The sequence below is a fragment of the Rhodococcus sp. IEGM 1307 genome (assembly GCF_030056915.1).
Lineage (GTDB): Bacteria > Actinomycetota > Actinomycetes > Mycobacteriales > Mycobacteriaceae > Rhodococcus_F > Rhodococcus_F opacus_D.
In genome coordinates, this window is sequence record NZ_JASHKW010000005.1 from 57,672 (window position 1) to 288,357 (window position 230,686).

Genomic DNA, 230,686 nt, shown 5'->3' on the forward strand with positions numbered 1-230,686 from the left:
GTCCTGCTCGGCGTGAGTGGAAATCAGGATCACCGCGGCCGGGTGCGCCTCGTCGTGGAGCCGCTCCGCGAGGTCGAATCCGCTCTCCGGTCCGAGTTCGACGTCGACGAGGATGACGTCGGGCTGCAACTCCGTGGCCGACCGGACCGCGTCGGCAGTGTTCGACGCCGTACCGACCACCGTGATCCCCTGATGCTCGAGCAGTCGCCGGGCAATGTCCAGAAAACGTGGGCTGTCGTCGACGATCACGCACCGTAGACGACCGAGTTGCAACACCATGTGGTCCATGGTCGACCGGGTACCTGCCGGTACGCATTCCCGCTAGCAGGTAAATCCTCCCGGTCACTCGCCGGCGACCGGGATGGTGATGTCCAGCGTGGTCCCGTGACCGGGCGGGCTCGTGATCTGCATGTGGCCGCCGAGTGCCTCGACACGGTCCTGTAGTCCGATGAGCCCGGAGCCCGCACCGGACGAGGCACCGCCGACGCCGTCGTCCCCGATCATCACGTGCAGAGTGCCGTCCTCCGCCCGCAGGGACACATCGACCTCGGAGGCGTGGGCGTGCTTGGCGGCATTGGTGAGCGCCTCGGCGACCACATAATAGGCGGCCACCTCGACCGATTCGGTGAACCGGCCCTCGATCGCGACATCGAGAGCGACGGGGACTGCGGAACGACGAGCCAGCGTCCGCACCGCCGATCCCAGCCCGCCCTTCGACAGGATCGCCGGATGGATTCCGTGCGAGAGTTCCCGCAGATCCTCCGACACGCCTGTGAGCCCCGACGCGATGGCCGACAGCTGCTCCCGCACGTCCACCCACTCGGCCGGCACCGACGCCTCCGCCAACCGCACCTCGAGTCCCAGCGACACCAGCCGCTGCTGGGCCACGTCGTGCAGGTCACGTTCCAGGCGACGCCGCGCGTCGTCGGCGGCCGCGACGATCCTGGCCCGCGAGGCGATCAGTTCGGCACGGTTCGCAGCATTGGCGATCGCGGTCGCGACGAGATCGGCGAAGTCACCGAGTCGGGTCTCGGTGTCCGCGGGCAGCGGCTCGGTGCGCCGCGATCCGACGATCGCGGCGCCCCACACCCGTTTGTCCACGACGATCGGGACTCCCACGATCGATCCGAAGCCTTCCGCACGAATGCGGGTGGCAACTGCCCCACCGACGTGTTCGTGGTTGTCGATCCTGGCGCCGTGGCCGGTGCGCAATACGATCGCCCCGACGTCGTCGCCCTCCGTCGAGATCGTGTCTCCGGTGACGGGCATCCGAGTTTCCCTCGGCTCGTATCGAACAGCGACCAATGTCCCGGTTCCGTCTCCCTCGTAGCGAATCAGCACGGCGTCGACCACATGCAGCCAGAGCGCGAGTTCTTCGGCCACCGCCGTGAACACCTCGGAGGGGCTCTCCCCACGGGCCGCCAATGTCGCCACCCGGCGCAGTGCGGCTTGGTGTTCGGCGAGGATCGCGAGTTCGTCCCGGCTCGCCTCCGCCTCCCGGCGGCGCAGAACCGCTTCCGCGGTGCGCAATCTGGCCTGGCCCGCCATGAGGTTGGCCACCAGCGCGACGGGCAGGAACACCACGACGGCTACCCAGTCGCCGGGTTTGGCCGGAAGCAGCGTGCCCTCCACCTGCAGGTGAAAGTAGACGTAGATGACGGCGCTCACCACTGTCGTCAGCACCGACAGCGCGAATCCCCACCGAGCCGAGACCACCAGAACCCCGAGCAGGAACACCGCACCGAAGGCGTTCTGCGGTGCCACCTTGTTCAGCTGATGCACCACCACGGTCTCCACGGTGATCACGGTGGCGGCGACCACGATCCCCAACCACAACGGAGGGGTGGTCGGTCGCACCAGGAGCGATATCAGACGCGCAGGCAGTTGGCGCGCGTCCGAATCGAAAGCTGCCCGGGGGGACGCCGCGCCGCGCCGGGACAGCGCTCCGATTGACCGCCGTGACCACTTTCGCGTCATCGTGCATGCTCGGATCAGTCGTGGGGTTCGCGGACAGACCTCGATGAGCATCATATCGAGCTGCCTGTCCGGTCTCACCCGATCGAGTTCCCGTCACTCGGCTGACACGCGCCGATGTCGCTACGCTGGGCCTAGGCCGATGCAGTAAACCTTGGGAGGAAGCGGTGGTAGCCGTACAGATACAGGTGGGCGATCTGGTGCAGGCGTCCGGTCACGCCGGTCCCTGGCTGGTGGTCGAGCTCAGCAAGGGCATGGCGTCGCTACAGCATCCCGACGGACATCGGCTCTCGGTTCGGACGACCACCCTGTCCGTGGTGCACAAGGCGACGAGCCCGGCCGGTGAGGTCGAACCGGCCGACCGGGAACAGCCGGGAGAGGCCCCCACCCTCTTCGACTAGTCGACGATGGTGGTGACGATCGAGGTGACAGCCGGGGTCCGCGGCGTCGAGCCGAACCCGAAGCGGACGGGCGGATCCACGGGCCGCAGCGGGCCGAGGTCCCGGCCGCGCCAGGATGCTGACATTCCCACCAGCCGCCGCTGATCGACGGCGCCGTAGTACTCGCGACGCCCGTTGCCTGCTGTGCCACGGGTGCGCACACCACGGAGAGCGGCGCGGGCGATCGGGTCGCTGACCACACAGAACCACGGTGCACTCGCGACGGCCCGCGGGATCAGGTTCAGCAGGCGCCCGAGCGCGGTGCGGGCGCCGACCTCGACGCTCACGCGCAGGTCCCCGGCCTCGACTGTCCGAGTGCCGCCGGACCGCGAGCGCCGCACAGGCGTGATCACGGTTTCGTCGAAGACGTACGTCGCGGTGACGAAGTCGCGGACCGCGTCCGACGGGGCGAGGAGCACGCGGTGACCGTCGGCGAGTTCGACCATGACATCCGTGAACTCACCGAGCGGCGATCGCGACCAGTGTCCGACGACGATGCGCACGCCCGAACCGGTACCCAGGCCCGTGATCTCCCCGTCGAACCGCCATCTGGTCATCCGGCCAGCGTATGCGCGGTCACTCCGTCAGGTGTCGGTACGCGGCGGCGCTCCGGTCCGACAGCACGGTGCGGAGAATGAATCGTGTTTGCGCCGTGATGTATTGATCCACCGTGTAGCGGGCAGCGAAGTGCCAGTGCTTGAGCGCCCACCCGTGCGCGAGCATCATCATGTCGAACGTCGTCAGGTCGACGTCGAGATCGCTCGCGATACCCGCGGCAATCGCGGCGTCGAGGGCGTCGTGGAGCGGCTTGGACGTCGCCACCTCGAGTTCCTTGATTCGCTCACGCCCATCCTGGTCGAGTGTCCGACTCTCCCGGTACGTCAGCACGACGGCATCCAGATTCTCGTCGACGATCTCCACATAGCGCCGGAACCCGGCCACCAGCCGCTCGACGGGGTCGGTGCCCGCTGCGTCCATCGCGGGCTCGAGTTGATCGCGGAAGGCGTCGAGGATGTCGACGATCGTGGCGAGGAGGATGTCCTCCTTGCCACCGAAGTACTTGTAGATCAGTCCGACACTCACCTGGGCCTCGTCGGCCAGTGCCTGCATGGACATCTGGTGGAAGCCGGTCCGCTGCATCACCGTGACGGCGGCGTCGAGCACCTGGCGTCGCCTCGAGCTGACGCGGACGGCGCGGACGGCTTCGTCGAGTGAAACGGCGGACGTGTCCTTCGCCATGACAGATGACCTCTCCTTGCTGGCAGAACCTGCGGTGAACGAGTATTCACAGTATCCCGCGCGGGGCCGGAACCGCAGTCCGGCCCGGGTCAGATACCGAGATCCTTCGCGACGATGGTCTTCATGATCTCGGTGGTACCGCCGTAGATCGTCTGGATCCGGGCGTCCACGAACGCGCGCGCCACCGCGTACTCGCGCATGTACCCGTAGCCGCCGTGCAGCTGCAGGCAGCGGTCGGCGACGCGAACCTGCAGTTCGGTGGTCCACCACTTGAGCCGCGCCGCACGGGCCGGGGTCAGCTCTCCGCGTACGTGCTGCCGGATGCAGTCGTCGAGATAGGTGCGGGCCAGATCGAGTTCCGTGGCCAGTTCCGCGAGAACGAACTGGGTGTTCTGGAAACCGGCGATCGGCTTTCCGAAGGCGCTGCGTTCCTTCACGTATTCCAGGGTCTGCTCGAGCACGCCCTCGGCGGCCGAGACCGCGCCGACGGACAGTGACAGGCGCTCCTGCGGCAGATTGTGGACGAGCTGATAGAAACCCTGCCCCTCCTCACCGAGGAGGTTGGCGACCGGCACGCACATGTCGGTGAACGTCAGCTCGCTCGTGTCCTGGGCGTGCAGCCCGATCTTCTCGAGGTTGCGGCCCCGGGAGAACCCCGGCGTGTCCGATTCGACGACGAGCAGCGAGAGCCCCTTGTGTTTGTCCGCAGACGTGCGCACGGCGACGACGAAGAGCGTGCCGTTCTGACCGTTGGAGATGAACGTCTTGCTGCCGTTCACCACGTAATGGTCGCCGTCGCGCACTGCCGTGGTGCGGATCCCGGTGAGGTCGCTGCCGGTGCCCGGCTCGGTCATCGCGATGCCGAGAATCGTTTCACCGGTGACGGTTCCGGGAAGCCAGCGTGCTTTCTGCTCCTCGGTCGTCATGTCCGTCAGGTATGGCAGCACGACGTCGTTCTGCAGGGAGAACGCGATGCCCGCGGCGGCGGCGCCCGCGCGATTGACCTCGTCGACGACGATCGCGTTGTAGCGGAAGTCCTCGACGCCGGGGCCGCCGTAGGCTTCGGGAACCGGGAAACCGAGCAGCCCCTGCTTACCCGCGTCGGTGAACAGTGCCGGGTCGAGGCAGCTTTCACTTTCCCACTGCTCGTGCCGCGGGACGATCCGCTCGCGCACGAAGCTGCGGACACTGTCCCGGAACTGGTGGTGCTCGGACTCGAATTCGATGGTCATGACGGTGTCCTTTACGAACTGAGGGTGTGGGGTCCGCGGGCACTCGGGACCACGAATGCCCCGCTCTCGAATTCCCGGCGCGCGGTATCGGTGGCCTTGTAATGCAACTTCTTTCCCGTCGCCGACACGGGCAGTGACTCCACGAAGCGGTAGGCGCGGGGGCGCTTGAACTGCGACAGCATCGGGTGCCTGCGGCAGAAGTCGTCCAGATCGTCCGCGGACGGGACCGGTGCGGTGGTGACGACGTACGCGACGACGACCTGCCCCCACTTGTCGTCGGGAACCCCGACCACCAGCGAATCCGTGACCGACGGATGTTCGCCCAGTGCTTCCTCGATCTGCACGGGGTGCACGTTCTCGCCGCCGGACAGGAGCATGTCGTCCTTGCGGCCGACGATCGTCACGAACTCCTTGTCGTTCCACGTGGCCAGATCGCCGATGTGGAGCCAGCCGTTCCGGAATTTCTGCCTCTCCTGTTCCGGGGCGTCGAAGTAGGCGTTGGCGCCCTTCGGTGAGCGGACGATGACCTCACCGATCTCGGTGCCGTCCTTGGCTACCGTCTCGTGAGCGTCGGCGAGGCGGTCGTCGAACAGCCTGACCACGGCGACGTCGTCGTCGATGCAGGCCCGCCCGGCGGTCCCGGCCATCTCCGGCAGATCGGTGGGCCGGAGGAAGGTATTCCAGAATCCTTCGGTGCTGCCGTACCCGTTGAAGATGCGGGGATTCAGCACCTTCTGATAGTGCAGTGCCGCTTCCCGTTCGAGTGGCGCGCCCATCGTCACGATGCCGTTGAGTGTCGACAGGTCCCGGGGCTTCTCCTCCTGTGCGCGAGCGAGCATCGCCAGGTTGGTCGGGGCACCGATCAGGAACGTCAGCCCGCATTCCTCGACGTAGTCGAGGGTGACCTCGGCGTCGAAGCTGCGCTGCGCCACCAGCGAGGCACCGAGATAGAACGTGGGATTCGGCCCGGCGCAGTACAGTCCGCCGCGGTGGAACCACGGAGTCATGTTCAGTGTCTTGTCTTCCGCTGTCAGCGGGAAGTGCATGATCACGTCGTGGGCGCTGAAGATCTCGATCATGCTGTTCAGCGGAACCCCCTTGGGCATGCCGGTGGTTCCGGACGTGAACAGCCGTGTGGTTTCGTCCCACACCGTGCGACTCACGTCCGGCGGTGAGGCCGACTCGGCCACGAGTTCGTCGAAGCGAATCACCTCGAAACCGTTTCCCGGCAGTGGTTCTCCGGGTCCGACGGCAACGACGAGAGCGGGCTTGTGTGTGGAGCGCGACAAGGCATCCCGCACCATCTCGCCGATCTCGGTGTCGTAGACGAACACCGTGGGGCGGTTCGCGTCGAGGATGCACGCCGTCTCCCCGGATGCGAGCCGGAAGTTCATCGGCGCTCCGACCGCACCGCAGGCCTGCCCGGCCAGGTACAGCTGGGCGAATTCGGGACCGTTGAACAACTGGTAGGCCACGACGTCGCCCGGTGCGACGCCGGCGCGGGCGAGCCCGGTGGCGAGCCGGTCGACGCGATCGCCGAGTTCGGCGTACGTCCAGCTCTCGCCGGTCGACGGGGACTGCATCGCGAGTCGATCGGCATACCGGTGGGTGTTGCGCCGGAAGCCGTTCAGATAGGTGAAATCGTGCTCGAAGTACTGACGATAGGCGTGGGCATCGTATGTGTACGTCATGATGAGTCCTCCGTCCCGGTACCCGGTCAGCCGGCCATGGTGAGGCCACCACTGACGCTGATCACCTGGCCCGTGATGAACGATGCGGATTCGGACGCGAAGAACAGGACCGGCGCCGCCACTTCCTCCGGGCGGGCGAGCCGCCGGAACGGAATGGCCTTCACCAGAGCCTCTTTGAGCTTCTCGGCCTGCGCCTGGAACAGCGGGGTGTCGGTCGGGCCGGGGCACACGCAGTTGACGTTGATCCCGTACCGGGCCATCTCACGGGCGAGCGACTTCGACAGCGCGATCACGCCGCCCTTCGCACCGGCGTAGATGCTCTCCCCCGCACTGCCGACACGGCCTGCATCGCTCGCGAGATTGATGACGCGCCCACCGTTACCCGCCTCCACCATGCCGGGAAGGAACGCACTGCACATGTGGACGGGCCCGAGGTAGTTGATGGCGACGACCTTCTCGGCGAATTCGGTAGTGGCGTTGAGGAACTGATCGGTGCGGTCCCATCCCGCCGCGTTGACGAGGACGTTCGCGACGCCGACCTCGGCCATCACCCGGTCGCGCAGGGCGTCGACCTGCGCCCGGTCGGCGACGTCGACGGTCATCGGAAAGAGCCGGTCGGGCCGTTCGGCTGCCGTCTTCTCCGCGGCCTGCAGGTCGAGGTCGGCGACGACCACCGTGTCGCCCTGCTCGGCGAGCGCGAGGGCGATGGCCCGGCCGATGCCGGATCCTGCGCCTGTGACCACTGCGATGTTGTTGCTCATGCTTTTTCCCACTTCCCGTGCTGTCGGACTCAGGCGTTCACGTACTTGGTGAAATCGGGCTTGCGCTTCTCCGCGAACGCCGCCGCACCCTCGAGACCCTCGGGCGAGTGCGTGAACAGGTCCAGCGCAGACATTGCGAGGTTGCTCAGTCCGGCCTGGTGATCGGTGTCGGCGTTGAACGACTGCTTCAGGAAACGCAGGGTGGTGGGGCTCTTCTCGGCGATCTCCGCGGCGACGGCCTTGGCCTCGTCGAGCAGTCGGTCGGCGGGGACCACCCAGTTGACCAGGCCCCAGCGTTCGGCGGTGACGGCGTCGTACTGGCGGCAGAGGTACCAGATCTCCCGGGCGCGTTTCTCGCCGACGACTCGCGCCAGGAAGGCGGACCCGAAGCCTGCGTCGAAGGAGCCGACGCGGGGACCTGCCTGGCCGAACTTCGCGGTCTCGGACGCGATGGTGAGGTCGCAGAGCACGTGGAGGACGTGGCCGCCGCCGACCGCGATGCCGTTCACCGCGGCGATGACGGGCTTGGGGACGTCGCGGATCAGCTTGTGCAGGTTGCCGATCTCGAACATTCCGCTCTCGGTCGGGCCGTAGTCGCCGGTCTCCGCGCGCTGCTTGACGTCGCCGCCGGTGCAGAACGCCTTCTCCCCCGCACCGGTGAGGATGATCGCCTGCACCGCGTCGTCGGCCCACGCCGAGCGGAAGGCCTTGATCAGCTCCTCGACGGTCTTGCCGCGGAAGGCGTTGTAGCGCGCGGGGCGGTTGATCGTCACGACGGCAGCCGGGCCGTCGACCTCGTAGGTGATGTCTTCGTAGTCGGTCACGGTGATTCCTCTCCTGGACTGTGCAATGAGGGTGTGTTCATGAAATATGAGTATCTATTCGATGAAAATGAACGTACATTCACGCCGAAGTGTGTGTCAAGGGTCACTCGACGCTCGGTGGCGCTAGAGGAAAGCGCTGACCCCGGTCTCCGCACGGCCGATCAGCAGTTTCTGGATCTGACTGGTGCCCTCGTAGAGAGTCATCACCCGCGCGTCACGCATGTATTTGGCGACGGGATATTCGTCGACATACCCGTACCCCCCGAAGATCTGAATTGCGTTGTTGGCGGCACGAACCGCGGCCTCGCTGCAGAAGTATTTCGCCTTGGACGCTGCCGTCCCGAACGGTTCACCGCGCTCGATCAGGTCGGCCGCCCGCCAGGTGAGCAGCCTCCCCGCGTCGGCGTCGACGGACATGTCGGCGATCAGATCCTGCACGAGTTGGAACGAGGCGAGCGGACGGTCGAACTGCGTGCGCTCGCGGGAATAGTCGACGGCGGCCTCGAGACAGCCCTGGATGATTCCGACGCAACCCGCACCCACCGAGACGCGACCCTTGTCCAGCGAGTGCATGGCAATGGAGAAACCCTGCCCCTCGGATCCGAGCAGGCAACTGGCAGGCACGCGCACGTCCGTCAACGACAACTCGGCCGTCGCCTGCCCACGCAGTCCCAGCTTTCCGTGGATCTCGCGCGAGTCGAATCCCGGGGTGTCCGTCGGAACCAGAAAAGCCGAAACCCCTTTGGGCCCCGGACCTCCGGTCCGCGCGAACACCAGGCACAGCTTCGCCCACGTGCCGTTGGTGATGAAGATCTTGGAACCGTTGATGACGTAGTCGTCGCCGCTGCGTACCGCCCTGGTCTTCAGGTTGCCGGGGTCGGAACCGTTGTCCGGCTCGGTGAGCCCGAAACAGGCGAGCGCCTCACCGGACGCGATGCGGGGAAGCCATTCGTGCTTCTGATCCTCGGTGCCGTGCGACAGGATCACTTTGCCCACGAGCCCCATCGACACCGACACGATGCCCCGGACCGCGGAGTCCGCCCGGCCGAGTTCCTCCATGCCGAGGCAGTACGTGATGTAGTCGCCACCGAGGCCGCCGTACTCCTCCGGAATGGTCATGCCGAAGAAGCCGATGTCGGCGAGCTTCTCGACGATCGCGGTGTCGACCGATTCGGCGCGGTCCCACGCAGCGCGGTGTGGGACGACCTCTTTGTTCAAGAAGTCGCGGGCCAGCTGCCGGAACTCCTTCTGCTCCGCGGTCAGTGTCAGGTCCATGGATGCTCCTCGATGCCGTGTTGAATACACGATCACTATTTGTGAGTGACTACTCACTGCGAGTGAAGCTATATTCACTCCGGGGTGTCGTCAACCCCCGAGCACTGGCCCGGTGCCGCATCGGCTGAGTAGGCTCGACTCATGCCGGTCACCTGGTCGGATGGGGTCGATGACGTCATCGGCGGCGATCTGACCTGCGGGTTCGCGTACATCACGCCCGCAGGCGGGGCGGTGGTGACGGCGGTGGCACCCCTCGGGCTGAGCGACCGCGAGCGGGGAACGGTCGGCTTCACCACCTCGCTGGGGTTCGGGCGCAAGCTCGAACGCATCAAAGGTGAGCCCCGGGTGGCGCTCGCCTACCACGCCCGCGAGCACGGGATCGGCGACGCCACCAATCAGCGCTACGTGCTCGTGCAGGGTGACGCGACGTTCGACCCCACCCCCGACCCGGAACTGCTCGAAGACATCGGCCGGCGCTCGACCCCATACACGGGCGAGCCACGCCGCGGCGTGTTCTGGGACCGGTGGCTCAGCGCGTACTACGCCGACCGGGTACCGGTGACCGTGACGGTAAGACGAGTAGTCGCCTGGCCCGACCTGCACCTGACCGGCCCGCCCGAGGTGTTCGGCGCACCGCTACCCGCGGTCGACGCGGAACCCCAGACCCCGCCGAAGAAGGGCACCGGCCCCCGCGTGGATGCGACCAAGACCGGGGAGCGCGCGGCGAAGCTGTCGCACCGGCTGCTCGCCTACCGTCAGATGGACGGCTATCCGGCCGTCGTTCCGGTCGACGTGAGCTCTGCCAGCAGCGAGGGCGTGCGTCTGACGGTGCCCGCCGGGGTGCCGCAGGGCGGCCGCCGCGCAGGGCTGCTCGCCCACGCCTATCGCGCCGAGCTCGTCGGCCTCGAGTCGCGTCAGAACACCGGCTGGATCGAGGTCACGGGCACCGAGGCGCTGTATGCACCCCATACCCAGGCCGGGTTCGCGGCGCCGCCCAACAAAACCCTCCTGCTCCTCGCCAACGGCTTTCTGGCCCGGCGCGGGCTGGCGAAGGCCCGCAAGGAGGGTCGGACCCAGGCCACGGGCGCCTGATTCAGATCCCGCCGTTGGCGAAGACGACCTGGCCGCTGCCCCAGCACGCCGGGCCTGCGAGGAACGACACGACCTCGGCGATATCGGTTGACACGCCTACCAGCCACCCCAAATGGTCAAGTTTTCTGTCCCCGTTAGTCAAAAATCACTGTCTTGCGCCAGCTATCGTGACATCCATCACCTCAAGTGGTGTGGGCCGGGCAGGTCGCCGGAGATCGAGCATGAGTGGGCCGCTCCGATCTCCGCTGGAAGACGTCACCGGTGGCATCCAGCCGGCCCGTGCCAACCCTCACCCCTCTCGATCGGAGTTCTTCATGCATTTTCACGATGATGCCCTGTTCCCGGAGAACCAGGACAAGCTCGTTATCACTGTCGCGCCGTACGGCCCGGAGTGGGAGGTCGACGACTTCCCCGAGGACCTGCCGTTGTCGATGGACGAGCATGTCCAGCAGGCTGTGGACTGCTTCGAGGCCGGCGCGACCGTGCTGCACATCCACGTCCGCGAGCTCGACGGGAAAGGCTCCAAGCGGCTGTCGAAGTTCAACGAGCTGCTGGGCCGGCTGCGCGAGGCCGTGCCGGAGATGATCCTGCAGATCGGCGGCTCGATCTCCTTCGCCCCCGAGGGCGAGGGTGCGGAGGCGAAGTGGCTCAGCGATGACACCCGTCACATGCTGGCCGAGCTCGATCCGGCGCCGGACCAGGTGACGATCGCGATCAATACCGGCCAGATGAACATCATGGAGTTGATGACCGAGAACGACACGCGGGGAACGTCGTTGGAGCGTCCGGAACTGGTCGAGACCTACCGGGAGATGACTGTCCCGGCCGGCCCGACCTGGGTGGAGGAGCATCTGCGCCGTCTGCAGGCCGCGGGTATTCAGCCGCACTTCCAGCTTGGGAGCATTCCGCAGCTCGAGACCGTGGAGCGGTTGATTCGGCGGGGCTTCTACACGGGCCCGCTCAACATCACGTGGGTGGCGATCGGCGGCGGGCTGGACGGGCCGAACCCGTACAACATGATGGAGTTCATCCGCCGAGTCCCGGACGGCGCCTCGCTCACGCTCGAGACGTTGATGCGCAGCGTGCTGCCGGTTAACACGATGGCGATCGCGATGGGCCTGCACACCCGGTGCGGCAACGAGGACAATCTGTGGGCGCCGCGGGGCGGCAAGATCACTTCGGCGGAACAGGTGCGCCAGTTGGTGCGGGTTGCCGGTGAGCTCGGCCGGGACGTGGCCACCGCCAAGGAGGCCCGCGAGATCTACCGGATCGGTGAGAGCTACGCGGATGCGGACGAGACGCTGGCGCAGGCCGGTTACGCGCCGAATCGCCGGCCGGGGCAGGTCGGATTCACCCACTACGCCCAGCACCAGAACGCGTAACACCACATCACCAGACGTTGGGGGCATGGTGATTGCCCGTGCCCCCAACGCGCTCCCGGTCCGAAGGACCAGCCGATCGGCCCCGCGCTTTCGACACAATCTCGAACTTCTCGAAACAACCCCAAGGAAGTAGGCCATGGTGCTGCAAGATCAACCTGTCGAGGTCGACACCCCAACTCGCACACCCAGCCGGAAGCGACGGATCTTCCCCTGGGTGGTCTTGGCATTGACCTTCGGCCTACTGCTGTCGGACTACATGTCCCGCCAGGTGCTCAGCGCCGTCTTCCCAATTCTGAAGGCCGAGTGGGACTTGTCCGACTCGCACCTCGCCTCCCTGAACAGCATCGTTGCGCTGATGGTGGGCTTGCTGACCTTGCCTCTGTCGATCTTGGCGGATCGCTGGGGCCGGGTCCGGAGCCTGGTCCTGATGGCCGTGCTGTGGAGCGTCGCGACGCTGCTGTGCGCGATCGCCACCAGCTACGAGCAGATGCTCGGCGCCCGCTTCCTCGTCGGCGTGGGCGAGGCGGCCTATGGCAGTGTCGGTATCGCCGTAGCGCTCACCGTCTTCGCGCCCCGCGTCCACGCGGCCCTCGCCGGAGCTTTCATGTCCGGTGGATCGTTCGGTTCGGTGATCGGCGTCGCGATCGGCGGGTTCATCGCGGTCCAATTCGGCTGGCGCTGGTCCTTCGCCGCCATGGCGATCTTCGGCCTGATCCTGGTGGCGCTGTTCCGCGCCCTGGTGTCCGAGGGCAAGCTGGCCCGATATGCCATCGAGGGCCCGCCGACCGCGATCGGCGACCCACACAGGCCCGACGGTTACCGCGCCCCCCTCTCCAGCCTGTTCACCAACCCCGCAGTCGTGTGGACCTACGTGGGCAGCGGACTGCAGATGTTCCCGGCAGCGGTCCTGCTGGCCTGGATGCCGAGTTTCTTCAACCGGTACTACGGCCTGGCCCCAGACAAGGCCGGAGTGGTCGCGTCCGTCTTCGTGTTGCTCATCGGCAGCGGCATGGTGGTCTGCGGTGTCATCACCGACCGGGTCAGCCGCGAGACCCCGGCCACGAAGTGGACCTCGGCGACCATCTACTGCGTCATCGCGCTGGGCTGTCTGGGGCTTGGGTTCAGCATGAGCAACGGCCCCGTCCAGCTGGTCCTGATCGGCATCGGCGCTTTCTTCTCGGCGGGCTCCTCCGGCCCTGCCGCCGCGATGGTCGCCAACCTCACGCACACCACCCTCCGCGCCTCCGCGATGGGTGTGGCCACTATCGCGAACAGTCTTCTCGGCCTGGCCCTGGGCCCCTTCGTCATCGGGATCCTGGCGGACCACCTGGGCCTGCTCGACGCACTCAGGCTCTCGCCGGTGGCATACATCCTCGCGGCCTTGGCACTGCTACTGGGACGACGCCTCTTCCCCGCCGGCCTACGCAAGCTCCAGCAGCTGCGGCCGGGCGGCGTCTCGAACATCACCAACTAACTCCGGAGACCGCAATGGCCAACCCTGTCCCCACCGACCCCTCATCCCCCACAGTCGTGATCGTGCCCGGACTCCGGGACCACGTCGACGAGCACTGGCAGACCTTGCTGGCGAACAAGCTCGACCGGGTCCGCATAGTGCCTCCTCTCGAGAACAACAAGCTCAGTGTGAGCGCGCGCACAGCGGCCCTCGACGCCGTCATCCAGGACATCGACGGTCCGATCGTGCTCGTCGCCCACAGCGCCGGCGTCATGATCGCAGTGCACTGGGCTCAGCAGACGACCCGGCCGATTCTCGGCGCCCTGCTGGCGACGCCCCCCGACCTGGAACAGCAGCCCCCCGAAGGGTATCCGACACTGGAGGACCTCGACAGCAACGGCTGGCTACCCATCCCCCGCCGTAAGCTGCCCTTCCCGAGCATCGTCGCGGCCAGCACGAACGATCCGCTGGCCAGCCGCCGCAGAGTGGCCGGCATGGCGGAGTCCTGGGGCGGCCGACTGATCGACCTCGGTGAGGTGGGACACCTGAATCCGGCCTCCGGATACGGGAATTGGCCACACGCGGAGGAGCTCATCGAGGAGCTGCTCGAGGTTCGGAAGGTAGCCACCTCATGAGCAAGGTATTCGGCACAGCCTCCGCCGCGGTCGCAGACATCGAAGACGGAGCGTCCCTGGCGGTCGGCGGATTCGGCGCATGCGGCATTCCCGACGCGCTGATCAAGGCCATCGACGCGGCCGGAGCCACCAACTTCGAGGTGTTCACCAACAATTGCGGAGTGGAAGGCGTCGGTCTGGGAATCCTATTGGGGGGAAGAAAGATCCGCCGTGTAACGGCATCCTATGTCGGAGACAACAAGGACTTCGCCCGGCAGTATCTCTCCGGAGAGCTCGAGGTGGAGCTGACCCCACAAGGCACCCTCGCAGAGAAACTGCGCGCCGGCGGCGCCGGGATCCCGGCCTTCTTCACCCCCGCGGGCGTGGGCACCCCGGTCTCGGACGGCGGCCTGCCCTGGCGCTATCACACAGACGGATCCGTTGCGCTCGCATCGCCGCCGAAGGAGGTCCGCGAGTTCGCGGGCCGGCAGTATCTGCTCGAGGAGTCCATCAAGGCGGACTATGCGCTGGTGCACGCGCTCGTCGGCGACACCGCGGGCAACCTCGTCTTCAGCAAGGCCGCGATGAACTTCAACCCTCTCGCGGCGATGGCCGCCAAGGTGTGCATCGCCCAGGTCGAGAGACTTGTCGCGCCCGGTCAGCTCGATCCCCACCACGTGCACCTGCCGGGGATCTTCGTCGACCGGATCGTGCAGACCGGGCCGCAGGAAAAACACATCGAAAAACGCATCGTAACCACCGCCAACGGCAGAAGGACCGCCTGAGATGACCACGATTGTCGACCCGGCGACCCCCGAGGTCGTCGGCTGGACGCGCGATGAGATGGCCGCTCGGGCGGCGCTGGAACTGTCCGAGGGACAGTACGTGAACCTGGGCATCGGGTTGCCTACGCTGATCCCGAACTACCTGCCGGCCGGTGTGACGGTCACCCTGCACAGCGAGAACGGCATCCTCGGAACGGGCGCCTATCCCACGGAGGACCAGGTCGACGCGGACCTGATCAACGCCGGCAAGGAGGCGGTGACCGTCAACCCCGGCGCCTCATTCTTCGATTCCGCGACCAGCTTCGGGATGATCCGCGGCGGCCGTATCGACGTCGCGGTACTCGGCGGCATGCAGGTCTCCACCACCGGCGACCTGGCGAACTGGATGGTCCCGGGAAAGATGGTCAAGGGCATGGGTGGTGCCATGGACCTGGTCCACGGCGCCGCCAGAGTGATCGTACTCATGGAGCACACCGACAAATCCGGCGCGCCGAAGATCGTGCCGGCCTGCACTTTACCGCTGACCGGGGCAGGCGTGGTACACCGCATCATCACCAACCTCGCTGTCATCGACGTCACCGACACAGGTCTCGTTCTGCGCGAATGCGCTCCCGGCGTGACCCAGACCCAAGTCCGTGCCGCCACCGCCGCCGCGATCGCGTGACCCCCGATTCGAGTCTTGAAAGTGGGCCTGATGCTCAATTTGTCTGTTTTGCTGGAAGATTCGGTCCGGCGATACCCGGACCGCGATGCACTCGTACTCCGCGAACAGCGCCAGTCCTATGCAGAGCTGAATCGCCAAGCCAATAAGATCGCGAACCTGCTCGTGGCCCGCGGCGTCAAGCCGGGCGACAAGGTCGCGCTGTCCTGCCCGAACCTCATCGAGTTTCCCACGGTGTATTACGGGATCCTCAAGGCGGGCGCTGTCGTGGTGCCGCTCAACATCTTGCTCAAGGGCCGCGAGGTCGCCTACCACCTCAACGATTCCCAGGCGAGGGCCTACTTCTGCTTCGAGGGCGGCCCCGACCTGCCGATTGGCGAATACGGCCACGACGGCTTCCGCGACGCCCACGGTTGCACGGACATGTTCCTGCTCACCGCGGACCCGCACGCGCCCTCTCCGATCGCCGGCGTCGAGACAGCCGCCCAGGCCATCGCAGGGATGTCCGGTGAATTCGAGACGGTGGTGCGACAGCCCACCGACACCGCGGTGATCCTCTACACAAGTGGCACCACCGGACAGCCGAAGGGCGCGGAGCTCACCCACTCCAACATGGTGCTCAACGCGCTTTCGGCAAACCGTCTATTAGACAGCACGCCAACGCAACTCGATGTCTGTCTGGTCACGCTCCCCCTGTTCCACTCCTTCGGCCAGACCATCAGCATGAACTCCGCGCTCTGTGTGGGCTCGACCCTGGTGCTCATCCCGCGGTTCGAAGCCGCTGCCGCACTCGCCGTCATGGAGCGGGAGAACGTCACGGTTTTCGCCGGCGTGCCCACTATGTACTGGGCACTGCTCGGCGCGCTCGAAGGCCGCAACGCCGACGCGGACGTCGACAAGATCTCGCGGAACATGCGCAAGGCGATCTCCGGCGGCGCCGCGCTGCCGGTGGAGATACTCACTCAGTTCAAGACCAAGTTCGGCGTGCAGATCCTCGAGGGCTACGGGCTGTCCGAGACGTCCCCGCTGGCGCTGTTCAGCGACCCGGAACAAGACCCCCGCCCCGGCTCGATCGGATGCCCGGTCTGGGGCGTCGAGGCGCGGCTGGTGGACCAGAACTGGAACACGATCTCCGGCGAAGGCCAAGTGGGCGAGATCGCGCTGCGCGGGCACAACGTGATGAAGGGCTACTACAACCGGCCCGACGCGACCAACGAGGTGATCGACAACGGCTGGTTCCGCACCGGGGACCTGGCCCGCGTCGACGAGGACGGCTTCTACTACATCGTTGACCGTGCGAAGGACCTGATCGTGCGCGGCGGGTTCAATGTCTACCCCCGCGAGATCGAGGAGGTGCTGATGACCCACGCGTCCGTCTCGCTGGCAGCGGTGGTCGGACTGCCCGACGAGCGGCACGGCGAGGAGGTCAAGGCATTCGTCATCCTCGCGCCCTCGGCGCAGGTGACCGAGGACGAGCTGATCACCTGGTCGAAGGCACAGATGGCCAGCTACAAATACCCGCGCCGAATCGAATTCGTCGCGGCGCTACCGATGACAGCGACCGGAAAGATCCTCAAGCGCGAACTCGTCCGCGTTGAGGCTGCCCACTGATCCCGCACCACCCCACCGTTTCGGAGGAATGATGACCCAGAATGAAAACAGCTATCCCGTGGTGGAGGCGATGAAGGCCGGCGGCGGCTGGAATCCCCTCTGGGATGGGCTCAATGAGATGGACCCGGAGTGGACCGAGCTCTACATGAAGATGGCGATGCAGCCGTACCGGAGTGGAGTTCTCTCGCGGAAGGTCATCCAACTGCTGTGCATCGCCGTCGACGCCGCCGCCACCCACATGTACGCGCCGGGCACCAGACGCCACATCCAGGCCGCCCTGGACATGGGGGTGACACCCCAGGAGATCCTCGAGGTGCTCAAACTGTGCACCGTCGTAGGAATCCACTCCTGCAACCTCGGCGTCCCGATACTCGTCGAGGAGATGGCCGCGCACGAACGCCGTCAGGCGGCCAGCTGAGAAACGATTGAGTGCCGCGGCGCGGCAGGGTCTTCCGGCTTCGAGGATTTACGAGAGCCGGCCATGGACGAGAGGAAATCGAGATGAAGCTGCAAGGCAAGGTGGGGGTGGTGACGGGGGCGGCCCAAGGGCTGGGGAGAACCATCGCGGTGGCGATGGCCGAGGAAGGTGCGGACATCGTCGCGTGCGATATCCAGGAGGACAAGTTGGCCGACGTGGCGGGAGAAATCGAAGCACGCGGCCGGCAGTGCCTGCCCGTGAGCTGCGACGTCTCCGACAGTGCAGCGGTTCGAGAGATGTTCGCCCGAACCGCAGCCCGGTTCGGCTCCGTACACATCCTGGTCAACAACGCGGCTCGGGTACCGAACTCCCGTGCCGAGGAAGAGCGGCGCAACCGGCAATACGCACACCTGACCACGCCTACGCCGCGGCGGTCCCTCGGTATCACCAGCGACCTCACCGACGAGGACTGGCTCAAGTGGTGGGATGTCAACGTCCACGGAACCTTCTACTGCACGCGCGAAGCGTTGAAGTTCATGCAGGCGCAGCAGTACGGCCGGATCATCAACATCGCGTCGATCGCCGGCGTTTCCGCAGCCAGCACCCACAGCCCGGGATACTCCGCGAGCAAGGCGGCGGTCGCCAGCTTCACCAAGACCGTGGCACTCGATGTCGCCGGTGCCAACATCTGTGTCAACGCGATCGCCTGCGGGGCAGTGATGACACCATCGTTCGAGGAGTATCTCGCCCGAGCGACCGATCAGCAGAAAAATAGCCTGTACCAGATCATCCCGCTCGGCCGTCTCGGGCGCCCGGAAGAGTACGCCTCTCTCGCCGTCTACCTCGCCGGGGACTCTCACTACCTGGTGGGCCAAGTCATCAGCCCCAACGGCGGCGTGGTCATCTGACGGACGGTCCGCCTGATCTCGCAGGCGCAGAAGAAGTCCGGGTGATAGAGGTGGTTGAGTGCCGTACTCGTTTTTGCTGCGCTGAGGTTGGCGGTGTTCGTCGACCTCAACGGGTGCTGGGATATCGTCTACCTCGCCGCAGCGCTGGTGACGATCGTCGTCTTCTTCGTCCGAATACCCCTGGGAACCAACGAACACAGGTGCGGCACGGGCCGAACACACCCGGCATGTTCAGTCCGGAGTGAAGAACAGCTCCATCGACATGAAAATCCACGCCACCAACGCCACCACCGGCACGAACGCGCACACCAACGGCAGGGCGAACTGGCGGGCGGCGCGCCAGGGAACCGTCATCAGTCCGCACGCCACCACCACAACGGCTGGTGCTGCGGAACGTCCCCGTAGTGCTGCCACCGCAAAACCGCCGGCAGATAACAGAAAAACCACAGCAGCAGGCCCGCGATGACGCCCAAAGAAATCCGCCTGTCAGTGCTCGCTTCCCGCCTGCTCCGCTACCCAGGCGGCGATCTGAGCGCGGGAGGTGAAGCCGAGTTTGGCCAGGAGGTGCTCCACGTGGCCTTGTGCAGTGCGGGGTGAGATCACGAGTCGGGCCGCGATCGCCTTGTTGGTCAGTCCCTCGGCGATCAGGTCGGCGACCTGCCGCTCCCGCTTGGTCGCTTTCGCCGAGGTCCCGGTCGCCGAGGCAGGAGGGGCCGGAGGGGCCGGGGCGCGCTCGCCGAGGGCGAAGGCGATGGCTGCGTCGAGGCCCAGGCGTTTGCCCTCGCGGCGGGCCGCCTCGAGTCCTCGCTCGCCGAGTGCCCGGCGGCTCGATCGCTCGCACTGTTCGTGGTAGGTGCGCAGGGTGGGGAACACGACCCCGACACTGCCGATAGAGTGCCCCAGCTCCTCGGCGGCCGCCACCAAGACGGTGGCACGGTGTGCGTCGTGCTCGTCGGCGGCGATCCAGCCCAGTGCGTCGAGGCAGGTGGCGACGGTGCGGGGATTGTTCACCTGGCGGGCCAGCCGCAGCGACTGCTCGAGCAGCCGAGCGGCCCGCACTGCGTCGCCCTGTTGCCACACGGCAATGCCCATGGCCGCCAGCGTGTACGCGCGATACATCGATTCACCGCGTGCTGTGGTGATGGTGAGCACCTGCTCGTAGCAATCGATGGCCTGGTCGATTTCGTCGAGGAGGTCGCGGGCCACGCCGAGCATGTATAGCGCCCCGACGTGCAGTGGGTGGCCCGTCCAGGTGGCGAATGTTTCGAGGGCGTGTTCCAGGTGCGAGGGTGCACGCCGAGGGTCCCCGCGCAGGAGTGCGAGTGTGCCATCGGAGTAAGCGACCAGGGCGTGGATCAGTGGGTCGGTCGACTGTTCGGCGAGCGTGCGCCCCTCCTCGACCAGTGCGGTCCCGTTCTCGAAGTCTTTCTGCATTGCGGCGAGCACGCTGTCGGCGTACAGCGCCTTGACCCTCTCGACGGTCGGTCGCCCGGGATCGTGGGCCAGGAGGCGGTCGAGGTGGTGCCGTCCCTCGCCGAACCAGCCCTGGGAGAGCCAGAACGGGAACAGGGCGGCGGCGATGCGCAGCCCGGTCTCGGGATTGTCCGTCGTGCAGAACTCGAGCACCTCCCGCAGATTCGATTCCTCCCGCCCGAGCCGGGCGATCCAGTCCAGCTGCCGCGAACTGATCCACTCGGTCTCCGCCGTGAGCGCCAACTGCTGGTACCAATCCCGGTGCCGCCCAAGCAGTTGCAGATATTCACCGCTCTGCTGCAGCTTCTCGCGCCCGTAGTCGCGCAGTGTCTCGAGCATCCGGAACCGGACCACTGTGCCGTGTTCTTCCCGGATCAGGATCGACTTGTCCACCAGTGAGGTCACCGTGTCGAGGAGCTCCTCCGGAACCAGGTCGCGACCACAAATCTGTTCGGCGGCATCGAGTTCGAAGCTGCCGGCGAACACCGACAGCCTCGACCACATCCGTTGCTCCCCCGGTGTGCACAGGTCGTAGCTCCAGTCGACACACAGCCGCAGAGTTTGTTGCCGGGACGGTGCGACCCGGCTGCCGCGCGTCAGCAGCGCGTACCGGTCGGTGAGCCGGTCCAGGATCTGCTCCGGCGACATGGCCCGCAGCCGGGCCGCCGCCAACTCGATCGGCAGCGGCAGCCCGTCCACGCGGTGGCAGATCCCGGCCACCGCGGTCTGGTTGTCCTCGGTCAGCTCGAACCCCGGGACGGCGGTGGCGGCGCGGTCGGCGAACAACGCCACCGCGTCGTAGCTGGGCAGTCCGGACAACGACGACTGCCGATCCGGGTCGGGCACCGTCAGCGGCGGTACGCGCAGCACCGCCTCCCCACCGATCCCGAGGGGTTCGCGGCTGGTCGTGAGAATCCGCAGGCCCGGGCAGGCTTGTAGCAGTGTTCCGGTCAGTTCGGCCACGGCGTCCACGACCTGCTCGCAGTTGTCGAGGACCAGCAGCAACTCCCGGGCGGCGAGGAACTGCAGGACCTCCTGCAACGGGGTCGCCGACCGGTCACGCAACCCGAGCGCCGCGGCCACCACATCGGTCAGCAACGACCCGTCGGACAGCTCGCCCAACTCCACCAGCCACACACCGTCGCCGAACGCTCGGTGCACGCTGTCTGCCGCCCTCACCGCCAGCCGCGTCTTACCGACACCGCCGATCCCGGTCAGTGTCACCAGATGCGAGACCGACAGCAATGCCTTGGCGTCGGCGAGTTCCCCCCGCCGTCCGACAAAACTGGTCAGCTCGACCGGCAGATTCCCGGCGGCGCCCCGAATGGCAGGCGAGGTCGGCGGGCGCTGCCCCACCGCGACGCGTGCGGATGAGGCTGGGGGAACCGAGGGGTCTTGCTGTGCGCCTGGTTCGGCATGCAGGGCCATCTCGTCGACGGGGAAGCCGTTGCCGAGCTGGATCCGCCGTAATTGGTCACCGAGTTCCGCAGCCGAGGGCCGGTCCAGCGGGTTTGCGGCCATTGCGCGTCCGATCGCCGCCGACACGTCGTTGTCGATGCCGTGTTCGCCCAGGCCCGGTACCGGCTCGGTGGTGATCCGCAGGAGCGGGGCCTGCTCCTGTTCGCCGCTTGGGCGCTCGGCGGCGGCGGGCCCGGTCAGGGCGCTGAACAAGACGGCACCGAGCCCGTAGATGTCCGACGCCGGGCTCGGTGGATCGCCCCGGAGCACCTCCGGGGCGATGTACGCCGGGGATCCGGTGCCGGTCCCGATGCTGCGGGAGATGTGCGCGATACCGAAGTCGCTCAGCGCCGGTCCGTCGTAGTCGGTGAGCAGAATGTTCGTCGGCTTGATATCGCGGTGCACGATCCCGAGTTGGTGCGCGGTCTGCACCACACCTGCTATTTTCACCCCCAGCTGCAGCGTCTCGTCCAGCGGGAGCGGGCCGTGCCGGCGGATCCGCGCCTCCAGCGAGTCCCGCGGGTGGTACTGCATCGCAATGTACGGCCGACTGGCCTCGGTCGCGCCGACCTGCAGGACGGTGACAATGTTCGGGTGCCCGCTCAACCGGCCCACAGCCCGCTGTTCCCGGAAGAACCGAGCCCGGTTCATCTCGTCCAGGTCGCGGGTGAGAACCTTCACCGCCACCAACCGGCCCAACTCGGCCTGAACGCACCGGTAAACGACACCGAAACCACCACGCCCGATCTCCTCGGCATCCTCGAACCCCGCCGCTGTCAGCTCCGCAGCGACCGCTGAGTCCACGCGGTGCTGCGTTGGGAGTCGATCATCATTTCCGGCCATCGGCCACCCAGCAATTCATCCGGTCCGCGACATCTTCACGGTCGAAACCGTGCGTACTCACCTCTCGAGGTGTGTCCTCAGGATATCGCTGCCCACACCCTGTCCCCCTGATCCTCGTATTCCATCAGCAAAACATCGTCGAGGCGCCCGCTGAACGACGCCTGGATGTGCCGGGTAGAAGCACCGCAGCCGCAATAGTCACTCGTCGAGGTGTGTCGACCGCGGCGACCTTGTACGGCCCCGCCGTGGGTAGGTCTACGACGCCAGGGTCTTGGCTTCTCGGCGGTGAACTCGTTTCTCGGTGAGCACGCTTTGAGCCCGGAGCTCTGCGAGCTGCTAGTCCGCCGGAAGTCGGGGGATGAGGGTGCCGACCGCGGGAGACGTCGAATCCTGCGCTGCCTTCCATGCTTTCGGGCTGCACCCGAAGCGGTCTTTGAACCATCGCGAGAACGAACTGAGCGCGGAGAAACCGAGTTCACCGGAGATGTCGGTCAAGGATCGGGTCTGGCGGGCGACATAGCGTTGCGCCAGGTCGATCCGCACCGAATCGACCAGCGACGAGAACGTCTCGTCCGACCGGGCGAGGTGCCGGTGCAGCGTTCGCCGATCCATGCCGAGGCTGCGGGCGACATACGCGGCCGAGCACCTCTCGGTCGGCAGGAGCGACTCGATCATCGTTCGGACGCGATCAACGGTGGTCGTGTCCTCAGGCGGGACGAGGGCCTCCAGGTACTGCCGGGTGTACGGCCGCAGCAAAGGGTCGGACATCGCGTTGTCGGCATCGAGGTCGCGCGCGTAGACGACGATCCCGTTGAGTGTGTGCCCGAACTGGATTCGGGAGCCGAGGATACGGTGGTGTGTGCCGAGGACCGCCGGGGCGTCGTGCACGAAACACACCGTCAGCGGCTCCCAGTCGTCGTGGAGCAACTCCCGCAGGATCCGGCAGACCGAGGCGACGGCGATCTCGATGCCCTGCCGACCGAACGTGACACCCGGGGCAGTGTCGACCTGCACGGTGGCCAGCCCGTTCGCTTCGACCAGCCGGGCGCGCAGCGCCTCGTTGTGCAGATTGACATGCCGCAGAACCATGCCCAAGGCGCTGCGCACGTCCGGTTCCTCTCGCGCGATCAACCCCACCGGACCGAGGTTGGACATCCCTCGGGCCGCCGCCAGCCGAAGCCCGAAATCCTCGCACCGGGTTTCGGCGGCGGACAACTCGAACAGCCGCGACACCGAGTCGACGGACAGCCACCCGTCACCGGAACCGAGCGCGGCCGGATCGATCCCGACCGAGCGCATCACCGGGAGAGGGTCCTGCCCCAATGTCAGCATGAGATCGACATAGCCGTTGAGCACGGCGTTCCGCACCAGATACTGCATCCTCACCCTGTCCCGAACAGTCAAGTCTCCTGACCCGTGAGGTCAATTGTAGTCGTTCTTGCTGGCTGAACTGGACCCGAACACCACCATCATCCGTTTCGACGTGCCCGGGTCGACGTCCCCGGAGCAGGCGGATCCTCGCCCTCGTGCGTGCGTGCCCTACCTGGTCGAGGCCGGCACGTGGTTCACCGCCGACGCGTCCGTCGCGGTATTCTCACCTCAACCGAACCTTCGGTTGGCTACCGTGGATAACGGCTCACCGATGCGGCGGAGTTCTGCACCTGGAAGGATTGCGCGCATGACTACGGCACGCCCCGCACGGAAGACCGGATCGCCCGGACGTCCCGGCTACGACCTCGACTCGCTGCTCGCCGTCGCTGTCAAGGTCTTCAACGACAAGGGTTACGACGGCACCAGCATGGAGGTGCTGGCCCAGCGCCTGGGAATCACGAAGTCGTCGATCTATCACCACGTGTCCGGGAAGTCGGAGCTCCTCGAACTGGCACTGTCGCGGGCGCTCAACGCCCTCTTCGCGGTCACCACCGAGGAGAAGGCGACGAGCGGCCGGTACATCGACCGTCTCGAATACCTCGTCCGCCGCAGCGTCGAGGTCCTCGCCGCCGAGCTTCCCTACGTGACGCTCCTGCTGCGCGTTCGCGGCAACACCGCGGTGGAGCGTCGCGCGCTCGCCCGCCGCCGCGAGTTCGACGCGTTCGTCAGCGACCTCGTCGTCGCGGCGGCGGAAGAGGGAGACCTGCGGCCGGGCATCGATCCCGCGCTCACCAGCCGGCTCGTGTTCGGCACGGTCAACTCACTGATCGAGTGGTACCGCCCGCGCACCGGCGGGACGGTCGCCGACCTCGCGGACGCCGTCGTCGAGCTGACGTTCGACGGGCTGCGCCGCACCTGACCTCAGAGTGTGGCGACATCCAGCAGGTGTTCGATGCCGCGAAGATCGCCCACGTTGCGGGTGAGGAGTCGGGCGCTGTTCGCGTGCGCGGTGGCGGCGATCATCAGGTCAAGGGCTCTCGGCTGAGGTTTGCGGCCGCACGCTTGCACGGCAGCGGCCAGCTGCCCGTAACTTCGAGCGACACCACCGGCTGGAGGTTCACGGAAGTACTCGGCAACCCCGTACTGGGTGGCCAGGAACGTGGCGTGCGCCCGGGAGTACGGTCCGGTGTTAGCGCGTGGTACCGCCGGCCCGCGTCCGTCGTGCCCTCGATGTCCTTGTGCATGTCCCGGGCCATCTGAGCTCTGCGCCGGTCGGATCGTAGAGCGCGCGGATGATGGGCCCCACGGAACGGGCCAGCCGGGCCATCGCGTTGCCGAAGACGGCCGAGTGCTGCACGAGGGCGGCATCGATGACGGGATGCATCACCTGCAGCGTGCCTGACCACGATATGAGCAGCGCGGTTCGCCAGACCGAAGCGATGCCACGTCAGCGAGTCCGACCCGAGTAGCGGCAGAGCCGAATGGCGTTGGTAGGGGAGCTCGGTGGTGGTCATGGCGAGCTCCTGATGCGGTTCGATCGGGAACGTGGTGCATTCAGGATGACTGTTGACCTCACCTGATATCAACAGTTTGACCAGCTATTCAATCACGCCGACGGCGGCACCGGGCGGACAAGCGTCGGATTCGTTTCGTCACCGAGTCCCAGTCGATCGATGCTCGCCCCGAGGTGGCCGAAAAACGCAGCAGGACTGTAGAATGCGGAGAAGACTTGATCGTCGTGGAGCGGCGCAGCCGCTACGTCCGGCACCGGCATCTGCCCGGCGGGCACCGCGCCGAGCCCTTCGCCGCGGCTGAGTGCACTATTTGGATAGATCCCAGACGATTCCGGTTGGACCATGACCTGGGACCCGGGTACGGAGGTGGAACGGCACGATCTGTTCGGTCATCCATTCGTCGGACGACGCCTTTCTTGCTCATCCTCGCCTTGATGCGTGGCACGAACGCGACTCCCCAGCACATGCAGGGAAGTGCCCCACGAACGGATTGCTTCGGCAATTCCAGGTCTGAACCCGGGCCACGCAAAGAACTCCGAATGGCGCACACCGGCAGCGGTTCACGCCGAGGGCGTGACACCATGAATCGGAAGTCGTGCGACAACTATTCGAATTCGCCATTGAAACCGCCTGCCGTAAGGCGGTCAATATTCGGGTGCCGTTGACAACGCGTACAAACTCGACGACGAGAACGCCGACATACGGATTGGCGCGCTGCTGTTCACCGAGCGGCTCGTCTCAGTCCATCACAACGACCGCCCGGCCACTGATCTTGCCGGCTTCGAGGTCGTTGAAGGCTCTCAGTGCCTCGTCGAAGTTGTACCGAACGAGGTTGATATTGATCTGGCCGGTCTGGGCTAGCGCGACGAGGTCATGCAGGTCCTGGTATGTCCCGCCATATGGGCGAGTGATCGACGCTCCCCACGGCAACGAGGTAGATAGCTGGGAGGTTTCGAACTTGAAGACTCCGTCAGGCCGGGAACGCGGATCGCGCCGTACGGTGCAACCACCGCACCGGCAAGCTGCAAAGTTGCGGAGCTACCCACAAGATCGAGGACGAAATCGGCGCCGTAATCACCGGCGGCCTCCATCACCTGCTCGGCCACGTCGGAGGAACCGGATACGAAGGTGTAATCGACCTTATGGCGAACCGCAGCCAGTGCCGCCTCCTTGACGTCGAGCGCGATGATCCGAACGGAGGTGAGGGCCCTGAGCAATTCGACGGCGAACTGGCCGAGACCGCCCATTCCGATGATCACAGCGGTTGAACCCGGGCGCAGTGTGTCCTTGTCTGCGTTGATGGAGTGGTAGGGGACGAGGCCGGCGTCGGGGAGGACCGCCGCGAATGCGGGGTCGAGGCCGGTGGCGGGCACGAGGGCAGAAGCCGGAACCGTGACGAATTCGGCCAATCCCCCGTCGATGGAGATACCCGGGGTGGGCGCGGGGTACATCCGTCCCCCTGTGTTCAGGCAAGCGTTCTCCCGGCCGGCGACACATTGCCGGCATCGGCCGCAGGACCAGACGGGGTGTACGACGACGAGGTCCCCGATCGACAGGTTGTCCACGCCATCGGCGCGCTCCACTACGTGACCGGCGATCTCATGACCGAGAACAATCCCGGTGGGAATCATCTGCTCGCCGGCCGCGCGGACATGGATGTCCGTTTGGCAGATGCCCGCGGCGGCAACGCGCAGTAAGACGTGCCCGGGAGTGATCGGGGGACTTCCGACCTCGGTGTGCTCGACCTGGTTCACACCGAGGTATTGGATAGCTCGCATAGTTTCATCTCCTCTGGACTGTTGGGCTGCCGTGAAGTGATCGAATTAGCGCTGGAGGCCTGTTTACTCGAAAGATCCCGTGTCGCCGGATCTGCTGACGAACACCAGTGCAGGTTATGGACCCATGGAGGGCTACGATGCCGCAACCTGCACTGGTTCGTTTCGGGTTGGTACAGGGTCAGTCTTCACTCAGCATGATGGCTCCCTCGGGACAACTCTGGGCGCCGATGCGTGCCGATTCCTCGTGTTCGGGCAGCACCTCCCGTTCGACGTCTCGGTTGTCTGAAAATCCGTCGTCGTCGGGGGTGTACACGTCCGGGGCGATGGAGTAACACCGGCCGTGTCCTGTGCACAATCCTCCGTCGATCCTCAACTTCATGGTCGTCAGCCTTTCGTTTCTTGATCGACATCGAAGGTGATTTCCAGCGATGTCGTCGTCCTGAGTTGGCCCGTTTCTGTCTTGGCCGTCGTTCCATCGGTGATGTGGAAGTTCGGGATGCGGCGGAGGAACTCTTCGAGTGTGACCTTGAGTTCGAGCCGGGCGAGGTGGGATCCGAGGCAGCGATGCGGACCCATGCCGAAGGCCGAGTGCACCACTGCCTTGCGATGAATGTTCAGGGTAGTGGGATCTTCTGTGGTGGCGGGGTCGCGCGACACCGCCGCATAGTTGAGGGCGATCCAGTCACCCTGTTTGAGCTGGAGGTCGCCGAGAATTGTGTCCTGGGTGACGTACCGTGCGGGTGCCACCACGGGAGCGAACAGTCGAACGAATTCCTCGACGGCCTGTGGGATAAGGCCGGGGTTGTCGCACAGTTCTTTTCGCACGTCGTCATGCTGGGCGAGGTAGTTCACCGCGGCCGTCATCGCGTGGGTGGTGGTCGCTAGTCCTCCGAACACGAGATCCAAGACGATTGCGACCTTGTCCTCCCACGGCGCGGGCTCTCCGTCTTCCGTTGTGACGCCGGCGTTGACGATGTCGACCACATCACCCCGAGGAGCTTCTTTGCTGCGCTGTTCCATGTAGGTAGCGAGGTAGTCCCGCACCTTCACGAAGTACTGAGGCCGTTGCTCTACAGGGCCGAAGGTCCCTTTGTCGATTCCTTCGAAGAGTTCGGGGAGGTCCGCCTCGGGCACGCCCATCACGCACCGGAAGAACACCATGCCCGGCAGGTGGGCGGAGAAGTCGCTGACGAAGTTGCAGGAGCCCTTCGCATCGAAGTTGTCGATCAGCTCATTCGCGATCGTCCGGATCTGGTTCTCGAAGTCGGCGACGGCCGCCGGTGAGAAGAAGGGGTTGAGTACTTTGCGCCACTTGTCGTGGTACGGAGGATCCGATTCTTCGGGCAGGATCGTGGGCGTTCCTTCGGGACGGTTGACCGCGTATCCTTTCGCAGAACTGAAGGTGCGCCAGTCCTGTGCGGCCTTTTTCACATCCTTGTAGGTATTGATCACCTTGTATCCATGCCCGGTGCTGCTGTGCGCAACCGGGCATTTGGCGGCCATTTCGTTAAGCACTTCTTCGAAACGTTCATTGAACTCGGGGTCTTCGAAATCGAAGTCGGTGAACATGTCTCGTTTGAACGGGTTCACTTCTGGGGTGTGTGTCATGGTGATCCTTTCACTCGGGTGAGGGTCGTGCTCGTGCATCTGCCTCATCAGGGCTGTGCGGCGGGGACTGCCCGGACCGGTTGCCGGGCGGCCTCGGTCTATGTCAGGACGCGGTCCCGGGTTTCCGGCATCCGCGCGTACACGATTACGCCCACCAGTGCCGCCGCCGCGACATAGAGCCACACCCAGTCCTGCAGACCGTTGGTGGCCAACCATGTGGTGGCGTAGGGGGCCGTTCCGCCGAACACGGCAACCGCGATGGCGTAGGGGAAACCGATTCCGGTGGTGCGCACTTCGGCGGGGAACTGTTCGGCCATGACCGTCGCGATGAGCCCGGCGTAACCGGCCAACAGCGTGACGCCCACGATCTCGACGGCGAACAGTGTCCAGAAGCCGCCGGTCTCGAGCAGACGGAACGCCGGATATGCGAATACCAGGAAGCCGACTGCGAAGGTCAACATCACCGGTTTGCGCCCGATGCGGTCGGCGATGATGCCGACGAAGGGAAGGAGGCACAGGAAGTAGGCCAGCGCGATTGTGTTCGCCACGAGTGCGGTCTGCAGTGTCATCGTGCCGATCACCGCGCTGACGTAGCCCGGCATGTAGTTGATCCAGATGTAGTAGATCAGCACGCCGGCTGCTGCCATCCCGATCACGCGGAGTGCCGCACGCGGGTGCTTTCGGAACACTTCGGTCAGGGGATTTCGCGGAATGCGGTCCTCTTCTTGCGCGGTGCGGAAGCTGTCGGTCTCATCGAGGCCGATACGCAGCCACAGACCTACCATCCCGAGGAGTCCGCCCGCGATGAAGGCTGCCCGCCAACCCCAGGAGGACATGGTGTCCGGTTCCAGCGCGGACGTCAATGCCAGGGCTAGCACGGCAGCGATCAGGACACCCAGTCCTGCCGAAACCTGTTGCCATGAACCGGCGAAGGCGCGGCGCATTCCGGTCGCGGATTCGACGAGTAGTGCGGAGGACGATCCGAATTCACCTCCGGCAGAGAATCCCTGGACCAGGCGTGCCAGCAGGAGCACGATCGGTGCCGCCACGCCGATCTGCTCGTAGGTCGGGCACAACGCGATCACGAAGGCGCAGCCGGCCATCATCACGATGGTCAGCGTCAGGCCCTTCTTGCGGCCGTAGCGATCGGTGAAGACGCCGATGACAGCACCACCGACCGGGCGCATGACGAAACCGACCGCGAAGACGGCAAGCGTCGCGAGCAGGCCCGCACCAGGTGCGGCGGGCGGGAAGAACTGGGTGGCGAACACCGGCGCGAGCGCACTGTAGAGCGCCCAGTCGATCCATTCGACGGTGTTGCCGACCGATCCGGCGATCAGTGCCTTGCGTTTCTTGCGGGACTCGGTTCGAGCCGCACTCGAGTGAGTACGACTGCCTTGGACGGACAATGTCCAACCTCCTGTGGGGTTCCACGCTCAGGGTGTCTTCCGCATTCCCGACGGGTGACTGTGATCCAGATAACTACAGTTAATATAATTATGTTTACTTGGAAGGGCCGGGTTGTCAACCCTTGCAGCCGGAACCTTCGGGTCAGCTGGGTAGCGGTCTCCGCCTGACACAAACGGGTACGGGCAGAGCACTGCTCCGCCCGTACCCGTTGTCCTCAATTTCTTTCGGCGCGAAGTGATCAGCTTCCGACGAAGTGCGCCGGCCGCTTCTCGGCCAGGGCGCGCCGGGCTTCGCGGGAATCCTCGGTCGACATGACGACGGCATGGTGTGAGGAAATGAGATCGAGAGCCGTTCTCAGGTCGTGCTTCTCGCCCAGCTTCGCGCTGCGCTTGATCATCTGCACCGCCACCGGAGGCTGATGGGCTATCTCGGTGGCCAACGCGAGTATCGCCTCATCCAACTGGTCGTCGGGGTGGACGGAGCTGACCAGTCCGAGGGAGAACGCTTCCTGCGCGCCGACGACCTTCCCGGTCCACATCAGCTGCAGGGCGGTGGCGGTGCCGACGATCCGGGGTAGTAGGTAGCATCCCCCGTCGCCGGGAACGAGACCCACCCGGATGTATGCCTGGGAGAACCGCGCCGATTCGGACGCCAGGCGGATATCGGTGAGCAGCGCCATGTCCATCCCGGCACCGAACGCGTCCCCGGAGATCGCGGCCAGGTAGGGCTTGCTGAGCGCCTCAGCCGCGTGGGCAACCTTGTGCACGTGTTTGGTCAGGAGGTTCTTTGCGCCGAGGGGGGTCGGTTCGATGGTGTCGAGAACCGCGAGGTCGACACCGGAACAGAACGATCCGCCCGCCCCGGTCAGGACGACGACGCGGATATTGGGGTCGTGCTCGGCGTCGGTCAGGGCGTTTGCCCAGGTGTCGATCATCTCCAAGGTGAAGGCGTTCTTCCGCTCTGGGCGGTTGAGCCGGATGGTGGCAACGTGGTCGACCACTTCGTATTCGATTTCTGCCATGCTGTTTCCTTCGTTCTGGGTGGGCGGCCGGCGAACCACAAGGGGCCTGTTCGCACTGTCTTCGGTCAGTCCGCGGCACCGAGGACGAGGACGTTGTAGTACTGGGCGCCGGATCCGGCTCCCGCGACCAACCCGGTTCGCGCGCCGGGTACCTGCCTGTTGCCGCCGTCGCCGCGGATTTGCCGGACGGCCTCGATGATTTTCAGTGTCGGTGCGCCCCAGCCGATGTGACTGAAGGACAGGACGCCGCCGTCGGTGCAGGTGGGCAGTCCCCCGTCGATGCCGATTCCGGTGTCGAGGGCGAACGGTCCGCCGTCGCCCTGTTTGCAGAAGCCGAGGGCTTCGTACTGACGGAGCACCTCGGCGGAGTTGACGTCGTACAACTGGACGAAGTCGAGGTCGTGGGGTTCGATGCCGGCGGTGGTGTAGGCGCGGCGGGAGGCGTCGGCGCCGATCATCCACACGTCGTCGTAGCGGGGTGGGTCTACATATTGTTGGCGCATCCATTCGGCGCCGCCGCCGAGGATCCGCACCGGCGTCGACGGTAGGTCCCGGGCCCGGTCGAGCGTGGTCACGACCAGCGCGGCCGCGCCTTCGTTGGCCAGGCATACCTCCAGCCGGGTGAACGGATCGACGAGTTTCGGGGCGGCGAGGACTTCCTCGGCGGTGTACGGGCCGCGGCCGGCCATCACGGCGTCTGGGTTGGCCGATCCGGTGTTGCGGATGGTGGCGGCGACTTCGGCCATCGGCTCGCGGGCATGCGGATACTCGTGCAGGTAGCGCTGCGCCACAAGCGCGAACTGTGCGGTGGTGAACGAGCCGAAGGGTTCGACGAACTCGTTTGCCGGACGCGTGTAGGAGGCGACACGGCCGGCTTCGGCGGTCATCACCCCCGCCTGTCCGCCGGTGATCAGCACGGTGTGGCATTGGCCCGTCGCAATCGCCGCGGCGGCGTCGAGGACTGCAGGCACGCCCTGCGGGTAGGTGTCACCGATCCAGCGCACCGGGATGCCCAGCAGTCCCGCCCAGTCCGCCGATCCGGGTTGGAAGACGGTGCCGCCGGGTCCGGGCCAGCGGGCACAGATGCCGTCGACCTCGGTGCGGTCGATCCCGGCGTCCGCGAGGGCCGCCTTGGCGGCGTGCACACTGGCGGTCAGCGAGTTCATCTCGAGTCGCCGGGCCTGCTGGGTCATTCCCACGCCGACGACGGCGATGTCGTGGAACGGGTGGCCGGTGCTCATGCAACACCGGCCGGGGATGCCAGCTTCTCTCGCACTTGGGCTTTCGTGATCTTGCCGACCGCGTTGCGCGGCAGATCCTGCCAGACTTCGATCCGTTCGGGGACTTTGATGCTCGGGAGCCCCTGCTGTCGGCACCACTGCATGAGTTCGTCCGCCGATGGTGCCTGTGCCCCGCTCGCGACGACGACCGCGGCGATCGCCTCACCCCATTCGGGATCGTCGAGGCCGACGACCGCTGCTTCACGTACCTGTTCGTGCAGGGTCAGCACGTTCTCGATCTCGGTGGGTGCGATGTTGAATCCACCGCGGATGATGAGGTCCTTCTTCCTGCCCACGATCTTCAGATAGCCGTCGGATGTCCACTGCCCGATGTCACCGGAGTGCATCCATCCGTCGACGAGCACCTCCGAGGTCCGCTCGGGTTCGCGGTAGTAGCCGACCATGGTGTAGGGCGTGCCGAACACGATCTCGCCGCGCTCCCCCGGTGGGACGTCGGCACCGGTCTCGTCGGCCAGGCGCACCATCACCGCCATCGATTCCTTTCCGCAGGTGGTGAACAGTTCCGGGCGACCGGCCGCGGCAGCGGCGTGGTCGGTCTTGCGGAGCATGGTGCCGATCGAGGCGATCTCCGCCATGCCGTACAACTGCACGAAAATCGGGCCGAACCGCTCGACCAGGGCGGCGACGCGGTCCGGGGCAATGGGGGCGGATCCGTACCCGATCGTCTGCAGCGTCGGGATCGCGTCGGGGCCGATTTCGGATTCGAGGAGCCTGATCAGCATGGTCGGCACCAGGAAGGTGTGGGTGACCGCGTTCGCTCGCACGTCGTCGACGAACCGCGCGGGCTTGAAGCCCCGCGAGTCCGCGAATCCGATCGCACCGCCGAGGAGGGCGAGCGGGGCGAGGGTGATCTGCATGCTGGAGTTGTGGGGAATGGCGATCATCCACCGCGTCTGCGCGGACAGCTCGTATTCGGTGACCGCCACGGCGGCATGCTGCAGGGTGGCGCCGACGCTGAAGAGGATGCCCTTCGGTCGACCGGTCGTGCCGCTCGAGTAGACGATGCAGAAGTCGTCGCCGGGGCCCACCTGCCGCTCGATGAGTGGTGCGGCGGGGGACGAGGCGCTCAGCTGCTCGTCGTACTGGCTCGGATCGTCGATATCGAGCACGACGACGTCGGTGCCGTCGGTGAGCCGCCGCGCCATCGGGGCCAACTCCGCGTCGGCGAGAATGACTTTCGGGGTGCAGTTGGTGAAGATGTCGGCGTACTCCGGCTCACCCAGCCGAAAATTCAGTCCAACGTAGACGGCGCCCGCCTTGGCGCAGCCACCGACGAGTTCGACCACCTCCATCCGGTTGGCGACCAGCACCGCGACGCGGTCGCCGCGGGCCACCCCGTACCGGTCGATGAGCAGATTCGCCAGGCGGCATGCCCGATCGTTGACCTGCGCCCACGTGCGGGCTTGGGTGCCTGCGAAACATGCGAGGGCCTGCGGGTCCCGGCGGGCGTTTCTACTGAAGGCGAGTCCGATGTTCATCGCGGGGCGTCCTCTGGGTAGATGGTGTGGAAGGCGGGGAAGGTCCAGTTCTCGTCGATCTCGGTCCAGGTCACCTCGACACGGGTACCGATCGGTGTCGGCTCGTCCCGCGTGGTGACGATGTTGGTGAGCAACTGCCAGCCCTCGTCCATGTCGACAATCGCGAGCTCGTAGGGCGCCGGGATTGCCGGGGACGGCGGGCGGTGAACGATGGTGCTGCTGTAGACGCTTCCGCGGCCGGTGCTGGTCTGGTAGCTCCACTTTTCGCCGAGGCAGTGGGGGCAGATCAACTGGGGTGTGAAGAAGCTGCGGGAGCAGTCGTCGCAGACGGGACGGATCAGGCGATGCTCGCGGGCTGCTGCCCAGAACGGCGCCGTCAATTCGCTCGGGGTGGGCAGTGGCCGCTCGAGGTGCATGTCCATCACCTGCCGCCGATGAGCAGGCGGTGAGCGGCTTCCGCGACGGGCATACCGATGGTGACGCCGCGGTCGCGGGCGGGGCCGTTGCAGGCGCTGATCAGCCCTTCGTGGTAGCCGCGGAAGGCGTCGCCGATCGGCGCCGTGCGCCCGTCGATGCAGGCGCCGGCCAGTCCGGCGTCCTCGGCGGTGCGCAGTCCGACGATGCCGGATTCGTTCTTCGACATGCCGCCGTCGTGGCAGATGAAGGCCCATGGGTCGGCCTCGAGCAAGAACTTGGCACCACTGCGGCCAGTGTGGCCCGCGGTCACCATGACGCTGCGGCCGGCGTCCTCCGGCAGAGCCCACACGATGGAGTCGGTGACGACGATCCGGCGGCCGTCCGCAAGCTCCTCGACGATCTCACGCCTGATCTTGTTCCCGACGGCGGTGTCGGTCAGCTCTTTGTCGCGCAGGAGCTCGGCCGCTTCGCGAACGGGCATCCCGACTGCCACGCCCAGGCTTTCGGCGTGGTAGTTCACATGGGAGATCAGGCCGTTGTCGTAGAGGTCGCGTCCGTTGCCCATTTCCACGGTCATCCCGTCCGCGGTGGCGGCGGGGATGCCCAGCGCCTCCAGGTACCAGAGTCCGGCGATCCCGGCCCCGTCCTTGCCGATGCAGGCGTCGTGCCCGATGACGCCGCGGGGTCGGTGGATGGCGCACATGCGTGCGGGGAGGACGCCGATGTATGACGCCGGCAGGACGACGTCCCGGTCGGTGTTCCGCCCGTCGACCCAGCGGGCGGAGTCCATGATGATGATCCGTCGTCCGTCGCGTTCGGCGACAACTTCCTGGGGATGGTCCTTCTCCCGCTCGAGCAGGGTCTCGCCCACGTCACTTCTCCTCGCCAGTTCGGTACACGTCGTGCACCTGAAACAATATGTGGTGTTATCATAGACATATTTAATCGTGGCTGAGAAGGCCTCTCGGAAACCGATTCCCTTCGCACGCTTGTAGGTCGCGCGGCCGGCCCGAACGGCCCCGGAACCGATGGAGGTCTCGACTACCGGTCTTAATGATGTTTATATTATCTACGTTAAGTCTCTGACTCTGTCGAACAGGGTCGACCGGGCTTCGAGACGAAGGAGAATCTCATGAATCTTGACGGGACATCCGCGCTGGTCACCGGAGGCGCGTCGGGCCTCGGTTTGGCCAGTGCGCGCGCACTGGCGAAACGGGGAGCGCACGTGACCATCCTGGACTTACCCACGTCCGCCGGCGAGGAGGTGGCCGCGAGCTTCGGTGGCGGGGCCAGCTTCGCACCCGCCGACGTCACCGACGAGGAATCGGTGTCGGCCGCGCTCGACACCGCGCAGTCCCACGGCCCCCTGCGTGCGGTGGTGCACTGCGCCGGACGTAGTCATACGATGCGCATCCTGGACAAGGAAGGCCAACCCAACCCGCTCGGGAACTATGCGGGAGTCATCCAGACCAATCTCATCGGCTCGTATAACGTGCTGCGGCTCAGTGCCGCCCGGATGGTGAGCAACGAACCCCTCGACGGCGACCGCGGCGCGATCGTGATGACGGCATCGGTCGCGGCCTGGGAGGGCCAGGTCGGTCAGATTCCCTACGCTTCGTCGAAGGCGGGTGTCGTCGGCATGACGATCGTCGCCGCGCGAGACCTCGCCACGCACCAGATCCGAGTCGCCACGATCGCACCCGGCATCTTCGACACTCCGCTGCTCGCACGGCTTCCCGAGAACGTGCGCGACAAACTCGGACAGTCCGTCCCACACCCCAGCCGCCTCGGCGATCCGGCGGAATTCGGCGAACTCGCCGTCCACATCATGGAGAATTCCATGATCAACGGTGAAACGATTCGACTCGACGGTGCCATCCGGATGGCGCCGCGATGAGCACCACCGAGGCGCCCGCATCGCTGAAGATCGACAACCCGATGGACGGAGTCGCCGTCCTCACGATCAACCGGCCCGCGGCCCGCAACGCCGTCGACCTGGCCACTGCTCAGGCGATCAGTCGCGCCCTCGACGCACTCGACGACGACCCGAACTGCCGTGTCATCGTACTGACCGGCGCGGGCGGCCACTTCTCGGCGGGAATGGACCTGAAAGCCTTCCGGGCGACGGGCGAACGCCCGGTCGACGACAAGCGTGGACCATTCGGCCTGGTGCGCATACCGCCCGATACGCCGATCATCGCCGCTGTCGAGGGTGCCGCCATCGGCGGAGGATTCGAGATCGCCTTGTCATGCGACCTCATCGTGGCCGCCGAGGACGCCGTGTTCGGTCTCCCCGAGGTGCAACGCGGACTCACCGCCGCCGGCGGCGGCCTGTTGCGACTGCCCTCGCGCATCCCGTATCACCTTGCTATGGAGGCAGCCCTGACCGGACGGCGTCTGACCGCCCGGTGGTGCGCCGAACACGGCCTCGTCAACCGAATCGCAGCGCAGGGCCGTGCCCTCGCTACTGCGCTCGATCTCGCCGAGGAGATCAGCGGCAACGGACCGCTGGCCGTGCAGGCGTCGAAGAAGGTAATTATCGAGTCCGGTAACTGGTCCACCGATCAGGCATTCGAGGATCAAGAAGCCATTGTCGACCCGGTTCGTCACTCCGCCGACGCACGTGAAGGCGCGACGGCCTTCGCCGAGAAACGGCGCCCCGTCTGGACCGGCCGCTGACCGGCCGCGCCATGCGCATGAACAGGTATCCAACCGGGAAATTATCGCAGTAGCACGCATAGGTCAGCTGTAGATGGCAGGGAATGACCCTCGGATCCCCCGCAGCTACATCAGCGACACCAAGGCCCAAGGAGCATCGGTGCTGGAAGCGAATGGCAATGGCATCAACGTGAAAGACATGACACCGCAGGCCTATGAGCCGCGGATGCCACCGAAACGCTCGGAGGTGATCGCCCAGCGGATCGTCAAGGACATTCGGACTCGCGGGCTTCGTCCCGGTGATCCTCTGGCCACGGAAACGGAGATGTGCGCCTCCCACAGTGTTGGCCGAAGCACGCTCCGGGAGGGACTGCGAATCCTCGAGCTTCTCGGGGTGATCGAGATCCGTCCCGGGCGCGGTGGTGGGCCGGTCGTGGCTGCACCCAATTCACGCCATCTCGCGAGCACCATGGCGTTGTTGATGCAGTTCTCGGAGACCACGTTTCGCTCTGTCATCGAGTTGCGGGGTTACATCGAGCCCATCGCCGCATCGCTGTGTGCGGCACACCGGGACGAGCAGACGGTCCTCGCGCTGAGGGAGTCGGTGGCCAGCATGCGGGCCGACATCGACGACGAGGCCACGTTCCTGCACGAGAATCACCAGTTCCACACCCTCGTGGCCACCGGCGCCAACAACCCGTTGATCACGTACATTTCCAACTCCCTCGACTGGGTTCTCGACGGCGCGCCGCTGGGCGTGCAGTTCACCAGGACCGCTCGTCGTTCGGTACTCGCGGTGCACGAGGCGATCTACCAGTCGATCGCAGCGGGCCAGCCGACCGAAGCGGGGGAGGCAATGCAACGCCACATGGTCGAGACGGCGAAGTACTTCGAGAAGAAGTTCCCGAACGTCTTGCGTCAGGTGGTGACGTGGGAACTCTACGGCCTCTGACGTTCCTCCGGCCCAAGTAGACCGTATCCGCCCACCCGGGCCGGATACGGTCTTTTCATGCGGGGGCGTTGCTTTCTGCCGGCGGCAGGTGTGCCGGATATCCCGGCCACGGCACACCGAAGAGAGTGGTGGGGATGAGTCCACCGACTCTTCCCCACCATTCTATTTGGTGTGGGGGCGCTATCCCGAGTAGGCCCCGCAGAGCAGAATCTGCTTGAGTTCGGTGAATTCGAGGATTCCCTCGGCACCGCATTCGCGGCCCCATCCGGACTGCTTGACTCCGCCGAAGGGCTCGGTGAGCGAGCAACCCGCAAGATTGAGCGCGACTCCCCCCGACCGGATGCGCTTGGCGATTTCGAGCGCCTTGTCCCGGTCCTGCGCATAGACCGACGCGGCTAGTCCGAACTGGGTGTCGTTCGCGATCCGAACCGCATCGTCGAGGTCATCGTAGGCGATCACGACGGTGATCGGGCCGAAGACCTCTTCCTGTGCGATCTCCATGTCGCTGGTGACGTCACGCAGCAGAGTCGGCGCGAAATAGTAGCCGCGTTCGAGACCGTCCGGCCTCTTGCCGCCGGCCGCAACCACCGCACCCTGTTCGAGTGCCTTGGCCAGCATCCGTTCGGTCCGCTCGACGGATCGCTTGTTGGCCAGCGGACCGAGATCGGTGTCCGGATCGAAGGGGTCGCCGACCTTGATGGTCTCGAACGCCTCGGCGAGCTTGGTAACCACCTCATCGTAACGACTGCGGGAGACAAGAATTCGCGACAGTGCGACGCACACCTGCCCACAGCCGCCGGTGGCGCCGGGCACGAGGGTAGCCAGCACCTCGTCGATGTCGACGTCGTCGGCGATGATCGCCGGTGACTTGCCGCCGAGTTCGAGGGCGGTCCTTGCCAGGCGCTGTGAGGTCTGCTGGACCACTTCCTTGGCCACTGCGGTACCGCCGGTCATGTGGACCATGTCGATCCCGGGGTGCTGAACGAGGTACTTGCTGGTCTCGAGTTCCGCAGCGAGACCGCTGATGACCCCTACGGGGAACCCGGCGGCGTTGGCGGCGTCCATGATCAGCCGGGAGGTCAGCTGCGATTCGGGCGCGAACTTCACGACCACGGGGCATCCGGCGAGCAGCGCCGGGATGACTTTCATGCCCATCAGCGGCACCGGTCCGTTGTAGGTCAGGATCGCCAGGACCGTGCCGATCGGCTGATGCTGGACCAGCACCTCACTGGTGGCGTTCTTGCGGATCTCCTCCCATTGCAGGGTAGGCGCGATGTCGATCGCATGTCCCCAGATCGCGCTGCCCGCACCGGAGTTGATCATCTCGCCGTGCGCGCGGGTGTATCCCGACTCGAACATCCAGGCACGATTCATCGCATCCAACCGGGCTTCGAGCTCGTCGGCGAAGGTGCGGCAGATTCGCGCCCGCTCCTCGACGGTCATGCGCGGCCAGGGACCCTGGTCAAATGCCGCACGCGCCGCCGCGACGGCGGCGTCGGCGTCCGCCGTGGTAGGCGAAGGCACCGTGGCCACGACCTGTTCGGTCGAGGGCATGACCACGTCGATAGTCCCGGCACCGGTGGGCGTTACCCACTCCCCGGCGATGAACACCTTGTCGAGTTCGGGAACGGCGACGTCGAGCTCATTAGTGGTCGCGGCAGTAGTTGACATCTGAACCTCTCGGATTCGCGTGAGATGAGGTACATCCCTGTGACGGAAGTAACACTTTAACATATTTAACATAGATATGTTTTAAAAGTCAACGACGCAGCGGTGCCGGTGCGATACGCAATCCCCGGCTACCCACCCAGCGGCTGTGACCCAGATCTCGACAACCCGATCGACGGTCTGTAAGGTAGATAACATAGCACTATTTAACGACCCACCGCCTAAGCGAGGAAAGTGCCCATGACCACTGCGTATGCAGCACGACAGGCCACCGAGAAGAAGCAGTCGTTGGCGATCATCGACTCCGACGTCCATCCCTATATGGAGAACGGGCTCGCGACTCTGGTGCCGTACATGAGTACGGCGTGGCAGAAGCGCATCGGCGCCGGACTGGGCGGCGGCCACACGGTGGCGTCTCAGTTCCACCTTCCTTTGGATTACCTCTACATCAACTCTTCCGGCGGTATGCGTGGCGACACGTCCCGTCCCGGCATGTCGCCGGCCACCGACCCGGCGTTCACTGCCGCGCAACTACTCGACGGAGCCGGCATCGATCGGGCGATTCTGCTGTCCGGACACCTGCTGGGTATCGGAGCGATGCCCGATCCGCAGGTCGCCGCCACTATCGCGTCGGCATACAACGATTGGATGTGCGAGCGGTGGCTCCAGTTCGACAAGAGGTACCGGGGCGGACTCGTCATCGCACCCCAGGACCCCGAACTCGCCGTCAAGGAGATCGACCGGATGGCCGATCGGCCCGGCATCGTCGAGATCTTCATGCCGCTGCACGACATCCTGATGGGCGAGAAGCACTACTACCCGATCTACGAGGCAGCACAGCGCCACGGGCTCCCCATTTGCGTGCACCCCAGCGGAACCGAAAACGTCTACGCCCGCGCTCCCCGGATGGCCGGCACCCCGACCTACTACATCGAGTGGCACGCACTGCTGGGTCAGATTCATCAGGCCAACACCGCGAGCCTGCTCTGCCACGGCGTCTTCGAGCGTTTCCCCGAGCTGAAGGTCGTCATCGCCGAAGGTGGTATCGCATGGATCGCGGAGCTCAGCTGGAAGCTCGATGCCGACTGGTACGGACTGCGCGACGAGATCCCCTGGGTGAAGCGGCATCCCAGCGAGTACCTGAACGAGAACATGCGTTTCACGACGCAGCCGTTCGTCGAGCCGCCCAAGAAGCAGCACCTGCTTGCCCTGATGGACATGATCAACGCGGAGAAAGTCCTGATGTTCAGCTCCGACTACCCGCACTGGAACTACAACGACCCCACCAATGCCCTCGCCGGTCTGCCGGAGGATCTCCAGCGCCGGATCATGTTCGACAATCCACGGGAGTTCTACGGTGACCGCATCAACTGAGTGGGATACCACAGCCATGAATGTCATGCTGACTGCGAACGACTCCGAAGTCGACCTCGACCTCATTGTCCACGGCCGACGGATGCTGACGCCAGACATCGTGGCGCTGGATCTTCGGGCGAATGACGGTGCACTCCTTCCGTCATGGTCCCCCGGCGCACACGTCGAGATGAATCTCGCCAACGGGTTGTCCCGCCAGTATTCCTTGTGCGGGGACCCGACCGATCGGCAGACCTGGACTGTTGCGGTGCTGCGCGAGCCGAGCAGCCGGGGCGGTTCCGACTACATCCACGACAAGCTGCCCACAGGAACCAGCGTCAAGAGCCGGGGGCCGAGGAACAACTTCCCACTCGAGCCTGCGAGCGCGTACCGATTCGTGGCCGGCGGTATCGGGATCACTCCGATGCTGCCCATGATTCGAGCGGCGGAGACGTCGGGTACACCGTGGACGCTGCTGTACGGTGGTCGCTCACTCGAGACGATGGCCTTCCGGGACGAGCTGGCCCGGTACGGCGACAAGGTCACATTTCACCCGCAGGACACTCACGGGCTACTCGACCTGGCCACTGAACTGGCGAACCCCGCTCCCGGGGCCGCGGTGTACAGCTGCGGGCCCGAACCGCTGCTGGCCGCGATCGAAAGCTTCTGCGAATCGACCTGGCCTGCAGATGCATTACATGTGGAACGGTTTCGCGCCGATCTGCCGGATCTGGCGAACGCCCGACCGATCGAGGTGGAACTTGCTCAGTCCGGCATGACGCTGACCGTGCCGTCCGATCGGAGCATTCTCGAGGTGTTGACCGACGCTGGTGTCATGGTCGACGCCTCCTGCGAAGAGGGCACCTGTGGGACCTGTGAAGTCGTCGTACTCGAGGGCATCCCGGAACACCATGACGTCGTGCTGACCGAGAGCGAGCGTGAGAGCGGCGAGTGCATGATGATTTGCGTCTCACGCGCCAAGGGCAGTTGCCTCAAGTTGGATCTGTGACTGTCGTTGCACAGCAACGCGAGCATCACGATCCACACGTACTCGCCATAGTTGGCGGGCAGACAAGGAAAAACTATGTCTTTCGATCTAGACCAGAAGTATCTCGCGATACGTGACGAGGCGGTCGCGGTCGCGGCGGCCGCCGAACCGTTCGCCATCGAAGCCGACGCGATGAGCACCGTGCACGAGGGCATGCGGAAGATTCTCGCCGACAGCGGCCTGTGGACGTTGACCGTACCGGCCCGCTGGGGTGGGCGTTTCGACTCCGTCGACCCCCTGGCCGTGTGCATCGTGCGTGAAGTCCTCATGGGAACCTCGGCACATCTGGATTCGCTCTTCGCACTACAGGGCATCGGGAGCTTCGGATTGGCGCGCGCGGGAAGTGACGCGCTCCGGGACGAGTGGCTGCCCAAGGTTGCCTCCGGGGATGCGCTCGCCGGCCTCGGTCTCACCGAGCAGGAGGCCGGTTCGGACCTGAAGAACATCGTCACCGAGGTACGTCGAGATGGTGAACGATTGGTGCTGAACGGCAACAAGTCCTTCATTTCCAACGGCGGCGCGGCAGGGTTCTATTGCGTTCTGGCACAGGAGGGGCAGGGGCTGAGCTTGTTCCTGGTCCCGGCAGATGCGTCCGGTCTGACCCTCACCCCGACACCCGACATCATCGCCCCCCACATCCTGGCCGAGCTCGCCTTCGACGATGTCGAGGTCCACGAGGGCAACCGCATCGGTGAAATCGGCAAGGGACTCGAGCATGTGCTCGCCACACTCGCAGTGTTCCGGGTCTCGGTGGCCGGCGCATCGATCGGTCTCGCCCAGGCCGCCTTGGACGAGGCCGCCCGGCACGCCGGGACGCGCGTGCAGTTCGGGCGTCCCCTGGCCAAACTGGGCGCGGTGGCCGACATGCTCGGCGCCTCCTGGGCCGAACTCGAAGCGGCCCGCCTGCTGACCTACAAGGCCGCCGATATGGCCCGGGTCGACCCGGCCGCATCCCTGCACTTCAGCTCCATGGCGAAACTGGTCGCCAGTGAGACCGCCGGTCGTATCACCGACCGTGCAGTGCAGATTTCCGGCCGCTTCGGGCTGGTTCGCGATTCCAAGCTCGAGCGACTCTACCGCCAGGCGCGTCCGATGCGGATCTATGAGGGTTCCTCGGAAATTCTCCGGCTCGGTATCTCCAAGACGCTCGTGAGCACCATCCTCGCCGGCGATACGATGCAGGAAGGACTGCGACGATGAGCCGCGACACAGCGCATCAGGCCGTCATCATCGATGCGGTCCGGTCCCCGGTCGGCCGTGGCCATGCCGACAAGGGAGTCCTGCGGGACGTCCACCCCGCCGATCTGCTGGGGCAGTGCTACGAAGGCGTCCTGCACCGTCTGGGAATCGACCCGGCTGTCGTCGACAACGTCATCACCGGGTGTGCCAACCAGATCGCACAGCAGTCCTCCGGCATTGCCCGAACAGCGTGGTTGCAGAAGGGTCTCCCGGCGACGACGGGTGCGACGACGGTGGACATCCGCTGCGGGTCCGGTCAACAGGCCGCGCACTACGCGGCGTCGTCCATCACGGCCGGGATCGATCGAGCAGTGATCGCCGCGGGGATCGAGCACATGGGCCGCAACGGTTTCCGCGTGCACCAGGGATCCCAGGAACAGTGGGGCCTGGCGTCCACCGAGGAACTGCACTCTCGGTACCCCCTAGTTTCCCAGGGCGTGGCCGCCGAACGTCTGGCCGACCGCTATCGGATCAGTCGTGCCGAAATGGACGAATTCTCCGCCCGGTCTCACCAGCGCGCCGCCGCGGCCGTCCGGGACGGGCATCTCGCCCGGGAAATCCACCCGATCGATGTCAACGGCACCAAGATCGACACTGACCAGGGCATCCGGGCAGGGGCCACCACCGAATCACTCGCAGCACTGAAACCGGTCTTCGCGGACGACGGAAAAGTGACGGCAGGCAACTCGTCCCAGATCTCCGACGGTGCCGCCGCCGTCCTGCTCACCAACACTCAGTTCGCGCAGGAACACGGCCTCCGGCCTCGTGCGCGTGTCGTGGACCAGGTGGTCCTCGGGGTGGACCCGGTCGACATGTTGACCGGCCCCATCCCGGCGACCACACGAATCCTCGACCGGAACAATCTGAGCATCCACGACATCGACGCGATCGAGATCAATGAAGCGTTCGCATCGGTGGTGCTGGCATGGCAGCGCGAATTCCGGCCCGACATGGACCGCGTCAATGCCTGGGGCGGAGCCATCGCGATCGGACATCCCCTGGGTGCCACCGGGGCTCGGCTGCTGACCACGATCGTCAACCGGTTGGAGAACACCGACACCCGCTGGGGACTGGTGACGATGTGCTGTGGCGGTGGACTCGGTACCGCCACGTTGATCGAGAGAATCTGACCACCTACCTCCCACCGTTCCCGTCGACGGGAACGACCTCACCGCACGACTGGAGCACCACAATGACACGCCACGTGATCGGCAAACTGGACGAATTTCCTGACGACACCCGCCGCGTCGTCGACATCGACGGCGTGGACATCGCCGTCTTCAATGTCGGCGGCGCCTTTCACGCGATGCGCAACGCCTGCCCCCACAAAGGTGCGCCACTGTGCACCAACGCCCCCACCGGCATGATGCTCGAAAGCGCACCCGACGTCTACGACTGGGGACGGGAAGGCGAAATCGTGCGGTGCCCCTGGCACGGCTTCGAATTCAACCTGTCCGACGGCAAGTCAGTCGTCGCACCCCAGCTCAAGCTCCGGGCCCGCGTCTACAAGGTCGACGTCGAGGGCGAGGAAGTGGCGCTCTACGTCTGATCGATTCTGTCGTCCGCTGTGGTCGACAGCGAACCTGAACGACGGGCGAACACCGCCGAACAATCTCAGATAACACGCGACCCGGGCCGGTGAACACCGGCCCGGGTCGTTTCGTGACTGCCTCCGGATGACCGGTTGTGTGCGGCTGCCGAACGATTCGGCGGGCAGACAACTCGCGTTGAAATCGCAACGGCCCCGGTCCGTCTCTGCGCGAGATCGGACCAGGGCCGCTGGTGACGAAGGACGGAAGCCTCCGCCTGGTGACTTACATGACCAGGACTCCTCGCTCCGCGATCTTGTGCTCGGCAAGGTCCTGGAGGGCCTGGTTGACGTCGTCAAGACTGTAACGCGTGGCTTCGGCGTTGATTCCGTGTTCTTTCCAGAGGCTGATGACCGCGGCCAGGTCGGCGCGTGACCCGAGCGAACTCGTACTCACCTGCACTTCCTGGTTCGGACTCGTGTAGCCAAACGACAGAGTGCCCCCGCCGATCCCGACGAGGATCAGGGCACCGCAGGGGGCGATGACGCCGGCGGCGAGGGCGAGTGTGCTGTCGATTCCGACGAAGTCGATAACCGCGTCGACACCGAGGCCGTCACCGGACACGTCCAACAGCTGGCGGACAGCCTCGTCGGATGAGGAATCGACCGCCATGGAGGCGCCGATCGTGAGGGCGTGTTCACGCTTGCCTGCGTCGACGTCGACGGCGACAATTCGTGCCGGCGTCAGAGCCGACAGGTACTTGATCGCGAACTGACCCAATCCTCCGGCGCCGATCACGGCCACGCTTCGATCGGATTCGGTCAATCGGCCCAGGACCTTGGAGACCGCCCCATAGGCCGTGAGTCCGGCGTCGGTCAACGGCGCCGCCTGCACGGGATCCAGGTCTCCCAGCGGAACGAGGTGCCGGGCGGCGGGAACGAGCAGGTAGTCTGCCCATCCTCCGGGCTGGGTGACGCCGACATAGCTGACGTTCGGGCAGATGTGCTCATGGCCGGCCCTGCAGATCCGGCAGGTGCCATCACCCCACCCTGGCCATACCGCGACCGCATCCCCCACCTCGAAGCCGGTCACGCCGTCACCGAGCGCGCGCACGTGCCCGGTGTTTTCGTGTCCGAGCGTCCACGGAAAGTACGGCACGGAGGGCATGCCGGGTCCAGCTTTCTGGATGGTGACATCCGAGTGGCACACCCCGGACGCAGCGATCTTCACCACGACCTGGCCCGGCCCCGGGGTGGGGTCCGGGACTTCCTCGATGACGAGATCGGAGCCGGTGGACGGCAGTCGAGCAGCGCGCATGAAATTCCTTCCTCTTCGGAGTGCTGTTGCAGCGACCGACGACTCAGGCGGTGAACCGGTACCCGGCCAGACCCCGCACCCAATAGGACGGCATCCACTGCGGATCCGACTCGAGCGGCTGCAGATCAGGGAAGCGTGTCAGCAGCCCACTGACGGCCTTCGCGCACATCATGCGGCCGAGCGGCGCACCAATGCAGTGGTGGGCGCCGGTGGCGAAGGACAGATGCTTATTGAGGTTGGGCCGGTCGAGGATGAACCGCTCCGGCTCGTCAAACACCGTGTCGTCGTGGTTGGCCGACGCGATATACGCGAACACCATGGAATCGGCCGGGATGGTGACCCCCGCGACCTCGACGTCCCGCACGGCGGTCTGGAAGACCATCTGCACGGGCGAGTTCTGACGCAGAGTTTCCTGCACTGCTGCCAAGGCTCTACTCGGGTCGCGCCGCACCTCGGCCAGGATGTCGGGGTGCGTGAACAGGTTGTACACCGTCGAGCTGATCAGATGGGACGGCGTCTCGGAACCACCGAACTGCATCAACGCAACCAGGCTCAGGATCTCGGTAGCGGTGAGAGTCTGACTTTCTTCCTCGGCGCGAACAAGATCTGAGACCAGGTCGGTCCCGGGATTGGTTCGACGGTATTCGATCTGCTCGGTGAAGTAGGCGCGGAGCTCGGCGACACTCGTGCGGATCTGGTCGAGCTCGTCCTGAGGGAGGACTCCGCGGCTGGGCGACTTCAACAGATCCATCGTCCAGCGCTTGAAGTTCTCCCGCACGTCCGGGTCCTCGACACCGAGCAGGTCGGCTGTGACGTTGACCGGAACGTAGGCGGCGAAATCCGACACCAGATCGAATTCCGAACGCTTGTCCTCCAGGTTGTCGAGCAGACGGTTGACCACGGCGTCGACCTTCGGCTCCATGGACTTGATCGCACCCGGGCGGAAGCCGGCGTTGGCCAGGCGGCGAACGCGTGAATGCTCCGGCGGGTCCGTGGCGATGATGGACTTCACTTCGGGTACGGGATCGAACTCACCGAACGCGTTGGTGGTGAAGTCCTTGGCGGAATAGATTTCCGGATGCTTGAAGGTGCTCTCCACATCGGCATACCGGAAGATTCCCCATGCACCGACCGACTCGATGTACTGCACCGGCGCGTTCTGGCGCAGTTCTTTGTAGAAGGGGTAAGGGTTCTGCTGAACCAGGTATTCGAGCGGATCGAAACCGGTGGCGGTTGTCACCATGACCTCCAAATCAGGACCGGCCGACTCTTCTGAGTCGTGCTCGGACAGTTCGTTCTGTGACGCACAACACGTACTGAAATAACGTAACCATATTCATATTATCTGCGCAAGGGCTGCGGTCCTGTCGAAGAGTTTTGATGTTGGAACCCTCAGCTGAGTCGCCACTTTGGCTCCCGCCGACCGGTCAAAGAAAATCGGTTGTGCATGGCCAACTCTTGCGCACAGCCGACGTGGAGGCGACTCACCCGCCCCGTCAGACGGATACGGTCCGAGCCCCACCTCGTACCGGCGGTAGGGCTCGAACCGAACGATCGAGATCGACCGGGTCAGCTCGAAATATTCAGCAACCGAGCAAGATTCAACCCCAGGATGTTATCGACATCGCTTTCGGGCAGGCCCAGCTGCCGGACTGCCTGAATCTCCCGCCCTTGATCTGCCATCGGCCAGTCCGAGGCGAAGATGATTCGCTCGGGACCGTGTGACTCGATCACCTTCCGTACGTCGGTCGGGTTGAGCTCGGCAAGGCTCGGTGGCCACGAGGTGTCGAGGTAAACCGGCAGCCCGACGACCGCGTCGACCGCCGCCTGAAACTGCCGGTAGCCGCCGAAGTGGCAGGCAATGACGTCGAGCCTGGGGAATTTGCGCACCAGCTCTGCCAGCATCGCAGGACTGCAGACACCCTCTGAGCTGGCAGTGGAGATGGAACCGATATGGATGATGACGGCGAACTCGCCCTGCATCGCGTCGAACAGTCGGTCCATGCGTGGGTCGTCGAGCGCGTACTTCTGAAAGAAGGGATGAATCTTCACTCCCTTCAGTCCATGCCGGCGAAGGCTGTCGATGTTCTCCTCGACCGACAGCTCGGGGTGCACTGACCCGAATCCGATGAAGTACGCGGGATCGAGCGATCCGGAGAACTTGTTTGCCTTGTCGACGGCCTCCCCGTCGTTGGCCACAGCCAGGCAGACCGAGCGGTCGATGCCAGCTGCGGCCATCGATTCCTTGAGACCGTTCGCGGTACCGTCACCGCGGCGCTCGAGATCGGGTACCGAGCCGGCCAGTGCCTTGCGAGCGACCGCGTCCGGCCACATGTGCGTATGTGCATCGATGATCATTGCGAAACCCTCTCAGAGCCGGCTGACTTCGCCGCCGTCGATGACGGCGACCGAACCGGTGACGAAATCGGACAACGGGGACGCCAGGTAGGCCACCAGGGGACCGAACTCCGAGGGGTCCCCCATACGCCCGGCGGGGATCTTCTTCAGTCGCTTCGCGAGTACGTCCGAGGACTCGGTGACGGCGCTCTGCGCGTCCGTGGAGAAGGCGCCGGGGGCGATGGCATTGACCTGCACGCCCTTCTTCGCCCATTCACCGGCGAGCGCCTTGGTGAACTGCAGCACGGCGCCCTTCGACGACGAGTAGGCGACCAACGTCGGTTTCCCCTTGATCCCGGACGTGCTCGCCACGTTGATGATCTTGCCCGACCCCTGGGACAGGAGGTACTGCGCTGCCGCGCGGGTCAGCACGGCCGGCGCACGGACGTTGACGTCGAACACCTCGTCCCACAATTTCTGCGGTTGTTCGTCGAATCGGCCGGCCGGAGCGATGCCGGCGTTGTTCACCACGATGTCAAGACGACCGAAGGCCTCGACGGCGGCATCGGCGAGCGCGGCGACCGCATCCACGTCACGCATGTCGCACGGTTGCACAGCCGTGCGCTCGGGATACCTCTGGTGAACTTCTTCCAAGAGTTCCCGAGATCGCGCGACAAGGAGCACGGAGGCACCCTCCTCGAGCAGGGCTTCCGCGGCGGCCTTGCCCAATCCGCGGCTCGCGCCCGTCACGATCGCAACTTTCCCGCTCAGTCGCAGGTCCATGAAGTCATCCTTTCGCTGTCGGGAGCGTGCGGTGCCCGATCAATGGAAAATCGGCCCGAACGCTCCTCTATGACCCTTGCCATAGCCAGTAAATCTAATTATATTTGTCATATTAAACGCATCGCCGCCCACACGCCAGACCCCGAATCGCTTACGGAGCGACACCCAGCGGGTGCCGGACTCAGGTGGTCGATGACGTTTGATTCGAAACCGGTTGTAGCACAGGAGGAGAATGACATGAGCGTGCAGATGACGATCAAGGAAAACGCGCACTACACCCACACGGTGGAGGACATCTGGGCGCTGTGCGGCTCCCCGGGTGACATCGAGAAGTGGCTCCCGGCTGTGGAGAAGTCCTGGATCGACGGCGACGTCCGGTATGCAGAGCTGGCGGGTGGCGCGGGGCAGGCACGTGAACGCATCAGCGAGCACCTCGACGCACTCTACTACTACGACTACGACTACATCGACGGTCCCCTGGTGTTGAAGGCCTTCAGCTCGCGCTTCGCGGTTGTGCCCGCGGCGGATGGAGGCTCCGACATCCTCTGGACAGCGCAGTTCGAGGCCGACGATGAGGCCGGCGGTGCGGAGCTGGCGCAGGCGGTCAGTGGCATGTACCAGGGCGGTCTGCAGCGGATCGGCGAAGTTCTCGACGCCGGCCGGGCGTGAGCGTTTCGGACCGCCCTGTCCGCTGCCACCTGCACACTGGCTCCCAAGGAGAATGACGTGAATTCGAAACGGCTGTTACCGCGGGCGGTCGACGATCCGGACGACAATGCCGGGTTACGGGACGAGGTCCGAACGTTCCTCCGGAAGAGTAGGGAAGCGGGCGTGTTCATGCCCGGTGTGGACACCTGGCTGACCGAGTGGAATCCGGAGTTTTCCCGGCGACTGGCGGACCGCGGGTGGGTCGGAATGACGATCCCCACCGAGTACGGTGGCCACGGCCGATCGCACGCCGAGCGGTTCGTCGTCACCGAAGAACTCCTCGCCGCGGGGGCACCGGTCGCGGCGCATTGGATCGCGGACCGGCAGATCGCCCCGTCGCTGCTGAGGTTCGGAACGGAGGAGCAGAAGCACAAGTACCTACCCGCCATCGCGAAGGCCGAGTGCTTCTTCGGGATCGGAATGAGCGAACCCGACTCCGGATCCGATCTCGCCAGTGTGCGCACGAAGGCGGTGCAGGTCCACGGTGGCTGGCGGGTCACGGGCACCAAGGTGTGGACCTCTGGCGCCCATCACGCCGACGCCTTCTTCGCGCTGGCGAGGACCTCGCCGAAGGATTCGGCGGCCCGTCATGCGGGTTTGAGTCAGTTCATCGTCGACCTCCGTTCGGAGGGGGTGGAAATACGCCCCATCGTGTCGATGACGGGGAGCCACCATTTCAACGAGGTGGTGATGGATGACGTGTTCGTTCCGGACAGCATGGTTCTCGGTGGCATCGGCGACGGCTGGCGTCAGGTCACGTCCGAACTCGCCTACGAGCGCAGTGGCCCGGAACGATTTCTGTCGACGTTCGCCCTGCTCGCCGAGACCGCGGGGCAGGCCGCTGCCGGCCCTACTTCCGGCGACGGCGGAATCGGTCGCTTGATTGCCCGAATCACGGGCCTGCACCACATGTCCTCCGCCGTCGCCGGGGCTCTCCAACGCGGCGAACGCGCCGACAGCGCCGCCGCTGCGGTCAAGCTACTCGGGACGACAACCGAGGGCGACATCGCCGAGTACGCCGATCTCCTCCTCGATCGCGACGCGGAACCGACGGCCGGTCGTTACCGAGAACTGGTCGATCGCGCCGTTCTACAGAGGCCAGGCTTCACCTTGCGGGGTGGCACTACCGAAATACTCGAGGGCGTCGTGGCCCGCGAACTAGGACTACGCTGATGAATTCGCCAACACTGATCGATCCCGATCTGGTCGCCATGATGGAGTCGGTCTTCTCCGCTCACCAGAAACCCGAAATCGCTGCTACGGACAATGTCGCGTTCGACGGGGCACTGTGGAAGGTACTCGACGAGCTCGGTTTGGTACGGCTCACCGGCTCGGAGTCGCACGGTGGCAGCGGCGCCAACTGGCACGCCGTATCCGCGCTACTGGCCGCGGCGGCCGGGGCCGCTGTGCCTGTCCCTGTCGTCGAGCACGACCTGCTCGCAGGTTGGCTCCTCGAGACTGCGGAACTTCCCATGACCGAGGGCTTCCGGACGGCGTTCCTCATGGGCGAGTCCGGCACCTCCCCCGCTGTGCCGTGGGGGCGCCATGCCGATTTTGTGGTCCCGCTTCGGTACGACGGGTCGCGCTGGCTGGTGGCCGACGTCGCCGCCGACCGCATTCACGTCACGCCGTCCCGGAATCTGGGCGGCGAGCCGCGCGACGCAGTCCAGATCGAGATCGACACCGTGACGTGGTCACCGGTACCCACAGGCACGGCCGAGACCTTCCTCTTGCGGGGTGCGCTCGCCCGGGTCCTCCAGGCATGCGGCGCAATGGAACGCATCGTCGAGCTCTGCATCGAACATGTCTCCACCCGCGGGCAGTTCGGCCGACCGCTGTCGAAGTTTCAGGCCGTGCAGCGCCTCGTTACCGGCGTCGCGGCCGAGACGTCCCTCGCACGTGCAGCTGCCGACGCTGCCGTTTCGAGAGTCGAGCGAGACGGATGGCACTCCCCTGCGACGTATTTCGCCGTGGCAGTAGCGAAATCATGTACCGGTCACGCCGCCTCGACGGTGGTGCGAAACGCGCATCAAGTCCACGGCGCCATCGGCACGACTTGTGAGCACCAGCTTCACCGATACACCCTTCCTGTGCTTGCATGGCGATCGGAATTCGGGTCCGTCGGCCAATGGGACCAATTGCTCACCCGGACCGCGGTCGACGCCGGACGGGATGGGGCGTGGAGTTTGATCACCGAGGGAGGCCCAGTGTCGGGAGTACTCGACCTCATGGCATGAGAGACCATTAACACCCGGTTGTGCCGACTTCCCTGTCCACACAACCGGGTGTTGTCCCGCACGCTATTTCAGAGTTTGACGAGCATACTGTTCCACCGACGCGCCGCCCAGTCAGGATGCGTTCGTCACGGCCGCTGAGCACACAAGCGCCCTGCGATGAGTTCGACATACTTCTCGTGTCTCCACAACCGGCCGTCGAAAGCTCGTCCCACCCTCGACGTCTTCGTCGATCCCGTGGGCACGGAGGTGCCCTCCGATCTGCGGACCCGGCGGATCCTCCACAGGTCCACTCGAACCTCGAGCGGAAGCTCGCGCGCCATGACACTATCGAGGATGCGAGCAAGCCGCCTGAAGTACTTTTCCGGCGAGATTCCGAACTCGACGAAGATGTCGGACCAGCTACCACCGCCCCAGTGTCGCCACCTGGTGGCGAAGGCCAGGATGTCAGCGTCGCGATTCATTCGCCCCCCTCTTCCCCCGGCGGCCAATTATCGACCATATGCAAACCGCGTCCGAGATGGGCGGCACCGTCGATCTGTAACAGTTGACCAGTGATCATTCGTCCCGCCGGTGTGGCGAGAAACGCGACGAGTTCGGCAACATCCGCGGTCGGTGTGGGCCTGCCCGCCGGCACGGATTCGGGGACGACGCGATCACGCAGATCCGATGCAATCGCGCCGGGCAACGAATCCGATATTACAACCCCCGGCGCCACGCAATTGGCGCGTATACCCAGGTGTGCCCACTCGAGGGCAAGGGTTTTCGTCATCGCCAGCACACCCGCGCGGGCCGCCAACGAATGTGTCAGACCCACGCTCCCCCGCTCGACCCCGGACAAGGAGATATTGATGATGCTGCCGCCCCGCCGGGCGAGGAACTGCTTGGCTTCCGAGATGACGGTGAAGACCGCATTGAGATTCAGATCAACCACGGATCTAAATCCCTTGTCGGAGATCTCGTCCGCCGCAGCGTAAAATTGTCCGCCCGCGTTGTTGACGAGAAGATCCATGCCGAGCTCGGCTGACGCTTCGGAGATGACGGATCGGACCTGCGCGCAGTCTCGAACATCGGCCGGAAACCATTGAAAGTTTCCCTGCGTGCGCGCCACCAACTCCGCGGTGCGTTGCAGCGCAGAATCGGTGCGGCCGATCCCGGTCACGGCCGCACCGAGTTCGGCCAGACGAACACAAATGCCCTGCCCGATGCCGCTTCCTGCACCTGTCACCACAGCGTGAGTGCCCGCGAGCAGCCTCTGTTGTAGCACCTTGACGTCGGCAACTTCCCAAGCCAGGCCCGATTGCGGTGGATGCAGCCGATAACTTCCCATGCCGACTCCTTTCGGACACGACAGGGTCTCGCTGTCAGTCCTTCTAATTACCCCGACGAGATCTGATCGGCCCCGGAGTCTCCGCTCACTATGGTCGACTCCGCGGACACACGTTTTTACTCTATAACATATCTACATTTACAGTAGGAGGCTCCTCAGGTCAATCCTCATCGCTCAGCTGAGGCCGGTGGGAAGTCGATCTCGAAAGAGCACTGCCGACTCGATGGCAACCTCACAGTGTCGAGGGCGCGACCGCCCCTGAGCGCTTGACCCGGTCCGAGACCTTCGGAGACGGCAATACTGCCGCGCGTTCGAGGAGGTACACGGGGCGGACCGGTGCCGCGCGCCGTGGGAAGCTTCGACCGGTCCGAATCGGAAACCGGCACTATCGAGGGCGGACTCGGAGCAGAACCGCACGTACCTGTGGGCGAAATGTATGATGAACATATGCCAGGTAAAAAGGCGACCACGTCGACTACGACCGGAGGTCGCACCCGCACCGGTCGCTCCACCGCCTCAGGTGAGACCGTCACCCAGATCCTGCCACTCTTCCGCGACGTCACCCCCTTGACACGCCCGCCCGGAATGCCGCCGAAACGTGCTGAGATGATCACCCAGCGCATCGTGCACATGATTCAAGAACAAGGCCTGAAGTCCGGCGACCCCCTCCCCGTCGAGACGGAAATGTACGAGATGTTCGGGGTCGCAAGAAGCACACTTCGTGAGGCTCTGCGCATCCTGGAACGGCAGGGTGTGATCGTCATCCGCCCTGGCCGAGGTGGCGGACCTACCGTCGGATCCCCGGACTCGCGTCACCTGGCGAGCACGCTTGCGCTTCTGATGCAGTTCTCGGAGACCCCCTTTCGATCCGTGCTGGAAACTCGTGAATACATCGAGCCGATCGCCGCTTCCCTCTGCGCGCAGAACGGTGATGACCGAGTCGTCGACGGACTTCGCCAATCAGTCGACGCCATGCGTGCGAGTATCGCCGACGAAGATGCGTTTCTCTACGAGAACCATAGATTCCACGAATTGATTGCCGATGGGGCGCAGAATCCGCTCATCTCCTATTTTCTCAACTCGCTCGACTGGATCATCGACGGCGCGCGCTTGGGTGTCGTCTACAGTCAGGCCTCTCGCAAGCACGTCGCGACGGTTCACAACGAGATTTGTGAGGCAGTTGAAGACGGGGACAGCGACCGCGCACGGGATGCCATGAGCGAGCACATGAAAGAGACTCGGACATTCTTCGAACGAAAGCACCCCAAGGTGATGAACCAGACGCTGACGTGGGAGATGTACGGCCAGTAATTCGCCGGTCCCCTCGGTGGCCCGAGACATTCTGCTGATACCGGCGGCAGCGCTGCACCGCAAACCGGCGGATCCCGACCGCCCAGGGGGCAAGACTTTTCAGGAATCGGTAAGAGCAAGGGTTATCGCTGCTTCCGCACCCATCCGCGCGCCTTTACGGCGCCGGGATCGAAATTCCTTGTCGCCGAAACTGCTGCGGGCTGAATCCTCACATTCAGTGTGGTAAGTGCGAAGCTGATGGAAAAGAAGAGGCGAGCTTCCCACCGCAGATCCCAACGAATCGGCCGCACCCAACAGCATCGCAGCCCGGTCGAAATCCTCCTGACGACCGGCGATCCACGCCGCGGTCTCCAGGCATACCGCAGCTACGAGCGGCTCGTCGATCAGACGACACAACCGCAGACACTCTCCCAGGTACTGGTCTGCGCGAACGACATCTCCTTGCCGAAATACCGCAATGCCCATCCCCCACAGTGAATACGAGCGGTACACCGATTCTCCCCGTGATTCGGTGATCTCGAGAACCTCGCGGTGACAAGCGACCGATCTCTCGCTGTTGCCACTCAGCTCCCAAGCCACACCCAACATCATCAAGATCCACACCCGCACCCCGACCTCGTCCCGGGCGCTGAAGACTTCGAGAGCCTCTTCCAGTCGCTCAGCCGCCTGCGAAACATCGCCTCTGTAGAGTGCGAGAATTCCATTCGCGTGGGCAATGCGGGCGTCGCTGACAGGGTCCGACATTTCAGCGACAAGCAACTCACCCTGGACGATGAGGTTCGACCCCGCGGAAAAATCACCCTGCATTCCAGCAAGCACGCTATCGGCATAGAGGGCCTTGACTCGATCCTTCGATGCCCGCGCCGGTGATGAGCTTAAGGCGCGATCCAGCCAAAACCGCCCCTCGCTGAGAAGGTTGCGGGAAAGCCAGAATGGAAACAGCGCCGTCGCGAGCTCCAGTGCAGCCCCTTGCTCTCTCTCATCAGACTCGAGTACCGCGAACTCCATGGCCTCGCGGAGATTCGACTGTTCCCGACCGAGTCGTGCGATCCACCCGAGTTGACGGACACTGATCCAGTCGCGCTCGGCGTCGAGTACCAGTCGTCGATACCACTCGTGATGACGACGACGCAGTTTCGCATAGTCCCCGGACTCGCGAGCCTTCATGCGGCCGAATTCACGGATCGTCTCCAACATTCGGAAACCTACCGCACTGCCGTGCTCCTGCCGGACGAGAACCGATTTGTCGACCAACGAAAATACGCCGTCGAGCAGTTCGTCTTGTCCAATTTCCTCACAGATGAATTCCGCCGCATCAAGTTCGAAGTTCCCGACGAAGGTGGAGAGGTTGACCCAGATTCGCCGTTCCAGTGGCGTGCACAAGTCGTAACTCCACTCGACACACAGACGGAGGGTGCGTTGGCGGGCCGGCGCCGCCCGGCTTCCGTGGGTGAGAAGCTTGTATCGGTCGGTTAGCCGCTGAGCGATCTGATCGAGCGACATCGCCCGTAACTGTGCTGCTGCCAATTCGAGGGGCAACGGCAGGCCATCGAGTTGCCGGCAGATTTGCACCACGGTGTCGACGTTGTCGTCGGAGAGTTCGAAACCTGGCACCGCGGTAGCGGCACGTTCCTCGAACAGGGCGATCGCATCGTAGTTGGGCGATGCCATCAATGCGGGTTCGTGATCGGCGTCAGGTGTGCTCAGGGGCGGCACACGTAAGACGGACTCACCGGCGATGTTCAGGGGCTCGCGCGTTGTCGTCAGGATCGAGATGTCCGGGCAAGCTCGCACCACCGCTTCTGCGAATCGCGCGACCGGTGCAATCACGTGCTCGCAGTTGTCCAGCACGATCAACAGTTTCCGATCGATCAGAAAGTCGACGATCTCTTCCATGGGCTCCGAATGACTGATTCTCAGGCCGAGTGCCCGTGCGATCACGTCGACGAGAAGCGACTCGTCCAGAACTTCGCCGAACTCCGCCAGCCATACGCCGTGCGGAAACTCATTTCGCATGTCAGCGGCGATTCGCAAGGCGAGGCGCGTCTTCCCGACTCCTCCGATTCCCGTCAATGTCACGAGCCGTGCAGTGCGGAACATGTTCTTCGCCTCGGACAGCTCGTCTTGGCGGCCGATGAAGCTGGTCAACTCCAAGGGAAGGTTCCCCGGGCGACTCTGACGCGCGGTTCGGTGACCTGAGCTCTCCTCGGTGGATGCTGTCGAGGCGGCGTCGCGTCGGCCGAGCGGCGCCACGGGCCGCTCTATTGGCAGCGCCATTTCATCTACGTCGACGTCGTTGCGCGCTTGGATGGCCCGCAGCTCGTCGCCGAACTCCACAGCGCTTCCGGGACGGTCTCGGGGATCGCGGGCCATGGCGCGTTCGATCGCTGCGGCGATGTCATCGGAAATTCCGTGTTCCCGCAGGTCGGGCACCGGATTTCTCGTGATGCGGACGAACTGCGCCACGACCTGCTCACCCGACCGGCGTTCGAAGGCCGCGTGCCCGGTCAAGGCACAGAAGAGGGTCGCGCCAATGCCGTAGATGTCCGAGGCCGGCGTAGGCGGATCTCCTCTCAAGATCTCGGGAGCCGTGAACGCCGGCGAAGCCGTGATCGTGTCCTTCGCGGTCTCGAACCCGCCGGTGATGTGTGCGATACCGAAGTCGGTGAGGGCCGGTTCTCCGTAGCTCGAGAGCAAGATATTGCCGGGTTTGATATCGCGGTGCAGAATCCCGAGTCGGTGGGCGGTCTCCACGGCACCCGCGATTCTGATCCCCAGTCGCAGCACCTGATCAGGGCTCAAGGGACCGTCGTGCCGAATCAACGTATCGAGCGAGTCCAAGGGGTGATATGGCATCACGATGAAGGGGTGGCCGCTCGCCGTGGAACCGACTTCGAGGACATTGACAATGTTCGGGTGCCCGGTCAGGCGACCCATCGCACGCTGCTCTCGGAAGAACCGGGACCTATTTTCGTCGTCGATAGCCCCGGTGAGAACCTTCACCGCGACGGTGCGATCCAACGAGGGCTGCAGACACCGATATACCACCCCGAACCCGCCACGACCGATCTCGTACGCCTCCGTCAACCCCGCCGCAGTCAACTCACGTTCAATAGCCGCGTCGTCTCGCCGTGTCTTCAATCGACCATCCTCAACGATCACACCACTCACAGCCTGTGAGTTCGACCTGTGACAGCGCCTCGGCGATGCGTTCACCGCACCTAGTGAGATCGTCGTCACAAACGTCAACTCGATTGTGAATCTACCCGGCGTTCGAGATGGAGGCGGAAGGTGAGCCACTACTTCTCGCGCCGCCGTCGCGGGGTCGGTCGAGAGACGCCACCCGTACCCTCGGCGCCGGCGAATACTTGACCGCGATCAGCATCACCTACGTCGGTCGAAACCAATGACGCGAAGCCAATGTGCGTGGGCAGTGAGCGTTCACTGGACGCCTGGCGAGCGGTGCGTCGCACTGCTCGCAGATCGTGAACCGGTGCGATCACTTCAAGACGCCGCGAGACGCCAGGTTGTCGAGCAGTCGCCGCACTGCGACGCCGAAGCGACGCGGGCCGATGTCGGCGGAAAACTCCCCGTCGCGCGGGCACCCCGATCGTTACCGGGATCGATGAGACGATGACGGCATGACCGACAGCGAGAACCCTCGTGGAGCGCCGCGCAAATGGCGTGGCCGGGAGCCGGCCGACCGCCGCGCCGCGAGGCGTGCGGCACTGATCGAAGCCGGCCTACAGATCATGGGAACCGAGGGAACGGCAGCGACGACGATGCGCGCGACCTGCCGCCAGGCGGGCCTCACCGAGCGCTACTTCTACGAGAGTTTCGACAATCGCGAGGCGCTGCTCGTCGCACTCCTCGACCACGTCGTCCTGGGCGCGAGGGACACCCTGGTCGGGGCTCTCGAGACGGGCCCTGCCGATCCGGGTGAACTCGTCCGCCACGTCGTGAAGGCGTTCACCGGCTACATCGCCCAGGACCGGCGGCGGGGACGCGTCATGTTCGTCGAGTCGCAATCCGTGCCGGAATTGGCCCAGCGCGGCGAACAACTCGTCACCGAGTTCACGACTCCCATGACGGCGGCACTGACAATGCTGGGTGTCGACGGCGCACCCCGCGACGCCGTCAACACCCAGCTGAACGCGATTGCCCTGTTCGGGGCGATCGCCTTTCTGTACCAGCGCTGGCTCACCGGCAGCCCGAAGATCTCGCAGAAGCGGATCGTCGAGCACATCGCACTCACCATCGAGGCTCATGCGCCGGTGAACAGCACCCCCTAGACGTGCGCGGCGCGAACCAGCGGTCGCCGCATCGCTTCCAGGCCCGCGACGACCGCCACGGCGATCACCACGTGCATGGCCGAGAGCGCGATGGTGCTGGCGGTGTCGAAGTCGGCCTGAATGGTCAGGGCGATCGTCGCGAGCGGCAGCAGGGCGCCGATCACTTCGGCCGGCCGGATGACGGCCACCCATTTCAGCGAGATCAGCGCGGCCAGTGTCATTCCGATCAGTATCGGAATGACCGTCAGCATGACGACGCCGCCGGGCGCCACGCTGCTGGTCTTGCCGGCATCAGTCATCTCGAACGAACCGCCGGCAGCCAATCCCAGCAGCCAGATCACCAGGTTGGGGACGAGCGCGCCGATCGTCGTCGCGGCGATCGCCCACGGGCGGCTCAGTTCGAGCGTCATCGGGTTGATCCGTGAGGTCGTGGTTGCAGAAATCGTGGTTCCAGTGCTGGACATGTTCGTTTCTCCCTGTCGAGTGGCTCGAAGTGCTACTGACCGATCCTGCAACCTCAACCATTGTTTGGGTCAAGGCTTGAAATCGAGGTCTTTTCGGTGAGACCCGAACAGGTAGACCCGGGCGGTACGCAAAACTCATCGCGGTCGGCCCCGGTCGATCATCTGAGGGAAGATGGCGACTATGAACTCTGCCCCCACCACACCCTCCCGACCGCGGGGGCTCCGCAACCCCCTCCGCATACTCGCGCGCTGGCTCGGCACCCGCGAATGGGTGATGCGGATGGCGCCGATCATCATCTGGCTGGAGTCGCACCTGCGCGGGTGGACCGGCAACCGGGTGAGCCTGATCGGCATAGCCGGACTGCAGTCCGTGCAGGTGACGGTCCCGGGACGCAAGAGCGGCACCCCGCGCACGACGGCCCTTCTGTGCATTCCGTACGGGGACGGGTACATCGTCACCGGCTCGAATTGGGGACGTCCCGAGCATCCGACGTGGTCGGTCAATCTGCGTGCGGCGGACGAGGCCCAGGTGAAGGCCGGGTCGCACGAATCCCGGATGAGCGTCCGGATGGTCACCGGGGACGAACGCGAGAATCTCTGGAAACTGGTGGTCGACTACTGGCCCGGCTACCTCATGGAGCATCGACGGTCCGGCGGACGTGAGTTCCGGCTGTTCGTGCTCGAGCCCACGCGACCGACTACGGAGTTTCGCGAATCCTGAAGACCGGCTCCACGAAGCGTTCGACGGCGTGACGCTCGGCGGCCGCGTCGCCCAATGGCCAGGTCAACAGCGACAGGACGATGCGCACGATCCACCCCGCCGCCTCCTCGTCGGGCGCGATGCGGGTGAGCGAGATCGCCACCCGGCCGAGTTCGGGTGCGCGGGCCAGGTACTCGTCCGTACTTCTCGACCGTGACCCGGTGAACCACCGGGCCAGTGTCGGCTCGGCGCGGATCGCGGTCACCGACGCGAGTATCGCCTCGACGATCCGCTCCGAGTTCTCGAACGGTTCCAGCGACTGCTCGACGTGGTCCGCCACGGCTCCGGCGGCGCGGGACATCACGGCGTCGACGAGCGCCCGCTTGCCGCCGACGTAGCGATAGAACGTCGCGCGCGAGCACCCTGCCCGCGCGGCGACCTCGTCGACACCCACGCCGTCGATGCCCCGCTCGCGGATGAGGTCGGCCGCGGCGGCGTGAATCCGCTCGACGGCGAGCACCCGCCGGTTGCCGCCGGTCAACCAATCCGCGTGTTCCACCCGCTCCACCGTTCGACACGTCATTCTCACTTTGTCTCACCATGAGACGGATCTCCACACAATTCTAGAACATGTTCTTCAATTTGCATCCGTGATCAGCGACGATGTTTCCGGATCCACTCGTGGTGAGACATCGGGAAATTTGCGGCTGAACAGCGGCATCGCAGTCTTCTGGCCACCCTTGACAGCACCCTCCTTCGGCGCGAACTGTGATCATCTGTAACAGGTTCTCGTCAACAAGGAGTCCTCGATGGCCCACTCGCCGACCCACGGAATCGACATCTTCGATCCCGTCCATCTCGACGAACCGAACGAGCTCTACCGGATCCTCCGCGAACACTCCCCCGTCCACCGGGTCGCCGGCACCGACTTCTTTCTGGTGTCGACGTGGGATCTCGTGACCGAGGCGGCGAACCGCACCGACGTCTTCTCGTCGAACCTCACCGGTGTGCTGGTGCAGCAACCGTCGGGACCGCCCGCGACGTTCGACTTGGACGGCGGCGGTCAGGCCCTGCACGTGCTGGCCACCGCCGACGACCCGGCGCACCTGCACCATCGCACACTCGTGCTCACGACGCTCGGCCGCCGCATCCGCGCGCTCACCCCGACCGTGCACTCACTCGTCGACACTCTGTGGGACGAGGGACTGCGAGGCGGGCAGATCGACTGGGCGTCCGCGATGGCCGACCGACTGCCACTCGCGATGGTCGCGCATCTCATCGGCCTGCCCGAGTCGGACGTACCCCAGCTACTGACGTGGGCCTACGACAGCACGGAGATGCTCGGCGGGGTCGTCGCCGCGGATCGCCTCGGTCCCCTCGTCACCTCCGCGGCCGAACTGGCCGGCTATCTACGGGCCGAACTCGTGCGCGCGAGGACCGACCCACGCGAGGATCTCCTGGGCGTCCTCGCGCACGCATGCAATGCCGGTGAACTGTACGAGGACGTGGCGACACTCGTCCTGGTCCAGCTGGTCGGCGCCGGCGGCGAATCGACCGCGGGGCTGATCGGGGGCGCCGCACGCCTCCTCGCCACCCGCCCCGGACTGCAGTCCCGGCTCCGGCAACAACCCGCACTCGTCGACGCGTTCCTCGACGAGGCACTTCGTCTCGAGTCCCCGTTCCGCGGGCATCACCGGCACGTGCTTGCCGACACCACGCTCGGCGGCGTCGAACTGCCCGCCGGTAGCCATCTACTCCTGCTGTGGGGTGCGGCCAACCGGGATCCGGCCGTGTTCGAGCGTCCGGACGAGATAGTGCTCGACCGGCCGCACATCCGTTCGCATCTCGCATTCGGCAAGGGCGTCCACTTCTGTGTCGGATCGGCGCTCGCCCGCATGGAAGCGCTCGCCGCGACCACCGCATTGCTCGCGCGCACCGACAGCTTCTCCCTCGCCGCCGACGCCGAGCCACGGTGGGTCCCCAGCCTGTTCGTGCGGCGCCACAGCGCGCTCCCGCTCCGACTCGAGCAGATGTGACACGCAGTGATTGACATTGACGTCAATATCAACACATACTGTGACCGTGACCACAAGCGAGGCTCAGGAGCGGGCGCGGTCGGCGCGGAAAGACAACGACGGTCCCCGCCGCCGCGAACTCCTCCGGGCCGCGAGCGCCTGCTTCGCCGAACTCGGCTACGACCGGACGACCGTCGAGGTGATCACCACCCGGGCCGATGTGTCGCGGGCAACGTTCTACGCCTACTTCTCGTCGAAGGACGAGGTGTTCCACGCCGTCGCCGCCGACGTGTGCGAGGAATTCCTCGAGTCGCAGCACGTGGAAGGACCGGCGAGCGAGGACCTGCGAGAGGTGCTGCGCACCACCACGAAAGCGTTCGTGGAAGCCGTGTACGCCAACGGACGCGTCCTCGAACTGATCAGGCATCGCGCCCGGCTCGACCCCGAGGTCGGCCGAAGCTGGACCACCGTGCAGACCCGGCTCATCCGCCGCTACACCCGGTTCATCGAGCGCATCATCGCCACGTGCGACGTCACGCCGTGCGCGCCGCCCGCCCGCATCGCGCAGACCCTCGCCGACGCCCAGCTCGCGGGCGCCGCCCGGCTGGTCGACGCGACGGCCCGTGAACAGCGCCGGTACACCGCCGACCTGACCGCCATCTCCGAAAGACTCATCGGCTTCGCCTGACAACGACAATCCGCACAGAATCGGGAGTTCGGTATGCCCACTTCGCCTTCGAGTGACCTCACGGCCCTGGAATCGGCCCTCGCCGAGATACGCGAACTCCAGGACGCCGCGTGGCCACCGCAGGTACCGCGGACAGTCGAGTACCCGATCGAGGGCCGCACCGTGATCGACTACCTGCGGCACTGGGCGACGGCACGACCGCAGACTGTCGCGATCGACTTCTACGGTCGTGCGATCACCTACGCCGAACTCGACGAACTCTCCGACCGCTTCGCCGGCTGGCTTCTGCAGCGGGGCGCGTCCGCCGGTGACCGCGTCGGAGTCCATCTCACCAACTGTCCGCAGTTCCATGTGGCGATGCTCGGGATCCTGAAGATCGGCGCCGTCCACGTCCCGATCAATCCGCTGTTCCGGGAGCACGAACTCGCGTACGAACTCGACGACGCCGGCGTGGAGGTCCTGCTGACGCAGGATTCGTTCGCGGCCATGATCGAATCCGTGCGCGACCAGACGGCGTTGCGGCACGTCGCGATCACCGCCCTGTCGGACCTGCTGCCCGCCGAACCCGGCGTCGCACCGCCGTTCCCCCTCACCTCCGCGCCCACCGACTGGGCGGAGATCGTGAACTCCGCACGCGCCGAGCCTATTCCGATGGACCCCGACGCGTTGGCGGCACTGAACTACACCGGAGGCACCACCGGGATGCCGAAGGGCTGCAAACACACCCAGGCGCACATGGTCTACACCGCAGCCACCGCGACACTGGCCGGCGGCAGGCAGGTGGGCGAGGCTCCCCCGGTGGTCCTCGGGTTCCTGCCCATCTTCTGGATCGCCGGCGAGGACTTCGGCATCCTGTATCCGCTGATCAACGGCGGCACCGTGGTGCTCCTCAACCGCTGGGACCCGGATGCCGCGGCGACCCTCGTCGACAGTCGTGGGGTGACGTCGATGGTCGGGACGGTCGACAACTATGTCGAACTGATGGATTTGCCCGGCTTCACCGAACGTGATTTCTCCACGCTGGACAACGCGATGGCCGTGTCGTTCGTGCTCAAGCTCGACCCCGCGATTCGCGGCCGCTGGCGCGACGCCACTGGGCACGTGCTGCGGGAGGCCAGCTACGGGATGACGGAGACGCACACCGCCGACACCATCACACTCGGTTTCCAGACCGACGACGAAGACCTGCTCAGCGAACCCGTGTTCTGCGGACTCCCGGTTCCGGGCACCGACGTGCTGATCGTCGACGAGGCCGGGGCGCCCGTGCCGGTGGGGCAAGCCGGACAGATCGTCGTGCGCAGTCCGTCGCTGCTCACCGGTTACTACGGCAAACCCGACGCCACCGCTGCCGCGCTCCGCGACGGATGGCTCCAGACCGGCGACGTCGGCAAGCTGAACGATAAGGGCGCACTGCACTATCTGGCGCGCAACAAGGAAATGATCAAGACCAACGGAATGAGCGTGTTCCCCTCCGAGGTCGAGGCACTGCTCATGCTGCACCCCGACATCCAGTCGGCCGCGGTGGTGCCGAAGCCCGATCCGGGCAAAGGCCAGGTGCCGTTCGCGTTCGTTCAGCTCCTGCCCGACCGTGAGGTCTCGGGCGAGGAACTGCGAGAGTGGGCCGCCCGGAACATGGCCACCTACAAGGTGCCCACCGTCGAGGTGCTCGACGCACTACCCATGACAGCGACCGGGAAGGTCCGCAAGGCCGACCTGTTCGCCCTGGCCGAGGAGTACAAGTGACCCTGCTGGTCGCCAACCGTGGCGAGATCGCGCTCCGCATCATCCGCACCGCCGAGGAGATGTCGGTCGACACCGTCGCCGTCTACGCGGAGGACGACGCGGACAGCCCCCACGTGCGCGCGGCAACCGAAGCGGTCGCGCTCCGCGGTTCCGGCCCGTCCGCCTACCTGGATCCTCGGGCCATTCTCGACGCGGCCGCCGAGTTCGGTGCCACGGCAGTGCATCCCGGATACGGATTCCTCAGCGAGAACGCCGCTTTCGCACGCGCCTGCGCCGAGGCCGGACTGGCCTTCGTGGGTCCGAGCCCCGACGTGCTCGACATCTTCGGCGACAAGTCGTCGGCGCGTGAGGCCGCGGTGGCCGCGAAGGTGCCGGTGCTCGCCGCGACCAACGGTCCCACCGACCTGGACGGCGTCCGCGCGTTCTTCGCGGAACACCCGGGCGGCATCATGATCAAGGCGCTCGCGGGCGGCGGCGGTCGCGGCATCCGTGCCGTCCGCAGCTCGGACCGGATCGAGGAGGAGTACCGGCTGTGCGCGTCCGAGGCGCAACTCGGATTCGGCAACCCCGCACTGTTCGCCGAGGCACTCCTTGACGGCGCCCGGCACATCGAGGTGCAGGTGGTGGCGGCCCCTCAGGCGGGCGTGACGCGGGCCAGGGCCGTCGGTGACCGCGACTGCAGCGTGCAGCGCCGCCACCAGAAACTCGTCGAGATCGCCCCCGCGCAGGGGCTCGACCCGGGACTGCGCAGCGAACTGCACGAGGCCGCGGCCCGGCTGTGCGCCAGTGTCGGGTACCGGGGACTCGCCACCGTCGAATTCCTGGTGTCCCGGGACGGCTTCGTGTTCCTGGAGGTCAATCCCCGAATCCAGGTGGAGCACACGGTCACCGAGGAGGTGACGGGGATCGACCTCGTCGCCGCGCAGATCGACATCGCCCGGGGTGCGGACTACGGGGATCTGTCGCTGCCCGAGGGCGTCAGCGCCGTGGGGCTCGACACGTCGGGCACCCCCGCTGCCGCGCGCGGAATCGCCGTCCAGGCCCGCGTCAACATGGAGACGATGCGCCCCGACGGTCAGGCCGTTCCCGCCGCGGGCACCTTGTCCGTCTTCTCGCCGCCGACGGGACCGGGTGTGCGCGTCGACACCTACGGCCGGCCCGGACTGTCGCCGAGCCCGCGGTACGACTCGCTCCTCGCGAAGGTGATCGTGCATTCGCGGGGCCCGTCGTTCTCGGCCGCGGTGCGCAAGGCGGATGCGGCGCTCGCCGAGTTCGTCGTCGAGGGCGTCCCCACCAATATCGGCTTCCTCCGGGCGATTCTGGCGGATCCCGGCTTCGCCGACGGCGTCGTCGGCACCGACCATCTGACTGAGCGGATGAGCGCGCTCGTCGACGCCGCGCACGTGCACCAGCCGGCGGAGGTGGCGTCGGAAGCACTCGAGTTGCGGGCGGGTGAGGACGTGCTGCGCGCCCACATGGCCGGGACCGTCGTGGAGTCGGCCGGCGACGGTGCAACGGTGGAGTCGGGTGCCCAGCTCGTGGTGCTCGAGGCCATGAAGATGCAGCACGTGATCGCCGCACCCGCCGGTGCGGTGGTCGAGCGGAATCTCGTGTCGCCCGGGCAGAACGTCAACGCCGGCGACCCGCTGGTCGTGATCCGCCGCACGGGATCGGAGGCCGGCGACGTCGCCGACAGCGCAACCGATCTGGATCGTGAGCGCGCGGACCTGGCGGAGATCCGGCAGCGGCACGAGGTGACCCTCGACGCCGCCCGGCCCGCCGCGATCGCGAAACGCACGAAACTCGGGAGGCGCAGCGCACGCGCCAACATCGACGATCTGGTCGACCCCGGCAGCTTCGTCGAATACGGACCGCTCGTCCTGGCCGCGCAGCGCAGCCGCCGCTCCGAGCAGGACCTGATCGAGAACACCCCCGCCGACGGTCTCGTCGCCGGGCTCGCCACCGTCAACGGTGACGTGTTCGGTTCGCGCGACGCCCAGGCGGTCGTGCTGTCGTACGACTACACGGTGCTCGCCGGAACCCAGGGCATGCGCAACCACGCGAAGACGGACCGGGTGATCGAACTCGCCGGCCGCAAGCAGGTCCCGGTCGTCCTGTTCGCCGAGGGCGGCGGCGGACGGCCGGGCGACACCGATGCCGGCCCGGCAGCAGGGTTGGACCTGAACACCTTCCGGTCGCTGGCGGCACTGAACGGGAAAGTTCCGCTGGTGTCAGTGGTCTCCGGCCGCTGCTTCGCGGGCAACGCCGCCCTCGCCGGAGTCTGCGACGTCCTCATCGCCACCCCCGACGCGAACATCGGCATGGGCGGCCCGGCAATGGTGGAGGGCGGCGGACTGGGTGTGTACCGGCCGGAGGACATCGGACCCGTCGACGTGCAGCGGCGCAACGGCGTCATCGATCTGCTCGCCCGGGACGAGGCGCACGCCGTCGAACTGGCCAGGAAGTACCTGTCGTACTTCCAGGGCGCACTCCCCGACTGGGAGGCCCCCGACGAGCGGCTCGCACGCCACGTCGTCCCGGAGAACCGGTTGCGCGCCTACGACGTTCGCAGTGCCGTGGAATCCATCGCCGATGTCGGCTCGGTCCTCGAACTACGCCGCGACCACGGCGTCGGCATCGTCACCGCGCTGATCCGGGTGGAAGGGGCGCCGTACGGGCTGGTCGCGAACAGCAGCCACCACCTCGGCGGCGCGATCGACGCGGTCGCGGCAGACAAGATGGCCCGCTTCCTGGAGCTGTGCGAATCGTTCGGTCTGCCCGTCGTCTCGCTGTGCGACACACCGGGATTCATGGTCGGCCCCGACTCGGAGAAGGAGGCCACGGTTCGCCGGTTCGGCAAGCTGTTCGTCGCGGGCGCGCGAATGACCGTGCCGTACGGGACCATCATCCTGCGCAAGGGGTACGGCCTCGGCGCGATGGCCATGGCGGGCGGCTCCTTCCACGCGTCCGAGTTCACGATCGCGTGGCCGACCGGCGAGATCGGGGCCATGGGGCTGGAGGGCGCGGTGCGGCTCGGATTCCGGAAGGAACTCGAGGCCATCGACGACCCCGCCGAGCGCGACACCGCGTTCGCGCAACTCGTCGACGCCGCCTACCAGCACGGGAAGGCCTTGAACGCGGCGACGATCTTCGAACTCGACGACGTGATCGACCCGGCCGACTCCCGTGCCTGGATCGTGCGCCTCCGGCACCCGTGAGTACTTATTAACCGCGGGACGTTAATAAGTACTCACAGGGGCGACGCCCACGACGGCCCGGCCGGAGTAGGTGCCTGCGCGCACCTGGTCGATCACCGAGACGACGTCGGCGATCGGAACCTCGTGGGTGATCGACTCGAGCCGGGACGGCGCGAGGTCGGACGCCAGACGGCCCCACAGCCGGCGCCGCTGCTCGATCGGGTACTGCACCGAATCGATGCCGAGCAGGCTGACACCCCGCAGGATGAACGGCAGGACCGTGGTCTCCAACTTCGGTCCGCCGGTCAGCCCACTCGCCGCGACCGCGCCCCCGTACTCGATGGTGCTGAGCACGTGGGCGAGGGTGGCGCCGCCGACGCAGTCGACGGCGGCGGCCCACTGGGCCTTGCCGAGCGGACGCGGTTTCGTGTCGGGCTCCGGGAGGCGGCCGATCACCTTGCTTGCGCCCAGTTCGGTGAGCAGTTCCGCCTTCTCCGGCTTTCCGCTCGACGCGACGACCTCGAAGCCCGCCGCGGACAGCAGGTCGATCGCGACGGTGCCGACGCCGCCACTCGCACCGGTCACGAGCACCGGACCGTTGCCCGGCTCGACTCCGCGGGACAGCAGCGCCTCCACGCTCATCGCGGCCGTGAAACCGGCGGTCCCGATCGCGGCGGCGGTGCGGGTGGACATGCCGTCGAGTTTCACCACCCAGTCGGCCGGGACGCGGGCGAACTGCGCGTACCCGCCGTGACGGGCGGTGCCGATGTCGTAACCGTGCGCGACGACCGTGTCACCGACGGAGAACTCCGGGGACTGCGACTCGACGACCGTGCCTGCCACGTCGATGCCGGGCACGATGGGGTACTCGCGGACCACTCCACCCTTCGGTGTCAGCGCCAGTGCGTCCTTGAAGTTCACGCTGGAGTACTCGACCTGGATGGTGACCTCGCCCGGCGGCAGGAACGACTCGTCGACCGTCTCCTGGGAGAGGCCGATGGCGCCCTCGTTCTCGCGAGCGATCCAGGCGGTGAATTCCTTCATCAGCTTGCTCTCCTGACCTCGGGGGTGCGTCGAGACCATCATGCGACAGCCGTGTCCCGCAGACGAGGCCGGGGCGACGATCCCCGGATCAGAACCGCAAGAGCACCTTGCTCGACGAGGACGCATCCCTGGCTGACGCGAAGGCGGTGAGCGCATCGGCGACGTCGTACTCCGCCGTGACGATCGGATCCACCGCGAGGGAGCCGTCGGCGAGGGCGGCCACCACCTCGTCGATCTCGTCGTTGAACCGGAACGAGCCGACCAGATCGAGTTCCCTGGTGATCGCGATCGACACGGGTACCGGCTGATCCCCCGAGGGAAGCAGACCGACCATCACGACGCGGCCACCGCGGGCCGTCCCGTGGATCGCCGATGCCAGACCGCGATGGTTGCCGGAGCATTCGATGGTGACGTCCGCTTCCACCGCCGCGACTGCGTCGGCATCGGCGGCGGTGAGCGTCGCGTCCGCACCCACGGCACGCGCGATCCTCAGCGGGTACTCGTGCATGTCCACCGCGGTGATCTTCCCGGCGCCCGCCCGCTTCAGCACTGCCACGACGAGCGCGCCGATGGGTCCGGCACCGATGACGAGGACCGACCGGTCCTTCACCTCCCCTGCCCGCGCGACCGCGTGCCACGCCACGCTCGCCGGCTCGGCCAGTGACGCCAGACGAAGATCGAGACCGTCGGGAAGGACCCGGAGCATGCGGGTCGGGACGGCGACGTGGCTGACGAACAACCCGTCCGCGTGCGGGAAATGTGCCGCGCTGCCCAGGTACGTGCATCCGGGCGAGATGTTGGGGCGATCGGCCGGATATTTCGCGCTGTCGCCGCCGGGGGTCGCGGGATGGATGGTGACGGGGGTGCCTGCGCCGGGACCGGTTCCGTCTTTCGCGCCGATCAGGACGGTTCCCGACGCCTCGTGTCCGAGCCGCATCGGTGCGCGAAGGATCGATTCGCCGGCGGCGCCGTGCTGCCAGTAGTGGAGGTCGGATCCGCAGATCCCGCCATAGGCTATGCGGATCACCGCTTCGTCCGGTTTCGGTGCGGCGATCGGCACCTCCTCCACGCGCAGGTCCTGCGCACCGTGGGCGACGACCGCCTGCGCGTGCGTAGGAACCTCGGTGGCGTGTGAAGCGGCGGTCGGGCTGGTGTTCATCGGTGAAGTCCAGTTCTGTCGGAGGTCGGAGCCTGTCATCTGGTGACGGGTTCCGCGGTGGTGAGGAGCCCGAGTTCGTCCCGGCGCGGCATGCCCTCCCAGTCGCCGGACACGGTGCACGCGAACGCCCCGACCGTCACAGCGGTTCTCAGGCGGTCGGCGGGTGCCTCACCGGCCAGTCGTTCCGCGAGGTAGCCGGCGACGAAACCGTCTCCGGCCCCGACGGAGTCGACCACGCTCACCGGCACCGCGGGCAGGGAGTACGTCTCTCCGTCGACCATCGCGAGGCATCCCTGGTCGCCCAGCTTCAGGATGCTTTCGCGTGGTCCGAGGTCGCGGACTCGGGCGACGAGTTCGGCGGGGGTGCCCTCGCCCACCGCGATCGCAGCCTCGTCCTCACCTGCGAAGACGATGTCCGACAACGCGATCAGCTCACGGAAGACGGGGGCCGCGTCGTCCGGCGACCACAGCGCGCGGCGATAGTTGAGATCGAACGACACCGGAATGCCCAGTGCGCGCGCCCGTTCGACGCAGTGCAGGGTGGTCTTCCTGGCGGTGTCGGACAGGGCAGGGGTGATGCCGGTGACGTGCAGCAGGGACGCCGACTCGAGGTGGTCGTCCGCGATGTCCGACATCGTGAGCCGCGACCCCGCGCTGCCGGTCCGGTAATACCAGACGCGGGTGGCGGTGGCGGTTCGCCGCTCCTTCACCATCAGTCCGGTCGGAGCATCCGGATCGCGGATGACGTCGGCGGTGATTCCCTCGGCCCGGAGTTCCCGTTCGATCAGGTCACCCAAACTGTCCTGGCCGACGCGCCCGATCCAGGTGACGTCGACGCCGAGTCGCCGCAGCGCGATCGCGAAGTTCGATTCGGCGCCGCCGATTCCCAGGTGGAGCGTGGCGGTGTGGGCGAGCGGTCCGGTGTCCACCGCCCTGGTGAGGGCCATCGTCTCGCCGAATGTCAGCACCGTCATCACGAGACCTCCAGTTCGGCGACGACGTCGCCGAGGCGCCGGCATCGTTCGGCCAGCTGCCCGAGGTCGCCGCCGCGGAGTGCGTCCCCGATCAGCGGTCCGCCGAGGCTGACCGCCGCCGCTCCGGCCGCGAACCACGCGGGGACGTCCTCGATGCCCACCCCACCCGAGGGAACCACCTGGATGTCGGGGAAGGGGCCGCGCAGGTGCCCGATGTACTCCGGCCCGACTACCGACGCCGGGAACAGCTTCACGGCAGTCGCACCCGCGTCCCATCCGTTCCACAGTTCGGTCGGGGTGAATCCGCCGGGGTAGATCGGAACTCCGGCACGGACGGCCGTGGCGATGACGTCGAGGTTGGTCGTCGGCGTCACGAGGAAGTCGGCACCCACGTCGAGGGCGGCGCGGGCCTGGTCGACGGTGGTGACCGTCCCGACCCCGATCTCGACGCCGTCGGGTGCGGTGCGCCGGATGCTGCTCAGGGACTCGAGGGTGCCGGGCGTGCTCATCGTCAGCTCGACGGCGCGCACCCCGTTCTCGGCGAGGACGGTCACCACGGGGGCATACCGGTCGGCGTGCGCGGCGCGCAGCACCGCGATGACGGGGGCGATCATGCCGCCGTCACCTCCCGGTCGGTGGAGTTGGCGGCCAGCGTGAGGTCGCGGTCGCGGGTTTCCGGTGCCATCGTCGAGGCGATCAGAACGGTCACGGCCATCACGATCATGTAGACGGCCACGGGGATCCACGAGCCGGAGAAGGCCGTGACGAGGGCCGCGCAGATCAGTGGTGCGACACCGCCCCCGAAGATCGAGGCGAATTCACGGCCGAGAGTGACGCCGGCGTAGCGGTAGCGGGAGCCGAAGATTTCCGGGAAGTAGCTCATGGTGACGCCGACGGCGCCCTGGCAGGCCAGGATGAAGCCGACGATCATCGCCATCGTGATCAGCAGGTGTGAGCCGGTGTTCAGGGCCAGGAAGGTCGGCACCGGCAGGATGATCAGGGCGATCACGATCGAGATGTAGACCGGCTTGCGGCCCACCCGGTCGGACAGACGCCCGAACCCGTATGCCGCGATGCCGCCGCAGATGGCCCCGACCAGCAGCACCTTGGGAATGAACGTGGGGTCGACGTGCACGTCGTTCTTGAGGTACGACGCCATGAACACCTGGTACGTGTACGACTGCGCGCTGATGCCGATCGTCATGAACATGACGATGAACAGCGGCTTCTTGCCGTTCGCGAAGATCTCCTTCACCGGCGTCTTCGGAACCTGGTGCTGCTCCTTGAGTTCCTGGAACACCGGGCTCTCGTTGAGCTTGCGACGAATGACGAACGCGGCGACCGTGACGAACAGACTGCTGATGAAGACGAGACGCCAGCCCCAGGACATGAGCTGCTCTTCCGGCAAAAGCTGCGCGGCGATCCACGCGACTGCGCCGAGCGCCGTGCCCAGTGCGGCTCCCGTCATCACCAGGGCGGCGAGCCTACCTCGCCTGCCTATCTGTGCCGTCTCCGTCAGAAGGGTTGCACCGCCGGACTGTTCGGCTCCCGCTCCGAACCCCTGGAAGAATCGGCATGCGACGAGGAGCGCGGGTGCGAGCAGCCCGACCTGACTGTAAGTGGGCAGCAGGCCGATACCCAGTGTCGCGCCGCCCATCAGCATCAGCGTCGCGACGAGCACCCACTTGCGGCCGAGACGCTCTCCGTACCGCGAGAAGAACAGGCCGCCGAGCGGCCGGGCGAGAAACCCGACGGCGTAGGCGCTGAAGCTCGCGAGGATGCCCGCCGCGGGCGAGATGTTCGGGAAGAACAGGGTGTTGAAGATCAGCGCCGAAGCGGTGCCGTAGATGACGAAGTCGTACTGCTCGAGCGTGGTGCCGATGAGCCCCGCCCACGCCGCCCGGCGGACCGCGGACGGGTCTGTCTGGGGTGTACCGCCACCGCGGCCGGGAGTTTTCGGGTTCACCGTGGGGTCGAGTGTAGTGTCCATGGATTCCTCCATTGGTGGTCCCGGAATAGTCCGGGCAAGGGGTGAGGGAGTCAGATGGTCGCGCTGGACCGCAGCGACGTGATCGTCCCGAGGTCCGGGACCGGGTCGGATGCTTCGCCGGCGGCGACTGCCGGCCCGTGACGGACGATGATGTCGACGAAGTCGGCGATCCGCGAGACGAAGTCGGTGTGCGAAGCGAGAGTGCTGGGAAACAGACCTCCGTCGACGAAGACGGAGCGAACGAATTCGGTAGTGGACGCGGCGTTGTCGGCCATTCCTGCCAGGCGCGGTCGAGCGGGGTCGGTCATGGATCGTGCGTGGGGGCCGGGATCGAACCCGGGCGGCGGGGCGATGCAGCAGAGGTATGCCGCCACCGTCAGAGAAAGGTACTGCGGGACCGTACCGCGGCCGAGGTGTTCGAGCGCGGGGATCGGGATGCGCTGCGTCAGTTTGACCGATCCGTCGGATCCGACCTGCGAGGTGCGATGTCCCAGAGCGGTATTGGACCAACGCGAGAACAGCTGCCGGATGTAGTCGTCCGTGTCCACCGATGCGGGAACGGTGACCGTCGGCAGGTACTCGTCGCAGAGGATCCGCCGCGCTGCGGCCTCGACGAACGGTTGCGCAACGGACTCGGGGATGGTGGCGCGCCCGTCGAGTGCGCCGAGGTAGGCGATGAGCGAATGTGTCCCGTTGAGCAGTCGGACCTTCATCAGCTCGTACGGCTCGACGTCGTCGGTGAACAGCGCGCCACCGTGCTCCCAGGCGGGACGGCCGGCGGGGAACCGCTCCTCCATGACCCACATCGTGAACGGCTCCGCGGGGACGGCGATCGTGTCGCGCACGCCGAGGTGTGCCCGTGCCGTCGCGTTGTAGCGGTCCGAGCCGGACGGCACGATCCGGTCCACCATGGAGTTGGGGAACGTCACGGACGAGTTCATCCAGGACAGCAGGTCGTCGCGGAGAGGTGGGGCGAACGTGCCGACGAACTCGCGGACGAGTCTTTCGGTCTGGCGCCCGTTGGACAGCAGGTTGTCGCAGCTGAGGATCGTGACCGGGGCGGCGTGTGTGCTCGCCCGCAGGGCCAGTCCGCGGGCGATCTGCCCGATCGTGGTGCGGGGCGTCCGCACCTCGCCGAGGTCGCGGCGAACGACGTCGGAATCGAGGTCGAGGGACCCGGTTTCGGGTGACACCGTGTACCCGTGTTCGGTCACCGTGATCGTGACGATCTTCGTCGCCGGGTCCGCGATCGCGCGGACGACCGACTCCGGGTCCTGCTCGGCCACCAGCGTTCCGGTGTGCGAACCCGGGACGCTCACACGAGCACCGTCCGGCGAGATCTCGACGACGCCGTACAAGAGGTCCTGCGCGTTCATCGCGTCGGCGACGGTGCTCGAGCGGCTCGCCACACCGAGAATGCCCCACGGTCCGGGTTCCCGTTCCATCGCGAGCGCGGTGTACACCGCCTGGTGTGCGCGGTGGAAGTTGCCGAGGCCCAGGTGAACGATCCCGGTCCCCTCCGGTACCCGCCGGTGAATCAACGCCGCAGCGGAAACGTTTCGGCGCGAAAGTGTCGGTTCGGACATGCTCGTCACCAATCCGTCATAGAGCCGTCGCGGCGCCGGGCGACCGGGAGATAGGCCTGCTCGTACGGATACTGCTCCGCGAGTTCCTCGTTCATGCTCACTCCGATGCCCGGAACGTCGCCGGGGGTGAGGTGCCCGTCCGAGAACGACCACGCGTGGGGGAAGACCTCGCTGACGAGCGGGTCGTAACCCATGTATTCCTGGATTCCGAAGTTCGGCGTCGCGAGACCGAGGTGCAGACTCGCTCCCAGGGAGATCGGCGAGACGTCCGACGGGCCGTGCGGTCCGCCGCGAATCTGGTACACCTCGGCGAGCGCGAAGATCTTGCGAACGTGGCTGATTCCGCCCGCGTGGACGATGGCCACCCGGATGAAGTCGATCAGCTGTTCGGTGATCAGGTGCTGGCAATCCCAGATCGTGTTGAAGACCTCCCCGATCGCCAGGGGTGTGGTGGTGTGGTTGCGCACCAGGCGCAGTGCGTCCTGGTTCTCGGCCGGCGTGACGTCCTCGAGCCAGAACAGGTCTACGTGTTCGACCGACTTCCCCAGTCGCGCGGCCTGCTGCGGGGTGAGCCGATGGTGGGCGTCGTGGAGCAATTTGAGTTCGGGGCCGACGTGTTCACGGACGGCTTCGAGGATCCGGGGTGCATGGTTGAGGTACGCGTCGGTGTCCCACACTTCCTCGACCGGCAGGGCGCCGCGACTCGCGGGCTCGTATCCGGCGGCGCCCTGGTGCACGCCGTACACCGAATCCAGTCCGGGAACCCCGGACTGCACTCGAATCGCCTGGAAGCCCGTCGCGCGCTTGGCGTCGACCGAGTCGAGCAACGCGGGCGCGTCCCACCCGGTTGCGTGGGTGTAGGAGAGCACCCGGTCGCGGACGGCACCGCCGAGCAACTGGTAGACGGGCTGACCGAGGGTCTTGCCCTTGATGTCCCAGAGGGCGACGTCGACGGCTCCGATCGCGGCCATCGTGACGGGCCCGCGCCGCCAGTACACGCCGCGGTAGAGGTACTGCCAGGTGTCCTCGATCCGCGCCGCGTCACGCCCGATCAGCAAGGGCGCCACATGGTCCCGGAGATACGACGCGACGGACAGTTCACGGCCGTTGAGCGTGGCGTCACCGTAGCCGACGACGCCGTCGGCCGTGGTGATCTTGAGGGTGACGAAGTTGCGGGTGGGGCTGCAGACCAGCACGTCCGCGGAGATGATCTTGTCGGTCATGCCCGTGATCCTTTCGAGCCGACCGCGGGTGCGACGACGTTGCGCAGTTGCTCACCGCGAGCGAGTCGAGTGATGTTGTCGGCGATGTCGTCGACGCGGCCGACGAAAGTCTGCTGTGAGACTCCGGAAGAATGCGGTGTCATCAGGATGTTGGGGAGTTCGGAGAACGGCAGAGCGCTGGGCCTCCCGCGACCGTCGGGTCCGGGATAGTCGTACCAGACGTCGATGGCCGCAGCGGCGATGGTCGACGAGGACAGTGCGTCGAACAGGGCCTGCTCCTGGACGAGAGGTCCGCGGCCCACGTTGACCAGCACCCCGTCGCTGCCGAGTGCGCGCAGTTCGTCGGCGCCGATCATGCCCCGCGTCCGGTCGTCGAGCGGTGCGGACACCACGACGACATCGGATTCGACGAGGAGACGCCCGAGCTGGGAAACGTCGGCCGCCCAGTCCAGTCCCGCACTCGGCGCGTCGACGTTGCCACGACCGGTCACGGCCGCTCCTGTCGCGCCGAATGCTCGGAACAGAGTCCACGTGGCATGGCCGATGTGGCCGAATCCCACGAAGCCCACCCGCGCGCCCTGCAGCGAATTCGACTGCGTGAGAAGGTCGTCGTAGACCGAGGTCGCCCAGACGCCCTGCCGGAGCGCCGTGTCCTGCGCGACGAAGCCGCGCCGGAGCATCACCGCGGCCGCCACGACGTATTCGGCGATCGACTTCTCGTGATGGAAGGTGTTCGCCACCAGCACGTCCGGTGCCAGGGCATCGAACGCGATGTTGTCCGTGCCGGCACCGGCGACGTGGACGAGACGCAGCCGCTCTGCAGCCGACGCCATGGACGGTGTGAACTTTCCCCCGACGTAGACGTCGGCGTCGCGCAGATCGTCGATCAGGGCGGCCTCGTCGAAGCTGTCGTGCCAGGACAACCGTGCATCGGACGGAACTGCGGCCTCGAGCCGGGGTCGGTGCGGGATCAGGTTGCTGTCGGCAACAACGATTTTCATCTAGCGGCTCTCTTTTCCGGGGCGAAACACCCGATCGTGCGCCGGTCCGGCCGAAGCCCGGACGACCAGTTGAGTGGGGAGATGGATTTCTCGGATATCGGAGTCCGGCTCGTTCGCGCGCTGGAACACCAGGTCCAGACTCAGCACGCCGGCTCGCGCCATCGGCACATTGATGCTTGTGAGCGCGGGGCTGGCGAGTTCGGCCAGCGGCGAGTCGTCGATGCCGACGACGCTCAGGTCCGCTGGCACCGAGAAGCCCATTGCGCGGACGCCGTTCATCACTCCGATGGCCATCGGATCGTTGTGCGTGATCACGGCGCTCGCGCCCGTCGCGATCACGCTCGCCGCTGCGGCGTGACCACCCGCGAGGGTTTCCTGCTGCCAGCCGAGCAGACTCAGCTGCACGTCGCGGGCCTTGCAGAATTCCTCGACCGCGGCGACGCGGCGCTGGTTCGACCAGGATTGAGGCGAGCCCTGGACATACGCGAGGTGCTCGTGTCCGAGGGCGACGAGGTAGTCGATGGCCTGGCGAATTCCGTCTTCCGAATCCGCCACGATGCAATCGCATTCGGGTGACGAGCGGTTGACGAGCACCAAGGGTGTGTCGCCGGCGAGCTGCACGATGTCCGATGCAGGCAGCCGCGGAGCGCAGACCACGAGTGCGTCGACGCGCCCCTGCAACTCGCCGAGAACCTCACGCTCACGGTCGGCGCTGCCGTCGGTGTCGGTGAGGAGCACGGTCTGGCGCCGGTGCCACCCCTGCGCCTGCGCCGCCTTCACGAAGCTCGCGAACACGGTGTGCCCGATGTCGGGTACCACGACCGCGACGGTGGTGGCGGTGGGGCGCACGACGTCGGTGCGGGTCGGTGACGCCGCCCGGTAGCCGATCTCGTCGGCGACCGCGATGATCCGCGCGAGCGTGTCCGGTCCGATCCGGTCCGGGGCACTGAACGCCCGTGACGCGGTGGACAGGGATACCCCTGCGCGTTGTGCGACCTCGGTCAAGGTGGGTGCCACGGTGCTACCGCCTCACTGTTCGTTGTGACTGCCGACACACACTATTCACCCGCTTGCGCAAGATTGTCAATAGTTGCGCAAGGCTTGCAGCAAGCCGTGTGCGTCGTGCGAGTTCACACGTCCAGGAGCGACAACTGCCGATCGGATTCGAACAGCGCGGCCCGGTCGAACGTCGACGTCGAGGCCAGTAGTTCGTCCGCACCGGTACGCGCGGCCAGGGCCTCGAGCGCGACCCTCACCTGCTCGGCGGTGCCGTGAATGGAGTTCGCGATCGAGGCGTCGACCTGTTCGCGCAGCCGCGGAGTCCACGCCTGCCCCCGGATGTCCGCGACCGATTCGAGCGGCGGGAACTCGCCGGTCCGGCTCGACTGTGCCAGCGCCCACGCCTCCGGAAGCAGCAGTTCACGGGCCCGGTCTGCGTCCTCGGCGATCATCACCTCCAGCGAGACGACCACGTACGGGGACCGGTTTCCGGCGGACGGGACGAAGCTGTCGCGGTACCGGTCCAGTTCCGGGACGTTGGCGCCCGACCCTCCGAGTACCGGACCACCGACCACCACCGGCAGACCGGCCTTCGCGGCGAAGTCGAGCCCGCGCCGGGTAGCGAGAACGAACATCGGCGGTGGACTCGTCACGTGGGGCCGGGCCGTCACGGCGCCCTTGCCCTCGAGGTAGCTCCGCACCTCGTCGAGGTCGCCGGCGAACGTGTCGGGGGCGTTGCGGTCGCGGCGCAGCGCCTCGCGTACCGGCTTCGTGAATCCCAGCGACCGTCCGACGCCCAGGTCGATCCGGCCCGGGTAAATCGCCTCGAGCATCAGGAACTGCTCGGCCACCACGAGGGGCTGGTGGTTCGGCAGCATCACACCACCCGAGCCCAGCCGGATCCGGGCGGTGCGGGCACCGAGGGCCGCGAGCAGCACGGGCGGCGACCCACTCGCGATGCCCGGCACGGCGTGGTGCTCGGCCACCCAGAACCGATGGAACCCCAGTTGCTCGGCATGCACCGCCCGCTCGATCGTCCCGGTCAGCGCGGCAGAGTCCGGCGCACCCCGGCGCGTGCGGGACCGGTCCAGAATCGAGAGTTTCACCCTCGGGGGAACCGCCGTCCTGCCGGCGGTATTTCCTCACCCCGTCCGCACTCGGTGGACGAGTGTGCGCGCTTCGCTGACATACTGACCGCCGCAGGATCCACGATCGCCGGGAGGTCAATGGTGAGCAGCACGGGGACTATGTCGTACTCGCTGGACGTCACGTCGCGGTCCGCAGCGCAGATGCGGGAGTGCGCAGAGTTCTTCAGCGAGCCCGAGCTGGCCCACCTGCCCACGGCCCGCCTCGCGGACGCACTGGAGGCGCTGGCGGAGACGGGCCGCTACGAGCACACCGTGGAGGAACTGGAAGTCGGCTCGCAGCTGGCGTGGCGCAACCACGCCCGCTGCGTCGGTCGCAAGCACTGGCGCACGCTGAAGCTGATCGATGCCCGGCACGTCACCACCGCGGACGAGATTGCGGAGGCGTGCTGGGAGCACCTGCGGGTCGCGACGAACGGCGGCGCACTGCGCTCGGTCATCACGGTCGGTCCCCTGCCGCTGGCGGACGGACGCGAGTACAAGATCGTCAGCCCGCAACTGATCCGGTACGCGGGCTACCGCCACGCAGATGGGACGGTGACCGGGGACCCCGCGCAGGTCGGAATCACCGAGGCGGTGACGAAGATGGGGTGGCGAGGCGCAGGCACTCCGTTCGACGTGCTGCCGCTGTTGATCAGCACCCCCGACGAGACGCTGCGCTGGTACGAGATTCCATCCGATCTGGTGCTCGAGGTCGAGATCGAGCACCCCGACTACGCATGGTTCGCCGATCTCGGTCTCAAATGGCATGCGGTGCCCGCCGTGTCGAACATGAGCTTCTCGGTCGGCGGGCTGACCTACCCGCTCGCCCCGTTCAGTGGGTGGTACGTGAGCACGGAGGTCGGGGCCCGCAACCTCAGCGACCAGGATCGATACGACATGCTGCCCGCCATCGCCGAACGGTTGTGCCTGGACACGACGTCGGAGCGAACGCTGTGGCGCGACCGCGCACTGGTCGAACTGAACCGCGCCGTGATCCACAGTTACCGGCAGGCCGGTGTGCACATGGTCGACCATCACACCGTTGCCAAGCAGTTCATCAGCCACGTCGAACGCGAAGAGTCACTCGGCCGGAAATGCCCGACGGACTGGTCGTGGATCAACCCGCCGATGTCGGCGGCGCTGACCCCCACGTTCCACCGGCTCTACGACGCACCCGACATGGATATCCGCCCGAACTTTCTCGCTGCCCCCACGGCATCAGGATGTCCGATCGTCGGCGGGAGCCTGTAGGACGTCGGCTATCAACTCCCGCAACCAATCGACGCCCGGCGACGGGAGAGCCCGCCGCACGGTAAAGAGCGAAACCTCGACGTTCGGGATCTCGACAGGTAGCGCGAACGTTCGGACGGGCGAGGACCGGGTGAACAGTTCCGCGACCCGGCTCGGCACCACGGCGAGGTGCCGGGTCTGCGCCACCAGTTCCGGCAGCACCGCGAAGTGCGGTACCCGCACGGCAATGTCACGGCGACGCCCCATCCTCGCGAGGGCTTGATCAGCGTCCACGTGCCCGGCGGCGGCGTCGACGACGATGTGCCGTTCGGCAAGGAAATCGTCCAGGCCGGGTTCGACTCCGATCCGCGGATGCCCGAGTGCGCACAGTCCGAGATAGCCTTCCCGAAACAAGGGGTCACGGCGCAGATCCGGCGCGTCGATACGCGGTGTGCAGATGACGGCGTCAGCACGACCCTGGCGCAGTTCCTCTGCGGCACTGGCAAAATCGAGCGGCGTTACTTGCACGGCGCAGCGGGGCGCGCGGGTTTCCAGCGCCGCGAGCACTCCGGGGAGCAGTGAAATCTCCCCAAGATCGGTGGCGCAGATCCGGAAGGTTCGGTCCGACGTCTCGGCGTCGAATTGACCGACACCGGAGACGGTCTCGTCGATAACCTCCAGCGCCTGATGCAATTGCGGGTACATACTCGCCGCCAGAACCGTGGGCGCCAAGCCGTCCGGCGACCGGATGAAGAGGTCGTCGTTGAACTGCCGCCGCAGTCGGCGGAGCGAATGGCTCACCGACGGCTGCGTGATGAACAGCAACTCCGCCGTACGGGTGACGCTCCGCGTTTCATACAGCAGCACGAAGGTCCTGATGAGGTTGAGGTCCACGTCGGCCATATCGGTAATATAGACCCTGTCTATGTGCTGATCGACAGCATTCATTGGACCTATAGGGCGCGGCTCCCTACCGTGGTTCACGTCACACCGCGAGAACCATGCGAAGAAATGGAGAACACCTGATGGCCGACGTCAGCGAAGCGACCTATGACCTACTGCGGGCGCATGGCCTGACCACGATCTTCGGCAACCCCGGATCGAACGAGCTCCCTTTCCTCGCCGGGATGCCCGACGACTTCCGCTACATCCTGGGCCTGCACGAAGGCGCCGTCCTGGCCATGGCCGACGGGTACGCCCAGGCCCGCGGCGGCGCGGCCTTCGTCAATCTGCACGCCGCCGCGGGCACCGGCAACGCGATGGGCGCGCTCACGAACTCGGTCTACTCCCACAGCCCGCTGATCATCACCGCCGGGCAACAAGTCCGCTCGACCATCGGCCAGGAGGTGATGCTCGCAAACGTGGACGCGCAGTCGCTACCGAAACCCCTGGTCAAGTGGTCCTGCGAGCCGGCGTGCGCGCAGGACGTGCCGCGGTCGATCAGCCAGGCCATCCACATCGCAAACCTGCCCGCGAAGGGTCCGGTCTATGTGTCGGTGCCCTACGACGACTGGGCGCAGGAAGCACCCGCCGAGACGAAGCATCTCCTCACCCGCGCCACAACCACTGCCGGTTCCCTCAGTGCGGATCAACTCGCCACCCTCGTCGGCGCCCTCGACCGCGCCGAGAATCCGGTCCTCGTACTCGGACCGGAAGTCGATGCCGAGTACGCCAATGACGACGCGGTCCGCCTCGCGGACGCACTCGGCGCCCCCGTCTGGATCGCGCCGTCCCCGTCACGATGCCCGTTCCCCACCCGCCACCGCAGCTTCCGCGGGGTCCTGCCCGCCGCCGTCCAGGGCATCACCGACGCACTGGTCGGACACGATCTGATCCTCGTCGCGGGAGCACCCGTGTTCCGGTACCACCAATTCGTCCCCGGCGAGTACCTGCCCGACGGCGCCCGGCTCATCCACCTCACCAGCGATCCCGGCGAGGCCGCCCGCGCCCCGATGGGTGACGCACTGGTTGGTGGTGTGCGGGATGCGTTGTCCCGCCTCGCCGACAGCGTGACGCCGGGCCGCCGCCCGGTCCTGCCGCCGCGGCCCGACATCCCGCAGGCCAGGACGTCGTCCGAGCGCGTGCATCCGGAGGAGCTGTTCGAACTGTTGCGCGGCACTGCGCCGGACGACGCCGTGTACGTCAAGGAGTCGACGTCCACCACCGGCGCGTTCTGGTCGCAGGTCGACATCTCCCGCCAAGGCAGCTACTTCTTCCCCGCATCGGGCGGGCTTGGATTCGGACTGCCCGCCGCCGTCGGCGCCCAGCTGGCGAATCCGGACCGTCAGGTGATCGGCCTGATCGGAGACGGCTCGGCCAACTACGGCATCACCGCCCTGTGGACTGCCGCGCAGTACGACATTCCGGTGATCATCGTCATCCTCAAGAACGGGACCTACGGCGCACTGCGCTGGTTCTCAACGGTGCTGGGATCCGGCGAGACCCCCGGCATGGACGTTCCCGGGATCGACTTCACCGCCATCGCTGCGGGGTACGGCGTGACGGCAACCGCGGTACGGACCGGCGACGACTTCGTCCGCGCCTTCAAGACCGCCCTCGGCAGCGGAAAGCCTGCCGTGATCGAGGTCGAGACCGACCTCACCGAGCCGTAATCGCCCCACTCGTTCCCACGGCAGCAACGCTGCCCCGCATCGGGAGTATGCCCTTGTCCCAGAACCCGCTGTCCCAGAACACAGTTACCTCGATCGTCTCCAACGCCCGACTGCGGCCGTTCCATTATGGTGTCGTAGCCCTGTGCTCACTGCTGATGGTCATCGACGGATACGACATGGTCTCGTACGGCACCGTGATCGTCCATCTGATGAACGAGTGGAACATGGACCCGGTCACCGCCGGTACCCTCGGATCCACGGCGCTCGTCGGCATGCTGATCGGCGGACTGTTCGTCGCCCCGCTCGCCGATCGGTACGGCCGCCGTCCGCTCATGCTCATCTGCGTGACGGTGGCGAGCGTGGCGTCGTCCAGCTGCGCCTTCGCCGGCGCCCCGGCGCAACTCGGCATCCTCCGCCTCGTCGTCGGTGTGTCGCTCGGCGCGCTCGTACCCAACTTCACGGCCCTGATCGCGGAGCTCGCCCCACGCACGTCGAAGGCACTGCTCGTCACGTTTGTGTCGTCGTTTTACTCCGTCGGTGGCATCGCCGCCGCGGTGTTCGCAATCAACGTGGAGCCGCTCTGGACGTGGCGCGGTGTGTTCTATGTCGCCGGTCTGCCGCTCCTGTTGTTACCCGTTCTACTGAAGTACCTGCCGGAGTCGCCGGAGTTCCTCGCCATCAACGGTCGTCAGGACAAGCTAGAGGCTGTGCTGTCCAAGGTCGACCCGGGTCGCGACCTGAGCGACGTCGTGGCCACGCCACGTCCGGAAGTTCGGAAGGCACCTGTCGCGCAGCTCTTTACCAACGGAAACGCCCTGAACAGCTTCCTGATTTGGATCTTCTTCGCGATGTGCATGTTGTTGAGTTACGGGCTCAACACGTGGCTACCGAAACTGATGCAGACCGCCGGCTACGCTTTGAGTTCCGCGCTGTGGACCCTGGTGGTGCTGAATCTCGGTGGCATCGCCGGCGCGATCTTCGGCGGCTGGCTGGCCGACCGCTGGTCCTACCGCAACACCCTGATCACGTATTTCTCCCTGGCATCCCTGTCGCTGGTGGGACTGTCCTTCGACCCGGCCGCCGCACTGCTCAACGTGCTGCTGTTCGTCGCCGGTGCGGCGACAATCGGCGCGCTCGCCATCATCCACGCGTTCGCCGTCGAGTTCTACCCGACCGAGGTACGGTCGACCGGCGTCGGGTGGGCTGCGGGCATGGGACGGATCGGTGCGATCGGTGGCCCCACCCTCGGCGGCGCGCTCCTCGCTCTTCATCTACCGTTCCAGCAGAACTTTCTCGCAGTCGCCGTCCCGGGAGTCGTCGGCGCTGTCGCGGTGGCAATCGTCGCCAAGCGGAAGTTCCGCTCACCCCGCACCGAATCCGCAGCGCCGTCACCCGTACTCGCGTCCTGACCGACCTCACCGAAAGAAGGATCGACCATGAGCCTGCTCGACATCGACTGGGAGAAGAAGGTCTTCACCGGCAGCTGGACCGCCGCCGAAGGCCCGTTCTCGGAGGTCGTGGAGCCCGCGACGGGTAGCACCCTCGGTCACGTCGGCACCGCGACTGCCGCCGACGTGACCGCGGCCTGCGCCAAAGCCGCCGAGGTGCAGCGCCGCTGGGAGAAAATGCCTTTCGAGGATCGGGCCGCGATCCTGCGCCGCGCCGGTCAGCTCTTCGAGGAGCACGCCTCCGAGATCGAGACGTGGATCGTCCGGGAGGCCGGATCGATTCGCGCGAAAGCGAGCCTCGAGACGCATGTCGCAGCGCAGGAATGCTACGAGGCGTCGGCGTTGCCTTCGCATCCCAAAGGTGAGGTGCTCCCGTCCGCCGACGGACGTCTGAGCTTCAGCCGTCGGATCGCGGCGGGTGTCGTCGGCGTGATCGCTCCGTTCAACTTCCCCCTGATCCTCTCGATCCGCGCAGTGGCACCCGCACTGGCGCTGGGCAACTCGGTGGTTCTGAAACCCGACACCCGGACCGCGGTGTGCGGCGGTGTGGTGCTGGCGGCCGTGTTCGCGGCCGCCGGGGTACCGAACGGCGTCTTCCAGATGCTGCCCGGCGGCGCCGATGCCGGTGCCGCCCTCGTCGCCGACCGGCACACCCGCGTCATCGCGTTCACCGGCTCCACGTCGGCGGGACGGAAGGTCGGCCAGGCCGCGGCCGCGCACCTCACGCGGGCACACCTCGAACTCGGCGGCAACAACGCCCTCATCGTCCTTCCCGACGCCGACATCACCAAGGCTGCGTCGGCCGGAGCCTGGGGCGCATACCTCCACCAGGGCCAGATCTGCATGGCCGCAGGCAGGCACCTGGTCCACGAATCGGTTGCCGACGAATACGTGGCGGTGCTCGCCGAGAAGGCGCGAGCGCTCCCCGTCGGCGACCCGTACACCGGCGAGGTGGCACTCGGCCCCATCATCGACGCGGTGCAACGCGACAATATCCACCGACTCGTGACCGAGAGCGTCTCGGCCGGAGTGACCCTCGTCGAGGGCGGCACCCACGACGGGCTGTTCTACCGCCCGACCGTCCTCGACCACGTGCAGCGCGACACACCCGCGTTCTGCCAGGAAGTGTTCGGCCCCGTCGCTCCCGTGCTCCGCTACTCGACGATCGACGAGGCCGTCGAGATCGCGCGCGACACCGAGTACGGATTGTCGCTGAGCGTCCTCGGCACGGATGCGATGGCGGCATGGGGAGTGGCGCAGCAGATTCCGACCGGGCTCGTGCACATCAACGACCAGACCGTCGGCGACCACGCCCACATCCCGTTCGGCGGAATGGGATCCTCCGGCAACGGCGGACGAGTCGGCGGCGCCGCTGCAAACCTCGAGGCGTTCACCGAACTCCAGTGGGCCACCATCCAGGGGCCGATTCAGCAGTACCCGTTCTGATCGGACAGGCTGACCCCCTGCCCTACTCAGCCGCGGTAGGGCGGGGCCACGCCCCAACCCCAGTGCGGCACCGGCGCGTGCTCGACCACCTCGGCGCCGGGGCTCGAGTTCTGCAGCGCGAGTCTGGTCCCCCACTCGACGTAGGCCATGAATGCGGAACGGAATTCGGGATCCGACGGGAGGTCGGCGTCGTCGGCGGCGAGGCTCATCGTTGCCGCGAAGCGGTGCCGCTGCTCCGGGCTGATGGCGAGGCCGATGTGGTGGCGCAACATTCGTTCGTATCCGCCGAGTTGTTCGGTGTAGCCCGGCGGGCCGCCGAACACCTCGCACCACCACAGCGTCACGTTGCGGCGATGCTCCTCGTGCACTCCGCCGGGGAACATCGGCGACAACAGTTCGTCGCCCTCCACCCGGTCGTAGAAGGCGTCGATCAGCCGCCGGAACGACTGCTCACCGCCCGCCCACTCGTACAGGGACGGTGTTTCCTGATCACTCATGGGAGCTCCCGATTTCCATCGTCTGTCCATTACAATACACATCAGTATTGGATTGAAAAGAGGATCGAGCATGAGTGTGGCCGGGCGCAGTCGCGACACCGATATCGACACTCGCGTGCTGAAAGTGGCGGGCAGGCAATTGTCCCGGGCCGGATACGACGCGATGTCGATCGCCGCGATCGCCGCGGAGGCCGGCACCACCCGGCAGGCGCTGTACCGGCGGTGGGCGTCGAAGTCGGCGCTCGCCGCGGCAGTCGTGGCGCAGCTGGCCGACGAACAGTCGGGGCGGTCGTCGGCCGATCCCTTCGGGGATCTGGTCCGCGAGCTGACCGACTTCCAGCACGGGGTGTCGCGGAGCGGCCGGTTGTCCCTGGTCGGCACGATGCTGCAGGACACGACGGACGCCGAGGTCCGCGCGCAGTACCGCGCCCGGGTGGTGGCGCCGCGCCGGCGCCGCATCCGCGACATCCTGGACCGCGCCGCCGAACTGGAGCTGATCGACGCCGACGCCGATCTCGACGTCGCCGTCACCATGACCACCGGCAGTTGGTACGGCCGGGCGCTGGCCGGTGACCGCCCACCCGCCGACTGGCCGGCCCGGACCGCGACACTGATCTGGCGGGCCGTCGGCGGGGTGCCGCCGACCTGACGCTATTGCTACGCCGTCGACGCGCTCGTCGACCGCCGGTCTCCCATGTTCCGTGACATCAGGACGCCGATGAGGAGGAGGACGCCCGCGACGGCGATGAACCAGCCCGTGCGGTGCAGTCCGTCGTCGCCGATGACGTGACCGGCGGTGGTCTGCAGCACGACGGCCGACAGGTTCGCTCCGATGTACTGCACGGTGCGGTACATCCCGATCGCCGTGCCCACTTCCTCGACGGACGTGACCGAGCTGATCAGGTTCTGATTGCCGATATTGTTGAACCCATTGGGAATTCCCAGTACTGCGGCCACGAGGAGAAGCACGACGATCGGGGACGTACTGCTCTCCACCGACGCCAGGAGCAGTCCTCCCACCAGGAGCGCACACGTTCCGACGGTGAGCGTTCGGCGCACCCCGTGTCGCCGATACGTCCGTGACGCGAACAGCGTGGAGCCGATGCCGACGACGGCGACGGGCAGCATCGTCAGACCGGCTTCGGTGGCGCTCATTCCGCGGGAGTACTGCAGCCACTGCGGGATTCCGAAGAAGATGCAGTAGAACGCCGTGTAGGTGAGGAGGGTGCGGGCGAGTGTGGCGCTGAGCGCACGGTTCCGGGCCAGGGCCCGAACGTCGATGAACGGTTCGTCCGCGCGTCGTTCCCAGTGGACGAACAGGGCGAACACCAGCGCCCACACCGGGATCAGCCACCAGACGGGATCGGTGGTGAGCGACAACAGGAACAGCATCGTCGACGAGACGAGCCCGAGGAACAGCAGGACCCCGGCCACGTCGAGCGCGTGCAGCAGTTGCCGACCGCTGACCGAGATGCCGCCGACGAATCCGACCTTCGCGAATTTCGTGACCGCCACCGCGCTGAACGCGACGATCGGCAGGTTGATCCACATGATCGACTGCCAGCCGAACGCCCCGACGAGCAGTCCGCCGAGCGTCGGGCCCAGTGCCACGACAGCCTGGCTGCAGATCGCGAGGGTCGTGATCGCGGTGCGCGGCTGCGCGCCGTGTCGTTCCGCGTATCCGCGAATCATCGTCATCGCATTGGGATACTGTGTGGCGGTTCCGATTCCGACGAGGATGCGGGAGAAGATGAGCCAGCCGACGCTGGGTGCGAGCAGACCGGCGATCGAGCCCAGCGCCACCAGGGCGAGGCCCCCGAGGTAGACCTTCCGGGCGCCGAGCAGCGCGCCGAGCTTGCCTGCCATCGGGGCGGTCACGGCCGTGGCGATGTAGAGCCCCGAGATCACCCACGTGATCCCGGACGAGGAGCCGAACTGGGCGGCGATGCCGACGATCGCCACCGCGATCATCGACGAGTTCAGCGGTTGGAGGATGCTCCCGGTGGCGACGGAGCCGCTGACCCGGAACGGTACGGACGGGGACTTCTGCGCGAGGCCGGTATCGGCGACGGTCGCGCTCACGAGTTCATCAGTGACTCCTGCGGCGCCGGCTCGGGAGTTCCGGCGAGCCGGCGGAGTAGCCGTCCGGCGATGAAGAGGAGGTCACGTTCGGCGTCGGTGCATTCGGCGGCGAGTGCGGCCGTCAGCCACTCGCTACGCCGCGACCGATCGTCGACGAGCGTCTGCAATCCCAGCGCGGTGACCGCGACGATGCTCGCGCGCGCATCGTGGGGGTCCACGGTCCGGGAGACCATTCCGGACTCCTCGAGGATCGAGACGGTCCGCGCGATGGACTGCGGCGCGACCTGCTCGAGATCGGCGAGAGCGCGTGCGCTCATCGGACCTTCCCGGTCGAGGTGCGCGAGGGCTTGGAGTTGCGAGGGGGTGAGCAGGTGCCCGGAGCGCTGGGTTCGGATACGTCGGTTGAACAGAACGACGTCCTCGCGGAGCTGATCGACCTTCTGGTCCATGTGGCTGCCTCCCTCTCACTGGTCAGGTTCATTAGCCAGTCTAGCTGTTTTATTTGCATTCCTCAATGATTCATCTACTGGGGATAATGGTTATTCTGAGGCCGAATTTCGTCAGCACTGCTGCCTAATGGTCGCGGGGGAGGCGTCGCGCGCTCGAATTCCTGCAGGTGGGGCGGGCTGGGCACGCGTCTCACAGGAAACTCCGAGGCTATCGCTGGCAGTATGAGGACGGCGAGCGCTGATCCAGATCCGAAAGAAGGTGGTCGTGACTCTTCGCACACGGACAGCCGGCATTGTTGCGGTGGTGGCCCTGACGTTCCTGGCCACGGCGTGCACCATCGGAGAAACCGGCACGTCGGAACCCCCGGCCACGTCACAGTCCGCGCCCGCCTCGATTGCCGTCCCCGCTGCCGACGGGGCGCCGATCAATCCGACCACCCCGATCGTGGCCACCGCGTCAGGCGGCAAGCTGACCGCCGTGACCGTCACGAATCCCGCGGAGCAGAACACCCCGGTCGCCGGCAATCTCACACCCGACGGCACGAACTGGACGAGCAGCCAACCACTCGGCTACGGCTCCACGTACACAGTCGTCGCGGACGCAGTCAACCCCGACGGCGCCCCGGTCGAGCAGACCTTCACCGTCACGACGTTGACGCCCGGCACCACCGCCTACGCGAACGTCGTCCCGGCACCCGAGGTCGTCGCCGACACCGGCATCGGCGTCGGCCAGCCGATGGTCTTCCAGTTCACCGCACCGGTCGTGAACAAGGCCGAGGTCCAGCAGCGACTGCACGTGACGACGACACCGCCGCAGCCCGGCGCCTGGTATTGGACCGACGACCAGAACGCGCACTATCGCGCGGCGGGATACTGGGCGCCCGGCACCAAGATCCACATCGAGGCCGACGTGTACGGCGTCGATCTGGGCGACGGCGTCTTCGGCGCCGAGAACAACTCCGCCGACTACACCGTGCACGACTCGTGGGTGGCCAAGGCGGACGGGGCGAGCAAAATGCTCACCGTCTTCCACAACGGCGTCCAGGAGAACGCGATGCCGATGAGTCTCGGCACCCCCGACCACCCCTCGCACGAGGGTCCGCACGTGATCTCCGACAAGCAGCAGAGCATCATCATGGACTCCTGCACGTACGGGGTCTGCGCCGGCGATCCCGACTACTACCGCGAGAAGGTCGATCTCAACCTGCGGATCTCCAACGACGGCGAGTTCGTCCACTCGGCGCCGTGGTCGGTGGGTGATCAGGGCAGCAGCAACGTCTCCCACGGCTGCGTCAACCTGGCACCCGCCAACGCCCAGTGGATGTTCGACCATTTCGGTATCGGCGATGTCGTCGAGATCACCAACTCGGGCGGACCGCTCCTGCCCGTGTGGGACACGTACGGTGACTGGGAGGTCCCGTGGGATCAGTGGCAGGCAGGTAACGCAACGGGATAGGAGGCGCTCGTGAATTCACCATCCGCGGAGTGTGTCGCGCAGTTGAAGGCGGTCCTCCCGCACCGGGTTCATCTGCCGGACACCGGCGACTACCGCACCGCGCTGGGCAGAGTGTTCTTTCCCGATGCCGCGAGACGCCGGCCGTCCTGCGTCGTCCAACCGGTGTCCGTGGAGGAGGTCTCCACCGTCATGAGGGTCGCGCATCGGACGGGCGGCACCGTCACCGTCCGCGGCGGCGGGCTGAGTTCCAACTGCGTCGCCGACGATGCCGTCATGCTCGACCTGTCGGCGCACCTGAACACGGCCCGACCCGAGGACGACCGGGTGGTCGTCGCCGGCGGCGCCACCGTGGGAACCATGCTGGACGCCCTCGCACCCACCGGCCGCGTGGTTCCGGTGGGGATCGTGGGCCACGCCGGCTTCGGACTCGTCACCCGCGGCGGCGTCGGATACCTCACGCGCAGTCTGGGATTGACGATCGATCAGCTCGTCGAGGCCGAACTGGTGCTTCCGTCCGGTGAGGTCGTCCACCTGTCCGATGCCAGCACCGGCGACGAAGCGGACCTGTGGTGGGCGGTCCGGGGATGCGCACCGTGCTTCGGCGTCGTCACGTCGGCGGTGCTGCGCACACACCCGGCGGGTCCGGTGTGGGTCGACCGGATGGTGCTCGGGCTCGAAGCGCTCGCCACCTACTTCCGTGTCGCACCGACGCTTCCGCGGGACACGACGATGGGCGCGGTACTCGGTTACAGCGCACTGTCTCCCGACGAGCCCGTCCTCTTCGTGTACACCGCGTGCGCGAGCGGGGACGAGTCCGACATCGACCGCGCCCGATCCGCCGCCACCACGGTCGCCGACGTGTCGGGCACCGTGCTGTACCGATCCGAGACGTCCGGCACGTACCTCACCGGGTTACCCGAATTCGCGCCGCCCGGCCCCGACGGCGAAGAACCGGAACCGATCCGGCTGCCCGAACCGGGCGAGCGCCGAGGGTCGTTCTTCGGGAAGGCCGTCTTCACCGGACCGACCCTCGACTCCGAACTCGCGGAGGCCCTGGCCACTCAGATCCGTGGGGCGCCGACGCGGGAATGTCGTATCGACTTCCAGCACACCGGCGGCGCCCTCGCCGACGTCGGTGACGGCGACACCGCATTCTGGGGCCGAAGCGGCGAGTGGAACATCCCGCTCAACGCCATCTGGTCCGACCCCTACGACGGAGCCGCCTGCCTGTCGTGGGCGGGCGGCACCCTCGACGCGCTCGCACCCCACACGATCGGCGTCTACAGCGTCGAAGTCCGGCCCGGCTTCCCCGAGACCGGAGCCGAGATCGACGCGGCCTACGGTGGAAACCTTCGCCGACTGCGCGAACTGCGGCAGAGGCACGATCCGATGGGGGTGCTGACGCACTATCCGCTCTAGGACATGCCCTAGTCGCCGATCCGCTCCCCCGTCTCCGGGTGGAACAGGTGGACCGCTCCGTCCCGCTTGCGCAGGGACACCGTGTCGGCCAACCGCGCGGGGGTGCGGGTCAGTGACCGGGCGGTGAGTTGCGTACCGTCACCGGCGATGTGGGTGTGGACGTAGGATTCACTGCCGAGTTCCTCGACCAGGTCCACGATTACCTCGATGCCGCCCTCTCCGGTCGACAACTCGAGCTGCTCGGGGCGCACACCGACCGTGACGGTCTCCAATCCGGCGGCGTGCAGCGCCGACAGCTGGTTGCGTTCGAGCGCGAGCGTCGAGTTCCCGAGGCGCACGCCGTCGCTGACGATGGGCATAGTCATCAAATTCATGGCGGGCGAACCGATGAAGCCGGCGACGAACGCGTTCTTCGGGCGATCGTAGAGTTCGGTGGGAGCCGAGAACTGCTGCAGCTTGCCGTTCTTGAGGACGGCCACCCGGTCACCCATGGTCATGGCCTCGACCTGGTCGTGGGTGACGTACACGGTGGTGGTGCCGAGCCGGCGCTGCAGCGCCGCGATCTGCGTGCGGGTCTGGACGCGCAGCTTGGCGTCGAGGTTCGACAGGGGCTCGTCCATGCAGAACACCTGCGGCTCCCGCACGATCGCCCGGCCCATCGCCACTCGCTGGCGCTGACCGCCGGACAGCTTGCCGGGCTTACGATCGAGGTAGTCGGTCAGGTCGAGCAGCTTGGCGGCATCGGCCACCTTCTTCTTCCGTTCCTCCACCCCGACCCCGCGCATCTTCAGAGCGAAGCCCATGTTCTCGCCCACCGTCTTATTGGGATAGAGGGCGTAGTTCTGGAACACCATCGCGATGTCACGGTCCTTCGACGGAACACCCACCATGTCCTTGCCACCGATCTCGATGGTGCCCTCGTCGATGTCCTCGAGGCCGGCGAGCATCCGCAGTGCGGTGCTCTTGCCGGAGCCGGACGGTCCGACGAGGACGATGAACTCGCCGTCTTCGATGTCGAGGTCGAGCGTATCGACCGCCAGCGTGTCGGCGTTCTCGTAGATGCAGGATGCGCCCTTGTACGCGATGTCAGCCATGATTGCTCCTCTTGTGGGTACCGAAGTCGGGGGAAGTGGTTGCCGGGGTGATCATTTGATCGCACCGAAGGACAGGCCGCGGACCAGCTTGTTCTGTGCGACCCAGCCGGCCAGGATGACCGGGAGCGCCGCCAGCGTCGCCGCTGCCGACAGCCGGGCCCAGTACAAGCCCTCACCGGTGATGAAGCCGACGAGGAACACCGGAATGGTCTGTGCCTGAACGGCGGTGAGGTTGACGGCGAAGAAGAATTCGTTCCACGAGAAGATCACGCAGATCAGGGCGGTGGCCGCGATACCGGGGGACACGAGCGGAAGGATCACCTCGCGCACCGACGTCCACAGGCTCGCGCCGTCCATGCTGGCGGCCTCGAGCAGTTCGCCCGGAACCTCGAGGAAGAACGAACGCATCATCCACACCGCGATGGGCAGGTTCATCGCCGTGTACAGGATGATCAGCGCCCAGATGTTGTCGAGTAAGCCGATGTCGTTGACGATCACGTACAGCGGGATGATCGCGGCGACGATCGGGAGCATCTTCGTGCTGATGAAGAAGAACAGGGCGTCCTTCGTCTTGCGGACCGGTCGCAGCGACAGCGCGAACGCCGCAGGCACACCGAGCACGAGCACCAGGATCGTCGACATGGCGGTCGCGAACGCCGAATTCAGCAGTGCGGTGCCGATTCCGCTGTCGAGGACGGCCTTGAACTGGTCCAGGGTGGGCGTGAAGAACAGTTTCGGCGGAGTTGTGTAGGCGTCGCCCTCCTGCTTGAACGCGGTGAGCACCATCCACGCCACGGGGAAGAAGAAGCCGAGCGCCACGATCCACGCCACTACGCTCCACGGACTGAACTTGCGGTGCTTGCGCGCCCGCTTCGTCTCCGGCGCGGTGGGGGTGGACTCCACCGGCGCCGCCGCAGTGTCGGTACTCATTACGCTGCCTCCTCGTTACCGGTAAAGCTCTTGAAGATCAGGCGCAACGCCAGGGTCGCGACGACGATGGTCGCGATCACGACGATGACGCCCATCGCGGCGGCCTGCCCGATGTCGAAACCGAGGAATGCGCGCTGATAGATGTAGAAGGGGAGGTTGGCACTGGCGGTGCCCGGCCCGCCCTGGGTCATCATGTAGATGGCGTCGAACGTGTTGATCAGGTAGATCGCGCCCAGCACCGCGCCGAGTTCGATGAACCGGCGGAGATGCGGGAGTGTCAGTTCGCGGAACATCGCGATCGGCTTGGCGCCGTCCACCCGCGCCGCCTCGAGGATGTCGCGCGGCATGGACTGCAGACCCGCCAGGATCAGCAGCATCATGAACGGGGTCCACTGCCAGATCAGGTTCACCATGACCGCGGCGAGCGGGAACTTGCTGACCCAGTCGACCTGTCCCACCCCGAACGGGGAGAGCACGAAGTTGACGATGCCGAACACCGGGTCGAACATCGTGGTCTTCCACAGCAGCGCACCGGCGACGGGTGTCACCAGGAACGGGGTGATGAGGAGGGTACGCACGATGCCGCGGCCCAGGAAGGCGCGGTCGAGCAGCAGGGCGAGCAGCAACCCGAGCACCACCGAGATCAGCACGGTGCCGACGATCAGGATCACGGTGTTGACCGCGACCTCACGGAACTGGCTGTCCTGGAACACGTCCACGTAGTTCTGCAGCCCGACGAACGCCTGGGAGCCCGGACGCACCAGGTTCCAGGACTGCGTCGAGTAGTACAGCGTGAACAGGAACGGGATCTGGGTCACCACGATCATGAAGATCAGAGCGGGAAGCAACGGCCCCCGGCGACGCCATCCCTCGGCGCGGGAGACGCTGTCATCCTTGGCCTCCCGCAGTTCCCGCACCCGGTCGGCGGTGCCGTCCGCGGTGGGTTTCTCGGCGATGGTTGTCATCGTTCCTCCCGATAGGTCGCGCCGACCACCTCGGCGTACTGCTGTGCCTGGGCGAGCGCCTCGGGCACGGTCTGCTGGCCTGCGATCGCCGCACTGATCTGCTGGCTTACGCGGGTTCCGAGATCCTGGAACTCCGGGATCGCCAGGAACTGCACGCCGGTGTACGGAACCGGTTGCACGGTGGGCGCATCCGGTGTCGCGTCCTCGATCGCCTCGAGCGTCAGCGGTCCGTAGGCCGCCGAGGCTTCCTTGTACTCGGGAATCTCGTAGGTCGACAGCCGGCTGCCCGGAGGCACCCGCTCCCAGCCCAGATCCTCACCGACCGTGCGTATGTATTGCTTGTCGGTCATCCACGAGATGAACTTCCACGCCGCATCGGGATTCTCGCTGCTCTCGGGGATTCCCAGCGACCAGCTGTACAGCCAGCCGGAGTTGTCCTTCACCTCGATCGGCGCGGGGGCGTACCCGATCTTGCCGACGACGGCGCTCGACGCCGGATCCTCCAGGGTGGACACCGCGGACGTCGAGTCGTACCACATCGCCACCTGGCCCTGGGCCAGCTGTGTGGCGCACTCGCCGAAACCGCTCGTCGCGGCGCCGGGCTCGCCGTACTCGCGCACCAGGTCGACGTAGAACTGCACCGCGCGTTCCACCTCCGGGCTGGTCAGCTGAGCGTTCCAGTCCTCGTCGAACCAGCGGCCACCGAACGTGTTGATGACCGTGTCGAGGGGTGCGAGCAATTCACCCCAGCCCGGCTTGCCGCGCAGGCAGATGCCTGCCATGTCCTCGGAGTCGAGTTGCTTCGCCGCCGCTGCGACCTCAGTCCAGGTCGGTTTCTCCGACAGGGTGATTCCGGCCTGCTCGAACAGGTCCTTGCGGTACATCAGGAACGAGGACTCGCCGTAGAACGGCACCGAGTACATGTTCCCCTCGTAGGACAGCGACTCGCGCAGGGTGGGGATGAAGTCGGCCTCGTCGTAACCCTCCGTCGCCTCGGCGTATTCCGAAAGGTTCTTCAGCCAGCCGTACTTGGCCCACTGCGGGGTCTCGTAGTTGCTGATCATCACGACGTCGAACTCACCGCCACCTGTTGCCGTGGACGCCGTGATCTTCGCGCGCGCCTGGTTCTCCGACAGCGTGACGAACTTCAGGTCGATGTCGGGATTCTCTTCCTCGAACTGCGAGGCGAGCTTCTGGGCATCCTGCATCTGTGAATTGGAGACCATCGCGATGGTGATGGTCTGGTCCGACGCGCCCAGCGATCCGGCGCCCGCACATCCGCTCAGCGTGAGGCAGAGCGCTCCCGCTCCGGCTACCAGCATCGTCGCCGGTTTCCTGTGTTTCTTCACCGATCTTCACCTCTCTTGCGTGGTGCTACTGATCGAGCAGCCAACGCGCGCATTCGATGTCGCAGACCAGCATCTTGGCCAGTCCGCCGTGGAGGGCACCCAGTGCCGCTTGGTGTTTGGCGACGCCACCCGTGACGAGGATCGACCCCTCGCACGCGCGGATGTCGTCGAGAGGAACGGACATGGCCCGTTCGTCCAGAGGGCCGGCAACCTCGGTTCCGTCGAGCCGGTAGAAGCGTCCACCGACTTCGCCGACCGCGCCGAGGCCGGTGAGCACGGACAGCATGTCCGTGTCGATGAAGCTGCCCTCGAACAGGGTGGTCGACGTGGACACGGCACCCGTTCCAAACATCATCATCTCCGCGGTCCGCCCGGCCTCGAGCGCCTTGGAGATGACGGAGTCGCCCCGCATGGATACCACGGTCGACGCGTCCGCGTACAGCGGAACGGGAAGCCGAACAGTGTTGGCCTGCAGCTGCTCTGCGCATCTACCCAGGACGTACTCCGTTCCGGTCTGGTAGTTGATGGCACTCACCGAGCCGTCGAGCTGGACGACGGACGCGCACGTGGCCGCCCCGGACGGCAGCCCCTGCGCGACGGCGACCGTCTCCGGCCCCCACGTGAATCCGAGGGTGTCGCCTTCCCGAATCCGGCGAACCAGCAGCGACGCCGCGGCCCGCCCGACGCCGGCGAAGCTGTTGTGGTCGTCGATCGCACCGGCGGCGTCGACGGAATCGGCGACCACCACCGCCTCGACGAGTCCGTACTTCTCCTCGAGCGCGCGCTCCTCGTCCGAGCGCAGCGCATCACGCAGATGCGCGGGTGCCTGCACCTCGATGCGCACCAGGCCCTGGGCGCGGGCTCGTGCCACCAGCCGGCCCGCGGTGGGGCGGGAGACACCGAGTCGTGTGGCGACCTCGGCCTGGGTCATTCCGTCGAGGTAGTACAGCGTTGCAGCGCGCAACGCGAGGCGCAGATCCTCCGTCGTGGACGGCGGTGGTGCCGTGATGAGAGACGGCGTCGGGGCCGTCGAGTTGGGGGACGTCACTGGTTCTCCTCGCCATGATCCCGGGTCCGTCGTGTGTGTCTTCGGAGCCCCGGGGAAACCGTGAGCAAATGATCACTATGCGTTCATCTGCTCAGTACGCTAGCATCGAAGTGTGACCCACACAACACTCCCTTCGGATATCCCCAGGACGATGCGTGCCAGCGTGCTCGTCGAGCCGGCTGTGATCGAGATCCGGGAACGCCCCGTGCCCACTCCCGCCCCCGGCGACGTCCTGGTCCGCGTGGCCTCGGTAGGTGTCTGCGGATCGGACGCCCACTACTACCGCGAGGGCCGCATCGGCGAGTTCGTGGTCGACCAGCCGATCGTGCTGGGCCACGAGGCGTCGGGCACCGTCGTAGGTGTCGGCGACGGGGTCCCGGCAGCGCGTATCGGGCAGCGTGTCTCCATCGAACCGCAACGCCCCGACCCGGACACCGACGAATCCCGGCGCGGTCTCTACAACCTGTGCCCGCACATGCAGTTCTATGCCACCCCGCCGATCGACGGGGCGCTGGCCGAATACGTGACCATCGGCTCGGCGTTCGCCCATCCGATTCCGGACGAGATGTCCGAGGACGCGGCCGCGCTGTGCGAGCCGCTGTCCGTGGCCATCGCCACCACCCGCAAAGCCGGAGTGACGGCGGGATCCCGTGTTCTGATCGCGGGCGCGGGGCCGATCGGAATCGCCATGGTGCAGACCGCCCTCGCGTTCGGTGCCACCGAAGTGGTCGTCTCGGACCTCGATCCCCGGCGACGCGACGTCGCAACCAAATTCGGTGCCACCGCGGTGCTCGACCCCCGCGAGCAGGACGTCGCGGGACTCCACGTGGACGCGTTCGTCGACGCGTCCGGCGCCCCGAGTGCGGTGCTGGCCGGAATCCAGGCCGTCAGGCCCGCGGGATCCGTGGTTCTGGTGGGCATGGGCGCCCCCGAGATGACACTGCCGGTCCAGACCATCCAGAACCGGGAGTTGGTACTGACCGGGGTATTCCGCTACGCCAACACGTGGCCGACGGCGATCGCCCTCGCGCGGTCGGGGCGGGTCGACCTCGATTCGATGGTCACCGGAAGATTTCCGCTCGCCGAAGCGGAGCAAGCACTGAACGCAGACCGGACGCCGGGCAGCCTCAAGGCCGTCGTACGCGTCCAGGAATGAGGAGAGACCGATGCAACTGTGCGCGCAGGCACTGCAACAGTTCGACGACACCGTGCAGGTGCCGAATTACGATCGAAGCGACATCACCGTAGGGATAGTGCATTTCGGTGTCGGCGGATTCCACCGCGCACATCAGGCGATGTACGTCGACCGGTTGCTGCGACGCGGGGAGGCCCGCGAGTGGGGCATCTGCGGGGTCGGGGTCCTGCCCGGTGACCGGCGCATGAAGGACGTCCTCGACGCGCAGGACGGCCTGTACACGCTGGCGCTGCGGCACCCGGACGGCACCTGGGACGTCAGCGTCATCGGGTCCATCGTCGACTACCTCTTCGCCCCCGACGACCCCGAGGCCGTGATCGAGAAGATCGCCGCGGAGTCCACGAAGATCGTCTCACTGACGATCACGGAGGGCGGCTACAACTTCACCCACGACACCGGCGAGTTCGATGCCGAGAACCCGGATGTCGTACACGATCTCACCGACGGCGCCGCGCCGCGGACCACATTCGGACTCGTCGTCGAGGCACTGGCCCGGCGCCGAGCGCGCGGGCTGCCGTCGCCGACCATCATGTCCTGCGACAACATTCAGGGCAACGGCGACGTGGCGCGCAAGATGTTCCTGGCGTACGCCGAGTTGAAGGATCCCGAACTGGCGGCCTGGATGCGCGCGGAGACGTCGTTCCCCAACTCGATGGTCGACCGCATCACGCCCGTCACCACCCCCGAGGTGACGGAGGCGCTGTCGTCGCGGTTCGGCATCGACGACCAGTGGCCCGTCGCCGCCGAACCGTTCACGTCGTGGGTGCTCGAGGACGCCTTCCCGCTCGGTCGCCCGGCATTCGAGGACGTCGGCGTCCAGGTGGTCGACGACGTCGAACCCTACGAACTGATGAAGCTGCGTCTGCTCAACGCGAGCCACCAGGCCCTCTGCTACTTCGGCTACCTGTCGGGATACCGGCTCGTGCACGACGTCGCGCAGGACCCACTCTTCGCCGACTTCCTGCTCGCATACATGGACGAGGAGGCCACGCCCACCCTGGCGCCGGTGCCCGGAGTCGATCTCGACGAATACAAGCGCACGCTCATCGAACGATTCTCCAACCCCGAGATCCGCGACACCGTCGCCCGCCTGTGCGCCGAATCCTCCGACCGCATCCCGAAGTGGCTGCTGCCCGTGATCCGCGAAAACCTGCTGGCCGACCGGCACATCCGGCTGTCGGCCGCGATCGTGGCGAGCTGGGCCCGGTATGCCGAGGGAGTCGACGAGGACGGCGAACCCATCGACGTCGTCGACCAATTGAAGGACTCCCTCGTGCCGATCGCGCGCAGCCAGCACGAGAACCGCACTGCCTTCATCGAGAATCAGTCTGTCTTCGGCGACCTGGCCGACAATCCGCGCTTCGTCACCGCGTACCTCTGGGCGCTGGACTCGCTGTACAGCGTCGGTGCACGGGAGACACTCGAGGCTCTGCGTGAGAAGGTGCAGTCATGAGTCTGGTCATCGGTGAAGCTCTCATCGACATCGTGACGGCGGGCGACGGCGCCACCACCGAGTATGTCGGCGGCAGCCCGCTCAACGTCGCGGTCGGCCTCGGCCGGCTCGGTCGTCCGGTCGAATTCGTCACCCGGATCGGCGACGACACGAGAGGCGGCGCGATCGTCCGGCACCTCGAGCAGTCGGGAGTGAGCCTCGCGCCCGGCAGCATCACCGCGCAGCGAACGGCGACGGCCCACGCCACCCTCGATTCCGCCGGATCCGCCACCTACGAGTTCGACATCGAGTGGGACCTTCCCTGCCCGAGCGGGTCGTCTACACCGGCGCTCGTCCACACCGGTTCCATTGCCGCCGTGATGGAACCCGGCTGCGACGTCGTCGCAGACATGCTCGACCGCCGCCGCTCGTCGGCGACCATCAGCTACGACCCCAACGTACGACCGGTGTTGATCACCGACAAGGCACGCGCCCGGCAGCGGATCGAGCACCTCGTGTCGATCTCGGACATCGTCAAGGTCAGCGACGAGGACCTCCGCTGGTACGACCCCGACCTAAATCCCGAGGACATCGCCCGCGAGTGGCTGTCCCGCGGTCCGGCGATGGTCGCGGTGACGAAGGGCGCCGAGGGCGCATTCGCGGTCTGCGCGGCCGGACTCGTCGAGGTCGGGGCCCGCAACGTCGAGGTGGTCGACACGGTCGGCGCGGGCGACGCGTTCATGGCCGGGCTCCTCGACGGGTTCTGGTCGCACGGCTTCCTCGGCGCGGAGAGCCGCGACGCCCTCCACGCGATCGCCCCGGAGGAGGTGCGGAACGTGCTGGACAACGCGGTGCTGATGTCGGGTCTCACGGTCGCGCGTGCCGGGGCGGACCTGCCCACCCGCGAGACACTGGATCGCGCGGCAGGTGTCCGGCAATGACCCTCGTCGCGGGCATCGATTCGTCCACCCAGTCGTGCAAGGTGATCGTCTGCGACGCCGACACCGGTGAACTCGTCCGCGAGGGCAGGGCGTCGCATCCGGACGGCACAGAGGTCGACCCGCAGGAGTGGGCTGCGGCCCTCGACAGCGCCATCGCCGCCGCCGGCGGACTCGACGACGTCGCCGCGGTGTCGGTCGGGGCGCAACAGCACGGCATGGTGTGCCTCGACGACACCGGGACGGTCGTGCGTCCGGCGTTGTTGTGGAACGACACTCGTTCCGCCGAAGCCGCCGCCCAGCTGGTGGACGACCTCGGTGGTCCGGACGCGTGGGCGGACGCCGTCGGTGTCGTGCCGCTCGCCGCGATCACCGTCAGCAAACTGCGCTGGCTCGCCGATTCCGAACCGGCGAACGCCGACCGGACGTCCGCGGTGTGCCTGCCCCACGACTGGCTCGGCTGGCAGCTCACCGGCAGGTCCGATCTCGACACCCTGGCCACCGACCGCGGCGACGCCAGCGGCACCGGATACTTCTCCGCGGCCACGGATTCCTACCGTCCCGACCTACTGTCGCTGGCGCTGCGCGGACGCACGGCCACCGTGCCGCGCGTGGCCCGCCCGGCCGAGAAGATCGGGGAAACCCGCTGGGGCGCCGCCGTCGGCCCCGGAACCGGCGACAACGCCGCCGCCGCACTGGCTCTCGACGCCCAGGAAGGTGACGTCGTCGTCTCCGTGGGAACGTCAGGCGTCGTGTCCGCGGTGTCCGTGACCCCGGCGAACGATCCGGGCGGTTTCGTCGCAGGCTTCGCCGACGCCACCGGACGTCAACTACCCCTCGTGTGCACGCTGAACGCCGCCCGGGTGCTCGACGCGACCGCCTCGCTGCTGGGCGTCGATCACGACGAGCTGTCGCGGCTGGCGCTGTCGGCGCCGTCCGGCAGTGGCGGCCTGGTGATGGTGCCGTATTTCGAGGGTGAGCGCACCCCCAACCGTCCGAACGCCACCGGCTCCGTTCACGGACTCCGGCTGGCCAATTCGACCCCCGCCCACCTCGCCCGCGCGGCGGTCGAGGGCCTGCTGTGCGGCCTGGCGGAAGGCATCGACCACCTGACCGCCCAGGGCGTCACGGTGCGTCGCATCCTCCTCGTCGGCGGCGGCGCCCGCTCACAGGCACTGTGCGAACTCGCGCCCACCATCTTCGGGGCCCCGGTCCTGGTGCCGCAACCGGCGGAGTACGTCGCGATCGGCGCATGCAGGCAGGCGGCCTGGACGCTGGCCGGGACCCCGGAACCACCCAAGTGGGATCAGACGTCCACCCGGCGCTACGAGGCCGACCCGGCACCCGAAGTGCGCGAAAGGTATTCCTCCGTGAGGCGCTGACGCGCCTGTGCGCCTTTTTGGTTGCTCCAGCTACCAAAAAGGCGCACGGGTGGCTACGCCACCTTCACCAGCATCTTCCCGACATTTCCGCCGTGCATGAGCTGCAGGAACGCGTCGACCGAGTTCTCGATGCCGTCGACGACGGTCTCGTCGTGAACCACGTCGCCGGATGCGAGCCACGGTCCCATCTTGGCGGCGAACTCGGGGAAGACGTGCGTGTAGTTGCCGAGGGTGAAGCCCTCGAGGGTGAGCCCGCGGCTGATGATGTTCACCATGTTGTCGGGGCCCGGTGTGCGCTCGGTGGCGTTGTACGCGGAGATGGCACCGCAGAGGGCGGCGCGGCCGCCGTTCCGCATGACGTCGAGTGCGGCCTCGAGGTGGTCGCCGCCGACGTTGTCGAAGTAGACGTCGATGCCGTCGCCCGCGAGTCCCCGGAGTTGCTCACGCACCGGTGCCTGCTTGTAGTCGAAGGCGGCGTCGTATCCGTAGCGGTCGGTCAGCAGCGCGACCTTCTCCGCGGACCCGGCGGATCCGATGACGCGGGACGCGCCCTCGAGTCGTGCGATCTGCCCGGCGGCCGTCCCCACCGCACCCGCGGCGCCGGAGATGAACACGGAGTCGCCGGCCTTCAGGTGCGCGATGTGGACGAGTCCGACGTACGCCGTGAGTCCGGTCAGTCCGAGAATCCCCAGATAGGCCGAGATCGACACTCCCGGAATCTCGTCGACGACGCGGAACGCCGAGGCGTCACCCTGCGCGACGTCCCGCCACCCGAGATCGTGGACCACCACCGAGCCGACCGGATGCGTCGCGGCGGTGGATTCGACGACGCGACCGACAGCTCCGCCGGTCATCGTCTCGCCCAGCGCGAACGGCGGGATGTACGACTTCACGTCGTTCATCCGGCCGCGCATGTACGGGTCGACGGAGACGAACTCGTTGGCCACCCGCACCTGGTCGGGCCCGAGGTCGGGCAGCTCGACGGTCGCGGTGCGGAAGTCGTCCTGGGTGGGCCAGCCCACCGGCCGGTTGATCAGCTGAATCTGGGTGCTCGTGGTCACGGGTGTTCCTTTCGATACGTCTGAGGTCACAGCGCCAGTCCGAGCGCGAGGAGGAGTAACGCGAGCAGCGGAAGTGTTCCCTGGGTGATCGCCGCGCGAGCCTTGTCGGGCGACGACAGCAGGAGCACGAGGGCCGCGAGCAGCATGGAGCCGGCACCGGCGAAGACGAGGGCAGCACCGACGGCGGTCGCGCCGATGATCACGGCGACGATGCCGACTGCCGTCACGATCGCCAGGAAGAGGTTGTAGAAGCCCTGGTTGAAGGCAAGCTCCTTGGTGGCGTCGGCTTCTTCGGCACTGGTTCCGAACGTCGCGCGGGTGCGCGGCGCGGTCCAGAGGACGGACTCGAGCACGAAGATGTAGACGTGCAGCGCACTGGCGAGTGCGGCAAGAACAAGACCCGCGGCGACCATACGAAATCCCTCCTCGTTCTGAACTGACCATTTCAATATATACTGAAATGGTCGTTTCACAACCAGGAGTGAGGATCGTCATGCCGCGCACGCAGGATTTCGACACGGCCGAAGTGGTCGGCCGCGCCCGCGACCTGTTCTGGGACAAGGGCTTCGAAGCCACGTCGATACCCGACCTCGAGCGCGTCACCGGATTGAATCGGTCGAGCCTGTACAACGCGTTCACCAGCAAACGCGGACTCTTCGACGCCGCCGTGCACGACTACCTGGACCGGGTGGTTCGCCCCCGGCTCCGCATCCTGACCGACGAACCGACGCGCCCCGACGCCGCCGTGCGCTACTACCGCAGCCTTGCAGGCGCCCTCGCGGCCCTCCCCGACGAAACCCCCGGACGCGGCTGCCTGCTACTCAACAGTGCCGCCGGTTTCGCCGCGCACGACGACACGCAACGGTCCGTCGTCGACGCATACCAGCGCGAACTGTCCGGGGCGCTCGCCCACGCACTCCGCGCCCACGACCCGGACGCGCCGACCGCCACCCTGGCCCACCGGACCCGGCTCCTGACGTCACTGTCCGTCAGCGCGCTCCTGCTGTCGCGGGTCAATCGGGACGAGGCCGTGGCGGTCGCGAACACCGCCGTCGAGCAGTTGGAGGAATGGCGCCGCACGTGAGTGGCAAAGAGTGCCCCGACACGCTTTGCCACTCACGTGCGCTACCGCTGCCCGCCGGCCGCCGTCCGGCAGCACTCCGCCTCAGCCGTAGAGGCTCTCAATCACGCCGGTGTACTTGCCCACGATCGAACGGCGCTTGAGTTTCATCGTGGGTGTGAGCTCCGCGCCGTCCGGCAACCACTCTTCGTCGAGAAGTTCGTATCGCTTGATCTGCTCCACCCGCGACAACTGACCGTTGGCCCGCTCGACTGCGGCCGCCACCGCAGCCTGGACACGCGGATCCTGCGCGCCCGCGTGCGCCGGCGAATCGGGCAGACCGTGCTCGGACGCGAATGCGGCTGCGGCGTCGGGGTCGAGCACGAGCAGCGCGACGTTGTAGGGCCGTCCGTCGCCGACACAGCATGCCTGCCCGATGAGCGGAGACGCCCCCTTCAACGCGCTTTCGATGTTGACGGGTGACATGTTCTTGCCCGCTGCGTTGATGATCAGTTCCTTCTTGCGGTCGACGATGCGGACGAAGCCGTCGTCGTCGATCGTGGCGATGTCGCCGGTGTGCAGCCAGCCGTCGTCGTCGATGGCCTCCGCGGTCTTCACCGGATCCTTCCGGTATCCACGCATGACGTGCGCCCCGCGGAGCAGGAGTTCTCCGTCGTCGGCGGTACGCGCCTCGGTGCCGGGCATCGCTTTGCCGACGCTGCCGAGCCGGATTTCGCCGGGCAGGTTGGTCATGCCCAGGGCTCCGGTCTCGGACATGCCGAATCCCTCTGCCAACGGCAGTCCGATCGCGAGGAAGAACTCGTGGACGACAGAGGGAATGGGTGCGGCGCCGGTCATGAGGAGAACGACTTCGTCGAGTCCGAGTTGGGTGCGCAGAGGTGCGAACACCGTCGAGTCGGCTTGGGCGTAGGTGGCAGCGAGGTCTTTGGGTACCGGCTTTCCGGACTGTTCGGCTCGGACCTTTCGCAGCCCGGCGTCGAGTGCGGCGTCGATCGCGGCGCGTTGTTCGGGCGGATTCGACGCGAATCGAGCGAGCAGTGCCGACCGCAGCTTCTCCCAGATGCGCGGTACCCCGAGGAACCAGGTGGGATGGGTCTCCGCTACCGCAGCGAACAATTGTGCCGGGTTCTGCACGGTAGTGAGGGTCCAGCCGGTGACCATGTGGAGGTAGTGCGAGAACACGCGGTCGGCCATGTGCGCGGTCGGCAGGTAGGAGATGCACTGTCCCTGGTCGGGAAACGGGAAGCGCTCGTGACACGTCCGGAGAACGAAGGTCAGATTGGCGTGTGTGAGCTCCACTCCCTTGGGAGGGCCGGTGGTTCCGGACGTGTAGATGAGGGTAGCGATGTCGTCCGGTTGGACGGCGCGCCAGGCGACCTCGAAGTCGAAGCCCTCGGGCGTTCTGGTGCGCAAGTCCTCGAGCGAGAGCACATCCGTGTCCTCCGCCGTGGGGTCGACGACCACGATGTGTTCGAGATGCGGTGTCGCCGCCGCACGGATCCGATCCAGAAACGAACGCTCGCAGATCATCACCCGATTCTCCGCGTGCCCGAGAAGGTATTCGATCTGATCCGGCGCCGATGTGTTGTAGATCGAGAACGGTATCGCACCGAGGTGCAGCGCCGCGGTGTCGACGAGATGGAACTCCGGCCGGTTCGTCATCATCAGGCCGACGGTCTCGCCGCGGCTCACGCCGAGGCCGGCGAGTCCGCCGGCGATGGCCTCCACGGCGACAGCGTACTCACGACGCGTTAGTGCGATGGTGTCGCCGTGGGCACGCAGTGCCGCCGAATCCGGGTCGGTCGACACGGTGTATTGGAAAGCGGCGCAGAGGGTTGCCGCTTCAACGCCGGGTGCGGTCGGCGATGCCGACGGTGTTGCTGAGGTCGTCATGATTCCTGACTATACAGTGTGTTCGTACATTGCAAATGGACAAATTGTCGAGCAAAGGTTCCGATCAGACCGGCGGCAGATGTCCGCGCAGCAGCAGCCACGCGATCGCGGTGACGAGATTCTGAACGGGATCGACAAGATCGATGAGGACCATGAGAGTTCTTCCTTCTACTGCGGTAGGGGTTGATTGATCAGAAGAGCGGGTCGAAGCCGGAGATCAACCAGGCGCCGTCGACATGGCTCAGCGTCACGCGGACGACATTCTGGGTCTGTGACGGTTCGGGGGTCTCGGCCATCGTGGTCGTCTGGTTCACGTACACGAGCACACGCGCGGTGTCCGGGGCCACCGACTCCACCGAGGCGCCGACCGGCACCGCCTGCATCGTGACCCCCTTGTCCTTCGCGGTTGGACCGACGACGTCGCCAGCGAGCTGTCGATACGAGTTCAGGAGGTCACCGGTCAGCAGTCCCGAGGCCCGGTCCAGATCCTCGTCCACCGTCTCGGGGGTGTACGAGAGGAGCGCGGCGGCGCCGTCCGAGGCCAATTGGACCGTTGTCGCGCGGGCGTCCGAGATGCTCACGTCGTCCGCGCGCTGCACCCCGACCTGCACGGCGACTAGCGCACCGACCGCGACGACCGGCGCCGCACACAGCGCCAGACGTTCCGCCCGGCTGATCGTTCTGTCCAACGCGCTCCCGAGGACCGTTCGCCCGGCGGTGGATCCGGCGCGCCGGCGACGGACCACACTGTTCCACCCGACGTATAGAATTGCGCCGCCGATCGCGACCACGGCGGCCGCGATCCCCCAGACCGCGAAGTTCGACACCGCCGCCAGCGCGAGACCGGCGACACCGACAACGACTGCGGGGAGCACGTCGACGGCCACCGCCGCCATCCGCCTGGCCGCTGAGGTGGCATCGTCGTCCGGCGAAAGGTCGCTATCTATGTCGAGGTCTTCCTTTTTGACGTCCACTGCGGTGCTCATTGGACGAACCCGACACTCGAGAGCTTGGGCTGGTCGTCGACCATGGTGACTCCTACTCGGATCTGGTACTGCTGAATCTGCGGTTCCGGGGCGGCGGGGGCGGCGGGGTCGGCCGTGACGGGGGTGGTCTGCGCCGTCGCGGAGACGAGGACTGTCGTGGTTTCGTTCTCTCGTCCTTCGATTCCCGCTGCGAGGGTCCGGCCTGCGGTCCGGTTTCCGGCTTGCCGCATCGTGTCGATCGTTGCCGTCTTCCGTTGTTCGAATTCGGTGCGCCAGTCGCCGGTCGAGTCCGCGAGGACGCGGTCGACGTATGACGCGGCATTGTCGGTGTCGGTCGAGAGCAACCGTGCCACTGCTTCCTCGGTGAAGGCGAGGACTCGTGTGTCGGCGGCGATGCTCCGCTGGGTCGCCTGGTGATCGAGGGTGGTCTGTCCCGCAAGCGCGCCGGCGCCGAGGCAGGTCACGGCCGCCGCGGCGACCGCCACCCGATAGCGGGCCGACCTGCGCCCCGTCGGCTGGGTCTTCGGCAGCTCGATCGCGTCGTCGGCGCCTCGTTCCTTCTCGGCGTCTTCGGCGGCCGCTCGGGCCGCTGCCGTGGCCGAATCCGCCGCCGCCCGGGCGCGCTGCACCTGCTCCCGCAGGTCTTCGACTCGATCGGGACGTGCTGTCTGCCGGCTACGGCGTCCGAACACCATGTCTGCTCGACTCCTTCTCATGATCTACTGCCTTCACAGGGGCTCGAGGTCGGAGATCGACCAGGATTGGCCGGTCCGTTCGGCGCGTACTCGCACGCTGCTCGACAGTTCCTCGGGTTGGGGTGTCGCGCCTCTCGTCACGGTGCCGTGCAGAAAAACCAGCACGGTGGCGGTGTCGGCTTCTGCCGTGACCAGTGACGTACCGGTCACGTCCCACTGCGCGCCGATCGTGTCCTGTTTGGCGCGCGGCACGATGTCACTGGCGCCGAGGTCGCTGAACTCGGTCAGAAAATCCCCGGTGAGATGCGATTTCGACGTCGCCACGTCGGCCTCGACGGTGTCGGGTGAGTAACTGAGGACGGCGGCGGTCAGTTTCCCGATCTCCTCGGCGGCACCGGAACGCACCTGTTCGAGGCTGCGGTCCTGAGCACCGATGGCGAAGTGCATGATCGCGCTGTAGCCGGCGAGTGCCAGTGTGATCGTCGCGAGGACGATCAATGCCCGCGACGAGCGCCATCGCCGCGTCGGCTCGGCAGGTCCGGTGTCGTCGTTCGTGTCGGTGACGCGTTCGAGCGTGTGGTTTACGGTCATGGCACTACCTCGATTTTCGCGAGTTTGTAGAGCTCCCCGTCCTTGCCGACCTGCACGCGCAGCCGCCAGGTCCGGGGTTCGTCCTTGGCTCCCGCGGCGTTGGTCACCTTGGTCACGGCGGCCACTATGACCGAGGTGGTGCCGTCGTCGTTCGCGCGTTCGATGCCGGCGCCGAGGATTTCGCCTGTCGATTCGGTCTTCGACTGTGCGATGGTGTCGATGAACTCCGTTTTCGTGCTTTCGAATTCGGTCTTCCACTCCCCCGTGGCACCGTCGAGAATCCGCTGTGCGCTTCCCGCCGGGTCGGCAGCGCTCGGGGTGATGAGGTTGATCACCGCCTGCCGGGTTCCCTGGAGAAGTTCGAGATCGTGGTCGGCGGCCGCTTGACGGGCGGCGTGGGAGTGGGACAGCCCGACGGACGTCGACGCGAGGGCGACCACGGCAACGGCAACGGCCGAGACTACGGCACCGGCGAGGGCACGGCGTGGACGCTTCCGGGCCCGCCTGACGGATACCTCGGCGTCCTCTGCACCCTCGTCCGCGGCGTGGGACTCGTCCTCGGCCAGTGCCCGGGCGAGGGCTGCCTCGGCCTCGCGCGCTGCCGTTTCCGCATCGGCGGCGGCTCGGGAGGCCTGGGCCGCGGCGTCTGCCGCGGTGGCTGCGGGTCGGGAAGTATTGCGTCGCACCATGATCAGCGTCCTTGGGTAAGCAGATTTTCGAGGGTGGGCACCCCGCCCGGTGCCAGGTTGGACTGGCGGTAGACCTGTCCGTCGGCACCCTGGTATTCACCGGTGGAGGGGTTGTAACCCGCAGTTCCCACCGACGCCGGCGCGGCGGCAGGTTGCGGGACACCGATCGCGTCGAATGCGGCATTGCCCTCGGCGGCGAGCGGGTTGTCGGTGGTCGGGGTGGGATTGCCCACCCAGGGGTTGGTGCCCTTGGGGACGTATTCTTCGTCGCTCTTGCAGATTTCGACGGTGGGTGCCCGTTTGCCCGGCTTGTCCATGCAGGGCATGTTCCGGGCACCGCGAGAAGCGACGTCGGCGTCCTGCGGAACCGCGCAGTAGATCGGATCGGAGGTGCGGACGGGCGAGTCCACGGCCGATCCGTCGCGCCGCTCGGAGGCCGGGAGGAATCCTGTGGTGCATGGCGGAGAGGTGTTGAGGTTGAGGTTGAAGTCCATCAACGCCGCACCCGTCGAGTCCTCGTTCGGGACGGTCATCGTCTTCATCAGTCCGACGCTCGGGGGCACCAGCACCAGCGCCTGCTCGAGCGACCGGTTGTAGGTGACGGCGACCTGGCCGAGGCTGGTGAGATTGGCCAGCAGGATCGGGGTCGTCGGGCGCAGTCGCCGGAAGAGTTCCGTCAGCTCCGTCGACGCCGTCGGCGCGGTCTGGAAGATGCTGCGTACCTGCGCGTCACGTCCGGCCGCTTGCGCGCTGATCTCGCGGAGGTGTCGTACCCATTCCTGCAGGGCCGGGCCGCTGTCCACCTGGGATCGGAGGAACGGTGCGGCGTCTTCGATGAGGCGGGCGGTGGGGTCCGCGGTGTCGGCGGCGGTGGCTGCCACCGCGCTCGACGATTCGAGCAGTCGTTGGATGTCTTCACCGGTTCCGTTGAAGGCGTTGTAGCTTTCGTTGATGAGGGTGGCGAGCTTGTCCTCGGGGATGGCCTCGAGGCCCTTGTTGACGGTGTCGAACATCGGGGCGATGTCCTGCGGAACCGATGTCCGGTCGGCGGGGATGACATCGCCGTCCTGCAGGTACGGGCCGTCGAGGCCGGTGGGGACGAGATCGACGTATTGCTCGCCGATCGCCGATCGGCTGTGCACCTCGGCGCGGGCGTCGGCGGGGATCTTGGTGGTGCTGTCGACTCGAAGGGTCGCCCGCGCTCCCGTGTCCGTGGGCACGACGTCGGTGACCGTGCCGATCGTGGCACCGCGGTAGGTGACGTTGGCGGTTCCGTAGAGGCCGCCGCTCGTGGGCAGGTCGACCGTGAGTTGGTATTGGCCGATTCCGGCGAGTGCGGGGAGGCGCATGTAGTGCAGGCCCATCACTGTCAGCGCGACCACGGTGAGGATGCTGAAGATGGTCAATTGGATGCGGACGAATCGGGTGAGTATCACTGTCCACCTCGGATCACGACCGACTCGAGGGGAGCGGTCAATGGGTTCTTGTCCGCGGTCGGCATCCGGCCGACGGTGCGGCCCAGGGCGGTCTCCGCGTTGTAGAGGGTGCCGGCGAGTGGCGTGCCCTGGAGGAAGTTGGCGTCGATGCGGCCCAGGGTGAGGTCGAGGGTGGCGGAGAGATTGCCCGCGTCGCCCTGAATGTATTTGGGGAGACCGGCAAGGGGCCACGGGAAGGTGGGGAGCATGCCCAGGGAACCGGCGAGGCCCGGTCCGGCGTTCGCCAGCTCGCGCAGGGTCGGCGCGAGGTCCCGCAGGTTCTGTTGAATGTCCTCCGAGCCGGCTGTCACCGTTCGGTTCGCGACGTCGGCGAAATTGCCGACGGAGGTCACCGACCCGGTCAGGTTGTCCTTCTGCCGGTTGAGGGTCTCGATGGCGGGCGGTATCCGTTCGAGTGCGCTTTCGAGGGTCTGTGTCTGCTCGTTCGCGGTGAGCGAGAGCCGATCGAGTCCCTCCAACGCCGTCAGGATGTCGTCCTTCTGGGTGTTGAGTGCGCTGGTGAACGTGTCGAGCTGGGTCAGGAAGGTGCGCACGTCCGATTCGCGGCCGCCGAGGGCTGCGTTGAGCTGGGTGTCGATCTCCTGCAGCTGGCCGAGGCCGCCGCCGTTGAGCACCACCGACACGGCCGCCAGTGTCTGTTCCGTGGTCGGGTATTGGCCCGCATGATCGAGGGGGATGGTGTCGCCGTCCCCGAGTGAGCCGCTCGGTGCCTCGTCGAGTGGTTCGGCGAGCTCGACGTGGAGCGAGCCGAGCAGGCTGGTCTGTCCGATCTTCGCGGTGGCGTTCTTCGGCAGGGCGACACCGCCGTCGAGCCGCACGGTGACCAGCGCGTGCCAGTCCTGTAATTGCACGTCGGTGACGTTCCCGACGGTCACATCGTGTACCCGGACGCGGCTGTTGCGCTGGATCGACGTGACGTTCGGCATCTGGATGGTCACGGTGTACGAGCCGGCTCCCGATCCCTCGGTTCCGGGGAGCGGCAGTGAGTTCGCGCCTTCCCAGCCGCAGCTGGTGAGCAGTGCCGCGGACAGTCCTGTCAATGCGAGGCCGATCGACCGTCGTAGGGGTTTGTGCCGGAACATCATCGGCCTCCACTCGTCGTCGGTGTCGCCAGTCCGAGCAGGCCCGCGATGCCGCCGCGGGCGTCGATCGTGCGCACCGGTGCCGTCGGCACCGTGCCGCGCAGCGAGTCTTGGCTGTAATCGATCTGGTCGGGGCGCACCTGGACGCTGGTGATCGGGTTCGCGCCCGCGGGTGGGTAGTTCATCTGGATCAGATTGAGGACCGGGGCAAGATGCTGGACGCAGAGTTTCGCCGATTCGGCGGCACCCTTCTGGCTCGCGGCCTGGATTGCACCGCAGATGAATTGGATGGGGTTCTGCATCTGGGTCACCGCCAGCGCACCGGTCATCGAGCCCTGCGCCGGCTGGTAGATGTTGTAGAAGTTCTGCAGTGTGTTCGGCAGAACGTGGAGAAGTTGCTCGATGTCCGGGCGTGATTCGTTCAGCATCGTCGTCACCGCGGCGAGATCGTCGACAGATTTGCCGAGACCTTCCCGGTTGTCGCCGATGAACTCACCGATACGGTGCACGAGGGCGTCCACGCTGTCGAGCGAGGTGGCGAGTTCCTGATCGGAGTTGGTGAGAACACCGGAAACCGACGCCAGATTGTGATTGAGCTGGACGATCTGCTCGTCGCTCGCGGCGAGCGCGGAGACGAACACCTGCAGGTTGCGCACCGTGGCGAACACGTCGTCCCGCCCGTCGGACAGTGTCGACATCGCCTCGGACAGCTTGGTCAGGGTGGTGTTGATATCGGTTCCCTTGCCGCTGAACGAATCCGCGGCATCGTTGACGAACTGGCCGAGCGGTCCGTTGGCGCTGTCCGGGGTGGGGCCGAGCGACTCGGAGAGGTGCTGGAGTTGTGCGCGGAAGTCGTCCCACTCGATCGGCACCGCGGTGCGTTCGAGCGGAATCTCGTCGTGATCGGCGAGGGCGGGCCCGCCCGTGTAGGCGGGGGTCAGCTGGATCGCCCGGGAGGTGACGAGGCTCGGGGAGAGGATCGCGGCCTTGGCGTCCTGGGGAACCTGATACTGCGAGTCGTAATGGAAGGTGACCTTCATCCGTTCGCCGTCGGGCTCGATCGCGTCGATCTTGCCGACGTCGACGCCGAGGATCTTCACCTGGTCGCCGACGTAGATTCCGTTGGTGTTCGCGAAGTACGCCGTCACGGTCGTCGTGGACCTCGTGCGGTAGAGACTCCACGCGGTGGCGGCGACGACGGCGAGGGCCACCACGACGAGCGCGGCGATCCAGACGCGGCGTGAGCCTCGGAGTGCGTTCAACATCGTCGACATGTCCTATCCGCCCAGTCCGGGCAGTGGGGGCAGACCGGGCATCGAGATCTGCGGCAGCGCGGGGAGAGCGGGTGCCGCCGGGGCCTGCGTCGAGTTCGCGACCGGAAGCTCGCCGGGCTGCACCGGGCAGTTGCTCGGGTTCGGCAACGGTGTCGCGCTGCCAGGGGGTACGGCGCCCGGTGCGCTGTTGTCGCCGCAGGTCACCGGGAAGGTGTTCTGCCCGTTCAGGGTGCCGGGGTTGATGCCCTGCTCCGCGAACGCGGCGTCGATGAACGGCTGCAGGTACTGCCCGGGCAGCAGGTTCATGATGTAGGCCTTGAAGAACGGGCCGGAGGCCACAGACTCCCCCAGGGACGTCGCGTACTGCGACAACGGCTTCAGCGACGCCGCCAGGTTGTCCTTCTGCTGGTTCAGCAGATCGGTCGTCGTGTTCAGCTGCTCGAGAACCGGCCGCAGCTGCGCCTCGTTGTCGTCGACGAGACCGTTCACCTGCGCCGTCACCGCCGTGACATTGCCGAGCAGGGTGTCGATCGCCCGGCGTCGCTGCGCGAGTGAGGCGAAGAGGGTGTTGCCGTCGACGAGCAGCCTGTCGATCTGATTGCTCCGCTCGGACAGCACCCCCGTCACCGATTCCGCGTTGCGGGACAGGTCCTGGATCAACTGGTCCCGGGAGCTTACGGTGTCCGAGAACCGGGACATTCCGTCCAGTGCCGCACTGAGGTTCGGTTGGGTCTGATCGAGCGTCTCGCCCAGCGTGTCCAGGGCACCGGTCAGTTTGTCGGTGTCGAGTCCGCTGATCGTCGTGGTGAGGTCGCCGAGGGCGTCCGTGAGCAGGTACGGCGTGGTGGTCTGGGCGAGCGGGATGACGTCGTCCGTGGCGAGGAGGTCGTCGTCGCCGCGCGGCGTGACCTGGAGGTACTTGTTGCCGAGCACCGTCCGCGTCTTGATCGACAGTTCCGTTTTGCTGCCGAGGCGTACTCCGTCCGCCGTGAACTCGATGAGGACCTTGTCTCCGTCGAGTTCGACGGAGTGGACCTTGCCGACCTCGACGCCGGCGATCATGACCTTGTCGCCGCTGAGCAGGCCGCCGGTGTCACCGAAGTACGCCGAATAGCGGGAGGACGTGGTCAGGTACTGCAGCTTCTCGAAGTTCATGGCGGTGAGCACGACGATGAGGGTGATCGCGACACCGATCAGGCCGATTCGTGCGGTCTTGGAGCGAATCATTGTGGTGTGCACCTCCCGGCCCGCTGGCCGACGATCGGTATGTACACGGGGTCTCCGTTCGGACCGTTCACCTTCAGCTGCACATCGCAGAGGTAGAACGTGAAGAAGTCGCCGAACAGGCCCAGCCTCGACAGCTTGTTGTAGGCCGCGGGAAGGGAATTGAACGCCCAGTTGATGTAGTCCTGGTCGGCGACCACCTGGTCGGAAAGCCTGCCGGCCTGGGTGATGTCTTCCTTCAGGTCCGGGCGGGTCGACTCGAGGAGCGCGGCCATCGAGTTGGATGCGTCGTCGATGTGGACGAGGGCGTCGCCGAGCGGGTCCGACTGCTCCCCCAGCCGGGTGACGAGTTGCTGGAGCTGGTCGATGCCCTGGTTGAACTCGGCGTTCCGTCGGTCGACGGTGCCGAGCAGGGTGTTGAGGTTGCCGATCACGGCACCGATCAGCTGGTCGCGGTCGGCGAGGACCGAGGTCAGCTGTCCGGCTTGCTGCAGGAAGTGGTCGATGGTGCCGCCCTGCCCTTGGAAGACGTCGACGAGCGAGGTCGACAGCGCATTGACCTGTTCGGGATCGAGCGCCTTGAACAACGGCCGGAAACCGTTGATCAGGGCGTCGAGATCCAGCGCAGGAACCGTGCGTTCGACGGGAATGGTGTCACCCTCGGCAAGCGGTGTGAGCGGACCGGACCCTTCGACGAGTTCGAGGTAGTGATCGCCGATGAGGTTGCTGAACTTCACTGCGGCACGGGTCGACTCGGTGAGTGGAACGTTCTTCGTCAGCGCGAACGTCACCATCGCCGTGGAGTCCTCCCGCACGTCGACCGATGTCACCTTGCCGACCTCGACGCCGGCAACCCGGACGAATTCGTTGTCCCGGAGCCCGGACACATCGTCGAACACGGCGCTGTACTGCCTTTCGCTGCCGAAGCGGAACTGCCCGAAGACGATGACGACCGCTGCGGTGAACAGCACCATCACGATGGAGAAGATCGCGAGTTTCGTTGCGGTTGCTGAAATCTTCATCGCGGAGCCACCCCTCCCACGGCCGTGCCGAAGAGGTACTCCACGAAGCTCGGCGATCCCGCGCGGGGCGCGGTCGCATTCGCGATGTTCGCGCCGCCGTCGACCACCAGGTGCGGGGTCGGGAACATGTCCTTGGTGATCTCCGGATAGCAGCCGGGAGCGCCACCGGGGCCGCCCCGCCCCTGGACGATCGGAAGATTCTCGGGATACGTGTAGTTGTCGTCACCGGGCATGATTCCCGCATCCAGTTCGAGTGAGTAACCGGTATTTCCGGCACCGAAGCGCTGCTCGGCATCCGCGGTCGTTGCGGCCTGCTGGAAGAGGCAGGCGTACTCGGGGCTGTATTCGGCCAGCAGTGCCGTCGTGGGTACGAACAGTCTCATGGTGTCGAGGAAGCTCTTCTCGTTCTCGGATGCGATACCGAATCCCTCGTCGCCCATCGCTCGGAAGGCCTGCAGCGTGGACTCGAGTGGCTTCTCCTCGGCAACCAGGGTGTCCGAGGTGACGCTGGCGTTGCCGAGCAATGCCATGAAGTCGGGCACCGCCTCCGCGTAGGTATTCGCTGTGATGGCGGTGTCGCGCCAGTCGTTCGCGAGGGTCGGCAGGGTCGGATTGACCGCTGCCAGGAAGGTGTTGGCGTCGGTGAACGTGGTGCCGAGTTGATCACCGCGACCGCGCAGACCGGTGGCCACCGCGCCGAGTGTCGCGTTCAGCTTCGCTGCGTCGACGTGCTCGGTGACCGACGTCAAGTTCTCGAACACCGTGTTGATCTCGGTCGTCACGTTGCGCGAACGCACCTCCTGTCCTGCCGCGAGCGGCTCACTCGACGCTCCGTCCGGAACCTCGAGGGCCACGTACTTCGACCCGAACGCGGTGGTGGCCTTGATCTCCGCGACGGTATCGGCGGTGAGGAGTCCGAACCACTGCTCGTCGATGTCGAGCTGCAGGCTCGCTCCGTCGGCGACGTGGTCGATCTCACGGACCTTGCCGATCTGGACTCCGTTCAGCTGCACCTTGGCTCCCTCATCCATCACCAGGCCGGAACGGTCCGACACGACGGTCAGGGGAACCGTGCTGTTGAATGCCCCCTTGAAGGACAGCAGGCAGCCGAACAGAATCGCCGCGAGTCCGACGAGGAGTGCTGCGCCCTTCGTTTTCAGCGGCGGCGGGTGATAGTGCGACTTGGCACTTCTTCTCGAGATCATGATCCTTACCCCTAGCCCGCAAGATTGAAGTTGCCGGACGCTCCGTAGATCGCCAGGGACGCAATGAGGGTGACCGAGACGACCGCGATCAGCGACGTCCGGACCGCACGTCCGACCGCTTCTCCCACGCCGGCCGGTCCACCGGAGGCGTGGTAGCCGTAGTAGCAGTGGATGAGCATCACCACGAGCGCCATGACCACCGCTTGCAGGAACGACCAGAACAGGTCGGTGGGCCGCAGGAAGGTGGTGAAGTAGTGGTCGTACACGCCGGACGACTGCCCGTACACGTATGTGGTGGTGAACTGGGAGGCGACGAACGACATGATCACGGCCATCGAGTAGAGCGGGACGATCGAGATCATGCCGGCGATCAGACGCGTCGACACGAGATAGGACATGGACCGGATGCCCATGACTTCGAGGGCGTCGATCTCCTCGCTGATGCGCATGGCACCCAATTGGGCGGTGGCGCCCGCGCCGATCGTGGCGGCGAGGGCGATGCCCGAGATCACCGGGGCCACGATGCGGACGTTGATGAACGCCGCGAAGAATCCGGTCAGGGCCTCGACACCGATGTTGCCGAGTGAGCTGAATCCCTGGATCGCGAGAAGTGTTCCGCCGGAGAGCGTCATGAATCCGACGATGACGACGGTACCGCCGATGATCGCCATCGCGCCCGAGCCCATACCGATCTCGGCGATCAGTCGCACGGTCTCCTTCTTGTAGCTGCTGATCGCGTGCGGGGCGAGCCGGATGGTCTTGCCGAAGAAGTCTGCTTGATGCCCGATTGCTTGGAGGATGCGGACCGGGACCCCGGCCGTATCAGCCAGTTTCGGGTGCCGGCTTCCGGCAACGGTCTTGTGCACTGCCATGGTGGTCAGGCTCCTGTTCCGAATTTGACGCCGATGGCGGTGACCACGACGTTGACCGCGAACAAGGCCATGAAGGCGTAGACGACGGTCTCGTTCACCGCGTCGCCGACACTCTTCGGGCCGCCCTTCACGGTGAGGCCGCGGTGACATGCCACCAGGCCGGCGATCAGCCCGAACAGGGTGGCCTTGACTTCCGAGATGATCACCTCCGGCAGCCCGGTCACGAACGTCAGCGAAGAGACGTACGCACCGGGGGTGACGTTCTGGATGTAGACGGAGAACAGGAACCCGCCGGTGAGCCCGATCGTGATGACGAGGCCGTTGAGCAGGACCGCCACGAACATCGACGCCAGCACGCGTGGCACGACGAGTCGTTGGATCGGGTCGATTCCGAGCACCCGGATCGCGTCGATCTCCTCCCGGATGGTGCGGGCACCCAGATCGGCGCAGATCGCCGTGGCACCCGCTCCCGCCACGATGAGCACGGTCACAAGTGGTCCGATCTGCGTGACCGCGCCGAGTCCGGCTCCGGCACCGGACAGGTCGGCCGCGCCGAACTCCACGAGCAGGATGTTGAGGGTGAACACCACGAGCACGGTGAACGGCAATGCGACCAGGAGCGTCGGCAGCAGCGCGACTCGCACAATGAACCACGACTGCAGCACCAACTCGCGCCACTGGAAGGGGCGCTTCGCCATGGCCCGGAACGTCTCGCCGCACAACTCGAAGAAGCCTCCGACGGCGCGCAGCCCCGTGTCGACGCCGGACGCAATTTTCGCGGTCGCGGACTCGCGCACAGGCACACTCATGACGGGCCCTTCTCTGGATACGGAGCTGTGCGGGCACCGCGGGATACTCGAGATGACAACGCTCTGGTTCCTTTACGGCGAAGAGGGTGGTCGGACGATTCCACGCCGGCAGCTATCCCATGAGGCGGCGGAGCAGCCGGGTCGCGAAGGCTCCGTAGGGCGGGTAGGCGAACGACGGATCCGGATTGGTCGGCTTGCGCAATACGGACTTTCTATGACTGAAGGTCGCGAACCCGTGCTCGCCGTGGTAGTCGCCGGTCCCGGAGGCACCGACGCCGCCGAACGGGAGGTCGGGGACGAGTAGCTGGTAGAGGAGGTGATTGACACCGACCGAGCCCGAGGAGGTGTTGCCCAGGACGGTCTGCACGGTGTCGTCGTTCTCTGTGAACAGATACAGCGCGAGAGGCTTCGGCCGGCTGTTCACCATCTCGACGGCGTCGTCGACGGACGTCACCGTCACCACCGGCAGAATAGGCCCGAAGATCTCCTCGGTCATGAGCGGCGAGTCGAGATCGGGGTCGGTGACCACCGTGGCGGCGAACCGGAGGGTGCCACGGTCGCGTTGCCCACCGGTCGTGTCGCCGCCGTGTCCGTCCAGGAGTGCGGCGAGGCGATCGAAGTGGTTCTCGTTGACGATGCGGGTGGGTTCCGCTCGCCAGGCGTTGTCGAGCTCCCTCAGGAGCCGTTCGACGAACGCCGGCCGCACCGAGTCCTCGACGAGAACGTAATCGGGTGCAATGCATGCCTGTCCGCTGTTGACGCATTTCGCCCACGCGATGCGCCGCGCGGCGACGTCGAGGTCGGCGTCGGCCGCCACGATCACCGGGCTCTTGCCGCCGAGTTCGAGCGTCACGGGGGTGAGGTGCTCGGCAGCCGCGGTCGCGACCAGTCGCCCGACGCGCGCCGATCCGGTGAAGAACACATGGTCGAACTTCTCCCGGAGGACGGCAGCGCTCACCTCGGCGCCACCGTTGGCGACGACGACCGCGGACGGGTCGAGATACTTCGGTAGCAACTCGGCCAGCACCTGCGCGGTGCGCGGGGCCAACTCCGACGGCTTGACGAGCACGACGTTGCCGGCCGCCAGAGCGCTCACGAGGGGTTGGAGGGTGAGCAGGAGAGGGAAGTTCCAGGCACCGATCACCAGGACCACGCCCTTCGGTTCCGCCACGGTCCATGCCTTTCCCGGCTGCTGCGTCACGGGCAGCGCTGTGCGCTGCGGCCGTGACCACCGCTCCAGGTTTTTCAGCGTGTGCCGGATCTCGGCGTGGACCGGGGCGAGGTCACCCATGAAGGTTCCGATCGCCGAGCGTCCCAGATCCTGTTCGACCGCGGCCGCAAGATGGCTCTCCCGCTCGGACAGGAGTCGGGCGAGACCCTCGAGTTGGGCGCGACGCCAGGTGAGCGAGCGGGTGCGTCCGCTGCGGAAAGTCGCGCGCAGCAGGGCTACCTGCCCGGCGCCGTCCGTTATGGCGGCGATCGGTGCCGGTACTGGGGCGGCCTTGCGAGTTGCGGTGCTCATGCGAAGCTTCCATCCGTCCGGGCTGCCGGTGACAGCGCTGATTCCACGTCGAAGTCGTCCATGTTCGGCTGGTGCGTGCGGCGCCAGTACTCGATGTACTGCCAGGGGCTGTTGGTCACCACACGTCCGCGGCTGTTGCGGTAGTAGGTCGTCATGCCGGGGTGGGTCCAGATGGTGCGCGACAACGCTTCTCCGAGTTCGTCGTCGTACTTGTCGAAGGTGTCCTGCCGGACTTCGACACTCGCGAGACCCTCGTCGATCATCTCGGCGAGGACACGTGTGACGTACTGGACCTGGATCTCGGTGCCCGCGACGACGGTGCCGCCGTGACCGGTGTTGGTGTTCGGACCGTAGAGGCAGAAGAAGTTGGGGAAGCCGGGGACGGTGATGCCGAGGTAGGCGCGGCCGTCGTCGTGGCCCCAGTAGTCGCGCAGCGATTGTCCGCCCCGCCCTCGGATGTCGACCGATCCGAGGACTTGGACAGCGTCGAATCCGGTTGCCAGAACGATGATGTCGGCCTCGTGTTCGACACCGTCCGCGGTGCGCACGCCGCGCGGGGTGACGGTCTCGATGTTCTCGGTCACCAGGTCGACGTCGTCGCGGCGGATCGTGCGGAACCAGCCGTTGTCGATGAGCAGACGCTTGCCGTAGGGAGGGTACGACGGCAGGCTCTTCTCGAGAAGGTCGGGGCGACCGTCGAGTTCGCTCTCGATGTGCGCAGTGAGGATCCTGCGTAGTTTGTCGTTGCTGCGGTTGATCGCGCGGTCGGCGTGCGGGTACTCGGGATCGATCTGCAGGAGACCGTGGAGTTTGTCGCCCATCCGCCAGAACAGTCGGAGGCGGTACCAGCCCTGGTAGTGCGGGATGTGGCGGTTCAGGAATGCGACGCCCTCGGGAATGTCCCGGCGGTAGTTGGGGTGTGGCATGGCCCATTGGGGGGAACGCTGGAAGACGCGCAGGTTGCTCGCCACTCCGGCGGCGGCGGGCACGAACTGCATCGCGCTCGCCCCCGTGCCGATCACCGCGACGCGTTTGCCCTCGATGTCCACGTCGCGGTCCCAGCGCGCGGTGTGCAGGCAGGGGCCCTCGAAGGTGTCGAGTCCGGCGATGGCGGGGGTGCTGGGGCGGTTCAGCAGGCCCACCGCGCTGACGAGGATGCCGGCGTCGAGTTCGTCCTCGAGCCCGTCCGCGCCGCGCGTCACGATCTTCCAGAGCGCCTGATCCTCGTCGTAGTTGGCCGACACCGCCTCGGTCGAGAACAAGATGCTCCGGCGGATGTTCCACCGGTCCGCGAGCGACCGCCAGTACTCGGCGAGTTCGTCGCGGCCCGCAAAGAACCGGGTCCAATCCGGGTTCCGCGCGAACGACAGGGAGTACAGGTTGCTCGGGGTGTCCACACCGCAGCCGGGATAGACGTTCTCGTGCCACGTTCCGCCGACGTCGTCGTTCTTCTCGATGATGACGTACGGGATCTTCGCCTGTTCGAGCCGGATCGCCAGGCACAGCCCCGACAGCCCGGCCCCGATGATGGCGACCCGCAGTGGAACCTCACCCTCGACGGCCGCCGCGGGAACCGACGCTCGGGGGTAGATTCCGAGTTCCTCGCCGAGGAGGTTGCCGTAGTCGGCGGGCAGTTGCTCCCCCAGCGACACACTCAGGAGCCGGACCAGCCTGGCAGGATCGGGCACCGGCCCGGGTTCGAGCTCACCGTCGCGAAAGCGGCGTAGGACCTCGAAGGCCTCCAGGCGGATCCGCTCCTGCATTTCCTCGGTGAACCCACCGGAGTCGTGGTCGCCGAGGTCCGTGGGCGGTGTCGGAACGAACGGCTCTTCGATCCAGCGGTCCTCGCCGGTCAGGTGCGCCAGTGCCGCGAGCAGCGCGGGCAGATTCGCCACGGCCAGTGCGTCGCGGAGGTCTTGGTCAGTAAAGGAATCGGGCGCCGATCCCGGCGTCGTAGTCTGCTGCATATAGTGACCATACATAGTGTTCATACGTGATGTCAATCACTCGGGGCGGAGGGAAAATGGCACGAGAAAAGGGGACGAGCCGGACGAGCCACGGCCGACAACGGCAACCGTGAAACGAACTCCAGCCCATCCCCTTCCGTGGGGATCGGGAAATCAGTCCCGGAAGAGCAGCGCGAACGGATCGTGATCCTCGATGGCTGCGGCGTACCGATGGGCCATGGCGGCAACGGTTTCCGAGGGCTGCATCACGGTGGGAACGCACATCCAGGCGAACCCGTGCAAGGTGTGCCGTCGGTAGTCCGCCCACGCCTCGTCGGGCGCGATCCGCGGTCCGCCATGCGCTTCGAGCGCATCGAGGTAGTGCGCGAGCAGATCGCGTTCGTGCGTGCGACGGTCTTCGATGCTCAGCGCCGAGCCGATGAAATAGGCGACGTCGTGCGACCACGGCGCCAGGCAGGCCGTCTGCCAGTCCAAGAACGCCGGCGCCCGTCCGGGAATCCGGTACAGCTGTGCGAAATGCGCGTCGCCATGGTTGATGGTGTGCACGGCGTTGTCATCGTGCTCCCACAGCGCACGAAAGGCCCGGCGGACACGTTCGTCGTCACGCAGCCCCGCAGACAGTTCGGGAACCTCGTCACGACTGATCAGGGGGTGGAATTGCTCGGGGCTGAGCATGACCTGGAACGCCTGCCGGGCCGCTTCGACACCGACGGGAAGCCAGGCGTACCGGCCCTTCGTACTGCCCCACAGGGGACCGTGCCAGCTTGCCTGGACTTCGAGTGTCTCGGCGACGGTGTCGATGGACCACAGATTTGTGGCCTCGCCGAATTCGGCGCCCCGTGCCGTGAGGTCTTCGAGGATGACGATGCCCTGCTCTGGTTCGGCCTCAGCGTAGAAACACGCGGGAACCTCCGCCCGGAGGTTCGGCGCGAGATCGCGGTAGAAGCAACCTTCCAGCTCGTAGGCGGCTCCGAGACCGAATGCGCGGCTACGTTCGTCGAATCCCCCCTTGATGCAGACTCTTTCGGGAATGCCGTGCGACTCGCCGTCGAACGTGAGCTTGGCGAACGCCTTCGTGGCGGATCCCCAGATGACACGGTCGATGTCCACTCCCGTCACCCGGATTCCGGGCCGTTCCTTGGCAAGTGCGGCGGTCATCCATTCGGGAGTCAACTCTTCAATGGTGCGGACGAGCGGAGCGGCCGAGGCAGCGCCGTCGGTCACGGGAGAGGTGGAGGTGTGAATCATGTCACCGACAATACAAAGTGTTCAGACGCTATGTCAATGCTCTCCCGGGTCCCGCCACCTGCCGATTCGGACGTGTCAAACAAGGCGTCTGTCCAGTACGAACAGACACGATTCCTAGGCTGAACGCCAAAAAGGCACGCCACACGAGGAGGCGTGCCTATCGACCTGTTCGTACTCGTAAACCGGGCTGAACAACGCGAGCGGTCAACCAGTACACATGGGGTCAGATACCGTAGATGGCAGAGACGAGCAGCTCGCCGAGCAATTTCGTGACGGAGCCGATGTCTTCGAGGTATTCTTCCTGCGCCATCGAGCCGGCCACCGTCCGCTCGATGGTCCACATGATCACGGCCGCGAATTCAGCCGCGGGAGGGCCGTCCACGGCGATACCGACAGCACGGTCCGCCTCGATCATGGCCTGTAGCGCGGTAGTCATCCGGCTGACCGTCTCGAGGTAGAGGCGACGCAACTCGGGACGACGCGGCCATTCGTGAACGGCGTTGCGCGCCACCGCGAGAGTGGCCTCGTCGAGGTCGAGCCAGGCAGCGACGAGTTCACTGATCCGGGCCGGGTCGTCCCGGTCTACCTTCACGAGCAATTCGAATCCATTCGCGATCCGTTCTGCGAATTCCTTGAACAGCGCGACGAACGCGTCGTCCTTGCTTCCGAAGTAGAAGTAGAACGTTCCCCGGGAGGCGTCGGCGCGTTCGAGTATCTGGGCGACGCTCAATTCGTCGAGAGACTCCTCCTGCAGCAGGTCATTGACGGCCTTCAGGATGGTGGCGGCAGTATCGGTACTCGCCGTCGCCTCTCCTGCGGCCTGCGCTGCCGCAATCGTGGCCACCGCGTTTGCGCTCTTCGCTGCGGACTTCTTACGCCGGGCGCGTTTGACCGGCCGCTGGTTGCCGTAGATGGCCGCGAACGTGAGCGCCACGATCGAGTCGAGGGCGCTCTCGGCGGATGGCAGTCGCTCGTCCAGGTTCTTGGAGCCAACGTAGAATGTGCGCTCCACACCGCCCACCAGCATGGTGGCGATCATCTCGGGTGGTGCCCCGTCGGGTGCGGTCCCGTTGTCGCGTTCGTGGGTGATCTGCTCGGAGATGGCCCGAACGAACTGTTCGAGCATCACCTTCCAGGCCGCGGCGACGGCGGGGACGGTGTGCATCTGTTCCACGGCAGCACAGATCACCGCGCCGTGCTCGGACCACATATCGATGGTGCCGCGCATGCTGGCGTCCATCGATTTGGCGCGGGTCTTGCCGGGCGGCGCCTGCCAGGGGACGGCATCTGCGTACGCGTCGTCGAACAGCCGCGCGATCATCGCGACGAGGACGTCGTACTTGGAGGCGAAGTAATGGTAGAAATTTGCTCGGGACAGGCCGGCGCGTTTGATGATCTGCGCGACGGTGAGGTCCTGCATCGAGGTCTCCTGCAGTAACTGCTCGGTTGCCTCGAAGATCGCGACCTCGGCGCTGCGTTGCCCGTCGTGTGCGCGTGGTCGTTGTCGCGTTACCGGCCGTGTACTCACGTTATCGAGAATATCCTATGTCTGGACACTGTGTGTGGACGGGGACTCGACGAGTGTCATCGTGGGCCCCGGGCCCTTCCGAAGGGCATGCAGCAGGGCCGCGTCGAAGGCGTCGGCCATCTCGAGCATCGGGTAGTGCCCGCAGTCGAGTTCCACGAGCGTGCTCGAGGTCTTCTCGTGGACCCATCTGGCGCCGCGAACGGACAACGCCGGGTCCGAGGTCCCGATGATCTGGGTGACCGGGACGTCGATGTCGCCGAGAATATGCACCTGGCCGGTGCGCAGGAGTGTGGTCATGCACGCGTTGGCGGCCCAACTCGGTGTCTGCAGGGAGATGCGGTGCAGCCAGTCCAGGATCTGCTGGTCCGGTGGCGTCCCGAACGGGTCTCCGACGGCTCGGCGGCGGTAGGGCAGCCGGTTCGCGTGCTCGGCGGCGTGCATCTCGCCCTCGATCGCGTCGGCGGGTACTCCGAATGGATAATCCGGCTGCCGGGCTCCGGCCACACCGTTCGACGCGACGAGCACCAGGCGATCGACCAGCGCCGGATAGCGGTGGGCCATGCGCAGCGCGGTCATCCCGCCCAACGACCAGCCGACGACGGCGGCGCGGGGGGCACCGAGCGCCTCGAGGACGGCGGCACCGTCGGCGGCGAGGCGATCGATGCCGTAGCCGCCCATAGGGGCATCGGAGCCGCCGTGTCCCCGCAGGTCCATCGCGAGCACACGATGCCCGGCTTCTGCGAGCACGCGGATTTGGCGGTCCCACACCTCGGAGTTCAGGCTCCAGCCGTGGATCAGCAGGACGGGATCGCCCGCGCCGAGTTCGAGGACATTGACCCGCACACCGGGCTCGACCTCCACCAACGTCGCACTCATGTTTCTCCTCTTCGCGCTCCGCGACCGCACGGCCGGGAGAAGTGGAATGCCGGGCGGACGGGGCCGGATCGACTCCCGTCCGCCTGGCCGTCTAGGGGGTACCGACCAACTCGGCGGATCGGGACCGCGCGAGTGTCGTGCCCGATTCTGCGAGTTGCAGAAGCGATTCCGGTGGGGTGAAGCGCTCGCTGTAGGTCTCGGCGAGGTACTGGGCTCGGGCGACGAAGCCCGCCACACCGCCCTCGTACCCGTCGATGAACTGTAGGACTCCACCCGTCCATCCCGGGAACCCGATGCCGAGGATCGAGCCGACGTTGGCGTCGGGGATCGCTTCGAGGACCCCCTCGTCGAGGCACTTGACCGTCTCGATCACCTCGGCGAACAACAGCCGCTCGACCACGTCGCCGAACGGAAGATCGGTATTCTCACCGCCGAAAGCGTCCGGCAGTCCCGTCCAGAGGCGGGTACGTTTGCGGTTCCCGTCGTACTCGTAGAACCCGGCTCCGACCAGCCGGCCGGCGCGACCGTATTCGGAGAGCATCCGGTCCAGGACCACCTCGGCGGGGTGTCCGACCCACGTCTGTCCGCCCTCCTCGGCAGCTCGTTGCGCGGCGTCCCGAACGCGTCGGAGCAGCTCGAGGTTGAGCTCGTCCGTCAGCTGCAGCACGGGAGCCGGATAGCCGGCCTGTGAGCTCGCCTGCTCGATCGTCGCCGCCGGAACGCCCTCACCGAGCAATGCCAGGGCCTCGTTGATGAACGTGCCGATCACTCGGCTGGTGAAGAACCCACGGCTGTCGTTGACGACGATCGGCGTCTTCGAGATCTGCTTCGCCAGGTCCAGCGCCCGCGACAGCGTGTCGGGGGACGATTTATTCCCCTTGATGATCTCCAACAGTGGCATCCGGTCGACGGGACTGAAGAAGTGGAGTCCGATGAAATCCTCGGGGCGGCTGACGTTTTCGGCCAGGCCGGTGATGGGAAGAGTGGACGTGTTCGATCCGATCAGCGCTCCCTCGGCGAGGTACGGTTCGATCTCGGCGAGCACCTGGGCCTTGACAGCGGGATCCTCGAAGACTGCCTCGATCACCAGATCGGCGCCTTCGGCCGCCTCCGGGCGGTCGGTGGGTGTGATGCGCGCGAGGAGTGCGTCGCCCTTGTCGCTCGAGGTCCTACCCGCGGCGATTTGCTTGTCGATCAGTTTGTGGGAGTAGCCCTTTCCTCGTTCGGCGGCCTCCACAGACACGTCCTTGAGGACGACGTCGATTCCGGCGCGGGCGCATTCGTAGGCGATTCCGGCCCCCATCATTCCGGCGCCGAGAACCACGGCCTTGCTGGCGCGCCAGGGCGTGCGGTCGGCGCTACGACCGCGGGCGCCGTTCACGGACTGCATGTCGAAAAAGAAGGCCTGGATCATGTTCTTGGCGACCTGGCCGGTCGCGAGGTCGAGGAAGTAGCGGGCCTCGATCCGCAACGCGTTGTCGAAATCGACCTGTGCGCTCTCCACGGCCGCCGACACGATGTTCTTCGGGGCCGGGTAGTGCGCTCCCTTCGACTGTTTGCGCAATAGCGCGGGGATTGCCGGGAGCTTGGAGTGCAGTGGTTCGCTCCGGTCGCCGGGTGCTCCACCGGGAATGCGGTAGCCTTTCACATCCCACGGCTGAACCGCTTCCGGGTGCGCGAGGATCCACTTCTTGGACACCACAATCAGTTCCGACTTCGACTCGACCAGCTCGTCGATGATGCCGAGTTCGAGTGCCGATCGGACGGTGCGGCGTTGCCCTTGCAGCAGCAGCTCCGAGAGCGCGCGCTCCACGCCGAGCATCCGCACCGAGCGGACGACGCCACCGGCGCCGGGCAGCAGGCCGAGCGTCACTTCGGGCAGTCCGACGTAGTTGCGCGGACCGTCCAGTGCGACGCGATGGTGTGCGGCCAGCGCGAGTTCGAGTCCGCCGCCGAGCGCCGAACCGTTGACCGCCGCGACGACGGGCCTGCCGATCGTTTCGAGGCGGCGCAGGAGCGCGCTGTTCCGGTCGACGAACTCGGCGAACTCGTCGATGCGATCCTTGGTTGCGTCCCGAAGATCGTTGAGATCTCCACCGGCGAAGAAGGTGTCCTTACCGGACGTGACGACGACGCCGGCGACGGTGTCGCGCTCGGTCTCGATGCGGTCGAGTGCCGCCTCGAGCGCATCGACGAACTCCGCGTTCATCGTGTTGACGCGTTGATTGGGATCGTCGATCGTGAGGACGACGATGCCGTCGTCGTCGCGTTCCCAGCGGATGATGGGGTTCTGGCTCATAACCTTTGTGGTCCTTCCGGTTTCAGCTTGCCTGGAGTGCTTCGACCACGGTGGCGATCCCGATACCGCCGCCCACGCAGAGGGTGACGAGGCCGTAACGTCCACCGGTGCGGTGTAATTCGTCGAGGAGCGTGGACACGATCATGCCGCCGGTGGCGCCGAGGGGATGTCCCATCGCGATGGCGCCTCCGTTGACGTTGACTTTGTCGAGGTCGAGGTCGAGGTCGCGGACGAACCGCAGGACGACCGAGGCGAACGCCTCGTTGATCTCGACCAGGTCGAGGTCGGCAGGGGTCAGTCCGGCCTTCGCCAACGCCTTCCACGACGCCGGCGCGGGACCGGTGAGCATGATGGTGGGGTCGGCGCCGGACACCGCGGTGGCCACGATGCGCCCACGTGGAATGAGCCCGAGTTCCCGTCCGAGGTCCTCGCTGCCGATCGCCAACAGGGATGCCCCGTCGACGATGCCGGAGCTGTTGCCCGCGTGGTGAACGTGTTCGATGCGTTCGACCGTGTGAAACTTCTGCAGCGCAACGGCATCGAAGCCGGCCATCTCACCAAGGGCAGCGAAGGACGGCTTCAGACCGCTCAGCGACTCAACCGTCGTGCTCGGCCTGATCATCTCATTGGCGTCGAGCACGACCCGGCCGTTCAGATCGCGGACGGGCACGGTCGAATGGTCGAACCGGCCCTCCTGCTGAGCGCGGCTCGCGCGCTGGTGCGAACGCACGGCGTAGGCGTCGACGTCCTCGCGGGTGAAGCCCTCGATCGTCGCGATCAGGTCGGCGCCCACGCCTTGGGGGACGAAGTGGCTGGCGAGATTGGTGGCAGGATCGTCCATCCACGCACCGCCGTCGGAGCCCATGGGCACCCGGGACATCGACTCGACACCCCCAGCGAATACCAGGTCCTCGAAGCCCGACCGCACTTTCTGAGCTGCGATGTTCACCGCTTCGAGCCCCGACGCGCAGAAACGGTTGATCTGCACACCCGCCACCGTGTCCGGCAGGCCGGCGGTGATACTCGCTGTGCGCGCGAGGTTGCCGCCCTGCTCGCCAACCGGTGAGACGACACCGAGCACGAGGTCGTCGACACGGTTCGGGTCGATTCCGGGGTTGCGATCGAGCAGATCACCGATCAGCCCGACTGCCAGGTCGATCGGCTTGACGGTGTGCAATGCGCCGCCCGGCTTCCCTTTTCCCCGTGGCGTCCGGATCGCGTCGAAGATCAGCGCTTCAGTGGCCGGCATCGAAAGACTCCTTGTTCTCGCTGAATGGCTGCTTCACCGCAGCACAACGCGACCATACAGCGTGTTCATATAGATTGTCTACACCTGTGCGTGGCGCTAGAGAAGTGTGGCTACCAAGACGGGACCAAGGGCGAAACGCCGACATACACAGACCAATACAATTTCGCGACTGGGGGTTCCGCGAACGTGATGGAAAGTGGTATATCTCATAGCCAATCATCGCTGGGCCTTCGCGCAGTGGACGAACTCCATCCATCCGTCGGGTGCGTCGGTCCGTGCACATCTCGCGCCCGGCCCCGGTTCGCACAGCGTCGGACCGGCCCCAAGTCACATGGAGGTTGTCGTGGGTGTCGAGGTATCGGTCGAGGGACTGACGAAGTCGTTCGGCTCTCAGAGGATCTGGCAGGACGTGTCGTTGACCCTTCCGGCCGGTGAGGTCAGCGCGTTGCTGGGTCCGTCGGGTACGGGTAAGTCGGTGTTTCTGAAGTCGCTGATCGGTCTGCTCCGCCCGGAGCAGGGTTCGATCGTGATCGACGGCACCAACATTCTCGAGTGCTCGTCCAAGGAGCTCTACGAGATCCGTAAGCTGTTCGGCGTGCTGTTCCAGGACGGCGCCCTGTTCGGCTCGATGAACCTGTTCGACAACGTGGCGTTCCCGTTGCGGGAACACACGAAGAAGTCCGAGTCCGAGGTCCGCAAGATCGTCATGGAGAAGATGGAGCTGGTCGGCCTGCTCGGGGCCGAGGACAAGCTGCCCGGCGAGATCTCCGGCGGTATGCGCAAGCGCGCCGGCCTGGCCCGCGCCCTGGTGCTGGACCCGCAGATCATTCTCGTCGACGAGCCGGACTCCGGTCTGGACCCGGTGCGCACCACGTACATCTCGCAGACGTTGATCGACATCAACGCCGAGATCGACGCGACGATCCTGATCGTCTCGCACAACATCAACCTCGCCCGGACGGTGCCGGACAACATCGGGATGCTGTTCCGCCGGAAACTGGTGATGTTCGGACCCCGCGAGGTGCTACTCACCTCGGACCAGCCGGTGGTCAAGCAATTCCTCAACGGCACCATGATCGGCCCGATCGGCATGTCCGAGGAGAAGGACGACGCCACCATGGCAGCCGAACAGGCCATGGTCGACGCCGGTCACCACGCCGGTGGCGTCGACGACGTCGAGGGCATCGTCCCGCAGATGAAAGCCACCCCCGGAATGCCGTTCCGCCAAGCCGTCGCCCGCCGCCGGGAACGCGTCCGCGACATCCTGCACACCCTCCCCCGCGAGGCCCGGATCGCCATCCAGGAAAGCCTCGACGAAACCACCGACTACGGGTTCTACGAAGGCGCCACCGCGCCGCTGGAAGGTGCGGCCGATGTCCATTGACCCGTCCACCATCATCATCGGGCTAGCCACGGCCGCAGGCGCGTTCGTCCAAGGCACGGGCGCACCGCCAGCGATTACAGACCCGGTAACCCAAACCCTGGAGTCCATTTCGGCATCAGACGTCGACCAGCAGGTCGACGATGCCGTCACATCGCTACCCGAACCGATGCGCGCACCCGCACAGCAGGCCGTCGACGACACCGCCGCCGCGGCCGCCGACATCCTGTCCCCACATCTTCCGCCCGGGGCACTCTCGCCACCGGTCCCCGCACCCGCGCCCGGCGTCCAGTCGAGCGAGCCACCGCCATCCCAACCGGATCCTCCTGCACCGGTTCTCCTCTCGAGTCCGCCTACCGACGGAGGCGATTCACCGGCCGCGAAGGGCACCGTGCTGCCGCCGGTTCCGGCTGCCTTTCCCCGCGCGTCCGTTGCTCCGGTCGGCGCGATCGCGCTGTTCGCTCCGTGGCTTCGCAAGGCGGGCGCGATCTGCGACGGCATCAAACCCGCCACGTTGGCCGCACTGTACGCGGCGGAGAACGGATTCCGGTACGGCCCCACCGCGCCCGTCTCCCCCACCGGTGCGCGCGGCCCAGGGCAGTTCATGCCCGAGACGTGGTCTGCGTACGGCAAAGACGCCGACGACGACGGCACCACCAACATTCTCGGCATCGCGGACCCGGTGATGGCATCGGGAAACATGCTGTGCGACATGTTCGAACAGATCGGAAACTGGAAGCGCCAGGGCCGGGTGTCCGGAGACACCCTTGACCTCACACTCGCGGCGTACAACGCGGGCGCCGGCGCGGTACTTCGCTCCGGTGGGATGCCCTCCGGCAGCCCGGATTACGAGAACCAGACCAAACCCTATGTCGCCAAGATCCGGTCGAGCGAACCGTCCTTCGCGGAACTGCTCGCCCCATTCATCGGGCTGCCCCTCGCCGGCGGTGCGGGCAGCGATGTCGTCGAACAGGCGATCCGCTACCTCGGCCTGCCGTACGTGTGGGGCGGCGGCGGGGTCGAGGGCCCATCCGGCGGCGGCTTCGACTGCTCGGGACTGACATCGTTCGCCGTGCACGCCGCCACGGGACTCACACTGCCCCGCACCTCGGAGACACAGTGGACCGTCGGCCAGGAAATTCCGATGGATCAGGCAAGGCCGGGCGACCTACTGTTCGGGAACTGGCAGTCGGGTGGACCGGGCCACGTCGCCATCTACATCGGCAATGGTCAGATGGTGCACGCACCGACCACCGGCGATGTCGTCCGTATCGCCGACGTCTTCCCCGAGATGAAAGCCCGCCGGATATTCTGACGGATCATTCCGACCACGACGTCCGGTGCCGCCACCATGCCGGACCGCACAGCAAGCACCGGACGCTCACGCCTCAGCTCTCGACCCAGGTCGCCAGGTCATCGCGCGACTGACGATCCGTCCGGTACGAGTTGATCGGGTGGTCGACATCGGGGTATCCGAACGAGATCCCGAGGAGCACCAGCCGATCCTGGGGAATACCGAAGAATTCCCGGATGAAGGGTGCCTGACTGGCAAGCGCCGCCTGGGGGATGGTCGCGACATCGTGGCTGTGGGCGGCGAGCACGAAGCTGTTCACGAAGACTCCGCAGTCGACGGCGCCGTACGTCCCGAGCTTGGCCTCGGTGGTGACGATGGCGACGTGAGGAGCGTCGAACAACTCGAAGTTGCGCATCATCTGTTTGGCGGATGCGACACGATCCCCCTTGGCGATACCCACACTCTCGTACAGTTGCCATCCGCTGGCACGCCTGCGTTCCTGGTAGACGCCCTCATATACCTCCGGAAAGGCGATGTCCGGGTTCTCCGTAGGTGCCTGCCCGACGTGTGCGGTCAGTGCTGCGCGGAAGCGGTTCGTTGCGTCCGCGGAGGCGATGTGGAGATGCCAGGGCTGGGTGTTGCACCAGGACGGGGCGCGCCGGGCCGTCTCGAGGATCGCCTCGATCACCTCGCGCGGGACCGGGTCGGGCCGGTAGCCCCGGCAGCTCCAGCGGCTGGCCATCAGGGCGTCCAGAGCCTCGTGACCAGCAGCGACGGGGACATCCATCGTCTGTCGTGCCATCGTGTCGTGCCTCATTTCTCGAATATGTCGGACGCCTGCGAACGAGTGACCGTTCGCGTTCACAGTGCGACTGGATACAGTCACCATACAGTGAGTGTAGACAACATGTTCAGTGTCGCCTAGGCTGCCAGTAACGGAAGTCACAAGACGGGCCGACGCGGCTCAGACGTGAGGAGAAGGAAATGACTGCGACCACCGAGACACCACGACGCGAGGGCGCACTCGACGTTCCGGAGGGGCTGCCGCGCGGCATCGATCTCGGTCGGATCAACAATCGGGACAAAGCGATCGCTATGTACGGCCGCGAGTTCACCGAGAAGCTGACCGATCACGCGCTCCTCGCCGACGAAGCCGCGTACCTGGCCATGCGCGACTTCCGCGACAAGTCCACGGGTGCCAACTGGCGCACGTTCGACACTGCACTCGACCACGGCATCGACGCGCTGGATGACCCGTCCCCCGGAATGGTGGAGCTGTTCCGTCAGCTCGAGCACATCCCCGACTGGGTCGACTTCGACCAGCTCTACCGCGGTGCCGTCGCCTTCTGGCGGGCCGGGCCGATCGTCCCGCCCATCCTGGCCTGGGCCACCATCGCCGGCGGATTCTCGATGTACAGCGCCACACGCCCGGTCCTGTTCAGCGGCCGGATGCGCAAGGCCGACCACGTCGGCACCCGGCTGGTGGAGAGCTTCCGCTACGTCGTCGCCGCGTACGCCCCGGGCGGGATGGGCCGCTTCGAGGAGGGGTTCCGTCTCACCGCCAAGGTCCGGATGATCCACGCGGCCGTCCGTCACGGTCTGAGCCGATCGGACGCCTGGGACTGGGCCAACTGGGGCATCCCGATCAACAACCTCGACGGCATGGTCACCCAGGCCGGCCAGTTCGGCGTGAAATTCATCGACGCCGTGCATAGTTCCGGAATCCGTTTCTCGGACCGGGAAATCGAGGACATCTTCGCCCTCAGCCGCTACGTGGGATGGGTGATCGGTGTGCCGGAGGACATCCTGCACACCGACTACGACGACGCCCGCAAGAAGACGAACTTCCACACCCTCATCGAGCAGCCCACCGACGACTTGTGCCGCGACGTCGTCCACTCCGTGATCAAGTTCAGCGTCGAGAATCCCCCCGGCGACGTGGAAGTGCTACCCGCACCCGTCGCCAAGTTCATGACCACCGACCGCCGCCTCAAGCTCGCCTACGGTCTGCTGTCCACCTGGCTACCGGAGAACGTCATCAAGGACCTGCACGTCGAGCCCACGCCGTGGCGTTTCGTGCTGCCCGCAGTGAAACCGCTGCTGACACTGTCCAACCGGGTTGGGCGCATCCTCCCGCACGATGACGAGGCGGCCACCTTCCGAATCCTGAAGCAGTTCAACGCCGCCATCGCGGTCCCCGAGTCGGAGAAGGCGAAAGCCGTCGCGAATCCCGACGAGGTCGGGGCCGACGCCGCGGCCAACAAGGGCGGCATGCCCGTCGTCGCGAAGGCGGTCTGACGTGGCAGACAAGACCGAGGCTCCCCTCGCCGGCGTCCGGATCATCGAACTCGCCGGCATCGGCCCCGGACCATTTGCGGGAATGATGCTGGCCGACCTCGGTGCAGAGGTGATCTGCGTCGACCGTCCCGGCGGAAACCCCTGGGCTGCGAGCGGGCACGGGGTCATGTTCCGCAGTCGCCGGTCGATTGCGGTCGACCTCAAGTCGTCCGGTGGCGCCGAGATCGTGCGCCGGCTCTGCGCGAGCGCGGACGGAGTCATCGAAACGTTCCGGCCCGGGGTGGCCGAGCGCCTCGGAGTCGGCCCGGCAGATTGCACGGCGGTCAATCCCGCTCTGGTGTACGGCCGGATGACCGGCTGGGGCCAGGACGGTCCGCTGGCGTCGATGCCCGGGCACGACATCAACTACATCGCACTCACCGGAGCGCTGCACGCGATCGGTCGCCGCGACGAGGCACCGGTCCCGCCGCTCAACCTCGTGGGCGATTTCGGCGGCGGTGGAATGCTTCTCACCGTGGGAATGCTCGCCGGGATCATGTCCGCGCGGTCCACGGGTGTGGGGCGCGTCGTCGACGCAGCAATGATCGACGGCGCGTCGGCCCTGATGGCGATGTTCCACGGTCTCCGCGGCGAGGGGACGTTCAGCGAGAATCGCGGAACTCACCTCCTCGACACGGGTGCGTTCTTCTATGACGTCTACCGCACCCGGGACGACCAGTGGGTGAGCATCGGCGCCATCGAGGATCAGTTCTGGAAAGACCTCTGCGACGCGCTCGACCTCCCGGACGATCTGCGACACAACCAATTCGACACCTCCCGCTGGAACGAATTCCGCGACATCCTCGGACGGCGGATCGCCACGTTCGACCGGGCCGAACTCGATGACCTGCTACTCGGCCGCAACACCTGCTACGCCCCCGTCCTGACGCTCGCCGAGGCGGCGGCGCACCCGCACCACGTTGCGCGCGGTACGTTCATCGAGGTCGACGGTGTCGTGCAAGCCGCGCCGGCTCCCCGCTTCGACGGGTCGCCCGCCACCAAACCGGGAGCACCGCGCAAGCCCGGTGCCGACACCCGCCAGATCCTCGCCGACGCCGGGTACGACGCCGCCGAGATCGAGCAACTGATCACCAGTGGTACTGCTGCAGAATAGTTTTCACAACTATAAAGGGGCGGGCCGGGAATTCTTCCCGGCCCGCCCCTTCTACGGTGTTCTCACAAACCCAGTGAGCGACCTACGATCTCCCGCATGATCTGGTTGGTGCCGCCGTAGATCTGCTGGACCCGGGAATCCCGCCAGCGCCGGGCCACCTCGTACTCCTCCATGTATCCGTACCCACCGTGCAACTGCAGGCACGTGTCCAGGGCCTCGAATTCGAGCTCCGTGGTCCAGAACTTGGCCCCCGCCGCATCGGCCGCAGTGAGCTCACCGTTCCCGTGGGCGTCGAGACAGCGGTCGAGGAAGACGCGGGCGATCTGAACCTTCGTCGACAACTCGGCCAGTGTGAACCGATTCGCCTGGAAACTCCCGATCGGACTGCCGAACGCGCGCCGTTCCTTCGCGTACGACAGCGCGAGGTCGAGGGCGTACTCGGCGCTCGCCACCGCGACAACGGCCATCGACAGCCGCTCCTGCGCGAGGTTCGCCATCAGATAGCGCAGACCCTTACCCGGCTCGCCGAGCACGTTCTCCGGCTGCACCTCCACATTCTGGAAGAACAATTCGGCCGTGTCCTGGGCCTTACGCCCGATCTTCGACAGCTTGCGTCCACGTTCGAAGCCCGGCTGCCCGTCCTCGACGACGAACAGACCGAAGCCACCACCGTCGTCCTCGGGGATCCGGGCGGCGACAATCACGAGGTCGGCCTGCATGCCGCTGGTCACGAACGTCTTCGATCCCGTGATCCGCCAGCCCGATCCCTCCCGGCGCGCCGTCGTCTTGATCGCGCGCAGATCCGACCCGGTCCCCGGCTCGGACATCGAGACAGCGATCGTGCGCTCACCGCTCACGATGTCGGGCAGCCAGCGCTTCTGCTGCGCCTCGTCGGCGAGGTCGAGGAAGTAGGGCAGCACGATGTCGTTGGTGAGGGAGAACCCATCACCGACCGTGCCGGTCCTGACGACCTCCTCGTTCAGTACCGCGTTGAAACGGAAGTCGCGCAGACCGCCGCCCCCGAACTCCTCCGGAGCGGCGAATCCGACGAGACCCTGCGCCGCAGCGCGGCGCCAGAAGCCGCGGTCGACCATCCCCGCTTCCTCCCATTCCTCGGAGTGGGGCACCGCCTCCTTGATCAGGAACGCGCGAACCGCCTCGCGGAACTGCTCGTGCTCGGGTTCGAAAATGGTGCGCTTCATGATCAGAGGCCCATCGATCGGCCGATGATTTCCCGCATGACCTCACTCGTGCCGCCATAGATCCGTCCGATCCGCGCATCGACGTAGGCCCGCGCGATGGGGTACTCGGTCATGTAGCCGTAACCGCCGAACAGCTGCAGGCAGCGGTCGGTAGCGGTGCCCTGCAACTCCGATGCCGCGAGCTTGGCCATCGCCGCGCGTTCGGGCGTCAAGGTGCCGGCGACGAGTTCGGTGACGCAGCTGTCGACGAAGGCCTGCATCACCTCCACCTCAGTCTTGATACTGGCGAGCACGAACCGGGTGTTCTGGTAGCTCCCCACGCTGCGCCCGAATACGCGTCGTTCCTGCACGTACTCGACCGCCCACTCGAGAGACTGAACCGCGGATGCCACGCTCGCCACGGCGATCGTCATGCGTTCCTGTGCCAGATTCGAGACGAGCGATCGGAAACCACTGCCCGGCTTCCCGAGAAGGTTCGCCGCGGGCACGCGCGCGTTGTCGAAGAACAACTCCGCGGTGTCCTGCGCATGCATGCCGATCTTCTCGAGGTTGCGACCCCGCTCGAATCCGGGAGTATCGCGCTCGACCACGATCAGCGACAGGCCACCGTGACGGTCCGAGTCGCGCTCCGTGCGGGCCGCCACGATCACCAGATCCGCGTTGTGCCCATTAGAGATGAACGTCTTGTTGCCGTTCAGAACGTAATGGTCACCGTCGAGGGTCGCCGTGGTGCCGATGCCCGCCAGGTCCGAACCCGTGCCCGGTTCGGTCATCGCGATCGCCGCGATCAGCTCGCCCGACGCCAGACCAGGCAGCCAACGTCTCCGCTGCTCGTCGTCGGCGTAGGCGAGGAAGTATGGGACGCAGATGTCGTTGTGCAGGTTGATGCCGACCGAGACCGTCCCGGTGCGAGCGATCTCCTCGGCGACGACCGCGTTGAAACGGAAGTCCGACACTCCGCCACCGCCGTACTCCTCGGGAATCTCCATGCCGAGAAAGCCGAGGTCGCCGGCTTCGCGGAACACCTTTCGAGGCACAATGCCGTCGCGCTCCCACTGGGCGTACTGCGGCACCACCCTCGAGTCGAGAAAGGCACGGAAGCTGTCACGGAAGGCTTCGTGGTCGTCGGCGTAGAGGGCGCGGCGAGTGCGCGTGGGCTTGTCATTGGTCATGCCCAGAATCGTACAATCAATCCATACACCATGTATAGCCTTAATGTATTCCGCCGCGGACGGGTGCTACCGCTGCCCGCTGACCCAGTCCGCCATCACGTCCGCCAGCGCCTCGGCGCCGCGGTTGCAGTCGTCCGCCTCGGCGAACTCGTCGGGCGAGTGGGACACGCCGGTGGGGTTGCGGACGAACATCATCGCCGTCGGCACCTTCGCGGACAGGATTCCGGCGTCGTGGCCGGCAGCGGTCGGGAGGACGGGAATGTCACCCAGGTGGGCGAGCGAGCGGCGCAGTCGTTCTCGGGTGGAGTGCGGGAACTCGACGATCGGCGTGACCGATTCGGCGTCGACCTCGAGACCGATACCGTCGGCGGCCGCGTAGGCCTGCGCCTCGGCGGTGATCTGCTGCACCAGCTTCGTCAACGTCTCCTCGTCGGCGGCCCGCGCATCGAGCCACGCCCGCACCTCCGACGGAATAGCGTTGGCACCGTTGGGAAGTACCCGCACCTTGCCGAACGTCGCGACCGCCTCGTGCAGCGTCGCGGCGGTCCGGGCGGTGTGAACGGAGGAGGCGAACGCGAGCATCGGGTCGCGGCGGTCGACGAGTCGAGTGGCGCCGGCGTGGTTGGCCTCTCCGGAGAACACGAACTGCCACCGGCCGTGCGGCCAGATCGATGACGCCACGGCGATGGGGCTGTCGATCAGGTCGAGCGCGCGTCCCTGTTCGACGTGCAACTCGACGTACACGCCGACGCGGTCGACGAGGTCTGGGTCCTCGCCGAGATGGTGCGGGTCGCGGCCGGCGCCGACCAGTGCCTCGCCGAGGCTGATGCCGTCGTTGTCCCGCAGCGCCAGCGCGCGTTCGGGTGCCAGCGCCCCGGTGGACAGTTGCGAGCCGACGCACGCGACACCGAACCGTGCGCCCTCCTCGTCGGAGAAGGCAGTGACCGCCACCGGACGCGTCGGCGTGATCCCCCGCTCGCGAACCAGGTCGATCGCGGCGAACGCGGACACCGCCCCCAGCGGTCCGTCGTAGGCGCCTCCGTCGGGTACCGAATCGAGGTGCGATCCGGTGACGAAACTGTCGCGGGGGTCGCCGTCCCAGCCCTCGGGCATCCACCACGCCCACAGATTGCCGTTGCGGTCCTCCTCGACGCTCATGCCGCGTGCCTGCGCACAGTCCGAGAACCATTCGCGCAGTGTCAGGTCGGCGTCGTTCCACGCGAATCTTCGGTATCCCCTGGTCGACTTGTGCTGTCCCACATCGAGGATGCTCGCCCAGAGCGAATCGAAGGAAGTCATGTTCTCGGTCCTCTACTCATAGTGTCAAAGCCGGCAGGCGCTTCGCGCCCGTGCGCCTTTCTGGTTGTCCCAGCTACCAAAAAGGCGCACGGGTGGCGGAGCCGCCTACAGGGCGCCGGGGATCCAGGTGGTTCCGGCGAGGGGCACGCGGGCCATCGCCGACGCCTCGACGGTGAGGGCGACGAGGTCCTCGGGTTCGAGGTTGCGCAGATGCGACTTGCCGCAGGCACGGGCGAGGGTCTGCGCCTCCATGGTGAGCACCCGCAGGTAGTTCGCGAGCCGCCGTCCGCCCTCGACCGGGTCGAGGTTCTTGGACAGTTCCGGGTCCTGGGTGGTGATGCCGGCAGGGTCCTTGCCGGCCTGGAAGTCGTCGTAGAACCCGGCCGCCGAGCCGAGATCCTCGTACTGCTTCGCGTAGCGGGGGCTGTTGTCGCCCAGTGCGATCAGGGCGGCGGTGCCGATCGCGACAGCGTCCGCCCCGAGCGCCATGGCCTTCGCGACGTCGGCGCCGCTGCGGATGCCGCCCGACACGATGAGCTGTACCTTGCGATGCACCCCGAGTTCCTGCAGCGCCTGGACCGCCTGCGGGATCGCGGCCAGGGTGGGGATGCCGACGTGCTCGATGAACACGTCCTGGGTGGCGGCGGTGCCGCCCTGCATGCCGTCGACCACGACGACGTCGGCACCGGCCTTCACGGCGAGCTTCACGTCGTAGTAGGTGCGGGTGGCGCCGACCTTGATGTAGATCGGCTTCTCCCAGTTGGTGATCTCGCGCAGTTCGATGATCTTGATCGCGAGGTCGTCGGGACCGGTCCAGTCGGGGTGCCTGCACGCCGACCGCTGGTCGACACCCATCGGGAGGGTGCGCATCCCGGCGACACGTTCGGTGATCTTCTGTCCCAGCAGCATTCCGCCGCCGCCGGGCTTGGCACCCTGGCCGAGGACGATCTCGATGGCGTCGGCCTTGCGGAGGTCGTCCGGGTTCATCCCGTACCGCGACGGCAGGTACTGGTAGACGAGGTTCTTCGACTGCCCGCGTTCCTCGGGGGTCATGCCGCCGTCACCGGTGGTGGTGGATGTGCCGACCTCGCTGGCGCCGCGGCCGAGCGCTTCCTTCGCCTGCCCGGACAGTGCCCCGAAGCTCATGCCGGCGATGGTGATCGGGATGTCCAGGTGCAGCGGGAACTTGGCGTTGCGGTCGCCGAGCACGACGTCGGTGTCGCACTTCTCGCGGTAGCCCTCGAGCGGGTACCGCGACATCGACGCACCGAGGAACAGCAGGTCGTCGAAGTGCGGCAGCGTGCGCTTGGCACCCCAACCGCGGATGTCGTAGATGCCGGTCTCGGCGGCCCGCTGGATCTCGGAGATGACGCCGCGGTCGAACGTCGCCGATTCGCGCAGGGCCGGGTTCGGGGTGTTCATGACGGTTCTCCTAGTACGCGCTGGCGTTGTCGACGTGGAAGTTGTAGAGCTTGCGGGCGGAGCCGTAGCGGGTGAACTCGGACGGGTCGGCGTCGAAACCGGCCAGATCCAGCAGTTCCCGCAGTTCCGTCAGGTGCTCCTCGCGCATGTCCTTCTTGATGCAGTCGGCGCCGAGGGAGGCGACGGTGCCGCGCACGTAGATGCGGGCCTCGTACAGCGAGTCGCCGAGGGCCTCGCCGGCGTCGCCGAGGACGACGAGACGTCCGGCCTGACCCATGAACGCGGACATGTGGCCGATGTTGCCGCCGACGACGATGTCGACGCCCTTCATCGAGATGCCACAGCGCGCAGCGGCATTGCCGTCGATCACGAGGAGGCCGCCGTGGGCGGTGGCGCCCGCGGACTGCGACGCATCACCCTTGACGTGCACCGTCCCCGACATCATATTCTCGGCCACGCCGACTCCGGCGTTGCCGGTGACGGTCACCGTCGCGTGCTGGTTCATACCGGCGCAGTAGTAGCCGACGTGCCCGTCGATGGTGACGTCGATGTCGGAGTCGAGGCCGCAGGCCAGCGCGTGCGCGCCCTGCGGGCCGGTGACGGTGACCGTCTTCGGGGCTTCGGGTGAGGTGAGCCGCTCGTTGACGGCACGGGTACTCGACGTCTCGAGGTTCAGGACAGTCGCTTCGGTGGTGGCTACCGGTGCCATACGTACACCTCTTCCGGTTCGGGCTCGAAGATTCGGGCGTTGTCGACGCCGGGCAGGTTCGCCAGGGCGCGGTATTCGGAGGCCATCGCGACCCACTGGTCGGTCTCGGCGATGACGGCGGGCTTGCAGGAGATGGCGTCCCGGACCACGGCGAACGAGTCGGCCGTCGAGACGAGCAGGGTGTAGAAACCGTCGAACGTCTCGTTCAGCATCAGCAGCGCCTTCTCCAGGTCGACGCCCTCGGCGAGCTGCTTGGCGACGAACCGCGCCCCGACCTCGGTGTCGTTGGCGCTGTCGAAGACGACGCCGTCACGTTCGAGCTGATGCTTGATGCTCATGTGGTTCGAGAACGAGCCGTTGTGCACGAGGCACTGGTCGGGGCCGACGGAGAACGGGTGCGACCCCTCGGCAGTCACCGCGGATTCGGTGGCCATGCGGGTGTGCGCGACACCCTGCCAGCCGCTCGCCGACGGCAGCCCGAACCGGTTCGCCAGGTCGATGGGGTTTCCGACGCCCTTGAGGACGGTCAGGTCGTCGCCGAAGCCGATGACCCGCGCCGACGGCACCACGCTGCGCACTGCCGCCGCGAGATCCTCGGCGACGACGACGCCGTGCAGGATCGTCGTCGGGGACAGGTCGATTCCGGTGACGGTGGTGTCGAGTGACGCCGACAGCCTTGCGGCGAGTTCCGTTGCGGGGATGGGGCAGTCGAGCAGTGAGACCGTGGAATCCCCGACCGGTGACCAGGCCTGGTCCCCGTAAATCGCCATGCCTGCGGAATCGGGTCCGCGGTCGCACATCTGACCGAGCATGTCGGTGAGCAGGGCGCCGAGTTGTGGGTAGAGGGACGGCTCACGCAGGTGAAGTCCGACGATTCCACACATGGATGTCTCCTTTCGGGAGGTCTGTCAGAACGCTGTCAGGTAGTGGTCGAGTTCCCAGGGGGAGACGGTGTTGTGCCAGGCGAAGAACTCCTCGCGCTTGAGTGTCGCGAAGTACTCGGCGACCCCGGGTCCCGCGACGTCCAGGGCGCCCGTCACCACCGGATCCGTTTCCAGGGCGTCCATCGCGTGTAGCAGCGTCATCGGCAGCATGTCGCTGGGACTGTCGCCGGAGCCGGGGGTGCCGGGGTCGAGATCGCGTTCGATGCCGTCCAGGCCGGCGGCGATGGCGGTGGCCGCGGCGAGGTAGGGATTGGCCGAGCCGTCGCCGCCGCGCAGTTCCACCCGGTTCCTGTCCGGAACCCGGAGGTAGTGGGTGCGGTCGTTGCCGCCGTACGTGGCGTAGCGAGGCGACCAGGTGGCACCACTGCTCGTCGACGTGGCGCCGGTCCGCTTGTACGAGTTGACGGTCGGCGCGATCACACCCTGCAGTGCGCACGCGTGCTCGAGGATCCCCGCGATGAACGCGTACGCCGTCCTCGACAGTCCCAGCCCCTTCGGGTCGTCCCCGTCCGGGAACACCGAACCGGCGTCGTTCCACAGCGACAGGTGCAGGTGCATCCCGGAACCGGTGCGGTCGGAGAAAGGTTTGGGCATGAACGTGGCCTTCATGCCGCGCTTCTCGGCGATCACCGACAGCAGGTACCTTGCGGTGATCACCCGGTCGGCGGTGGTCATGGCGTCGGCGTAGTCGAAGTTCTGCTCGAACTGCCCGTTGCCGTCCTCGTGGTCGTTGGCGTAGTTGCCCCACCCGAGCGTGTTCATGGCCGCGGACACCTCGGTCAGATGGTCGTACATCCGGGTGACGTCGCGGGCGTCGTAACACGGCTGACGACTGACGTCGGCCGTGTCCGCGGTGGTGAGGGCGCCGTCTCCGACGCGGTGGACGAGGAAGTACTCGATCTCCGCGCCGACGTTGACGGACAGGCCGAGATCGGACGCCTTCTTCAGCGTCTCCTTCAGGATCACCCGCGGCGCATACGGCCAGGGCTTTCCCTCCACGTGCGGGTCGCAGTGCACGATCGCCAGTCCGGGCTTCACGAACGGGATCGGCGTGAACGACGAGACATCCGGTACGGCAACGAGATCGGAATCCTTGGGCTCCTGCCCCATGTGCCCCGCCGCGTAGCCGGCGAAGCCCACGCCGTCGTCCTGAAGCTGTTCGACGGCCTCGATCGGGACCAGTTTGGCGCACGGCTTGCCGGACAGCGTCACGAACAGGGCGAGGATGAAGGTGGTTCCGGTGGCCCGGGCCACCTCGGACAAGGTCTGCGGTGGGGTTGTCACGATGTTCTGCGCGGTGAACGCGTCAGCAGTGTCGACAGCCATGGGTAGCTCCTGAACTGGTGGTCTACGGGTGAGGGGGTCTGTGGGTCAGCGCATCTCGCCGGCGCCCTCGTAGGGGTGCAGGCTGAACAGGAGGTCGCCCTCCTCGAAGCGTGAGTAGCGGAAGTCGGACGGCTCGACGTTCGGGAGGCTGGTCGTGCCGTCGTCGAGCAGCATGTCGGCGACGAGGCGACCGACCGCGGGTGAGATCTTGAAACCGTGACCGGAGAACCCGGTGGCCAGGAACAGTCCGTCGACCGGTGCGGGTCCGATGATCGGGTTGTAGTCGGGAGTGACGTCGTACGCGCCGACGTAGCTCGAGGTGATCCGCGGATCGGGCATGTCGGGCAGACGGTTCCCGAGCTTGCCGATGTTCTTCTCGATGGTGCTGTCGTCCGCGCGGTTGCTGTACTTGTCGGGGTCGATGTATTCGGGCGCGGCGTGGTCGCTGTTGCCGACGAGCAGTTCACCGTTCGGCTCACGGCAGATGTACTGCAGTCCGGCCAGGTCCGACAGCACCGGCACCTCCGGAGTCGGAACACCCTGGTCGATCAGGACGAGCTGTGCCCGTTGGGCTTTCACCGGGATGTCGACGCCGACACCGGCGCCGAGTTCAGGGGCCCACGGACCGGTCGCGAGGATCACCTGCTCGGCATGCACTTCGTCGCCGTTCGTGAGCGTCACCCCGTAGACGCGGCCGTCCGCGTTCTGCAGCAGCGACGCCACCGGCGTGCTCTGGCGGATTTTGACGCCCAGCTTGCGGGCCGAGGCACCGAACGCCATGCCGGCCATGTACGCCTCCCCGCGGCCACCGAGGGGCTCGTACGCGAAGGCGGCGAAGTCGTCGAGATGCAGCCCCGGCCACAGTTCGGCCATCTTGTCGTGTCCGATGTAGTCGACGTCGATACCGAGGCCCTGCATCATCGCGACGTTCGCCTTCAGCGGGTCGATGTTGTTCTCACCGACGCCGACCACGTATCCGCACTGGCGGAATGCCATGTCGTCGCCGAAGATCTCGGTGGCCCTGGTGAAGATGTCGACGCCGTACCACGACATCGCCGCCAGCGACGGCGTCCCGTAGTGGCACCGGACCACGCCACTGGACTTGCCGGTCATGCCCGAGCACAGGGTGTCACGCTCGAGGACCAGGACATCGGTCTCGCCGCGGTCCGCGAGCGACCACGCGATGGCGAGACCTTCGAGTCCCCCACCGACGATCACGAACTTTGCTGTCTGTGTCACGTTGCTTCCTTCATTCGGCCGGATGATCGGGCGCTGTCGGCTTGGGTAGCGGTTCGTTTCACCTCATGAATCGCTGTTGTTCACTATGAAACAGTTCTACTATGTCGATCGTGTTACGGCAACGTTGTCGGTGCATCACCAAATCACGGCGCTCAAAAGCTTTTTCAAAAACTATCTTCGCTCTCATCTGCATGTTTCCGGCCTCTCCGGATTGATTTACGTCATCGAAATATGTCTTGTGGTTTCCTGTTGCTACTCCTCGTTTCATACAGAGGAGTCGCGGACCCAACTCACCACACCTTCAGGGAGAACCCATGACCACGACCGACAAGCCCACCGCCGTCCCGTTCCGCGTCACCGCTGGATTCCACGAGAACCTGCCTCAGATGCCGGTCTCGGAGTACCCGGGCACCAAGGGATACATCGACGACGTCTTCGCCAACCCGGACGGCTCGGAGATGTCGGCCGGCTACTTCGAACTCCAGCGCACCGACGCCCCGCTCGACTACTACTACGCCTACGACGAGATGAAGGTCGTCCTCGAAGGGGAGTTCACCCTCGAGAACCTCGACACCGGCCAGGTCGAGGTGGCGAAGGCGAAGGACGCGATCTTCTTCCCCAAGGGCTCGCGCATCCGCTTCACCACCCCCGACCGCGCGTTAGCCTACTTCGTCGGCCACCGTTCCTTCGCTCCCTGATCCGCGATGGCGGTTTCGATGAGGTCGACCAGCGTCCCCCGGTGGCGATCCGATTACTCGGCCGTCGACGACCTCGCAGCGGGCGCTCTCGTCACCCGCTACGTATTGGTCTCGGACCGCACGGTCGGCGCGCAGGTCCTCCGCGCGCTGTCCGAGCGCGTGGCGCCCGTTCCCACTCGCACGGTGATCGTCGACGACGGGGCCGGATCCGGGTTCGGCGGGCTCGACGAGCTGTTGTCCGAGGCGCGCATCGGGTGGCGGTTCGTCGTGGCGGGACCCGACCACATGGTGGGGGCGGTGCGTGCTCGGCTGATCTCCGCGGGCGCGGTGCCCAGCGAGATCGCCGTGGTGATCACCGACCCCGACGTATGGATGCGCGACGTGTTCTGCGCGCACTGCCACACGACGTCGTCCTCGGTGCCGGTAGCCATCGGCGGCCGGACACCGTGCAGCGGTTGTTCCGCCGAACTCACCGTCTACTACCACTACTCCCGGCGTCACAGCGCCTACCTGGGATATCGAGCCGACTCGGAGGAACTGCCATGACCACGGCCCTCGAAACAGTTGCGGGCGAGAGCATCACCGGAGGGCTCACTCTGACGGTGCGCGAGGCACGGCTGCTGTGTCCGGGCATCCGGCACGTCGTGCTCGCGGACCCGGCGGGCCGCACCCTGCCGTCGTTCACCCCGGGCAGCCACATCGCCGTCACCTGGGCCGAGGGTCGGCAGAATTCCTACTCGCTCACCGGCCCCTCGATCGAGCCGGACCACTACGCGATCTCGGTCCGGCTCGACGAGAACGGCCACGGGGGTTCGCGCTGGGTCCACGACCTCGAGCCGGATCAGCGCATCCGTGTGAGCCTTCCGCGGAGTGCGTTCGCGCCCGTGCTCAATGCTCGGCACCACCTGCTGGTCGCGGGTGGAATCGGCGTCACGCCGATCCTGTCGCACGTCCGGGCCGCGCTCGAGTGGGGTCGTTCGTTCGAAGTGATCTACTCATTCCGCGATCAGTCGGGAGCGCACGCCGACAAGTTGGCGGCGCTGTGCGGTGACCGGATGATCACGGTCTCCACGCCCGGAGAACTCGCGGACCGCCTCGTCCCGAAGCTGGCGGACCAGCCACTCGGTACCCACGTCTACACGTGCGGTCCCGCGCCGATGATCGCGGCGGTGGCCGAGTGGGCCCGCGACTGCGGCTGGCCGCCGGGGCGCGTGCACTCGGAGGCGTTCGGGGCGGGCCCGCTGCCCGAGGGGGCGCCCTTCGCCGCCACGCTCGGGCGCACCGGAATGATCGTTCCCGTGCCCTCGGGCACCAGCCTCCTCGAGGCGTTGCTGGACAAGGGAATCAACGTCCCGAACCTCTGCCGGCAGGGTGTGTGCGGCGAATGCCGGCTGTCGGTCCGCGGCGGCGCGATCGAACACCGCGACCTGTTCCTCACCGACGAGGAGAAGGCCTCCGGAGATTCGATCATGCCGTGCGTATCACGTTCCGCAGGAGACCGATTGGAGCTGGATCTGTGACATCGACCGACTCGCGTGCCGACCACATCGCGCGCTTTCCGTTCCCCTTTCCGCGCGACCAGTACCGCTACAGCACCAACGTCGAGCCGGCCGGGAACCCCACCGCCACCGTGGCTGGCAGCTGGGGTGACACCCGCATCGCCATCGACGCCCACTATCACCGGGAACTCGCCGAACGCGAGCGCATCCTGGCCGTGGATCCGTCGCGGCACCAGTGCCTGCCCCACATGGTCCCCGCCGCGTGGGACGCGATGCTCACGCTGATGCGCATGCTTGCCGACGAATACCCCGACACCATGACCCTCGCGCGGCGCGAAGACGGGTGGTTGTGGAAGAACGACCTCCTCGGGATCGAGCACAACTTCGTGTTCGGGGATCTCGACACGTTGCCGGCGCCGCCGCTGGTGTACATCTGCGGCCAGATCCAGGAGGACGTCGTGCTGCTCGATCAGCGTGAGGGCGAACTGTGGGGTGACGCAGGTCTGGTGACGTTCGCGGCGGACTGGTCCTTCGGATTCGACGTGGGCATGAGCTTCCTCGAGATCCACGGCCCCGTCCCGCGCGTCCACAGCGAGAAGATCATCACCCGCGCACACAACTTCCTGATGCGGCTCGAGCCCGGCCAGAGCTACCGACGCACCAACTGGACGCTGACCGTCGACGGCAAACTCGACACGTCGACCGAGACCTACCCCGAGTGGGGGAAGGACCGGCGCACCCTCGCCGACGGCCCGCTGGACGAGGTCGGGGACCGCCTGTTCCTGAGAACCGAAGTGCAGCACCTCATCCGGCTCGCCCACTCCGGTGCCGTCATGTTCCTGATCCGGACGTATCTGCTTCCGTTCCGGGATATCGCGACCGTTCCGGGATGGGGCGATCGGCTGTACCGGGTGCTCGAGGACCTTCCGGTGGACATGGCCGAATACAAGGGCATCAGTCGCACCCGGGAACCCGGCATGAGATGGCTGCTGAACCACGGGAATGTGGAACTGTGACGCTCACCGATCGGGCAGCACCCCAGAGCGATCAGACTCTCTACCTCGTTCTCGCGACGGTCTCCGTGATCGCCCGCGACGGCCTGCGCGGGCTGACGACGCAGGCCGTCGCCCGGGAGGCCGGCATCTCGGACGAGGCCGTCCTGCGCAGCGCCGGGTCGACGGACGCCCTCCTCGACGCCGCGCTCCGGTACGCGCTCGACAAGAGCGCGAGCGTCTTCGCCGACATCGCCGCCGGCTCGTCGCTCGACCACTTCGTCGAGCACCTCACCGACCTCGTCGCCCGCGACCCCGACCTCCAGGTCTTCCAGTACGAGCTGATGCTCGAATCCCGACGCACGCCACGCCTCGACCCGCACGTGAAACTGCTGTACGCCACGTACATCGAGGCGACGTCCCAGGCACTGACCCGGCTGGGCATCACCGCCGACGAAGACCTGACCCTGCTGGTGTACTCGGCGATCGAGGGATTCATCATGCACCAGCTGATCGCGAAGGATCGTCCCGCGACCGAGCGCGCGATCGGGCGACTACGCCGGATCCTGTCGACCGCGAGGTAGTCCCTGCACGTGAGTGGCAAAGTGTGCCCTGGCACGCTTTGCCACTCACGTGCGGGCGAGGACCTCCGCCACCACGACCGACGCCTGCCCGGACAGCCGCACCGACCCTTGCTCGACGAGGAGACAGTCGCCCGGTTGGACGGGACCGAGGTCCGTCGCCAGCCGCCCATCGAGAACCAGGACGAGGACGGCAAGCCGCCCGTCAGCGGTGACGTCCTGCGCCGCTCCGATGTCGACGACGTCCACGGACGCCGCTGTGGTGGACCTGTGGACCATGACGTTGAACGCCTCGGTCAGCCCTTCCGCCACACAGTCGGGGCTGCGTTCACCGGCGAATGCCGTCGGACTCAGGCGCGGAATCAGGGTGGGGCCGCCGCCGAAGTCGAGTGACACGGGATGGTCGCCGATCACCGTGAAGATGCGGTCCACCTCGGGGAATGGCGAGAACGTCGAACCCGCCTCGAGCGTCGCGACGCTGAAGCGCCACCGGGACGCGACACCGGCGGCGATCTCCGCTGTGGTGCCCGCGCCGTTGGCCCACGGGGTGGTCCGCCGATCCGAGCGCCGGGCGATGCGGGCCTCGCGAACTGTGGTCACTCGTTCTCCTTACCTAGAAAGTCCACTGTCAAGATACTTTGTTTCGCGCATCGGCACGCAGGCGCACGCCGAATTCCGTTACGCAGTTGTCACTCAGCGAACTATTTCCGCAATCTCCGCTTTGGTTCACTGACACTAGACATTGATTCCCAAAGGCGGACGCGACAAGTGTCACGCCATCCTCGATCAAGGTGGACGACTATGAACGAAGCAGTCGCTGCGGCCGACACCGCCTGGATTCTCGCGGCCTTCACGGCAGTGAGCCTCATGGTGCCGGGCCTGGCCATGTTCTACGGCGGAATGGTCAGCGTGCGCAACACGCTCAACATGGCCATGATGACGTTCGGCGCGTTCGCCGTCGTCGGGGTGCTGTGGATCGTGTTCGGCTACTCCGCCGTGCTGGGTAACTCCCTCGGCGGTCTCGGCATTCTGGGCGACCCCCTCGAGTTCTTCGGCTCCAGTTCATTACTGGAGGCCCCCGCCGAACCCGGACTGCCGCCCGCGCTGGTCTCGGGATTCCAGCTGTTGTTCGCCGGCATCACCGTGGCACTCATCTCGGGTGCGCTGGCCGACCGGATGAAGTTCGGCGCCTGGATGCTGTTCGCCGGACTGTGGGCGACGTTCGTCTACTTCCCTGTCGCCCACTGGGTGTTCGCGTTCGACTCCGCGGACGGGTCGGTGATCGGCGGATGGATCGCCAACACCCTCGGCGCCATCGACTTCGCCGGCGGCACCGCCGTGCACATCAACGCCGGCATCGCCGCCCTCGCCGTCGTCCTGGTTCTCGGGGCCCGCAAGACGTTCCCAGTCTCGCCCCGCCCGCACAGCCTTCCCCTGACCATGCTCGGCGCCGGCATCCTTCTCTTCGGCTGGTTCGGATTCAACGGCGGCTCGGCGCTGTCCGCCGGGAACAGCGCGTCCGTCGTCATCCTCAACACCGTCGCCGCGGCGTGCGCGGGTATCTGTGCCTGGCTGGCAGTCGAGAAACTGCGTGAAGGTCACGCCACCTCGCTGGGCGCCGCTTCGGGCCTGATCGCCGCGTTGGTCGCCATCACACCTGCCTGCGGCGCCGTCTCACCGCTCGGCGCTCTGGTCGTCGGAGGCGCCGCCGGCGCGGTCTGCTGCTTCGCGGTCTCCTGGAAGTACCGGCTCGGCTACGACGACGCGCTCGACGTCGTCGGTGTGCACCTCGTGGGCGGCATCCTCGGCACCGTTCTGATCGGTTTCCTCGCGGATCCGGCCGCTCCCAACGGCGCCGCGGGGCTCTTATACGGCGGCGGCGTCGACGTGCTGTGGCGTCAATGTGTCGCCGTGGCAGCCGTTCTCGCCTACTGCTTCGTCGTCACACTGGTGATCGCACTGGCACTGAAGAAGTTCATGGGCATTCGCGCCGACCAGGACAGCGAGTACGACGGCCTCGACGTGTCCGTCCACGGCGAAACGGCCTACGTACTCGATGCCGTCGGCCTCACCGGCGCCTCGAAGCATGGCACCGACGCGGTTCTCGGCGCAGAAGCAATCACGACCAGGGCTGCGGACCCCGCCAAGGCCTGATCCCGGTCCCGAGACAGACAGTGGTCCTGCCCCCAACACTCCGCGGGGCAGGGCCACTGGTGTGCCCAGCTAGGTCAGGCTCTGAGCCAGACCCCGAAGCCTTGCACTGTAATTGTTCGGCTGAGCGGACAGGAACTGACTCAGCACGATCAGTTCGAATTCCTCCATGGCGGCCGAATCTGCAGTAATCGCGGTATGATTCGCCACTTCGTGCTCCAGAAGTTCGACCGCCTCCCGCCACCCTCGGATCGCGGGTCGTCCGAGTTCCATCTGCGGCTCGAATCTCAGCGGTTCACCGAGTGGGCTCCCGAGAATTTCCTGCAAGTGCTCCTCGAGACTTCGGCGCGCCAGTCGGATGATCAGCTGAGATTGCCCTTCGTGCCACTGCATGGTGGCGGAGCGTCCCGGCTGCAGAATCGACGCGATCGACATGGTCGAATCGAACTCCTCGGCGCCAGAAGTAATTCGGGCCGTACCCGACAGCGGGATCTGAACGACGTAGAAGTCGCCGAGATCATCCGAGTTCATCCGCGCATCGGTGCCGTAGTCGAAATAGTAGACACCGATCGTGCCCGCGGTGGCCAGGTGAACCGGCTCGAGGCGGTCGAAGGGCAGCGCGGACTGGCCGTCGGACGCTATCTGAACTGTCGCTATCACCGTAACCACGACCTTTCGAACCAACCGCCACTCTACGCCCGGCGCGGAGGCGGAGGAAGGTCGAAATTCCGATTACGGCCGTCAGTCCTCGTGGTGGTCGGGGTATGCGGTGACGGCGAGAAAGCGGATGGGCAACCGCACGAGATCGTTGGGCCCGTGCAGACCTTCACCGTCGAGGAGCAGCGAATCCCCCGGCCGCAGCGTGTACTCGGCCTCGCCGTGCCCGTAGACCATGACGCCCTCGAGCATGTAGAGCAATTCGGTGCCGGCGTGCTGGAACAGCGGAAACGTCTCACTGGAGTCGGTGAGCGTGACCAGCACCGGCTCGAGTCGCTTGTGCTGGCCGCGCAGTGCGCCGAGAAGTTCGTAGTGGTGTCCCACCCGGGTGCCTCGCCCGACGATGACCGCACCGCGGCCCGCCTCGACGTACACGGCGTCGCGGGCGGTGTCGGCGCCCCGGAACAGAGAGGTCACGGGCACGTCGAGCCCGGCTGCCAGACGCGCCAGCGTCGACAGACTGCACGAGGTCTGCGAGTTCTCGATCTTGGACAGCATGGCCTTCGAGATTCCGACTTTGGCCGCCATGTCCCCCACTGAGAGTCCACTGGCTTTGCGGAGCGACCGGACCTGCCTGGCGATCACCTTCTCGAGATCGGGCCCGGTCGGCGTATCGGACGGCACCTCACGCTCGACGGGCGCGGGGTCTCCCGTGTCGCGGTGGACCTCGGTCTCGGGTCGAGTGGTCACGTCCGCATCGTAGCAGCGCCGTTTACTGTCAGGAAACCGCGACTCACTACGCCGGACGGCGAATCGGTGCGCATACGAGCAATAACTATGCGCATGCGTGCAAGACGACGCCGCGCCTCCGCCCGCATGCTTGTGACAGCCATCACAACACCACCGGGAGAGTTGACGCCATGACCGCAGTACACGAGAACGTCAGTGCCACAGGACTTCCTGATGGAACCGCGACCGAGTTGTTCATCGGCGGGCAGTGGCGCACGGCGTCGGACGGCGGGACGTTCACGGATCTGAACCCGGCCACCGCTCGCCCCCTCGCCCAGATCGCGTCCGGCACCGCCCAGGACATCGACGACGCGGTCCGGGCCGCCCGCACGCAGCTGAACGGTGAATGGGGTTCACTGCCCGGCGCCGCCCGCGGACGGATCCTGAACAAGGTGGCCGATCTCATCGAACGCGACGGCGAGATCCTGGCCCGGCTCGAGGCCCTCGACGTCGGCAAGCCCGTCGGCCAGCCCACCATGCTCGACATCCCGATGGCCGCCGGCACGTTCCGGCACTTCGCCGGCTGGGCCGACAAGATCACCGGCCAGTCCATCCCGACTGCCGGCTACTTCGGCCAGCCCACCCACTCGTACACCGTCCGCGAACCGGTCGGCGTGATCGGCGCGATCGTTCCGTGGAACACCCCGCTGATGATCTCGGCATGGAAGATCGCCCCGGCCCTCGCCGCCGGGAACACGCTGGTGGTCAAGCCGCCGGAGGACGCACCGCTGTCGATCCTTCACCTCGCGACGCTGCTGGAGGAGGCCGGACTGCCCGCAGGCACCGTCAACATCGTGCCCGGGCTCGGCGAGGTCGCGGGCGACGCACTCGCCGGCCACCCCGGCGTCGACAAGATCAGCTTCACCGGCAGCCCCCGCGTCGGCCGGATCATCGCCAAGCGCGCCGCCGACACGTTCAAGCGCACCACCCTCGAACTCGGCGGCAAGTCCCCGCAGATCATTCTCCCCGACGCCGACCTCGAGGCCGCCATCAACGGCACCGCGATGGGACTGTTCTTCAATCAGGGCGAGGTCTGCGCCGCGGGCACCCGCATCCTGGTGCACCGCTCGCTGTACTCGCAGGTGGTCGACGGTCTCGCCGCCGCCGCGTCCGCGCAGGTCCTCGGCGACCCGTTCGATCCGGCGACCACGATGGGCGCCCTGGTGAACGCGAAGCAGCGTGACACCGTCCTCGGCTACATCGAGGCCGGACGCAGCGAGGGCGCCCGGGTCGCCGCCGGCGGTGGCCGCCCGGACGGGGACGGGTTCTTCGTCCAGCCGACCATCTTCGCCGACGCGAACAACGACATGAAGATCGCGCGGGAGGAGATCTTCGGACCCGTCGGCACCGTCATCGCGTTCGACACCACCGATGAGGCGATCGCGATCTCCAACGCCACCGATTACGGGCTCGCCGCCTCGATCTGGACGCGCGACGTGTCCCACGCCCACACCCTCGCCGGCAAGGTCCGCGCCGGAGCGGTCGCGGTCAACGGCTGGGCACCCATCGACCCCGCCCTGCCCTGGGGCGGCATGAAGACCAGCGGCACCGGCCGCGAACTCGGCTGGGCCGGAATCGAAGCCAACACCGAGGAGAAGGTCGTCACGATCATCCTCTGATCGCTCACAGCATCGACGTCGTCGGACAGGAGCAGGACTTATGAAAACCCAGGCCGCAGTGTTGTGGGAGCCCGGTCAGCCGTGGCAGATCGAAGAACTGGAACTCGACCCCCCGAAGCACGGAGAAGTGCTTCTGCAGCTGGCGGCGTCGGGGATGTGCCACTCGGACGAACACGTCCGGGACGGCAGCCTGCCGCTCGAGTACTACCCGTTCATCGGTGGCCACGAGGGCGCCGGCATCGTCCTCGAGGTCGGGCCCGGTGTCACCAGCGTCGAGAAGGGCGATCACGTCGCCCTCGGATTCATCCCCGCGTGCGGCCGATGCAGGCAGTGCGCGACCGGCCAGTCCAGCATCTGCGACCTGGGAGCCCACCTGCTCGAGGGCTGGCAGATCTCGGACGGCACGGCGCGGCATCACGTTCGCGGCAAGGACGCCGCCATCCAGTGCCTGATCGGAACGTTCTCGCCGTACACGGTGGTCAACGAGGCGTCGTGCGTCAAGATCACGAAGGACATTCCCCTCGACAAGGCGGCGCTGGTCGGCTGCGGTGTCACGACGGGCTGGGGGTCGTCGGTGTACGCGGCCGGCGTCCAGGCCGGTGAGACCGTCGTCGTGATCGGCATGGGCGGCGTCGGGTGCGGGGCGGTTCAGGGCGCCGCGCTCGCCGGGGCGCGGCACGTAGTGGTGGTCGACCCGTCGGAATTCAAGCGGGAGCAGGCCAAGATCTTCGGTGCGACCCACACCGCGGCGAGCATCGACGAGGCGCTCCCCCTCCTCCAGGATCTGACGTGGGGCCAGCTCGCCGACAAGGTGCTCATCACCATCGCGAATGCGAGTGGCCGCATCATCGCCCCGGCGATGAGCCTGGTGGCCAAGGGCGGCACCTGCGTCCACGTGTCGGTCGGCGACGTCACGCAGAACGACGTCGATCTGAACCTGTTCGATCTGACGGCGATGCGCAAGACCCTCAAGGGGGCGTGGTTCGGCAACGCGAACATCCGGTTCGACATCCCTCACCTACTGCGCCTGTACATGGAGGGTCAGCTGAAGCTCGACGAGATGATCACGAGGACATACACACTCGATCAGATCAACGACGGCTACGAGGCGATGCGGAAGGCCGAGAACGTCCGCGGCGTCATCATGTATTCGTAGATCGGCACGGTCGGGAGCGGTGGGGCGCTGCACGCCTCTCCGCTCCCGGCCTGGTTCCCTGCCCCCATGCCGTACGTGTTCCTGCTTGCCGCGATCGCCGCCGGTCTCGTCGTCTCGGGAGTGGTCGTTCTCAATCTCGGCGGAGCTCATTGATACCGTGGTCGCATGATCGCTGGTGGGGCAGGTACGCGTCGTGCCTAAGCTCGTGGATCACGACGAGCGTCGGCGCAGCATCACCGCCGCCGCCTGGCGGCTGATCGCCGCCCGCGGTATCGATGCTGCCAACATGCGCGACATCGCCACCGAGGCCGGGTACACCAACGGCGCCCTGAGCCACTACTTCGCCGGCAAGGACGAGATCCTCCGTACCTCGTACGAGCACATCTCCGAGGCCACCGACCGCCGGATCGCCGAGGCGCTCGGTGACGCGACCGGACTCGACGCACTGCGCATCCTCTGCCGCGAAGTGATGCCGATCAACGAAGAGCAACTCCTCGAGGCCCGGATCGCCGCCTCGCTGTGGCCGCGGGCCATGTACGACGAGCAGATGGCCGCGACCAACCGCCGGACGATGGACAATTGGCGTGAGCAGATGGCGATCTTCCTCGATCAGGCGCGCGAGGAGGGCTCCGTTGGCGACATCGACGTCAGCATCGTGGTCGAGCAACTGCTCAACATGATGATGGGCATGCAGATTCTGGGTGTCCTCACGCCGGGCGAAACGTCGTCGGAGCGTCAGCTGGAGATGCTCGAGCAGTTCGTCGCCGCACTCTGAGCCTTCCGTCGCTCAGCCAAAACCGTTGCTGCGGAATCCGATAGAGAACCATTTTTGACCGAACGGTCAGTTTGTTCGGGCGCGAAACTCACTGTTTACACGAGGGCACCTCGGCTGTAACGTACGTCACTAAGCTTTTTATTCAACACCCGTAGAACCAAAGGATCGCGACATGCCCACCCTTTCCCCTGCGCGTATCGACCACCCGCTGTCGCTGCCGACCGTCGAAGAAATCGCCTCCCTCCGCGAGATCCTCGAGGCCGCCGACGCGCTGACCGAGCAGACGAGATTCGTCTACGTCGGCCTCGAGGAACCGGACAAGTCGACGCTGTACACGGCGGAGGCCCCCGAGACCGATCGCCGATTCCGCGTTCTGCTGCACGACATCTCGTCACCCAACGCGGTGGACGCCGTCGTGTCCGTGACCCAGCGGTCGGTGATCAGCTCGGTGACCCTCGACGCCGCCCGTGACGGTCAGATGCCCGTCCTGGACGAGGAGTTCGAACTCGTCGAACAGGTGCTGGCCGCCGACGAACGCTGGCTCGCCGCGCTCGCCGCCCGCGGACTCGACGTCGCCGACGTCCGAGTCGCTCCCCTCTCGGCCGGTGTCTTCGACTACCCCGGCGAGACGGGCACGCGGATCCTCCGGGGGCTCGCGTTCCGCCAGGACCACCCGAAGGACCACGCCTGGGCGCACCCGATCGACGGGCTCGTCGGATTCGTCGACGTCATGAACCGGACCGTCACCGACGTTCTCGACCTCGGCGCCGTCCCGATCCCCGAGGAGTCGGGCAACTTCGACGACCTCACCGTCACCGGCCCCCTGCGCACCACCCAGAAGCCCATCGAGATCACCCAGCCCGAGGGCCCCAGCTTCGTCGTCGACGGCAACCGCGTCGACTGGGAGAAGTGGTCGTTCCGCGTCGGCTTCGACGCCCGCGAGGGTCTCGTCCTCCACCAGCTCGGGTTCGCCGACGGCGACCGGGTGCGCCCCATCATCCACCGCGCGTCCATCGCCGAGATGGTGGTGCCCTACGGCGACCCCTCGCCGGTCCGGTCGTGGCAGAACTACTTCGACACCGGCGAGTACATGGTGGGCCGCTACGCGAACGCCCTCGAACTCGGCTGCGACTGCGTCGGCGACATCACCTACTTCGACGCCGTCATCGCCGACGAGTTCGGCACCCCCAAGACGCTGAAGAACGCCGTGTGCATGCACGAGGAGGACTTCGGCGTGCTGTGGAAGCACACCGACCTGTGGGCCGGCTCCGCCGAGACCCGCCGCCAGCGCCGTCTCGTCATCTCCTTCTTCACCACCATCGGCAACTACGACTACGGCTTCTTCTGGTACCTCTACCTCGACGGCACCATCGAATTCGAGGTCAAGGCCACCGGCATCGTCTTCACGTCGGGTCACCCGGGCGGCGACTACCCGTACGCCTCGGAGATCGCCCCCGGCCTCGGCGCCCCGTACCACCAGCACCTGTTCAGCGCCCGCCTCGACATAATGATCGACGGCGCCCGCAACTCCGTCGAGGAGGTGCAGACCAAGCGGGTGAAGATGGGCCCCGGGAACCTGCACGGAAACGCGTTCACCCTCGAGCGCACGCCGCTGACGAAGGAATCCGAGGCGCAGCGCCTCGCGGACAACAGCGTCGGACGCGTGTGGCACATCAGCAACCCGAACAAGCTGAACCGTCTGGGCAAGCCGGTGGCGTACGCACTCCACCCGGAGGGTCAGCCGATCCTGCTGGCCGACGACGACTCCTCGATCGCGGCGCGGGCGACGTTCGCCACCAAGCACCTGTGGGTCACCCAGTTCGATGAGAAGGAGCGTTACGCGGCAGGGGATTTCGTGAACCAGCACGCGGGTGGCGCCGGACTGCCCAGCTTCGTCGCCGGTGATCGCGATCTGGAGAACGAAGACGTCGTCGTCTGGCACACGTTCGGCCTCACGCACTTCCCGCGACCGGAGGACTGGCCGATCATGCCCGTCGACTACACCGGATTCACGTTGAAGCCCAGCGGCTTCTTCGACCGCAACCCCGCTCTCGACGTTCCCCGCACGACGTCGAAGCACTGCGCGACCGGAGGCGGCAGCTGCCACTCGGACGGGGGAACAGATGTCTGACACCACCACGGGTTCGGGTGCCGGCAAGTTACGCGGATCCATCGGCGTCGTCGGGATCGTCTTCCTCGTCATCGCTGCCGCCGCGCCGCTGACCGCGATCGGCGGCGCTCTGCCCGTCATGATCGCGATCGGCAACGGTGCGGGCGCCCCGACCGCCTATCTCATTGCCGCACTGGTCCTGCTCGTCTTCAGCGTCGGATACGCGGCCATGAGCAGCCACATGGTCGACACCGGCGCCTTCTACGCCTACGTCGCCAAGGGGCTGGGTGAGTCCTGCGGGCTCGGCGCAGCCGGCCTCGCTCTGCTGACCTATACCGCCATTCAGGCCGCCGTGTACGGTCTGGCGGCCGCGACGATTCAGGGCCTCGTGGTCCAGTACGGCGGACCCGACCTGCCGTGGTGGATGTGGGCGCTGGTACTCATCGCACTCGTGGCCGTGCTCGGATACCGCAGCATCGACCTCGGCGCCAAGGTCCTCGGGGTGCTCCTCGTGCTCGAGATCGGCATCATCCTGGCGCTGTCGTTCGGCGTGCTGGTGCGGGGCGGGGCCGCGGGTATCGACTTCGCGTCGTTCACCCCGACGTCGTTCTTCAGCGGATCCCCCGGTGTCGCATTGATGTTCGCTATCGCGTCGTTCATCGGATTCGAGGCGACCGCGATCTACGGCGAGGAGGCCCGCAACCCCCGACGCACGATTCCGATCGCGACGTACGCCGCCGTGATCGTCATCGGGCTGGTGTATGCGCTGGCGAGCTGGGCCGTGGTGCTCGCGTTCGGCAGCGACAACGTCTCCGCCGCGGCCGCCGCCGACCCTGCCGGTCTGACGTTCGCCGCCGCCGCGCACTTCCTGGGCGGACCCGCGGCCGACGTCATGGCCATCATGCTCGTCACCAGCCTGTTCGCCGCACTCCTCGCCTTCCACAACGCCATCTCCCGGTACGTGTTCGCCCTCGCCCGCAAGGGGGCGGCTCCGCGCGCACTGTCCCGCACCCACACCAAGCACGGTTCCCCGCATATCGGCTCGGTCGCCCAGACGATCTCCGCGACGGTGGTCGTGGGGGTGTTCGCCCTCGTCGGCGCGGACCCGGTGCTGGAACTGTTCACCTGGATGGCGGGTCTGGCCACCGTGAGCATCCTGGTGCTGATGGTGCTCACCAGCGTCGCGATCATCGCGTTCTTCGCCCGCACCCGGCTGGATACCCGGCTCTGGCACACCCGCATCGCTCCGGTGCTCGGATGCGTGGGCCTGGTGGCCGTCACCGGGTTGGTGCTCGACAACTTCACCACGCTGATCGGCGGATCGGAACTGCTCGCGGACATCCTGCTGGCCGTGATCGCACTGTTCTTCGCCGCCGGTCTGGTCGTCGCCCGGGTCACCCGGCAGAGCCGGGCGGATGTCGGGCAGCGTCGCGAACTCACCCCCACGATCTGAGTCCGGCGATGTTCGAGATCCCTGCCGTGCACGCGGCGATGCTCGTCGGAGCCGTTGGGGCGATGGTGCCGATGTGGCGGGCACACGGCACGGACTGCCGGGTGCGGATCGCGCACGGCGCGATGGCGGTGTCGATGGTCGCGATGATGATCCCCGGCCTGCCGGCGGGGATTCACCTGCTCGAGGGTGCCGTCCTCATCGCCCTCGCCGTGTTCGTCACCGGTGAGACCATGCACCGCCGGACCGCCGTGCCCTGTGCGGTGGACCTCACCGCCATGGGGGTGCTGCTACTCCTGGCCCCGACGTCCGCCCCCGCCCCGGCCGCGTCGGCGTCGTCGGGCCACCACCACGGTGGCGCTGGAATCTCGACTGGCTGGCTGCCACTCCTCGTGCTCGTGTGCTGGGCACTGTTGACACTGCATCTCTTTCGCTCCACCCCGCGCCGCGAGCGCCGCTCCGGCGTCAGGGCCGCGGCGGCGGGATCCGCACTGATGATCCTGGGCATGGCCCCCATGGCCGTCTGACAGCTCTCCCACGACTGCAACCTGGAGGACACGATGAGTTACGCCGATGCCGTCTACACCCACGGCAAGGTTTTCACCGTCGACGCGAACTTCACGATCGCCACCGCCCTCGCGGTGCGTGACGGACTCGTCCACGCGGTGGGCAGCGATGCGGAGATCGAAACCCTGATCGGACCGGACACCGTGGTCACGGACCTCGGTGGGAAGACGATCCTCCCGGGAATCAACGACTCGCACCTGCATGCCATCGCCTACGGGCTCGACACTCCGCCGCTGTCGCTGGACGTGTCGTTCCCGGCCGTCCGGTCGATCGCGGACGTCCGTGAACTCGTGCGGGAGGCCGCCGCGGCGGCCGAGGACGGCGAGTGGATCATCGGAACCGGCTGGGACGACGGGTATCTCGACGAGTGCCTCGCCGAGGCCGGACGGACGCCGACCTGCTGGGACCTCGACGACGTGTCCCCGAACAATCCCGTGTTCCTGCAGGACTTCTCGCGGCACACGTCGTGGGTGAACAGCGCGGCGCTCGCGCTCGCCGGGGTGGACGAAACCACCCCGCTCCCGCCGGGCAGCCTCATGCCGGTCGGCGAGGACGGCCTGCTGACCGGCATCGTCATGGAGGGTGCGCAGGCCCTCGTGCAGCGTGTTCTTCCCGCCCTCACCCGGGAGCGCCGGGAGGAGGCACTCCGCTCGGCGATCTCGATCCTGCAGAGCGAGGGCATCACCAGCTTCACCGATCCCGCGATCGGCCCCGGCGGCGAGGCCCTCGCCGGCGGCGCGATGGGTGCCGAGGGTCTCGCGGTGTATGCCGATCTCGCCCGCCGCGGCGAACTGGGCGCCCGCGTCAACCTTCTCCTCCTGCCCACCGGAATGTCCGGATCGGCCGAGGATTTCGGACAGAACCTCGCGAACATCGACGTTCCGGAATCGGTGGACCCGAGAATGTTCCGGGTTCTCGGGGTGAAGGTGTTCGCCGACGGCATCCCGCCGAGCAAGACCGCGTGGATGCACGAGGAATACGTCGGCGGCGGCTGCGGCTCCCTGTGCGTCGGCGGCGACACCGACGAACGTCAGGTGTACGAGGTGACCGAGATGGTCCGCATCGGCCACGAGGCCGGCCACCAGATCGGTGTGCACGTCACCGGTGACCGTGCCATCGACACCGTCGCCGACGCGATCATCGCCGCGCAGAATGCGCACCCCCGCGAGGATGCCCGGCACTACCTGATCCACGGCGACTTCATCAGCGAAGCCACCCTGAAGCGACTGGCCGAGAACGGCATCGGCGTCAACATGAATCCGACGATCAAGTGGACGATCGCCGACCTGGAGGTCGGGGTGGTCGGGACCGAACGAGCCGCCTACGAATGGCCGTATCGCAGTGCCGTCGAATCCGGGGTGCACCTGATGAGCAGTTCCGATGCACCGGTCACACCGCCCGATTGGCGTCAGGGCATCTCCACGATGATCCTGCGCGAGAGCAAGGCCAGCGGCGCGGTGAGCGGGCCCGACCAGTGCATCGGCCTCGCCGACGCCGTCCGCACCTACACGATCAACGCGGCCTGGCAGGACTTCGCCGAGGACTGGAAGGGATCACTCGAGGTCGGCAAGGTGGCCGACCTGTGCATCCTCGACGGCGACCTCGAGACCATCGACCCGCACGACATCCCGGCAATGCAGGTCGTCTCCACCGTGCTGGGTGGGGAGGTCGTGTTCCAGCGCGTCGCCGAAAGCGTCGCGTAGCCCGGTACCGATACGTCGGAACTGCCGGTTCGCCGCTCGGTCGGCGAACCGGCAGTTCGGCGTCTATCCGATCCACCGGTTCACTGAGCCCACGCCGCCTCGGCGATCCAGTACTCGCTCCCGTCGGCGCTGATTCCGCGTTGCCAGTCGGTGGTCCGTCGCAGGTTCGGTTCGACGCGCGCGGTGGCCGCGTCGGCGCCGTCCGGTCCGTCCTCCCGGGTCTGCCAGTGGACCCAGTTCACTTCGTTGCCGTCCTCGTCGTGCACGAAGAGGTCGACGTGGTGCCACCCGTAGCGATGGGTGTCGGCGTAACAGGTCAGGAATGTCCGGTAATGATGCGAATAGTCCACGAGGTACCTCCGGGCCGCGGTGGTGTTTCCCACCACGCTAGAACCGGATCGTGCCCAACGGAATCCAAGAAACCTTTACCCGCGTGGGGGTCGGCCGCTCAACGGTTCGGATCGGCGGGCAACGTGAACGTGAAGACGGCCCCGTGCGGATCGTTCTCGCGCGCACTGAGTGTCCCGCCCTGGCGGGAGATGATGCGGTGGCTCAGCGCGAGCCCGATTCCGTGACCCGTGGACTTCGAGGTGAACGCGCCGTCGAAGATTCGGCCGTCCGGGATGTGCGAGAGCCCCTTGCCGTGGTCCTCGACGCTCACGACGCCCTCCGTCTCGGTGATGTCGGTGCGTACCGTCACGATGCGGTCGGCTGCCGGCCATTCCGCCATCTCGTCGATGGCGTTGAAACACAGGTTCAGGATGACCTGCCCGGTGAGCACCCGTTCGCACACGACGGCAACCGTGTCGTGCGCCCGGCGGTACTCGACGTGAACTCCCTTCTGCCGCGCCCGGATGTCGATGAAATATGCGCATTCGTCGACGATGTCGTTGAGATCGACGATCTGCTGCGACTCCTCGAGTTGTGTCACGTATTCACGCAGACTCCGGACGATCTGATTGGCCCGGTCGATCTGCTTGCGCGCCTCCCCCAGGCCCCAGCTCACCTCGTCGTGACCGCTCCGGCCGTCGTCGAGGCGGCTCTGCGTTCCGGCGATGAAATTGGTGGCGGCCGCGAGCGGCTGGGCCAACTCATGGGCAATGGCCATGGCCATGTCGCCCATCGCGTTGTAGCGGGCCAGGTAGTTGAGGTACTGCGAGTCCCGTTCGTGCTCCTGCTCGGTGCGGACGTGTTCGGTGACGTCGTGGAAGAGCAGGAGGTGGCCGCTCAGATCGTTCTCGATACCGATGTGCTGGCAGCTCCCCGCATGCCACCGGCGCTCCTCGGCTGTCAGTTCCACCTCGTAGCGCAGGCTCTGGGAACCCCCGTCGGCGGTCGTCAGTTGCAGGGCGCGGCGCACGCTCTCCCGTGACTGCCCCGCCCGGCAGAACTCCGTGAAGCGTTCGCCGACAAGCGATGCCACCGGGACCTTCAGGAGCTCCGACGCCGCCTCGCTCGCATACGTGATCCGACTGTCGTCGTCCAGGACGAGGATTCCTTCGGCCATGTTCCGCAGGAACGCGGCCAGCCGGGCCTCGGTACGGGTGAGGTCGGCCTCGGTGCGGGTGAGGTCGCGGCGCATCGACGTTTCCTGCTCGATGTCGCGGAACTGCACCATCACCACGGTCCGGGCACTCAACTCGACCCGGATCGCGATCGCCTCCGTCAGGACTTCTCGCCCACTCTTCGCGCGATACGTCCATTCGATGACCGCCGCCCCGTTGTCGACAGCCTCCTGCAGCCACCGCCGTCCCACCGACCGGCGGTACCGTTTCGCCGGGGAACTCATATCGGGCGCCTTGAGCGGTTTGAGTTCTTCGACCGTGAACTCGAGCAGTTCGGACGCCGCCCGGTTCGCCCAGAGGATGTCCTTGGTGGCCGCATCATGGACCAGGACGCAGTAGCGAAGGGACTCGACGAGTCGTTCGTAGTCGGACGGCGCGAGATCGGACAATGCGGCCTCCTTCGGCTCATCTCGAGTCTACTGAGCGGACGGACCGCGGACGCGATAGGGAAATCCTTTACTCCTAGGCGACATCTCTGCATGTCCGCGGGAGGAAGCACCGATTGAGTGATGCCGACCACCGCAATAGCGTGAATGCGACACGAAAAACGCCACACCCCTTCTACTTCGCGTCGATCGGAGTAATTGATGACCAACGCACCGACCCTCGACACGACGGACGCCACCGCGAACGGGACGCTGTCGTTCGAGGACGTCCTCGAGCACGTCGCATTGCGGCGGGAAGAGTTCGCTCGCCAGAAGTTCGTGCCTCGCGACATGATCGACGAGTTCAAGCAGATCGGTATCTACCGCGCGGCGACACCCCGCCGATTCGGCGGCGACGCGCTGCCCCCGAGCGAGTTTCTGCGGATGATCGAACGCATCTCCGCGGTGGACGCGTCGGCGGGCTGGGTCGCCAGCTTCGGCTCCGCCCTCGTCTACCTGGCGGCACTGCCGCTCGCGACACAGGCGGAGTTGTACAAAGAGAGCCCGGACCTCGTCTTCGCCGGCGGACTGTTCCCGGTGCAACCCGCCGAACAGGTGCCCGGAGGGCTGAAGATCCACGGGCAGTGGAAATTCGCCAGCGGATGCAAGGGCGCCGACATTCTCGGCGTCGGGATTCGAGGCGGCGACTCCACGGCGGGTAAGCCTCGCACCGCCCTGCTGTGGCCGAAGGACGTCGAGATCGTCGAGAACTGGGACGTGGTCGGTCTGTCGGGTACCGGAAGCCACGAACTGAAGGTCGACGGCGTCGTCGTACCCGAGGACTGGACGTTCATCCGGGGTGGAACCCCCACCGTCGACGAACCCCTCTACCGCTACCCCTCCATCGCCTACGCCGCCCAGGTCCTGGCCGTCGTCAATCTCGGAGTGGGCCGCGCCGCGCTCGACTACGCGATCAAGGTCGGAGCGGGACGCACCGGAATCACCGGAGCACCCAAGCTCGCCGATCGCGCCTACTACCGCATCGACCTGGCCAAGGCCGAAGCGACGCTGAGGTCCGCCCGCGCCTTCTTCTACGAGGTCACCGACGAGGCGTACGCCACGGTGGTCGCCGGCGACCCCGTCCCGGACAAGCTTGCGGCACTTCTTCGCCTGTCGTCGACGCACGTGGCCAAAGCGGGCGCCTCCGCCGTGCACACCGCATTCCAGTTGTCGGGCACCGGCGCGATCTACGACGGCAACGCGATGCAGCGGTACATGCGCGAGGCCCTGGTCCCGCCGCAGCACGCCTTCCTCGGCGACGGCATCTACGACAGCGCCGGTGCGGTGCTCATGGACATCCCGCCGTTCCCCGGCTTCATCTGACCACCCCGTTCCAATCGAGGAGACCATTCGTGAGTGACACCAAGACCGCACCGCTGCGAGTTCTGTTCTGCATCGGCATCAACCAGAACTTCTTCGACCTCCCGACCGGCCAGGGCGGGCTGGTGTGGAAGGCGTTCTCCGGGATGATGGACGCGGTGGCCGACACACCCGGCGTCCGGGTGATCGGCGACATCGACGACGACAGCCACATGGTCGGACCGTCGGACGGCTGGCCGTGGACCTGCTACATCCTCGCCGACGTCGACACCCAGGAGACCGTCAAGGCCGTCTGCAACCTCTTCCGCACCACCTCGGTCGGCGAGTACACGCTGTGGCGATACGCGAAGATCGAAGCCCGCATCGGCCGTGCGCTCACCGTCCGCGAAGACGTCGGCCTCGGCGCGTGAGCGGAATGCACTCTGCGACCGCGGCCGAGCGCATCGAGAGCCGTGCGGCCGTGCACCGCGTGATGTGCCGTTACATGGAACTGTGCGATGTTCCCTCCGTGGCGTTTTCGGAAGAGGAACTCGCCTCGCTGTTCACGCCCGACGCGGTGTGGGAAGGCATCGGCGCCGAGTACGCGCACAAGTTCGGCACGCGGCGGGGCCGACCGGAGATCGTCGGAATGCTCACCGCGTACCTTCCACCGAACACCCATTTCCGGGGAAATGTGCACCTGCTCGGCAATGCGCAGATCGAGGTGGACGGCCCCGAGGCGCAGGGGCGGTGGATCATGCAGCAGCTGTCGCGATACGAGGACGGATCGGCCGAACTGCTCGTCGCACGCATCACCGCCGAGTGTGAAGTTCGGGGCGGTACCGCCCGAATCAAGCACTTCACGACCGAGAAGCTGTTCGTCACTCGCCTCGACGAGGCCACACGACTGCTCGAATCGAATGGAAAGAGAACGTGATGACCACTTCGCTGGATCCCACCAACTTCGCGGACCTCGCCACGGACGACCGCGTGGACGGATCGCTGTACACCGACCCCGACATGTTCGAGGCGGAACTCGAGAGGATCTTCTACCGCACGTGGGTATGGGTTGCCCACGAGAGCGAGATCCCCGAGGCCGGAAGCTACAAGATGGCGACCATCGGCCGGCAACCGGTGATCGTCAACCGCGACCGCAAAGGGAACTTCAACGTCCTGCTGAACCGGTGCCGCCACCGCGGGGCCAGCGTCTGCGAGGTCCCCAAGGGCAAGGCGAACGGGTTCACCTGCCCGTATCACAGCTGGTCGTATGCCCTCGACGGGCGACTGCGCGGAATCCCGTACCCCGACGGTTACGACGAGGACCTCGACAAGAAGGACCTCCCCCTCCAGAGTCTGCGGGTGGAGTCGTACGCCGGCATGATCTTCGCCAGCTTCAACCCCGACGTCGAACCCCTCGACGATTTCCTCGGCGACGCGAAGGTGTGGATGGACCTGTTCATGAAGCAGGGCGCCGGATACCCCGTCAAGACGCAGGGCGAACATTGCTTCCGCTTCCGCGGAAACTGGAAGATCCAGTTGGAGAACACCACCGACGGATACCACTTCCCGATCGTGCACCGGTCCTGGATGTCCTCCGTCGACGCCGAGACCGCCGACATGCTCTCCTTCATGACCGACGACAACGCCGTCACCCACGCTCTCGGAAACGGCCACAGCGTCGCCATCATGGTCCCGGAGCACGTCGACCTGGACCACGACGACGGCACCGAGAAGATTCAGGCGCGTTTCGACCACATCGTCGAAGAGCTGTCGAAGACGATGCCCGCCGACAAGGTCCGCCGCATCGTCCGCTCCATGCACGGCGCCGGGTTCAACCTCAACATCTTCCCCAACGTCGCGATGTCGATGTCGTTCTTCCGGGTGCTGCGCCCGATCTCCGTCGACGAGACCGAGATCCGGCACATCGCCCTCGGCATGGACGGCGGACCGGAGATCGTCAACCGCGAACGCCTCCGCATCCACGAACATTTCCAGGGCCCGTTCGGGTTCGGCAGCCCCGACGATTCCGAGGCCTGGGACCGGGTACAACGCGGATCCCGCGGCGCACCCGGAATGCCGATCATGGTGAACCGTGGTCTCAATCGTGAAGCGCTAGACAGCGACGGACACCGCACCTCGCACGTCACCGACGAAACCGGAATGCGCGAGGCCTACGCAATGTGGAAGAGGATGATGACCGATGAGCACTGATCTGATGACCGCCCAACTCGCCGACACCCGGGTACTGCAGGCGATCCAACTCATCTGGCACGAAGCGGCACTCCTCGACGCCAAGGACTACCAGGCGTGGGACGCCCTCTGGACCGACGAAGGCCGGTACGTCATTCCCATCGACCCGGACACCGACGACTTCGACGGATCGCTGAACATGGTCAACGACGACACTCGCATGCGGCGCATGCGCATCGAACGCCTGACCTCCGGCTACTCGATGTCCGCGCTCGCCGCCGCCCGGACGGTCCGCACCGTCTCGCGCTTCACGGTCGAGGAACGGACCGAGGACTCGATCACGGTGAGGTCCGCGCAGATCCTGGTGGGTTTCAAGCGCGACGACCAGCAGACCCTCGCCGCCGACGTCACGCACCGCATTCGCTACACCGAGAGCGGGCCGCGGTTGGACCTCAAGGTCATCCGGTTGGTGAACTCCCAGGCAGCGGTCAACGCCTCCGGCTACCTGCTCTGACCAGCACTTTCCGAACCTTATCGATCGAACAGGAGCTCGACGTGGATTCTGTCGCAGTAGTCACCGGCGGCGGACGTGGCCTCGGTGCCGCGATCGCACAGCAATTGCACGACCGCGGATACCGCGTCGCGGTCGCGGACATCGACAACGGCGCAGCGAAAGAGACTGCGGCGGAGCTGGATCCGGAAGGCGAAACGGCCATCGCCGTGGAACTGGACGTCCGGAAGCGGAAGAGTTTCGAAGCCGTCCGTGACCGGGTGATCCAGGAGTGGGGCGGCATCGACGTCCTCGTCAACAACGCCGGCCGGTCGCAGACGGGCTCGCTGATGGACATCGCGCCGGAGGAATTCTCCGACATCGTCGAGATCAACCTCAACGGCGCCTTTCTCGGCTGCCAGGTGTTCGGAAGTTACTTCGCCGCGAAGCGATACGGCAGAATCGTCAACATCGCGTCGCTGGCGGGGCAGAACGGTGGCACGGCGACCGGAGCGCACTACGCCGCGGCCAAGGGCGGCGTCGGCACATTGACCAAGGTCTTCGCACGCGAACTCGCCCCGTCGGGTGTCACGGTGAACGCCGTCTCCCCCGGGCCGCTGGACCTGCCGGTCGTGCGCGAGACGGTGCCCGCGGACAAGCTAGCCGCCATCCTCACCACGATTCCGGTGGGCACCCTGGGCTCGCCCGATTTCATTGCCGAGACCGTTGCCCTGCTCGCATCGCCGACGGCCGCGTCGGTCACGGGTGCCTGCTGGGACGTCAACGGCGGCCTGTACATGCGCTGACCCCCGCCCGCGGGCGACGGGTCGCAGCACCGGAGGAAGAATCACCATGAGCATGTTCACTGTCACTGTCGCGGACATTGTCGAGGAAACGCCGGACATCAAGTCGTTCCGGCTTGTTCGGACGGACGGGCCACCGTTCGACCCGTACCCGGCGGGCGCCCACATCGACATCCTCGGTCCCACCGAGGTCCTCACCCAGTACTCACTGTGCAGCCCGCCGCACGAGTCCGAATCGTACGTTGTCGCCGTCAAACGCGAGACCGGCCCGCGCGGTGGCTCGGCCGCGCTACACGATCGTGTGAGGGTCGGCAGCGAGTTGCAGATCAGCCGGCCCCGCACTTTGCTCACGCTCGCCGAGGGTGCGGATCGGCACATCCTCGTCGCGGCGGGGATCGGGTTGACCCCGATGCTGAGTCTGGCGTTCGCGTTGCATCGGCAGGGGCAGCAGTTCGACCTGCACTACTTCGCGCGGACGAGGGCGCGGGCCGCGTTCGTCGACCTGCTGGAGAGTGCGGATTTCCGCCGGGACGTGCACCTGCACTTCGGCCTGACGAGGGACGATCAGTTGTCGGCCCTCGAGAAGATCCTGGCGGACGCGTCGGCCGCCACCCACGTCTACACCTGCGGCCCCGAAGGTTTCATGGATCGGGTGCGCGGATTGGCGGAACCGGCGGTCGGTGAGGACGCGGTCCATTTCGAACGCTTCGAGGCGGCGACACCTATAGCGACCGGTTCGGACACGGCGTTCGAGGTGGAACTCGACACGGGCGAGGTGTTCGAGGTGCCTGCCGGGAAATCCATCGCCGACGTACTCGAAGAGAACGACATCGAGATCGACACGTCCTGCAGGGAAGGTATCTGCGGCACGTGCGTCCTGGACGTATTGGAGGGCGAACCCGACCACCGCGACAATTGCCTCACCAAGAGTGAGAGAAAGGCGGGAGACAGAATTGCCGCGTGTGTGTCGCGCGCGAAATCCGGGCGGCTCGTCGTCGAACTTCCCTGAAAGTGCCGAATAATTTCAGGTCACGGCAATTCCGGCCTGTAGAATATCGCGGACGAGAACGGCGATGCTTTCTGCTCCGGTCTTTTCCTTGATACGGGTGCGATGCACGTCGACCGTCTTCACGCTGATACCCAGCTCCTTGGCGATGTTCTTGCTGGGCAATCCGTCGAGGACGAGTGCGAGAATTTCCCTTTCGCGCACCGTCAGCGTGTCTATCCGGCCCTGCAGTTCCGTTCTGTTGCGTCGCTCGCCGAATCGTTGACGCGCGACCCGGAGCGCATCCTGAATCACGTCGAGCATGTGCTGCGGATCGTAGGGCTTCTCGATGAACGTCAGCGCACCCCGCTGCAGCGCCCGCACCGACATCTTGATGTCACCGTGTGCCGACACGAAGATGATCGGGATCGGGGATTCGTCGGCGAGGAGTGCCTCCTGCAGCTGGAATCCCCCGACTTCCGGCATCCGGACATCCAGCACGAGGCAGGCCGGGATGTCGCGGCGGTACTCGTCCAGGAACGACTGCACCGAGAAGTAGTACTCCGACGTGATGTTGACCGAATCGAGTAGCCACGCAAGCGATGCGCACAACTCCTGATCGTCGTCGACGATGTATACCCGTGTTTCCTGCTGATCCATCGAATCCTGCCTCGCACAGATGGCTTGCTTCCTCGTCCAGTCAACACCGACCGTAACGGAAGCGGTAGGCAACTGAAGGAATCCCCTACTCGGATACGCGACTTACTGCGAGAAAGTAGCGTCGCCGCCAATGTTCCAGCACACGACGCGCGTCATATCCTTCTTGCAGGAAGGCCGGCGCAACGTGGTGACACGACTTCCTGTTCCAACTCATGGAGACGAAATGCCCGAACTCACAACAATGCAATCGAGCTTCCGCACCGCCATGGCGAATCTGCCGGCCGCGGTCAACATCGTGACGACCGACGGCCCGGCCGGGCGCTGCGGAATGACGGTGACCGCCGTCTGCTCGGTCACCGACTCCCCGCCCACCGCACTCGTATGCGTGAATCAGAACAGTGCCATGCACAACGTGTTCCAGAACAACGGCAGAGTCGGTATCAACGTGCTCTCCGGCGACGACGAAGAACTGGCCATGCATTTCGCGGGCGCAACACAAGTCGCGATGGCGGACCGGTTCGAGTGGGACATCTGGGAAGAAGACACCGACGACGGTGTTCCGATCCTGCGCGCCGCCCACGTGCTGCTCGCCGGCCGGATCGCGGACAGCAAGACCGTGGGATCACATTCGGTGATGTTCATCGAACTGGACCGCGTGCAGACGCGCGAACACGGCGATAGCCTCGTCTACTTCCAACGCAAATTCCACCGTTTGTCGGTTCCGGTCGAGTCCCCCGACTGGCTGTTCTACGACGAATGGTCCGATCCGATCACCGTGACGCCCACCCTCGTTCCCGCCGCAGCCGGAGGTAAATAGCCATGGTCACCTCGTCACCGCCCGAACAAGTCCCACAGAATTCCGACCTGCAGGTGCTCGCAGACACGCGCGCCGCCTTGACCTTTCGTCTCAGCGCCCTGGTCCTCGCACTATTCCTGCCCCTGCCGATCCTCGGTGGGTTCACCTCGCTGCTGGACGGCGTCGTCTTCAGCGGTGTCACCGTGGCGTGGCTCTACGCGGTCGCGCAATTCGTCGTCGCCATCGTCGTGGCCCGGTACTACATGGCGCGGGCAGCCGAACTCGACTCCCGAACCGTCTCGCGGGCGAAAGGATAACAGCCATGAACCTCGTCTCCGCATCGCTCTTCGCGGCCCTCGTCGCCGTCACCTTGATGATCACCGCGTGGGCTTCCAAGAGGAACAAGTCGGCCGCCGATCACTACGTTGCTGGCGGCAGCCTCACCGGCAGACAGAACGGTGTCGCCATCGCCGGCGACTTCATTTCTGCCGCCTCGTTTCTCGGAGTCACCGGTGCGATCGCCCTGACCGGTTTCAACGGGTTCTACCTCGCGGTCTTCGTGCCCGTGGCGTTCGTCCTCGCGATGCTGCTGATCGCGGAACCCCTGCGCAACCTCGGTCGCTTCACGCTGGCGGATGTCCTCGCCACCCGGTTCCCCGGCAAGGACGTGCGGTCGATGATGGCGATCAGCACGGTGGTGATCAGCGTGGTCTATCTCGTGTCGCAGTTGGTCGGTGCCGCGCTTCTGGTGTCGTTGCTGTTCGACCTCGACTACGTCGTGGCCGTGTTGATCATCGGAACACTCACCACCGCGTACACGTTGGTGGGTGGAATGCTCGCCACCAGCTGGATCCAGATCATCAAGACCGGTCTTCTCATGGTCTGCGCCGTGGTGCTGTTCGTTCTCGTGCTGGTGCGGTTCGATTTCAACCCCTTCGGCCCGTTCAGCACCGCGCTCGCCGAGTTCGGGCAATCGTTCGTCGCGCCGCAGCGTACGTCCGGTGCCGCCTCGTTCGACCAGTTGTCGCAGACCGTCGGGCTCGTCCTCGGCGTGCTCGGCCTGCCGCACGTGATGATCCGATTCCTCACCGTTCCGGACGCGAAGCAGGCGAGAACGTCTGCCTACACGGCGATTTGGATCTTCTTCGCCTTCTACCTGCTGGTTCCCGTGCTCGGTTACGGCGCCGCCAAGCTGGTCGGTGTCGAGGTGATCAAGTCCGAGAATCGGGGCGGCAACCTCGCGGTCGCGCAGCTCGCCGAGACAGTCGGCGGCGGAGTCCTGCTGGCGTTCGTCGCGGCCGTGGCGTTCGTGACCATTCTGGCCGCACTGTCCGGCCTGGTGATCGCCACCTCCGGTGCGATCGCACACGACCTGTACGGGCAGGTGATCAGGAACGGATCGGTGTCGGCGAAGGCTCAGCACCGCGCAGCCCGTGTCGCGACGGTGGCCACCTGCGTCATCGGTGTCGCCATCGCCTTCGCGGCGCAGAAGCAGAACGTCGCGTTCCTCGCGTCACTGGGCATGTCCATCGCCGCGTGCGCGAACCTGCCGGCGCTGCTGCTGACCATGTACTGGAAGCGCATGACGGCGCGTGCCGTCATCTCCGGCATCGTGGTCGGGCTCGTCCTGTCGGTCACCGTCATCCTGCTCAGCCCGGTCGTGCAGGGACCGGACTCCATTCTCGGATTCTCGAACCCGGCACTCGCCGTCGCACCCCTCTCGCTGGCGGTGTCCATCATCGTCGCGCTGGTGTCGGCGCCGTCCGGGGAGACGAAAGCGCGAGCAGATCGCCTCTTCTCGGTGATGCGCACCCGAGCGCTCACCGGGCAGACCGAGACGACGAACGACGACACGATGGTGGCGATGCAATGAAGACGGAACTACAGTCACCGAGCCCACTCCGGGACCTGGCGGAGCAGCTGGCGACGGGCGCGACGACGCCCATCGACGTGGCGGAGGCGGCACTCGCACGGATCGCGGACCTCGAGCCGGAAATCCACGCCTGGGCCCACCTCGACGCCGACGCGGTGCGGTCCGCGGCCGCCCGGATCCAGGACGGCGGCCCGGATGGCGCGCTCTGGGGCGTGCCCGTCGGCGTCAAGGATCTCATCGACGTCGCCGGGATGCCGACGCGCTGTGGCAGTGAGCTGCGGAGTATGGACCCGGTGACGACGGACGCCGACTGTGTGGCGCGGTCGCGCGCACTCGGCGCGCTCCCGTTCGGCAAGACCGTCACCACCGAGTTCGGGTATTTCACGCCCGGCCCGACCCGCAACCCCCGCGCCCTGGGTCACACGCCCGGCGGGTCGTCGAGCGGCTCGGCGGCAGCGGTGGCCGTAGGCATGGTGCCGCTGGCGTTCGGCACGCAGACCGCGGGGTCGCTGACGAGGCCGGCGTCGTTCTGCGGAGTCGCAGGTTTCGTCACCGCCCACGGCGAACTTCCGACCGCGGGCATCACCGGATTGAGTCCCAGTCTCGACACGGTCGGGCTGCTGGCGCGAACTGTGCCCGATCTCCACTTCGCGTGGACAGCGCTGCGCGACGGCACGCGGGCACCCGTCCTCGTGCCTTCCGCGCCGAGCCGGCTTCGCCTGTGGAGTGGGTTCGAGCTCGGCGAGGTGTCCCGAGGGATGACGGCGGCGCTCAGGACGACCGCCGATTCCGCCGCGTCGGCGGGGATCGGGTGCCGTGAGTTGGACGCCGCCGCAACGATCGTGGCGCTGACGGAACACCACCACACGGTGATGGCGTACGAGGCGGCCAGAGAACGCGCCGCCGAGGCCGCGCAGACCGACAGAATCAGCGCGGCCCTCGCCGAACTGTTCGCCGCGGGGGCAGCGACCACCGACGCGGACTACCGCGCCGCCCTCGCCGGAATCAGCGAGACCCGACAGCTGCTGCTCGCGGCGTTGGACGAGGACGAAGCCATCCTCGGGCCCGCGGCGCTCGGCGCCGCTCCACCCGGGCACGACGCGACGGGCACGCCCCTGCTCAGTCGGCCGTGGCAGGCCATGGGTCTGCCGGTGGTCACGATCCCCGGGAAGCGCGACAGCGCAGGGCTTCCCCTCGGATTGCAGCTGATCGGACGTCCCGGCGCGGAGCAACGCCTGTTCGAAACGGCCGCATGGCTGGAATCCGTGCTCTGACAACGACAGAAGATCGTCAGTCGACGAAGATCGACGGTTGGCGATCCTTCCACGGCGCAGCCTGCTCCAACTGCGCGGCCACCTGCAGCAGCAGATCTTCTCTGCCGGTGGCCGCGACGAGCTGGACGCCGATGGGGAGGCCCTCCCTGCTCAGCGCGAGCGGCAGGCTGATCGCGGGATTCCCGGACACGTTGAACGGTGCCGTGAACGGTCCGAACTCGAAGATGCGGCGTAGCCACGAGCGCACGCTGTGCCGGGGGTCGTCGTAGTCGAGGGTGCCGTGCGGCACCGGCAGCCAGGCGACGGTCGGGGTCACCAGCAGATCGAATCGGGTGAAGAACAGCCCGATCGACCGGGTGACCCGGTGTTGCGCGTCGAGTGCTGCCGCGACGTCGAGCGCGGTGAACACCTGGGTCTCCTGCAGCACTGTCCGCGAGACCGCTTCGAGCAGAGCGGGATCGGGCCTGCGTGGAGCGCGCAGGATCGCCGCGCCCGTGGCGATCGCAGTGAGGGTCGATGCCTCGACGACGTCCTCCGCGTCGAAGTGCGGGCGCGTCTCGGTCACGGTGTGGCCGATCCATTCGAGGATCGTGCCGGCGGCGACCGTGGCCGCCGATACCTGCGTCTCGACCGAACTCCCGCCCCACGGTTCGGTTGTCAGGGCCACCCGCAGACGGCCGGGATCGGCGCGCGTCGTGTCGGCGTAGCGACCGGACTGCGCCGGGGCGGTGTACTTTTCACCGACCGGCGGGGCGGCGACGGCGTCCAGCAGATGGGCCGTGTCGCGGATGGTCCGGGTGAGGGCGAACTCGTAGATGTGCCCGAACCCGGCCTCGCCGACCAGTGGGCCACAGGGGATTCGGCCGCGGCTCGGTTTCAGGCCGACGAGCCCGCAGCACGAGGCAGGCACCCGTAGCGAACCGGCGCCGTCGTTGCCGTGCGCCAGCGGAACCGCCCCGGCCGCGACGAGCGCGGCGGATCCGCCACTCGACCCGCCGGTTCCCCGATCGAGCGCCCACGGATTGCGCGTCGGCCCGTACCGCACCGGCTCCGTCGCGAAGTTCAGTCCGAACTCCGGCGCTGTCGTCTGCCCCAGGGCCACCAGTCCGGCCGACCGGAACCGGGACATCAGTTCGTGATCCACACCGGCGACGGCGCCGCGGATGCTGCGGCTACCGAGCGTGAACGGCACCCCCTTCGCGAACGGGCCGCTGTCCTTGATGACGAACGGCACCCCCGCCAGTGGCCCGTCGGACCGGTGGTCGAGGGCCGGATCGAACATCGGCACTGTCAGTGCACCGAGGTCGGCATCGGCCTGCGCGATCGCGACGCGCGCAACGGCTTCGACCTCCGTCGCCGTCACCTCACCCGCCCGGATCAGCTCACTCAGACCGACGGCGTCGAGCCCGGTGTACTCGTGCAGTTCCAGCGGTCCCACTCCTCAGGTCGCGACGACCGATTCAGTGTGACCCGGAGGGCCGTGCGGCGCGACCGAATTTCTGCCGTCGTCACACGGTGATCGACAGCAGTTCCTGTTCGCGGAAGGCGCGCGGCGAGACCCCGTACGTCTCCTTGAACAGCCGCGAGAAATGCGACGAGTTGACGAGACCGTATCGGGCACAGATGGTTCCGATGCTGTCGCCGCGGAATCGGACGTCCTTGAGGTCGCGGCGGCACTTCTCGAGCCTGCGGTGGCGGATCCACCCGGCCACCGTGTGTCCGTCCGCCTCGAACATCTTCTGCAGGTGCCGCGTCGATACGTGGTGGTGGGACGCCACCGTGGCGGTGTCGAGTGTGGGGTCGTGCAGGTGCGCGTCGATGAATGACCTCACCCGTAGTAGCAACGACGCGCCGGGAGCGGTGGCGTCGGCGGGCGCCTCCGATTGCACCGCGGCACTGAGCAGGTCGAGCACCGCGTCCTCCACGAGGGGCGTCGACGGCATGGTGCCGGTGACGACGGAGTGGTGGAGGTTCGTCAGGAACGGAGAGACGAGCGCGCCCATGCCGGTGCTGCCCTGGATGCGGCGCGCGGAGACGGTGCCCAGTTCCCGCGAGGCGATGCGCAGTAGTTCGCGGGGAAACATCAACACGAACATGCTGAAGTCGCCCGCGAAGTGCAGGTCGTACGGCTTGCTGGTGTCGTAGACGGCGAAGTCGCCGGGCCCGAGCACGGCCTCGCGATCGTCCTGGACGATGACGCCGCTGCCCGATAGTTGCAGGCCCACCTTCACCAGGCCGGGGTCGGACCGCTTGATCGACGTGCGGGTTCGGCGGACGTCGACCGCGTGTCCCCCGACCTCGCTGAGCTGCAACCCGCCGAGCGCGGTGGTGCGCAGGGTCCCGGTGAAGCGCCCCGGTCCGTCCTCCGCCGTGGACACCACGGCGAGCGGGACGAATGCCGTGGAGACGGCCTGACGCCAGTGCTCGAACTGCCCGTCGTCACGTGCGGGCCCACCACCGAGACGCACCTTCGATCACCTCACTGAGCGGAGCGGTTGTCGATCAGTCGACGTGCCTTACCGAGTGAGCGTTCGAGGTCGCCGGGAGCGACGACGTCAACCTTCACGCTCACGCCGATCCTATTCTTCACCAGCTTCTGCAGTTCACCCGCGGCCCGCGCGTGGTCGTCGGTCACGGCATCCGGACGCGATTCCACCCGCACGGTCAGCTCGTCCATGCGGCCCGGGCGGTCCAGGATGCACTGGAACTGGGGTGCCAGCGCCGGCACGGCGAGGATCAGTTCCTCGATCTGGGTGGGGAAGAGATTCACCCCGCGCAGGATGATCATGTCGTCGGTGCGCCCGGTGACCTTCTGCATCCGCCGCACCGACCGCGCCGTTCCCGGCAGCAGCCGGGTGAGGTCGCGGGTGCGGTACCGGATGATCGGCATCGCCTCCTTGGTCAGCGACGTGAAGACGAGTTCGCCCTCCTCACCGTCGGGCAGCACCTCCCCGGTGACCGGGTCGATGATCTCCGGGTAGAAGTGGTCCTCCCAGATGTGCAGGCCGTCCTTGGTCTCGACGCATTCCATCGCGACACCCGGGCCCATCACCTCGGACAGCCCGTAGATGTCGACGGCGTCCATGTTCAGCTGCTTCTCGAGTTCGGTGCGCATCTCCTCGGTCCACGGCTCCGCCCCGAACACACCGGTCCGCAGCGACGTCTTCGACGGATCGATGCCCTTCTTGATCATCGCGTCGACGATCGTGAGCATGTACGACGGCGTCACCATGATCGCGTCGGGTTCGAAGTCCTCGATCAGCTGGATCTGGCGGTCCGTCATACCCCCGGACATCGGGATCACCGTGCAGCCCAGCCGCTCGGCACCGTAATGCGCGCCGAGGCCACCGGTGAACAGACCGTACCCGTACGCGACGTGCACCTTGTCCGTCGGCTTCACCCCACCCGCCCGCAGGCTCCGCGCGACCAGATCGGCCCAGTTGTTCAGGTCGCCCGTGGTGTACCCGACGACCGTCGGGCGCCCGGTGGTCCCGGACGACGCGTGGATGCGCGAGACCTTCTCCTGCGGCACCGCGAACATCCCGAACGGATAGTTCGCCCGCAGATCCGCCTTCGCCGTGAACGGGAACTTGGCCAGATCGGACAGGTCCTTCAGGTCACTCGGGTGCACACCGGCGTCGTCGAACGCCTCCCGGTAGTGCGGAACGTTGGTGTACGCGTGGAGAAGTGACCACTGCAGGCGTTCGAGTTGCAGCGATGAGATCCGGTCGCGCGTGGCGAACTCGATGTCCTGCGAGGGGGCGGCGATACTGGTCATTCTAGTCTCCGAGGTGTGCGGGCTGGGTATGGTCAGGCGTCGAAATCGACGGTCACGTTGTCGCTGACCGGGAAGGTCTGGCACGTCAGCACGAAGCCGGAGTCGACCTCGTAGTCCTCGAGCGCGTAGTTGCGGCGCATGTCCACGTCACCGCACGTGATCTTGGCGCGGCACGTTCCGCAGACGCCGCCCTTGCAGGCGAACGGAAGGTCCGAGCGGTACTTCTCGGCGGCATCGAGGATCGCCTCGTCCCGCGGCAGCGTCGCGGTGGTCGAGCGACCGTCCAGGACAACCGTCACCTCACTGCTCGGCCCGGTGACGCCGGGCTCGCGGTGGGTTTCCATGGGCGGGGGCACGTCGTCGACGAAGAACAGTTCGTGATGCACGCGGCTCTTGTCGATCTGCAAGTCGCCGAGAACGGTCTCGGCGTCGGTGACCATGCCGTACGGGCCGCACAGCCAGAAGTGATCGATGTCGGCCACCGGGACCACGGCGTCGAAGATGGCGCGGAGCCGGTCGGCGTCGAGACGGCCGGTGAACAGTTCGACCTCGCGGGGCTCGCGGGACAGGACATGGATGATGTCGAAGCGCGACCCGTACGTGTCCTTGAGGTCGGCGATCTCCTCGGCGAACATCACCGAGCGGGTGCGCCGGTTGCCGTACAGGAGAACGACTTCGGCCTCGGGGTTCGCCAGCATCGATGCGGCGATCGACAGCATCGGCGTGATGCCCGACCCGGCGGCGATCAGCACGTGGCGACCGCCGGCCGCGGGGTCGGCGACGAACGTTCCGCTCGGGCCCTGCACCTCGATCCGGTCGCCGGGGCGGACGTCGTGCACGAGCCACGTCGAGAACAGACCGTCGGACACCTCGCGCACACCGACCCGCGGCGCGGAACCGGAAGGCGCGCAGATGGAGTACGAGCGGCGGTGTTCGACACCGTCGATCGTCCGCCGCAGCGTGAGCGACTGTCCGGGACCGAACGCGAACTCGTCGGCGAGCTCGGCCGGCACGTCGAACGTGACCGCGACCGCGTCGTCGCACAGGGATTCGACGTCGGCGACGGTGAGGGTGTGGAACGCCCTGTTGCGCAACGCCGCGCCGGGTTTCGGGGAGACCGCTGTGGTCATGGTCAGATTTCCTTCACGTGATCGAAGGGTTCGAGGCAGTCGAGGCACCGGTAGAGCGCCTTGCACAGCGTCGCCCCGAATTCCGAGTCGAGCCGGGTGTTCGCCGAGTGGCACTTGGGGCATGCCACGGGTCGCGGCTTGACGGTGAGCGTCAACGGCACCGGACCCGATGCGCGTCGCGGCGCGGGACCGGGTGTCGAGTAGCCGTTCTCGCGGAGCGCGCGCAGCCCGTTCTCGCTGATCCAGTCCGTGCTCCACGGCGGCGACAGGACGGTCCTGACCTCGACGCTGCCGAACCCGGCGTCCTGCAGGATGTGCTCGATGTCGTCCCGCATGGTGGCCATGGCGGGGCAACCGGAATAGGTGGGGGTGATGGTCACGACCACCGACCCGTCGGCGTATTCCTCGACGTCGCGCAGCACACCGAGATCGGCGAGCGTGAGCATCGGCATCTCGGGGTCGAGCACGGATTCGGCGAGGCGACGGGCGTCGCTGCGCACGGCGGTGGTCATGTCACCACACTCCTTCGGGGTGCGCCCGGGCCACGCTCTGCATCTCGGCGAGCAGCAGTCCGAGCGCCTCGGTGTGCAATCCCTGCCGTCCTGCCCGGCCGCCGACGGTGCCGACGGTCCGGCCGGTCGGTGCGGTGAGCTCGGCGGCATGCAGCACCTGCTCGAGCACGGAATCGAATTCCTCACGCACGTCCCGCGGGTCGACGCCCACCCCCACCGCCGCGAGCGCGAGCTCCTCGGTGGTCGGGACGAACAGTTCCTCGACATACGGCCACACGTGGGTTAGCGCCGCTCCCATCCTGGACTTCGACTCCTCCGTCCCGCAGCCGAGCGTCACAACCCAGCGGGCCGCATAGTCGCGGTGGTAGGTGAGTTCCTTGACGCCCTTCACCGCGACCGCCGCGAGAACCGGGTCCCGGGACGTGCGGAGACGATCGAACAGCGCGAGACGCCACGTCGAGAACACCAGCAGTCGCGTGACCGACTGAGCGAAGTCGCCGTTGTCGAGTTCGGCCAGCCGGGTGTTGCGGAACCGATTCTCGTCCCGGAAGAACGCGAGCGCGTCCTCCGCGGGAACCGGGCTCGTCTCCGAGATGTACGGCACCACCGACGCGTCCGCCACGGCCGCACGGGCGAGCAGCAGTCGCGCCTGACCGAGCAGGTCGAGCCCGACGTTCGCGAGCGCGACCTCCTCCTCGAGTTCCGGTGCGCGCGTGCTCCACTCGGCAAGACGCTGTGAGCTGATCAGTGCATCGTCACCCAGCATCAGGCAGTAGCCGGCCAGCGCGGAGAGGTCGACGTCCTCCGGAACCGTGGTGTCGACACCCGCGAGGGGATCGTCGAAGCTGGTGCCGAACGCCCACTGGCCGTGGCTGTCTTCGTCGACGAGGCCTTCGTAAGCATTGTCGTGGTCGGTCATCGTCAGCCTCACATGTGGGGAACGTTGTCGGGGATCTCGTAGAACGTGGGGTGCCGGTACACCTTGTCGCCGCTGGGCGCGAAGTAGGGATCCTTCTCCGACGGGCTGGACGCCACGATCGAATTGGACCGAACCACCCAGATGCTCACGCCCTCGTTGCGGCGGGTGTAGACGTCCCGGGCGTGCCGGACGGCCATCTCGTCGTCGGCTGCGTGCAGGGATCCGACGTGAACGTGGTTGAGTCCGCGCTTGCCGCGCAGGAACACCTCGTACAGGGGCCAGTCCGCGCGCACTGCGTTGTCGTCCGTGCTCATCGTGCGTTCTCCTTGCTGCTCTCGCGGCGGGCGAAGGCCGTCGCGGCCTCCCGCACCCACGCCCCGTTCTCGTGTGCTGCCCGCCGGTTGGCGACGCGCTCGACGCTCGATGCGCCGTTGCCCTTGATCACCTGCATGAACTCGCTCCAGTCGGGCTCACCGAAGTCGTGAGCGCCACGCTCGGCGTTCCACTTCAGGTCCGGATCCGGGAACGTCACGCCGAGCACCTCGGCCTGCGGGATGGACATGTCGACGAACCGCTGACGAAGTTCGTCGTTGGTGTGCCGCTTGATGCGCCACTTCATGGACTGCTCGGAGTTGGGCGACTGATCGTCCGGCGGTCCGAACATCATCAGCGCCGGCCACCACCAGCGGTTCACCGACTCCTGCACCATCTCGCGCTGGGCGTCGGTGCCGCGCATCATCGTCATCAGCAGTTCGAAACCCTGACGCTGGTGGAAGGACTCCTCCTTGCACACCCGGATCATCGCCCGCGCGTACGGCCCGAAGGAGCTGCGGCACAACGGAACCTGGTTGCAGATCGCGGCGCCGTCGACGAGCCAGCCGATGACGCCGACGTCGGCGTAGGTGAGCGTCGGGTAGTTGAAGATCGAGGAGTACTTCTGCTTGCCCTCGATCAGCTTCTCGGTGAGGTCGGCGCGATCGGCTCCGAGCGTCTCGGCGGCCGAGTACAGGTACAGGCCGTGCCCGGCCTCGTCCTGAACCTTCGCCATGAGGATCGCCTTGCGGCGCAGCGACGGCGCGCGAGTGAGCCAGTTGCCCTCCGGTTGCATGCCGATGATCTCCGAATGCGCGTGCTGCGCGATCTGCCGGATCAGAGTCTTGCGGTAGCCGTCGGGCATCCAGTCCCTCGGCTCGACCCTCTGGTCGGCTGCGATGGTGTCATCGAAGAGCTCTTGCAGCTCATCGGAAGCGTGTGACGTGGTCATATGTCCTACCTCTATTACCGAATGATCGGTTGGTATCAAGTATGCATGTCAGCCGCCGCCCACACAAGGGCGGGAGCCGAATTACGTCAGTGGCCTTCGAAGGCGGGCGTACGCTTCGCGAGGAACGCGTCGACCGCGCTGCGGTGATCCTTCGACCGGCCGAGCTGCTCGGCGGCCTCGCGCTCCCGCTCGAGCGCCTCCGACAGCCCGCTCGACGCTGCCGAGACCAGCGACTTGACCTGCGCGTACGCGGCCGTGGGACCGTCAGCCAGCTTCCGCGCCAGCGCAGTGGCCGCGTCCCCGAGTTCGACGTCGGGAACCACCCGGTGCACCAGCCCCCAGTCCAGCGCCTGCGCCGCTGTGAACCGGTCGCCGAGCATCATCAGCCCGGTCGCCCGGCTCGCTCCCAGCGCCTGCACCAGGGTGTGACTCAGCCCGGAGTCGCCGGCCAGCGCGATCCCCGTGAAGGCCGTGGCGAACTTCGCGCCCTCCCCCGCGATCCGGATGTCGGCGGCCAGGGCGATGCCCAGCCCCGCCCCCACGCAGGCCCCACCGACCGCGACGACGACCGGGACACGGACCGCGGCCAGCGCCCGGAGCAGCGGGTTGTAGTGCTCGGCGACGGTGTCCATCGCGTGCGCGGCGTCCGCCTCGAGCCCGGCGACGTGCTCGGCCAGGTCCTGGCCGACGCAGAAGTTCTTGCCCTCCGCCTGCAGCAGTAGGGCACGCACGCCGTCGTCGGCGGCGACCTTCTCCACCGCCGCCAGCAACTGTTCCTTCACCGCGCGGTCCAGGGCGTTGGACGCGCCCGCACGGCGCAGGGTGATGGTGGCCAGTCCCGCGTCCACGGAAAGTCCGACCACGTCGTCAGTGCTCATGAGAATGTGCCTCCTGCTGATTGTGATGTGGGTGGCCCGTCAGGACCAGGTGAAGAACCCCTGGCCCGTCTTGCGGCCGAGTTCGCCGTTGGCGACCTTCTCGCGCAGCAGCGCGGGCGGCGCGAACCGGTCGCCGAGCGTCTTCGCGAGGTGCTCGGCGATCGCGAGCCGGACGTCCAGTCCGACCAGATCGGTGGACCGCAGCGGTCCCATCGGGTGGCGATAGCCCAGTTCCATGGCCCGGTCGATGGACTCGGCGTCGGCGACGCCTTCCTCGAGCATCCGGATCGCCTCGAGCCCGAGGCACACGCCGAGACGGCTGGTCGCGAAGCCCGGGGAATCGTTCACCAGCACCTCGGTCTTGCCGAGCTGGGCCACCCACTCCCGGACCTTCTCGACGACACCGGAGTCGGTGGCGGGGGCGCGGACGATCTCGACGAGCGTCGACGCCGGAACCGGATTGAAGAAATGCATGCCGATCAGCCGGGCCGGGTCGCTGAGGGCACTGCCGAGTTCGGCGATGGAGATCGAACTGGTGTTGCTGGCGATCACCGTCGACGGGTCGACCGTCTTCTCGACGAGCGAGAGCACGGACAGCTTGAGGTCGACCAGTTCGGGCACCGCCTCGACCACCAGATCCAGGGCCGGCGGGAGCGCATCGGGGGCGGCCACCGTGGACACCCGTCCGAGGATCGTCGCGGGACCGACGTCGCCGAGCTTGCCGCGTTCGTGCGCGCGGTCCAGTCCGTCGGACACCCGCCTCAGCGCCGCCTGCCGGTCGCCGCTCTCGGCGATGGTGACGGTGGAGCCGAGGGTCGCGAAGACCTGCGCGATACCCGCGCCCATCCGGCCGCCGCCGACCACTCCGACGTTCTTCGGTGCCGTGCTCGTCATTTTCTCTTCTCCAGAAACGCAGTCATGCGGTCGTGTTTGTCGCGGCTCTCGAACAGCACCGCCTGGGCGATGTCGTCGGCGAACGGGTGCGAGCCCGGTGCGTCGACGATCATCTTCGTGAGCTTGAGCGCCAGCGGCGCCGAGCGCGTGATGCGGTCGATGACCTTGTGCGCTGCATCGATGTGCTCGCCGGGTGCGACGACACTCATGACGAGTCCGCTGCGCAGCGCGTCCTGCGCGTCGAGGTTCCGGCCGCCGAGCAGAACCTGCTTGGCGACGGACGTGCCGACCAATTCGGGCAGCCGGTAACTGGCCCCGGCCGCGGCCATGATCCCCAGCCCCGGCTCCGGGTTCCCGAAGACCGCGGTCTCGGTGGCGATGCGGATGTCGCAGGCGTAGGACAGTTCGGCGCCGCCGCCGAGCGCGTACCCGCTCACCGCCGCGACGGTGGGCAGCGGCAGCTTCGCGATGCGGTCGAACAGATTGCGGTTGATGCCGGCGAACGCCTCGTCGCGGCCGCGTTCACGCAGTTCGGCGATGTCGGCGCCACCGGCGAAGTGGTCGCCCTCGCCGGTCAGCAACATCGGCTTCGGCGCCGCTTCCAGCGCGGCGCACACCTGGTGCAGTTCGCCGATCATCTCCGCGTTGATCGCGTTGCGCTGCGCGGGACGGTGCAGCGTGACCACCATGCGGTCGTCGCGGTCCTCGATCTTCAGTGTGTTCACGGCGCCTCGATCAGCATCGCGACGCCCTGGCCGACGCCCACGCACAGCGAGGCCAGCCCGCGGCGGACGCCTTCGCGTTCCATCCGGCCGAGCAGCGTCAGCAGGATCCGCGCACCCGAGCAGCCCAGCGGGTGGCCGAGTGCGATGGCGCCGCCGTCCGCGTTGACGATCGACTCGTCCAGCTTCAGCTGCCGGATCACTCCGAGCGACTGCGCCGCGAAGGCCTCGTTGAGTTCGGCGGCGCCGAGGTCGGAGATCGACCAGTTGGCGCGGGCGAGGGCCTTGCGGGTGGCCGGGACCGGGCCCAGACCCATGACGTTGGGGGCGATGCCCGCGCTGGCGCTGGTGACGATGCGGCCGCGGACGGTCAGGCCGTACTTCTCCACCGCAGCCTCGCTCGCGACGACCAGGGCCGCGGCGCCGTCCGAGAGGGACGACGACGAGCCGGCGGTCACGATGCCGCCGGTGCGGAACACCGGTTTCAGCGAACCCAGCTTCTCCAGCGTGGTTCCCCGCCTGGGGGTTTCGTCGGCGGTCAGTTCACCGTCGCGCACCGGCACGGGCACGATCTCACGGGCGAACCGGCCGGCGTCCACCGCCGCAATCGCCCGCTCCTGGCTGCGCAGCGCGAAGGCGTCGCTCTCGGCGCGGGTGATGCCCTCGAGCGCGGCGACCTCCTCGGCCGTCTCGCCCATCGACAACGTCACCTTGCGGACGTCCGGTCCGGCCCCGGCCGGAACGTCACGGTCTGCCGCGGTGAACCGCGGGTTCGTGAAGCGCCAGCCGAGCGAGGTGTCGGCCACCTCCCCCGGACGTGCCCACGGGGTGCCGGGCTTGGCCATCACCCAGGGTGCGCGGGTCATCGATTCGACGCCGCCGGCGATCACGATGTCGGCCTCGCCGCTGCGGATGGTGTGCGCGGCGGACGCGACGGCGGTCAGACCGCTCGCACACAGGCGGTTCACCGTGTAGCCGGGAACGCTGTCGGGCAGGCCCGCGAGCAGCACGGTCATGCGGGCGACGTCCCGGTTGTCCTCACCGGCCTGGTTGGCGGCACCGAGGATCACCTCGTCGACGGCGTCGCCCGGGATCCCGGCCCGGCGGGCGGCCTCGGCCACGACGAGACCGGCAAGGTCGTCGGGGCGCACTCCTGCGAGCGCTCCGCCGTATCGACCCTGCGGGGTACGGGCTCCGTCCACCAGAAACACTTCGGCCACAGTCTTCTCCTTCACGGGGGTGCCGTCTATTAATAACCGAATCTTCGGTCGGTACGCAAGGGGAGGTAGCGCACGAAAAGTTGCGATGCTCCCTTGACAACCAGCGGCGGAAGCGACGATTCTGTTAACCGACCGAACGTACGGTGAAATGGAGTTGTCGTGAGCAAGTTACTGGAAAGCTACGCCGCCGGACGCTGGTACACCGCGCCGGACGAGGGAACCCCGCTGCTGAGCGCGGTCGACGGTTCCGAGGTGGCGCGCATCTCCGCGACCGGACTCGACCTCGGCGAGATGGTGACCTACGCCCGCGAGGTGGGCGGACCGGCGCTCGCGAAACTGACCTTCCACGAGCGTGCCGCCGCCCTCAAGGCGCTCGCCCTCACCCTCATGGCGGGCAAGGAGGAGTTCTACGCCCTCTCCACCTCGACCGGCGCCACCAAGCGCGACTCCGGCGTCGACATCGACGGCGGCTTCGGCACCCTCCTCAGCTACGCCAGCAAGGCCAGGCGGGAACTGCCCAACGACACCGTCTACCTCGACGGCGCGTTCGAGCAGCTGGGCAAGAAGGGCACCTTCCTCGGCCAGCACGTCTACACCTCGCGCCGCGGCGTGGCCGTCCAGATCAACGCGTTCAACTTCCCGGTGTGGGGCTTCCTCGAGAAGCTCGCCCCCGCGTTCATCGCCGGCGTCCCGTCCATCGTCAAGCCCGCGAGCCAGTCGGCCTATCTCACCGAGCTCGTGTTCCGTCGCATCATCGAGTCCGGGCTGCTGCCCGAGGGTTCGGTCCAGTTGCTGTCGGGGAGCGCCCGCGGGCTGCTCGACCACCTCGGCGGGCAGGACTCCGTGGCGTTCACCGGATCCGCCGACACCGCGGCCACCCTGCGGGCGCATCCGAACGTCGTCGGCGAGGGCGTCCACTTCAACGCCGAGGCCGATTCGCTCAACGCGTCGATCCTCGGCTCCGACGTCGAACCGGGCAGCGAGGAATTCGACCTCTACGTCAAGCAACTCGTCACCGAGATGACAGTGAAGGCCGGCCAGAAGTGCACCGCCATCCGGCGCGCCTTCGTGCCGTCCGCACTGATGGACGACGTCATCGCCGCGGCCGAGGCCCGGCTGTCGCGCGTCGTGGTCGGCGCCCCCGACGCCGAAGGCGTCACGATGGGTGCGCTCGCCAGCCTGGAACAGCGCGACGAGGTCCTGAAATCGCTCCGCGGACTGACCAAGTCGGCGCAGATCGTGGTCGGCGACCCGGAGAACTTCGACGTCGTCGGCGCCGACAAGGCGACGGGCGCGTTCCTGCCGCCGATCCTGCTGCGCTCCGACGACAAGGACGCCACCGAACCCCACGACATCGAGGCCTTCGGCCCGGTCAGCACCGTCATCGGATACGACAGCACCGACGAGGTCATCGAACTCGCCGCCCGCGGCAAGGGCAGCCTCGTCGCCTCCCTCGTCACCCGCGATTCCGCACTCGCCCGCGACATCGTGCTGGGCCTCGCCCCGTTCCACGGCCGCGTCCTCGTCCTCAACCGCGACGACGCCAAGGAATCCACCGGCCACGGCTCACCCCTGCCCGTCCTCGTGCACGGCGGCCCCGGACGCGCAGGCGGCGGTGAGGAACTCGGCGGCATCCGCGGCATCCTGCACCACATGCAGCGCACCGCGGTCCAGGCCACCCCCGACATCCTGACCGCGGTCGGAAACAAGTGGGTCACCGGTTCGCAGCGCAACGACGACGGCATCCACCCGTTCCGGAAGAACCTCGCTCAGTTGCGGATCGGCGACACCATCGTCGGCGGCCCCCGCCAGGTCACCCTCGCCGACATCGACCACTTCGCCGAGTTCACCGGCGACACCTTCTACGCCCACACCGACCCCGAGGCCGCGGCCGCGAACCCGCTGTTCGGCGGCATCGTCGCCCACGGATACCTCGTCGTCTCCCTCGCCGCCGGCCTGTTCGTCGAACCGAATCCCGGTCCCGTCCTCGCCAACTTCGGCGTCGACAACCTCCGGTTCCTCACCCCCGTCAAGGCCGACGACAGCCTCACCGTCACGCTCACCGCGAAGCTCATCACCCCGCGCAGCAGCGCCGACTACGGTGAAGTCCGTTGGGATGCAGTCGTCGTCAACCAGGACGGCGATCCCGTCGCAACGTACGACGTACTCACCCTCGTCGCCAAAGGAGAAAACGCATGAGCTTCAAGGTCGCCGTCTGTTACGGCCACCCCGATGATCCCGAGGCGTTCGACGCCTACTACCGCGACACCCACATGCCGCTGGCCCGCAAGATCCCCGGCCTGACCGACTTCACGTGGGGCAAGTGCAGCGCCCTCGACGGCGGGAAGCCGCCGTACTACGCGGTCGCAAGCCTCGTCTTCCCCGACGCCGACACCATGAAGTCCGGATTGCAGTCCGAGGAGATGAAGCAGGCGGGCAAGGACGTCCGCAACTTCGCCACCGGCGGCGTCACCATGTACGTCCAAGAAGAAGAATCCGTCTACAACCAGTAGGAGAACCATGACTGTCGACGCGTCCGCGGAATGCCGCATCGCGCGGAAGATGTTCGAAGCCGACAACGCGTCCCAGGCGCTCGGCATCGAGATCCTCGAGCTCAGCCCCGGTCACGCAGTCGCGTCGATGGTCGTGGGTGAGACCATGGTCAACGGCCACGGCATCACCCACGGCGGGTTCGTGTTCACCCTCGCCGACACCACATTCGCGATGGCGTGCAACGGATACGACACGCCCGCCGTCGCCGCCCGCGCCGACATCCGATTCCTGACCGCCACCCGCCTCGGCGACACCCTCGTCGCCGAGGCCGTGGAGCGGGCCCGATTCGGGCGCAACGGCATCTACGACGTCACCGTCCGGCGCGGCGACGACGTCATCGCCGAGTTCCGCGGCGACAGTCGTGCGCAGCCGCGCCCGTGAGCATGTGCGCTCCGCACCTGTGAGTACTTGTTAACCACGGGACGTTAATAAGTACTCACGGGCCGCAGGCACGCGACAAGTCCGATCTCCAGCGCGACCCAGACTGCACCGTCCGGTCCCACGGCGATCCCGTGCGGCTCCGAAGACGGTGTCGGCAGGTCGTATTCGGTGATGTCGCCGTCCGGCCCGATGTGTCCGATGCGGTTTGCGCCCCATTCGGTGAACCAGCAACCGCCGTCGGGGTCGGCGACGACGGCGTGAGGTCGGGCCGAGCGGTCCAGGAGTGCGAACTCGTCGATCCGGCCGTGGACGGAGATCCGGCCGATCTGCCCGGCGCCGATCTCGACGAACCACAGCGCGTCGTCGGTCCCGCGGGTGATCCCCACCGGCCCGGCGGCGGGCGTGGGCAGAGAATGCACCGCGACGTTGCCGTCGAGATCGATACGGCCGATCGCGTTCGCCTGGTTGAGGGTGAACCACAGTGCGTCGTCCGGACCCAGCGTGATCGCCGAAGGGAACCCGCCGTCCGTGGGCAGAGGAAACTCGGTGATCTGCCCGTCAGTGGTGATCCGCCCGATCCGGTCGGCATTCGTCTCGGTGAACCACAGGGCACCGTCCGGGCCGGCGACGATCCCGAACGGACCGCTGTCCGGGGTCGGGATCGGGAAGGAATCGATCGCTCCGTTCGACGTCATCCGCCCGATCCGGTGGTCGCGGAATCGTGTGAACCACAAGGCCTCGTCCGGGCCCGGCGTGATGATGGTGGGCCCACACTCCGCGGTGTCGAGCGGAAACGTCGCGACTTCACCGTCGACGGTGAGGCGCGCGATCCGACCGGCGTGGACGAGCGTCACCCACAAGGCCTGGTCGGGCCCGGCCGTGATCGCGTACGGCCCCGACTTCTCGTCGGAGACGGCGAACTCCTGGATTCTCATGCGCTCCGCACCTGTGAGTACTTGTTAACCGCGGGACGTTAATAAGTACTCACGGGCGCGAAGCGCCTATGGGGGCCGCGTGCTTTCCGCGCTCGGACGCGGCGGCGTCGCGCGCTGCCCGCTCGGCGGCGGCCGCCTCGATGGCGATCGCGTGATCCACCGCGTGCGGCGCGATGCCGAGGTTGTCCAGAGTCTCCCACAGACTCGACAGGGCAGCCTTCGGGTCGAGGTAGTACTCCGACTCCCGGACGCGCCAGAACGTCCAGCCGCACCGTTTGAGTTCCTGCTCGCGTTCGAGGTCCGCGATCCGCTGTTCCGGGGTGGTCGAGAACGCGTCGCCGTCGCATTCGACGGCGAGTCTCATGGTGCCGCCGGTGACGACGAGGTCGATGCGCCGATTGTTCACCTCGACTTGCGAATTGACGTGGTAGCCGCGTTCGGCGATGTCGTTGAACACCCGCTGCTCGAGCAGATTGTCGAACGGCGGGATCCGGGTGTCGCGGTCGACGTCCTGCGGCATGGGGTCGGCCGGCGCCGGCGACGTCGACATCATGTAGCTGAGCAGGGAGTTGCGCAGGTCGGCCCGCTTCAGTTCGTCGACGGTCACGGAGTGGAACACCCACAGCTGGTCCTGCGCCCGTGACGCCGCGACGTTGAACCGCCGCTTGTACTGGTTCGCCGTCAGCGGTGCGAAGTTCTGCTCGGGTCCCACGACCATCGACAGGAAGACGACGCTTCGTTCGTCGCCCTGGAAGTCGGGCGGCGTCCCGACCCGGAGTCGCCGCTGTTCCCACTGTTCGATGCCGATGCGTTTGACGAGTTCGGTCCGGATGGCGTCGACCTGGGACTGCCCCTGCAACACGACGATTCCGAACGTCTTGCCGTCGTAGCGAGGGTCGACGAGGCATTCGATGAGCTGGTCGACGAGGGCGGCGGCCTCGACGTGGTTGGTGAGTGTCGCGTCCTTGCCTGACACGGTGGCCTCGGATACGTACGTATGTTTCAGCGGCGGAAGCCGGTCCGCGCCGAACTGCCGCACCGGGACCAGCGGCAGTTCGCCGTAGAATTGGGTGCTCGACCAGTTGATGATCTCGGGCATCGAGCGGAAGTGCTCGCGGAGCCGGACCACCTGACCGAAGCTGGTGCGCAGGATCGAGAACAGGCTCGACCGCGGCGTGAGCGTGGCCTGGACGTACTCCGGAAGGTCCGGCAGGTAGGCGTCGAGCCGCGTGAACACGTCGTCGAGGGTGCCGGTGGTGGGGATGTCGGCGGGTGCGCACTGCTTGTCGTCGCCGACAACGATCACCCGCGGCGCCAGCCACAGCAGGAACAGGTTGGTGATGTCGGCCTGGCTCGCCTCGTCGACGATGACGACGTCGAAGCTGCCCGGCACGGGCGGGATCGACGCGAGCACCTGCTGCAGCGGCATCACCCACGCGGGCACCGCGCCCTGCGCCTCGCCCATCGCGGATCGTGCTGCGCTGCGGTACTTCTCGGCGTACTTCCCGGCGCCGGCACCGATGCTGGAGATGTGCTCGCGGTACGTCTGCAGTGCCCGCACCTGATCTGCCGTCAGGTGTTCGAGGCAGTCGCGCCAGGCGGTGGCCGCCGCGAGCCGCGCCGTCAGGTGCGCGAGATCCGCGTCGACGGCGTTGAGTTCGGCTTCCAGCTCCTGCTCACGACCGGCACGGTGCTGCTCGGTGACCCATTGGCGGGCACGGCGCCACGCCCAGGCCTCCGACATCTGCCAGCTCATCTCGTCCCACTCGGTGAGCGCCGCCGTCCTGCGCACCAGTTCGTACAGCGCCGGGGCGACGGGTGAGAGTTTGTCGGACAGTTCGTCGAACAGCCGCTGATCCTGCTGCTCGACGCGGGCGATCGCGTACCGGGAGAGGGCATCCGACAGGGCCTCGTTGTCGGCCTGATCGAGTGCCGCCACCAGGGCGGTGCCTTCCGGCGACGGTCCCGCGTCGACCTCGGTGGAGACTGCCGAGACGATGGCGTCGAGTTCCGCACGGGCACTGTCCACGTCGGCGCGCGTGGTGATCGCTTCTGCGGCCCCGGCCACCGCGACGGCGTCCGCAAGAGTGCGGATCCGCGGCGCGTTCGGGGACAGCGCGAACAGTTCGCGGGCCAGCGCGTCGCGCGCGACGAGGAGGGCGCGCACCCGGGCCACCCGGCCGACGATCATGTTGAGGCTGTCGACCTGGACGGCACGGGAACCGTTCATGTCCACCGGAATCCGAAGGTCCGCCAGCAGGGTGGCGGCGGTCTGCGCGGCGTCGTGGGCGCGTAAGTGCTCGGTCACGAGCCGCACGGTGGCGGCGGTCGTGGCGGGTACACCGTCGACGGTGGCGTCGAGGCCGAGTTCTTCGACGGCCTTCTGCTCGTCGCTGCGACGGAAGCGCGTCTTCCACTCGACGGCGCCGGATTCCATCGCGACGGCGAGCGCACCGATCGCCTGCAGCGCCGGTCGGGTCATGACGGCGCACTGGACGTCGTGCGCACCGATGTAGCGGTCGGCGGCCGCGGCCGCCTCGACGATCGCGGGCAGGGCGTCCAGACGACCCCACAGGTGCGTCGCCCGGCCGGAGAGGACGGTGTCGGCGAGGCCCTGGAACTGGCCGTCGAGGTCGAGGACGTCGTGTGCCCGCGCCTGCAATTCCTTGCAGTGCCGGCGAACCGTGTACGCCGTCTCGGGGTCGACACCCCCGAGGACCTCGAGCAGATGCGCCGACTGCGGGGTGTCGATGGGGACGCTGGTCGAGGCCCGCGAGCAGAGCCGTTCGAGTTCGGCCCGGTTGGGCAGCAGCGAGTCGAGCGCGGGAAGCGTCTGACGGGACCGCTGCGCCCGTTCGGGGGACGCCGTCACCGACAGCCGGCGCAGCGTCTCGACCTCGGTGCCGGTGAGGGGCGGCTGCTCGCTCAGCAGCGGACCGGGAAGCCACTCGAAGGCGTCCTGCAGACCCATGACCTTGCGGACGATGGTGGCGGCGGTGCCCTCGTAGCCGTCCGCGACAGCGTCGTGGAGGTAGGTCTCGGACTCGCGCAGCGCCTTCACCTGCTCGAGTACGACGGCCCGCTTCTGCACGGCCTCGTCCCGCTGGGCGCGGAGATCGGCGATCTTCTGGCCCTCGCTGTGCGGGTTGAACGACGACTTCCGTTCGGCGATCGTCGCGACGCTGCGGGTGAGCTCGTCGGAGCCGCCGCGGGACAGATCGGTGATGGAGACGCACAGTTCCTGCATCTCGGGCGGGAGCTTGTCCCTCAGCACCCGGAGCGCCTGCGCCTTCTCGCTCGTGACGAGCACCCGCTGGCCGCGCGCGAGCAGCGCCGACACCAGGTTGGCGATGGTGTGGGTCTTGCCCGTGCCGGGCGGCCCTTCGACCACCACTCCGCTGTCCCCGCCGAGCCGCTCGATGATCTGCGACTGCTCGGCGTTGGCCGGGAGCGGGAAGAGCGGGTCTTCGGCGAGCGTCGACGAGGTGGCAGCGCCGGTGCGCTCGAGCCACGACAGCCGGTCTGCCGGTTCGATCGCCTCGACCAGCTGCGCGAGCCCGAGCGGAACGGTCGCGCCGTCGCGTTCGAGGTGGGAGATCATCTGCTCGTAGTACTCGACCAGCGCGAAGGCACTGCGCTTGCGCAGGACCAGGGCGGGCGACAGCGTGAGGGTGCCGTCGGCGTCGGTGTCGGGTGGCCGGAGGCCGTCCCGCATCGTGACAGTCGTCATCAGCGACTTCGGCGCCCACTCCGCGAGCAGGGCGCGAACGCCGTCGCTCAGCGGCGACACGGCGGTGTCCTGCAGTTGCTTCTGCAGCGGCATCGCGTGCGCGCTGTCGTAGACGTCGAGTCCGGTGAACAGCTGGGAGTCTTCGAGCCGGGGCTGGGAGCCCGCGATCAGCCGCACCAGCAGGTCGCCGGTCCGGGGATCGCGGTGGATGCTCGCCGACTGGGTGACCAGGTGGGTCTGGACGCCGTCCGGGCCTGCGCCCGCCAGGGTCAGCAGACCGGACGCGACGACGAGTTCGATCGACTCGGGTCGGGCGTTCAGCTCCTGCAGCATCCGCTGCAGCGACTGGTACAGATCGGCGTGCGGACGACGCTCACGGTCTGCCTTCGCCCACGCCTGCCAGCGCGGCACGTAAGCGTCGAACGCCTGCCGGACGTCGTACGCGCGGCGCACGTCGTATTCCTCGTCGGAGTCCTCGGCGTAGGCGTCGGACGCGTTCAGTTCGAGATCGGAACGCGAGCTGTCGGAGCGGGCCGCAGCGTCCACCCAGCCGGCCAGGACCGTGGGCAGTTCCGGCGGATCCTCGACGCCGATGAGGGGCACGCGCAGGACGATGTCGCCCTGCGCGGCGTCGGAATCGAGTTGGATCGTCCGGCCGTCCTGATGCAGCCATTCAACCTGTTCGTGCTGGTCGACGCGGAGAACCGGCTTCGTGCGAGCCCTGACGATCTCGCGCAGGAACTGCAGCAGGCGCTGGACGCGGCCTGCGAGCTCGGCGTCGTTTTCGGGACTCGACAATGTAAACCTCTGCGAATTCTCGGTGATGACGTGCGCTTGCCCCCGCCGTGCACACTATCGGGTCGAGGGGGTGAAGTTCGAGGCGTCATCCCCTGGCAGAGGGACTGGACGGTCGCTCGAGCTGTCGATCGGACCTCGATGCGTACCGGTCGGTCTCTACTGTTCACCCGTGCCGGCGGTGAAGTCCCCGGTCTGCTTGCGCATCGGTTCGTTCGCCTCGAACACATCGCGGAGTTCGGGACGGAACGGCAGCAGTGCCGGGATGTGGGCATGGAAACGTCCGTCGAGCGCGAGGACGGCGGCGGCAGACGCCGATCCCGACGAGGACGCGGACGGTCAGCGTCCGCCGCGTCGCAGGGTCACGCGATAGGTGTAGTGCTCGGGCAGGAAGTAGCTGACCGCCAACTCGACGGTCCGCCCCTCCGAATCGGAATAGAGCCGGTCCACCCGCAGCATCGAATGGCCCTCGGGGCAGCCGAGTTCGCGGGCCACGTCCGCGGGGGCGGGCGCGACCGTGATCGATTGCGCCGCCTCCACGATGGGGCTGCGCAGGTGCGGCTCCAGCAGACCGATGATCGTGTACGCACTGACGGCGCCCTCGGACATCTCGGGCGCGTCGACGACGAGCCGGGCGATCTCGTCGGGAAGGTACACGGTGGTCAGCACGAACGGGGTGTCGTCGTGGCGCCGCCGGAACACGACCGTGTGGACGAGGTCGGTGTCGAGGCGGAGCCTGCTCGCGGCCTCGATGTCGACCCGGCGGCGCAGCGGGGAGACCACCTCCATGGTGGTGTCGGTGGACAGATTCATCAGATCCTCGATCGACCCCAGCTGACGCAGGTATCGGCCGTCGGACTCGGCTGCGAACGTCCCGCGGCCCGGGACCCGGTAGACGATGCCCTCGGCTACCAGGTCCTGGAATGCGCGTCGTACGGTCTGCCGGCTCACGCCGTGCTGTTCCGCGAGCTCGAATTCGGTGGGGAGCTTGAGGCCGCCGCGGTACTTGCCCGCGGCTATGTGTTCACGGAGCTGCTTCGACACCAGCTGGTACGCCGGCTCCGTCTCTCGTTCTCTTTCCCTACCGTTCATCGCGCACCGATCCTACGTGCAGGTTGCCGGACTACAGACCGCCTCGCGACACGAGTTGCGAGACGATGACGTTGCGCTGGATCTCGTTGGTGCCCTCACCGACGATCATCAACGGCGCGTCCCGGAAGTACCGCTCGACGTCGTACTCGGTGGAATAGCCGTAACCGCCGTGGATGCGCACCGCGTTCAGGGCGATGTCCATCGCCACCTCCGACGCATACAGCTTCGCCATCCCGGCCTCCATGTCGCACCGATCACCGCTGTCGTACTGCTCGGCCGCATGCCAGGTCAGCTGCCGGGCCGCCGTCAGCTTGGTCGCCATGTCGGCCAGGTAGTTGCCGATCGACTGATGCTTCCAGATCGGCTTGCCGAAACTCTCCCGCTGCTGCGCGTAGGCGAGGGAGTCCTCGAGCGCGGCCGTGGCCACGCCCAGCGCCCGGCAGGCCACCTGGATGCGGCCGGTCTCGAGGCCCTTCATCATCTGCGCGAACCCCTTGCCCGGGGTCCCGCCGAGGATCGCCGTGGCCGGGGTCCGGTAGTTGTCGAACGACAGCTCACAGGTTTCGACGCCCTTGTAGCCGAGCTTGGGCAGATCCCGTGACACCGTCAGACCGGGACCGTGCTCGACCAGGACGATCGAAATCCCCTTGTGCTGGGGGGTCGCCTTCGGGTCGGTCTTGCACAGCAGCGCGATCAGACCGGACCGGCGGGCGTTGGAGATCCACGTCTTCGACCCGGAGATCACCAGATCGTCGCCGTCGGACTTGGCGTTGGTGGACATCGCCTGCAGATCGGAACCGCCGCCGGGCTCGGTCAGCGCCATGGTGGCCCGGATCTCGCCGGTCGCCATCTTCGGCAGGTACTGCCGCTTCTGCTCCTCGGTGCCGTACAGCGACAGCAGCTTCGCCACGACGGTGTGCCCACCCATCGCCCCGGCCAGGCTCATCCACCCGCGGGCCAGTTCCTGGGTCACCTGCGCGTAACAGGGCATCGACACCGGAGATCCGCCGTACTCCTCCGGAACCGCCAGACCGTAGATCCCGATCTGCTTCATCTGCTCGATCCACTTCTCGGGGTACTCGTTGGCGTGCTCCACCGCCTGCACCGTCGGCTTCACGTCGCGGTCGATGAAGGCGCGCACCGTCTCGACCAGGTACGCCTCTTCCTCGTTCAGCCTGCCCATCACTCCACCTCGCACTCGCACAACATTTGTACGGCCATAATCCGACAATGTCTGCTTAAAGTCAACGATCGGTCTTGACATGACGGCTACGCCGCTGCCAGCATCAGCAGCGCAGCCCTACCGGGCTGGCCGTACATATCCAGCCCGAACCGGGCTCCCGGACCCTAGGAATGAAGCATCGTGCAGAACCTCACCCGCAGGCGCGCCGTTCTGGTGGCCCCCGGATCCGACGAACGCAAGGCCGTCAAGGCGCTCGCGTCGACCGCCGACGAGGTGGTCCTCGACCTCGAGGACGCCGTCGCCCCGGCCAGGAAGGCCGACGCCCGCGACCTCGTGCGCCGTCTCGTGCGCGAAGCCGACGGCTCCCGGGCCGTCTCGGTCCGCATCAACGCACTGACCACACCGTGGGCCGAGGACGACCTCGCCCTGTGCGCCTCCCTCGGCGCCGCCCTCACGAGCATCGTGGTTCCCAAGGCGGAGACGGCGCAGGATCTCGCGCACGCCGATCAGGCTCTCGCCGGTACCGACATCGGGTTGCAGGCTCTCGTCGAAACTCCGGTCGGGGTGCAGAACATCGGCGACATCACCCGGTCCGTCGCCCGGCTCGAGTCCGTCATCATCGGCTACGCCGATCTCGGGGCGGCCCTCGGCCGTTCCCGATCCGCCCTCCCAGAGCACTGGCTCGCGATCCAGGACGGCGTCCTCGTCGCCGCCCGCGCCGCAGGCATCCAGGCGATCGACGGACCCTTCCTCGGAATCGCCGACGACGACGCCTTCCGCCACTCGGCCGCATGGACCGGCGCACTCGGGTTCGACGGGAAATGGGTCATCCACCCCGCCCAGGTCGAATCGGCCGCTTCGGCGTTCACCCCCACCGACACCGCAGTCGAGGACGCGCGCCGCGTGATCGACGCACTCGCCGCCGCCGAGGCCGCGGGCAGCGGGGCCGCGCAACTCGACGGGCAGATGCTCGACGAGGCCGTCGCGGTGGCCGCACGTCGGGTCCTCGCCCAGGTAGGTGCGCAGTGACGATCACGCAGACCTACGTCGGTGGACCGTACTTCGACGAACTCGAGGTGGGGCAGGTGTTCGACACCGCCCCCGCCGTCACCCTGACCAGCGGCCTCGCCGCCGCGCATCAGGCCATCCTCGGCGACCGCCTGCGACTGCCCCTGGACGCGCACCTGTCCCGGACCGTCACCGGATCCGGGGACGCCGTGGCGAATCCCGGCCTCGTCTGCGACGTCGCCATCGGACAGTCCACGCTCGCCACGCACCACGTGAAGGCCAACCTGTTCTACCGCGGCCTCCGCTTCCACCACTTCCCCCACCTCGGCGACACCCTGTACACCCGCACCGAAGTGGTGGGCCTGCGCGAGAATTCGGCGAAGCCGGGACGCAAACCCACCGGGCTGGCAGCACTCCGGATGACGTCCACCGACCAGGACGGCCGCACCGTCCTCGACTTCTACCGCTGCGCGATGCTCCCGCTGAGCGAGAACCCCGACGAGGACCGCGTCCGCAAGTCCGACGACCTGTCCGCGATCGGTCCGCAGACCGAGCAGTCCTACGCCGCACCCGAGGGCTGGGACCTCGACCGTTACCGAGACAAGGTTCCCGGACAGCACTTCTCGACCGACCTCGCCGGGTCGGTCCTGCGGAGCAGCGGCGACGTGGTCTCGAGCGCCCCCGAACTGGCGCGCCTCACCCTCAACATCGCGGCCACCCATCACGACGAACGGGTCGGCGCGGACGGGCGGCTCGTCTACGGCGGGCACACCATCGGCATCGCGCTCGGGCAGGCCACGCGCGCGCTGCCCAACCTCGTCACGGTCCTGGGCTGGAAGTCCTGCGACCACACCGGTCCCGTCCACGAGGGTGACACCCTCACCAGCGAACTCGAGATCGAGAGCGCCGAGGCGTTGCCGGGCGGTGGGGGAGTTCTGCATCTGCGTTCACTCGTGTTCGCGCACAACGCCGCAGCGTCCGACGTTCCCGTCCTCGACTGGCGTTTCACCGCCCTCATGGCCTGACCTCCACCATCAAGGAGCTTCTCTCGTGACTGCCCACACTCCCCTTGCCGGACTTCGGATCGTCGAGGTCTCCAGCTTCGTCGCGTCGCCCCTGTGCGGGCTGACGCTGTCTCAACTGGGGGCCGAGGTGATCCGGGTCGACCCCATCGGCGGCTCCGCCTGCTACAAGCGCTGGCCGGTCACGAGTGACGGTGAGAGCATTTACTGGACCGGTCTCAACCGCGGCAAGCGGTCCGTGGCCGTCGACATGCGCAGCCCCGAGGGGCAGCAGCTCGTCCAGCAACTGGTCGCGGCCCCCGGTGCGGGTGGCGGAATTCTCGTCACCAACTCCGGTGGTCGTGACTGGCTCGCCCACGACGCGCTCAAGGCCCTGCGCCCCGACGTCATCACCCTCGAAGTCCTCGGTGGCACCGACGGTTCCCCCGCCGTCGACTACACCGTCAACGCGGGGCTCGGTTTCCCGTCCATCACCGGTCCCACCGATCATGCCGGCGTCGTCAACCACGTCTTGCCCGCGTGGGACGTGGTGTGTGGGCTGTATGCCGCGCTGGCCGTCGCGGCCGCCGTCCGGCACCGCGACGCCACCGGCGAGGGCACCCACATCCGCCTGCCGCTCGAGGACGTCGCGCTCGCCACCGCCGGCACGCTGGGCTACCTCACCGAAGTCCAGATCAACGGCACCGGCAGGCCGGCGACCGGAAACTCCGTCTACGGCACGTACGGAACGGATTTCACCACCAGCGACGGCGAACGGTTCATGATCGTCGCCCTCACCCCGCGCCACTTCCGTGACCTGGTCGCCGTCACCGGAACCACCGCCGCCGTGGAGGCACTCGCCACCGCACTCGACGTCGACTTCGCGCGCGACACCGATCGCTTCACCCACCGCGACGTCCTCACCGCCCTGTTCGCCCGCTGGTTCCGCGAACACACCGCGGCCGAAGTGGCCGAGGCGCTCTCGAAGACGTCCGTCCTCGCCGAGCGCTACCGCACCTTCGAGGAAGTCGTGAAGTCCGGGGAGCTCGAGAAGAACCCGATGTTCACTCCCCTCGATCAGCCGCGCATCGGCACCTACCTCGCTTCCGGGCATCCGGCGTCGTTCGACGGCCACCACAGCACCGTCGCACCCGCCTCCGCAGTCGGCGACGACACCGGCAGCGTGCTCCGGGACCTCCTCGGCAGCTCCGACTCCGACATCGCCAAACTCCTCGACAGCGGCATCGTCGGGGGGAAGTAACGCCTCGACGACGCGACGCTGCGGAAAGCGTGGTTCCGCAGCGTCGCTCGTGAGACTGGCGTCAGCCGAGTTCGTACACCTGGCCGGTGTGAATTCCGTGCACTGATTTGACGAAGGCACGTGCTACGTCGGCGACGAAGGGCAGCCCCCGGAGAACCAGTTCGATCTGCCCGAGCAGTTTGTCGTCGAAGCCCTGCCGGAAGTCGGCCGAGGTGGTGTCGCCGAACGACGGCAACGGGGTGACGCCCGCGACGCTCACCACGGCGTCGACGGTGCCGACTCGGTCGTACATGCGGTCGATCGACCGTCCGTCGCGCAGGTCCACGTCGAGAGCGCTGGACCGCGACGCGACGATCACCTCGTTCTGCGAGTTCAGCGCGTCGGCGACGAATGCGCCGCTCCGAGCCCGACCTGTTGCCTGCTCGAAGAGCCGGCGACGGTCCTCGATCTGGCGGCACGTGAACAGCTTCCGACATCGCTTGACGATGTGCGCGCCCAGGACCCCGACCGCGCCGGCATTCTCGTTACTCATCGTCTCGCGGAAACTACGACCACACATGCCGTTCTCGTGCGGGAGGGTGTCATAGTCGCGCAGGGGCCACTATCCGACGTCCTCACCACTACCCATCAGTGACTGCTTCGACCACTCCATCGCCATGACGCAGACGCAGGTACTCGAAACCGTGGACTGACTGGGCGCACAGAGGTGGGCCGACCGCTCGGGCAGCCCACCTGCACCAGCGTCTGTGGGGACTAGTGGTGTGTGAATACCGGTGACCGCTTCTCCACGAACGCGGCCATGCCTTCCTTCTGGTCCTCGGTGGCGAAGGTGGAGTGGAAGAGCCGCCGTTCGAAGCGGATCCCTTCGGTGAGGGTGGTCTCGAATGCCCGGTTGACTGCTTCCTTGGCCATCATCGCGACGGGCAGCGACATCTCGGCGACAGTGGTGGCGGTCTGCAGTGCTTCGTCGAACAGGTCTGCGGCAGGAACGATCCGGGACACGAGGCCGGCGCGTTCGGCTTCCTCGGCGGCCATGGTGCGACCGGTCAGGCACAGTTCCATGGCCTTTGCCTTGCCGATGGCGCGGGTAAGGCGTTGCGAGCCACCGATGCCGGGGATGACGCCGAGCTTGATCTCGGGCTGACCGAACTTGGCGGTGTCTGCGGCGAGGAGGATGTCGCACATCATCGCCAGCTCGCACCCGCCGCCGAGCGCGTGTCCCGCGACTGCGGCAATGATGGGTTTGCGCGCGGCGGCGATGCGGTCGCCGATGGAGAAGAAGTCGTCCAGGTAGACGTCCATGTACGACTTGGTTTGCATTTCTTTGATGTCGGCGCCGGCGGCGAACGCGCGGTCGGAGCCGGTGATGAGGATGGCACCGATGTCGCTGTCGGTGTCGAGTTCTTCGACGGCGGTGACGAGTTCGCGTAGAAGCTGGGTGTTCAACGCGTTGAGTGCTTTCGGGCGGTTGAGGGTGATGATCCCGACCCGGCCTTTGCGGTCGAGGAGGATGGTGTCGTAGTCGGTCACTGGTTGTCTCCGGTGGTGGTGGGTGGGGTGAGGCCGAGTTCGAGGTCGCCGAGTGGGGCGAAGAACGCGTCGACCTGCGCTGGGTCGACCTCCTCGATGGTGGCGGGCGACCACTGCGGGTTGCGGTCCTTGTCCACGACCTGCGCCCGGATGCCCTCGACGAGGTCGGGCGAGCTCAGGCAGGCGACGGACACCCGGAACTCGTCATTGAGCACTTCCTCGAGGCTGCCGGCCTGCCGTGCGCGGCGCAGCGATGTCAGGGTGACCGCGCACGCGGTCGGCGACTTCGAGCGCACCTGCTCGGCCGCCTTCGCAGCTTCCGGCACCCCACTGGCCTGCAGGCGCGCGACGATGTCGGCGACACTGCCGGCCGAGTACGCGGCGTCGATCCAGCCCTGCTGCGCCAGCAACTCCGAGGCCGGTGCCGGTTCGGTGAACTGTGCGAGCGCGTCCTGAACCGACGCGGTCGACAGCGCGTCGAGGAACTGCTCGATCTTCTCCGACGGGATGAAGTGGTCGGCGAACCCGCACGCGATCGCGTCGCCGGCACTGAGCCGGGCGGTGGTCAGGGCGATGTGGGTGCCCAACTCGCCCGGGGTGCGGGCGAGCAGGTAGGTGCCCCCGACATCGGGGACGAAACCGATCCCGGTCTCGGGCATCCCGATCATCGACCGCTCGGTGACGATCCGCACGCTGCCGTGCGCCGACACCCCGACCCCACCGCCCATCACGATGCCGTCCATGATCGCCACGTACGGCTTGCCGTAGCCCGCGATGGCCGCGTTGAGGAGGTACTCCTCGCGCCAGAACTCCCGCGAACCGGTGCCCCCGTCCTTGGCGTCGTGGTAGATCGACACGATGTCGCCGCCGGCACACAGGCCACGCTCACCGGCACCGGTGATCACCACAGCCCGCACCTCGTCGTCGCCGGACCACCCGGCCAAAGCCGCCGCGATCTGCCGCACCATCGCATGATTGAGGGCGTTGATCGCCTTGGGCCGATTGAGCACGATGCGGCCCAGCCCGTCCCGCTTCTCGACAATTACCTCAGATTCAGAATTCACGTAGGTCACCCTGCCGTTCCGCTATTTCCGACGACGCTGCGGGCGATGACCACCCGCATGATCTCGTTGCTGCCTTCGAGGATCTGGTGGACGCGCAGGTCCCGGACGATCTTCTCGATTCCGTACTCGGCAAGATAGCCGTAACCGCCGTGCAGTTGCAGCGCCTTGTTGGCCACCTCGAAACCGGTGTCGGTGGCGAAGCGTTTGGCCATCGCACACAGTTCGACGACATCGGGAGCACCGTCCTCGAGCGCGGCCGCCGCCCGCCACAGCAGGGTGCGGGCCGCCTCCAGTTCGGTGCGCATGTCGGCGAGCTGAAACTGCAGCGCCTGCGAGTCGATCAGCGGCGACCCGAACGCCTTCCGGTCCGTCAGGTAGGCGACGGCCCGCTCCAACGCCGTCTGCGCGCCGCCCACCGAGCACGCCGCGATGTTGAGCCGGCCACCGTTGAGGCCGGCCATCGCGATCCGGAAGCCACCGCCCTCGGAACCGAGCAGATTCGCCGCCGGCACCCGCACGTCCTCGAAGATCACCTGACGGGTGGGCTGAGCGTTCCAGCCCATCTTCACCTCGTTCGGCCCGAACGACAGACCCGGCGAACCCTTCGGGACGATGAACGCCGAAATCCCCCGCGGCCCGCCCTCCCCGGTGCGGGCCATCACCACGTACACCTCCGACGTGCCGGCACCGGAGATGAACTGCTTGACCCCGTTCAGCACGTAGTCGTCGCCGTCGCGGACCGCCCGGGTACTCAGCGCCGCCGCATCCGAACCGGCACCCGGCTCGGTCAGGCAGTAACTGCCCAGCTGATCCATCGAACACAACCCCGGCACCCACGCACGGCGCTGCTCGTCGGTGCCGAACCTGTCGATCATCCAGGTGACCATGTTGTGGATGGAAATGTAGGCGGCGATCGACGGGCACCCCTTCGCGAGCTGCTCGAAGATGCGGGCCGCGTCGACACGAGTGAGCTCGGATCCACCCACGTCCTCGCGGATGTAGATCCCACCCATCCCCAACGACGCCGCCTTACGCAGGACATCCACGGGGAAGTGCTTGGCCTGATCCCATTCCACGGCGTGCGGCGCGAGATGCTCGGCCGCGAAATCGCGGGCAGTGTCGCTGATCGCCCGCTCGTCATCGGTCAAGGTGAACATATAGACCCTTTCAGATCGGGGAAGTTGGAAGTACTATAGTTGGACATCCACGCAAATTGCCAGTGGGTGTGACCCACTCCAAACCGGAACCGCTTCGACACGGGAAGTGCCGACACAGTCCCGTCCACCTGAACGCGAGTTTCGCGAAATACACACTCAGGGTGTTCATTCGATGCCCATTCCGGACAACTAGGAGGCTTCCGGTGGCCACCGCGCAACCACCCCACTCGGCGCCGGCTGCCGACTCTGTGGCGCCGTACACGTCGCTGATCGCCGCCGTCCTGCAGACGCAGAAGCTGATCAGCCATCAACTCAACTCTGCGTTGCGTCCGCTCGGGCTGTCCTTCGCCCGGTACGAGGTATTGGCGATGCTGGTCGCCGCGCACGGCCCACTGCCGATGGTGCGGATCGTCCGCGCTCTGGACAGGCATCCCACCACCATCGGAACGCTGATCGACGGGCTCGAAGGTTCCGGATTGGCCTTACGGACGATCAATCGCGCCGATCGCCGTTCGACCCTCGTCACGATCACCGACAAGGGTCGCGAAGTGGCAACCTCGGCGACCCGCGCCCTCGATGCCGTCGCCCTCGCGGACCCGAAGGTCATGCACCGTCTCCACGAGGACCTGCAACAGCTCCTCTCGGCCACCCGACGTGCATCGACCGCCCCACCGGGCGGACGCCACACCACGGCGGTCGAGCTATCAGGAGGCCGGCCGTGATCGACGCACGCAACATCCGCTCGGATGACCTTCGGTACCTGCTCGCCGTCGCGCGAACCGGTCGCCGCCAATCCGCGGCACTGGACCTGGGTGTCGACCACACCACCGTCTCGCGGCGAATACGCGCCCTCGAGAAGGCCCTGGGTGTCCGTCTGCTGCAGCGCAGTGCCGACAGCTGGGAGCTGACCGATGTCGGCCGATCGATCGCGGAGAAGGCACGACTGATCGAGGAAGCCGTTCAAGAAACCGCCGACGTGGTCCTCGGGATCAGTGAGAATGCACTCCGAGGAACCATCCGGATCACCGCCCCGGACGGATTCGGATCGTTGTTCGTCGCTCCCGCACTGGCCAAGCTGCGAATGAGTCACCCACACCTTGTCGTCGAGTTGATCACCGATACAAGGCAATTGAATCTCTATCAATCAGGGTTCGACCTCGCGGTCGCGGTGGGCACACCGATCACCAGTCGGCTGGTCTCCGAACGTGTGTGCCAGTACTCGCTGGGGTTGTACGGCAGCGAGGAGTACTTTCGCGAGCACGGCGAACCCGGCAGTCTGGACGAGCTGACAGCGCACCCGCTGGTCTTCTTCGTCGACTCCTTGCTGCAGGTCGGGGATCTCGACTTGAGCCGGCATCTGCCCGGTGTCGCGGCAAAGTTCATGTCCACCAACATCTTCGCTCATGTTGCTGCCACGCGTTCCGGCGGCGGCATCGGGCTGTTGCCGGCGTTCATGGCGGACCAGCACGCCGATCTGCGCAGGATCTTGCCCGATGCCGTCGATGTTCGGCTCGCCTTCTCCCTGGCCGCGCGCCGCGAAAGCCTCACCAATCCCGCGGTCCAGGCAGTCCGGCAGGCGATTCAGGAAGAGGCGCGCAGTCGGCGAGACGAACTGGTCCCCACTGTGTAGTTGCCGGGCGCACCAGGGGCGGCGCCGCAGGACGCAGACTCCTGCAACGCCGCTGACCGGTGCGCCAGTCGGACTCTCACCGAATTCATGCCCGCGCGGGCACCATCGCATCGAGCGGATCGGTGGCGTCGACCGAGTCGAGCCAGTCGAGAATCTGTTCGGTGTGCTGTCCGAGCACCGGCGGTGCAGCATGCGCGGTCCGCACCAGCGACGCACCGTCGGCCGTTTCCATCCGCAAGGACGGACCCGGCAACTGCACCGGTCCCACCACAGGGTGCTCGACCTCGAGGAGTAGTCCCTGGCTGCGGGTCTGCTCCCACTCGTAGACCTCGTCGATCGTGCGGATCGACCCCGCCGGAACACCCGCGGCCTCGAGCGCGGCGAGGACATCGACCCGAGGACGGCCAGCGAAATCGGCCTCGATCGCGGCGATCAACGCCTCCCGCGCCGCGACCCGGTCTCGGTTGACCGCGAACCGCGGATCCTGGGCCGACAGACCGGCCACCGGGGCGAACTTCGCCCAGATCGCCTCGCTGCCGACCGCGATTTGAACGTAGCCGTCGGCGCAGCGGAAGCTTCCGTACGGTGCGATCTGCGGGTGGTGATTGCCGGACCGCTGCGCGACCTGCTCGCCGACCGTCCACTTGGTGCCCTGGAAGGTGTGGGCGCTGATCGCGGCGGCCAACAGGGACGTCCGCACGACCATGCCCTTGCCGGTCTTTTCCCTCGATGCCAGTGCAGCCGAGACACCCGTGGCGCCGTGGACACCGGCGAGGACGTCGGCGATCGGGACTCCGATCCGCGTCGGTTCCCCGTCGGGGTCTCCGGTCACCGACATCAGCCCGGCTTCGCCCTGCGCGATCTGGTCGTAGCCCGCGCGGGATCCCTCCGGCCCGTCGTGCCCGAAGCCGGTGATCGACAACGTGATCAGGCGCGGGTTGAGCTCCTCGAGCACGTCGGCCGCAAAGCCGAGCCGGTCGAACGCGCCCGGCCGCAGGTTCTCGATCAGCACGTCCGCCCGCCGGATCAGCCGACGCAGTGCATCCTTGCCGTGCTCGGATTTGAGGTCGAGGACGATCGATTCCTTGTTCCGGTTCGCCGACATGAAGTACGACGACTGCGGGTCGTCGGCCGGCCCGACGAACGGCGGCCCCCACGTGCGGGAGTCGTCGCCGGTGCCTGGGGCTTCGACCTTGATTACGCGGGCACCGAGGTCACCGAGCATCATTGCGGCGATGGGCCCCGCCAAAGCGCGGGAGAGGTCGAGCACGAGGATGTCGCTCAGTGGTCCGACAGTCATGGCGTGCTCCCTTCTCAGAGTGTGCGCAGGCGCACGTTGACCTGCTTGGTCTGGGTGAATCCGGCGATCATGCCCTCGAGCGACACTTCGCGGCCGAGACCACTCTGCTTGTATCCGCCGTAGGACTGGCCGACCATCTGGCCGCCGCCCTGGTTGACCTGCACCCATCCGGTTTCGAGGGCGTGGGCGGTAGACAGCGCCAGATCGAGGTTGTGTGTCCACACGTACGCGGCCAGACCGTAGTGCGAGTCGTTGGCCATCTCGATGACGTCGGAGTGGTCGTTCCACGGGATCGCGACGAGCGCGGGCCCGAAGATTTCCTCACGGGACAGGCGCCAGGAGTTGTCGGCACCGGAGAATACGGTCGGTCCCATGTAGTAGCCGTCGGAGTTGGGAACCTTGGCGGGGGATCCGTCGAGGACGGTGGCAACCTGGGACGAGCTCAGGCCGTCGTCGAGGAATCCGCAGACGGAGGCGAACTGCGTCTCGTTGATGATGGCGCCCATGTCCGTGGACTCATCCAGCGGGTTCCCCACCTTCAGGGCGGCCAACGTGTTCACGAGCCGGTCCAGGACCTCGTCGTAGATGTCCTGATGCAGGAACAACCGGGAACCGGCCGTGCAGCTCTGTCCCTGCCGGTGTACCCGGGTCGACAGCAGCAGTTGATTGATGAAGTCGTCGTCGATGTCCACGTCGGGGAAAACGATCGAGGGATTCTTGCCGCCGAGTTCGAGGGAGACATGTGCGAGACGGCCACCGGCCTCACGGGCCACTCGTCGCCCCACCTCGGTCGAGCCGGTGAAGGAGATCTTGTCGACGTCGGGGTGCTGGACAAGCGCCTCGCCGGCGACCCTGCCGGATCCGGTGATGACGTTGAGGACACCGGCGGGCAGGAACTCGGCGCAGATCTCGGCAAGCAGCAACACGCTCAGCGGGGCCGCCTCAGCCGCCTTGACCACGACGGTGTTCCCGGCAACGAGGGCGGCAGGGATCTTGAATCCGGCGATCATCAGCGGGGAATTCCAAGGCAGGATGCATCCGATGACGCCGAGCGGCTCCTGCCGCGAGTACTGAAGCTGATCGTCACCGGCGGGCAGAACCGTGCCCTTGATCTCGCCGGCGACACCGGCGAAGTACCGGAACAGGTTCGCCAGGGTGGCGACCTCCGGACGCGCCTGGGTGCGCAGCGCGTTGCCGGTGTCGAGGGCAGTGAGACGGGCCAGTTCCTCGGCCCGCGCGTCGATGGCGTCGGCGATCTGGCTCAGGATCCGGCCTCGCGCCGTGAAGTGCTGAGACCGCCACCGAGGGAAGGCTTTCTGCGCAGCACGCACCGCGCGATCGACGTCCTCGGTGCCCGAGGACGGGACACGGCCGATCACATGCTCACGCAGAATCGGGGTGGTCACCTCACTCCACTGACCGGAAATGGCGTCCACCCAGGCCCCGTCGACGAACATGGGGTAGTCGCGGGCCTCGGGAATGTGGAGCTCAGCGAGTGAGGTTTGTGTGGAGGTCATGTCGGAATCTCCTTGATATACGGATGGCTCTGCTGGGATGCAGGGAACAGCGTTCAGGTGGACGGAGCGACGCTTCCGCGCTCGGACAGCGCGCCGATCGCGTGGGCGTAGACCTCGTCGACCTCACCTTCTGCATCGACCGACAGAAGAAGCGGAGAGTAGTAGTCGAGCAGCGGTCGGGTCTCGTCGTGATAGACCCGCAGACGTCGACGAATGACACCCTCGGTGTCGTCGGCGCGGCCACGGGCCAGCATCCGTTCGACGACTGCATCGTCCGCTATCGAGAAATCCAGGACGGCGTCGATCTGGCTCAGCTGCCGGCTGAGGAGCTCATCGAGCGCGGTCGCCTGAGCCACGGTGCGCGGGAAGCCGTCCAGAATGAATCCCGTGCCCGTGTCGCCGGCAGCGAGGCGCTCCGCCACCATCCCGATGGTGACCTCGTCCGGGACCAGTTCGCCCGCGTCGAGGAACGATTTCGCCGTCTGTCCGAGTTCCGTGCCCTGCGCGATATGGGAACGGAACAGGTCACCAGTCGAGATATGGGGGAGCTGCAGCGCCGTCGAAAGCAACAGCGCCTGAGTGCCTTTACCGGCTCCCGGCGGCCCTGTCAGAATGATGCGCACAACGAATTCCTTTCACATCGAACAGCGCCTCACACCCGGTGCCGCGGCACGGGGCGAGGTCTACGTGGGAGGGCTACGACTGTTGTTCCTGCGCGTCGTATGCACCGGCACGGATCGCCGTCACGATCGCGGAGAAATCACGACCCGGGCCGTCCTGGGCGACGAACTGTTCGTAGAGTTCGGTGGCGCGCCGTCCGAGAGCCGTATCGACACCGTTGTCCGCCGCAGCGGCCTGCGCGAGTCGAAGGTCCTTGAGCATCAACGCGCTCGCGAACCCGCCGGCGTAGTCGCGGTTGGCGGGGCTGGTGGGAACCGGTCCGGGAACCGGGCAGTTCGTGGTCAACGCCCAGCACTGACCGGACGCGGTCGACGAGACGTCGAACAGGGCCTGGTCGGTCAGGCCCAGCTGCGCGCCCAGCGCGAAGGCTTCGCTGACGGCGATCATGGAGATCCCCAGGATCATGTTGTTGCAGATCTTCGCGGCCTGACCTGCTCCGGAGTCACCGCATCGGACGATGCGGGACCCCATGGCGTCCAGGAGTGAGCTGGCCTGGTCCACCGCGTCGGCCGGGCCGCCGGCCATGAAGGTGAGCGTCCCGCCGTCGGCGGCGACGGTTCCTCCGGACACCGGGGCGTCCACCGCCCGATGCCCGGCTGCGACAGCCAGGTCAGCGGCTGCCCGCGCGTCGGCGACATCAATCGTCGAGCAGTCGAGGAAGAGGGTTCCCTGCGATGCGGCCGCGACCAGATCACCGTAGACGTCGAGTACGTGCTTGCCACTGGGCAGCATGGTGATGATCACGTCGGCACGCTCCGCTGCGTCTACAGGAGATGCAGCAGAGTCGATTCCGTGTGATGCTGCCTTCTCCGCTGCCGCCGGGGAGGGGTCGAATCCGATGACCGTGTGGCCGTTGCGCACCAGATTCGTGGCCATACCCAAGCCCATGTTACCGAGCCCGAGGAAAGCGATCTTGCTCATCGTGTACTCCTAGCGATGTGGTAGCCGACATTCCACGCACGGGGCCGAGAAAACCCACCTGGGGCATCGATTCGAACAAACGGCTCGTGGATGAACCCCGGGGATCATGGCGCTTCGCGTCGCTCTCCGCCGGGAACGGTAATCAGTGTGCCCGCGTATGGATGATCGTGGAATCACCTAACCTGCAATGGGGATGTGCAGAATTGCATCACCACGATCGAAGTGAATCGAACCTGCTGACCTGTGTTCCCGGGCGGCGGCCGCCGCCGATCACAATGATGGACCGACGTGATTGATCATTGTGATCGGCGACCTGAGCGGACAGACATCTACCGCTGCTGCGCGCGACTCGTGACCGGCCGACTATTACCGTGACTTCGCGTTCGCGTGAGTTGTGCGGCGGGTCATGTAGTTCGCTGCGTTCGCCCGAATATTGTCGACTTCCTCATCGGTGAGGTGGCGTCGGACCTTGGCCGGTACTCCAGCGACCAATGATCGGGGTGGCACGACGGTTCGTTCGGGCACCAGGGCGCCGGCGGCGACGAGGCTGTCCTCCCCTATCTCGGCGTCATTCATAATGACTGCGCCCATGCCGATGAGGACGTTGTCGCTGATTGTGCATCCGTGGACGGTGGCGTTGTGGCCGATGGAGACACCGTCACCGATGGTGGCGGGACTGCCTGGGTCGGCGTGGATCGCACACCCGTCCTGCACGTTGGTTCGCGATCCGATGGTGACTGTTTCGTCGTCGGCCCGGATCACGGCGTTGTACCAGATTCCGGATTCGGATCCGATGGTGACGGCACCGACCACGACGGCGGTCGGTGCTATCCAGGCGTCCGGTGCGATGGCAGGCGTCCGGGCGTCATCGAGGGTGAGGATCATGATGTCCTTGCGAAGTGTTGGTTCGGTGCGCCACCGCTGCGGGGGCGACGTCGCTACGACGTGGGTGGGCAGGTCTGGTGCTTCAACCGTGGAGGTGCAGTACGGCACCAGGATTCAGAACTGCAGTGGGATCGAAGGCGTGTTTGACCGCTCGATGGACCTCGATGTTCACGGGATCGAGGTCCTTGCGCAGCCACCCGGCCTTCAGACGACCGACCCCATGTTCACCGGTGATGGTTCCCCCTAGCTCGAGGGCCTTCTGGGTGATCGCATTGAACGCTTCCAGCGCGGCATCACGGCTGGCGGCATCGGTCTTGTCATAGATGACGGTGGGGTGAAGGTTGCCGTCCCCGGCGTGGCCGAACACTCCGATCGTCAGTCCGGTCGGCTGCGCAATCTGCTCGATCGCCGAGATGAGATCTGTGATGCGTGAGCACGGCACGCAGACGTCGCCGAGTAACCAGTCGCCGAGCCGTTCGAGGGCTGGTAGGGCTTGACGCCGCGCTTCGAGCAGCATCTCCGCTTCGGTTGGGTCGGAACTGACAACGATCTCGCCGGCGCCATGGCTCGTGCAGTGCTGTTCGATGTCGGCGAGCACGTTGGGCGCATCGACTCCATCATGCTGAATGAGCAGCAGCGCGGCTGTGTCGTCGCCGACACCCATTTTTGGTCATGTCATCGACTGCCTTGACGGTGGTGCGGTCGAGGATTTCCAGCATGGATGGGGTGATTCCGGCACCGGTCATCGCCTTGACTGCTTTTTCAGGTGCCGCACCCGGCGAATCTCCACGGCAGCGCGCACCCGGGGCACCGCCGTCCTTCACCATCATGTGAGCAGTCGTTCGGGACTCCTTCGGAGTGCCCGACTCGATCCATCCCACGGACCAGCCTCGCCGACATCAGTCGTCAGTCACTATCCGCCGTGGTGCACATTACCGGCGGTCTGCGGGCCCGCCGCGGTCGTGGCCCGATGCGATCCGGACGAGCGCCGCGGGATCAGGGTGGGCATCGCGCGCCGGATCGGATCGTCGACGGGGGTGGCGGCGGCGAGCATCAGGTCGAGCGCGGTGGCTGCGATCTGGTCGAACGGGGTGCGCACCGAGGTGAGCGGGACCGGAAGACGTTGCGACAGTGGGATGTCGTTGTAGCCGACCAGGGCGACGTCGTCGCCGACGGTCAACGAGCATCTGTGCGCGGCGGCCACGACTCCGAGCGCGAGGTTGTCGTTGGCGGCGAAGACGGCGGTCGGACGGGACGTGGAGCGGAAGAGCCGGTGCCCGGCCTCCTCGCCGTCCTCGATGCCGAACGTCGTTTCGACGATCCACTCGGACACTTCCGCGATTCCCGCTTCCCGCAGCGCCTTTCGCGCCCCGGCCAGACGACCGACGGCGGTGGACGCGAACAACGGGCCCGACAGGACGGCGATGTCGGTGTGCCCGAGGTCGATCAGATGACGGGTGGCGAGATAGCCGCCCGCCTCGTCGTCGCCGACCGAGGACGGACTGATCCCGTCGGTCCTGAGCACGAGCGCGTGCGGCACGCCGCGCTCCCGCAGCTCGCGCGGCAGCGGGTCGTCGCGCCGGCTCGAGGCGACGATCAGGCCGTCCACGTTCCGGGCGAGCAGCGTCCTCGCCGCGTCGGACTCGTCAGCGGGGTTGTCCCCCGTCGTGGCGACGACCGTGAAGTAGCCGAGGCGGGTCGCGGCCCGGCTGATCGCCTCGTACATCAAGGCCATGACGGTGTCGCTCAACCGTGGGACGAGGACGCCGATCGTCGCGGTCTGCCCGCGGCGCAGGCTCGACGCGAAGGTGTTGCGCCGGTAGCCCAGTTGATCGGCGACCGCCCGCACTCGTTCGGCGGTAGCGGAGCGGGACGGTGGAACGCGATCGTCGAGCACCCGGCTGACGGTCGAGGTGCTCACCCCCGCCGCGTCCGCCACTTCACGCAGCGTCACGACGTGCTTACCGTCCCGCGCCCGCTGGGGCGCGCTCCCATTGGCTTCCATGGTCTTCCTCTCTACCGCCTCGGCCCGGCCCTCCGCGCGTGAGGTAAGGCCTGATCACATCCGATTCAGAACGTGACCCTTGACACAGACACGATCGTATCGCACGATGAAATCGTTCACGGGAACGTTCCCGGGAACGTTTGCACAAAGTCTCCTTCGATGGAAAAGAGCGATCATGAGCACACTCGACCTCCGCGGCCTCACCCCGGCGCCGGTGACACCCTTCACCCGTGACGGCGCCGTCGACTACGACGCCATCCAGCGCCTCGGCTCGTGGCTCGGCAGCGTCGACGGCGTCAAGGGCCTGGTCGTACTCGGCCACGCCGGCGAGGGCACCTTCCTCACCCAGGACGAGCAGGTTCGCGTCATCGCCGCTTTCAAGGACTCCGTCGACGGCCGGCTGCCGATCATCGCCGGCATCACCGGCGAAGGCACCGCCGTCTCCGTGGAGGAGGCTCGCCGCGCGGTCGACGCGGGCGCCTCGGCCGGCCTGGTGTACCCCTCCCACGGATGGCTGCGGTTCGGTTACCAGGACGGCGCCCCGCAGGATCGGTACAAGGCGATTCACGAAGGGTCCGGGCTGCCGCTGATCCTGTTCCAGTACCCCGACGCCACCAAGGCCACGTACAACCTGGACACCCAGCTCGAGATCGCCGCCCAGCCCGGTGTGTTCGCCACCAAGAACGGCGTGCGGAACATGCGCCGCTGGGACCGTGAGATCCCGGTCCTGCGCCGCGAGAACCCCGACCTGCAGATCCTGAGCTGCCACGACGAGTACCTGCTGCACACCATCTTCGACGTCGACGGCCTGCTGGTCGGCTACGGCGGACTCGCACCCGAGCCGCTGGTCGAACTCATCGCGGCAGGCAAGGCCAAGGACTACCCCGCGGCCCGGGCCATCCACGACCGCCTCCTGCCGGTGACGGCGAACGTCTACCACCGCGGCTCGCACATGGAAGGCACCGTCGCCCTCAAGGAAGGCCTCGTCGCCCGCGGAATCCTCGAACACGCCACCGTGCGCTCACCGTTGCTGCCACTCGCCGAGGGCGCTGGTGCCGAAATCGCCGCCGCGCTGCAGTCGGCCGATCTGACCTCGGTCGTCGCCCACGCCTGACCCCGCTCGACCCGTCACCTCGGATTCACCGAATCCGCCGCACGCGGCGCCACCGCGCCGCGTGCCGGTTCTGCCGCCCGGCCCGGACACCCCGGGCCGGCCGGCACCGCCCGCAGCAGACCCGGCCCACTCCCGGCCGCAGGTTCGTCGCCCCTACCGAGCCGGCAGAGTCGGATGCCCCATCGTCAGTTGCGCCACACTCCTCGTCTGCGGTTCGAACACCAGAAAGTAGGCTCATCGATGAGTCAGCCATCTCGCACATCAGCCGATCCCCTCGGAGGCGGTTCAGTGGTCGCAGACACCCCTCCGCCGCCCGGAGGTCGCGTCCGGCCTCAGCGGTACTGGGTTCGGACCCTGGCCATGGCCGGTCCCGCATTCATCGCCGGAGCCTGGCAGTTCGGGCCCGGCAACCTCGCCAGCGCCGTCCAGGCCGGCAGCGAGTACAGCTACTCCCTGATCTGGGTGATCGCCGTCTCGACGATCTTCATGCTGGTCTACGCCGACATGAGTGTCCGCCTCGGCATCCGCACGCCCGTATCGATGATCAGCTCGGTCAAAGACATCCTGGGCCGACGCGTCGGCGTCTCCGCCGGCATCGGTGTCTTCATCATCACCCTGTGTTTCTCCGTGGGCAACGCCGTCGGATCCGGCCTGGGACTGTCGATGGTCTTCGGCGGGTCCCCGATAGTGTGGTCCGCCGTCTGCACAGTCTTCGTCGGACTGATCCTGTTGTTCCGCAACGTCTATCGAACCGTCGAACGCGTCCTGCTGGTGATCGTCGCCCTCCTCGCGGCCACCTTCGTCTTCAGTGCCGTCATCGCCCAACCCGACTGGTTCCAGGCCGTGCACGGACTCGTCCCGAGCATCCCGCCGGGTGGACAACTGCTCGTCGTGGCCCTCGTCGGCACCAACTTCTCCCTCAACGCCGCTTTCTTCACGTCCTACGGCACCCACGAACGCAAGCGCACCGCAGCCGAATACCGGCAAACCACCATCGCCGACACCATCCCGGGCATCGTGGCACCCGGCATCATGACCTCGCTCGTGATCATCGTCGCCGCCGCTGTCCTCGGCCGGCAGAACACCGAAGCAACCACCCTCGCAGGCCTGGCCAAGATCTTCGAACCCATCGCCGGCCCGATCGGATCGACGATCTTCGCGCTCGGGCTGTCCGGGGCCGCGTTCTCCGCGATGGTCGCCAACGCCACCGCCGGAGGCACCATGCTCTCCGACGCGCTCGGCAAAGGACCGTCGCCCAGCACACCGACAGCCAAACGTACCAGCGCCGTGATCCTCGGCTTCGGACTCCTGATCACGATCCTGTTCACGAAATCCCCTGTCCAGCTGATCATCTTCGCCCAGGCATTGACCGTGCTGATCGCACCGTTCCTCGGACTCCTGCTCTTCGTGATGAGCAACAACCGTCAGCTGATGGGCAACCTCCGCAACACCTGGTGGAAGAACATCATCGGCGCCCTGGGATTCCTCTCGATCCTGTCTCTGTCCGGCCTGCTGATCTACGAACTGCTCGGCTGACACCGACATGAAGCGGCACACTGCGCACCGCAGTGTGCCGCTCGACTGCTGCATCCACCCCCTGAGGCAACCCCGAGGAATCAGAAAACCATGCCGCTCTTCGTCGTCGAATACACCTACTCAGCCCACACCGCCGCAGGCCGTGACACGTACCGATCGGCACACCGAGCATGGCTCTCCGAACTGGTCGACCGCCAGACAGTCGTCGCCTGCGGTCCGTACGCCGATGACAGCGGTGCCTTCATCCTCGTCGAGTCCGATACGAGCGACACGGTCGCACAGCTCTTCACGCACGATCCCTTCGTCATCCACGGCCTGGTACCGGACCATCGCATCGTCGAGTGGACGCCGGTGATGGGCCGTCTCTAGAACGACGATGAAGCAGGTCAGGATTCGGAATCGTATTGCTCAACCACCCACGAGCAGCGCGGAGGTCTGCACGAGTCCCGCGAGCCGCCAAAGGAAACCTAAATCGATGTGGGCACAACGACTCCCGATTTCTTATAGTCCGGTCGGGAATAGCTCAGCCGCCCTGGTCGGCATCACCGAGGGTTGCGGCGGCACCGCAGCCGTGGGAAACAGTGCGAGCGCTACTCGATCTTGCCTCGACGGACCAGCGACCTCGACCTGGGCCCCCGGCTAACCGGTGAGCCGCTCGAATTAACTATTCACCGACGATTCGAGAGTTCGGATCGGGGTTATGCTCGCATTAACGCTGGAGAGGGTGATGTGCATGACACCGCGATTGCGGACACCGAGGCACGGGATCGAGGTCGGCCGTGGCCGAATACGATCCAACGGCGACACAGCGTGATCTGACCCCGGATATCGCCACGGAGTTGGCCGCGGCGGGGTTCGACGATGCCCGGGAGGTCGGTCGGGGTGGCTTCGGCGTCGTCTACCGCTGCCTGCAGCCATCCCTCGACCGCACCGTCGCCGTGAAGGTTCTCACCGCCGATCTGGATCCGGACAACCTCGAGCGGTTCATTCGTGAGCAACGGGCTATGGGCCGGCTGTCCGGGCACCCGAACATCGCCAACATTCTGCAGGTCGGCGCCACCACCAGCGGGCAACCGTACATTGTGATGCACTACCACCCGCACGGTTCGCTGGCGACACGGATCCACCGCACGGGCCCGATCGAGTGGCGGGAGGCGGTTCGACTCGGTGTGAAGATCTCGGGCGCGCTCGAGACCGCGCACCGGATCGGCACCGTACATCGGGACGTCAAGCCCGCGAACATCCTGCTGACGGACTACGGGGAACCGCAGTTGACCGATTTCGGGATCGCACGCATCGCGGGTGGCTTCGAGACCTCGACGCGCGCGGTGGTCGGCTCACCGGCGTTCACCGCACCCGAGGTGCTCGGGGGCCGGCCCCCCACCCCGGCGTCGGACGTGTACGGCCTCGGAGCGACGCTGTTTTGCGCGATCACCGGGCATGCCGCGTTCGAGCGACGCAGCGGCGAGCAGGTGATGGCCCAATTCCTGCGGATCACCTCTCACCCGGTGCCGGAATTGCGTGGGGAGGACATACCCGCCGACGTATGTGCCGCGATCGAGAGGGCGATGTCCCGGGAGCCAGACGATCGTGCGTCGACTGCCGCCGAGTTCGGGGAGGAACTGCGCGAAGCCCAACTTCGCAACGGCCTGCCCGCCGACGAGATGGCCCTACCCACCGACCTCGGAACGCAGACCCAGGACGAACATCGCCGCGGCGCCTCGACCAGGACTGCGTCGGGCAGGTCCGGCCCGATGACGACGGCCGGCCGGAACGATGCAGCGACGACAGGGACGCCGCCCGCCCCCTCCACCCGATTCCGCCCGCCCACGCCGACCCGGCAACTGGTCGAGCGTAGACAACTCATCGACTCCCTACGCGCTGGACAGCGGCGCCGGTTGACGGTCATTCACGCGCCGGCCGGATTCGGCAAGAGCACCCTCGCCGCCCAATGGGGTGAAGTGCTGACAGAGGAGAGTGTGGCGGTCGCATGGCTGACGGTCGATCACGATGACAACAACGTGGTGTGGTTTCTCTCGCATCTGGTCGAGGCGATCAGACGGGTCCGCCCGACCCTGGCGCGCGACCTCGGGCAGGCGCTCGACGAGCACGGCGACGAGGCCGAGCAGTACGTCCTGTCTTCACTGATCAACGAGATCCACGCCCGCGGTGAGCGGGTGGCGATCGTGATCGACGACTGGCACCGGGTCACCGACGCCGGGACACGCGGAGCCATGGGATTCCTACTCGACAACGGCTGCCACCACCTCCAGGTCGTCGTGGCAAGCCGCACCCGGTCCGGCCTTCCGATGAGTAGAATGCGCGTGCGTGATGAACTCGTCGAAATCGACTATACAGCATTACGTTTCGATGAGAATGAGACACGATCCTTCCTGGTCGACCTGGGCGGACTGGAGCTGGAGCAAGAGGATATCGCGGACCTGCGGGACTCGACCGACGGGTGGGTGGCGGCGCTGCAATTGGCGTACCTGTCACTGCGCGGACGCGACGACCCCACCGAACTGATCGGGCACATGTCGGGTCGGCATCACGCCATCGGCGAGTTCCTCGCCGAGAACGTGCTCGACACGTTGGAACCGGAGATCCTCGATTTTCTGCTGGCGACGTCGGTTACCGAACGGATCAGCGGGAGCCTTGCGGGCGCGCTGGCGCACGTGTCACGCGGGCAGGCGCTACTCGAAATAATCGAGGAGCGGGATCTGTTCCTGCGACGGGTGGACGAGGACGGAGTGTGGTTCCGGTACAACCACGTGTTCGCCGAGTTCCTGCAACGACGACTCGAGCGTGATCAACCCGAGCGGATCGACGAACTTCACCGCACGGCATCGACCTGGTTCGCCGATCACGAGTTGCTCGGCGAGGCCGTCGATCACGCACTCATGGCTGGGGATCAGGTCCGGGCGGTCGAGCTCGTCGAGCGCGATGGGATGCACCTGATCGAGTACTCGCACATGACGACCCTCCTCGGGATGGTCGCGAAACTCCCTCCCGCGCTGACGGAGTCACGTCCGTGGTTGCAACTCGCCGTAGCCTGGGCCAATATCATGCTGCACCGGGCCGAACCTGCACAGAGAGCACTCGACCTCGTCGAATCAACGCTCGATCGTGTTCCCTCCACCGATGAGGTCGCCGATCTGAGAGTAGAGGTCGCCGTGATGCGGGGCGTTATTCGGTTCCGGGCGGACCGAATCGACGGCGCGGACGAGTTGGTCCAGGCATGCCTGCCGCGGCTGGACACGTTGCGGCCGTGGGTTGTGTCGAGCGCCGCGAACATGGCAACCTACCGCGCGACATACCAGTTCGATTTCGACGAAGCACGCCGATTGCAGGAATGGGCCTTCGCATTTCATGCGCGAACCAACGGTCCGTACCTGGTGATGCACGGGCACTGTTTCGCCGGCCTCGCCGCCTACGAGCAACTCGATGTCGCCGCGGCGGAAAGCAGCTTCCGGGCTGGCGTCCGTGTGGCAAGGAAGATGGGTGGTACGCACTCGGAGGCCGCGCGCCTGGCCGATTCTCTCCTCGGCGCGTTGTTGTACGAACAGGGCGAGATCGACGAAGCCGAACAGTTGCTCGACGAAGGCTATGAGCTTGGGGGCGAGGGCGGTCTCGTGGAGTTCAAGATCCCGCGGTATGTCCTCGGGGCGCGTATCAAGGCCCTGCGGGGCGACCGAATAGCGGCAGCGCAGCGACTCGATGAGGGGGCGAGGATCGCTGTGACACTGTCTCTTCCGCGATTGCGAGCAAACGTCGAGAATGAACGGATCAGGCTGGGGCTTCCCCTGAGCTCCGATATCGCGGTCTCGCCGCCCGCAGAATATTGCTCTCGTCGACGACCGGTGGACGGAATCGAGGCACTGACGGCGCAGGTCGAAGAGGCAACAGCCACCAGACGGCTGCTCGACGAGCATTCACCGGACCAGGCCGACCTCGCCTGCACATGGGCACAGGAGTGGACGAACCGACTCGAAGGCCGCGGCGCACACAGGCTGTTGATGCAGGCCAGAAGGTTACTCGTGGCCTGTTTGTCCGCCTCGGGCCGCGTCGACGAAGCCAAGGAACTGCTCACCTCGATCGCAGCACAATGCGCCGAGCTGGGCCTCGTACGTCATCTTCCCGATGGTGGACCACACATCGTCTCGCTCATCGCGGCGCTGCGGGACGATCAGGTCGCCGGGCGGTGGCGTAGAGACTGGGCATCGGTCCCTGCCACTTTCCTCGCGGACCTGGTGACTGCAGAGGCGCCGCACAGGATCTGATGAGTTACCGCCAGCGACGCGCTCTGGCCGCTACCCAGGCGCGCTTCGGCAGGGAAGCGTTATCGCTGATCACGGCACGAGCCCTCACCGTGACATGTTGACTCCTGTTTGGGAACTGGACGGGGCACTGCCGATGGGATGGGGAGGCGGTCCCACCGGGCTGTGGCCTCGGACGCTGAGATGTGCGCGAAGGGTCGATCTTCGAGCGGATCGTGATGTTGGATGTTGCGGCGGTATCCGGCTCGTGACTTCAGCTGCGAATCTCCTCGAGGGCGCACAGCTTGTCGATAGGGTCTGGAACATGGTGACTCGTCACTTCTCGCGTGTCCGCAGTTGTTGACTCTGAAACGATCACGGATCCTCCTCGCCTAGGGATACCTATCCGGTCCGGTGGGAGCGCTGGGCTGGATCTACTGCGAGCCGTCCGTGTTTGCTACGGATACGTCGCGCAGCCAGAAGGGCGGCCGACGATTCGACCGGCGCGTCGGGAACGACCAAGTAGATGCGACAAACGTAGTAAAGCCTACAAACGCTCGTTCGATGGATGAAACGTAGATCATAGTTCAGGTGGGCGCAAGAGTTGCGGACGCCGAACGCGCACCCGTCGGCGCCGATCGCGCCACATCGCCACGGGCCGTGACACGAACCCGGCGGCGCGCCCCCCTGTGAGGGTTGACACATCGGACTCTCCCGCTAATACTTACGAACGTCCGTACGTTTGTTGCACGGGAGAGGGACTTCGATCGGAGACGATCACACGCGGTGGCACCAGAAGAGTTCAGTCGAGACATCAACCCCACCTGAGCATTAACGATATCTGTCGATTCGTCTTACTGCGTCGATGAGACTGAGCTCCCGGGGCTCGACCGACGATTACACACCCGAATTTCACGCGCACCAGACAAACACCGATAACGCGGTCGACACCTAGCTACGCAAAGGGCACTACTGGTGCCGATGCAAGCCAGGCGGTGACCGGGCCGACAAACATTTCCACCCTAAGGAGTTCTCAGGTCATGTTGTTCGAGACATACAAATTGGGTCCACTCGAGCTGTCGAATCGAGTCGTCATGGCACCCATGACGCGGGTTCGCGCCTCCGAGACGGGACTGCCATCCCAGAGTGCCGCGCTCTACTACGCGCAACGCGCCAGCGCGGGGCTCATTGTGAGCGAGGGAATCTCGCCGTCGAAGCAGGGACAGTCCGAGCCGAACATTCCTGGTCTCTACAACGATGAGCAGGAGGCGGCCTGGCGCCCGATCACCCAGTCTGTTCACGATGCCGGCGGCCGGATCTTCGCCCAGCTCATGCACGGCGGCCGCGTGGGGCACCCGGAGATCAACGGAATGCAGCCGCTCGGAGCCTCGCCCATCGCCGCCCACGGCACCATCTTCAACTCCGGTGGTCGGCTCGCGTTCGTCACTCCCGTCGAGATGACCGTCGAGCAGATTCAAGAGCAGATCAACGTGTTTGTCGCGGCGGCCGAGCGCGCGATCGCTGCCGGCTTCGACGGCGTCGAGATCCACGGCGCCAACGGCTACCTGATCCAGCAGTTCCTGTCCGACAACAGCAATCAGCGCACCGACCAGTACGGCGGGTCGCACGAGAACCGGGTACGCTTCGCGGTCGAGGTCGCTACCGCCGTCAGTACCGCCATCGGCGCCGACCGGGTGGGGATCAGATTCTCGCCCGGCGGAAAGTTCCACGACATGAACGAAAGCGATCCCGAAGGCCTGTACACAACCCTTCTCAACGCCCTGAATCCGCTGGGATTGGCGTACCTTCACATCCTCGAGACTGCATCGGACGACGTCAACGACCGGATCCGGGAAATCTGGACCGGCCCGCTGATCGTGAACCCGGCAATTGTCGGAAGTGCAGACTTCGTCGACAAGGCGAATGCCGATCGATGGTTGGCACGCGGCGGCGACCTGATCGCATTCGGTCGGTACTTCATCTCCAATCCGGACTTGGTGCGTCGCCTGCGCGATGGTCTCGAACTGACCATGCCCGATCTCGACACCTTCTACTCGGGCGGCGACAAGGGTTACATCGACTACCCGGAGTGGTCGGACAGCGCCGTGGGCTGACACCCTTGGGCGGGCCGGGCCGGATTTCCTCCGGCCCGGCCGGATTCCGGGTCTCGGCGAGTAGCTCGACTGAGGTGGTGAAATCGGCGCAACTGCTTCGGCGGCGTCGCGCTCGAACCCGTCCTCGGAACCGCTTCTTTCAGTGAAGTTGCTACGGTGCCCGACACTCGCTTACACTTACGAGTGTTTGTTCGCTTTAGCCTAGGACCCTACCTGGCGGATGGCAAAGATCCCCTGCCGGCCAACCATTTCAGGCCGAGTTTCAGCAGGTCTCGAAATCCGCGTCGGGACGTCCGTGGCTCGGTGGGACCCGGAGGTTGGGGAATCGATGACGATGTACGCCGAGCTGGGCCGAATCCTCGACGTGCTTCGCTCTCAGCACGTGACCGATCGGGCGGCACGTCTTCGCGCCGCATCGGCGCTGGAGAGGGTCCTCCTCTCCGACGTCCACGCTAATCCGTGTGTTCACGCCGGTCTCACGGCCCGCGCGGATACCGCATGCCCTTCGGATCACGACCAGCCGTTGACCGGTCGCGAGCACGTGATATTGGGCATGATCGCCGATGGTGCGTCGAACGCCGAAATCGGTCGTGACCTGTACATTTCGAGGAACACGGTCCGGTTTCACGTCAGCAATATCCTGCGCAAGATGTCGGTGAACAATCGCACTGCGGCGGTCGGGAAGATGACAACCGGCACCGGCGCGCGCTGACACTTCTCCCCAGGTTGCCCCCGTCTCGGCACACCGAACGGCCGATATGCGTTCCGCCTCCCGACACACCGAAGGCCCCCAGCCGTGATTCGACCGGAGGACTTCCGTGGGTGGAAAGATTGAGCCGCAGCGAATGATGCCTGCGGATGAGGCGATGACGGGAAAGTCAGTGCGCCTCGGCGTGAGTACCGACCCGGACATATCCGGCGAGGGTGGTGTCGTCGACCTCGGGCAGGTTGACGACGATGTTCTCGGGCGTGCGGGTGGTGAGCCAGATGAGTTCGTCGGTGGTGCTCATGTTGGCTTCGACGTGCGGCATGAAGGGTGGGACGAAGACGAAGTCCCCTTCGGACATGTCGATGTACTCGCTGAAGTTCTCGCCGAAGTAGATTCGCGCCTTGCCGGTGAGAACGTAGCCGCCGGTTTCGGCCTCACCGTGATGATGCGGCAGTGACCGATATCCGGGCTCGTTGAAGACCTTCCCGAACCAGATCTTCGTCGCCGGCGTGTGCTGGACGCTGACCCCGGAGACACGCACGGCACCACCGGATTGGCCCGTGTTCTGCGCTTCCTCTCCCTTGCGAGTTACTACCGGCTTGTCGTGCTCAGCCATGCTCGATTCCTTTCAAAGAACAAACGTTCGCCTGTAGGCGAGGGTACGAGCGCACCCTCGATCGCACAAGACTGCGCGACGGTCACGCTCCGACGACTGCACGCGTCAGCGAAGCGGCTCGGGGCGCCGGCGGATCATGAAGCTGCTCCGGAAGGTCATCACGGCTTCGCCTCGCTGATTGAGAGCGCTGTAGGCGAAGGACCAGATGCCCTGGTCGGGCTTCTTCGTCGGGCGGGCGGCAATGAGCTCGGCTTCGGGATGCAGGGTGTCGCCGATGAGCACGGGACGCAAGGCGCGCACCTCGTCGAGGCCGAGCCAGGCGACGACGTTGTTGAAGTAGCCGGTCTGAGTCGCCAGCCCCAGGGCGAGCGAGAGCGTGAACGGCCCGTGCGCGATCCGCTGCCCGAACTGGGTGCCGGCGGCGTACTCCTCGTCGAGGTGCAGCGAGACGATGTCGCAGGTCAGGCCGGCCCACTGCACCAGGTGCGCATCGGTGACGGTCATACCGGGACCCCGGAGTACGTCCCCCAGGTCGAGGTCCTCCCACCAGCGATCAGGCTGCCCGATCACTCGTGTGGCAGTACTGACGTCGTTGATTGTCATCGAAACTCCTCATAGCGCCGGCGCCGCCGGCCGTGTTAACGTACGAGCGATTGTTCGTTTAACAGTACGGGCCACCAACCCGCTGGTCAATCATTTGGTCAAAGCCTTGCACCACGAAGTCTGGATGTGACGAAATGCCGCACACCACGAAATATCGCGCCGCGTCCGCGGCGGGTTCGGATACGGCCGAGTGGCCGAGGCGGCGACCGTCAGTCTCCCCCGGGAATTTGCGGGGAGCCTGTGTCGTCGCCGCACCGGCGGTGCCCTATCGAGTGAGGAAGTAATGCGACCCCTACGTTCTCTCCAGTTCGTGCCGGCTCATCGTGAGGGCTGGGCACAGAAAGCTGTTCGCGCCGGTGCCGACGCCGTGATCCTCGATCTCGAGGACTCGGTTCCCGAGCCGAGCAAGGCGGATGCCCGCGCAATGGCAGCCGAGACGATCGACGCCCTGCGCCGTGACCATCCGGATGTGACGGTGCTGGTGCGCCCGAACCCACTCGACACAGACCATTTCGGCCGAGATCTCGCGGCCGTGGTGCGCGCGGGACTCGACGGGTTGCTGTTGCCGAAGGTGTACGGAGCCCGTGAGGTCCTCGACTTCGCCGCGTTGCTCGAGCACTTCGAGATCGAGGCCGCCCTGATCCGTGGCAGCGTCGAGGTGATCCCCACTCTCGAAACCGCGAAGTCGCTGGTGAACTGCGAGTCGATCGCGGCGGCCCATCCCCGGGTCGCATCGCTGATGGTCGCGGCGGCTCGCGATGCCGATGTCTCGCGTGAGGTCGGTTTCGAGTGGACCGCCGAGGGCCTGGAAACCCTGCATTACCGCAGCAAGGCCGTGCTCGCCTGCCGCGCCGCCGGGTTGGCCCATCCGATCGTGGGACTGTGGCAGGAGATCTCCGACCTGGACGGGCTGCGCCGGTTCGCCGAAGGCAACCGGCGACTGGGCTTTACCGGGCAGGTGCTTATCCATCCCTCGCACATCGAGACGGTCAACGACGTCTATGCGCCGGACCCGAAAATCGTCGACCGCTTTCGCCGCATGATCGAGGCCTTCGAACAGGCCCAGGCGAACGGGCAAGCGGCGGCACTGTTCGAGGGCGAACACGTCGACATCGCCCACGTCAAGACCGCTCGCGGCGTGGTTGCCCTTGCCGAAACCATCCAGTCGCGCTGACCCCATCACCCGACCGACCGAACCCTTGAGGACCCTAAAATGAGTGGATTGTATTTCGAAGAACTCGAGCCGGAGCTCACCATCAAGCACGCGGTGACCCGTACAGTGACCGAAACGGACAACCTGCTGTTCACGACGCTCACGATGAACGTGCAGCCGCTGCACCTCGATGCCGAGTTCGCCAAGGACAGCATGTACGGCGAGCGCATCGTCAATAGCGTCTTCACCCTCGGCGTCGTCGTCGGTATTCCGGTGCAGGAAACGACTCTCGGAACGACGCTGGGCAACCTCGGGTTCGAGGAGATCGCCTTCCCCGCGCCGGTGCTGATCGGCGACACCCTGCGCGTGGAAACCGAGATTCTGTCGCGCCGCGAGTCGAAGTCCCGCCCGGATACCGGCATCGTGCGCTTCGAGCACCGCGGTTTCAACCAGAACGACAAACTGGTCTGCCGCGTCCAGCGATCCGGTCTGATGCTCAAGAAGCCCGCCGAGGTCGCCGTCTCATGAAACTGGCCACGCTGCGTGTGGAGGGATCGACCGCCGCCGCACGGATCGACGGCGGAAACGCGGTGCTGATCGAGCCCTATCCCAGCCTCTCGGATCTGCTACGCGACCCGCACTGGCACCGCATCGCCACCGAGGCCTCCGGGCAGGTTGTCGACCTCGGTGCCGTGGAGTACGCCCCCGTGGTCACGCACCCGACGAAGATCGTGTGCGTGGGCCTGAACTATGCGAACCACATCGAGGAGATGGGACGCGAACTCCCCCGCTACCCGACCTTGTTTGCCAAGTTCCCCGAAGCGCTCATCGGCGCCTACGACGACATCCACGTCCCGGCCTACGCCGATCAGCAGGTCGACTGGGAAGGGGAGCTCGCCGTCGTCATCGGCAAGAAGGCGAGATCGGTGCAGGCCGCCGACGCCGGCGAGTACATCGCCGGCTTCGCGGTCGCCAACGATGTCACCATGCGCGACTACCAATATCGGACTCAACAGTGGCTGCAGGGCAAGACGTTCGAGGGAACGTGCCCGCTCGGTCCGACGCTGGTGACCCCGGACGAGTTTTCGCTCGGTGCCACCCTGAACACTCTCGTCGACGGTGCCACCGTCCAGTCGGACTTGACCGGCGACCTGGTGTTCACCCCGGCCCGGTTGATCGAGTACATCTCCCACATCGTCACCCTGCAGGCCGGGGACGTGATCTTGACCGGAACTCCCGGCGGGGTCGGCCACCCGACCGGAACGCATCTGTCTGACGGCCAGACACTCACCACGGAGATCACCGGCCTGGGCACGCTGCGCAACACCGTGTGCGTTGCCGCCCCGGTCCCGGTCGGCTGACCCCTCCGCGCTCCACAATCGAATACGGCACGGCCCAGCCCTTCCAGTCCGTCACGGACCGGAAGGGCTAGTGGCCGTTGCTTCGCGAGCGTCCTTCGAGCCCTGCGGCCCCAGATCGCGCACCTCGGTTCCCACCCCCAGTGTTCGCGCGACACCGAACCCCACGGCAGCGAGCACACGTGCGGTTACCCACCGACGCAACAGGGTTGGTGCGTCGACAATGAGGGCGCGTCACGTGCGGCACTGCCCTGTCGGCGTGCGACGGCCGCGAAATACCCAATCGTCCAGGTAGCGGCATGCCGTAGATCACCCGTTGACGGATGCTGTGCTCTACGCCACAATACAAACAAACGAGCAAACGTTCGTCTGTGTCTGGCAGAAGAAGGAAAATCCATGAACGCTCTGTCTTGTCGTCGCGCAGCCCTTGCCGGAGTTGCCCTCAGCGCAGTCCTCAGCGTCGCGGCATGCACGGCCAGTGCTCCGGCAGAATCGGGTGGCAGCTCAGGAGGTTCGACGAGCGACGGCGGCCAGGCCCTGCCGGTCGAGCAGCTCTGTGGTGACCAGCCACTCAAGATCGCGCACGTCGCCGGATTCGGTGCCAACTCGTGGCGCAAGATCACGCAGGCCGAACTCACCGACGAACTCTCCGCCTGCCCCAACGTGACCCTCGAGTACACCCAGGCCGACAACGATCTGCAGAAGTACATCACCGCGATCAATTCTTACACCGCACAGGGTTTCGATGCGATCGTCACGTACGACGACTTCGGCAGCCAGGCCCTCAGCGCCCTGAAGAACGCCCATGACGCCGGCGTGGTCGTCGTCCCCTACATCGCCGATCCCGGCGGTGAGGTCGGTGTCGACTACGACGGCTACGTCCAGTACAACTTCGACGTCGAGGGCGACACGATGGCCAAGTGGCTGGGCGGCCAGGTCCAGCCGGGCAGCAAACTGCTCTTCAGCGGTGGACTACCGGGCGGAAGCCCCTCGACGGTCGCCCTGTGGGACGGAATCAACGAGACCTCCAAGGAGCTCGGTGATCCCTTCACCCCGCTGACCAACGAGCCGCAGCCCTCGAGCTGGGACGCGGCATACGAACAGCGCGCCATGGCCGGCGCATTGACCAAGTACCCCGAGATCGACGCCCTGGCATCGGATTACGGTGTCGCATCGAAAGGTGGACTGCGCGCCTTCATCAACGCCGGTCGGCCGATCCCGCCGCTGGCCACCTCCGCTACCGACAACGAACTCGGGTGCATGTGGCTGCAGCACCACGAGGCCAACCCCGGCTTTCAGTTGTTGACCCTCGACGGCACCACGACCGTCGTACGCATCGCAGCCCGCAAGGCGCTCGCCGCACTCAACGGCCGGCCCGACAACGAGCCGGAGAACTTCGAACTGCCCACGTTCGTCGACACCCTGGGCGGCAAGCTCCCGACCTGCCGCGAGGATCTGCCGCCGGACGCCGACCTGTCCTCGGCGCTCTCGCCCGAGCAGCTCTCGGCCGTCTTCCAGTAGCGGCTGGGCGCCAGGGATAAGGAGTGGTCAACTATGACTCAGCAAGACATTGTCGAGGATGTGATGTACGTGAGTGACGTACAGGTTCAGGAAAGTCCCGTTCACGAAGTGCCCGATCAGGACGTCGTTCTCCGGCTCGAAGCGGTGGACAAGAAGTACCCGGGCGTGCACGCAATCAAGAACGTCTCGCTGACGGTCCGGCGCGGCGAGGTTCATGCGCTGGTCGGCCAGAACGGCGCCGGCAAGTCCACGCTCGTCGGCATTGCGGCCGGTTCGATCACCGCCGATTCGGGGACGGTGGAGATCGGTGGCGTCGCCGCCGCCGACCCGTCCCCGGCGTGGTGCCGCGAACAGGGTTTGGCCATCGTCTACCAGGAACCAGCCCTCCTTCCGGACCTGACGGTCGCCGAGAACATGCGCCTGAGCATGCCCGAGGAACTACGCCCATCCGTCGGGGACCAGGTCAGCTGGGCAGAAGGCATCCTCGCGCGGTGGAGCAACGTGGCGTCGATCGATCCACGCACTCCGGTGCGCGAGTTGCAGCCGGACGCGCGGTTCGTCGTCGAAATCGCCAAGGCTCTGGCCGAGGAGCCGAAGGTCATCGTTCTCGACGAGCCCACCGAGCACCTCCTACCGCCTGCAGTCGCGGAGTTGTTCCGGCTGGTGTCGGAGCTGATCGCGGCCGGCGGTGCCGTCGTCTACATCTCGCACCGCCTCAACGAGGTCAAGCAGATCGCCCACACCGTATCGGTGCTGCGCGACGGCGCGCTGGTCGGCACGTTCACCGGCGCCGACGTCACCGAGCAGGACGTGGTCAACCTCGTCGTCGGCCGGGAACTCACGCGCGGTCACACGCGGGCCGACACCCGCTCGAGCCGGCTCGGTGACACCTTGCTACAGATCACCGACTTCTCCGGCGAGGGTTTCGACGACCTTCACCTGCAGGTACGCGCCGGCGAAATCGTCGGGTTCGCCGGTGTCGAGGGACAAGGCCAACGTGAGGTGCTCCGCGCGCTCGGCGGTCTGGTCAGCAACCACGGCACCGTCGAGATCGACGGCCGCCCGGCCAAGACGTCGAGCCCGACCACCGCACTGGCCGGTGGGATCGCCTATCTCCCCCACGACCGGCACAACGAGGGCATCCTGCCGGGACTGAGCCTTCGGGAAAACGCCTCGCTGGCCTCGCTGGGGCGGTTCACCCGCTTTGGTGCCCTCTCACGCCTGCGCGAGCGCAAGGCCACTTCCGAGACGTTCGCGTCGATGCGGGTCAAGGCTCCCTCCCCCGAGGTCGACATCACCACCCTCTCGGGCGGAAACCAGCAGAAGGTCGTGCTCAGCCGGGTGCTGATGACCGAGTCCACGGTGATTCTCGCCGATGAGCCCACCCAGGGTGTCGACATCGGTGCGCGGGAGGAGATCTACACCATCCTCCGAGAGGCGGCGGCGCGCGGGGCGGCGATCATCGTGCTCTCCTCGTCGGCGGCGGAACTCGAGCAGCTCTGTGACCGGGTCATCGTCTTCTCCCGGGGGAAGGCCGCGAAGGAGCTCGTCGGCGACGAACTGACCGAGCACGGCATCGCCCACGCCGCGCTCAGCGCAACAGGTAGTCGTAGCCGGGTCGGTACGGCGCTGCGGAAGGTCACGCTCGGCCGGAAGATCTCCCGCAGCGACCTGACGCCCGCCGCGATTCTCGCGCTCGCCACCGTGCTGCTGGCGATCGTCGCGATCCTCCAGAGCGAGTTCTACCTCACGTCACGCAACTTTGGTCTGATCCTGCCGCTGCTGGCCACCCTCGCGTTCTTCGCGATGGCACAGCAGGTGGTGATGATGATCGGGGGCATCGACCTGTCGGTGGGCCCACTGGCCGGTCTGCTCGTCGTTGTCGGCTCATTCGTGCTGTCGGCGTACAAGACACCCATCGGCATGATCATCGGCCTGGTCGTCCTCGCAATCGTCGCCGCGGTTGTCGGCCTGGTGAACTGGACACTGGCGGTCGTCGTCAAGATCAACCCGTTGATCGCAACACTGGTGACCTACACCGCGATCCAGGGCATCGCCTACCTCCTGCGTCCGCTGCCCGCGGGCAAGATCGATCCAGTCTTCACCTCGTACGCATCGACCAAGCTCGGATTCGTACCGATCATGCTGGTTGTGGCAATCGTCGTGGCGGTGCTTCTCGAAGTCGCCATGTACCGCACCATGTTCGGTGTCCGACTGCGAGCCACCGGATCCCAGCACGCCACGGCTGACCGCATCGGAGTCCGCACCAAGTGGATCACTCTGGCCGCCTACGTGAGCTGCTCGGTGCTGATCGTCCCGGCAGCCGTGCTGCTCATGGCGCAGGCCGGTACCGGCAACGCCAGTATCGGTGACAGCTACACCCTCGCCAGCATCGGTGCCGCGGTCCTCGGCGGCGCCTCCATCTTCGGCGGGCGCGGCTCGTTCATCGGAGCCTGCCTCGGCGCAGTGCTGGTGATCCAGATCAACACGGTCGTCCAGTTCATCGGGCTGCCGCTGTATTGGCAGCAGTGGCTTCTCGGCGGTCTGACCATCGCCGCGGCCGCCTTCTACTCGAAGTCCCGAACCCTCGCAGAGCGGAGCTGACCCGTGAGCGCAACACAAGAACAACAACTCCCCCAGAAGTCCGGGAACGAGTCCACCGGCGGTCGCCGTTGGACCCCGACCTGGAACGGCACCAGCTCGGTCATCGCGATCACTGTGGCACTGTTCCTGTTCAGCTGGCTGATCGCCCCCGGCAGCATCTCGGGCAGCGCTATCGACTCGCTACTGCCCTTCGCCGGAATCCTGGCGATCGCGGCGATCGGGCAGACCATCGTGGTCATGCTCAAGGGCATCGACCTGTCGCTGCCCGGCATGATGACCCTCGCCGCGCTGGTCAGCAGCCAGTACGCCCAGGATCACGGCAGTATCCTCGCCGCTCTGCTGGTCGTCGCCGCCATCGCCGTCGTCGTCGGACTGGTCAACGGCATCGTCGTCTCGGCATTCTCGGTGACCCCGCTGGTGGCCACTTTGGCAGTCAACGCCGTCCTGATGGGGGCCGCCCTCGCATACTCCGGAGGAACCCCGACCCGCGCACCGCAAAGTGTGTCCGACTTCGCTCTGGAAAAAACGGTCGGTGTTTCCAACACGGTGTGGCTTGCAGTGTTGCTGATGATCGTGACGGTATTCGCGACAGGGCGCACCGCCTGGGGGCGCCGGGTAGTCGCCGTCGGGTCCAACGAGCGGACCGCCCGCGCCGCGGGTGTGCGCACCGCCCGAATCAAGATCAGCGGATACGTCGCCGCGGCACTGTGTTACAGCGGCGCCGGTGTCCTGCTGGCCGGGTACGTGAGCACACCGAACACCAATGCCGGCACCAGCTACCTCCTGCCGGCCATCGCAGCTGTGGTCGTCGGCGGCACCGCGCTGACCGGTGGTCGCGGCAACATCATCGGCACGGCGGTCGGGGCCCTGTTTCTGAGCCAGCTGACCCAGCTCGTGCTCTCCCTCGGAGCGCCCTCTTCCACACAGTTCCTCGTCCAGGCAGTGGTCATCGCCGTCGCGGTGGGAGCACAGCAACTGGACCTGCGTCACGTCATCCAACGTCTGACTCCCCGAAAGGAATCTGCATGACGAACATCGGTCAGCGACTGCACGAGAAGGTGGCCTTCGTGACCGGCGCCGCCCGCGGCCAAGGTCGATCGCACGCTCTCACCCTCGCGGACGAAGGCGCGGATCTCATCCTGCTCGACTCGGTACGCCCGATCGACCAGGTGAGCTACGCAATGCCTGACCACGCGGACCTGAAAGAGACCGCACGCCTGGTGGAGGAGCGGGGCCGCAGGGTGGTGATGATCGAAGCCGACGTCCGTGACGAGTCGATCATCGCCGCGGTCGCCGAGGCCGCCGCCGAACTCGGTCGACTCGACATCGTCGTCGCCAACGCGGGCGTGCTCGGAGCAGCCAAGCCCTCCTGGGAGCTGACCCGTGCCGAATGGGACACCCTGATCGACATCAACCTCACAGGCGTCTGGCAGACGATGAAGGCGGCGCTGCCGCACATCATCGCCGGCGGCCGAGGCGGGTCGATCATCGCGATCAGTTCCATCGCGGGCATTCGCGGTGTGCCGCACGTGGCGCACTACAGCGCCGCCAAGCACGCGCTGGTCGGACTGGTCGGCTCGGTCGCGAACGAGGTTGCTCCGCACAGCATCCGGGTGAATACCGTGCATCCGACCAATGTCCGCACGGACATGATCGACAATCCGACGGCGGCGAAGATCTTCCGGCCCGACCTCGAGAACCCGACCCTCGACGACGGGATCGACGTTCTCGGGCGGATCAACCTGCTGCCGGTGCCGTGGGTGGACTCTGCCGACATCTCCGAGGCCGTCCTGTGGCTGGCCAGCGACGAGTCGCGTTATGTGACCGGCACCGCGCTGCCCGTCGATGCCGGAATGCTCGCGAAGTACCCCGGCTGACAACCCCTACTCCCCTTCAACCGACCCCAACAGAGAAGGAAAATCAATGACAGTCAATGGTGGACCGGTCCGCACGATCGCACTGATCGGACGCAAGCCGGGTATGTCGTTCGCCCAGTTCGACGAGTACTGGCGTGAGAAGCACGCCCCGCTCGCCGCGCAGGTGCCCGGTGTGATCCGCTACGTGCAGCGGCACGTCGTTCCGCAGGAAGGTGCCACCGAACCCGACAACGGATTCGGCATCGACGGTCTCGCCGTCCTCGATTACGAGAGCGCCGAGGCGATGGAGGCCGGTTGGGCGTCCGAGGCCGGCCAGGCAGCCCTCGCGGACGTCGAGAACTTCATCGGCAAGCACTACGTAGTGGTCCTCGAGGACCACGTCGTGGTCGAC

209 protein-coding genes and 1 pseudogene (2 of these 210 only partly in view) are annotated in these 230,686 nt (G+C 66.5%); 91 read left to right on the forward strand and 119 right to left on the reverse strand.

What is annotated here, in order from left to right:
* A protein-coding gene (locus tag QM841_RS11145) for a LytR/AlgR family response regulator transcription factor (protein ID WP_283332010.1) crosses the window boundary here: on the reverse strand, window positions 1-288 show its 5' portion. It extends 138 nt beyond the left edge of the window; 288 of the gene's 426 nt are visible here — the first part of the coding sequence; the start codon lies at window positions 286-288; its stop codon lies off the left edge, out of view.
* 54 nt (window positions 289-342) lie between these two features.
* Window positions 343-1,884 (reverse strand): GAF domain-containing sensor histidine kinase, encoded by a 1,542-nt coding sequence (locus QM841_RS11150; RefSeq protein WP_283332300.1) that lies wholly within the window; start codon window positions 1,882-1,884, stop codon window positions 343-345.
* A 257-nt stretch (window positions 1,885-2,141) separates the two neighbouring features.
* On the opposite strand from QM841_RS11150, the gene QM841_RS11155 reads away from it, so the two are divergent.
* A complete protein-coding gene (locus QM841_RS11155) occupies window positions 2,142-2,375 on the forward strand; it encodes a hypothetical protein (RefSeq protein WP_280781313.1) in 234 nt (77 codons plus the stop codon).
* Here QM841_RS11155 and QM841_RS11160 read toward each other — a convergent pair.
* The 7 genes from QM841_RS11160 to QM841_RS11190 all read right to left on the reverse strand — a co-directional run bounded on the left by QM841_RS11160 (window position 2,372) and on the right by QM841_RS11190 (window position 9,436).
* Window positions 2,372-2,971, reverse strand: coding sequence for a condensation domain-containing protein (locus tag QM841_RS11160; RefSeq protein WP_283332011.1), 600 nt, complete (start codon window positions 2,969-2,971; stop codon window positions 2,372-2,374). The genes QM841_RS11155 and QM841_RS11160 overlap by 4 nt on opposite strands.
* A 19-nt stretch (window positions 2,972-2,990) precedes the next feature.
* Window positions 2,991-3,653, reverse strand: a complete 663-nt coding sequence (locus tag QM841_RS11165) for a TetR/AcrR family transcriptional regulator (RefSeq protein WP_283332012.1) — start codon at window positions 3,651-3,653, stop codon at window positions 2,991-2,993.
* Between the two features lie 89 nt (window positions 3,654-3,742).
* A complete protein-coding gene (locus QM841_RS11170; protein ID WP_283332013.1) occupies window positions 3,743-4,885 on the reverse strand; it encodes an acyl-CoA dehydrogenase family protein in 1,143 nt (380 codons plus the stop codon).
* Between the two features lie 11 nt (window positions 4,886-4,896).
* Entirely contained in the window at window positions 4,897-6,576 is a 1,680-nt protein-coding gene (locus QM841_RS11175) for a class I adenylate-forming enzyme family protein (RefSeq protein ID WP_283332014.1), read from the reverse strand.
* Window positions 6,577-6,602: 26 nt separating this feature from the next.
* Window positions 6,603-7,337, reverse strand: coding sequence for an SDR family NAD(P)-dependent oxidoreductase (locus QM841_RS11180; RefSeq protein WP_283332015.1), 735 nt, complete (start codon window positions 7,335-7,337; stop codon window positions 6,603-6,605).
* A 29-nt stretch (window positions 7,338-7,366) separates the two neighbouring features.
* Entirely contained in the window at window positions 7,367-8,161 is a 795-nt protein-coding gene (locus tag QM841_RS11185) for an enoyl-CoA hydratase-related protein (RefSeq protein ID WP_283332016.1), read from the reverse strand.
* 123 nt (window positions 8,162-8,284) lie between these two features.
* Window positions 8,285-9,436, reverse strand: coding sequence for an acyl-CoA dehydrogenase family protein (locus QM841_RS11190; RefSeq protein WP_283332017.1), 1,152 nt, complete (start codon window positions 9,434-9,436; stop codon window positions 8,285-8,287).
* Between the two features lie 141 nt (window positions 9,437-9,577).
* On the opposite strand from QM841_RS11190, the gene QM841_RS11195 reads away from it, so the two are divergent.
* The 9 genes from QM841_RS11195 to QM841_RS11235 all read left to right on the forward strand — a co-directional run bounded on the left by QM841_RS11195 (window position 9,578) and on the right by QM841_RS11235 (window position 18,360).
* Window positions 9,578-10,528 carry a hypothetical protein gene (locus tag QM841_RS11195; protein ID WP_283332018.1) on the forward strand — a complete coding sequence of 317 codons (951 nt, stop codon included), beginning with the start codon at window positions 9,578-9,580 and terminating at the stop codon, window positions 10,526-10,528.
* 314 nt (window positions 10,529-10,842) lie between these two features.
* Entirely contained in the window at window positions 10,843-11,910 is a 1,068-nt protein-coding gene (locus QM841_RS11200) for a beta-keto acid cleavage family enzyme (protein ID WP_283332019.1), read from the forward strand.
* A gap of 136 nt (window positions 11,911-12,046) precedes the next feature.
* Window positions 12,047-13,384 carry an MFS transporter gene (locus QM841_RS11205; RefSeq protein ID WP_283332020.1) on the forward strand — a complete coding sequence of 446 codons (1,338 nt, stop codon included), beginning with the start codon at window positions 12,047-12,049 and terminating at the stop codon, window positions 13,382-13,384.
* Window positions 13,385-13,398: 14 nt separating this feature from the next.
* On the forward strand, window positions 13,399-13,998 hold the full coding sequence (locus QM841_RS11210) for an RBBP9/YdeN family alpha/beta hydrolase (RefSeq protein WP_283332021.1): 600 nt from the start codon (window positions 13,399-13,401) through the stop codon (window positions 13,996-13,998).
* Window positions 13,995-14,762 (forward strand): CoA transferase subunit A, encoded by a 768-nt coding sequence (locus tag QM841_RS11215; protein ID WP_283332022.1) that lies wholly within the window; start codon window positions 13,995-13,997, stop codon window positions 14,760-14,762. The genes QM841_RS11210 and QM841_RS11215 overlap by 4 nt, the downstream gene beginning before the upstream one ends.
* Before the next feature lies 1 nt (window position 14,763).
* Complete coding sequence (locus QM841_RS11220; RefSeq protein WP_283332023.1) at window positions 14,764-15,426, forward strand: 3-oxoacid CoA-transferase subunit B; 663 nt, start codon at window positions 14,764-14,766, stop codon at window positions 15,424-15,426.
* Between the two features lie 30 nt (window positions 15,427-15,456).
* The gene (locus QM841_RS11225) at window positions 15,457-17,034 is read left to right on the forward strand and encodes a long-chain-fatty-acid--CoA ligase (protein ID WP_283332024.1); all 1,578 of its coding nucleotides are present in this window, start codon (window positions 15,457-15,459) and stop codon (window positions 17,032-17,034) included.
* Between the two features lie 31 nt (window positions 17,035-17,065).
* Window positions 17,066-17,452 carry a carboxymuconolactone decarboxylase family protein gene (locus QM841_RS11230; RefSeq protein ID WP_283332025.1) on the forward strand — a complete coding sequence of 129 codons (387 nt, stop codon included), beginning with the start codon at window positions 17,066-17,068 and terminating at the stop codon, window positions 17,450-17,452.
* 83 nt (window positions 17,453-17,535) lie between these two features.
* Complete coding sequence (locus tag QM841_RS11235; RefSeq protein WP_283332026.1) at window positions 17,536-18,360, forward strand: SDR family NAD(P)-dependent oxidoreductase; 825 nt, start codon at window positions 17,536-17,538, stop codon at window positions 18,358-18,360.
* A gap of 231 nt (window positions 18,361-18,591) precedes the next feature.
* Here QM841_RS11235 and QM841_RS11240 read toward each other — a convergent pair whose 3' ends face one another.
* The 3 genes from QM841_RS11240 to QM841_RS11250 form a co-directional block, all read right to left on the reverse strand.
* Window positions 18,592-18,714 carry a hypothetical protein gene (locus QM841_RS11240; RefSeq protein ID WP_283332027.1) on the reverse strand — a complete coding sequence of 41 codons (123 nt, stop codon included), beginning with the start codon at window positions 18,712-18,714 and terminating at the stop codon, window positions 18,592-18,594.
* A 132-nt stretch (window positions 18,715-18,846) separates the two neighbouring features.
* Entirely contained in the window at window positions 18,847-22,134 is a 3,288-nt protein-coding gene (locus QM841_RS11245) for a protein kinase domain-containing protein (protein WP_283332028.1), read from the reverse strand.
* 336 nt (window positions 22,135-22,470) lie between these two features.
* Entirely contained in the window at window positions 22,471-23,514 is a 1,044-nt protein-coding gene (locus tag QM841_RS11250) for an AraC family transcriptional regulator (protein ID WP_283332029.1), read from the reverse strand.
* 298 nt (window positions 23,515-23,812) lie between these two features.
* Here QM841_RS11250 and QM841_RS11255 point away from each other — a divergent pair, with 298 nt between their 5' ends.
* On the forward strand, window positions 23,813-24,424 hold the full coding sequence (locus QM841_RS11255; protein ID WP_005250938.1) for a TetR/AcrR family transcriptional regulator: 612 nt from the start codon (window positions 23,813-23,815) through the stop codon (window positions 24,422-24,424).
* Window positions 24,425-24,694: 270 nt separating this feature from the next.
* Here the strand turns inward: QM841_RS11255 and QM841_RS11260 are convergent, their stop codons facing one another.
* The 11 genes and pseudogenes from QM841_RS11260 to QM841_RS11310 form a co-directional block, all read right to left on the reverse strand.
* Window positions 24,695-24,889 carry a hypothetical protein gene (locus tag QM841_RS11260; RefSeq protein WP_283332030.1) on the reverse strand — a complete coding sequence of 65 codons (195 nt, stop codon included), beginning with the start codon at window positions 24,887-24,889 and terminating at the stop codon, window positions 24,695-24,697.
* Window positions 24,890-25,876: 987 nt separating this feature from the next.
* On the reverse strand, window positions 25,877-26,428 hold the full coding sequence (locus QM841_RS11265; RefSeq protein ID WP_283332031.1) for a zinc-binding dehydrogenase: 552 nt from the start codon (window positions 26,426-26,428) through the stop codon (window positions 25,877-25,879).
* Between the two features lie 15 nt (window positions 26,429-26,443).
* Window positions 26,444-26,797, reverse strand: a pseudogene (locus QM841_RS43385) (alcohol dehydrogenase catalytic domain-containing protein); the annotation flags it as partial.
* 178 nt (window positions 26,798-26,975) lie between these two features.
* Window positions 26,976-27,176, reverse strand: a complete 201-nt coding sequence (locus tag QM841_RS11275; RefSeq protein ID WP_283332033.1) for a ferredoxin — start codon at window positions 27,174-27,176, stop codon at window positions 26,976-26,978.
* A gap of 5 nt (window positions 27,177-27,181) precedes the next feature.
* A complete protein-coding gene (locus tag QM841_RS11280) occupies window positions 27,182-28,405 on the reverse strand; it encodes a cytochrome P450 (RefSeq protein ID WP_283332034.1) in 1,224 nt (407 codons plus the stop codon).
* A gap of 98 nt (window positions 28,406-28,503) precedes the next feature.
* Window positions 28,504-29,814 (reverse strand): MFS transporter, encoded by a 1,311-nt coding sequence (locus tag QM841_RS11285; RefSeq protein ID WP_283332035.1) that lies wholly within the window; start codon window positions 29,812-29,814, stop codon window positions 28,504-28,506.
* A 239-nt stretch (window positions 29,815-30,053) separates the two neighbouring features.
* Entirely contained in the window at window positions 30,054-30,836 is a 783-nt protein-coding gene (locus QM841_RS11290; protein WP_283332036.1) for an enoyl-CoA hydratase/isomerase family protein, read from the reverse strand.
* 65 nt (window positions 30,837-30,901) lie between these two features.
* Window positions 30,902-32,077, reverse strand: coding sequence for a thiolase family protein (locus QM841_RS11295; RefSeq protein ID WP_283332037.1), 1,176 nt, complete (start codon window positions 32,075-32,077; stop codon window positions 30,902-30,904).
* Entirely contained in the window at window positions 32,074-33,615 is a 1,542-nt protein-coding gene (locus QM841_RS11300) for a class I adenylate-forming enzyme family protein (RefSeq protein ID WP_283332038.1), read from the reverse strand. The genes QM841_RS11295 and QM841_RS11300 overlap by 4 nt, the downstream gene beginning before the upstream one ends.
* Window positions 33,612-34,031: a Zn-ribbon domain-containing OB-fold protein gene (locus tag QM841_RS11305; RefSeq protein WP_283332039.1), complete on the reverse strand. Its 420-nt coding sequence runs from the start codon at window positions 34,029-34,031 to the stop codon at window positions 33,612-33,614. Before QM841_RS11305 ends, QM841_RS11300 begins: the two co-directional genes overlap by 4 nt.
* Before the next feature lie 5 nt (window positions 34,032-34,036).
* Window positions 34,037-34,903, reverse strand: coding sequence for a hypothetical protein (locus QM841_RS11310; RefSeq protein WP_283332040.1), 867 nt, complete (start codon window positions 34,901-34,903; stop codon window positions 34,037-34,039).
* Between the two features lie 261 nt (window positions 34,904-35,164).
* On the opposite strand from QM841_RS11310, the gene QM841_RS11315 reads away from it, so the two are divergent.
* From QM841_RS11315 to QM841_RS11325, 3 genes are all read left to right on the forward strand, one after another.
* On the forward strand, window positions 35,165-35,929 hold the full coding sequence (locus QM841_RS11315) for an SDR family NAD(P)-dependent oxidoreductase (RefSeq protein WP_283332041.1): 765 nt from the start codon (window positions 35,165-35,167) through the stop codon (window positions 35,927-35,929).
* Window positions 35,926-36,711, forward strand: a complete 786-nt coding sequence (locus QM841_RS11320; protein ID WP_283332042.1) for a crotonase/enoyl-CoA hydratase family protein — start codon at window positions 35,926-35,928, stop codon at window positions 36,709-36,711. Before QM841_RS11315 ends, QM841_RS11320 begins: the two co-directional genes overlap by 4 nt.
* Before the next feature lie 139 nt (window positions 36,712-36,850).
* Window positions 36,851-37,642 carry a FadR/GntR family transcriptional regulator gene (locus QM841_RS11325; RefSeq protein WP_283332043.1) on the forward strand — a complete coding sequence of 264 codons (792 nt, stop codon included), beginning with the start codon at window positions 36,851-36,853 and terminating at the stop codon, window positions 37,640-37,642.
* Between the two features lie 180 nt (window positions 37,643-37,822).
* Here the strand turns inward: QM841_RS11325 and QM841_RS11330 are convergent, their stop codons facing one another.
* Window positions 37,823-39,313, reverse strand: coding sequence for an aldehyde dehydrogenase family protein (locus QM841_RS11330; RefSeq protein ID WP_283332044.1), 1,491 nt, complete (start codon window positions 39,311-39,313; stop codon window positions 37,823-37,825).
* A 237-nt stretch (window positions 39,314-39,550) separates the two neighbouring features.
* On the opposite strand from QM841_RS11330, the gene QM841_RS11335 reads away from it, so the two are divergent.
* The 5 genes from QM841_RS11335 to QM841_RS11355 all read left to right on the forward strand — a co-directional run bounded on the left by QM841_RS11335 (window position 39,551) and on the right by QM841_RS11355 (window position 44,499).
* Window positions 39,551-40,684, forward strand: coding sequence for an amidohydrolase family protein (locus tag QM841_RS11335; protein ID WP_283332045.1), 1,134 nt, complete (start codon window positions 39,551-39,553; stop codon window positions 40,682-40,684).
* Between the two features lie 25 nt (window positions 40,685-40,709).
* Complete coding sequence (locus tag QM841_RS11340; RefSeq protein WP_283332046.1) at window positions 40,710-41,672, forward strand: PDR/VanB family oxidoreductase; 963 nt, start codon at window positions 40,710-40,712, stop codon at window positions 41,670-41,672.
* A gap of 75 nt (window positions 41,673-41,747) precedes the next feature.
* On the forward strand, window positions 41,748-42,911 hold the full coding sequence (locus QM841_RS11345; protein ID WP_283332047.1) for an acyl-CoA dehydrogenase family protein: 1,164 nt from the start codon (window positions 41,748-41,750) through the stop codon (window positions 42,909-42,911).
* Window positions 42,908-44,080: a thiolase family protein gene (locus tag QM841_RS11350; protein WP_283332048.1), complete on the forward strand. Its 1,173-nt coding sequence runs from the start codon at window positions 42,908-42,910 to the stop codon at window positions 44,078-44,080. The genes QM841_RS11345 and QM841_RS11350 overlap by 4 nt, the downstream gene beginning before the upstream one ends.
* 62 nt (window positions 44,081-44,142) lie before the next feature.
* Complete coding sequence (locus tag QM841_RS11355; protein WP_283332049.1) at window positions 44,143-44,499, forward strand: Rieske (2Fe-2S) protein; 357 nt, start codon at window positions 44,143-44,145, stop codon at window positions 44,497-44,499.
* A 265-nt stretch (window positions 44,500-44,764) separates the two neighbouring features.
* Here the strand turns inward: QM841_RS11355 and QM841_RS11360 are convergent, their stop codons facing one another.
* The 4 genes from QM841_RS11360 to QM841_RS11375 all read right to left on the reverse strand — a co-directional run bounded on the left by QM841_RS11360 (window position 44,765) and on the right by QM841_RS11375 (window position 48,916).
* Window positions 44,765-45,796: an NAD(P)-dependent alcohol dehydrogenase gene (locus QM841_RS11360; protein ID WP_283332050.1), complete on the reverse strand. Its 1,032-nt coding sequence runs from the start codon at window positions 45,794-45,796 to the stop codon at window positions 44,765-44,767.
* 43 nt (window positions 45,797-45,839) lie between these two features.
* A complete protein-coding gene (locus tag QM841_RS11365) occupies window positions 45,840-47,039 on the reverse strand; it encodes a cytochrome P450 (protein ID WP_283332051.1) in 1,200 nt (399 codons plus the stop codon).
* Window positions 47,040-47,365: 326 nt separating this feature from the next.
* Window positions 47,366-48,154, reverse strand: a complete 789-nt coding sequence (locus QM841_RS11370) for an amidohydrolase family protein (protein ID WP_283332052.1) — start codon at window positions 48,152-48,154, stop codon at window positions 47,366-47,368.
* Between the two features lie 12 nt (window positions 48,155-48,166).
* Window positions 48,167-48,916 (reverse strand): SDR family NAD(P)-dependent oxidoreductase, encoded by a 750-nt coding sequence (locus tag QM841_RS11375; RefSeq protein ID WP_283332053.1) that lies wholly within the window; start codon window positions 48,914-48,916, stop codon window positions 48,167-48,169.
* A gap of 237 nt (window positions 48,917-49,153) precedes the next feature.
* Between QM841_RS11375 and QM841_RS11380 the strand changes: the two genes are divergently transcribed.
* Genes QM841_RS11380 through QM841_RS11390 form a run of 3 tightly spaced genes read left to right on the forward strand, consistent with a single transcriptional unit; the run spans window position 49,154 to window position 51,861 of the window.
* Window positions 49,154-49,585, forward strand: coding sequence for an SRPBCC family protein (locus QM841_RS11380; RefSeq protein ID WP_283332054.1), 432 nt, complete (start codon window positions 49,154-49,156; stop codon window positions 49,583-49,585).
* Between the two features lie 57 nt (window positions 49,586-49,642).
* A complete protein-coding gene (locus QM841_RS11385; protein WP_283332055.1) occupies window positions 49,643-50,797 on the forward strand; it encodes an acyl-CoA dehydrogenase family protein in 1,155 nt (384 codons plus the stop codon).
* Complete coding sequence (locus QM841_RS11390; RefSeq protein ID WP_283332056.1) at window positions 50,797-51,861, forward strand: acyl-CoA dehydrogenase family protein; 1,065 nt, start codon at window positions 50,797-50,799, stop codon at window positions 51,859-51,861. Before QM841_RS11385 ends, QM841_RS11390 begins: the two co-directional genes overlap by 1 nt.
* Window positions 51,862-51,986: 125 nt before the next feature.
* Here the strand turns inward: QM841_RS11390 and QM841_RS11395 are convergent, their stop codons facing one another.
* Together QM841_RS11395 and QM841_RS11400 are read right to left on the reverse strand one after the other, a co-directional pair.
* Window positions 51,987-52,322, reverse strand: coding sequence for a DUF3263 domain-containing protein (locus QM841_RS11395; RefSeq protein ID WP_283332057.1), 336 nt, complete (start codon window positions 52,320-52,322; stop codon window positions 51,987-51,989).
* Window positions 52,319-53,188 (reverse strand): SDR family NAD(P)-dependent oxidoreductase, encoded by an 870-nt coding sequence (locus QM841_RS11400; protein ID WP_283332058.1) that lies wholly within the window; start codon window positions 53,186-53,188, stop codon window positions 52,319-52,321. The genes QM841_RS11395 and QM841_RS11400 overlap by 4 nt, the downstream gene beginning before the upstream one ends.
* Window positions 53,189-53,536: 348 nt before the next feature.
* Here QM841_RS11400 and QM841_RS11405 point away from each other — a divergent pair, with 348 nt between their 5' ends.
* Complete coding sequence (locus QM841_RS11405; protein WP_283332059.1) at window positions 53,537-54,499, forward strand: FadR/GntR family transcriptional regulator; 963 nt, start codon at window positions 53,537-53,539, stop codon at window positions 54,497-54,499.
* 99 nt (window positions 54,500-54,598) lie between these two features.
* Here QM841_RS11405 and QM841_RS11410 read toward each other — a convergent pair whose 3' ends face one another.
* Window positions 54,599-57,670, reverse strand: coding sequence for a protein kinase domain-containing protein (locus tag QM841_RS11410; RefSeq protein ID WP_283332060.1), 3,072 nt, complete (start codon window positions 57,668-57,670; stop codon window positions 54,599-54,601).
* A gap of 470 nt (window positions 57,671-58,140) precedes the next feature.
* Here QM841_RS11410 and QM841_RS11415 point away from each other — a divergent pair, with 470 nt between their 5' ends.
* The gene (locus QM841_RS11415; protein ID WP_283332061.1) at window positions 58,141-58,791 is read left to right on the forward strand and encodes a TetR/AcrR family transcriptional regulator; all 651 of its coding nucleotides are present in this window, start codon (window positions 58,141-58,143) and stop codon (window positions 58,789-58,791) included.
* On the opposite strand, the gene QM841_RS11420 is transcribed toward QM841_RS11415, so the two are convergent.
* On the reverse strand, window positions 58,788-59,255 hold the full coding sequence (locus tag QM841_RS11420; protein WP_283332062.1) for a DUF6069 family protein: 468 nt from the start codon (window positions 59,253-59,255) through the stop codon (window positions 58,788-58,790). The two genes, QM841_RS11415 and QM841_RS11420, sit on opposite strands and share 4 nt — an antisense overlap.
* A 181-nt stretch (window positions 59,256-59,436) precedes the next feature.
* Between QM841_RS11420 and QM841_RS11425 the strand changes: the two genes are divergently transcribed.
* On the forward strand, window positions 59,437-59,976 hold the full coding sequence (locus QM841_RS11425; RefSeq protein ID WP_283332063.1) for a nitroreductase family deazaflavin-dependent oxidoreductase: 540 nt from the start codon (window positions 59,437-59,439) through the stop codon (window positions 59,974-59,976).
* Here the strand turns inward: QM841_RS11425 and QM841_RS11430 are convergent.
* Window positions 59,954-60,514, reverse strand: coding sequence for a TetR/AcrR family transcriptional regulator (locus tag QM841_RS11430; protein ID WP_283332301.1), 561 nt, complete (start codon window positions 60,512-60,514; stop codon window positions 59,954-59,956). The genes QM841_RS11425 and QM841_RS11430 overlap by 23 nt on opposite strands.
* A 250-nt stretch (window positions 60,515-60,764) precedes the next feature.
* Here QM841_RS11430 and QM841_RS11435 point away from each other — a divergent pair, with 250 nt between their 5' ends.
* The 4 genes from QM841_RS11435 to QM841_RS11450 are packed head-to-tail and all read left to right on the forward strand — an operon-like array spanning window position 60,765 to window position 67,619.
* The gene (locus tag QM841_RS11435) at window positions 60,765-61,991 is read left to right on the forward strand and encodes a cytochrome P450 (RefSeq protein WP_283332064.1); all 1,227 of its coding nucleotides are present in this window, start codon (window positions 60,765-60,767) and stop codon (window positions 61,989-61,991) included.
* Between the two features lie 40 nt (window positions 61,992-62,031).
* The gene (locus QM841_RS11440) at window positions 62,032-62,658 is read left to right on the forward strand and encodes a TetR/AcrR family transcriptional regulator (RefSeq protein WP_283332065.1); all 627 of its coding nucleotides are present in this window, start codon (window positions 62,032-62,034) and stop codon (window positions 62,656-62,658) included.
* A gap of 33 nt (window positions 62,659-62,691) precedes the next feature.
* Window positions 62,692-64,401 (forward strand): AMP-binding protein, encoded by a 1,710-nt coding sequence (locus QM841_RS11445; RefSeq protein WP_283332066.1) that lies wholly within the window; start codon window positions 62,692-62,694, stop codon window positions 64,399-64,401.
* Window positions 64,398-67,619, forward strand: coding sequence for an acetyl-CoA carboxylase family protein (locus QM841_RS11450; RefSeq protein WP_283332067.1), 3,222 nt, complete (start codon window positions 64,398-64,400; stop codon window positions 67,617-67,619). Before QM841_RS11445 ends, QM841_RS11450 begins: the two co-directional genes overlap by 4 nt.
* Before the next feature lie 21 nt (window positions 67,620-67,640).
* On the opposite strand, the gene QM841_RS11455 is transcribed toward QM841_RS11450, so the two are convergent.
* From QM841_RS11455 to QM841_RS11500, 10 genes are all read right to left on the reverse strand, one after another.
* Entirely contained in the window at window positions 67,641-68,642 is a 1,002-nt protein-coding gene (locus tag QM841_RS11455) for an MDR family oxidoreductase (RefSeq protein WP_283332068.1), read from the reverse strand.
* Between the two features lie 88 nt (window positions 68,643-68,730).
* A complete protein-coding gene (locus QM841_RS11460; protein ID WP_283332069.1) occupies window positions 68,731-69,801 on the reverse strand; it encodes an L-idonate 5-dehydrogenase in 1,071 nt (356 codons plus the stop codon).
* Window positions 69,802-69,836: 35 nt separating this feature from the next.
* On the reverse strand, window positions 69,837-70,775 hold the full coding sequence (locus QM841_RS11465; protein WP_283332070.1) for a sugar kinase: 939 nt from the start codon (window positions 70,773-70,775) through the stop codon (window positions 69,837-69,839).
* Window positions 70,775-71,389, reverse strand: a complete 615-nt coding sequence (locus QM841_RS11470) for a bifunctional 4-hydroxy-2-oxoglutarate aldolase/2-dehydro-3-deoxy-phosphogluconate aldolase (protein WP_283332071.1) — start codon at window positions 71,387-71,389, stop codon at window positions 70,775-70,777. Before QM841_RS11470 ends, QM841_RS11465 begins: the two co-directional genes overlap by 1 nt.
* Window positions 71,386-72,765, reverse strand: a complete 1,380-nt coding sequence (locus QM841_RS11475; RefSeq protein ID WP_280781293.1) for an MFS transporter — start codon at window positions 72,763-72,765, stop codon at window positions 71,386-71,388. The genes QM841_RS11470 and QM841_RS11475 overlap by 4 nt, the downstream gene beginning before the upstream one ends.
* A 50-nt stretch (window positions 72,766-72,815) precedes the next feature.
* On the reverse strand, window positions 72,816-74,351 hold the full coding sequence (locus tag QM841_RS11480) for a mannitol dehydrogenase family protein (RefSeq protein WP_283332072.1): 1,536 nt from the start codon (window positions 74,349-74,351) through the stop codon (window positions 72,816-72,818).
* A 5-nt stretch (window positions 74,352-74,356) separates the two neighbouring features.
* Complete coding sequence (gene manD, locus QM841_RS11485; RefSeq protein WP_283332073.1) at window positions 74,357-75,574, reverse strand: D-mannonate dehydratase ManD; 1,218 nt, start codon at window positions 75,572-75,574, stop codon at window positions 74,357-74,359.
* The gene (locus tag QM841_RS11490; RefSeq protein ID WP_283332074.1) at window positions 75,571-76,575 is read right to left on the reverse strand and encodes a 2-hydroxyacid dehydrogenase; all 1,005 of its coding nucleotides are present in this window, start codon (window positions 76,573-76,575) and stop codon (window positions 75,571-75,573) included. Before QM841_RS11490 ends, manD begins: the two co-directional genes overlap by 4 nt.
* Window positions 76,576-77,592, reverse strand: a complete 1,017-nt coding sequence (locus QM841_RS11495; RefSeq protein WP_005250920.1) for a LacI family DNA-binding transcriptional regulator — start codon at window positions 77,590-77,592, stop codon at window positions 76,576-76,578.
* A 113-nt stretch (window positions 77,593-77,705) separates the two neighbouring features.
* Complete coding sequence (locus tag QM841_RS11500; RefSeq protein ID WP_283332075.1) at window positions 77,706-78,680, reverse strand: MsnO8 family LLM class oxidoreductase; 975 nt, start codon at window positions 78,678-78,680, stop codon at window positions 77,706-77,708.
* A gap of 141 nt (window positions 78,681-78,821) precedes the next feature.
* Between QM841_RS11500 and QM841_RS11505 the strand changes: the two genes are divergently transcribed.
* Window positions 78,822-79,952, forward strand: a complete 1,131-nt coding sequence (locus tag QM841_RS11505) for a nitric oxide synthase oxygenase (protein ID WP_283332076.1) — start codon at window positions 78,822-78,824, stop codon at window positions 79,950-79,952.
* Here QM841_RS11505 and QM841_RS11510 read toward each other — a convergent pair.
* Window positions 79,920-80,879: a LysR family transcriptional regulator gene (locus QM841_RS11510; RefSeq protein WP_283332077.1), complete on the reverse strand. Its 960-nt coding sequence runs from the start codon at window positions 80,877-80,879 to the stop codon at window positions 79,920-79,922. The two genes, QM841_RS11505 and QM841_RS11510, sit on opposite strands and share 33 nt — an antisense overlap.
* Window positions 80,880-80,956: 77 nt before the next feature.
* Here QM841_RS11510 and mdlC point away from each other — a divergent pair, with 77 nt between their 5' ends.
* Genes mdlC through QM841_RS11525 form a run of 3 tightly spaced genes read left to right on the forward strand, consistent with a single transcriptional unit; the run spans window position 80,957 to window position 85,437 of the window.
* A complete protein-coding gene (gene mdlC / locus QM841_RS11515) occupies window positions 80,957-82,543 on the forward strand; it encodes a benzoylformate decarboxylase (RefSeq protein WP_283332078.1) in 1,587 nt (528 codons plus the stop codon).
* Window positions 82,544-82,581: 38 nt separating this feature from the next.
* Window positions 82,582-83,952 carry an MFS transporter gene (locus tag QM841_RS11520; protein WP_502943257.1) on the forward strand — a complete coding sequence of 457 codons (1,371 nt, stop codon included), beginning with the start codon at window positions 82,582-82,584 and terminating at the stop codon, window positions 83,950-83,952.
* A gap of 27 nt (window positions 83,953-83,979) precedes the next feature.
* Window positions 83,980-85,437, forward strand: a complete 1,458-nt coding sequence (locus tag QM841_RS11525; RefSeq protein ID WP_283332080.1) for an aldehyde dehydrogenase family protein — start codon at window positions 83,980-83,982, stop codon at window positions 85,435-85,437.
* A 26-nt stretch (window positions 85,438-85,463) separates the two neighbouring features.
* Here QM841_RS11525 and QM841_RS11530 read toward each other — a convergent pair whose 3' ends face one another.
* On the reverse strand, window positions 85,464-85,934 hold the full coding sequence (locus QM841_RS11530) for a group II truncated hemoglobin (RefSeq protein WP_164060417.1): 471 nt from the start codon (window positions 85,932-85,934) through the stop codon (window positions 85,464-85,466).
* Between the two features lie 70 nt (window positions 85,935-86,004).
* On the opposite strand from QM841_RS11530, the gene QM841_RS11535 reads away from it, so the two are divergent.
* Window positions 86,005-86,583 carry a helix-turn-helix domain-containing protein gene (locus QM841_RS11535; protein WP_283332081.1) on the forward strand — a complete coding sequence of 193 codons (579 nt, stop codon included), beginning with the start codon at window positions 86,005-86,007 and terminating at the stop codon, window positions 86,581-86,583.
* An 8-nt stretch (window positions 86,584-86,591) separates the two neighbouring features.
* Here QM841_RS11535 and QM841_RS11540 read toward each other — a convergent pair whose 3' ends face one another.
* Together QM841_RS11540 and QM841_RS11545 are read right to left on the reverse strand one after the other, a co-directional pair.
* Window positions 86,592-88,016, reverse strand: a complete 1,425-nt coding sequence (locus tag QM841_RS11540; RefSeq protein WP_283332082.1) for an MFS transporter — start codon at window positions 88,014-88,016, stop codon at window positions 86,592-86,594.
* A complete protein-coding gene (locus QM841_RS11545; RefSeq protein ID WP_280781284.1) occupies window positions 88,013-88,465 on the reverse strand; it encodes a MarR family winged helix-turn-helix transcriptional regulator in 453 nt (150 codons plus the stop codon). The genes QM841_RS11540 and QM841_RS11545 overlap by 4 nt, the downstream gene beginning before the upstream one ends.
* 259 nt (window positions 88,466-88,724) lie before the next feature.
* Between QM841_RS11545 and QM841_RS11550 the strand changes: the two genes are divergently transcribed.
* Together QM841_RS11550 and QM841_RS11555 are read left to right on the forward strand one after the other, a co-directional pair.
* Entirely contained in the window at window positions 88,725-89,921 is a 1,197-nt protein-coding gene (locus QM841_RS11550) for a L,D-transpeptidase (RefSeq protein ID WP_283332083.1), read from the forward strand.
* A 9-nt stretch (window positions 89,922-89,930) separates the two neighbouring features.
* Window positions 89,931-91,340 (forward strand): FAD-binding oxidoreductase, encoded by a 1,410-nt coding sequence (locus tag QM841_RS11555; RefSeq protein WP_283332084.1) that lies wholly within the window; start codon window positions 89,931-89,933, stop codon window positions 91,338-91,340.
* Between the two features lie 8 nt (window positions 91,341-91,348).
* Here QM841_RS11555 and QM841_RS11560 read toward each other — a convergent pair whose 3' ends face one another.
* From QM841_RS11560 to QM841_RS11580, 5 genes are read right to left on the reverse strand one after another with little or no spacing between them, the layout of a single operon-like run.
* On the reverse strand, window positions 91,349-92,434 hold the full coding sequence (locus QM841_RS11560) for an ABC transporter ATP-binding protein (RefSeq protein ID WP_283332085.1): 1,086 nt from the start codon (window positions 92,432-92,434) through the stop codon (window positions 91,349-91,351).
* Between the two features lie 51 nt (window positions 92,435-92,485).
* Window positions 92,486-93,364, reverse strand: coding sequence for a carbohydrate ABC transporter permease (locus QM841_RS11565; protein WP_280781217.1), 879 nt, complete (start codon window positions 93,362-93,364; stop codon window positions 92,486-92,488).
* A complete protein-coding gene (locus QM841_RS11570; RefSeq protein WP_105414379.1) occupies window positions 93,364-94,329 on the reverse strand; it encodes a carbohydrate ABC transporter permease in 966 nt (321 codons plus the stop codon). Before QM841_RS11570 ends, QM841_RS11565 begins: the two co-directional genes overlap by 1 nt.
* Window positions 94,326-95,651: an ABC transporter substrate-binding protein gene (locus QM841_RS11575; RefSeq protein WP_283332302.1), complete on the reverse strand. Its 1,326-nt coding sequence runs from the start codon at window positions 95,649-95,651 to the stop codon at window positions 94,326-94,328. Before QM841_RS11575 ends, QM841_RS11570 begins: the two co-directional genes overlap by 4 nt.
* A gap of 52 nt (window positions 95,652-95,703) precedes the next feature.
* A complete protein-coding gene (locus QM841_RS11580) occupies window positions 95,704-96,726 on the reverse strand; it encodes a sugar-binding transcriptional regulator (protein WP_011595505.1) in 1,023 nt (340 codons plus the stop codon).
* Between the two features lie 151 nt (window positions 96,727-96,877).
* Here QM841_RS11580 and QM841_RS11585 point away from each other — a divergent pair, with 151 nt between their 5' ends.
* Genes QM841_RS11585 through xylB form a run of 4 tightly spaced genes read left to right on the forward strand, consistent with a single transcriptional unit; the run spans window position 96,878 to window position 101,673 of the window.
* Window positions 96,878-97,882, forward strand: a complete 1,005-nt coding sequence (locus QM841_RS11585; RefSeq protein ID WP_283332303.1) for an NAD(P)-dependent alcohol dehydrogenase — start codon at window positions 96,878-96,880, stop codon at window positions 97,880-97,882.
* A gap of 10 nt (window positions 97,883-97,892) precedes the next feature.
* Window positions 97,893-99,374 (forward strand): mannitol dehydrogenase family protein, encoded by a 1,482-nt coding sequence (locus tag QM841_RS11590; RefSeq protein ID WP_283332086.1) that lies wholly within the window; start codon window positions 97,893-97,895, stop codon window positions 99,372-99,374.
* The gene (locus QM841_RS11595) at window positions 99,371-100,294 is read left to right on the forward strand and encodes a carbohydrate kinase family protein (RefSeq protein WP_283332087.1); all 924 of its coding nucleotides are present in this window, start codon (window positions 99,371-99,373) and stop codon (window positions 100,292-100,294) included. The genes QM841_RS11590 and QM841_RS11595 overlap by 4 nt, the downstream gene beginning before the upstream one ends.
* Entirely contained in the window at window positions 100,291-101,673 is a 1,383-nt protein-coding gene (xylB, locus tag QM841_RS11600) for a xylulokinase (RefSeq protein ID WP_283332088.1), read from the forward strand. The genes QM841_RS11595 and xylB overlap by 4 nt, the downstream gene beginning before the upstream one ends.
* Before the next feature lie 53 nt (window positions 101,674-101,726).
* Here xylB and QM841_RS11605 read toward each other — a convergent pair whose 3' ends face one another.
* Together QM841_RS11605 and QM841_RS11610 are read right to left on the reverse strand one after the other, a co-directional pair.
* Window positions 101,727-102,734, reverse strand: a complete 1,008-nt coding sequence (locus QM841_RS11605) for an NADP-dependent oxidoreductase (RefSeq protein ID WP_283332089.1) — start codon at window positions 102,732-102,734, stop codon at window positions 101,727-101,729.
* Between the two features lie 26 nt (window positions 102,735-102,760).
* Window positions 102,761-103,147 (reverse strand): DUF1304 domain-containing protein, encoded by a 387-nt coding sequence (locus QM841_RS11610; RefSeq protein ID WP_283332090.1) that lies wholly within the window; start codon window positions 103,145-103,147, stop codon window positions 102,761-102,763.
* An 80-nt stretch (window positions 103,148-103,227) separates the two neighbouring features.
* Here QM841_RS11610 and QM841_RS11615 point away from each other — a divergent pair, with 80 nt between their 5' ends.
* A complete protein-coding gene (locus tag QM841_RS11615) occupies window positions 103,228-103,818 on the forward strand; it encodes a TetR/AcrR family transcriptional regulator (RefSeq protein ID WP_283332091.1) in 591 nt (196 codons plus the stop codon).
* 81 nt (window positions 103,819-103,899) lie between these two features.
* Here the strand turns inward: QM841_RS11615 and QM841_RS11620 are convergent, their stop codons facing one another.
* The 20 genes from QM841_RS11620 to QM841_RS11715 form a co-directional block, all read right to left on the reverse strand.
* The gene (locus tag QM841_RS11620) at window positions 103,900-105,708 is read right to left on the reverse strand and encodes an AMP-dependent synthetase/ligase (RefSeq protein ID WP_283332092.1); all 1,809 of its coding nucleotides are present in this window, start codon (window positions 105,706-105,708) and stop codon (window positions 103,900-103,902) included.
* A 191-nt stretch (window positions 105,709-105,899) separates the two neighbouring features.
* Window positions 105,900-106,694: a hypothetical protein gene (locus tag QM841_RS11625; protein WP_283332093.1), complete on the reverse strand. Its 795-nt coding sequence runs from the start codon at window positions 106,692-106,694 to the stop codon at window positions 105,900-105,902.
* On the reverse strand, window positions 106,691-107,389 hold the full coding sequence (locus QM841_RS11630; protein ID WP_283332094.1) for an Rv1363c family protein: 699 nt from the start codon (window positions 107,387-107,389) through the stop codon (window positions 106,691-106,693). Before QM841_RS11630 ends, QM841_RS11625 begins: the two co-directional genes overlap by 4 nt.
* A gap of 33 nt (window positions 107,390-107,422) precedes the next feature.
* Entirely contained in the window at window positions 107,423-107,980 is a 558-nt protein-coding gene (locus QM841_RS11635) for a hypothetical protein (protein ID WP_283332095.1), read from the reverse strand.
* The gene (locus QM841_RS11640; RefSeq protein ID WP_283332096.1) at window positions 107,977-108,669 is read right to left on the reverse strand and encodes an Rv1363c family protein; all 693 of its coding nucleotides are present in this window, start codon (window positions 108,667-108,669) and stop codon (window positions 107,977-107,979) included. The genes QM841_RS11635 and QM841_RS11640 overlap by 4 nt, the downstream gene beginning before the upstream one ends.
* A 2-nt stretch (window positions 108,670-108,671) precedes the next feature.
* The gene (locus QM841_RS11645) at window positions 108,672-110,105 is read right to left on the reverse strand and encodes an MCE family protein (protein ID WP_283332097.1); all 1,434 of its coding nucleotides are present in this window, start codon (window positions 110,103-110,105) and stop codon (window positions 108,672-108,674) included.
* Window positions 110,102-111,250, reverse strand: a complete 1,149-nt coding sequence (locus QM841_RS11650; RefSeq protein ID WP_283332098.1) for an MCE family protein — start codon at window positions 111,248-111,250, stop codon at window positions 110,102-110,104. Before QM841_RS11650 ends, QM841_RS11645 begins: the two co-directional genes overlap by 4 nt.
* Entirely contained in the window at window positions 111,247-112,521 is a 1,275-nt protein-coding gene (locus tag QM841_RS11655) for an MCE family protein (protein ID WP_283332099.1), read from the reverse strand. Before QM841_RS11655 ends, QM841_RS11650 begins: the two co-directional genes overlap by 4 nt.
* 3 nt (window positions 112,522-112,524) lie before the next feature.
* Window positions 112,525-113,748: an MCE family protein gene (locus tag QM841_RS11660; protein ID WP_283332101.1), complete on the reverse strand. Its 1,224-nt coding sequence runs from the start codon at window positions 113,746-113,748 to the stop codon at window positions 112,525-112,527.
* A complete protein-coding gene (locus QM841_RS11665) occupies window positions 113,745-114,767 on the reverse strand; it encodes an MCE family protein (protein ID WP_128638288.1) in 1,023 nt (340 codons plus the stop codon). The genes QM841_RS11660 and QM841_RS11665 overlap by 4 nt, the downstream gene beginning before the upstream one ends.
* A complete protein-coding gene (locus QM841_RS11670; RefSeq protein ID WP_283332103.1) occupies window positions 114,764-115,972 on the reverse strand; it encodes an MCE family protein in 1,209 nt (402 codons plus the stop codon). The genes QM841_RS11665 and QM841_RS11670 overlap by 4 nt, the downstream gene beginning before the upstream one ends.
* An 11-nt stretch (window positions 115,973-115,983) precedes the next feature.
* Window positions 115,984-116,844 (reverse strand): MlaE family ABC transporter permease, encoded by an 861-nt coding sequence (locus tag QM841_RS11675; RefSeq protein WP_283332105.1) that lies wholly within the window; start codon window positions 116,842-116,844, stop codon window positions 115,984-115,986.
* Window positions 116,845-116,849: 5 nt separating this feature from the next.
* The gene (locus QM841_RS11680; RefSeq protein WP_283332106.1) at window positions 116,850-117,653 is read right to left on the reverse strand and encodes an MlaE family ABC transporter permease; all 804 of its coding nucleotides are present in this window, start codon (window positions 117,651-117,653) and stop codon (window positions 116,850-116,852) included.
* A 112-nt stretch (window positions 117,654-117,765) separates the two neighbouring features.
* Window positions 117,766-119,175: an aldehyde dehydrogenase family protein gene (locus QM841_RS11685; RefSeq protein ID WP_283332107.1), complete on the reverse strand. Its 1,410-nt coding sequence runs from the start codon at window positions 119,173-119,175 to the stop codon at window positions 117,766-117,768.
* A complete protein-coding gene (locus QM841_RS11690; RefSeq protein ID WP_283332108.1) occupies window positions 119,172-121,142 on the reverse strand; it encodes a flavin-containing monooxygenase in 1,971 nt (656 codons plus the stop codon). Before QM841_RS11690 ends, QM841_RS11685 begins: the two co-directional genes overlap by 4 nt.
* A 153-nt stretch (window positions 121,143-121,295) precedes the next feature.
* A complete protein-coding gene (locus QM841_RS11695; RefSeq protein ID WP_283332109.1) occupies window positions 121,296-122,390 on the reverse strand; it encodes a phosphotransferase in 1,095 nt (364 codons plus the stop codon).
* A gap of 223 nt (window positions 122,391-122,613) precedes the next feature.
* The gene (locus QM841_RS11700) at window positions 122,614-123,918 is read right to left on the reverse strand and encodes a TetR/AcrR family transcriptional regulator (protein WP_037227382.1); all 1,305 of its coding nucleotides are present in this window, start codon (window positions 123,916-123,918) and stop codon (window positions 122,614-122,616) included.
* Between the two features lie 15 nt (window positions 123,919-123,933).
* On the reverse strand, window positions 123,934-124,794 hold the full coding sequence (locus QM841_RS11705) for an alpha/beta fold hydrolase (RefSeq protein ID WP_283332110.1): 861 nt from the start codon (window positions 124,792-124,794) through the stop codon (window positions 123,934-123,936).
* 91 nt (window positions 124,795-124,885) lie between these two features.
* On the reverse strand, window positions 124,886-127,093 hold the full coding sequence (locus QM841_RS11710) for a 3-hydroxyacyl-CoA dehydrogenase NAD-binding domain-containing protein (protein ID WP_283332111.1): 2,208 nt from the start codon (window positions 127,091-127,093) through the stop codon (window positions 124,886-124,888).
* A 22-nt stretch (window positions 127,094-127,115) separates the two neighbouring features.
* Window positions 127,116-128,342 (reverse strand): acetyl-CoA C-acetyltransferase, encoded by a 1,227-nt coding sequence (locus QM841_RS11715; RefSeq protein ID WP_037227387.1) that lies wholly within the window; start codon window positions 128,340-128,342, stop codon window positions 127,116-127,118.
* A 331-nt stretch (window positions 128,343-128,673) separates the two neighbouring features.
* Between QM841_RS11715 and QM841_RS11720 the strand changes: the two genes are divergently transcribed.
* Together QM841_RS11720 and QM841_RS11725 are read left to right on the forward strand one after the other, a co-directional pair.
* Window positions 128,674-129,726 carry an ABC transporter ATP-binding protein gene (locus tag QM841_RS11720; RefSeq protein ID WP_283332112.1) on the forward strand — a complete coding sequence of 351 codons (1,053 nt, stop codon included), beginning with the start codon at window positions 128,674-128,676 and terminating at the stop codon, window positions 129,724-129,726.
* Complete coding sequence (locus QM841_RS11725; protein ID WP_283332113.1) at window positions 129,716-131,038, forward strand: C40 family peptidase; 1,323 nt, start codon at window positions 129,716-129,718, stop codon at window positions 131,036-131,038. The genes QM841_RS11720 and QM841_RS11725 overlap by 11 nt, the downstream gene beginning before the upstream one ends.
* A 73-nt stretch (window positions 131,039-131,111) precedes the next feature.
* Here QM841_RS11725 and QM841_RS11730 read toward each other — a convergent pair whose 3' ends face one another.
* Entirely contained in the window at window positions 131,112-131,819 is a 708-nt protein-coding gene (locus QM841_RS11730; protein WP_283332114.1) for a nitroreductase, read from the reverse strand.
* A gap of 182 nt (window positions 131,820-132,001) precedes the next feature.
* Here QM841_RS11730 and QM841_RS11735 point away from each other — a divergent pair, with 182 nt between their 5' ends.
* Window positions 132,002-133,315: an oxygenase MpaB family protein gene (locus QM841_RS11735; protein ID WP_283332115.1), complete on the forward strand. Its 1,314-nt coding sequence runs from the start codon at window positions 132,002-132,004 to the stop codon at window positions 133,313-133,315.
* Between the two features lies 1 nt (window position 133,316).
* On the forward strand, window positions 133,317-134,468 hold the full coding sequence (locus QM841_RS11740) for a CaiB/BaiF CoA transferase family protein (RefSeq protein ID WP_283332116.1): 1,152 nt from the start codon (window positions 133,317-133,319) through the stop codon (window positions 134,466-134,468).
* Between the two features lie 62 nt (window positions 134,469-134,530).
* On the opposite strand, the gene QM841_RS11745 is transcribed toward QM841_RS11740, so the two are convergent.
* The 8 genes from QM841_RS11745 to QM841_RS11780 form a co-directional block, all read right to left on the reverse strand.
* The gene (locus QM841_RS11745; protein ID WP_037227398.1) at window positions 134,531-135,670 is read right to left on the reverse strand and encodes an acyl-CoA dehydrogenase family protein; all 1,140 of its coding nucleotides are present in this window, start codon (window positions 135,668-135,670) and stop codon (window positions 134,531-134,533) included.
* Window positions 135,671-135,672: 2 nt separating this feature from the next.
* Complete coding sequence (locus tag QM841_RS11750) at window positions 135,673-136,842, reverse strand: acyl-CoA dehydrogenase family protein (RefSeq protein ID WP_283332117.1); 1,170 nt, start codon at window positions 136,840-136,842, stop codon at window positions 135,673-135,675.
* Between the two features lie 66 nt (window positions 136,843-136,908).
* Entirely contained in the window at window positions 136,909-138,141 is a 1,233-nt protein-coding gene (locus tag QM841_RS11755; protein ID WP_283332118.1) for an allantoate amidohydrolase, read from the reverse strand.
* Window positions 138,142-138,246: 105 nt separating this feature from the next.
* Window positions 138,247-139,563, reverse strand: a complete 1,317-nt coding sequence (locus QM841_RS11760) for an FMN-binding glutamate synthase family protein (protein WP_283332119.1) — start codon at window positions 139,561-139,563, stop codon at window positions 138,247-138,249.
* 10 nt (window positions 139,564-139,573) lie between these two features.
* Complete coding sequence (locus QM841_RS11765) at window positions 139,574-140,272, reverse strand: GltB/FmdC/FwdC-like GXGXG domain-containing protein (RefSeq protein WP_283332120.1); 699 nt, start codon at window positions 140,270-140,272, stop codon at window positions 139,574-139,576.
* Complete coding sequence (locus tag QM841_RS11770) at window positions 140,260-141,156, reverse strand: class II glutamine amidotransferase (RefSeq protein ID WP_283332121.1); 897 nt, start codon at window positions 141,154-141,156, stop codon at window positions 140,260-140,262. Before QM841_RS11770 ends, QM841_RS11765 begins: the two co-directional genes overlap by 13 nt.
* Window positions 141,157-141,180: 24 nt before the next feature.
* The gene (gene glnT, locus QM841_RS11775) at window positions 141,181-142,542 is read right to left on the reverse strand and encodes a type III glutamate--ammonia ligase (RefSeq protein ID WP_283332122.1); all 1,362 of its coding nucleotides are present in this window, start codon (window positions 142,540-142,542) and stop codon (window positions 141,181-141,183) included.
* Window positions 142,543-142,587: 45 nt separating this feature from the next.
* Window positions 142,588-143,781, reverse strand: coding sequence for an NAD(P)/FAD-dependent oxidoreductase (locus tag QM841_RS11780; RefSeq protein WP_283332123.1), 1,194 nt, complete (start codon window positions 143,779-143,781; stop codon window positions 142,588-142,590).
* A gap of 314 nt (window positions 143,782-144,095) precedes the next feature.
* Between QM841_RS11780 and QM841_RS11785 the strand changes: the two genes are divergently transcribed.
* From QM841_RS11785 to QM841_RS11805, 5 genes are read left to right on the forward strand one after another with little or no spacing between them, the layout of a single operon-like run.
* Window positions 144,096-144,479 (forward strand): cupin domain-containing protein, encoded by a 384-nt coding sequence (locus QM841_RS11785; protein ID WP_009475598.1) that lies wholly within the window; start codon window positions 144,096-144,098, stop codon window positions 144,477-144,479.
* Between the two features lie 6 nt (window positions 144,480-144,485).
* On the forward strand, window positions 144,486-145,025 hold the full coding sequence (locus tag QM841_RS11790; RefSeq protein ID WP_317569139.1) for a dimethylamine monooxygenase subunit DmmA family protein: 540 nt from the start codon (window positions 144,486-144,488) through the stop codon (window positions 145,023-145,025).
* Window positions 145,022-145,999 (forward strand): PDR/VanB family oxidoreductase, encoded by a 978-nt coding sequence (locus QM841_RS11795; RefSeq protein WP_283332125.1) that lies wholly within the window; start codon window positions 145,022-145,024, stop codon window positions 145,997-145,999. Before QM841_RS11790 ends, QM841_RS11795 begins: the two co-directional genes overlap by 4 nt.
* Window positions 145,996-146,994 carry a heme-dependent oxidative N-demethylase family protein gene (locus tag QM841_RS11800; RefSeq protein ID WP_283332126.1) on the forward strand — a complete coding sequence of 333 codons (999 nt, stop codon included), beginning with the start codon at window positions 145,996-145,998 and terminating at the stop codon, window positions 146,992-146,994. Before QM841_RS11795 ends, QM841_RS11800 begins: the two co-directional genes overlap by 4 nt.
* Entirely contained in the window at window positions 146,961-147,554 is a 594-nt protein-coding gene (locus tag QM841_RS11805; RefSeq protein ID WP_349307400.1) for a TetR/AcrR family transcriptional regulator, read from the forward strand. The genes QM841_RS11800 and QM841_RS11805 overlap by 34 nt, the downstream gene beginning before the upstream one ends.
* 45 nt (window positions 147,555-147,599) lie before the next feature.
* Here the strand turns inward: QM841_RS11805 and QM841_RS11810 are convergent, their stop codons facing one another.
* Window positions 147,600-148,151: a HutD/Ves family protein gene (locus tag QM841_RS11810; RefSeq protein WP_283332128.1), complete on the reverse strand. Its 552-nt coding sequence runs from the start codon at window positions 148,149-148,151 to the stop codon at window positions 147,600-147,602.
* A gap of 201 nt (window positions 148,152-148,352) precedes the next feature.
* Between QM841_RS11810 and QM841_RS11815 the strand changes: the two genes are divergently transcribed.
* Window positions 148,353-149,705 (forward strand): ammonium transporter, encoded by a 1,353-nt coding sequence (locus tag QM841_RS11815; RefSeq protein WP_283332129.1) that lies wholly within the window; start codon window positions 148,353-148,355, stop codon window positions 149,703-149,705.
* A 69-nt stretch (window positions 149,706-149,774) separates the two neighbouring features.
* Here the strand turns inward: QM841_RS11815 and QM841_RS11820 are convergent, their stop codons facing one another.
* Entirely contained in the window at window positions 149,775-150,371 is a 597-nt protein-coding gene (locus tag QM841_RS11820; RefSeq protein WP_349307401.1) for a cupin domain-containing protein, read from the reverse strand.
* Window positions 150,372-150,443: 72 nt separating this feature from the next.
* Entirely contained in the window at window positions 150,444-151,109 is a 666-nt protein-coding gene (locus tag QM841_RS11825) for a helix-turn-helix domain-containing protein (protein WP_280781195.1), read from the reverse strand.
* A 170-nt stretch (window positions 151,110-151,279) separates the two neighbouring features.
* Here QM841_RS11825 and styD point away from each other — a divergent pair, with 170 nt between their 5' ends.
* From styD to QM841_RS11860, 7 genes are all read left to right on the forward strand, one after another.
* On the forward strand, window positions 151,280-152,767 hold the full coding sequence (gene styD / locus QM841_RS11830) for a phenylacetaldehyde dehydrogenase StyD (protein WP_283332131.1): 1,488 nt from the start codon (window positions 151,280-151,282) through the stop codon (window positions 152,765-152,767).
* A 40-nt stretch (window positions 152,768-152,807) separates the two neighbouring features.
* Window positions 152,808-153,923 carry an NDMA-dependent alcohol dehydrogenase gene (locus QM841_RS11835; protein ID WP_283332132.1) on the forward strand — a complete coding sequence of 372 codons (1,116 nt, stop codon included), beginning with the start codon at window positions 152,808-152,810 and terminating at the stop codon, window positions 153,921-153,923.
* A 205-nt stretch (window positions 153,924-154,128) separates the two neighbouring features.
* On the forward strand, window positions 154,129-154,698 hold the full coding sequence (locus QM841_RS11840) for a TetR/AcrR family transcriptional regulator (protein WP_283332304.1): 570 nt from the start codon (window positions 154,129-154,131) through the stop codon (window positions 154,696-154,698).
* A 172-nt stretch (window positions 154,699-154,870) separates the two neighbouring features.
* Window positions 154,871-156,829: a primary-amine oxidase gene (locus QM841_RS11845; protein ID WP_283332133.1), complete on the forward strand. Its 1,959-nt coding sequence runs from the start codon at window positions 154,871-154,873 to the stop codon at window positions 156,827-156,829.
* Window positions 156,822-158,261: an APC family permease gene (locus QM841_RS11850; protein WP_283332134.1), complete on the forward strand. Its 1,440-nt coding sequence runs from the start codon at window positions 156,822-156,824 to the stop codon at window positions 158,259-158,261. Before QM841_RS11845 ends, QM841_RS11850 begins: the two co-directional genes overlap by 8 nt.
* 8 nt (window positions 158,262-158,269) lie before the next feature.
* Complete coding sequence (locus QM841_RS11855; RefSeq protein ID WP_283332135.1) at window positions 158,270-158,785, forward strand: DUF5134 domain-containing protein; 516 nt, start codon at window positions 158,270-158,272, stop codon at window positions 158,783-158,785.
* Between the two features lie 33 nt (window positions 158,786-158,818).
* A complete protein-coding gene (locus QM841_RS11860) occupies window positions 158,819-160,528 on the forward strand; it encodes an amidohydrolase (protein WP_283332136.1) in 1,710 nt (569 codons plus the stop codon).
* An 80-nt stretch (window positions 160,529-160,608) separates the two neighbouring features.
* Here the strand turns inward: QM841_RS11860 and QM841_RS11865 are convergent, their stop codons facing one another.
* Complete coding sequence (locus tag QM841_RS11865; protein WP_280781189.1) at window positions 160,609-160,878, reverse strand: hypothetical protein; 270 nt, start codon at window positions 160,876-160,878, stop codon at window positions 160,609-160,611.
* Window positions 160,879-160,976: 98 nt separating this feature from the next.
* A complete protein-coding gene (locus QM841_RS11870; RefSeq protein ID WP_283332137.1) occupies window positions 160,977-162,482 on the reverse strand; it encodes a PAS domain-containing sensor histidine kinase in 1,506 nt (501 codons plus the stop codon).
* 198 nt (window positions 162,483-162,680) lie between these two features.
* Here QM841_RS11870 and QM841_RS11875 point away from each other — a divergent pair, with 198 nt between their 5' ends.
* From QM841_RS11875 to QM841_RS11905, 7 genes are read left to right on the forward strand one after another with little or no spacing between them, the layout of a single operon-like run.
* Complete coding sequence (locus QM841_RS11875; protein ID WP_283332138.1) at window positions 162,681-163,841, forward strand: acyl-CoA dehydrogenase family protein; 1,161 nt, start codon at window positions 162,681-162,683, stop codon at window positions 163,839-163,841.
* Window positions 163,842-163,870: 29 nt separating this feature from the next.
* Window positions 163,871-164,248 carry a hypothetical protein gene (locus tag QM841_RS11880; protein ID WP_283332139.1) on the forward strand — a complete coding sequence of 126 codons (378 nt, stop codon included), beginning with the start codon at window positions 163,871-163,873 and terminating at the stop codon, window positions 164,246-164,248.
* 5 nt (window positions 164,249-164,253) lie between these two features.
* Window positions 164,254-164,754, forward strand: a complete 501-nt coding sequence (locus tag QM841_RS11885; protein WP_283332305.1) for a nuclear transport factor 2 family protein — start codon at window positions 164,254-164,256, stop codon at window positions 164,752-164,754.
* A complete protein-coding gene (locus QM841_RS11890) occupies window positions 164,754-166,028 on the forward strand; it encodes an aromatic ring-hydroxylating oxygenase subunit alpha (RefSeq protein WP_283332140.1) in 1,275 nt (424 codons plus the stop codon). The genes QM841_RS11885 and QM841_RS11890 overlap by 1 nt, the downstream gene beginning before the upstream one ends.
* The gene (locus QM841_RS11895; RefSeq protein ID WP_283332141.1) at window positions 166,018-166,521 is read left to right on the forward strand and encodes an aromatic-ring-hydroxylating dioxygenase subunit beta; all 504 of its coding nucleotides are present in this window, start codon (window positions 166,018-166,020) and stop codon (window positions 166,519-166,521) included. Before QM841_RS11890 ends, QM841_RS11895 begins: the two co-directional genes overlap by 11 nt.
* A 41-nt stretch (window positions 166,522-166,562) precedes the next feature.
* Complete coding sequence (locus tag QM841_RS11900; protein ID WP_283332142.1) at window positions 166,563-167,303, forward strand: SDR family NAD(P)-dependent oxidoreductase; 741 nt, start codon at window positions 166,563-166,565, stop codon at window positions 167,301-167,303.
* Between the two features lie 46 nt (window positions 167,304-167,349).
* Complete coding sequence (locus QM841_RS11905; RefSeq protein WP_283332143.1) at window positions 167,350-168,309, forward strand: PDR/VanB family oxidoreductase; 960 nt, start codon at window positions 167,350-167,352, stop codon at window positions 168,307-168,309.
* A gap of 15 nt (window positions 168,310-168,324) precedes the next feature.
* Here QM841_RS11905 and QM841_RS11910 read toward each other — a convergent pair whose 3' ends face one another.
* Window positions 168,325-168,945, reverse strand: a complete 621-nt coding sequence (locus QM841_RS11910; protein ID WP_011595535.1) for a response regulator transcription factor — start codon at window positions 168,943-168,945, stop codon at window positions 168,325-168,327.
* A 223-nt stretch (window positions 168,946-169,168) separates the two neighbouring features.
* On the opposite strand from QM841_RS11910, the gene hpaC reads away from it, so the two are divergent.
* Genes hpaC through QM841_RS11930 form a run of 4 tightly spaced genes read left to right on the forward strand, consistent with a single transcriptional unit; the run spans window position 169,169 to window position 172,888 of the window.
* Entirely contained in the window at window positions 169,169-169,762 is a 594-nt protein-coding gene (gene hpaC, locus QM841_RS11915; RefSeq protein ID WP_283332144.1) for a 4-hydroxyphenylacetate 3-monooxygenase, reductase component, read from the forward strand.
* 2 nt (window positions 169,763-169,764) lie between these two features.
* Window positions 169,765-170,058 carry a DUF485 domain-containing protein gene (locus QM841_RS11920; protein ID WP_283332145.1) on the forward strand — a complete coding sequence of 98 codons (294 nt, stop codon included), beginning with the start codon at window positions 169,765-169,767 and terminating at the stop codon, window positions 170,056-170,058.
* 5 nt (window positions 170,059-170,063) lie between these two features.
* Window positions 170,064-171,614 carry a solute symporter family protein gene (locus QM841_RS11925; RefSeq protein WP_283332146.1) on the forward strand — a complete coding sequence of 517 codons (1,551 nt, stop codon included), beginning with the start codon at window positions 170,064-170,066 and terminating at the stop codon, window positions 171,612-171,614.
* Window positions 171,611-172,888 carry an amidase gene (locus QM841_RS11930; RefSeq protein ID WP_283332147.1) on the forward strand — a complete coding sequence of 426 codons (1,278 nt, stop codon included), beginning with the start codon at window positions 171,611-171,613 and terminating at the stop codon, window positions 172,886-172,888. The genes QM841_RS11925 and QM841_RS11930 overlap by 4 nt, the downstream gene beginning before the upstream one ends.
* A 16-nt stretch (window positions 172,889-172,904) precedes the next feature.
* Here the strand turns inward: QM841_RS11930 and QM841_RS11935 are convergent, their stop codons facing one another.
* From QM841_RS11935 to QM841_RS11990, 12 genes are all read right to left on the reverse strand, one after another.
* A complete protein-coding gene (locus tag QM841_RS11935) occupies window positions 172,905-174,326 on the reverse strand; it encodes an amidase (protein WP_283332148.1) in 1,422 nt (473 codons plus the stop codon).
* 70 nt (window positions 174,327-174,396) lie between these two features.
* Window positions 174,397-175,356 carry an AraC-like ligand-binding domain-containing protein gene (locus QM841_RS11940; RefSeq protein ID WP_283332149.1) on the reverse strand — a complete coding sequence of 320 codons (960 nt, stop codon included), beginning with the start codon at window positions 175,354-175,356 and terminating at the stop codon, window positions 174,397-174,399.
* 11 nt (window positions 175,357-175,367) lie between these two features.
* Window positions 175,368-176,666 (reverse strand): phenylacetate--CoA ligase PaaK, encoded by a 1,299-nt coding sequence (gene paaK / locus QM841_RS11945; RefSeq protein ID WP_283332150.1) that lies wholly within the window; start codon window positions 176,664-176,666, stop codon window positions 175,368-175,370.
* Window positions 176,667-176,698: 32 nt separating this feature from the next.
* Complete coding sequence (paaE, locus tag QM841_RS11950; RefSeq protein WP_283332151.1) at window positions 176,699-177,796, reverse strand: 1,2-phenylacetyl-CoA epoxidase subunit PaaE; 1,098 nt, start codon at window positions 177,794-177,796, stop codon at window positions 176,699-176,701.
* Window positions 177,797-177,798: 2 nt separating this feature from the next.
* The gene (gene paaD, locus QM841_RS11955) at window positions 177,799-178,308 is read right to left on the reverse strand and encodes a 1,2-phenylacetyl-CoA epoxidase subunit PaaD (RefSeq protein WP_283332152.1); all 510 of its coding nucleotides are present in this window, start codon (window positions 178,306-178,308) and stop codon (window positions 177,799-177,801) included.
* Window position 178,309: 1 nt separating this feature from the next.
* Window positions 178,310-179,227 carry a 1,2-phenylacetyl-CoA epoxidase subunit PaaC gene (gene paaC / locus QM841_RS11960; RefSeq protein ID WP_283332153.1) on the reverse strand — a complete coding sequence of 306 codons (918 nt, stop codon included), beginning with the start codon at window positions 179,225-179,227 and terminating at the stop codon, window positions 178,310-178,312.
* An 8-nt stretch (window positions 179,228-179,235) separates the two neighbouring features.
* Entirely contained in the window at window positions 179,236-179,541 is a 306-nt protein-coding gene (gene paaB / locus QM841_RS11965; RefSeq protein WP_005250775.1) for a 1,2-phenylacetyl-CoA epoxidase subunit PaaB, read from the reverse strand.
* Window positions 179,538-180,491, reverse strand: a complete 954-nt coding sequence (paaA, locus tag QM841_RS11970; RefSeq protein WP_005250773.1) for a 1,2-phenylacetyl-CoA epoxidase subunit PaaA — start codon at window positions 180,489-180,491, stop codon at window positions 179,538-179,540. Before paaA ends, paaB begins: the two co-directional genes overlap by 4 nt.
* 86 nt (window positions 180,492-180,577) lie before the next feature.
* Window positions 180,578-181,369, reverse strand: coding sequence for an enoyl-CoA hydratase-related protein (locus tag QM841_RS11975; protein ID WP_283332154.1), 792 nt, complete (start codon window positions 181,367-181,369; stop codon window positions 180,578-180,580).
* A gap of 39 nt (window positions 181,370-181,408) precedes the next feature.
* Entirely contained in the window at window positions 181,409-182,263 is an 855-nt protein-coding gene (locus QM841_RS11980) for a 3-hydroxyacyl-CoA dehydrogenase family protein (protein WP_283332155.1), read from the reverse strand.
* Window positions 182,260-182,988, reverse strand: a complete 729-nt coding sequence (locus QM841_RS11985; protein ID WP_283332156.1) for an enoyl-CoA hydratase/isomerase family protein — start codon at window positions 182,986-182,988, stop codon at window positions 182,260-182,262. Before QM841_RS11985 ends, QM841_RS11980 begins: the two co-directional genes overlap by 4 nt.
* On the reverse strand, window positions 182,985-184,205 hold the full coding sequence (locus tag QM841_RS11990; RefSeq protein WP_283332157.1) for a thiolase family protein: 1,221 nt from the start codon (window positions 184,203-184,205) through the stop codon (window positions 182,985-182,987). Before QM841_RS11990 ends, QM841_RS11985 begins: the two co-directional genes overlap by 4 nt.
* Window positions 184,206-184,364: 159 nt before the next feature.
* Here QM841_RS11990 and paaZ point away from each other — a divergent pair, with 159 nt between their 5' ends.
* The 3 genes from paaZ to paaI are packed head-to-tail and all read left to right on the forward strand — an operon-like array spanning window position 184,365 to window position 187,139.
* A complete protein-coding gene (gene paaZ, locus QM841_RS11995; RefSeq protein ID WP_283332158.1) occupies window positions 184,365-186,404 on the forward strand; it encodes a phenylacetic acid degradation bifunctional protein PaaZ in 2,040 nt (679 codons plus the stop codon).
* Window positions 186,401-186,718, forward strand: coding sequence for an EthD family reductase (locus tag QM841_RS12000; protein WP_283332159.1), 318 nt, complete (start codon window positions 186,401-186,403; stop codon window positions 186,716-186,718). Before paaZ ends, QM841_RS12000 begins: the two co-directional genes overlap by 4 nt.
* Window positions 186,719-186,725: 7 nt before the next feature.
* On the forward strand, window positions 186,726-187,139 hold the full coding sequence (gene paaI, locus QM841_RS12005; RefSeq protein ID WP_283332160.1) for a hydroxyphenylacetyl-CoA thioesterase PaaI: 414 nt from the start codon (window positions 186,726-186,728) through the stop codon (window positions 187,137-187,139).
* 44 nt (window positions 187,140-187,183) lie between these two features.
* Here paaI and QM841_RS12010 read toward each other — a convergent pair whose 3' ends face one another.
* The 4 genes from QM841_RS12010 to QM841_RS12025 form a co-directional block, all read right to left on the reverse strand.
* On the reverse strand, window positions 187,184-188,074 hold the full coding sequence (locus QM841_RS12010) for a Vgb family protein (RefSeq protein ID WP_283332161.1): 891 nt from the start codon (window positions 188,072-188,074) through the stop codon (window positions 187,184-187,186).
* Window positions 188,075-188,123: 49 nt separating this feature from the next.
* A complete protein-coding gene (locus QM841_RS12015) occupies window positions 188,124-192,602 on the reverse strand; it encodes a PDDEXK-like endonuclease domain-containing protein (RefSeq protein WP_283332162.1) in 4,479 nt (1,492 codons plus the stop codon).
* Between the two features lie 336 nt (window positions 192,603-192,938).
* Window positions 192,939-193,691, reverse strand: a complete 753-nt coding sequence (locus tag QM841_RS12020) for a GntR family transcriptional regulator (RefSeq protein ID WP_007301678.1) — start codon at window positions 193,689-193,691, stop codon at window positions 192,939-192,941.
* A 31-nt stretch (window positions 193,692-193,722) separates the two neighbouring features.
* The gene (locus tag QM841_RS12025; protein WP_283332163.1) at window positions 193,723-194,874 is read right to left on the reverse strand and encodes an acyl-CoA dehydrogenase family protein; all 1,152 of its coding nucleotides are present in this window, start codon (window positions 194,872-194,874) and stop codon (window positions 193,723-193,725) included.
* A 180-nt stretch (window positions 194,875-195,054) separates the two neighbouring features.
* Here QM841_RS12025 and QM841_RS12030 point away from each other — a divergent pair, with 180 nt between their 5' ends.
* From QM841_RS12030 to QM841_RS12040, 3 genes are read left to right on the forward strand one after another with little or no spacing between them, the layout of a single operon-like run.
* Window positions 195,055-195,903, forward strand: a complete 849-nt coding sequence (locus QM841_RS12030; protein ID WP_164064292.1) for an HpcH/HpaI aldolase/citrate lyase family protein — start codon at window positions 195,055-195,057, stop codon at window positions 195,901-195,903.
* Window positions 195,900-196,907, forward strand: a complete 1,008-nt coding sequence (locus tag QM841_RS12035; protein WP_283332164.1) for a MaoC family dehydratase — start codon at window positions 195,900-195,902, stop codon at window positions 196,905-196,907. The genes QM841_RS12030 and QM841_RS12035 overlap by 4 nt, the downstream gene beginning before the upstream one ends.
* A 25-nt stretch (window positions 196,908-196,932) precedes the next feature.
* Window positions 196,933-198,144: a CoA transferase gene (locus QM841_RS12040; RefSeq protein ID WP_283332165.1), complete on the forward strand. Its 1,212-nt coding sequence runs from the start codon at window positions 196,933-196,935 to the stop codon at window positions 198,142-198,144.
* Window positions 198,145-198,205: 61 nt separating this feature from the next.
* Here the strand turns inward: QM841_RS12040 and QM841_RS12045 are convergent, their stop codons facing one another.
* From QM841_RS12045 to QM841_RS12065, 4 genes are all read right to left on the reverse strand, one after another.
* Window positions 198,206-198,676, reverse strand: a complete 471-nt coding sequence (locus tag QM841_RS12045; RefSeq protein ID WP_283332166.1) for a Rossmann-fold NAD(P)-binding domain-containing protein — start codon at window positions 198,674-198,676, stop codon at window positions 198,206-198,208.
* Window positions 198,677-198,897: 221 nt separating this feature from the next.
* Window positions 198,898-199,674, reverse strand: a complete 777-nt coding sequence (locus QM841_RS12055; protein ID WP_283332167.1) for an enoyl-CoA hydratase — start codon at window positions 199,672-199,674, stop codon at window positions 198,898-198,900.
* Entirely contained in the window at window positions 199,671-200,738 is a 1,068-nt protein-coding gene (locus QM841_RS12060; RefSeq protein ID WP_283332168.1) for an enoyl-CoA hydratase/isomerase family protein, read from the reverse strand. Before QM841_RS12060 ends, QM841_RS12055 begins: the two co-directional genes overlap by 4 nt.
* 5 nt (window positions 200,739-200,743) lie before the next feature.
* Complete coding sequence (locus QM841_RS12065; protein WP_283332169.1) at window positions 200,744-201,895, reverse strand: isobutyryl-CoA dehydrogenase; 1,152 nt, start codon at window positions 201,893-201,895, stop codon at window positions 200,744-200,746.
* Window positions 201,896-202,098: 203 nt separating this feature from the next.
* On the opposite strand from QM841_RS12065, the gene QM841_RS12070 reads away from it, so the two are divergent.
* Window positions 202,099-202,617 carry a MarR family winged helix-turn-helix transcriptional regulator gene (locus QM841_RS12070; RefSeq protein ID WP_283332170.1) on the forward strand — a complete coding sequence of 173 codons (519 nt, stop codon included), beginning with the start codon at window positions 202,099-202,101 and terminating at the stop codon, window positions 202,615-202,617.
* Window positions 202,614-203,525, forward strand: coding sequence for a LysR family transcriptional regulator (locus QM841_RS12075; RefSeq protein ID WP_283332171.1), 912 nt, complete (start codon window positions 202,614-202,616; stop codon window positions 203,523-203,525). Before QM841_RS12070 ends, QM841_RS12075 begins: the two co-directional genes overlap by 4 nt.
* Before the next feature lie 85 nt (window positions 203,526-203,610).
* Here QM841_RS12075 and QM841_RS12080 read toward each other — a convergent pair whose 3' ends face one another.
* The 8 genes from QM841_RS12080 to QM841_RS12115 form a co-directional block, all read right to left on the reverse strand.
* Window positions 203,611-204,825 (reverse strand): CaiB/BaiF CoA transferase family protein, encoded by a 1,215-nt coding sequence (locus tag QM841_RS12080; RefSeq protein ID WP_283332172.1) that lies wholly within the window; start codon window positions 204,823-204,825, stop codon window positions 203,611-203,613.
* Between the two features lie 14 nt (window positions 204,826-204,839).
* Entirely contained in the window at window positions 204,840-206,342 is a 1,503-nt protein-coding gene (locus QM841_RS12085; protein ID WP_283332173.1) for an aldehyde dehydrogenase family protein, read from the reverse strand.
* Between the two features lie 53 nt (window positions 206,343-206,395).
* Window positions 206,396-206,965 carry an adenylate kinase gene (locus QM841_RS12090; RefSeq protein ID WP_283332174.1) on the reverse strand — a complete coding sequence of 190 codons (570 nt, stop codon included), beginning with the start codon at window positions 206,963-206,965 and terminating at the stop codon, window positions 206,396-206,398.
* 73 nt (window positions 206,966-207,038) lie between these two features.
* A complete protein-coding gene (gene mmsB, locus QM841_RS12095) occupies window positions 207,039-207,944 on the reverse strand; it encodes a 3-hydroxyisobutyrate dehydrogenase (RefSeq protein WP_283332175.1) in 906 nt (301 codons plus the stop codon).
* 366 nt (window positions 207,945-208,310) lie between these two features.
* Window positions 208,311-208,829 (reverse strand): gamma carbonic anhydrase family protein, encoded by a 519-nt coding sequence (locus QM841_RS12100; RefSeq protein ID WP_283332176.1) that lies wholly within the window; start codon window positions 208,827-208,829, stop codon window positions 208,311-208,313.
* A gap of 82 nt (window positions 208,830-208,911) precedes the next feature.
* A complete protein-coding gene (locus tag QM841_RS12105) occupies window positions 208,912-209,493 on the reverse strand; it encodes an FAD-binding oxidoreductase (RefSeq protein ID WP_283332177.1) in 582 nt (193 codons plus the stop codon).
* Window positions 209,447-209,659 (reverse strand): hypothetical protein, encoded by a 213-nt coding sequence (locus QM841_RS12110; RefSeq protein WP_283332178.1) that lies wholly within the window; start codon window positions 209,657-209,659, stop codon window positions 209,447-209,449. The genes QM841_RS12105 and QM841_RS12110 overlap by 47 nt, the downstream gene beginning before the upstream one ends.
* 83 nt (window positions 209,660-209,742) lie before the next feature.
* Window positions 209,743-210,834: a LacI family DNA-binding transcriptional regulator gene (locus QM841_RS12115; RefSeq protein WP_283332179.1), complete on the reverse strand. Its 1,092-nt coding sequence runs from the start codon at window positions 210,832-210,834 to the stop codon at window positions 209,743-209,745.
* 175 nt (window positions 210,835-211,009) lie between these two features.
* On the opposite strand from QM841_RS12115, the gene QM841_RS12120 reads away from it, so the two are divergent.
* From QM841_RS12120 to QM841_RS12145, 6 genes are all read left to right on the forward strand, one after another.
* Entirely contained in the window at window positions 211,010-211,948 is a 939-nt protein-coding gene (locus tag QM841_RS12120) for a dihydrodipicolinate synthase family protein (protein WP_283332180.1), read from the forward strand.
* A gap of 360 nt (window positions 211,949-212,308) precedes the next feature.
* The gene (locus tag QM841_RS12125) at window positions 212,309-213,484 is read left to right on the forward strand and encodes an Nramp family divalent metal transporter (RefSeq protein WP_280781145.1); all 1,176 of its coding nucleotides are present in this window, start codon (window positions 212,309-212,311) and stop codon (window positions 213,482-213,484) included.
* Window positions 213,485-213,574: 90 nt separating this feature from the next.
* A complete protein-coding gene (locus tag QM841_RS12130; RefSeq protein WP_005565811.1) occupies window positions 213,575-213,853 on the forward strand; it encodes a YciI family protein in 279 nt (92 codons plus the stop codon).
* 410 nt (window positions 213,854-214,263) lie between these two features.
* Window positions 214,264-217,764: a serine/threonine-protein kinase gene (locus QM841_RS12135; protein WP_005565818.1), complete on the forward strand. Its 3,501-nt coding sequence runs from the start codon at window positions 214,264-214,266 to the stop codon at window positions 217,762-217,764.
* Window positions 217,765-218,780: 1,016 nt separating this feature from the next.
* Entirely contained in the window at window positions 218,781-219,854 is a 1,074-nt protein-coding gene (locus QM841_RS12140; RefSeq protein ID WP_005565823.1) for an alkene reductase, read from the forward strand.
* Between the two features lie 328 nt (window positions 219,855-220,182).
* Window positions 220,183-220,566 (forward strand): helix-turn-helix transcriptional regulator, encoded by a 384-nt coding sequence (locus QM841_RS12145; protein ID WP_283332181.1) that lies wholly within the window; start codon window positions 220,183-220,185, stop codon window positions 220,564-220,566.
* Window positions 220,567-220,732: 166 nt separating this feature from the next.
* Here QM841_RS12145 and QM841_RS12150 read toward each other — a convergent pair whose 3' ends face one another.
* A complete protein-coding gene (locus QM841_RS12150) occupies window positions 220,733-221,179 on the reverse strand; it encodes a cupin domain-containing protein (protein ID WP_005565825.1) in 447 nt (148 codons plus the stop codon).
* Window positions 221,180-221,284: 105 nt separating this feature from the next.
* Window positions 221,285-221,782, reverse strand: a complete 498-nt coding sequence (locus QM841_RS12155) for a MaoC/PaaZ C-terminal domain-containing protein (RefSeq protein WP_052023967.1) — start codon at window positions 221,780-221,782, stop codon at window positions 221,285-221,287.
* Between the two features lie 283 nt (window positions 221,783-222,065).
* Here QM841_RS12155 and QM841_RS12160 point away from each other — a divergent pair, with 283 nt between their 5' ends.
* The 8 genes from QM841_RS12160 to QM841_RS12195 all read left to right on the forward strand — a co-directional run.
* Window positions 222,066-222,956, forward strand: coding sequence for an HpcH/HpaI aldolase/citrate lyase family protein (locus tag QM841_RS12160; protein ID WP_043789338.1), 891 nt, complete (start codon window positions 222,066-222,068; stop codon window positions 222,954-222,956).
* A 39-nt stretch (window positions 222,957-222,995) separates the two neighbouring features.
* Window positions 222,996-223,463 (forward strand): MaoC family dehydratase, encoded by a 468-nt coding sequence (locus tag QM841_RS12165; RefSeq protein WP_005565830.1) that lies wholly within the window; start codon window positions 222,996-222,998, stop codon window positions 223,461-223,463.
* Window positions 223,460-224,296, forward strand: a complete 837-nt coding sequence (locus tag QM841_RS12170) for a fumarylacetoacetate hydrolase family protein (protein WP_005565832.1) — start codon at window positions 223,460-223,462, stop codon at window positions 224,294-224,296. The genes QM841_RS12165 and QM841_RS12170 overlap by 4 nt, the downstream gene beginning before the upstream one ends.
* Before the next feature lie 393 nt (window positions 224,297-224,689).
* Complete coding sequence (locus QM841_RS12175) at window positions 224,690-225,814, forward strand: substrate-binding domain-containing protein (RefSeq protein ID WP_005565836.1); 1,125 nt, start codon at window positions 224,690-224,692, stop codon at window positions 225,812-225,814.
* Between the two features lie 63 nt (window positions 225,815-225,877).
* Window positions 225,878-228,418 (forward strand): ATP-binding cassette domain-containing protein, encoded by a 2,541-nt coding sequence (locus QM841_RS12180; RefSeq protein ID WP_502942583.1) that lies wholly within the window; start codon window positions 225,878-225,880, stop codon window positions 228,416-228,418.
* A 3-nt stretch (window positions 228,419-228,421) separates the two neighbouring features.
* A complete protein-coding gene (locus QM841_RS12185) occupies window positions 228,422-229,447 on the forward strand; it encodes an ABC transporter permease (RefSeq protein WP_283332183.1) in 1,026 nt (341 codons plus the stop codon).
* Entirely contained in the window at window positions 229,444-230,295 is an 852-nt protein-coding gene (locus tag QM841_RS12190; protein WP_005565841.1) for a mycofactocin-coupled SDR family oxidoreductase, read from the forward strand. The genes QM841_RS12185 and QM841_RS12190 overlap by 4 nt, the downstream gene beginning before the upstream one ends.
* A gap of 46 nt (window positions 230,296-230,341) precedes the next feature.
* Window positions 230,342-230,686 carry the 5' portion of an EthD family reductase gene (locus QM841_RS12195; RefSeq protein ID WP_005565844.1) on the forward strand. The gene runs 9 nt beyond the window's last position, so only the first 345 of its 354 coding nucleotides appear in the window; its start codon is at window positions 230,342-230,344; its stop codon lies off the right edge, out of view.

What these genes read in the sequence shown, in the direction of transcription:
- QM841_RS11225 (WP_283332024.1), top strand. Translation starts at nt 15,457, where the DNA reads ATGCTCAATTTGTCTGTTTTGCTGGAAGATTCGGTCCGGCGATACCCG.
- QM841_RS11320 (WP_283332042.1), top strand. Translation starts at nt 35,926, where the DNA reads ATGAGCACCACCGAGGCGCCCGCATCGCTGAAGATCGACAACCCGATG.
- QM841_RS12180 (WP_502942583.1), top strand. Translation starts at nt 225,878, where the DNA reads ATGTACGTGAGTGACGTACAGGTTCAGGAAAGTCCCGTTCACGAAGTG.
- QM841_RS12150 (WP_005565825.1), bottom strand. Translation starts at nt 221,179, where the DNA reads ATGGCTGAGCACGACAAGCCGGTAGTAACTCGCAAGGGAGAGGAAGCG.
- QM841_RS12190 (WP_005565841.1), top strand. Translation starts at nt 229,444, where the DNA reads ATGACGAACATCGGTCAGCGACTGCACGAGAAGGTGGCCTTCGTGACC.
- QM841_RS11365 (WP_283332051.1), bottom strand. Translation starts at nt 47,039, where the DNA reads ATGGTGACAACCGCCACCGGTTTCGATCCGCTCGAATACCTGGTTCAG.
- QM841_RS11360 (WP_283332050.1), bottom strand. Translation starts at nt 45,796, where the DNA reads ATGCGCGCTGCTCGACTGCCGTCCACCGGCTCCGATCTCGTCATCGAG.
- QM841_RS11770 (WP_283332121.1), bottom strand. Translation starts at nt 141,156, where the DNA reads ATGTGTGGAATCGTCGGACTTCACCTGCGTGAGCCGTCCCTCTACCCA.
- QM841_RS11205 (WP_283332020.1), top strand. Translation starts at nt 12,047, where the DNA reads ATGGTGCTGCAAGATCAACCTGTCGAGGTCGACACCCCAACTCGCACA.
- QM841_RS11650 (WP_283332098.1), bottom strand. Translation starts at nt 111,250, where the DNA reads ATGATGTTCCGGCACAAACCCCTACGACGGTCGATCGGCCTCGCATTG.
- QM841_RS11530 (WP_164060417.1), bottom strand. Translation starts at nt 85,934, where the DNA reads ATGAGTGATCAGGAAACACCGTCCCTGTACGAGTGGGCGGGCGGTGAG.
- QM841_RS11660 (WP_283332101.1), bottom strand. Translation starts at nt 113,748, where the DNA reads ATGATTCGCTCCAAGACCGCACGAATCGGCCTGATCGGTGTCGCGATC.
- QM841_RS11920 (WP_283332145.1), top strand. Translation starts at nt 169,765, where the DNA reads ATGGTCACCTCGTCACCGCCCGAACAAGTCCCACAGAATTCCGACCTG.
- QM841_RS11855 (WP_283332135.1), top strand. Translation starts at nt 158,270, where the DNA reads ATGTTCGAGATCCCTGCCGTGCACGCGGCGATGCTCGTCGGAGCCGTT.
- QM841_RS11755 (WP_283332118.1), bottom strand. Translation starts at nt 138,141, where the DNA reads ATGACTTCCTTCGATTCGCTCTGGGCGAGCATCCTCGATGTGGGACAG.
- QM841_RS11715 (WP_037227387.1), bottom strand. Translation starts at nt 128,342, where the DNA reads ATGCCGGCCACTGAAGCGCTGATCTTCGACGCGATCCGGACGCCACGG.
- QM841_RS11510 (WP_283332077.1), bottom strand. Translation starts at nt 80,879, where the DNA reads ATGAATGCTGTCGATCAGCACATAGACAGGGTCTATATTACCGATATG.
- QM841_RS11220 (WP_283332023.1), top strand. Translation starts at nt 14,764, where the DNA reads ATGACCACGATTGTCGACCCGGCGACCCCCGAGGTCGTCGGCTGGACG.
- QM841_RS11420 (WP_283332062.1), bottom strand. Translation starts at nt 59,255, where the DNA reads ATGTCCAGCACTGGAACCACGATTTCTGCAACCACGACCTCACGGATC.
- QM841_RS11295 (WP_283332037.1), bottom strand. Translation starts at nt 32,077, where the DNA reads ATGAGCACCGGCCACCCGTTCCACGACATCGCCGTCGTCGGCGTGGGA.
- QM841_RS11345 (WP_283332047.1), top strand. Translation starts at nt 41,748, where the DNA reads ATGTCTTTCGATCTAGACCAGAAGTATCTCGCGATACGTGACGAGGCG.
- QM841_RS11455 (WP_283332068.1), bottom strand. Translation starts at nt 68,642, where the DNA reads ATGAAGGAATTCACCGCCTGGATCGCTCGCGAGAACGAGGGCGCCATC.
- QM841_RS11895 (WP_283332141.1), top strand. Translation starts at nt 166,018, where the DNA reads ATGAGCACTGATCTGATGACCGCCCAACTCGCCGACACCCGGGTACTG.
- QM841_RS11305 (WP_283332039.1), bottom strand. Translation starts at nt 34,031, where the DNA reads ATGCACCTCGAGCGGCCACTGCCCACCCCGAGCGAATTGACGGCGCCG.
- QM841_RS11720 (WP_283332112.1), top strand. Translation starts at nt 128,674, where the DNA reads ATGGAGGTTGTCGTGGGTGTCGAGGTATCGGTCGAGGGACTGACGAAG.
- QM841_RS11350 (WP_283332048.1), top strand. Translation starts at nt 42,908, where the DNA reads ATGAGCCGCGACACAGCGCATCAGGCCGTCATCATCGATGCGGTCCGG.
- QM841_RS11395 (WP_283332057.1), bottom strand. Translation starts at nt 52,322, where the DNA reads ATGAATCGCGACGCTGACATCCTGGCCTTCGCCACCAGGTGGCGACAC.
- QM841_RS11885 (WP_283332305.1), top strand. Translation starts at nt 164,254, where the DNA reads ATGCACTCTGCGACCGCGGCCGAGCGCATCGAGAGCCGTGCGGCCGTG.
- QM841_RS11615 (WP_283332091.1), top strand. Translation starts at nt 103,228, where the DNA reads ATGCCGCGCACGCAGGATTTCGACACGGCCGAAGTGGTCGGCCGCGCC.
- paaD (WP_283332152.1), bottom strand. Translation starts at nt 178,308, where the DNA reads ATGACCACCGCCGTGCGCAGCGACGCCCGTCGCCTCGCCGAATCCGTG.
- QM841_RS11445 (WP_283332066.1), top strand. Translation starts at nt 62,692, where the DNA reads ATGCCCACTTCGCCTTCGAGTGACCTCACGGCCCTGGAATCGGCCCTC.
- QM841_RS11210 (WP_283332021.1), top strand. Translation starts at nt 13,399, where the DNA reads ATGGCCAACCCTGTCCCCACCGACCCCTCATCCCCCACAGTCGTGATC.
- QM841_RS11565 (WP_280781217.1), bottom strand. Translation starts at nt 93,364, where the DNA reads ATGAGTACCGACACTGCGGCGGCGCCGGTGGAGTCCACCCCCACCGCG.
- QM841_RS11525 (WP_283332080.1), top strand. Translation starts at nt 83,980, where the DNA reads ATGAGCCTGCTCGACATCGACTGGGAGAAGAAGGTCTTCACCGGCAGC.
- QM841_RS12080 (WP_283332172.1), bottom strand. Translation starts at nt 204,825, where the DNA reads ATGACTGTCGGACCACTGAGCGACATCCTCGTGCTCGACCTCTCCCGC.
- QM841_RS11595 (WP_283332087.1), top strand. Translation starts at nt 99,371, where the DNA reads ATGAGTCTGGTCATCGGTGAAGCTCTCATCGACATCGTGACGGCGGGC.
- QM841_RS12145 (WP_283332181.1), top strand. Translation starts at nt 220,183, where the DNA reads ATGACGATGTACGCCGAGCTGGGCCGAATCCTCGACGTGCTTCGCTCT.
- QM841_RS11465 (WP_283332070.1), bottom strand. Translation starts at nt 70,775, where the DNA reads ATGACGGTGCTGACATTCGGCGAGACGATGGCCCTCACCAGGGCGGTG.
- QM841_RS11750 (WP_283332117.1), bottom strand. Translation starts at nt 136,842, where the DNA reads ATGACCAATGACAAGCCCACGCGCACTCGCCGCGCCCTCTACGCCGAC.
- QM841_RS11850 (WP_283332134.1), top strand. Translation starts at nt 156,822, where the DNA reads ATGTCTGACACCACCACGGGTTCGGGTGCCGGCAAGTTACGCGGATCC.
- QM841_RS12000 (WP_283332159.1), top strand. Translation starts at nt 186,401, where the DNA reads ATGAGCTTCAAGGTCGCCGTCTGTTACGGCCACCCCGATGATCCCGAG.
- QM841_RS12105 (WP_283332177.1), bottom strand. Translation starts at nt 209,493, where the DNA reads ATGGGTGTCGGCGACGACACAGCCGCGCTGCTGCTCATTCAGCATGAT.
- QM841_RS11575 (WP_283332302.1), bottom strand. Translation starts at nt 95,651, where the DNA reads ATGCTGGTAGCCGGAGCGGGAGCGCTCTGCCTCACGCTGAGCGGATGT.
- QM841_RS11215 (WP_283332022.1), top strand. Translation starts at nt 13,995, where the DNA reads ATGAGCAAGGTATTCGGCACAGCCTCCGCCGCGGTCGCAGACATCGAA.
- QM841_RS11675 (WP_283332105.1), bottom strand. Translation starts at nt 116,844, where the DNA reads ATGGCAGTGCACAAGACCGTTGCCGGAAGCCGGCACCCGAAACTGGCT.
- paaK (WP_283332150.1), bottom strand. Translation starts at nt 176,666, where the DNA reads ATGACCAGTATCGCCGCCCCCTCGCAGGACATCGAGTTCGCCACGCGC.
- QM841_RS11290 (WP_283332036.1), bottom strand. Translation starts at nt 30,836, where the DNA reads ATGGCAGAAATCGAATACGAAGTGGTCGACCACGTTGCCACCATCCGG.
- QM841_RS11340 (WP_283332046.1), top strand. Translation starts at nt 40,710, where the DNA reads ATGCTGACTGCGAACGACTCCGAAGTCGACCTCGACCTCATTGTCCAC.
- QM841_RS11910 (WP_011595535.1), bottom strand. Translation starts at nt 168,945, where the DNA reads ATGGATCAGCAGGAAACACGGGTATACATCGTCGACGACGATCAGGAG.
- QM841_RS11680 (WP_283332106.1), bottom strand. Translation starts at nt 117,653, where the DNA reads ATGAGTGTGCCTGTGCGCGAGTCCGCGACCGCGAAAATTGCGTCCGGC.
- QM841_RS11815 (WP_283332129.1), top strand. Translation starts at nt 148,353, where the DNA reads ATGAACGAAGCAGTCGCTGCGGCCGACACCGCCTGGATTCTCGCGGCC.
- QM841_RS12160 (WP_043789338.1), top strand. Translation starts at nt 222,066, where the DNA reads ATGCGACCCCTACGTTCTCTCCAGTTCGTGCCGGCTCATCGTGAGGGC.
- QM841_RS11630 (WP_283332094.1), bottom strand. Translation starts at nt 107,389, where the DNA reads ATGGTGTTCGGACGCCGTAGCCGGCAGACAGCACGTCCCGATCGAGTC.
- QM841_RS11805 (WP_349307400.1), top strand. Translation starts at nt 146,961, where the DNA reads ATGGCTGCTGAACCACGGGAATGTGGAACTGTGACGCTCACCGATCGG.
- mmsB (WP_283332175.1), bottom strand. Translation starts at nt 207,944, where the DNA reads ATGAGCAAGATCGCTTTCCTCGGGCTCGGTAACATGGGCTTGGGTATG.
- glnT (WP_283332122.1), bottom strand. Translation starts at nt 142,542, where the DNA reads ATGGCTGTCGACACTGCTGACGCGTTCACCGCGCAGAACATCGTGACA.
- QM841_RS11975 (WP_283332154.1), bottom strand. Translation starts at nt 181,369, where the DNA reads ATGAGCACTGACGACGTGGTCGGACTTTCCGTGGACGCGGGACTGGCC.
- hpaC (WP_283332144.1), top strand. Translation starts at nt 169,169, where the DNA reads ATGCCCGAACTCACAACAATGCAATCGAGCTTCCGCACCGCCATGGCG.
- QM841_RS11375 (WP_283332053.1), bottom strand. Translation starts at nt 48,916, where the DNA reads ATGGACCTGCGACTGAGCGGGAAAGTTGCGATCGTGACGGGCGCGAGC.
- QM841_RS12175 (WP_005565836.1), top strand. Translation starts at nt 224,690, where the DNA reads ATGAACGCTCTGTCTTGTCGTCGCGCAGCCCTTGCCGGAGTTGCCCTC.
- QM841_RS11635 (WP_283332095.1), bottom strand. Translation starts at nt 107,980, where the DNA reads ATGACCGTAAACCACACGCTCGAACGCGTCACCGACACGAACGACGAC.
- QM841_RS12125 (WP_280781145.1), top strand. Translation starts at nt 212,309, where the DNA reads ATGGCCGGTCCCGCATTCATCGCCGGAGCCTGGCAGTTCGGGCCCGGC.
- QM841_RS11335 (WP_283332045.1), top strand. Translation starts at nt 39,551, where the DNA reads ATGACCACTGCGTATGCAGCACGACAGGCCACCGAGAAGAAGCAGTCG.
- QM841_RS11735 (WP_283332115.1), top strand. Translation starts at nt 132,002, where the DNA reads ATGACTGCGACCACCGAGACACCACGACGCGAGGGCGCACTCGACGTT.
- QM841_RS11175 (WP_283332014.1), bottom strand. Translation starts at nt 6,576, where the DNA reads ATGACGTACACATACGATGCCCACGCCTATCGTCAGTACTTCGAGCAC.
- QM841_RS11330 (WP_283332044.1), bottom strand. Translation starts at nt 39,313, where the DNA reads ATGTCAACTACTGCCGCGACCACTAATGAGCTCGACGTCGCCGTTCCC.
- QM841_RS11475 (WP_280781293.1), bottom strand. Translation starts at nt 72,765, where the DNA reads ATGGACACTACACTCGACCCCACGGTGAACCCGAAAACTCCCGGCCGC.
- QM841_RS11480 (WP_283332072.1), bottom strand. Translation starts at nt 74,351, where the DNA reads ATGTCCGAACCGACACTTTCGCGCCGAAACGTTTCCGCTGCGGCGTTG.
- QM841_RS12130 (WP_005565811.1), top strand. Translation starts at nt 213,575, where the DNA reads ATGCCGCTCTTCGTCGTCGAATACACCTACTCAGCCCACACCGCCGCA.
- paaI (WP_283332160.1), top strand. Translation starts at nt 186,726, where the DNA reads ATGACTGTCGACGCGTCCGCGGAATGCCGCATCGCGCGGAAGATGTTC.
- QM841_RS12140 (WP_005565823.1), top strand. Translation starts at nt 218,781, where the DNA reads ATGTTGTTCGAGACATACAAATTGGGTCCACTCGAGCTGTCGAATCGA.
- QM841_RS11695 (WP_283332109.1), bottom strand. Translation starts at nt 122,390, where the DNA reads ATGATTCACACCTCCACCTCTCCCGTGACCGACGGCGCTGCCTCGGCC.
- QM841_RS11690 (WP_283332108.1), bottom strand. Translation starts at nt 121,142, where the DNA reads ATGCAGCAGACTACGACGCCGGGATCGGCGCCCGATTCCTTTACTGAC.
- QM841_RS11930 (WP_283332147.1), top strand. Translation starts at nt 171,611, where the DNA reads ATGAAGACGGAACTACAGTCACCGAGCCCACTCCGGGACCTGGCGGAG.
- QM841_RS11315 (WP_283332041.1), top strand. Translation starts at nt 35,165, where the DNA reads ATGAATCTTGACGGGACATCCGCGCTGGTCACCGGAGGCGCGTCGGGC.
- QM841_RS11640 (WP_283332096.1), bottom strand. Translation starts at nt 108,669, where the DNA reads ATGGTGCGACGCAATACTTCCCGACCCGCAGCCACCGCGGCAGACGCC.
- mdlC (WP_283332078.1), top strand. Translation starts at nt 80,957, where the DNA reads ATGGCCGACGTCAGCGAAGCGACCTATGACCTACTGCGGGCGCATGGC.
- QM841_RS11665 (WP_128638288.1), bottom strand. Translation starts at nt 114,767, where the DNA reads ATGAAGATTTCAGCAACCGCAACGAAACTCGCGATCTTCTCCATCGTG.
- manD (WP_283332073.1), bottom strand. Translation starts at nt 75,574, where the DNA reads ATGACCGACAAGATCATCTCCGCGGACGTGCTGGTCTGCAGCCCCACC.
- QM841_RS11765 (WP_283332120.1), bottom strand. Translation starts at nt 140,272, where the DNA reads ATGGCACCGGTAGCCACCACCGAAGCGACTGTCCTGAACCTCGAGACG.
- QM841_RS11490 (WP_283332074.1), bottom strand. Translation starts at nt 76,575, where the DNA reads ATGAAAATCGTTGTTGCCGACAGCAACCTGATCCCGCACCGACCCCGG.
- QM841_RS11460 (WP_283332069.1), bottom strand. Translation starts at nt 69,801, where the DNA reads ATGAACACCAGCCCGACCGCCGCTTCACACGCCACCGAGGTTCCTACG.
- QM841_RS12010 (WP_283332161.1), bottom strand. Translation starts at nt 188,074, where the DNA reads ATGAGAATCCAGGAGTTCGCCGTCTCCGACGAGAAGTCGGGGCCGTAC.
- QM841_RS11400 (WP_283332058.1), bottom strand. Translation starts at nt 53,188, where the DNA reads ATGGGAAGTTATCGGCTGCATCCACCGCAATCGGGCCTGGCTTGGGAA.
- QM841_RS11435 (WP_283332064.1), top strand. Translation starts at nt 60,765, where the DNA reads ATGGCCCACTCGCCGACCCACGGAATCGACATCTTCGATCCCGTCCAT.
- QM841_RS11560 (WP_283332085.1), bottom strand. Translation starts at nt 92,434, where the DNA reads ATGGCTGACATCGCGTACAAGGGCGCATCCTGCATCTACGAGAACGCC.
- QM841_RS12020 (WP_007301678.1), bottom strand. Translation starts at nt 193,691, where the DNA reads ATGAACGGTAGGGAAAGAGAACGAGAGACGGAGCCGGCGTACCAGCTG.
- QM841_RS11620 (WP_283332092.1), bottom strand. Translation starts at nt 105,708, where the DNA reads ATGACGACCTCAGCAACACCGTCGGCATCGCCGACCGCACCCGGCGTT.
- QM841_RS11725 (WP_283332113.1), top strand. Translation starts at nt 129,716, where the DNA reads ATGTCCATTGACCCGTCCACCATCATCATCGGGCTAGCCACGGCCGCA.
- paaA (WP_005250773.1), bottom strand. Translation starts at nt 180,491, where the DNA reads ATGACCACGTCACACGCTTCCGATGAGCTGCAAGAGCTCTTCGATGAC.
- QM841_RS11300 (WP_283332038.1), bottom strand. Translation starts at nt 33,615, where the DNA reads ATGAACATCGGACTCGCCTTCAGTAGAAACGCCCGCCGGGACCCGCAG.
- QM841_RS11905 (WP_283332143.1), top strand. Translation starts at nt 167,350, where the DNA reads ATGAGCATGTTCACTGTCACTGTCGCGGACATTGTCGAGGAAACGCCG.
- QM841_RS12120 (WP_283332180.1), top strand. Translation starts at nt 211,010, where the DNA reads ATGAGCACACTCGACCTCCGCGGCCTCACCCCGGCGCCGGTGACACCC.
- QM841_RS11390 (WP_283332056.1), top strand. Translation starts at nt 50,797, where the DNA reads ATGAATTCGCCAACACTGATCGATCCCGATCTGGTCGCCATGATGGAG.
- QM841_RS11835 (WP_283332132.1), top strand. Translation starts at nt 152,808, where the DNA reads ATGAAAACCCAGGCCGCAGTGTTGTGGGAGCCCGGTCAGCCGTGGCAG.
- styD (WP_283332131.1), top strand. Translation starts at nt 151,280, where the DNA reads ATGACCGCAGTACACGAGAACGTCAGTGCCACAGGACTTCCTGATGGA.
- QM841_RS11195 (WP_283332018.1), top strand. Translation starts at nt 9,578, where the DNA reads ATGCCGGTCACCTGGTCGGATGGGGTCGATGACGTCATCGGCGGCGAT.
- QM841_RS11795 (WP_283332125.1), top strand. Translation starts at nt 145,022, where the DNA reads ATGACCACGGCCCTCGAAACAGTTGCGGGCGAGAGCATCACCGGAGGG.
- QM841_RS11705 (WP_283332110.1), bottom strand. Translation starts at nt 124,794, where the DNA reads ATGAGTGCGACGTTGGTGGAGGTCGAGCCCGGTGTGCGGGTCAATGTC.
- QM841_RS11860 (WP_283332136.1), top strand. Translation starts at nt 158,819, where the DNA reads ATGAGTTACGCCGATGCCGTCTACACCCACGGCAAGGTTTTCACCGTC.
- QM841_RS12115 (WP_283332179.1), bottom strand. Translation starts at nt 210,834, where the DNA reads ATGGAAGCCAATGGGAGCGCGCCCCAGCGGGCGCGGGACGGTAAGCAC.
- QM841_RS11275 (WP_283332033.1), bottom strand. Translation starts at nt 27,176, where the DNA reads ATGAAGTTGAGGATCGACGGAGGATTGTGCACAGGACACGGCCGGTGT.
- QM841_RS11235 (WP_283332026.1), top strand. Translation starts at nt 17,536, where the DNA reads ATGAAGCTGCAAGGCAAGGTGGGGGTGGTGACGGGGGCGGCCCAAGGG.
- QM841_RS11890 (WP_283332140.1), top strand. Translation starts at nt 164,754, where the DNA reads ATGACCACTTCGCTGGATCCCACCAACTTCGCGGACCTCGCCACGGAC.
- QM841_RS12025 (WP_283332163.1), bottom strand. Translation starts at nt 194,874, where the DNA reads ATGGGCAGGCTGAACGAGGAAGAGGCGTACCTGGTCGAGACGGTGCGC.
- QM841_RS11190 (WP_283332017.1), bottom strand. Translation starts at nt 9,436, where the DNA reads ATGGACCTGACACTGACCGCGGAGCAGAAGGAGTTCCGGCAGCTGGCC.
- QM841_RS11370 (WP_283332052.1), bottom strand. Translation starts at nt 48,154, where the DNA reads ATGATCATCGATGCACATACGCACATGTGGCCGGACGCGGTCGCTCGC.
- QM841_RS12045 (WP_283332166.1), bottom strand. Translation starts at nt 198,676, where the DNA reads ATGAGTAACGAGAATGCCGGCGCGGTCGGGGTCCTGGGCGCGCACATC.
- QM841_RS11535 (WP_283332081.1), top strand. Translation starts at nt 86,005, where the DNA reads ATGAGTGTGGCCGGGCGCAGTCGCGACACCGATATCGACACTCGCGTG.
- QM841_RS11180 (WP_283332015.1), bottom strand. Translation starts at nt 7,337, where the DNA reads ATGAGCAACAACATCGCAGTGGTCACAGGCGCAGGATCCGGCATCGGC.
- QM841_RS11625 (WP_283332093.1), bottom strand. Translation starts at nt 106,694, where the DNA reads ATGAGCACCGCAGTGGACGTCAAAAAGGAAGACCTCGACATAGATAGC.
- QM841_RS11760 (WP_283332119.1), bottom strand. Translation starts at nt 139,563, where the DNA reads ATGAACACCCCGAACCCGGCCCTGCGCGAATCGGCGACGTTCGACCGC.
- QM841_RS11505 (WP_283332076.1), top strand. Translation starts at nt 78,822, where the DNA reads ATGTCGTACTCGCTGGACGTCACGTCGCGGTCCGCAGCGCAGATGCGG.
- QM841_RS11745 (WP_037227398.1), bottom strand. Translation starts at nt 135,670, where the DNA reads ATGAAGCGCACCATTTTCGAACCCGAGCACGAGCAGTTCCGCGAGGCG.
- QM841_RS11925 (WP_283332146.1), top strand. Translation starts at nt 170,064, where the DNA reads ATGAACCTCGTCTCCGCATCGCTCTTCGCGGCCCTCGTCGCCGTCACC.
- QM841_RS11250 (WP_283332029.1), bottom strand. Translation starts at nt 23,514, where the DNA reads ATGCAGTATCTGGTGCGGAACGCCGTGCTCAACGGCTATGTCGATCTC.
- paaE (WP_283332151.1), bottom strand. Translation starts at nt 177,796, where the DNA reads ATGACCACAGCGGTCTCCCCGAAACCCGGCGCGGCGTTGCGCAACAGG.
- QM841_RS11355 (WP_283332049.1), top strand. Translation starts at nt 44,143, where the DNA reads ATGACACGCCACGTGATCGGCAAACTGGACGAATTTCCTGACGACACC.
- QM841_RS11200 (WP_283332019.1), top strand. Translation starts at nt 10,843, where the DNA reads ATGCATTTTCACGATGATGCCCTGTTCCCGGAGAACCAGGACAAGCTC.
- QM841_RS11730 (WP_283332114.1), bottom strand. Translation starts at nt 131,819, where the DNA reads ATGGCACGACAGACGATGGATGTCCCCGTCGCTGCTGGTCACGAGGCT.
- QM841_RS12155 (WP_052023967.1), bottom strand. Translation starts at nt 221,782, where the DNA reads ATGACAATCAACGACGTCAGTACTGCCACACGAGTGATCGGGCAGCCT.
- QM841_RS11710 (WP_283332111.1), bottom strand. Translation starts at nt 127,093, where the DNA reads ATGAGCCAGAACCCCATCATCCGCTGGGAACGCGACGACGACGGCATC.
- QM841_RS11980 (WP_283332155.1), bottom strand. Translation starts at nt 182,263, where the DNA reads ATGACGAGCACGGCACCGAAGAACGTCGGAGTGGTCGGCGGCGGCCGG.
- QM841_RS12085 (WP_283332173.1), bottom strand. Translation starts at nt 206,342, where the DNA reads ATGACCTCCACACAAACCTCACTCGCTGAGCTCCACATTCCCGAGGCC.
- QM841_RS11260 (WP_283332030.1), bottom strand. Translation starts at nt 24,889, where the DNA reads ATGCATCCCGTCATCGATGCCGCCCTCGTGCAGCACTCGGCCGTCTTC.
- QM841_RS12110 (WP_283332178.1), bottom strand. Translation starts at nt 209,659, where the DNA reads ATGATGGTGAAGGACGGCGGTGCCCCGGGTGCGCGCTGCCGTGGAGAT.
- paaB (WP_005250775.1), bottom strand. Translation starts at nt 179,541, where the DNA reads ATGAGCACGGACGACAACGCAGTGCGCGCGGACTGGCCCCTGTACGAG.
- QM841_RS12100 (WP_283332176.1), bottom strand. Translation starts at nt 208,829, where the DNA reads ATGATCCTCACCCTCGATGACGCCCGGACGCCTGCCATCGCACCGGAC.
- QM841_RS11280 (WP_283332034.1), bottom strand. Translation starts at nt 28,405, where the DNA reads ATGACACACACCCCAGAAGTGAACCCGTTCAAACGAGACATGTTCACC.
- QM841_RS11590 (WP_283332086.1), top strand. Translation starts at nt 97,893, where the DNA reads ATGCAACTGTGCGCGCAGGCACTGCAACAGTTCGACGACACCGTGCAG.
- QM841_RS11170 (WP_283332013.1), bottom strand. Translation starts at nt 4,885, where the DNA reads ATGACCATCGAATTCGAGTCCGAGCACCACCAGTTCCGGGACAGTGTC.
- QM841_RS11875 (WP_283332138.1), top strand. Translation starts at nt 162,681, where the DNA reads ATGACCAACGCACCGACCCTCGACACGACGGACGCCACCGCGAACGGG.
- QM841_RS11585 (WP_283332303.1), top strand. Translation starts at nt 96,878, where the DNA reads ATGCGTGCCAGCGTGCTCGTCGAGCCGGCTGTGATCGAGATCCGGGAA.
- QM841_RS11240 (WP_283332027.1), bottom strand. Translation starts at nt 18,714, where the DNA reads ATGACGGTTCCCTGGCGCGCCGCCCGCCAGTTCGCCCTGCCGTTGGTG.
- xylB (WP_283332088.1), top strand. Translation starts at nt 100,291, where the DNA reads ATGACCCTCGTCGCGGGCATCGATTCGTCCACCCAGTCGTGCAAGGTG.
- QM841_RS11160 (WP_283332011.1), bottom strand. Translation starts at nt 2,971, where the DNA reads ATGACCAGATGGCGGTTCGACGGGGAGATCACGGGCCTGGGTACCGGT.
- QM841_RS11255 (WP_005250938.1), top strand. Translation starts at nt 23,813, where the DNA reads ATGACTACGGCACGCCCCGCACGGAAGACCGGATCGCCCGGACGTCCC.
- paaC (WP_283332153.1), bottom strand. Translation starts at nt 179,227, where the DNA reads ATGACCGACCACGACAATGCTTACGAAGGCCTCGTCGACGAAGACAGC.
- QM841_RS11570 (WP_105414379.1), bottom strand. Translation starts at nt 94,329, where the DNA reads ATGACAACCATCGCCGAGAAACCCACCGCGGACGGCACCGCCGACCGG.
- QM841_RS11785 (WP_009475598.1), top strand. Translation starts at nt 144,096, where the DNA reads ATGACCACGACCGACAAGCCCACCGCCGTCCCGTTCCGCGTCACCGCT.
- QM841_RS11470 (WP_283332071.1), bottom strand. Translation starts at nt 71,389, where the DNA reads ATGATCGCCCCCGTCATCGCGGTGCTGCGCGCCGCGCACGCCGACCGG.
- QM841_RS11685 (WP_283332107.1), bottom strand. Translation starts at nt 119,175, where the DNA reads ATGAGCACCGCAACTCGCAAGGCCGCCCCAGTACCGGCACCGATCGCC.
- QM841_RS12065 (WP_283332169.1), bottom strand. Translation starts at nt 201,895, where the DNA reads ATGTTCACCTTGACCGATGACGAGCGGGCGATCAGCGACACTGCCCGC.
- QM841_RS11610 (WP_283332090.1), bottom strand. Translation starts at nt 103,147, where the DNA reads ATGGTCGCCGCGGGTCTTGTTCTTGCCGCACTCGCCAGTGCGCTGCAC.
- QM841_RS11425 (WP_283332063.1), top strand. Translation starts at nt 59,437, where the DNA reads ATGAACTCTGCCCCCACCACACCCTCCCGACCGCGGGGGCTCCGCAAC.
- QM841_RS12170 (WP_005565832.1), top strand. Translation starts at nt 223,460, where the DNA reads ATGAAACTGGCCACGCTGCGTGTGGAGGGATCGACCGCCGCCGCACGG.
- QM841_RS12165 (WP_005565830.1), top strand. Translation starts at nt 222,996, where the DNA reads ATGAGTGGATTGTATTTCGAAGAACTCGAGCCGGAGCTCACCATCAAG.
- QM841_RS11245 (WP_283332028.1), bottom strand. Translation starts at nt 22,134, where the DNA reads ATGGCCGGAAATGATGATCGACTCCCAACGCAGCACCGCGTGGACTCA.
- QM841_RS11230 (WP_283332025.1), top strand. Translation starts at nt 17,066, where the DNA reads ATGACCCAGAATGAAAACAGCTATCCCGTGGTGGAGGCGATGAAGGCC.
- QM841_RS11670 (WP_283332103.1), bottom strand. Translation starts at nt 115,972, where the DNA reads ATGATCTCGAGAAGAAGTGCCAAGTCGCACTATCACCCGCCGCCGCTG.
- QM841_RS11655 (WP_283332099.1), bottom strand. Translation starts at nt 112,521, where the DNA reads ATGTCGACGATGTTGAACGCACTCCGAGGCTCACGCCGCGTCTGGATC.
- QM841_RS11845 (WP_283332133.1), top strand. Translation starts at nt 154,871, where the DNA reads ATGCCCACCCTTTCCCCTGCGCGTATCGACCACCCGCTGTCGCTGCCG.
- QM841_RS11165 (WP_283332012.1), bottom strand. Translation starts at nt 3,653, where the DNA reads ATGGCGAAGGACACGTCCGCCGTTTCACTCGACGAAGCCGTCCGCGCC.
- QM841_RS11790 (WP_317569139.1), top strand. Translation starts at nt 144,486, where the DNA reads ATGGCGGTTTCGATGAGGTCGACCAGCGTCCCCCGGTGGCGATCCGAT.
- QM841_RS11415 (WP_283332061.1), top strand. Translation starts at nt 58,141, where the DNA reads ATGACCGACAGCGAGAACCCTCGTGGAGCGCCGCGCAAATGGCGTGGC.
- QM841_RS11545 (WP_280781284.1), bottom strand. Translation starts at nt 88,465, where the DNA reads ATGGACCAGAAGGTCGATCAGCTCCGCGAGGACGTCGTTCTGTTCAAC.
- QM841_RS11380 (WP_283332054.1), top strand. Translation starts at nt 49,154, where the DNA reads ATGAGCGTGCAGATGACGATCAAGGAAAACGCGCACTACACCCACACG.